Annotated in this window: 201 protein-coding genes, 2 tRNA genes, 3 rRNA genes and 2 pseudogenes (2 of these 208 running past the window's edge); 89 read left to right on the forward strand and 119 right to left on the reverse strand. The window is 60.0% G+C overall.

Going from position 1 to position 230,686, the window contains the following annotated elements; translation table 11 throughout:
• The 14 genes from I6J26_RS05040 to glf form a co-directional block, all read right to left on the reverse strand.
• A protein-coding gene (locus I6J26_RS05040) for an acyl-CoA carboxylase subunit beta (RefSeq protein ID WP_115023870.1) crosses the window boundary here: on the reverse strand, nt 1-98 show its start. Its footprint begins 1,450 nt before the window's first position; the window shows 98 of its 1,548 coding nt (coding positions 1-98); its start codon is at nt 96-98; its stop codon lies beyond the left edge, outside the window.
• Complete coding sequence (pks13, locus tag I6J26_RS05045; protein ID WP_115023872.1) at nt 95-4,933, reverse strand: polyketide synthase Pks13; 4,839 nt, start codon at nt 4,931-4,933, stop codon at nt 95-97. The genes I6J26_RS05040 and pks13 overlap by 4 nt, the downstream gene beginning before the upstream one ends.
• 381 nt (nt 4,934-5,314) lie before the next feature.
• Nucleotides 5,315-7,174: a FadD32-like long-chain-fatty-acid--AMP ligase gene (locus tag I6J26_RS05050; protein WP_115023874.1), complete on the reverse strand. Its 1,860-nt coding sequence runs from the start codon at nt 7,172-7,174 to the stop codon at nt 5,315-5,317.
• 91 nt (nt 7,175-7,265) lie between these two features.
• Complete coding sequence (locus tag I6J26_RS05055) at nt 7,266-8,201, reverse strand: cutinase family protein (RefSeq protein ID WP_115023877.1); 936 nt, start codon at nt 8,199-8,201, stop codon at nt 7,266-7,268.
• 99 nt (nt 8,202-8,300) lie between these two features.
• Nucleotides 8,301-8,834: a DUF732 domain-containing protein gene (locus tag I6J26_RS05060; RefSeq protein WP_115023879.1), complete on the reverse strand. Its 534-nt coding sequence runs from the start codon at nt 8,832-8,834 to the stop codon at nt 8,301-8,303.
• Nucleotides 8,835-8,837: 3 nt separating this feature from the next.
• Nucleotides 8,838-10,838 carry an alpha/beta hydrolase-fold protein gene (locus I6J26_RS05065; protein WP_115023882.1) on the reverse strand — a complete coding sequence of 667 codons (2,001 nt, stop codon included), beginning with the start codon at nt 10,836-10,838 and terminating at the stop codon, nt 8,838-8,840.
• Nucleotides 10,839-11,103: 265 nt separating this feature from the next.
• A complete protein-coding gene (locus I6J26_RS05070; RefSeq protein ID WP_115023884.1) occupies nt 11,104-12,135 on the reverse strand; it encodes an alpha/beta hydrolase in 1,032 nt (343 codons plus the stop codon).
• A 126-nt stretch (nt 12,136-12,261) separates the two neighbouring features.
• Complete coding sequence (locus I6J26_RS05075) at nt 12,262-14,031, reverse strand: hypothetical protein (protein WP_115023887.1); 1,770 nt, start codon at nt 14,029-14,031, stop codon at nt 12,262-12,264.
• Between the two features lie 36 nt (nt 14,032-14,067).
• The gene (locus tag I6J26_RS05080; protein WP_115023889.1) at nt 14,068-15,069 is read right to left on the reverse strand and encodes a decaprenyl-phosphate phosphoribosyltransferase; all 1,002 of its coding nucleotides are present in this window, start codon (nt 15,067-15,069) and stop codon (nt 14,068-14,070) included.
• Nucleotides 15,066-15,593, reverse strand: a complete 528-nt coding sequence (locus I6J26_RS05085) for a phosphatase PAP2 family protein (RefSeq protein WP_115023892.1) — start codon at nt 15,591-15,593, stop codon at nt 15,066-15,068. Before I6J26_RS05085 ends, I6J26_RS05080 begins: the two co-directional genes overlap by 4 nt.
• Complete coding sequence (locus tag I6J26_RS05090; protein ID WP_115023894.1) at nt 15,583-17,535, reverse strand: glycosyltransferase; 1,953 nt, start codon at nt 17,533-17,535, stop codon at nt 15,583-15,585. Before I6J26_RS05090 ends, I6J26_RS05085 begins: the two co-directional genes overlap by 11 nt.
• 204 nt (nt 17,536-17,739) lie before the next feature.
• A complete protein-coding gene (locus I6J26_RS05095; RefSeq protein ID WP_115023897.1) occupies nt 17,740-18,348 on the reverse strand; it encodes a three-helix bundle dimerization domain-containing protein in 609 nt (202 codons plus the stop codon).
• Between the two features lie 45 nt (nt 18,349-18,393).
• The gene (locus I6J26_RS05100) at nt 18,394-18,654 is read right to left on the reverse strand and encodes a hypothetical protein (protein ID WP_115023899.1); all 261 of its coding nucleotides are present in this window, start codon (nt 18,652-18,654) and stop codon (nt 18,394-18,396) included.
• 82 nt (nt 18,655-18,736) lie between these two features.
• Complete coding sequence (gene glf / locus I6J26_RS05105; protein WP_115023901.1) at nt 18,737-19,933, reverse strand: UDP-galactopyranose mutase; 1,197 nt, start codon at nt 19,931-19,933, stop codon at nt 18,737-18,739.
• A 155-nt stretch (nt 19,934-20,088) separates the two neighbouring features.
• On the opposite strand from glf, the gene I6J26_RS05110 reads away from it, so the two are divergent.
• Complete coding sequence (locus tag I6J26_RS05110) at nt 20,089-22,080, forward strand: N-acetylmuramoyl-L-alanine amidase (RefSeq protein ID WP_115023904.1); 1,992 nt, start codon at nt 20,089-20,091, stop codon at nt 22,078-22,080.
• 110 nt (nt 22,081-22,190) lie between these two features.
• Here the strand turns inward: I6J26_RS05110 and I6J26_RS05115 are convergent, their stop codons facing one another.
• The 7 genes from I6J26_RS05115 to serS all read right to left on the reverse strand — a co-directional run bounded on the left by I6J26_RS05115 (nt 22,191) and on the right by serS (nt 31,766).
• On the reverse strand, nt 22,191-23,255 hold the full coding sequence (locus I6J26_RS05115; RefSeq protein WP_239121840.1) for an HNH endonuclease signature motif containing protein: 1,065 nt from the start codon (nt 23,253-23,255) through the stop codon (nt 22,191-22,193).
• 45 nt (nt 23,256-23,300) lie between these two features.
• Nucleotides 23,301-24,137, reverse strand: coding sequence for an HAD family hydrolase (locus I6J26_RS05120; RefSeq protein WP_181815406.1), 837 nt, complete (start codon nt 24,135-24,137; stop codon nt 23,301-23,303).
• A gap of 82 nt (nt 24,138-24,219) precedes the next feature.
• Nucleotides 24,220-25,767: a glycerol kinase GlpK gene (gene glpK, locus I6J26_RS05125; protein ID WP_115023912.1), complete on the reverse strand. Its 1,548-nt coding sequence runs from the start codon at nt 25,765-25,767 to the stop codon at nt 24,220-24,222.
• 23 nt (nt 25,768-25,790) lie between these two features.
• Nucleotides 25,791-26,528: an MIP/aquaporin family protein gene (locus I6J26_RS05130; protein ID WP_115023914.1), complete on the reverse strand. Its 738-nt coding sequence runs from the start codon at nt 26,526-26,528 to the stop codon at nt 25,791-25,793.
• Nucleotides 26,529-26,604: 76 nt separating this feature from the next.
• A complete protein-coding gene (locus I6J26_RS05135) occupies nt 26,605-28,329 on the reverse strand; it encodes a glycerol-3-phosphate dehydrogenase/oxidase (RefSeq protein WP_115023917.1) in 1,725 nt (574 codons plus the stop codon).
• Nucleotides 28,330-28,678: 349 nt separating this feature from the next.
• Nucleotides 28,679-30,406, reverse strand: coding sequence for a lysophospholipid acyltransferase family protein (locus I6J26_RS05140; protein ID WP_115023918.1), 1,728 nt, complete (start codon nt 30,404-30,406; stop codon nt 28,679-28,681).
• Between the two features lie 94 nt (nt 30,407-30,500).
• Nucleotides 30,501-31,766, reverse strand: coding sequence for a serine--tRNA ligase (serS, locus tag I6J26_RS05145; protein ID WP_115023919.1), 1,266 nt, complete (start codon nt 31,764-31,766; stop codon nt 30,501-30,503).
• A gap of 65 nt (nt 31,767-31,831) precedes the next feature.
• Between serS and I6J26_RS05150 the strand changes: the two genes are divergently transcribed.
• From I6J26_RS05150 to I6J26_RS05160, 3 genes are all read left to right on the forward strand, one after another.
• A complete protein-coding gene (locus I6J26_RS05150) occupies nt 31,832-32,563 on the forward strand; it encodes a GntR family transcriptional regulator (RefSeq protein ID WP_115023922.1) in 732 nt (243 codons plus the stop codon).
• A 67-nt stretch (nt 32,564-32,630) separates the two neighbouring features.
• Nucleotides 32,631-33,728 carry a septum formation family protein gene (locus I6J26_RS05155; protein WP_115024509.1) on the forward strand — a complete coding sequence of 366 codons (1,098 nt, stop codon included), beginning with the start codon at nt 32,631-32,633 and terminating at the stop codon, nt 33,726-33,728.
• A gap of 27 nt (nt 33,729-33,755) precedes the next feature.
• Nucleotides 33,756-34,103, forward strand: a complete 348-nt coding sequence (locus I6J26_RS05160) for a metallopeptidase family protein (RefSeq protein ID WP_115023923.1) — start codon at nt 33,756-33,758, stop codon at nt 34,101-34,103.
• 33 nt (nt 34,104-34,136) lie between these two features.
• On the opposite strand, the gene I6J26_RS05165 is transcribed toward I6J26_RS05160, so the two are convergent.
• Together I6J26_RS05165 and pheA are read right to left on the reverse strand one after the other, a co-directional pair.
• Complete coding sequence (locus tag I6J26_RS05165) at nt 34,137-34,784, reverse strand: histidine phosphatase family protein (protein WP_115023925.1); 648 nt, start codon at nt 34,782-34,784, stop codon at nt 34,137-34,139.
• A 10-nt stretch (nt 34,785-34,794) separates the two neighbouring features.
• Complete coding sequence (pheA, locus tag I6J26_RS05170) at nt 34,795-35,703, reverse strand: prephenate dehydratase (protein WP_115023928.1); 909 nt, start codon at nt 35,701-35,703, stop codon at nt 34,795-34,797.
• A 33-nt stretch (nt 35,704-35,736) separates the two neighbouring features.
• Here pheA and I6J26_RS05175 point away from each other — a divergent pair, with 33 nt between their 5' ends.
• The 3 genes from I6J26_RS05175 (at nt 35,737) to I6J26_RS05185 (ending at nt 39,035) form a co-directional block, all read left to right on the forward strand.
• Nucleotides 35,737-36,882, forward strand: coding sequence for an amidase (locus tag I6J26_RS05175; RefSeq protein WP_115023930.1), 1,146 nt, complete (start codon nt 35,737-35,739; stop codon nt 36,880-36,882).
• Between the two features lie 2 nt (nt 36,883-36,884).
• Complete coding sequence (locus tag I6J26_RS05180; RefSeq protein WP_181815408.1) at nt 36,885-37,580, forward strand: CPBP family intramembrane glutamic endopeptidase; 696 nt, start codon at nt 36,885-36,887, stop codon at nt 37,578-37,580.
• Nucleotides 37,581-37,655: 75 nt separating this feature from the next.
• Nucleotides 37,656-39,035 (forward strand): LCP family protein, encoded by a 1,380-nt coding sequence (locus tag I6J26_RS05185; protein WP_204084470.1) that lies wholly within the window; start codon nt 37,656-37,658, stop codon nt 39,033-39,035.
• Nucleotides 39,036-39,103: 68 nt separating this feature from the next.
• On the opposite strand, the gene I6J26_RS05190 is transcribed toward I6J26_RS05185, so the two are convergent.
• From I6J26_RS05190 to I6J26_RS05205, 4 genes are all read right to left on the reverse strand, one after another.
• Nucleotides 39,104-40,588 (reverse strand): IS30 family transposase, encoded by a 1,485-nt coding sequence (locus tag I6J26_RS05190; protein ID WP_115023660.1) that lies wholly within the window; start codon nt 40,586-40,588, stop codon nt 39,104-39,106.
• A 111-nt stretch (nt 40,589-40,699) separates the two neighbouring features.
• Nucleotides 40,700-41,629, reverse strand: coding sequence for a DUF5926 family protein (locus I6J26_RS05195; protein WP_115023939.1), 930 nt, complete (start codon nt 41,627-41,629; stop codon nt 40,700-40,702).
• Between the two features lie 21 nt (nt 41,630-41,650).
• Nucleotides 41,651-42,355 carry a glycerophosphodiester phosphodiesterase family protein gene (locus I6J26_RS05200; RefSeq protein WP_115023941.1) on the reverse strand — a complete coding sequence of 235 codons (705 nt, stop codon included), beginning with the start codon at nt 42,353-42,355 and terminating at the stop codon, nt 41,651-41,653.
• Nucleotides 42,355-43,305, reverse strand: coding sequence for an L-lactate dehydrogenase (locus I6J26_RS05205; RefSeq protein ID WP_115023944.1), 951 nt, complete (start codon nt 43,303-43,305; stop codon nt 42,355-42,357). The genes I6J26_RS05200 and I6J26_RS05205 overlap by 1 nt, the downstream gene beginning before the upstream one ends.
• 149 nt (nt 43,306-43,454) lie before the next feature.
• Here I6J26_RS05205 and I6J26_RS05210 point away from each other — a divergent pair, with 149 nt between their 5' ends.
• The gene (locus I6J26_RS05210; protein WP_239121841.1) at nt 43,455-45,287 is read left to right on the forward strand and encodes an alpha/beta-hydrolase family protein; all 1,833 of its coding nucleotides are present in this window, start codon (nt 43,455-43,457) and stop codon (nt 45,285-45,287) included.
• On the opposite strand, the gene msrA is transcribed toward I6J26_RS05210, so the two are convergent.
• Nucleotides 45,284-45,934, reverse strand: coding sequence for a peptide-methionine (S)-S-oxide reductase MsrA (msrA, locus tag I6J26_RS05215; protein WP_115023949.1), 651 nt, complete (start codon nt 45,932-45,934; stop codon nt 45,284-45,286). The two genes, I6J26_RS05210 and msrA, sit on opposite strands and share 4 nt — an antisense overlap.
• Nucleotides 45,935-46,122: 188 nt before the next feature.
• Between msrA and I6J26_RS05220 the strand changes: the two genes are divergently transcribed.
• The 4 genes from I6J26_RS05220 (at nt 46,123) to I6J26_RS05235 (ending at nt 49,927) form a co-directional block, all read left to right on the forward strand.
• Nucleotides 46,123-46,725 (forward strand): superoxide dismutase, encoded by a 603-nt coding sequence (locus I6J26_RS05220; RefSeq protein WP_070673390.1) that lies wholly within the window; start codon nt 46,123-46,125, stop codon nt 46,723-46,725.
• A gap of 292 nt (nt 46,726-47,017) precedes the next feature.
• A complete protein-coding gene (locus I6J26_RS05225) occupies nt 47,018-48,724 on the forward strand; it encodes a carbon starvation CstA family protein (RefSeq protein ID WP_115023951.1) in 1,707 nt (568 codons plus the stop codon).
• A complete protein-coding gene (locus tag I6J26_RS05230) occupies nt 48,714-48,971 on the forward strand; it encodes a cory-CC-star protein (protein WP_115023953.1) in 258 nt (85 codons plus the stop codon). The genes I6J26_RS05225 and I6J26_RS05230 overlap by 11 nt, the downstream gene beginning before the upstream one ends.
• Nucleotides 48,962-49,927, forward strand: coding sequence for an ArsA family ATPase (locus I6J26_RS05235; protein WP_115023956.1), 966 nt, complete (start codon nt 48,962-48,964; stop codon nt 49,925-49,927). The genes I6J26_RS05230 and I6J26_RS05235 overlap by 10 nt, the downstream gene beginning before the upstream one ends.
• On the opposite strand, the gene I6J26_RS05240 is transcribed toward I6J26_RS05235, so the two are convergent.
• Nucleotides 49,875-50,765, reverse strand: a complete 891-nt coding sequence (locus I6J26_RS05240) for a LysR family transcriptional regulator (protein WP_115023959.1) — start codon at nt 50,763-50,765, stop codon at nt 49,875-49,877. The two genes, I6J26_RS05235 and I6J26_RS05240, sit on opposite strands and share 53 nt — an antisense overlap.
• 71 nt (nt 50,766-50,836) lie before the next feature.
• Between I6J26_RS05240 and I6J26_RS05245 the strand changes: the two genes are divergently transcribed.
• Nucleotides 50,837-51,988, forward strand: coding sequence for an MFS transporter (locus tag I6J26_RS05245; protein WP_115023961.1), 1,152 nt, complete (start codon nt 50,837-50,839; stop codon nt 51,986-51,988).
• 11 nt (nt 51,989-51,999) lie between these two features.
• Nucleotides 52,000-53,292 carry a copper oxidase gene (locus I6J26_RS05250; RefSeq protein ID WP_239121842.1) on the forward strand — a complete coding sequence of 431 codons (1,293 nt, stop codon included), beginning with the start codon at nt 52,000-52,002 and terminating at the stop codon, nt 53,290-53,292.
• 33 nt (nt 53,293-53,325) lie between these two features.
• Here I6J26_RS05250 and I6J26_RS05255 read toward each other — a convergent pair whose 3' ends face one another.
• Nucleotides 53,326-54,762 carry a TM0106 family RecB-like putative nuclease gene (locus I6J26_RS05255; protein WP_115023967.1) on the reverse strand — a complete coding sequence of 479 codons (1,437 nt, stop codon included), beginning with the start codon at nt 54,760-54,762 and terminating at the stop codon, nt 53,326-53,328.
• A 74-nt stretch (nt 54,763-54,836) separates the two neighbouring features.
• Between I6J26_RS05255 and I6J26_RS05260 the strand changes: the two genes are divergently transcribed.
• Together I6J26_RS05260 and I6J26_RS05265 are read left to right on the forward strand one after the other, a co-directional pair.
• A complete protein-coding gene (locus I6J26_RS05260; RefSeq protein WP_115023970.1) occupies nt 54,837-55,469 on the forward strand; it encodes a DUF6474 family protein in 633 nt (210 codons plus the stop codon).
• Between the two features lie 354 nt (nt 55,470-55,823).
• Nucleotides 55,824-56,141, forward strand: coding sequence for a histone-like nucleoid-structuring protein Lsr2 (locus I6J26_RS05265; RefSeq protein WP_115023972.1), 318 nt, complete (start codon nt 55,824-55,826; stop codon nt 56,139-56,141).
• On the opposite strand, the gene I6J26_RS05270 is transcribed toward I6J26_RS05265, so the two are convergent.
• Nucleotides 56,138-56,776, reverse strand: coding sequence for a LuxR C-terminal-related transcriptional regulator (locus I6J26_RS05270; protein ID WP_039672645.1), 639 nt, complete (start codon nt 56,774-56,776; stop codon nt 56,138-56,140). The two genes, I6J26_RS05265 and I6J26_RS05270, sit on opposite strands and share 4 nt — an antisense overlap.
• A 36-nt stretch (nt 56,777-56,812) precedes the next feature.
• Entirely contained in the window at nt 56,813-57,985 is a 1,173-nt protein-coding gene (locus tag I6J26_RS05275) for a sensor histidine kinase (RefSeq protein WP_115023975.1), read from the reverse strand.
• On the opposite strand from I6J26_RS05275, the gene I6J26_RS05280 reads away from it, so the two are divergent.
• On the forward strand, nt 57,984-58,562 hold the full coding sequence (locus I6J26_RS05280; RefSeq protein WP_181815410.1) for a DUF2020 domain-containing protein: 579 nt from the start codon (nt 57,984-57,986) through the stop codon (nt 58,560-58,562). The two genes, I6J26_RS05275 and I6J26_RS05280, sit on opposite strands and share 2 nt — an antisense overlap.
• Before the next feature lie 14 nt (nt 58,563-58,576).
• On the opposite strand, the gene I6J26_RS05285 is transcribed toward I6J26_RS05280, so the two are convergent.
• Together I6J26_RS05285 and I6J26_RS05290 are read right to left on the reverse strand one after the other, a co-directional pair.
• A complete protein-coding gene (locus I6J26_RS05285; protein ID WP_181815411.1) occupies nt 58,577-58,729 on the reverse strand; it encodes a hypothetical protein in 153 nt (50 codons plus the stop codon).
• On the reverse strand, nt 58,729-59,496 hold the full coding sequence (locus tag I6J26_RS05290) for a class E sortase (protein ID WP_115023978.1): 768 nt from the start codon (nt 59,494-59,496) through the stop codon (nt 58,729-58,731). Before I6J26_RS05290 ends, I6J26_RS05285 begins: the two co-directional genes overlap by 1 nt.
• Nucleotides 59,497-59,559: 63 nt before the next feature.
• On the opposite strand from I6J26_RS05290, the gene yidC (I6J26_RS05295) reads away from it, so the two are divergent.
• Nucleotides 59,560-60,546, forward strand: a complete 987-nt coding sequence (gene yidC, locus I6J26_RS05295) for a membrane protein insertase YidC (protein ID WP_115023980.1) — start codon at nt 59,560-59,562, stop codon at nt 60,544-60,546.
• Here the strand turns inward: yidC (I6J26_RS05295) and I6J26_RS05300 are convergent.
• The 4 genes from I6J26_RS05300 to I6J26_RS05315 all read right to left on the reverse strand — a co-directional run bounded on the left by I6J26_RS05300 (nt 60,503) and on the right by I6J26_RS05315 (nt 62,657).
• The gene (locus I6J26_RS05300; RefSeq protein ID WP_115023983.1) at nt 60,503-61,111 is read right to left on the reverse strand and encodes a TetR/AcrR family transcriptional regulator; all 609 of its coding nucleotides are present in this window, start codon (nt 61,109-61,111) and stop codon (nt 60,503-60,505) included. The two genes, yidC (I6J26_RS05295) and I6J26_RS05300, sit on opposite strands and share 44 nt — an antisense overlap.
• A gap of 68 nt (nt 61,112-61,179) precedes the next feature.
• Nucleotides 61,180-61,440, reverse strand: coding sequence for a GlsB/YeaQ/YmgE family stress response membrane protein (locus tag I6J26_RS05305; protein WP_115023985.1), 261 nt, complete (start codon nt 61,438-61,440; stop codon nt 61,180-61,182).
• Nucleotides 61,441-61,572: 132 nt separating this feature from the next.
• Entirely contained in the window at nt 61,573-62,469 is an 897-nt protein-coding gene (locus tag I6J26_RS05310; RefSeq protein ID WP_115023988.1) for a universal stress protein, read from the reverse strand.
• A 41-nt stretch (nt 62,470-62,510) separates the two neighbouring features.
• Nucleotides 62,511-62,657, reverse strand: a complete 147-nt coding sequence (locus I6J26_RS05315) for a hypothetical protein (protein ID WP_168165583.1) — start codon at nt 62,655-62,657, stop codon at nt 62,511-62,513.
• On the opposite strand from I6J26_RS05315, the gene I6J26_RS05320 reads away from it, so the two are divergent.
• The 3 genes and pseudogenes from I6J26_RS05320 to I6J26_RS05325 all read left to right on the forward strand — a co-directional run bounded on the left by I6J26_RS05320 (nt 62,593) and on the right by I6J26_RS05325 (nt 65,782).
• Nucleotides 62,593-63,645 carry a pseudouridine synthase gene (locus I6J26_RS05320; RefSeq protein ID WP_239121864.1) on the forward strand — a complete coding sequence of 351 codons (1,053 nt, stop codon included), beginning with the start codon at nt 62,593-62,595 and terminating at the stop codon, nt 63,643-63,645. The two genes, I6J26_RS05315 and I6J26_RS05320, sit on opposite strands and share 65 nt — an antisense overlap.
• 238 nt (nt 63,646-63,883) lie before the next feature.
• Nucleotides 63,884-64,097 (forward strand): annotated as a pseudogene (locus tag I6J26_RS12995) (IS256 family transposase); the annotation flags it as partial.
• Nucleotides 64,098-64,318: 221 nt separating this feature from the next.
• On the forward strand, nt 64,319-65,782 hold the full coding sequence (locus I6J26_RS05325; RefSeq protein WP_115021246.1) for a DDE-type integrase/transposase/recombinase: 1,464 nt from the start codon (nt 64,319-64,321) through the stop codon (nt 65,780-65,782).
• Between the two features lie 71 nt (nt 65,783-65,853).
• Here the strand turns inward: I6J26_RS05325 and I6J26_RS05330 are convergent, their stop codons facing one another.
• From I6J26_RS05330 to I6J26_RS05360, 7 genes are all read right to left on the reverse strand, one after another.
• On the reverse strand, nt 65,854-67,017 hold the full coding sequence (locus tag I6J26_RS05330; RefSeq protein ID WP_239121843.1) for a restriction endonuclease: 1,164 nt from the start codon (nt 67,015-67,017) through the stop codon (nt 65,854-65,856).
• A gap of 194 nt (nt 67,018-67,211) precedes the next feature.
• Nucleotides 67,212-67,329: ribosomal RNA gene (gene rrf / locus I6J26_RS05335) — 5S ribosomal RNA — on the reverse strand.
• Nucleotides 67,330-67,458: 129 nt separating this feature from the next.
• Nucleotides 67,459-70,529 (reverse strand): 23S ribosomal RNA (locus I6J26_RS05340).
• Between the two features lie 472 nt (nt 70,530-71,001).
• Nucleotides 71,002-72,518: ribosomal RNA gene (locus I6J26_RS05345) — 16S ribosomal RNA — on the reverse strand.
• The 16S, 23S and 5S rRNA genes sit together here, the layout of an rRNA operon.
• Nucleotides 72,519-73,107: 589 nt before the next feature.
• Nucleotides 73,108-74,097 (reverse strand): hypothetical protein, encoded by a 990-nt coding sequence (locus I6J26_RS05350; protein WP_239121844.1) that lies wholly within the window; start codon nt 74,095-74,097, stop codon nt 73,108-73,110.
• Complete coding sequence (locus tag I6J26_RS05355; protein ID WP_115023997.1) at nt 74,094-74,894, reverse strand: ATP-binding cassette domain-containing protein; 801 nt, start codon at nt 74,892-74,894, stop codon at nt 74,094-74,096. The genes I6J26_RS05350 and I6J26_RS05355 overlap by 4 nt, the downstream gene beginning before the upstream one ends.
• A complete protein-coding gene (locus tag I6J26_RS05360; RefSeq protein ID WP_115024000.1) occupies nt 74,891-75,265 on the reverse strand; it encodes a GntR family transcriptional regulator in 375 nt (124 codons plus the stop codon). Before I6J26_RS05360 ends, I6J26_RS05355 begins: the two co-directional genes overlap by 4 nt.
• 226 nt (nt 75,266-75,491) lie before the next feature.
• Between I6J26_RS05360 and I6J26_RS05365 the strand changes: the two genes are divergently transcribed.
• Complete coding sequence (locus tag I6J26_RS05365; protein WP_115024003.1) at nt 75,492-76,718, forward strand: NYN domain-containing protein; 1,227 nt, start codon at nt 75,492-75,494, stop codon at nt 76,716-76,718.
• A 98-nt stretch (nt 76,719-76,816) separates the two neighbouring features.
• On the opposite strand, the gene I6J26_RS05370 is transcribed toward I6J26_RS05365, so the two are convergent.
• Entirely contained in the window at nt 76,817-77,653 is an 837-nt protein-coding gene (locus I6J26_RS05370) for a PspA/IM30 family protein (protein ID WP_115024006.1), read from the reverse strand.
• 151 nt (nt 77,654-77,804) lie between these two features.
• On the reverse strand, nt 77,805-78,179 hold the full coding sequence (gene trxA / locus I6J26_RS05375; RefSeq protein ID WP_115024009.1) for a thioredoxin: 375 nt from the start codon (nt 78,177-78,179) through the stop codon (nt 77,805-77,807).
• Between the two features lie 144 nt (nt 78,180-78,323).
• Between trxA (I6J26_RS05375) and I6J26_RS05380 the strand changes: the two genes are divergently transcribed.
• Genes I6J26_RS05380 through I6J26_RS05395 form a run of 4 tightly spaced genes read left to right on the forward strand, consistent with a single transcriptional unit; the run spans nt 78,324 to nt 82,588 of the window.
• On the forward strand, nt 78,324-78,524 hold the full coding sequence (locus tag I6J26_RS05380; protein ID WP_115024010.1) for a heavy-metal-associated domain-containing protein: 201 nt from the start codon (nt 78,324-78,326) through the stop codon (nt 78,522-78,524).
• Between the two features lie 5 nt (nt 78,525-78,529).
• On the forward strand, nt 78,530-80,749 hold the full coding sequence (locus tag I6J26_RS05385) for a heavy metal translocating P-type ATPase (protein WP_115024013.1): 2,220 nt from the start codon (nt 78,530-78,532) through the stop codon (nt 80,747-80,749).
• Between the two features lie 11 nt (nt 80,750-80,760).
• A complete protein-coding gene (locus I6J26_RS05390; protein WP_115024015.1) occupies nt 80,761-82,095 on the forward strand; it encodes an MFS transporter in 1,335 nt (444 codons plus the stop codon).
• The gene (locus tag I6J26_RS05395; protein WP_115024018.1) at nt 82,085-82,588 is read left to right on the forward strand and encodes a VanZ family protein; all 504 of its coding nucleotides are present in this window, start codon (nt 82,085-82,087) and stop codon (nt 82,586-82,588) included. The genes I6J26_RS05390 and I6J26_RS05395 overlap by 11 nt, the downstream gene beginning before the upstream one ends.
• Before the next feature lie 27 nt (nt 82,589-82,615).
• Here the strand turns inward: I6J26_RS05395 and dnaB are convergent, their stop codons facing one another.
• From dnaB to I6J26_RS05435, 8 genes are all read right to left on the reverse strand, one after another.
• Complete coding sequence (gene dnaB / locus I6J26_RS05400; RefSeq protein ID WP_115024020.1) at nt 82,616-84,055, reverse strand: replicative DNA helicase; 1,440 nt, start codon at nt 84,053-84,055, stop codon at nt 82,616-82,618.
• 629 nt (nt 84,056-84,684) lie between these two features.
• The gene (gene rplI / locus I6J26_RS05405) at nt 84,685-85,137 is read right to left on the reverse strand and encodes a 50S ribosomal protein L9 (RefSeq protein ID WP_039672721.1); all 453 of its coding nucleotides are present in this window, start codon (nt 85,135-85,137) and stop codon (nt 84,685-84,687) included.
• A gap of 46 nt (nt 85,138-85,183) precedes the next feature.
• The gene (locus tag I6J26_RS05410; RefSeq protein WP_115024023.1) at nt 85,184-85,765 is read right to left on the reverse strand and encodes a single-stranded DNA-binding protein; all 582 of its coding nucleotides are present in this window, start codon (nt 85,763-85,765) and stop codon (nt 85,184-85,186) included.
• A 63-nt stretch (nt 85,766-85,828) separates the two neighbouring features.
• Nucleotides 85,829-86,119: a 30S ribosomal protein S6 gene (gene rpsF, locus I6J26_RS05415; protein ID WP_181815413.1), complete on the reverse strand. Its 291-nt coding sequence runs from the start codon at nt 86,117-86,119 to the stop codon at nt 85,829-85,831.
• Nucleotides 86,120-86,257: 138 nt separating this feature from the next.
• Nucleotides 86,258-86,449 carry a hypothetical protein gene (locus tag I6J26_RS05420; RefSeq protein WP_115024026.1) on the reverse strand — a complete coding sequence of 64 codons (192 nt, stop codon included), beginning with the start codon at nt 86,447-86,449 and terminating at the stop codon, nt 86,258-86,260.
• Nucleotides 86,446-87,849, reverse strand: coding sequence for a glycosyltransferase family 87 protein (locus I6J26_RS05425; protein ID WP_115024029.1), 1,404 nt, complete (start codon nt 87,847-87,849; stop codon nt 86,446-86,448). Before I6J26_RS05425 ends, I6J26_RS05420 begins: the two co-directional genes overlap by 4 nt.
• Nucleotides 87,850-87,864: 15 nt before the next feature.
• Nucleotides 87,865-90,102: a transglycosylase domain-containing protein gene (locus I6J26_RS05430; protein WP_115024031.1), complete on the reverse strand. Its 2,238-nt coding sequence runs from the start codon at nt 90,100-90,102 to the stop codon at nt 87,865-87,867.
• A 76-nt stretch (nt 90,103-90,178) separates the two neighbouring features.
• Nucleotides 90,179-90,559: a DUF5318 family protein gene (locus tag I6J26_RS05435; protein WP_239121845.1), complete on the reverse strand. Its 381-nt coding sequence runs from the start codon at nt 90,557-90,559 to the stop codon at nt 90,179-90,181.
• A gap of 214 nt (nt 90,560-90,773) precedes the next feature.
• On the opposite strand from I6J26_RS05435, the gene I6J26_RS05440 reads away from it, so the two are divergent.
• The 3 genes from I6J26_RS05440 (at nt 90,774) to I6J26_RS05450 (ending at nt 92,816) form a co-directional block, all read left to right on the forward strand.
• Complete coding sequence (locus I6J26_RS05440; RefSeq protein WP_115024034.1) at nt 90,774-91,253, forward strand: MarR family winged helix-turn-helix transcriptional regulator; 480 nt, start codon at nt 90,774-90,776, stop codon at nt 91,251-91,253.
• Nucleotides 91,254-91,336: 83 nt separating this feature from the next.
• Nucleotides 91,337-92,317, forward strand: coding sequence for a universal stress protein (locus I6J26_RS05445; protein ID WP_115024037.1), 981 nt, complete (start codon nt 91,337-91,339; stop codon nt 92,315-92,317).
• 22 nt (nt 92,318-92,339) lie between these two features.
• Complete coding sequence (locus I6J26_RS05450; RefSeq protein ID WP_115024039.1) at nt 92,340-92,816, forward strand: hypothetical protein; 477 nt, start codon at nt 92,340-92,342, stop codon at nt 92,814-92,816.
• Nucleotides 92,817-92,831: 15 nt separating this feature from the next.
• Here the strand turns inward: I6J26_RS05450 and I6J26_RS05455 are convergent, their stop codons facing one another.
• The 3 genes from I6J26_RS05455 to I6J26_RS05465 all read right to left on the reverse strand — a co-directional run bounded on the left by I6J26_RS05455 (nt 92,832) and on the right by I6J26_RS05465 (nt 95,929).
• A complete protein-coding gene (locus tag I6J26_RS05455; protein WP_115024042.1) occupies nt 92,832-93,773 on the reverse strand; it encodes a rhodanese-related sulfurtransferase in 942 nt (313 codons plus the stop codon).
• Between the two features lie 295 nt (nt 93,774-94,068).
• Nucleotides 94,069-94,218 (reverse strand): hypothetical protein, encoded by a 150-nt coding sequence (locus I6J26_RS05460; protein ID WP_181815415.1) that lies wholly within the window; start codon nt 94,216-94,218, stop codon nt 94,069-94,071.
• 214 nt (nt 94,219-94,432) lie between these two features.
• On the reverse strand, nt 94,433-95,929 hold the full coding sequence (locus tag I6J26_RS05465; protein ID WP_115024044.1) for a DUF1846 domain-containing protein: 1,497 nt from the start codon (nt 95,927-95,929) through the stop codon (nt 94,433-94,435).
• A gap of 77 nt (nt 95,930-96,006) precedes the next feature.
• On the opposite strand from I6J26_RS05465, the gene I6J26_RS05470 reads away from it, so the two are divergent.
• Both I6J26_RS05470 and I6J26_RS05475 read left to right on the forward strand, forming a co-directional pair.
• Nucleotides 96,007-96,816 carry an Fpg/Nei family DNA glycosylase gene (locus tag I6J26_RS05470; RefSeq protein WP_115024047.1) on the forward strand — a complete coding sequence of 270 codons (810 nt, stop codon included), beginning with the start codon at nt 96,007-96,009 and terminating at the stop codon, nt 96,814-96,816.
• Between the two features lie 11 nt (nt 96,817-96,827).
• Entirely contained in the window at nt 96,828-98,417 is a 1,590-nt protein-coding gene (locus I6J26_RS05475) for an NAD(P)H-hydrate epimerase (RefSeq protein ID WP_115024050.1), read from the forward strand.
• 142 nt (nt 98,418-98,559) lie between these two features.
• Here the strand turns inward: I6J26_RS05475 and I6J26_RS05480 are convergent, their stop codons facing one another.
• The 3 genes from I6J26_RS05480 to I6J26_RS05490 form a co-directional block, all read right to left on the reverse strand.
• Nucleotides 98,560-99,336 (reverse strand): TIGR02206 family membrane protein, encoded by a 777-nt coding sequence (locus tag I6J26_RS05480; RefSeq protein WP_239121846.1) that lies wholly within the window; start codon nt 99,334-99,336, stop codon nt 98,560-98,562.
• 128 nt (nt 99,337-99,464) lie between these two features.
• Nucleotides 99,465-100,112 carry an ABC transporter ATP-binding protein gene (locus tag I6J26_RS05485; protein WP_115024053.1) on the reverse strand — a complete coding sequence of 216 codons (648 nt, stop codon included), beginning with the start codon at nt 100,110-100,112 and terminating at the stop codon, nt 99,465-99,467.
• Entirely contained in the window at nt 100,112-101,107 is a 996-nt protein-coding gene (locus I6J26_RS05490; protein ID WP_115024055.1) for an ABC transporter permease, read from the reverse strand. The genes I6J26_RS05485 and I6J26_RS05490 overlap by 1 nt, the downstream gene beginning before the upstream one ends.
• A gap of 115 nt (nt 101,108-101,222) precedes the next feature.
• On the opposite strand from I6J26_RS05490, the gene I6J26_RS05495 reads away from it, so the two are divergent.
• Genes I6J26_RS05495 through I6J26_RS05505 form a run of 3 tightly spaced genes read left to right on the forward strand, consistent with a single transcriptional unit; the run spans nt 101,223 to nt 104,008 of the window.
• Nucleotides 101,223-102,371: a sensor histidine kinase gene (locus I6J26_RS05495; RefSeq protein ID WP_115024057.1), complete on the forward strand. Its 1,149-nt coding sequence runs from the start codon at nt 101,223-101,225 to the stop codon at nt 102,369-102,371.
• Nucleotides 102,364-102,981 carry a response regulator gene (locus I6J26_RS05500; RefSeq protein ID WP_115024060.1) on the forward strand — a complete coding sequence of 206 codons (618 nt, stop codon included), beginning with the start codon at nt 102,364-102,366 and terminating at the stop codon, nt 102,979-102,981. Before I6J26_RS05495 ends, I6J26_RS05500 begins: the two co-directional genes overlap by 8 nt.
• Before the next feature lie 4 nt (nt 102,982-102,985).
• On the forward strand, nt 102,986-104,008 hold the full coding sequence (locus I6J26_RS05505) for an NAD(P)-binding domain-containing protein (protein ID WP_115024062.1): 1,023 nt from the start codon (nt 102,986-102,988) through the stop codon (nt 104,006-104,008).
• A gap of 12 nt (nt 104,009-104,020) precedes the next feature.
• Here I6J26_RS05505 and I6J26_RS05510 read toward each other — a convergent pair whose 3' ends face one another.
• Entirely contained in the window at nt 104,021-104,596 is a 576-nt protein-coding gene (locus tag I6J26_RS05510; protein ID WP_115024065.1) for a VanZ family protein, read from the reverse strand.
• A gap of 87 nt (nt 104,597-104,683) precedes the next feature.
• Here I6J26_RS05510 and I6J26_RS05515 point away from each other — a divergent pair, with 87 nt between their 5' ends.
• Complete coding sequence (locus I6J26_RS05515) at nt 104,684-105,649, forward strand: acryloyl-CoA reductase (RefSeq protein ID WP_115024067.1); 966 nt, start codon at nt 104,684-104,686, stop codon at nt 105,647-105,649.
• 5 nt (nt 105,650-105,654) lie between these two features.
• Here the strand turns inward: I6J26_RS05515 and metS are convergent, their stop codons facing one another.
• From metS to I6J26_RS05540, 5 genes are all read right to left on the reverse strand, one after another.
• Nucleotides 105,655-105,819 (reverse strand): methionine/alanine import NSS transporter subunit MetS, encoded by a 165-nt coding sequence (gene metS / locus I6J26_RS05520; protein ID WP_115024517.1) that lies wholly within the window; start codon nt 105,817-105,819, stop codon nt 105,655-105,657.
• Between the two features lie 25 nt (nt 105,820-105,844).
• A complete protein-coding gene (locus I6J26_RS05525) occupies nt 105,845-107,506 on the reverse strand; it encodes a sodium-dependent transporter (protein WP_115024070.1) in 1,662 nt (553 codons plus the stop codon).
• Nucleotides 107,507-107,790: 284 nt separating this feature from the next.
• Nucleotides 107,791-109,116: an MFS transporter gene (locus I6J26_RS05530; RefSeq protein WP_115024073.1), complete on the reverse strand. Its 1,326-nt coding sequence runs from the start codon at nt 109,114-109,116 to the stop codon at nt 107,791-107,793.
• A gap of 107 nt (nt 109,117-109,223) precedes the next feature.
• Nucleotides 109,224-110,489 (reverse strand): AMP-binding protein, encoded by a 1,266-nt coding sequence (locus I6J26_RS05535; protein ID WP_395858317.1) that lies wholly within the window; start codon nt 110,487-110,489, stop codon nt 109,224-109,226.
• A 332-nt stretch (nt 110,490-110,821) separates the two neighbouring features.
• Nucleotides 110,822-111,457 carry a TetR/AcrR family transcriptional regulator gene (locus tag I6J26_RS05540; RefSeq protein ID WP_115024078.1) on the reverse strand — a complete coding sequence of 212 codons (636 nt, stop codon included), beginning with the start codon at nt 111,455-111,457 and terminating at the stop codon, nt 110,822-110,824.
• Between the two features lie 103 nt (nt 111,458-111,560).
• Between I6J26_RS05540 and I6J26_RS05545 the strand changes: the two genes are divergently transcribed.
• From I6J26_RS05545 to I6J26_RS05590, 10 genes are all read left to right on the forward strand, one after another.
• Complete coding sequence (locus I6J26_RS05545) at nt 111,561-112,019, forward strand: hotdog fold thioesterase (RefSeq protein WP_115024081.1); 459 nt, start codon at nt 111,561-111,563, stop codon at nt 112,017-112,019.
• A gap of 150 nt (nt 112,020-112,169) precedes the next feature.
• Complete coding sequence (gene paaA / locus I6J26_RS05550; RefSeq protein WP_115024083.1) at nt 112,170-113,156, forward strand: 1,2-phenylacetyl-CoA epoxidase subunit PaaA; 987 nt, start codon at nt 112,170-112,172, stop codon at nt 113,154-113,156.
• A gap of 48 nt (nt 113,157-113,204) precedes the next feature.
• A complete protein-coding gene (paaB, locus tag I6J26_RS05555; RefSeq protein WP_039672784.1) occupies nt 113,205-113,492 on the forward strand; it encodes a 1,2-phenylacetyl-CoA epoxidase subunit PaaB in 288 nt (95 codons plus the stop codon).
• The gene (gene paaC / locus I6J26_RS05560; protein ID WP_115024086.1) at nt 113,489-114,325 is read left to right on the forward strand and encodes a 1,2-phenylacetyl-CoA epoxidase subunit PaaC; all 837 of its coding nucleotides are present in this window, start codon (nt 113,489-113,491) and stop codon (nt 114,323-114,325) included. Before paaB ends, paaC begins: the two co-directional genes overlap by 4 nt.
• 27 nt (nt 114,326-114,352) lie before the next feature.
• Nucleotides 114,353-114,892: a 1,2-phenylacetyl-CoA epoxidase subunit PaaD gene (gene paaD / locus I6J26_RS05565; RefSeq protein WP_115024089.1), complete on the forward strand. Its 540-nt coding sequence runs from the start codon at nt 114,353-114,355 to the stop codon at nt 114,890-114,892.
• Nucleotides 114,892-116,052 (forward strand): 1,2-phenylacetyl-CoA epoxidase subunit PaaE, encoded by a 1,161-nt coding sequence (paaE, locus tag I6J26_RS05570; RefSeq protein WP_115024091.1) that lies wholly within the window; start codon nt 114,892-114,894, stop codon nt 116,050-116,052. The genes paaD and paaE overlap by 1 nt, the downstream gene beginning before the upstream one ends.
• Before the next feature lie 11 nt (nt 116,053-116,063).
• On the forward strand, nt 116,064-116,840 hold the full coding sequence (locus I6J26_RS05575; protein WP_115024094.1) for an enoyl-CoA hydratase/isomerase family protein: 777 nt from the start codon (nt 116,064-116,066) through the stop codon (nt 116,838-116,840).
• Between the two features lie 56 nt (nt 116,841-116,896).
• On the forward strand, nt 116,897-118,093 hold the full coding sequence (locus I6J26_RS05580; RefSeq protein ID WP_115024096.1) for a thiolase family protein: 1,197 nt from the start codon (nt 116,897-116,899) through the stop codon (nt 118,091-118,093).
• On the forward strand, nt 118,094-118,861 hold the full coding sequence (locus I6J26_RS05585) for an enoyl-CoA hydratase/isomerase family protein (protein ID WP_115024098.1): 768 nt from the start codon (nt 118,094-118,096) through the stop codon (nt 118,859-118,861).
• A 28-nt stretch (nt 118,862-118,889) separates the two neighbouring features.
• Nucleotides 118,890-119,741 (forward strand): 3-hydroxyacyl-CoA dehydrogenase family protein, encoded by an 852-nt coding sequence (locus I6J26_RS05590; RefSeq protein ID WP_115024101.1) that lies wholly within the window; start codon nt 118,890-118,892, stop codon nt 119,739-119,741.
• On the opposite strand, the gene I6J26_RS05595 is transcribed toward I6J26_RS05590, so the two are convergent.
• The 7 genes from I6J26_RS05595 to I6J26_RS05625 form a co-directional block, all read right to left on the reverse strand.
• Nucleotides 119,729-120,466 carry a response regulator gene (locus I6J26_RS05595; protein WP_115024104.1) on the reverse strand — a complete coding sequence of 246 codons (738 nt, stop codon included), beginning with the start codon at nt 120,464-120,466 and terminating at the stop codon, nt 119,729-119,731. The genes I6J26_RS05590 and I6J26_RS05595 overlap by 13 nt on opposite strands.
• Entirely contained in the window at nt 120,466-123,060 is a 2,595-nt protein-coding gene (locus I6J26_RS05600) for an ATP-binding protein (protein ID WP_239121848.1), read from the reverse strand. The genes I6J26_RS05595 and I6J26_RS05600 overlap by 1 nt, the downstream gene beginning before the upstream one ends.
• Nucleotides 123,061-123,083: 23 nt before the next feature.
• Nucleotides 123,084-123,635 carry a potassium-transporting ATPase subunit C gene (locus I6J26_RS05605; RefSeq protein ID WP_115024107.1) on the reverse strand — a complete coding sequence of 184 codons (552 nt, stop codon included), beginning with the start codon at nt 123,633-123,635 and terminating at the stop codon, nt 123,084-123,086.
• 30 nt (nt 123,636-123,665) lie between these two features.
• Nucleotides 123,666-125,735: a potassium-transporting ATPase subunit KdpB gene (gene kdpB, locus I6J26_RS05610; protein WP_115024109.1), complete on the reverse strand. Its 2,070-nt coding sequence runs from the start codon at nt 125,733-125,735 to the stop codon at nt 123,666-123,668.
• Entirely contained in the window at nt 125,732-127,447 is a 1,716-nt protein-coding gene (gene kdpA, locus I6J26_RS05615) for a potassium-transporting ATPase subunit KdpA (RefSeq protein WP_115024112.1), read from the reverse strand. Before kdpA ends, kdpB begins: the two co-directional genes overlap by 4 nt.
• Nucleotides 127,444-127,539 (reverse strand): K(+)-transporting ATPase subunit F, encoded by a 96-nt coding sequence (kdpF, locus tag I6J26_RS05620; RefSeq protein ID WP_039672809.1) that lies wholly within the window; start codon nt 127,537-127,539, stop codon nt 127,444-127,446. Before kdpF ends, kdpA begins: the two co-directional genes overlap by 4 nt.
• Before the next feature lie 284 nt (nt 127,540-127,823).
• Nucleotides 127,824-128,222, reverse strand: a complete 399-nt coding sequence (locus I6J26_RS05625; protein WP_115024115.1) for a PaaI family thioesterase — start codon at nt 128,220-128,222, stop codon at nt 127,824-127,826.
• Nucleotides 128,223-128,324: 102 nt separating this feature from the next.
• Here I6J26_RS05625 and paaZ point away from each other — a divergent pair, with 102 nt between their 5' ends.
• The 3 genes from paaZ to I6J26_RS05640 all read left to right on the forward strand — a co-directional run bounded on the left by paaZ (nt 128,325) and on the right by I6J26_RS05640 (nt 133,529).
• Nucleotides 128,325-130,385, forward strand: coding sequence for a phenylacetic acid degradation bifunctional protein PaaZ (gene paaZ, locus I6J26_RS05630; protein ID WP_115024117.1), 2,061 nt, complete (start codon nt 128,325-128,327; stop codon nt 130,383-130,385).
• A gap of 78 nt (nt 130,386-130,463) precedes the next feature.
• Nucleotides 130,464-132,164, forward strand: coding sequence for an FAD-binding dehydrogenase (locus tag I6J26_RS05635; protein ID WP_115024120.1), 1,701 nt, complete (start codon nt 130,464-130,466; stop codon nt 132,162-132,164).
• A gap of 60 nt (nt 132,165-132,224) precedes the next feature.
• Complete coding sequence (locus tag I6J26_RS05640; protein WP_115024122.1) at nt 132,225-133,529, forward strand: hypothetical protein; 1,305 nt, start codon at nt 132,225-132,227, stop codon at nt 133,527-133,529.
• A gap of 27 nt (nt 133,530-133,556) precedes the next feature.
• Here I6J26_RS05640 and I6J26_RS05645 read toward each other — a convergent pair whose 3' ends face one another.
• The 4 genes from I6J26_RS05645 to I6J26_RS05660 form a co-directional block, all read right to left on the reverse strand.
• The gene (locus I6J26_RS05645) at nt 133,557-135,704 is read right to left on the reverse strand and encodes a DUF2339 domain-containing protein (protein WP_147279351.1); all 2,148 of its coding nucleotides are present in this window, start codon (nt 135,702-135,704) and stop codon (nt 133,557-133,559) included.
• A 156-nt stretch (nt 135,705-135,860) separates the two neighbouring features.
• Nucleotides 135,861-138,710, reverse strand: coding sequence for a leucine--tRNA ligase (leuS, locus tag I6J26_RS05650; RefSeq protein ID WP_115024130.1), 2,850 nt, complete (start codon nt 138,708-138,710; stop codon nt 135,861-135,863).
• Nucleotides 138,711-139,194: 484 nt separating this feature from the next.
• Nucleotides 139,195-139,542, reverse strand: a complete 348-nt coding sequence (locus I6J26_RS05655; RefSeq protein WP_082013868.1) for an excisionase family DNA-binding protein — start codon at nt 139,540-139,542, stop codon at nt 139,195-139,197.
• 41 nt (nt 139,543-139,583) lie between these two features.
• Nucleotides 139,584-139,964 (reverse strand): zinc ribbon domain-containing protein YjdM, encoded by a 381-nt coding sequence (locus tag I6J26_RS05660; protein ID WP_115024132.1) that lies wholly within the window; start codon nt 139,962-139,964, stop codon nt 139,584-139,586.
• Nucleotides 139,965-140,080: 116 nt separating this feature from the next.
• Between I6J26_RS05660 and I6J26_RS05665 the strand changes: the two genes are divergently transcribed.
• The 3 genes from I6J26_RS05665 to I6J26_RS05675 all read left to right on the forward strand — a co-directional run bounded on the left by I6J26_RS05665 (nt 140,081) and on the right by I6J26_RS05675 (nt 144,635).
• Nucleotides 140,081-140,689, forward strand: coding sequence for a CueP family metal-binding protein (locus I6J26_RS05665; protein ID WP_115024134.1), 609 nt, complete (start codon nt 140,081-140,083; stop codon nt 140,687-140,689).
• Nucleotides 140,690-141,426: 737 nt separating this feature from the next.
• Nucleotides 141,427-143,955: a hypothetical protein gene (locus I6J26_RS05670; protein WP_239121849.1), complete on the forward strand. Its 2,529-nt coding sequence runs from the start codon at nt 141,427-141,429 to the stop codon at nt 143,953-143,955.
• A gap of 29 nt (nt 143,956-143,984) precedes the next feature.
• A complete protein-coding gene (locus I6J26_RS05675) occupies nt 143,985-144,635 on the forward strand; it encodes an MOSC domain-containing protein (RefSeq protein WP_115024139.1) in 651 nt (216 codons plus the stop codon).
• On the opposite strand, the gene I6J26_RS05680 is transcribed toward I6J26_RS05675, so the two are convergent.
• The 4 genes from I6J26_RS05680 to I6J26_RS05695 form a co-directional block, all read right to left on the reverse strand.
• Entirely contained in the window at nt 144,610-146,169 is a 1,560-nt protein-coding gene (locus I6J26_RS05680) for an ATP-binding protein (protein WP_115024141.1), read from the reverse strand. The two genes, I6J26_RS05675 and I6J26_RS05680, sit on opposite strands and share 26 nt — an antisense overlap.
• Before the next feature lie 347 nt (nt 146,170-146,516).
• Nucleotides 146,517-147,299, reverse strand: a complete 783-nt coding sequence (locus I6J26_RS05685) for a zeta toxin family protein (protein ID WP_239121850.1) — start codon at nt 147,297-147,299, stop codon at nt 146,517-146,519.
• Nucleotides 147,296-147,559 (reverse strand): hypothetical protein, encoded by a 264-nt coding sequence (locus tag I6J26_RS05690; protein ID WP_115024143.1) that lies wholly within the window; start codon nt 147,557-147,559, stop codon nt 147,296-147,298. Before I6J26_RS05690 ends, I6J26_RS05685 begins: the two co-directional genes overlap by 4 nt.
• Before the next feature lie 30 nt (nt 147,560-147,589).
• A complete protein-coding gene (locus I6J26_RS05695) occupies nt 147,590-148,999 on the reverse strand; it encodes an aldehyde dehydrogenase family protein (RefSeq protein ID WP_115024145.1) in 1,410 nt (469 codons plus the stop codon).
• A 161-nt stretch (nt 149,000-149,160) separates the two neighbouring features.
• Here I6J26_RS05695 and I6J26_RS05700 point away from each other — a divergent pair, with 161 nt between their 5' ends.
• Entirely contained in the window at nt 149,161-150,096 is a 936-nt protein-coding gene (locus I6J26_RS05700) for a helix-turn-helix domain-containing protein (protein WP_115024148.1), read from the forward strand.
• A 16-nt stretch (nt 150,097-150,112) separates the two neighbouring features.
• Here the strand turns inward: I6J26_RS05700 and I6J26_RS05705 are convergent, their stop codons facing one another.
• Nucleotides 150,113-151,006, reverse strand: coding sequence for a LysR family transcriptional regulator (locus I6J26_RS05705; RefSeq protein WP_239121851.1), 894 nt, complete (start codon nt 151,004-151,006; stop codon nt 150,113-150,115).
• 79 nt (nt 151,007-151,085) lie between these two features.
• Between I6J26_RS05705 and I6J26_RS05710 the strand changes: the two genes are divergently transcribed.
• Both I6J26_RS05710 and I6J26_RS05715 read left to right on the forward strand, forming a co-directional pair.
• The gene (locus I6J26_RS05710; protein WP_239121852.1) at nt 151,086-151,985 is read left to right on the forward strand and encodes an EamA family transporter; all 900 of its coding nucleotides are present in this window, start codon (nt 151,086-151,088) and stop codon (nt 151,983-151,985) included.
• Nucleotides 151,982-152,635, forward strand: a complete 654-nt coding sequence (locus I6J26_RS05715; RefSeq protein ID WP_005291837.1) for an NAD(P)-dependent oxidoreductase — start codon at nt 151,982-151,984, stop codon at nt 152,633-152,635. The genes I6J26_RS05710 and I6J26_RS05715 overlap by 4 nt, the downstream gene beginning before the upstream one ends.
• Nucleotides 152,636-152,818: 183 nt before the next feature.
• Here the strand turns inward: I6J26_RS05715 and I6J26_RS05720 are convergent, their stop codons facing one another.
• From I6J26_RS05720 to I6J26_RS05760, 9 genes are all read right to left on the reverse strand, one after another.
• Nucleotides 152,819-154,150, reverse strand: a complete 1,332-nt coding sequence (locus I6J26_RS05720; protein WP_115024153.1) for a flavin monoamine oxidase family protein — start codon at nt 154,148-154,150, stop codon at nt 152,819-152,821.
• A gap of 18 nt (nt 154,151-154,168) precedes the next feature.
• A complete protein-coding gene (locus I6J26_RS05725) occupies nt 154,169-155,680 on the reverse strand; it encodes an APC family permease (RefSeq protein ID WP_115024156.1) in 1,512 nt (503 codons plus the stop codon).
• Between the two features lie 239 nt (nt 155,681-155,919).
• The gene (locus I6J26_RS05730; RefSeq protein WP_115024158.1) at nt 155,920-157,407 is read right to left on the reverse strand and encodes an NAD-dependent succinate-semialdehyde dehydrogenase; all 1,488 of its coding nucleotides are present in this window, start codon (nt 157,405-157,407) and stop codon (nt 155,920-155,922) included.
• Between the two features lie 9 nt (nt 157,408-157,416).
• Nucleotides 157,417-158,202 carry an HpcH/HpaI aldolase family protein gene (locus I6J26_RS05735; RefSeq protein ID WP_115024161.1) on the reverse strand — a complete coding sequence of 262 codons (786 nt, stop codon included), beginning with the start codon at nt 158,200-158,202 and terminating at the stop codon, nt 157,417-157,419.
• Entirely contained in the window at nt 158,187-158,972 is a 786-nt protein-coding gene (gene hpaH / locus I6J26_RS05740; protein WP_115024163.1) for a 2-oxo-hept-4-ene-1,7-dioate hydratase, read from the reverse strand. Before hpaH ends, I6J26_RS05735 begins: the two co-directional genes overlap by 16 nt.
• A gap of 156 nt (nt 158,973-159,128) precedes the next feature.
• Nucleotides 159,129-160,205 carry a 3,4-dihydroxyphenylacetate 2,3-dioxygenase gene (hpaD, locus tag I6J26_RS05745; RefSeq protein WP_115024165.1) on the reverse strand — a complete coding sequence of 359 codons (1,077 nt, stop codon included), beginning with the start codon at nt 160,203-160,205 and terminating at the stop codon, nt 159,129-159,131.
• Nucleotides 160,206-160,258: 53 nt separating this feature from the next.
• Nucleotides 160,259-161,776 (reverse strand): 5-carboxymethyl-2-hydroxymuconate semialdehyde dehydrogenase, encoded by a 1,518-nt coding sequence (gene hpaE / locus I6J26_RS05750; RefSeq protein WP_115024167.1) that lies wholly within the window; start codon nt 161,774-161,776, stop codon nt 160,259-160,261.
• A 15-nt stretch (nt 161,777-161,791) separates the two neighbouring features.
• Nucleotides 161,792-162,454: a GntR family transcriptional regulator gene (locus I6J26_RS05755; RefSeq protein ID WP_039672859.1), complete on the reverse strand. Its 663-nt coding sequence runs from the start codon at nt 162,452-162,454 to the stop codon at nt 161,792-161,794.
• A complete protein-coding gene (locus I6J26_RS05760; protein ID WP_115024169.1) occupies nt 162,451-163,941 on the reverse strand; it encodes a fumarylacetoacetate hydrolase family protein in 1,491 nt (496 codons plus the stop codon). Before I6J26_RS05760 ends, I6J26_RS05755 begins: the two co-directional genes overlap by 4 nt.
• A gap of 124 nt (nt 163,942-164,065) precedes the next feature.
• On the opposite strand from I6J26_RS05760, the gene I6J26_RS05765 reads away from it, so the two are divergent.
• Both I6J26_RS05765 and I6J26_RS05770 read left to right on the forward strand, forming a co-directional pair.
• Nucleotides 164,066-165,433 (forward strand): MFS transporter, encoded by a 1,368-nt coding sequence (locus tag I6J26_RS05765; protein WP_115024171.1) that lies wholly within the window; start codon nt 164,066-164,068, stop codon nt 165,431-165,433.
• Nucleotides 165,434-165,576: 143 nt separating this feature from the next.
• Nucleotides 165,577-167,424: an FAD-binding monooxygenase gene (locus I6J26_RS05770; protein ID WP_115024173.1), complete on the forward strand. Its 1,848-nt coding sequence runs from the start codon at nt 165,577-165,579 to the stop codon at nt 167,422-167,424.
• Between the two features lie 60 nt (nt 167,425-167,484).
• Here I6J26_RS05770 and I6J26_RS05775 read toward each other — a convergent pair whose 3' ends face one another.
• The 4 genes and pseudogenes from I6J26_RS05775 to I6J26_RS05790 all read right to left on the reverse strand — a co-directional run bounded on the left by I6J26_RS05775 (nt 167,485) and on the right by I6J26_RS05790 (nt 171,516).
• Nucleotides 167,485-168,768: an ATP-binding protein gene (locus tag I6J26_RS05775; RefSeq protein WP_115024175.1), complete on the reverse strand. Its 1,284-nt coding sequence runs from the start codon at nt 168,766-168,768 to the stop codon at nt 167,485-167,487.
• Between the two features lie 116 nt (nt 168,769-168,884).
• Nucleotides 168,885-169,673, reverse strand: a complete 789-nt coding sequence (locus I6J26_RS05780) for an ABC transporter ATP-binding protein (protein WP_115024177.1) — start codon at nt 169,671-169,673, stop codon at nt 168,885-168,887.
• Nucleotides 169,666-170,536 (reverse strand): annotated as a pseudogene (locus I6J26_RS05785) (ABC transporter permease). The gene I6J26_RS05780 and the pseudogene I6J26_RS05785 overlap by 8 nt, the downstream one beginning before the upstream one ends.
• Nucleotides 170,533-171,516 (reverse strand): ABC transporter substrate-binding protein, encoded by a 984-nt coding sequence (locus I6J26_RS05790; RefSeq protein WP_181815417.1) that lies wholly within the window; start codon nt 171,514-171,516, stop codon nt 170,533-170,535. Before I6J26_RS05790 ends, I6J26_RS05785 begins: the two are co-directional and overlap by 4 nt.
• A 435-nt stretch (nt 171,517-171,951) precedes the next feature.
• Here I6J26_RS05790 and I6J26_RS05795 point away from each other — a divergent pair, with 435 nt between their 5' ends.
• The 6 genes from I6J26_RS05795 to trpA are packed head-to-tail and all read left to right on the forward strand — an operon-like array spanning nt 171,952 to nt 178,567.
• The gene (locus I6J26_RS05795; protein WP_115024179.1) at nt 171,952-173,466 is read left to right on the forward strand and encodes an anthranilate synthase component 1; all 1,515 of its coding nucleotides are present in this window, start codon (nt 171,952-171,954) and stop codon (nt 173,464-173,466) included.
• Nucleotides 173,463-174,107 carry an anthranilate synthase component II gene (locus I6J26_RS05800; RefSeq protein ID WP_115024182.1) on the forward strand — a complete coding sequence of 215 codons (645 nt, stop codon included), beginning with the start codon at nt 173,463-173,465 and terminating at the stop codon, nt 174,105-174,107. The genes I6J26_RS05795 and I6J26_RS05800 overlap by 4 nt, the downstream gene beginning before the upstream one ends.
• A complete protein-coding gene (gene trpD, locus I6J26_RS05805) occupies nt 174,107-175,144 on the forward strand; it encodes an anthranilate phosphoribosyltransferase (RefSeq protein ID WP_204084471.1) in 1,038 nt (345 codons plus the stop codon). Before I6J26_RS05800 ends, trpD begins: the two co-directional genes overlap by 1 nt.
• A complete protein-coding gene (trpCF, locus tag I6J26_RS05810; RefSeq protein WP_115020811.1) occupies nt 175,122-176,504 on the forward strand; it encodes a bifunctional indole-3-glycerol-phosphate synthase TrpC/phosphoribosylanthranilate isomerase TrpF in 1,383 nt (460 codons plus the stop codon). The genes trpD and trpCF overlap by 23 nt, the downstream gene beginning before the upstream one ends.
• Nucleotides 176,505-176,525: 21 nt before the next feature.
• Entirely contained in the window at nt 176,526-177,740 is a 1,215-nt protein-coding gene (trpB, locus tag I6J26_RS05815; protein ID WP_115020814.1) for a tryptophan synthase subunit beta, read from the forward strand.
• The gene (gene trpA, locus I6J26_RS05820) at nt 177,740-178,567 is read left to right on the forward strand and encodes a tryptophan synthase subunit alpha (RefSeq protein ID WP_115020816.1); all 828 of its coding nucleotides are present in this window, start codon (nt 177,740-177,742) and stop codon (nt 178,565-178,567) included. The genes trpB and trpA overlap by 1 nt, the downstream gene beginning before the upstream one ends.
• A gap of 423 nt (nt 178,568-178,990) precedes the next feature.
• On the opposite strand, the gene I6J26_RS05825 is transcribed toward trpA, so the two are convergent.
• Both I6J26_RS05825 and I6J26_RS05830 read right to left on the reverse strand, forming a co-directional pair.
• Complete coding sequence (locus I6J26_RS05825) at nt 178,991-180,274, reverse strand: HNH endonuclease signature motif containing protein (protein ID WP_239121855.1); 1,284 nt, start codon at nt 180,272-180,274, stop codon at nt 178,991-178,993.
• 366 nt (nt 180,275-180,640) lie between these two features.
• Nucleotides 180,641-181,876, reverse strand: a complete 1,236-nt coding sequence (locus I6J26_RS05830; protein ID WP_115020818.1) for a dicarboxylate/amino acid:cation symporter — start codon at nt 181,874-181,876, stop codon at nt 180,641-180,643.
• A gap of 157 nt (nt 181,877-182,033) precedes the next feature.
• Between I6J26_RS05830 and I6J26_RS05835 the strand changes: the two genes are divergently transcribed.
• The 5 genes from I6J26_RS05835 (at nt 182,034) to I6J26_RS05855 (ending at nt 184,652) form a co-directional block, all read left to right on the forward strand.
• On the forward strand, nt 182,034-182,501 hold the full coding sequence (locus I6J26_RS05835) for an SdpI family protein (protein WP_115020820.1): 468 nt from the start codon (nt 182,034-182,036) through the stop codon (nt 182,499-182,501).
• A gap of 210 nt (nt 182,502-182,711) precedes the next feature.
• Nucleotides 182,712-182,942 (forward strand): hypothetical protein, encoded by a 231-nt coding sequence (locus I6J26_RS05840; protein ID WP_147279298.1) that lies wholly within the window; start codon nt 182,712-182,714, stop codon nt 182,940-182,942.
• Nucleotides 182,943-182,952: 10 nt separating this feature from the next.
• Entirely contained in the window at nt 182,953-183,324 is a 372-nt protein-coding gene (locus I6J26_RS05845; protein ID WP_115020824.1) for a Rieske (2Fe-2S) protein, read from the forward strand.
• Nucleotides 183,325-183,377: 53 nt separating this feature from the next.
• Entirely contained in the window at nt 183,378-184,337 is a 960-nt protein-coding gene (locus I6J26_RS05850; protein ID WP_115020826.1) for a bile acid:sodium symporter family protein, read from the forward strand.
• Between the two features lie 6 nt (nt 184,338-184,343).
• Nucleotides 184,344-184,652: a hypothetical protein gene (locus tag I6J26_RS05855; RefSeq protein ID WP_115020828.1), complete on the forward strand. Its 309-nt coding sequence runs from the start codon at nt 184,344-184,346 to the stop codon at nt 184,650-184,652.
• Here the strand turns inward: I6J26_RS05855 and I6J26_RS05860 are convergent.
• From I6J26_RS05860 to I6J26_RS05875, 4 genes are read right to left on the reverse strand one after another with little or no spacing between them, the layout of a single operon-like run.
• Nucleotides 184,649-184,981, reverse strand: coding sequence for a branched-chain amino acid transporter permease (locus I6J26_RS05860; RefSeq protein WP_115020830.1), 333 nt, complete (start codon nt 184,979-184,981; stop codon nt 184,649-184,651). The two genes, I6J26_RS05855 and I6J26_RS05860, sit on opposite strands and share 4 nt — an antisense overlap.
• The gene (locus tag I6J26_RS05865) at nt 184,966-185,679 is read right to left on the reverse strand and encodes an AzlC family ABC transporter permease (RefSeq protein ID WP_115020832.1); all 714 of its coding nucleotides are present in this window, start codon (nt 185,677-185,679) and stop codon (nt 184,966-184,968) included. The genes I6J26_RS05860 and I6J26_RS05865 overlap by 16 nt, the downstream gene beginning before the upstream one ends.
• A 35-nt stretch (nt 185,680-185,714) precedes the next feature.
• Nucleotides 185,715-186,314 carry a YqgE/AlgH family protein gene (locus tag I6J26_RS05870; RefSeq protein ID WP_115020834.1) on the reverse strand — a complete coding sequence of 200 codons (600 nt, stop codon included), beginning with the start codon at nt 186,312-186,314 and terminating at the stop codon, nt 185,715-185,717.
• A gap of 2 nt (nt 186,315-186,316) precedes the next feature.
• Nucleotides 186,317-187,750 (reverse strand): CCA tRNA nucleotidyltransferase, encoded by a 1,434-nt coding sequence (locus I6J26_RS05875; RefSeq protein WP_115020836.1) that lies wholly within the window; start codon nt 187,748-187,750, stop codon nt 186,317-186,319.
• 28 nt (nt 187,751-187,778) lie between these two features.
• Between I6J26_RS05875 and I6J26_RS05880 the strand changes: the two genes are divergently transcribed.
• From I6J26_RS05880 to I6J26_RS05930, 11 genes are all read left to right on the forward strand, one after another.
• Entirely contained in the window at nt 187,779-188,381 is a 603-nt protein-coding gene (locus I6J26_RS05880; protein ID WP_115020838.1) for an NUDIX hydrolase, read from the forward strand.
• On the forward strand, nt 188,378-190,564 hold the full coding sequence (locus I6J26_RS05885; protein ID WP_115020840.1) for a hypothetical protein: 2,187 nt from the start codon (nt 188,378-188,380) through the stop codon (nt 190,562-190,564). Before I6J26_RS05880 ends, I6J26_RS05885 begins: the two co-directional genes overlap by 4 nt.
• Nucleotides 190,565-190,572: 8 nt before the next feature.
• Complete coding sequence (gene murJ / locus I6J26_RS05890) at nt 190,573-193,815, forward strand: murein biosynthesis integral membrane protein MurJ (RefSeq protein ID WP_115020842.1); 3,243 nt, start codon at nt 190,573-190,575, stop codon at nt 193,813-193,815.
• A 149-nt stretch (nt 193,816-193,964) separates the two neighbouring features.
• Nucleotides 193,965-194,336 (forward strand): YceI family protein, encoded by a 372-nt coding sequence (locus tag I6J26_RS05895; protein WP_115020844.1) that lies wholly within the window; start codon nt 193,965-193,967, stop codon nt 194,334-194,336.
• A gap of 268 nt (nt 194,337-194,604) precedes the next feature.
• The gene (locus I6J26_RS05900) at nt 194,605-196,317 is read left to right on the forward strand and encodes an ATP-binding protein (protein WP_181815317.1); all 1,713 of its coding nucleotides are present in this window, start codon (nt 194,605-194,607) and stop codon (nt 196,315-196,317) included.
• Between the two features lie 43 nt (nt 196,318-196,360).
• Nucleotides 196,361-198,871, forward strand: a complete 2,511-nt coding sequence (pepN, locus tag I6J26_RS05905) for an aminopeptidase N (protein WP_115020848.1) — start codon at nt 196,361-196,363, stop codon at nt 198,869-198,871.
• A 150-nt stretch (nt 198,872-199,021) separates the two neighbouring features.
• Complete coding sequence (locus I6J26_RS05910) at nt 199,022-199,564, forward strand: sigma-70 family RNA polymerase sigma factor (protein ID WP_115020850.1); 543 nt, start codon at nt 199,022-199,024, stop codon at nt 199,562-199,564.
• A gap of 53 nt (nt 199,565-199,617) precedes the next feature.
• Nucleotides 199,618-200,544: a thioredoxin-disulfide reductase gene (gene trxB, locus I6J26_RS05915; RefSeq protein WP_115020852.1), complete on the forward strand. Its 927-nt coding sequence runs from the start codon at nt 199,618-199,620 to the stop codon at nt 200,542-200,544.
• A 7-nt stretch (nt 200,545-200,551) separates the two neighbouring features.
• Nucleotides 200,552-200,875, forward strand: coding sequence for a thioredoxin (trxA, locus tag I6J26_RS05920; RefSeq protein ID WP_070669482.1), 324 nt, complete (start codon nt 200,552-200,554; stop codon nt 200,873-200,875).
• A 66-nt stretch (nt 200,876-200,941) separates the two neighbouring features.
• Entirely contained in the window at nt 200,942-202,126 is a 1,185-nt protein-coding gene (locus I6J26_RS05925; RefSeq protein ID WP_115020855.1) for an N-acetylmuramoyl-L-alanine amidase, read from the forward strand.
• Nucleotides 202,127-202,743: 617 nt separating this feature from the next.
• Complete coding sequence (locus I6J26_RS05930) at nt 202,744-203,127, forward strand: hypothetical protein (RefSeq protein ID WP_239121856.1); 384 nt, start codon at nt 202,744-202,746, stop codon at nt 203,125-203,127.
• 457 nt (nt 203,128-203,584) lie between these two features.
• On the opposite strand, the gene I6J26_RS05935 is transcribed toward I6J26_RS05930, so the two are convergent.
• From I6J26_RS05935 to rpmH, 8 genes are read right to left on the reverse strand one after another with little or no spacing between them, the layout of a single operon-like run.
• Complete coding sequence (locus I6J26_RS05935) at nt 203,585-204,160, reverse strand: hypothetical protein (protein ID WP_115020858.1); 576 nt, start codon at nt 204,158-204,160, stop codon at nt 203,585-203,587.
• Between the two features lie 9 nt (nt 204,161-204,169).
• Entirely contained in the window at nt 204,170-205,225 is a 1,056-nt protein-coding gene (locus I6J26_RS05940) for a ParB/RepB/Spo0J family partition protein (RefSeq protein WP_115020860.1), read from the reverse strand.
• Nucleotides 205,226-205,234: 9 nt separating this feature from the next.
• On the reverse strand, nt 205,235-206,083 hold the full coding sequence (locus I6J26_RS05945; protein WP_115020862.1) for a ParA family protein: 849 nt from the start codon (nt 206,081-206,083) through the stop codon (nt 205,235-205,237).
• A 10-nt stretch (nt 206,084-206,093) separates the two neighbouring features.
• Nucleotides 206,094-206,723, reverse strand: a complete 630-nt coding sequence (gene rsmG, locus I6J26_RS05950; protein WP_115020865.1) for a 16S rRNA (guanine(527)-N(7))-methyltransferase RsmG — start codon at nt 206,721-206,723, stop codon at nt 206,094-206,096.
• A gap of 21 nt (nt 206,724-206,744) precedes the next feature.
• Nucleotides 206,745-207,731, reverse strand: coding sequence for a membrane protein insertase YidC (gene yidC, locus I6J26_RS05955; RefSeq protein WP_115020867.1), 987 nt, complete (start codon nt 207,729-207,731; stop codon nt 206,745-206,747).
• A 9-nt stretch (nt 207,732-207,740) separates the two neighbouring features.
• On the reverse strand, nt 207,741-208,019 hold the full coding sequence (gene yidD, locus I6J26_RS05960) for a membrane protein insertion efficiency factor YidD (protein ID WP_083311800.1): 279 nt from the start codon (nt 208,017-208,019) through the stop codon (nt 207,741-207,743).
• Nucleotides 208,007-208,375 carry a ribonuclease P protein component gene (gene rnpA, locus I6J26_RS05965; RefSeq protein WP_070669475.1) on the reverse strand — a complete coding sequence of 123 codons (369 nt, stop codon included), beginning with the start codon at nt 208,373-208,375 and terminating at the stop codon, nt 208,007-208,009. Before rnpA ends, yidD begins: the two co-directional genes overlap by 13 nt.
• A gap of 3 nt (nt 208,376-208,378) precedes the next feature.
• On the reverse strand, nt 208,379-208,522 hold the full coding sequence (gene rpmH / locus I6J26_RS05970; RefSeq protein ID WP_003847033.1) for a 50S ribosomal protein L34: 144 nt from the start codon (nt 208,520-208,522) through the stop codon (nt 208,379-208,381).
• 780 nt (nt 208,523-209,302) lie between these two features.
• Here rpmH and dnaA point away from each other — a divergent pair.
• The 5 genes from dnaA to gyrB all read left to right on the forward strand — a co-directional run bounded on the left by dnaA (nt 209,303) and on the right by gyrB (nt 216,587).
• The gene (dnaA, locus tag I6J26_RS05975) at nt 209,303-210,913 is read left to right on the forward strand and encodes a chromosomal replication initiator protein DnaA (protein WP_115020869.1); all 1,611 of its coding nucleotides are present in this window, start codon (nt 209,303-209,305) and stop codon (nt 210,911-210,913) included.
• Nucleotides 210,914-211,484: 571 nt separating this feature from the next.
• On the forward strand, nt 211,485-212,666 hold the full coding sequence (dnaN, locus tag I6J26_RS05980; RefSeq protein WP_070669473.1) for a DNA polymerase III subunit beta: 1,182 nt from the start codon (nt 211,485-211,487) through the stop codon (nt 212,664-212,666).
• 5 nt (nt 212,667-212,671) lie between these two features.
• A complete protein-coding gene (recF, locus tag I6J26_RS05985) occupies nt 212,672-213,865 on the forward strand; it encodes a DNA replication/repair protein RecF (RefSeq protein WP_115020871.1) in 1,194 nt (397 codons plus the stop codon).
• Complete coding sequence (locus tag I6J26_RS05990) at nt 213,858-214,409, forward strand: DciA family protein (RefSeq protein WP_115020872.1); 552 nt, start codon at nt 213,858-213,860, stop codon at nt 214,407-214,409. Before recF ends, I6J26_RS05990 begins: the two co-directional genes overlap by 8 nt.
• Before the next feature lie 138 nt (nt 214,410-214,547).
• On the forward strand, nt 214,548-216,587 hold the full coding sequence (gyrB, locus tag I6J26_RS05995) for a DNA topoisomerase (ATP-hydrolyzing) subunit B (protein ID WP_115020873.1): 2,040 nt from the start codon (nt 214,548-214,550) through the stop codon (nt 216,585-216,587).
• Between the two features lie 147 nt (nt 216,588-216,734).
• On the opposite strand, the gene I6J26_RS06000 is transcribed toward gyrB, so the two are convergent.
• From I6J26_RS06000 to I6J26_RS06010, 3 genes are all read right to left on the reverse strand, one after another.
• Entirely contained in the window at nt 216,735-217,181 is a 447-nt protein-coding gene (locus I6J26_RS06000) for a DUF6918 family protein (RefSeq protein ID WP_115020875.1), read from the reverse strand.
• A gap of 10 nt (nt 217,182-217,191) precedes the next feature.
• Nucleotides 217,192-217,629 carry a hypothetical protein gene (locus I6J26_RS06005; protein ID WP_115020877.1) on the reverse strand — a complete coding sequence of 146 codons (438 nt, stop codon included), beginning with the start codon at nt 217,627-217,629 and terminating at the stop codon, nt 217,192-217,194.
• Nucleotides 217,630-217,977: 348 nt separating this feature from the next.
• Nucleotides 217,978-218,196 (reverse strand): CopG family transcriptional regulator, encoded by a 219-nt coding sequence (locus I6J26_RS06010; RefSeq protein WP_115020881.1) that lies wholly within the window; start codon nt 218,194-218,196, stop codon nt 217,978-217,980.
• 90 nt (nt 218,197-218,286) lie between these two features.
• On the opposite strand from I6J26_RS06010, the gene gyrA reads away from it, so the two are divergent.
• The 5 genes from gyrA (at nt 218,287) to I6J26_RS06035 (ending at nt 223,962) form a co-directional block, all read left to right on the forward strand.
• Nucleotides 218,287-220,875 carry a DNA gyrase subunit A gene (gene gyrA, locus I6J26_RS06015; RefSeq protein WP_115020883.1) on the forward strand — a complete coding sequence of 863 codons (2,589 nt, stop codon included), beginning with the start codon at nt 218,287-218,289 and terminating at the stop codon, nt 220,873-220,875.
• 3 nt (nt 220,876-220,878) lie between these two features.
• Nucleotides 220,879-221,226 (forward strand): DUF3566 domain-containing protein, encoded by a 348-nt coding sequence (locus tag I6J26_RS06020; RefSeq protein ID WP_039672956.1) that lies wholly within the window; start codon nt 220,879-220,881, stop codon nt 221,224-221,226.
• Nucleotides 221,227-221,336: 110 nt separating this feature from the next.
• Nucleotides 221,337-221,413: transfer RNA gene (locus I6J26_RS06025), tRNA-Ile, on the forward strand.
• Nucleotides 221,414-221,422: 9 nt separating this feature from the next.
• A tRNA-Ala gene (locus I6J26_RS06030) sits at nt 221,423-221,495 on the forward strand.
• A gap of 514 nt (nt 221,496-222,009) precedes the next feature.
• Nucleotides 222,010-223,962, forward strand: a complete 1,953-nt coding sequence (locus I6J26_RS06035) for a hypothetical protein (RefSeq protein WP_115020885.1) — start codon at nt 222,010-222,012, stop codon at nt 223,960-223,962.
• A 209-nt stretch (nt 223,963-224,171) separates the two neighbouring features.
• On the opposite strand, the gene I6J26_RS06040 is transcribed toward I6J26_RS06035, so the two are convergent.
• Nucleotides 224,172-225,119 (reverse strand): polysaccharide deacetylase family protein, encoded by a 948-nt coding sequence (locus tag I6J26_RS06040; RefSeq protein WP_115020887.1) that lies wholly within the window; start codon nt 225,117-225,119, stop codon nt 224,172-224,174.
• A gap of 113 nt (nt 225,120-225,232) precedes the next feature.
• On the reverse strand, nt 225,233-225,706 hold the full coding sequence (locus I6J26_RS06045) for a GNAT family N-acetyltransferase (RefSeq protein ID WP_181815318.1): 474 nt from the start codon (nt 225,704-225,706) through the stop codon (nt 225,233-225,235).
• A 76-nt stretch (nt 225,707-225,782) separates the two neighbouring features.
• On the opposite strand from I6J26_RS06045, the gene I6J26_RS06050 reads away from it, so the two are divergent.
• Nucleotides 225,783-226,028 (forward strand): ribbon-helix-helix protein, CopG family, encoded by a 246-nt coding sequence (locus I6J26_RS06050; protein ID WP_115020889.1) that lies wholly within the window; start codon nt 225,783-225,785, stop codon nt 226,026-226,028.
• A gap of 44 nt (nt 226,029-226,072) precedes the next feature.
• On the opposite strand, the gene I6J26_RS06055 is transcribed toward I6J26_RS06050, so the two are convergent.
• The 4 genes from I6J26_RS06055 to I6J26_RS06070 form a co-directional block, all read right to left on the reverse strand.
• Complete coding sequence (locus tag I6J26_RS06055) at nt 226,073-227,908, reverse strand: ABC transporter ATP-binding protein (protein WP_115020891.1); 1,836 nt, start codon at nt 227,906-227,908, stop codon at nt 226,073-226,075.
• The gene (locus I6J26_RS06060) at nt 227,905-229,479 is read right to left on the reverse strand and encodes an ABC transporter transmembrane domain-containing protein (RefSeq protein ID WP_115020893.1); all 1,575 of its coding nucleotides are present in this window, start codon (nt 229,477-229,479) and stop codon (nt 227,905-227,907) included. Before I6J26_RS06060 ends, I6J26_RS06055 begins: the two co-directional genes overlap by 4 nt.
• A gap of 52 nt (nt 229,480-229,531) precedes the next feature.
• Nucleotides 229,532-229,735 (reverse strand): hypothetical protein, encoded by a 204-nt coding sequence (locus I6J26_RS06065; protein ID WP_115020895.1) that lies wholly within the window; start codon nt 229,733-229,735, stop codon nt 229,532-229,534.
• 242 nt (nt 229,736-229,977) lie between these two features.
• A protein-coding gene (locus tag I6J26_RS06070; RefSeq protein WP_115020897.1) for a hypothetical protein crosses the window boundary here: on the reverse strand, nt 229,978-230,686 show its 3' portion. The gene runs 179 nt beyond the window's last position; the window shows 709 of its 888 coding nt (coding positions 180-888); its start codon lies beyond the right edge, outside the window; it ends in the stop codon at nt 229,978-229,980.

A 230,686-nucleotide genomic window follows, 5' to 3' on the forward strand; every position in this document is an offset into this window, starting at 1 on the left:
GCCTCGTCGCGGCGGGCACGGGAGCGCTCGCTGCCGGGGTCCTGGGCACGCTCGAGGCGCTCGCGCAGGTCCGCTAGCTTGTCAGCGGTGCTAGTCACTTCCGAATCTTCTCCTCGATCCAATCCTCCATGTGCTTGCCCACGATACCGATTGCCGGCTCGTCGGGAACCGCCAGGTGGTCGCCCGGCAGCTGCACAATCTCCAGATCCTTCACGATAACGCCCCAGCCGCCGTCCGGGTTAATCTCCGCATACGCCGGCTCGAGTTCGATGGCGCCGTCGTGCATGCGCTCGGAGCGGAAGAGGATGACGGGCACGCTTACCGACGCCCACCTTCCCATATCCAGCGAGCCCAAAATCTGGTTGTCGACGAAGGACGCACGCTGGTGCTCGAGTACACCGGCGGAGAGGCCGTGCTCGGAGGCGTCGGTGGAGCTGAGGAATTCCGCGAGCATGGCCATGAGCGCATCTTCGCCGACGGTTTCCAGCATCTCGTAGGGCGGCTCGAAGTCGAGACCGTAGGTCTTCTTGGCAAAGGCGGCGTAGCGTCCCCAGCGGGCCTTGGTTTCCTCCAGCGTCTTCGGGGCCGGATGCGCCGGCTGGGTGGTATCCAGCAAAGCGATGAAGGCAACCTCGGCAGTATCCTCACCGCGGGCTGCGCGCTCCTGGAGCTGGTAGGCCACCTCGTAGGCCAACGCACCGCCGAAGGACCAGCCGCCGAGCACGACCTTGCGGCCGCGCGCGTAGTGCAGGATGTCCTCGATGTAGGCAGCGGCGCGATCCTCCAGGCTGCCTTCAAGGCGCTCCACGCCGTAGACGGCGACGTCGGCCGGCAGGCGGCGGGTCAGTGGCTGGTAGACCACGGTGGTGCCGCCGGCCGGGTGGAACATGAAGACGGCGGGACCGTCGGCCTCGCGCAGGACGCGGATGTTGCCCTCGACCTCGGTCTCCAGGCCCTCGCGGACGAGATCCGCCAGGTTCTCCAGTGCTTCGGCCTCCTGAACCTGCTGGGCGGTGACCTCGATGCCGGCGCGCTCGGTGAGGCGCTCGGCAATCTTCTCTGCTATCTCATCGCTGACCTGCGGCAGCGCGGAAGTCACGCCGGCGGCGGCCTTGCCCGTAAAGGTGGCCCAGGTACCGAAGACCATGCGCTCGGAGGCATCGCGCGGGGCCACGCCCACGCCTTCGTGCTCCTCGCCGCTATTTTCGCCGCGCAGCCCATCCGCGCCGCCCTTCGCGCTCACCGTGGAGGCGTCTGGGGTGGTGTCGTCGCTCTCGGTGAGCGCGAAGGGTGCGGTGTGAGCGTCTGCGGCGTCGGTAGCGGGCGCGGCTGGGCCGTCGGCGGTGGTGAGATCGGCGCTGGTTTGCTCGGCGACGGCTTCCTCGACCATGGTGATGACGTCGGCGAGGGAGGCGTCGCGAAGCGCCTGCACCTGCAGTGGCGGGATCTGGAAGTCGTTCTCCACACGGTTCTTGATGCGCATGCCCATGAGCGAATCCAGGCCCAGGTCAATGAGCGGCAGCTCGCGCGGGAGGTCAGAGACGTCGTAGCCCATGGACTCAGAGACGATGAGCGCCAAGCGCTCCTCCACGCTCTCCTTCTCCGGATCCCAGCGCACCGCATCAACGCCCACCTCGGGGTCGGCGAACTGCGGCGCGGTGACCGCCTGCGGCAGGCTCGGCTCCGGGGTGGCGGCGGGGGCCGCGAGGTTCAGGGTAGAGGCGAAACCTTCCGCGATGAGCTTGGTCGACGCGCCATCCACGTAGTGCACCGCCACGGACAGGCCGCCGAGAGTGCGGCGCACAATGGTGGTGACCTCACCCTTCGCCGGCAGGTCCGCATGTTCCTCGCTGGCGGCAATCTGTGCGCCCGGGGACACGGCCTCGGCGGCAGCCTCTAGGATGGCCAGGGCACTCGGCGCCTGGTCCGCGTTTGTGGAGAAGGCCACGGCGCCCTCCGGCAGGGTGACGCGCGCGCCCGGCAGACCGGAGATACCAGCGGAAGGGCGGGCGTTGGTCCAGAAACGCTGGCGACGGAAGTGGGTCGAGGGGGCGGCAACAAGCGCGCCGGAGCCGAAGACCTTTGTGTAGTCCACTGGGACACCCGCAACGTAGAGCTTGGCCAGCACATCCAGCAGCGACTCGGTGGGGTCCACCTTGCGCTTCAGGCTGTACAGCAGCTGCGCGTCCGCCTTGCCCGCGGCGAAAGCAGTGGACATGAGGCCCATCAGCGCAATCGGGTTCGGGGAAATCTCCACGATTTGGGTATGGCCCGCGTCAAAGGCCGACTCGGTCGCGTCCTGCAGGTAGACGGAGTGGCGAGTCATGCGGATCCAGTAGTCTTCGTCGTGCAGCACAGTGCCCGGACGGTAGGCCTTGCCGCGGTCCACGGAGGAAAACAGCGTGGTATGCAGCGGGCGGGCCTCAATGCCGGCGATTTCCGCATAAAGCTCTCCCAGCAGCGGGTCCACGGCAGAGGTGTGGCCGGCAGCCTTGACGTTGAGCGCACGGGCGAACTTGCCCTCGCCGTCGAGCTTCTCCACCAGCGCGAGGACCTCCTCGCGCGGGCCGCCCACTGTGGTCATGCCGGGGCCGGTGTAGACGGCGGGCTCGATATTGCCTGGTAGGGCACCAATCTCCTCGGCGGAGAGTTCGACGACGGCCATGGCGCCTTGTTGATCGTCGGGAAGCGAGGCCTCGCCCTCCCCCATGAGGCGCGCGCGGTGGCAGGCAATGAGCATGGCGTCCTCCGCGGAGATGCCGCCGGACGCGTAGGCCGCGCCGATTTCACCCATGGACATGCCGATCACGCCGGCCGGGCGCACGCCGAAGGCGGCGAACAGGTCCGTCAGCGCAATCTGGATGGCGGTAATCGCCACCTGCGCGGTTTCGGTGTTGTAGGTCTGGGAGTCATCGTGGACGAGCTCCAGAATGGACCAGCCAGATTCGCGCTGGACAAGGGCGTCGAGTTCCACCAGACGTTCTTTAAACAGCGGCGATATCTCAATCATGTCCTTGGCCATCTTGCGGTGCTGGGAGCCGAAGCCGGAATACATGAAGACGGGGCCGTGTACCGACGGGGAATCCGCCGCGGCGATGCCCACGGAGACGGTTCCCTCAGACACCTGGCGGAGGCGCTTGATGGCCTCCTCGCTTGACGACGCCATCACTACCGCCCGCGAGCGCCCATGATTGCGGCGGGCGAGGGTGCGGGCCAGGGAGAGCAGGTTCGGGTTCTCGGCCTCGATGTACTCAGCGAGGTCGGCTGCAGCAGTGGCGCGGCGCGAAGGCAGCAGCCCGGAGACCGGCAGGGCAACCGGCTGGCCCTCTCCGACGGCGACCTGCGGGGCAGCCTGGTAGGTCAGCCCGCGGTAATCGGTAAGGACAACGTGGGCGTTGGTGCCGCCGAAGCCGAAGCCGGAGACGCCGGCGATTTTTTGGCCGGAGTATTCGGGCCATTCGCGTGGGTCCTCGACCACTTCGAGGTGCTCAGCGTCAAAGTCGATGTAGCGGTTGGGGCCGGCGTAATTGATGTTCGGCGGGATGACGCCATGGCGCATACCTTCGATGACCTTAATGAGGCCAACCACGCCCGCAGCGGATTCAGAGTGGCCGATATTGGTCTTGGCGGAGCCCAGAAGGGTCGGGGTGGCGGCATGGCGGCCCGGCCCGAGAACACGGCCGAGAGCGGTGGCCTCGATGGGATCACCGAGGATGGTGCCGGTGCCGTGGGCCTCGACGTAGTCCACGTCCTGTGGGCGGATACCGGCGTCGGCGTAGGCGCGCTCGAGGACGTCGACCTGCGCGTCCGGGTTCGGAGCGGTCAGGCCGTTGGAGTGGCCGTCGGAGTTAACGGCAGAGCCCTTGATGACGGCAGCGATGGTGTCACCGTCGCGTTCGGCATCCTCGAGGCGCTTGAGCACGAGAACGCCGGCGGCATCCGCGCGGACGATGCCGTCGGCGTCATCGGAGAACGCATGGATGGCACTGGTGGGCGAGGTGACGCCGAGCTCGCTAAAGCCGATGGAGGCATGCGGCGAGGCCAGGATGTTCACGCCGCCGGCCAGGGCTACGTCGGCCGCGCCGACGCGCAGATCCTTGACTGCCTGGTTGACGGCCACGAGGGAAGCGGAGCAGGCAGTATCCACGTTGAGGGACGGGCCGCGCAGATCGAATGCGTAGGACAGGCGGTTGGCGATGATCGCCGAGGAGGTGCCCGTCATCGCGTAGGGGTGCATCTCTGCTGGGTCGGCGGTGATGAGCATGCCGTAGTCGTTGTTCGTAGAGCCCATGTACACGCCAGTAGCGGTGCCGCGCAGCTGGTTGGCTGGGACCCCAGCGTCCTCCAAGGCCTCCCAGGCCACTTCGAGGAGGATGCGCTGCTGCGGGTCCATGTTGGCGGCCTCGAGCGGGGAGAGACCAAAGAATTCGGCGTCGAAGCTGGCGATGTCATCGATGTAGCCGCCGTCGGTGTTCTGCTGCTCTATCTTTTCGCTGGTAATCGGGTCGGAGGAATACTCCGACCAGCGGCCCACGGGCAGCGGGCCGGTACCAGGCCGGCCCTCCACGAGCATGTTCCAGAATTCAGCGACGTTCTTCGCGCCCGGGAAGCGGCCGGCATAGCCGATGACGGCGATGTCGCCGCCCGCGAGATCGGCAGGGCGAGGCGCCGACACTGCTTCCCCTGGCACGCTGTGGGTGGCGCCGTTGACCAGACGTTCCGCCAGCTGTGCAATCGTGGGGTACTCATACGCCACGGTGGGCTCGAGTTTAATGCCGAGAAGGTTTTCTAATTCACCGGAAAGAACCACGGCGTCGCGCGAGGACAGTCCGAAGTTCTCCAGCGGTTTGGTGTCCGTGATTTCCTCTGCGGAGAGGCCGGTGGTCTGCGCAACCCAGGTGCGCAGCCAGCCACGAAGCTCTTCAACGGTCATAAATCTCTAGCTTTCTAACGCGGACTATGGTCATAAGGCGGTCGATTTTGCGCAGCACGAAGGCGCGCTCGACGACGCTCCTATACGAGTTATCGGACGATTATCTCACTTCGTTAACTTGGGTTTCATAACCGACATACCCATTGACTCCCCCACCAGCGAAAACTCGCCGGAGATCCGCACACTTACGCGCGCGCACGCGCGCGCGAGAGAGTAGGCGGCTTGGGCTGCGCGGGCGAGTGTTGCGGGGGCGCGTGCGCACGAGAGAGTGGGGGGTTGCTCTCACATGGCTCGGTGAGCCCCGGTAGGCGCCAGCGAACCTTATGGACGGAAAAACCCACCCTCCCACGGCGGGCAAGGGTGGGCAGCGCAGGGCGCGGACTAGGAAGCGAGGTACTCCTTCTTCGCCACGCGGCGGGCAATCTTGCCCGAGGAGGTGCGCTTAATCTCGTTGGCGTTGAACCACTGAATGGCCGCCGGGGTCACGCCGTGGTGCGAGGAGACGGCGGAGCGAATGGCCTCGGAGGCAGCCTCGTCCTCGGCCGGGCTAGCACCATCAGCTCGTTCAATGAGCAGGACGAGCTCTTCGGTGCTACCGCCCTCAACGGAGAAGGCCGCGATGGAATCGGCACGCACGTGAGACGAGGCCTCCTGCACGGTGCCTTCGATATCCTGCGGATAGTGGTTGCGACCAGCCACCACGATGAGGTCCTTGAGACGGCCCGTGATGTAGACCTGGTTATCCACAATCGCCGCCAAGTCACCAGTAGCAAGCCAGTTGTTATCCTCCGGAGCATTCGGTACGCGGGAACCTTCAGCCAGGCGCTCGCCCAGCGTGTTGTGGAAGGTGGATGCGGTTTCCTCTTCACGGCCCAAGTAACCGGCAGCGCGGTTTTCGCCGTGGAGCCAGATTTCGCCCACGAGCCCGTCGGCAAGCTCGGCTCGGGTCTCCGGGTCCACGATGGTGAGTTCCTGAGCAATAACGCTCTGTCCACAGGAAGCGTAGGCCACGGAATCCGCGGACTTCTCCACGATGACCGCCTCGCCCTGCGCCAGGCGCTCGCGGTCGAAGTGCGAAATGATGGGGCGCTCCGGGGTCTGCGGCGTGGTGACGATGAGGGATGCCTCCGCCATGCCATACGACGGGCGCAGGGTCTCGCGGCGCAGACCGTACTCTTCCTTGCCAAAGGTCTCCCAGAAGGAGTTCACTGCGCTCTCCGTCACCGGTTCCGAGCCAATCACGATGCCATCGACGGCACTAAAGTCCAGCTCCTCCCCCGCTGCCGGCGCTCCATACCGCGCTGCCAGCTCGAGAGCGAAGTTCGGGACCACGGCGTAGGTGCCCTGCAGGTGGGCGTCGACAGGCTGGCGCTTGAGCTGTTCTACCCAACGCTTGGGCTGCTGGACGAAGTCGCGCGGGGTCATAATCTCCAGGTTGAGACCCAGAATGGTAACGAAGACGGCAAGGATGATGCCCATATCGTGGTGCATCGGCAGCCAGGAGATCACGCGCGCAGGCAGCTTAATCTGCACGGCGGTGAAGATCTGCAACACGTTGGTCATGATGTTGCGGTTAGTCAGCAGCACGCCCGCCGGGGTGCGCGTGGAACCGGAGGTGTACTGCAGGAAGGCCGGGTGGTCGACCGGCGCGGTCTGCAAGGCGGCGAGGGCCACCTTGCCTTCTTCGGACTCCAACGGGTTTACCCAGCTGGCGGCGAGGGAATCCGGCAGAGAATCAATAGAGATGATGCGCGGGCGCTCGGCGGCGGGGCGATCGGAGAAGTACGCACGGTTGGCGGCCGCCGAAACGTTGTTGGTGAGAACGATCGGCGGGTTGGCATCCCCGAACACCGCACGCAGGTGGTCAGTGTGGCCCGGCTCGTTCGGGTCATAGAGCGGAATCGGAGTCATGCCCGCGTACATGGCGCCAAGGAAGCCGAAGATGTACTCCGGCGAGTTGCCGGCCAGGATTGCCACGCGGTCACCCATTTTTCCTACCTGCTGCAAACGCGCGGCCACCACCTTGATGCGGGTATTGACCTGGGAGCGGGTGAAGTCACGCGGGGTGCCTTCCGGGTTATCGGTGAAGACCCACTGGCGCATGACCGGGCGGTCCGGAATTCCTGCCTGCTGCTCGGCGGCATAAACGTGTTCCGCCAAGCCGGCCAAGGTGAGATGTGGCGGCAGGGAGATGGCGCCCTTCTCATCGAAGAACTGGCCGATCAGTGCTTTCAGGTCCATGTGGGACTCCTTTGTGGGATAGACAGGTCACGTACTTTTGACACTGAAAATATCAGACACGGCGTGGCGAATGTTACATGGCGCGCCAATTTTAGTGTGCGTCGATGGTGTCCTTAGCCCACTGCGTGACCCACTGGTTGGCCGTGGTGCCCTCAATAACGTCCGGGTTTGAGGCATACATGGCATGCACACCGTTGGCTTCAATGAGGTCCATCGCGCGATCGAGACCGTTGCTGGCATCCAGCGGCGCATCACAAATAGAGTCATTAGGCGCGCAAATCTGGAAGGTGCGGTCGGCCAGTTCACCAAAGCCATTGGGGCGCGCACCGCGCATGGTCGCTCCCGGCACAATGCCCTGAATCAGGGTCGAGACCGGCTGCAGAGCAATCTCCGCGCCGACGCCGCCCACCTGGGCGCCGGGGTTGATACCGACGCCTTCTTGACGGCGCCCATCCGCAATCACCGCCACTCCAGCCACGCTGGAGGCAGGAATGGGACCATTGCCGCCACCGATACGGTCAGCGATATCTCCTACAATGACCGCGCCTTGGGAGAAGCCGGACAAGATGAACTTCGTGTCCGGGCAGGTCTCGTGCATGTAGGTCAGCTCGCCCTCCAGACGGGAGGTTCCTTCATCACGCGATTCGTCGTAGCTCATCTCGTGCTGGGCGTTGATGTTCTTGAACTGCGCGGTATACGGCAGCGTCCACACCTTGACGTCCTCGGGAACGTACGCCTCCTTAAGAGGATTGGTGATGGAGAGCATGAAGGAGTTCGGGTTGGCACCGGGGTTGATGGGATCATCATCCGCGGCGGATTCCCACGTGCCCGGCGCGGAGACAAACTCGAAGCGCGGGCACCAGTCCGGCTGTGTGGGAGGCTCCTCCGCGGGCTGTGCCGGAGTGTCGGAGGGTTCGCTGAGAATCCCTGGTTCGCCTTGGTCGTGGGTGTTGAGGAAGTGGACCACTCCGCCGCCGATGACTACGAGGAGGACAACGACGGCGAGGACGGTGATTGTTTTACGCATGAGGAAATTTCTACCTTGGGAAGGTGCGGGATTCCCTGGGGAATCCCTGCCATGGGGCTGGGTGCGCTTGACGACGTCTCCCCCACCGCCCCGCCGCACCTACTCGGCGCAGAGCGCGCTGCCTTTCTCGCTGATGAGCTGGGTCAGCTGCTCGTGGCTGAGCTCGCTGCGGCCTTGCTCGATAAGCTGACCGGCGACGGCGGGCACGGTGACAGTATCGCCTTGGCAGGCGGCCTGGGCGGCACCGACGAGCTGATCTTCTACACCTTCGGTGTTGACGCCGCCGTCGGAAAGCGCGGCCAGGAACTCCTGGTGCGGGCCTTCGGCGGGTGCGGGGGCGGGGATTTCGGAGATCTCGCGTGCGCCGCGGTCCTCCGGTTCTTCGCCGGAACCGCGGGAGGAGCCGCTGCCGGACGAGGCCTTGTCGCTCGAGCTCGCTGCCGATGAATTCGACGTCGAGGAGGATTCCGCCCCTTCAGACGAGCCGGAGGAACGCTCGAGCGGTGCCACGGAGGTTTCGGTGGCCTCGCTTTCGTCGACAGTGGCAGAGCCACAGCCGGCCAACAGGGCGCCGGCAGCCAGCAACGCTGCGGTTGTCACCCGGGCCGAGGAGCTTAGTCGTCGCGTGCGCATGGCTTAGTTCTTGTCTGCCTGGATGTTGCCCATGACCTTGCGGATGACTCCATGCTGGAAGGTCTGGGTCAGACCGCCAGCCGGGATCTCCTTGTAGTCTTCGGTAGGCCAGCCGAACTCGCCCTGCTCGAAGCCGTGCTTGCCCCACTCGTCAAAGATGTCGCCCTTGAGGATGTAGTGCGCGCCGGAGTCCATGGACCAGTAGATGTTGCCGTGCTCGAATTCCTGGAAGAAGCCGCCGTTGACTGCCTTCTCCTCGCCGACGGGGTAGCCCAGGTCGGATTCAGCGGCCTTGAGCTCCTTGTACTTGGCGCCAATGGCGCCATGCACGATGTGGAAGGAACCGTCTGGGTTGTGGGTCAGCACGCCGTTCTCGAATTCCTGCACCACGCCGTCGCCCACCTTGCGCACGTCGGAGGTCGGGTACTTGAGGTCGCCCATCTCGAAGCCGTTCTTGCCCCACTCATCGTAGAGATCCTTCGGAATCGGCCACGCGCCGTTCTCCGGGGTCCAGTAGATGGAGCCGTGCTCGAAGTGGACGAAGCGGCCGCGTCCGTCGAGGGTCTTGCCTTCGCCGGTCGTCGGGAAGCCCAGCCAGGAGGTGGGGCCGCCCAGCTCAGAGTAGCGGGCGCCGATGCGGCCGATGATGGCGTGGGCGCCTGTCCCCGGGGACCAGTAGGCGGTACCAGCCTGGAAATCCTGGGCCTTGCCGCGCTCGGCGACGTCGTACTCGTTGTTCACGCAGGAACCAATGATGCCGGACTTGGTGGCCTCAGCAATAGCGCCCACCGGGGTGCAGTCAGCGCCGCGGTCAGACTTGTCGAGTCCGAGGGAATCAGCAATGAATGGCCATGCCTCGGTCATTTCGAACTGCCAGTATTCCCAGCTGTGCACGCCGGTTGGGCGGAACTTGACCACCGGCTCGACCTTGGCACGCTTGGCGTAATCGACGAAGGTCTGGGTGGACATGCGGGAAATCGCCTCGAGGCCCACGCCTGCCATGTTGGCCTGGCCCTTAGCCACGGAACCGATCTGGCCGTAGTCATCCTTGCCGTTGCCGGCGGAGACGTAGACCTTCATGTCCTTGAGGTTCTCAATGCCCAGCTTCGGGTCGTGGTCAATCCAGTCCTGGGAGTAGAGGTCGCCCCACATGTTGGTGGAGGTGTAGCCGCCGGCATCTGCCTGCGCAGCGGTAATGGCCTCCGGCATGCCGGTGGTCGTGGTGTCGAGGTAGCCCGAGAAGGAACCAACAAACTTGAAGGCCCACGGATTGCGCTCCGCCAGGTTCATCGCGGCAGTACCACCCATGGAGATTCCGGTAACAGCACGCTGGCCGTTGGAGCGGTAAGCCTTTTCCAAGACTGGGATGAGCTCCTGCATGAGGAAGGTTTCCCACTTGTAGTGCTTCCCATTGTCGGGCTTCTGCCAGTCGGCGTAGAAGGAGGACTCGCCACCGACCGGCATGATGAGGGTGACGTTACGGTCAGCAAACTGGGACAAAATGTTGGTCTCGATGGTCCAGCCGGACTCGTCATCGCGGGCACGCAGGCCGTCGAGAGCCCAGACCTCTGGGAACTTCTTGTCCGGGTTGGAGTACCAGTCGCGGGCCAGCTGAATTTGGACGACCTGCTCCTTGTCCGGCATAGCGGCGGACTTGATGTAGACCTTGAGGTGGCGGTTGGTCAGGTACTCAACACGGGAGACGGACACGCCGTCCGGCAGGCCCTCAATGTCCGGGTACTCGGTCTCAATCGGGGTGCGCTGCGGCGGGTTCGAAGGCGCAAAGGAATCGGAGAAGTTGGAGCTTCCCAGAATGTCAGTAATACCCTCCCCGGAGCTGGAGCCGGAGGATTGGGCGTTGGCCATAGGCAGCAGCGCGAAGCCGACGGCCACGGCGGTGGGCAGTGCAGCGATGGTCAGGCCCTTGCGAGCGGCGGACGGGGAACGCAGGCCTGCTGCCTTAGAGGGCTGAGCAGACTTCTGAGAAGGCGCAGTGTTCGGCATTGGTGAATCCTTGCGATGTGTCGAGTGAAGGCACGTTGCATCGAGCGGGCTCCGCAGGTTCCCCTCCTGCGGAACACGCCACTGCAGACGCGGTGAGCGGTCTAACGTGAGCTCAAGTTTAAGTTGAACTTGAGACTTTTGGAAGAGAGACACGCCCACGAAGTCCCTGCCGAACACGACAAAGCCGGCTCGCCCAGCGCCTCTAGCGAAGAATTCCGCGAGAAGGCGACGGACGAGCCGGCGAAAAAGTAAGGTGCCTACCTGTTTACCAAGCGTTCATCACGTTGAGCACCTGCGGCTTGGAGTGCTCCAACTCGTAGCCGAACTGTTCCCAGTTGTGCAGCCCCTGAGCCGGGTAATTCGTCTGGAGACGGACCCCCATGGCGCGGGCCTTGAGCTCCCACATGCGGGTCGTGGCATGCGCAAAACCTTCCAGCGCAATACCGGAGGCAATGTGCTCCGGCTTATAGCGCTGTTGATCCAGCGGACCCGGAATGCCGGAAGCGGCGGACACAAACACGTCGGTACCGTGAGCGGCCAGCTCCGGAATCAGGTTGAACGGGTCGTTGCTAAAGCGCTTCGGGTTGATGACGGAGCCGTACATGGCGTTGATGTTGAAGCCGCCGGCGTCGAGAAGCGCGAGGCGCATAAAGGTCTGCGCACCCGGCAGAGTCGTGGTGAGGTAACCGGAGTAGGACAGAGCCTGGCGGAACTGCTCTGGGTGCTTACCGGCCAGAGTAATGGCCGCGGTAGCACCCATGGACAGGCCGGCAACGGAGTTATTGTTACGCGCCACACCGAAGTTGCCTTCGAGGTAGGCCGGTAGCTCCGTGGTGAGGAAGGTTTCCCACATGTAGTTCACCGGTTTCACCAGGTCATAGGTGGCAGGGCCGCGCCAGTCCGCGTAAAAGGACGCAGCGCCACCCACCGGCATTACGAGGGTGATGTTGTGGTCGACGTAGGTACGCGCGGCGTTAACGTCATTGATCCAGGCGTTGGTGCGGTCGGTAGCGCGAAGACCATCGAGGAGGTACAGGCCTGCGTTGCCCCCGTTCTTGGCCGGTTGAATCTGTACCGGGATGGTGCGGCCCATAGCATTGGACCAGACATCACAACGCTGAACCCAAAACCCAACGCGGTCCCACTCGCAGGCGCCGGTGGCATCGCCACGCAGCCAGTCACGGTTAGCTGCTGAGGCCTCCTGGGTGCCGGCGGTGACGACGAGGCCCAGCGCAAGAGCAATGGCGGCCACTACCGCCACGACACGCTTCCGCAGTGCGGAACTTAGTGCACTCATGTTTCTCCTTAACATTCTTACTGCCACTAGTACATCGCCAACACGCCAGCGATGGTTACGGATCAATAACGAGAATCTTTTGTAGCGTAACCTACCCGCCCGCGTTTTGTCTTCCTACGGGGGTGCCTACCCGGCAGGGAGGTAGTCCGCTGGATCCTCTGACAGCTGCAGCGAGCGGCCCGTCGTCAGGGAAAAGACCAGGTTGGCACGGAAGCGCCCCCAGGACATGGGCTCGCTGTACGAGGCCACCAGCTCCTTGAGTTCCGGGGTCTCCAGCGCAGCGCGGGCCTGGCGGGTGATGTCCTTGTCGTACCACGGCGGTAGGTAGGCGATGCCTGCGCCCGACTGCGCTGCCTGCCATTCCAAGGCAAGGGATTTATCGTGGCCGATGCGCCCGCCTTCCTCGCGCGGCATCCGCGCCGCCAGCGGGGTGGCCAAACCGACGGTGTCCTGGATACGAACATCAAGCGGCGCGTTCATCGACGTCATGCCAAGGTTCACTAGGAACAGCGACGGCGCCTGCTCGCGTCCTTCTTCACGCGGCACGGTGAGCCAGTTGAGGCGGTCGGTATCTTTATCTTCGACATAAATAACGGCGAGGGCATCACCGTCTGCGAGCTTTGTCATCGCCTCTGGGTAGCCATTCATGAACTTCATCGTGAGATAGTCACGCGCTGAGCGCGGCGGATGGCCGGCCTCACGGTTGGTGGCGTAGGTCCAGAAATCGCGCTCATCCACGATGGACAGCGTCTGTTCATAGGAATCCCAGTCCGTATCATGCCCCCTGAGCACGATGACGAGTGCCCACACCGCGCACGCGCCCGCCGCCAACCAGGTGACGAGTCCCTTGAGCGGCAGCACGAAGACCGGTAGCAGCGCTGCAAAAAGCGGCAGCAAAAGCATGCGGCCGTGCATGAAGTCACCGCCAACGCGCAGGACATAGAGCACATGGATGAACACCGCGCCAAGGAGCAGGTAGGACACCGTCGTAGAACTGCGCAGTTCAGTCGGGCGCAGCTGTGCACGGAAGGCCCAGATGCCGGCGGCCGCCAGCACAATGACGGGCAGGTACAGGGCATAGGGTCCCACGAAATCCTGCAGATAGTTCAGGCCGCTGGCCCATGCGCTTTCCGACGCCGACTTCGCCACCGCCGTATGCGGCGTCACCAACCCGTAGTACCCCATGCGGAAAATCTGGTACGCGCCCGGGATGGGAAGGGCCGCACCAAGGATGCCGAGCCACACCTTCCAGTTGCGGTGCGTAGCCAAGAGCAACAGGCCGGTCAGCCCGCCATACAGTGCCAGCTCTGGGCGCACGAGCCACGAGAGGCCCGCCCAAAAGGCAAGCCAATAGGCGCTCATAACGCTGGTGCCCTCGGCCCATCGCTGCAGCAAAGCCCACAAGGCCGCGAGGTAGAAGATGGACAGCCCCCACTCCAAGCCAGAGGTGAAGAAGTCCCGGGCAGGCGGGAGCGCCAGGTAGACCAGCGCGCCGGCAGGTGCGACGAGCGGCACGGCGTTGCGGTCCGCCTCAGCGGCTTCGGAGCGGGAACGGTAGAGCCCGCGGGCCGTGGCCCACGTGCCCACCACCATGGCTGCCACCGAAAACAGCAGACCCAGATTCACCGCAATGGATTCCAACGGGGCGTCGGAAAGCCAGCTCACCAAGAGAATGAGGTACTGCCACAGCGTGGACGTATTGGCCTCCACGCGTTCGCCCACGTTAAAGACCGGCCCATTGCCGGCCTCGAGATTGCGGACGGTGCGCAGGACAATGAGGCCGTCATCAGAAATCCAGCGGCGCGCGAATCCTCCCCAGAACGAGAAAACCCCGATCACCAGGACCGAGGCCAGCGCGCTCAACGCCGCCAAAGTACGTGAATCGGGTTTTCGCATGAGGAGAGAGTCTAGCACCGAGACAGCTGAGAGTACTTATCCGCCCATAACCGGCATGACATAGACCGCCATGGCGATGCAGGCCAGCCACGCCAGCGCAAGGATCTGCAGGACGCGATCCTCCAACGCAATCTCGTCCGGGGCGCCGCCATTGCCGCGGTCGACGTCCGCAGCGTAGCGCAGGATGGCAATAGTAAACGGAACCATGGACACCTGGTACCACACGCCCGCCGGACCATCAGACTCGTTGGAAAGCTGGAAGCCCCACAGCGAGTAGGACATAACCACCGCGGTGGCCGCCAGGGTCCACACAAAGCGCAGGTAGGTTGGCGTATAACCCTCCAGGGACTTGCGAATCTTCGCGCCCGTGCGCTCCGCTAGAAGAATCTCCGAGTAGCGTTTACCGGAGGCCATAAACAGGGAGCCGAAGGCCGCTACCAGCAGGAACCACTGGGACAGCTCAATGCCTGCAGCCACACCGCCGGCCATGGTGCGCAGCATGAAGCCGGAGGATACCAAGCCGATATCAATCACCGGCAGGTGCTTCCAGCCAAAGCAATAGCCCAGCTGCAAGCCGATGTAGATCGCCATAACGATGGCTAGGTGCGGCCCCGCAGTAGCCAAGAAGGACAGGCCAATCGAGCCGACGATGAGCACACCGGCCATCGCGTAGGCCAGGCCGATCGGCAGCACGCCCGCCGCAATGGGGCGGAAGCGCTTCGTTGGATGCTCGCGATCCGCCTCCACGTCGCGGGCATCGTTGATCAGATAGATAGAGGACGCGCCCATGCAGAAGACGATGAAGGCGAGGAGGACGTCGAGAAGCACGCGCGTATGGAACAGCGCTTCTGCACCAGCCGCGGCGGGTGCAGCGAGGACGAGGACGTTCTTGACCCATTGCTTGGGGCGCAGGGCCTTGACCATGCCATCGGCAAGGTTCTTCGGCGGCTTGCGCTTGCGACCGGTATCGATGCCAGACGTGTGCGGCTCCGAGTGGAAGACTTTCTGGTCGCCGTCATCAACGCGTCGGGTGCTCATCGGGTCTTCCTTTCATAGCGGTGACAGGCCTCTGCGGTGGCGGCGCCGAGGAGGGCGCCGAGCGCGGTATCGGACGGATAATGTACTCCGAGCACCATACGCGAGGCCATCATGACCGGCACGCCCACGAGCGGCGCTGGGGTTCCCATAACGTGGGCAGCGCCGACGAGGAACGCGCTTGTCGACGTCGCGTGGGACGACGGAAACGACAGCTTAGACGGCGTTTTCACGCCGACCTTCACGTAGTCATAGTCTGGGCGCTTGCGGCGCACAATGCGCTTGATCACAACGCTGGCCGCGTGGGCGGCAAATGCGCCCACACCGACATAAGCCCACTGGCGGCGTACCGCCGGTTTCTTGTAGTTCATGCCCGCGCCCACCGCGGACAGGGCCATCCAGCCCAGGGCGTGCTCGCCGAAGTGGCTAAGCGCTCGGGCAGTGGGCAGGACGCCGGGGGCGTCGAAGGCCACATCCTGGATCTTTTCCAGGACGTGGGATTCGGCGACGGAAAGCTTACTGGGCATCGAACACCTTTCGCCAGGATTCACGGGAGGTCAGCTCCGGTAGGGCTGCGCGGTACTCAGCCCGCAGGTCATCGAAGTTCTCCTCGATTTCCTTGAGCAGCTCGCGGGTGGACTGCACCAGCTCCTTGGCCAGGTCGCGGTCGCGCTTGCGGAAGGCCACGCCGGTGCCACCTGCGGTGGAGACCGTGGCGGAGTCGACGCGGGAAAGCGTAAACCACCGCGCCTCCTCCGGCGTGAGGTTGAGCTGCGGGGCCTCGTGGTGCGCGCGGTCTTCCTTGCTCACCAGGTGCTTGGCGGACTGAAGGAGCCACGGGATCTTCTTGAGCTTGCCCAAGCGGCCGCCCACATTTTTGGTGGGTACGCCCGGCGCGCCGGTAGCTGGGGGAAGCTGGTCGGCGGATTCGATGATGACCGCATCGGAATAGCCCTTGCGGATGTCCGCGATACGCGGCAGGGAAGACTCCAGGATGTCGAAGAGACGATCCGGTCCGGCCAGGAAGTCCTTCATGGCTTCCAGCTGGATGGCCATTGTGGAGTATTCCATGCACATGGTGTGCTTGAGGGTGGACTTGAAGATGGACTTGGTAATCCCGCGTGCATCGCCCTCGTGGTAGAGCGCTGCCACGATAAGACGGTTGCGCAGGTGGAAGTAGGCCTGCCAGTCGATGGCATCGTCCTTATCTGCCCAGGCCATGTGCCAGATGGCTGCACCCGGCCACGTCACCGTGGGGAAACCCTTGGATGCTGCACGTAGGGAGTATTCGGTGTCATCCCACTTGATGAACAGCGGCAGTGGCTGACCGGTGGTCTCCGCCACGATGCGCGGGAAGAGGCACATCCACCAGCCGTTGTATTCCACATCAATGCGGCGGTGCAGCGCGCGGGAGTCGTACTTCTTCGGGTCCAAGCGGGATTCCTTGGTGCCGATGGCGCGCAGCGGGTACTTGGCAAAGTCGTGGTCGTACACAGCATGCTCGGCCGCGCCCCACATAAAGTCAGCGCGGTTGACGCGCTCACCGGTGGTGCGCAGCTGGGAGCGCTCCTGCAGGTTGAGCATCTCACCGCCCACGATGAAAGGCTTGGCCGCATAACGCGCCGCCTGAACCGCACGGAGGATGGAATCCGGCTCAATCGCGATGTCATCATCCATATAGAGGATGTACGGCGAATCGGTATTCTCCAGTGCTTCAAACATGATGCGGGAGTAGCCACCCGAGCCGCCCAGGTTCCCCTGGCGGAACTCGCGGAAGCGCTCACCAAAGTGCGCGACGGCCTCGTCGTAGCCCGGCTCGTCCGCTGGGTGCTGGTTGCCCTGGTCCGGCATAAGGACATAGTCGATGATGCCGTCCACCACCGGGTCCTCCGCCAGGGCCTGCAGCGCCGCGACGGCGTCCGTCGGGCGGTTAAAGGTCGGAATACCCACGGCCACGCGCTTCTCCTGCGCCGGGTACTCGCTGCCGTCCGGGAGGAGCTGCGGGTTCGGGGCGTGGGGGGCGGCCCAGGAGGCGTCGGCAAGCACGGTGTCTTCCACCGCCGCGACGTCGAACCACAGCAGGCCGCCGTCCTCGAAGTTCTTCAGGGGCAGCTCGAACTCGTGGTGGCCAGTGGTCACCACGTGGTTGGCCACGGAAATGCGCTGGCCGTCCTGCTTGGAGCGGTAGAGGGAAATGTTGGCCTCGCCCTCGACGTCCATCACCAGCACGATGGACTTCAGCTGGGACCAGCGGCGCCAATAAGCGGCCGGGAACGCATTGAAGTAGGTCTCAAAGGAGGCTTCTTCGCCGGCCGGGATGGTCACGGAGGTGCGGCCGCTCCAGCTGAGGCGCTCGCGGTTGCGCTCCGATTCGATGAGGTAGAGCATGCGGACGTCGCTCGGCTCGCCGCGCTTCGGCAGCAGGATGCGCTGTACGGGTTCGTACGCAGCAGAATTGTTGGCAGTCACGATATCTTCGGTTCTCCACACAGTTTTCGACAGTTATCAGAAACCAAGATTAGTGGTTTCGCACTCTTCCGCTGAGTTCCCACGCGGCGCTGAGCAAGGTCTGGGAAATGCAGAGGCTACCGATCGCGAAAGCCTCCAGGATCTACGAGAGATCACTGGAGGCTGTACTACTTCGCCCTCAACTAGCGTCAGGGCTCCAGAGGTTTAGGCCGTCACCGGCGCATCCTCCGAAATGGGCTCGATACCCAGGCGGTTGAGCATGTAGAGCACGCGGGCGCCGAGGTCATCGGCCAACTCGCGGGTCTCTTCCACCGTTTCAGCGGTAGCGATATCCCAAATCTTGATGTCCTTGCCTGCCTCATCGCGTGGGAGGTCGCGGCCAAGGTACACAATGTAATCCGGGATGGTCAGCAGACGCAGGTCCTCAAGGTAACGGTCCGGATGCTCAGCCATACCGCGCTCCTGAAGCACGTGGGCCATGTGGGAATCGGACTCGTTCTCCGGGTGAGCCACGGCAGCGTCCACTAGCAGGGCGTCGCCGGCGTGCTTCTTCGTCAACGCCACGGCTGCCTGGGCCAGAGCATGGTCGGCGCCGGCAGCAAAACGCACGTGGATACGGTGGCCACCAAAGTGCTCACGCACCTCGCGCTCCACCATGACGGGCACAAAGTCCTCGAGAGTAGCGCCTTCCTCGTGGCGCTTAATGGCAGCGTCCAGGACGGAGTTAATCTCGTCGGTGCTGTATTCGTGACCGTAGTCGGCCTGAAGATCCTGGCGCAGAGTATCGAAACGACGGGAATTCGGGGAGGTCATTTTAAACTCACTTTCTGTTCGCCTATTGTTAACCTGGAGTTTACTTTAGCGAGTTGTTGTCCCGACCTCAAGTTTTACTTTCACACCGCTCATGATTGGCGCCGGCGATGGTCTTCGGGGCCCACAAAGGCCAAAGGCCTGCCGGGTGTTCCGGCAGGCCTTCTTTGCTTGCTGCTTTTTCTTATCGGGAATGCGGGTCGCGCGACTACGTAGCTTGAGATGTTCCTCAAGCCGCTCCGGGGACATCTTCCACATGCTGCGGTCCGCAGCCCCGGGCGCGTGCTTCCTCTTCTTGCGCTGGGCCATGCCGTCACCTCCTTCCATCGAGGTGTTTCAGCATAGCGCGCCGTGCCGCACTATAGGGAGCGGCCGGGGGCAGCACTGCGGCCTAGTGGCCGCGCTCCTGCTCTAGGGCCTTGCCCTCGTTCCAGAACGGAGCCAGCTTGTTGTCGAACATGCTCAGCGCGGAGGCGATGGCCATGTGCATGTCCAGGTACTGGTAAGTGCCCAGGCGGCCACCGAAGAGGACGTGGTTCTCACGGGCCTCCGCAGCGGCGAGCTTGCGGTAAGCCTCCAGCTTGGAGCGGTCCTCCGGGGTGTTAATCGGGTAGTACGGCTCATCGCCCTTCTCGGCAAAGCGCGAGTACTCCTTCATGATGACCGTCTTATCGGCAGGATATTTATCCTGCCGTTCCGGGTGGAAGTGGCGGAACTCATGGATGCGGGTGTAGTCCACGTCAGCATCGTTGTAGTTCATCACCGGGGTGCCCTGGAAGTCACCGGTTTCCAGCACCTCCAGGTCGAAGTCCAGCGTGCGCCAGCCCAGCTCACCCTCGGCAAAATCGAAGTAGCGGTCTAGCGGGCCGGTGTAGACCACCGGGGCAACAGGCGACGCCTCTCGCAGCTCCTCGCGGACGTCGAACCAGTCGGTGTTGAGGTGGACGTCGATAAGCTCGTGCTCCGCCATATTCTCCAGCCATGCCGCGTAGCCGTCGACGGGCAGGCCCTCATAGGTGTCGTTGAAGTAGCGGTTGTTGAAGGTGTAGCGCACCGGCAGGCGAGTGATGTTGCCGGCTGGCAGCTCCTTCGGGTCCGTCTGCCACTGCTTGGCGGTGTAATCGCGGATGAAGGCCTCATAGAGCGGGCGGCCAATCAGCGCGATGGCCTTCTCTTCCAGGTTCTGCGCCTCATCCACCGCGAACTCACCGGCCTGCTCCTTAATGAGCTCACGCGCCTCATCCGGCGAGTAGTAGCGACCAAAGAACTGGTTAATCAGGCCCAGGCCCATCGGGAACTGGTAGGCCGTGCCGTCATGCATGGCAAAGACGCGGTGCTGGTAGTCCGTAAAATCCGTGAACTGGTTGCAGTAATCCCACACGCGCTTGTTCGACGTGTGGAAGAGGTGCGCACCGTACTTGTGGACCTCGATGCCGGTCTCCGGCTCGGCCTCCGAGTAGGCGTTGCCGCCCAGGTGCTCGCGGCGCTCGACGATGAGCACCTTCTTGCCCAGCTGGGAGGCTGCGCGCTCGGCCACGGTTAGGCCAAAGAATCCAGATCCAACAACGATGAGGTCATATGCAGTCATGGACTCCAGCTTAAAACAGCGCCACCCCTGGTGCCGCGGATGACGAACACGCGCGTGTCACACCTCCGACCCCACACGCAACTGTCGTAACATGTGTCCCGTTAGTTAACTTTTTGCGCTCTTTTTAACCTGCAGATAGCCCCTAGGGAGTAACAGTGCAACAGAAACGTCGTCTCGTCCCCGCGAAATCTCGGTGGTCCACGCCGATTATCGCCGCGGTCACCTCCATCGCCGTGGTCACCACCGCCGCCTTCGGAGGGCATACCATTCTCCAGACCCAGGAGGCTGGCAACGGGCCGATTGAAGTTTCGTCCCACAGCGAGTCCTTCGGTTCGGGCGAAACGGTCGTCGTCGATGACCCTGCCATCGCCTCCCAAGGTGACGGCTCCGGGCCGCGCGCGGTGAAGCAGTTCCACCGTGACGGAACCTTTTCCTCCTTCGCCGTGACGTGGAAGGGCCCGCGCGATGTCGCCGCCTTCGTGCGCGCGAAGCAGCCGGACGGGTCCTGGTCCGAGTGGTACGACATGGACGCGATGTCCTACTCCGGCGATGACCCCTCTGCCACGAACGGTACTGAGCTCATCTTCGTGGGCGACACTAACGATGTGCAGGTTTCCATCAACAACGTCGATCTCGTGACGGGGTCCAACCTCGATGAATCCTTCGAGGAGACGGAGGTTGAGGAGGACGCCGCGCTTGACGACGTCTCCCCCTCCCTCGCCGCCGCCAATGCTGCCGCGGAGCGCTCCGCGAACCCGCTGCCGGCGCCTATTGCGTCCAATGTCGGTGACATTGCGCCAGTCGCGGACGTCGAGAACACCGCCAGCGTGGAGGGCCTTGAGGCCGTGTTTATGGACGGCAATGCTCAGGAGGGCGAGGTTATCGAACCCACTGCCGATACTGACGGTATGCCGCGCGTGGTATCTCGTGCTCGTTGGGGCGCGGATGAGAGCCTGCGTTGTAAGGACGCTGATTACGATGATGGCGTGAAGGCTATTGCGCTGCACCACACTGCAGGTTCCAATGATTACACCCGCGCGCAGGCAGCTGCACAGGTCCGCGCGGCATACCAATACCACGCGCAAAACCTGGGCTGGTGCGATATCGGCTACAACGCCTTGGTGGACAAGTACGGCACGATTTACGAAGGCCGCTATGGTGGCCTCGACGAGGCCGTGCAGGGCGCCCACATCGGTGGCTTCAACGAAAACACGTGGGGCATCTCGATGATTGGTAATTACGAGAAGACTCAGCCGACCGCTGCCCTGCTGAAGTCAGTCACGGACCTGGCGGGCTGGAAGGCCGCTATCTCTGGTGTCGATCCGGAATCCCGCGTGAACCTTCGCTCTCAGGGCTTCTCCGGTTCGAGGTACCCGGCCGGTGCTTATGCCCCGGTTTATGGATTCTTCGGCCACAGTGACGCTCACTTCACTGCATGCCCGGGCCGCTACACCATTGCGCTCTGGCCGCAGATTCGTGCAGCAGCGCATAAGAAATACAAGGCCATCAGGTCTGGGGCATCTGGCTCAATCGATTGGTCTGATGACTTCGAAGGGTCCACTGCAACCGACACAGCGACAGTCACCGATGAACCAGCACCGCGCCCGAACAATCCGGCAGCGCAAGAGCCGATGTCCTCGATTGGTGATTCCGAGATTCCGCTCAGCACCATCACGGCACTCCTCGGCCTAGCTGCCACGGTCTTCGGCATCATGTACAGCCGCTCCGATAAGCAGATTGACAAGGACAAAAAGGTCGGCGGACTGCCGGTCGAGCAGATTCCGGGCATTGTGACCAAGGTGGTGTCCTTGAGCAAGAATGAGGGCCTCAGGGAGACGTGGACCGCAGTGCTCAACAACTTCGGACCGGTCCTGGGGCTAGCCGTGGGCGGCCCGGATGAGACATCGGGTATCATCTCGCAGCTCTTCCAGAACGGCGTGGTCCTCTACTCCGAGGAGACTGGCGCCCACGCACTGGTGGGCCAGATTGCCAAGGAGTGGGCAACCGGCGCTAACGCCGCCAAGCTTGGTTTGCCGACGTCCGACGAAATCCTCACCGGCAATGGCAAGGAAGTCCGCGTTCACTTCCAGGGCGGTTCCATCGTCTACAACCCAGATACCGAGCAGATTCAGGTCTTTACAAACTAATCCTCGGCACCAGCGGGGCTCTGCACAGCGCAGGGCCCCGCTTTGAGGATCGCCGATTTCGCGGATGCCCTGTGGGGGCGTCCGCGTGGGCGGTGTGGTGCTTGGGGGGGTTAGCCTGGCCTGGGGAGGTTGTTCTGGGCTTGTTGGTAAGCCGCCTGGGCAGTGATCGGTTCTGCCCACGGTGGGACGTAGGCCACCTCTCCGCGAATCCTAAACACGTAGCCGGCACCTGTTGGTTTCTCCGGGTCGTCATCATTAATGCCGTTGTGGTAAGCACACAACATGGTCAGATTCGGCGGGTTGGTAGCCCCACCGGCTTTCCACGGCACTAGGTGATGCACGTGTGCATAATCAGCCGGTTTGTTACAACCTTTCCTGGCGCAGGTGGGGTGCTCGGCACTGGCCATGATGCGCTGCTCGAACCCGGCAAGGCGTTTCATGCGATGCAGCCAGACCGGCCCGATGGTGGGGTGGATGAGGGTGACGTAGCCGATCTCAGCAAACTTATAGTTCAAAAACTGCGTGCCCGTCATCCGGCCACCGTTGGTGAGCTCGAGGACGATGTCATCCCCGTCGCCGGAGATAATCTTGTCGAGCTTATCCAAGGTGACGACCACGCTGGTGAATACGGCGGGTTTGGTTCCGCCGTGGGACTTGTTGAAGAAGACGTGCTTGGCTGCCTCCAACAGATTGTCCTGGTTGAGAGATTCTAGAACGCCGCGCATCTCGGTGACGGTCATGGGGTCATCGGTAATCGTGAGTGAATGCGGGCCTTCCGAGCGGTAGGTCATGCGCACCCCAGGTTTCGGCACACGTTTAGGCTTGAGTTCTTTTAAGCGCTTGGCCGCTACGGCTGGGATGTTTGGTGCTGGGGTGCCGGCAAGCTTGAGGCGTAGGTTCCAGGCATGCAGCTGATTTTTTAGCTTCTTGGTGTAGGACTCAATGAGGCTGAGCGTGGCTAAGTCGTGGTGTTGTTCGGCAGCTCGGGCGCGGGCTTGTCGTTGTTTGCCCGTGAATTTCGTGGTGCCGAAGTAGACGTGGTTTAAGCGTGCCAGCTCGGTGGCATCGGCTAGCGAAGCGCCGAGTGCGCGTAAACGTCTCTCGCCTCCTACCGCTTGCTCCACCAGTGTGATCCCCGAGTTGCGGTAGGAGAAATAGGTCTCTAAATCCCCCATGACCCAGAACACTAAAGCACCCTGACCACCCCCGCAACCCGAAGATTAGAACCAGTGCTCAAGCACCTTGGCCACGCCGGCCTGGTGATGGGGAAGGGTGGTGGCATCGGAGACGTCGACAAGCGCGGGGTGTGCGTTTTCCATCGCAACGCCGAAGCCGACCCACTCCAGCATTTCGAGGTCATTGGGCATATCGCCAAAGGCGATAATGTCCTCGCGAGCAATAGCGTGATGTTCCGCCAACCACTGGACACCGCGGCGCTTCGTCACGTTCGGCGCAGCGACCTCGAGCACACCCTCCGACATCGAGTACGTGACGTGGGCAAGCTCCGGATCGATGTGCGGGGCGACCAACTCATAGAGCTCCGGGGCCGAATAATCAGTATTGCGAATCAGCAGCTTCACGGCTGGCTTCGACACCAACTCCCCCACGCTCACCAGGCCAAAACCTTCAAACATCGCGTTCTCTGAATAGTGCGATTCCACCACAAAGAGTTCGTCCACGGGATCCAGCAGCGAGCCGCCAGCGCGCTCCGCGCCGAAACCCGCGCCGCCCAGGGGCTGGAGGGCTCGGGTGGCAACGTCGACAGTTTCGGCCAAAGCCTCCGGGGATAACTCGTGGGCGGAGAGGACGCGGTCCTCGGCGGAATCATAAATCACCGCGCCATTCGACGTCACGCACACCGGGCGTACCGTAAGTTGCTCCAGTACCGGCATAATCCAGCGGAAAGGTCGACCCGTGGCCAAAGCGAACTCGGCTCCGGCATTGACAGCCCGGGCGATGACCTCCCGATTGCGCTTAGGCACACGGTGGTTGCGGTCCAACAGGGTGCCGTCGATATCGCTCACGATGAGTCGTGGGGCGTGCTCCGGGAAAGTCATAACCATGAGTCTACGTCAGGGGCCTAGAACGCGAATGCGGCCGCGACACACGTTGTCACGGCCGCAGGAAAGGCGCTAAAGCTTAGGCGATAACGTCATCATCGTCGGTGTCTTCCCAGTTGAGGGAACGCTTGATGGCGCGCTTCCAGTCGCGGTAGAGAGCGTCTACCTCGTCCTTGTCGCGCTGCGGCTTCCAGACCTTGAAGTCGCCCTGCTGGGAGCCCAGTACGCTGAGGTCATCCCAGAAGCCGGAGTCCAGGCCGGCGGCGAAGGCCGCACCGGTGGCGGTGGTCTCCACGTTCTTCGGGCGGTGAACCTCCACGCCGAGCATGTCAGCCTGGAACTGCATGAGTAGTTCGTTCATGGTCATGCCGCCGTCGACACGCAGCTCGGTGATCTCCACGCCGGAATCAGCAACCATGGCGTCCGCGACGTCACGGGTCTGGTATGCGGTGGACTCGAGAACCGCGCGGGCCAGGTGCTTGCGGTTGGCATAGCGGGTCAGGCCCACGATGACACCGCGAGCATCCGGGCGCCAGTACGGAGCGAAGAGGCCGGAGAAGGCCGGCACGATGTAGACGCCGCCGTTGTCCTTGACCTCGCGGGCCAGGTTCTCGATGGACGCGGAGTTCGGGATGAGTTGCAGGTTATCGCGCAGCCACTGCACCAGGGAACCACCCATGGACACGGAGCCCTCGAGCGCGTAGACCGGACGCTCGCCCTCGCGCTGGAAGCACACGGTGGTGAGCAAGCCGTTGTCGGAGAACTTCGGGGTGGTACCGGTATTGAGGAGGAGGAACAAGCCGGTGCCGTAGGTGTTCTTCGCAGAACCCGGGCGGAAGCAGCCCTGACCGAACATGGCGGCCTGCTGGTCACCAAGGATGGCGCGAATCGGCACGCCAGACAGGGAGCCGCGCTCACGGACGGTGCGGAAGTCACCGAGGGAGGGACGAATCTCCGGAAGCATGGAGGTAGGAATACCCATCTCCTTGCACAGATCCTCATCCCACTCGAGCTTCTCAATGTCCATGAGCAGCGTACGGGAAGCGTTGGTGACGTCGGTGGCGTGGAGGGCTTCTTGGCCGTTGTCGCCGTCGGCACCGCCGGTGAGGTTCCACAGCAGCCAGGTATCGATGGTGCCGAAGAGAAGCTCGCCGGCCTCAGCGCGCTCGCGAGCGCCCTCGACGTTATCGAGGATCCACTTCACCTTCGGGCCAGCCGGGTAGGAGTTGATGATCAGACCGGTGCGACGACGCCACTTGTCGGCACCCTCATCACCAGCCAGTTCCTTACAGATTTCGGTGGTGCGGGTGTCCTGCCACACGATGGCGTTGTAGACCGGCTTGCCAGTCTTCTTGTCCCACACAACGGTGGTCTCACGCTGGTTGGTGATACCCAAAGCGGCGATGTCTTCGACGTTGATGTCGGCATTAGCCAGGGCTTCACCGACGGCACGACGGGTATTGCTCCAGATCTCCTCCGGGTCGTGCTCAACCCAGCCCTTCTCCGGGAAGATCTGCTCGTGCTCGAACTGTCCGACGGACACCTGCTCGCCGTCGTGGTCAAAGATGATGCAGCGCGTGGACGTGGTGCCCTGGTCAATCGCTGCAACGTAGCTCTTGGTGGACATAACTTTCTCCTTGTCGGGGTGTTTTAAAGGGCTATGGACAGCAGGCCAACGGCGACGGCCGACAGCATCGGCGCGACGACCGGAACCCAGGCATAGCCCCAGTTTCCAGTGCCCTTGTCCTTGATGGGCAGGACGAAGGCGTACATGATGCGGGGACCAAGGTCACGGACCGGGTTGATGGCGTATCCGGTGGGGGTACCGAGGGACAGACCGATAGACACGATGACGAAGGCAACGCCGAAGTAGCTCAGCGGGCCGAGCTCGCCGCCGGTAGGACCGAAGGCAATGAACATGAGCAGCACAGTGGTAGCGATGAACTCCGTCACTGCGTTCCAGCCGTTGTTCGGGTGCGCCGGGTTCGTGAAGAAAATACCGCCGGTGTTCTTGTTGGCTCCGGTGACGTTGCCGGCTTCGTCGACATTGTTGGCGTCGAAAAGCTGCTTAAACGTTGCCCACGCCAGGAAGGCACCGACCATGGCGCCCAGGATCTGACCCAGGAAGTAATAAGGCACGAGGCTCCACTCAAGAGAGCCATTGACAGCGAGCATGATGGTCACCGCCGGGTTGAGGTGACCGCCAGAGGGGTCCGCGATGCTAGCGCCCAAGTAGACGCCGAGGCCCCAGCCCATTGCGATAACGATCCAGTCTGCACCGCGCGCCGCGGAGGTGCGGAGGTTTACAGTGGCGCAGACGCCGTTACCCAACAGGAGCAGCACTGCCGTGCCAAGGAACTCCCACAGGAATGCATCAGTTCCGGTCATAACTTGTCCTTTCTCTTTTACCTAGGCCAAAGGCCCAGCGAGAGACAGCAAACGTCCTCGCTGGGCCTCGTGACGCTTAGGCTTCTTCCTTAGTGGCTCGTGCGCTGCCGGCGCGCTCGAGAATGTCATTTGCCTCACGGTCGGTGAGGGCAGCCTCGGCGGCAAGCTCCGCCTCGGTGTGCTGCTTGAACTGGCTAACCTCGCGCTCAATGTCGTTCTGGTCCCAGCCCAGCAGCGGCGCGACGAACTCAGCAATAGGCTGAGCAGCGGCAACGCCTCGGTCGGCGAACTCGATGGCCACGCGCAGGCGGCGAGACACGATGTCGTCGATGTGCAGTGCACCTTCGTGGGTGACGGCGTAGCGAACCTCAGCCCAGATGTAGCTTTCAGCGCCCGGAACCGCCTCAAGGAGGGAGGCGTCCTCGGCGGCGGGAGCCAGAACCTCGCTGATGAGCGAACCGTAGCGGCCAAGCAGGTGCTCGATGCGATTCTCATCGAGGTTGTAGCGGCGAGCGAGCGCCGGAACCTGGTTGGCCAGCGCGTGGTAGCCGTCCGCGCCCAAGATCGGGGTGCGCTCGGTGACGGATTCCGCCACCTTAAAGCCCAGTTCCTTAGCGGCCAGGTCCACTGCGTCCTTACCGATAACGCGGTAGGTCGTGTACTTACCACCAGCAACGGAGACGAGACCCGGGGCTACGCGGGCAACGGCGTGGTTGCGGGAGAGGTTGGTGGTGGAGTCGGACTTACCGGACAGCAGCGGGCGCAGACCGGAGTAGACACCGACGATGTCCTCGCGGGTAATCTTGTTGCGCACGCGCTGGTTGACCTGGTCCAGGATGTAGTCGATATCTGCTTTGGTCGGGGCCGGATCCGGCAGGGACAGGCCCTTTTCCCAGTCAGTATCGGTGGTACCGATGATCCAGTACTCGCCCCACGGGATGACGAAGAGCACGGACTTTTCGGTGACGAAGCACAGAGCGGCGTCGGCATCGAGGGCGTCCTTCGGGACAACGATGTGCACGCCCTTGGAGGCATGAACGGTGAACTTGCCCTCCGCGCCAGCCATCTCCTGAATCTTGTCGTTCCAGACACCCGTGGCGTTGATGAAGACCTTGCCCTTGACGGTGGTCTCGCGGCCGGTCTCGAGGTCACGGACCTGCGCGGCGGTGATGCGGCCGCGGTTATCCTTCTCGAAACCAATAACCTCGGTACCGGTGCGCACGCTTGCGCCATATTCAGCAGCGGTGCGCAGGACGGTCATGGTGTGGCGGGCGTCGTCGACAAGCGTGTCGTAGTAGCGCACGCCACCGACGACGGCGTCCTCCTTAAGGCCCGGGGTGACCTTGAGCACGCCCTTGCGGGTGAGGTGCTTCTGCATCGGGACGCTCTTGGCACCACCCATGAGGTCATAGAGGGTAAAGCCGCCGAACATCATGACGCGCTCCCAACCGCGGTGGGTAAGGGGGAAGATGAACTTCAGCGGCTTGACCAGGTGCGGGGCCAGGGTCGACATGTTTAGCTCGCGCTCCTTGAGGGACTCCGCAACGAGGCGGAAGTCAAACATGGCGAGGTAGCGCAGGCCACCGTGGAACATCTTGGAGGAACGCGAGGACGTTCCTGCCGCAAAGTCTTGGGATTCCAGCACGGCCGTCTTCAAACCGCGGGTGGCTGCATCCACCGCAGCACCAGCGCCTACGGAGCCACCGCCGATAATGACGACGTCGTAGTCCTCAGTGGAGTAGTCGTTCCATGTCTGTTCAAAATACTCGGGGTTAAAGCTGTGGTTACTCGTCGTGGTCATGGTTGACCGAATCTCCTCTCTCGCTGCTTACCACTGCGCGGAAAAGATTTGTTCACATGACAAAGGCGCAGCTCAAGCAAATGTGCTCACCCACCGCGCGAGCAACGATGCCTCGGCATTGTCCACCACGGTCATTGCTGTGCGGCTGAGATGAAGAAGAAGTTATCTCCCAAGCTCCATGCTATAGATCACGCCTTTTTCATTCCGGAGACGCTACTCACACGTAACCTCCGGAGGGGTAAGCAGGACTTTTTCACACCACTCAGTAGGTGCACAAAAAGAAAACTACCCCTATCAGGGGGGCAGTAAGGGGCAAAGAGAATCTCCCAAAAGTGGGAGATGTGCAGACTTATTTCTTCTTCGATTTCTGTAGGCGGGCCATCGCCTCCAGCACCTCTGCCATTCCGAAGCGCTCGGCGGAATACGTCACGGCCCGAGCCGCCTTGACCACCTCAATGGGAGCGGTCTCAAGGGCCACCATATGCACGGCAACGTCCTCGTCGCCTTCGGCAAACGTCTCGTCACCGGGTTCATTCGCAAAGAAGAGGAGGTCCCTCGGTTCGGCTCCAATCTTCTTCACCACCGCGGCCAGCCCCTCAGCCGGGGAGGAGGCGGTCGCGACGGGACCACCGGGAGCGTCGTTAAACTGCACGCCTTCAGCACCTTCGGCACAGGCAATGCGCCAGACGTCCTGCGGGATGTCCTCCACGGCAGCGGCATCAAGTACTGTGCCCTGCTGCGAAATAATCACCAGATGCTCAACCTGGGGATGCAACTGCGCCAATGCTCCCTGGAGGCGCTTCGACACTTCGCCGCCCTCCATGCTCATCGCGCTCTGATCCGCCACAACAATGCGCGGCACAGCGGAGTACTCCGCCTTGATGCGGTGCGGCAGACGGGAAACGATGAGGCGAGACTGCGTGGCGGCCGAGAGCAGGCCCTGCTCCACGACGGACCCCGCGAAGATCTCCTTGCCGCTCGCCGTCATCGACGCCTGCGCCTCGGCAACGTCGGACTTGAGCTGCGCCATAACCTCCGTCACCTTGTCGCGACCCTCCTCCAGACCACGAGTTGCCTCCTCCACCACGGAGTTGAGGTTCTCCTTGATCCATTCCAGGGTTTCCGGCGCGGTACGCGGCCGCTCCTTGAGCTGGTCGGCGTCGGTGGTGCTGTCGGCGCTGTCGGTACTGGGGACGTCGGCAAGCACTGCGTCATCCTCCGGCGTGGCAGACTTTTTGAGCGTCATGCGGTCGCGCACCAACTCAATGGTGGCGGCAGAGACATAGCCTTTGAGGTGGGCCAAGTCATCGCGCAAACGACGCACGCGGTAGCGCTCATCCTCCACCACGGCGTCCTGAGCCTCAGCCTCCTCCAAGGTCGGCGCACCGCCCCCCTTGCGGGCAGGTACCCAATACTCGCCCGCGGGCATCGGCCCGAACTCGGACTCATACTGCTTCCACAGCTCCTCGAGCGCTTCCTGCATGCGGCGACGCACTTCCGCGATATCGGCATCGGGGTCACCCGTGGTGTAGTAGGGCTCCAGCGCCGTGATGAGGATCGGAGTATTCGTGCGGCCCAAGTGCTTCTTCTGCCCCTTGGTCCAGAGGCGCTGGGAGCCAAAAATAATCTGCGGGATAATCGGCACACCCGCCGCGTGGGCAATGCGCGCAGCACCATTGCGCATGGACCTGATTTCGAAACTGCGGGAAATGGTGCCCTCCGCAAAGACGCCGACCAGCTCGCCACTCTTGGCCAACTCGGTGCCCTTCACAATCGACGCCCCACCATCAATGCGATCCACCGGAACGTGCCCCATCACTTCGAAGAGGCGGCCCACCACCGGAGCCTTGAACACCGAGGCCTTGGCCAGGTAACGCACGAGGCGCTTCTTCTGGTACGCCAAGTAGGCTCCGAAAAGGAAGTCCATATAGCCCGTGTGGTTGCACACGATGACCGCGCCGCCCTCATCCGGAATGTTCTCCACGCCCGACAGGCGCATCTTCAAACCTTGGGCCACGGTGACCGCACGGCCCACGTGTGTGATCTGCCGGTAGACAAAATTGGTCACAGCGCTCATGGTGCTCCAAACAGGTAAGAAACCTCGCCGCCTGAAGGAGGCGGCGAGGAGGGACAAGTCAGGGCGATGCGCGCGAAACCCCGCGCGCAGCGATCTACTGGGAGTTTACGGGGTAAAGCACATCCTTGCCCACGAAAGGACGAAGAGCTTCTGGAACCACGACAGAACCGTCCGCCTGCTGGTGGTTTTCCAGGATGGCCACGAGCCAGCGGGTGGTGGCGAGGGTGCCGTTGAGGGTAGCGGCGTACTGCGTCTTGCCGTTCTCATCACGGTAGCGAGTGGAGAGGCGGCGAGCCTGGAAGGTCGTGCAGTTCGAGGTCGAGGTCAGCTCGCGGTAGGTGCCCTGGGTGGGAACCCATGCCTCGTTGTCGAACTTGCGGGCAGCGGAGGATCCCAGGTCACCACCGGCGATATCGATGGTGCGGTACGGCAGCTCCATAGCGGCCAGCATGTCCTTCTCCATCGCGAGCAGCTTCTGGTGCATCTCTTCGGCGTCTTCCGGCTTGCAGTAGATGAACATCTCCAGCTTGTCGAACTGGTGCACGCGCAGAATGCCGCGGGTGTCCTTGCCGTGCGAACCGGCCTCGCGGCGGAAGCAGGAGGACCAGCCAGCGTACTGAATCGGGCCGTTGGAGAGATCAATAATCTCGTCCTTGTGGTAGCCGGCCAGAGCCACCTCAGAGGTACCAACGAGGTAAAGGTCATCTTCCTGGAGGTAGTAAACCTCATCCGAGTGCTGGCCCAAGAAACCCGTGCCCTGCATGACGTCCGGACGCACAAGCACCGGCGGGATCATGAGGGTAAAGCCAGCCTCACGGGCCTTCTGCGCGGCCAACATGAGCATGCCCAGCTGCAGGAAGGCGCCGTCACCAGTGAGGTAGTAGAAGCGGGCACCGCCAACCTTGGCGCCCCGTTTGACGTCGATAAGCCCCAGCGACTCACCCAACTCCAAGTGATCCTTCGGCTCAAAGTCGAACTCCGGCTTGTCGCCCACTTCCTCAATCAGCACGAAGTCATCTTCGCCACCGGCCGGCGCGCCTTCGACCACGTTGGAGAGCTGGTACTGCAGCTCCTCCACCTTGGCCTCAGCGGCAGCCGCTTCCTCGCTCGCTGCCTTCACCTTCTCCTTGAGCTCATTCGAGCCCTCCAGCAGTGCCGGGCGCTCCTCCGGAGAGGCTTGGCCAATCTTCTTGCCAAAGGCGTTCTGCTCAGAACGCAGCTGGTCCGCCTTCACAATCGCCGCGCGGCGCTGCTCATCGGCGGCAAGCAGCTGGTCCACCAACTCGGGATCCTCCCCACGGTTAACCTGGGAAGCGCGGACTACATCGGGGTTTTCGCGAAGAAACTTGAGATCAATCACGCCTCCCAGTCTAGCGCATGCACTACCCTTTGCGGTGGTAATAACCAGCGGCCTATCATAGTGTTATGGCGCCTCACATCATCACCGACGGCCCCGTGCCCAAGCACGCGCAGCTGCGGGATATTCTCTCGGAGCTCTGCCGCACCACGCTCAAGCCGGGCGATATCCTGCCTGGCGAGCGCATTTTGGAAGAAACCTACGGCGTTTCCCGCATCACGGTTCGTCGCGCCATCGGGGATTTGGTGGCGGAGGGCCGCCTGCGTCGCGTGCGTGGCAAAGGCACGTTCGTGGCGCCGAACCCACTGGTGAGCCGCCTGCATCTCGCGTCATTCTCCGATGAGATGGGGATCCAGAAGGTCACGGCATCCTCCAAGATCCTGCTCGGTGAGCGCAGCACCGCGCCGGACGAGGTGTGCGAATTCTTTAATACCGCTCCCACCGTGGCCCATACCCACTTGCGCCGCCTGCGCTTGGGCGATGGCGAGCCCTATTCCATCGATGATGGCTGGTACAACTCCACCTTCGCGCCGACGCTGCTGGAAAATGACATTTACAAGTCCGTCTATGCCATTTTGGGCTCGACCTTCGACGTCCCCATTACAGAGGCCGAACAAACCGTGACGGCCGTAGCGGCAGAGGAAGAGATCGCCGCGCTTCTCGACGTCTCCCCAGGCACCCCCCTCCTCCACATCACCCGTTTCGCCCGCTCGGGGGACCGGCCGGTGGAATGGTGTTCCTCGGTCTACCGCACCGACCGCTACCGGCTGACCTCCCGCGTCGCCCGCGCTTCTCAGTAAATGTCACGGTGGGCCGTAGGAAGCGCCTAGGAGCCGCTAAGGCTAAGGGGGTACTATGAAGAGTTCTATGAGCACTACTTCTGCCTGGCGCTCCGCCTCCTCCATCCGCGTCGTCCTCGTTGCCGCCTTGGCCGCGGCCGCCTTCATGGCTGCCTACGGTGTGTTCAGCGGCGATTCTTCCAGCAGCGACACGGCCGCGGGCGAGTCCACCGCTCCCAGCGTCGACGGTAGCCAAGCCGCCGACCCCTCTGCCCCGGACGCAGCGGCAGCATCCTTCACCTCCGCCTCCGCGGGGGCATGCGTGACGTGGGATATTGCTCCGGATGGCACCGCCACCGGCTTCGAGCAGACCAGCTGCGACAAGCCGCACCGCTTTGAAATCTCCGCGCGCGAGGACTTGAGTGCCTACCCCACCAGTGAGTTCGGCCGCAATGCCGAGCGCCCGGACATTACCCGCCAGAATGCGCTGCGCGATGAGCTCTGCGAGGCACCAACGGTGAGCTACCTCGACGGCAAGTGGGATCCCCATGGTCGCTATGACATCGCCTCCATCCTGCCGCCGGCGGCCTCGTGGGAGAAGGGTGACCGCACCCTGCTGTGCGGCCTACAGACCACAGACGCTGCGGGTGTCCCGCAAGAGTCCACGGGAAAGGTCGCGGAGGTGGACCAGGCGGTCGTCGCCAAGCCAGGCGAATGCCGCAAGGTCGATGAATCACAGGTGGTCAGCACCGTGCCGTGTACCGAGCCGCACCAGATGGAGACCGTCTCCGTCATTAACCTGGCGGAGCGTTTCCCCGACGGCTACCCCAGCGATGAGGAACTGGACAAGCACTTATCGGAGACCTGTACCCAGGACGCCATGGATTACCTGGGCGGTGAAGAAAATCTTTACCAGTCCACGCTGCAGCCCTTCTGGGATGCCCTATCCCGCGAATCGTGGGAAGGCGGTTCACGTTCGGTGAACTGCTCCTTGATCCACGTCAACCGTGGTTTCTTCTCCACCGTGACGGGCTCGGCCAAGGACGGGCGTGACGGCCTGATGATTGATGGCGCCCCGCCCACCGAGCAGCCCAAGCGCAATCCCCTGCGCGATCCAAATGAGCAAGGCGGTGGCGATACCCCCGCGGCTCCTACCGAAGACCCGGCTGCCGCACCGGCCCAGTAGGCGCCCGAACCACAAAGGGGAACAGCAATGTATGAGGTCAGCGAGGAGCGCTTTGAAGAACTCGTCGGCGAGGCCCTGGACAAAATTCCGGACAGGTTCGTGGAGCAGATGCGCAACGTCGTCATCCTCGTCGAGGACGAGAACCCAGAGAATCCCCATCTGCTGGGCCTCTACGAGGGAGTCATGCTGACGGAACGCACCGCCTCACACACCGGCTACCTGCCGGATGCTATCTCCATTTACCGCAAGCCGCTGCAGTCCATCTGCAACTCAGAGGAAGAGCTAGCCCATGAGGTCATGGTGACCGTCTTCCACGAGGTGGGGCACTACTTTGGCTTCGAGGAGGACCGCCTCCACGAGCTGGGCTGGGGGTAGGCGCCCCGAGACACCTACGCTGGCTATAACGAATTAGACGTCGGTATCGGCCCAGCGTTTTAGGGTCCACTGGCCGAAGGACTGGCCGTGTGGCTCCATGAGGGTAAAGCGGCAGTTGGGCATATAGCCGGTGTAGGCAAAATCCGGGTCCACGCCGCAGGCATGGGTCGTGACCACACGGATTGCCGCGCCGTGGCTGACGACGATGACATCTTCGTCGTCGCCAAGCGTCGCGGCAATATCCTCTAGCACCGGTTGGTAGCGCTCGAGCACGTCGGTGTAACTTTCGCCGCCCGGCATGCGGGCTTCCGGATCACCATCGACCCAGCCGCGCAGGGCCACCATGTATTCGCGGTGGGTATCCTCGCTGCCGCTCATCTCGTGCTCGCCGGCGTAGACCTCGTGCAGCCCCACGCGGACCTCGACGGGGACGTTGCGTTCATCGGCAGCCTCGGCATACGCCTTGGACGCCAGCATCGCCGTCTGCTGGGCTCGCAGCGCAATGGAGCAGACGAAGCGCACGCGGCGGCCTTCACACAGCTCGGCCAACTCCCGGCCCACGTCCTCCGCTTGGCCGCGGCCGCGCTCGGTCAGCTCGGCTCCCGGCGGGCGGGTATCCATGATGCGGTCAATGTTGGAAAAGGTCTGGCCGTGGCGCAGGAGAATGATTCTTCCGGTCATGCTTCACACATTATTGCCCGGTGCGCGCCTTCGCTACCCATTCATCAGCCTGGTTCAACCGAGCCAGATCCAGCTGGGCCCTCGGTGTTGCCGCAGCGGAGGGCCACGAGCCTACGAAGACCACCTCTTCTGCGCGCAGCCACAGCGCCCGCAGGGCCTCGGCCACGGGTTGATCATCGATGTGCCCGATGAGATCCGCGTGGAAACGGTAGTTGCCAAAGACAGTACGCAGCGGACGGGACTCGATGCGGGTGAGGTCCACGCCGCGGTGCGCAAACTCCTGCAGGGCGCCCACGAGTGAGCCGGGTTCGTTGGGCAGGGTAAAGATGACGGACGTGCGGTCGTGGCCAGTGCGCGCGGTGGGTTGGCCGGCGGGGCCTACTAGGACGAAACGAGTGGTGGCGCCCTCAACGTCGGCGATGTTGTCCGCTAGTGCGCCCAGCTCAAAGATCTCCCCGGCGCGGGCAGGGGCGGCTGCTGCATCCACCTCGCCGCGCGCCACAGCCTGGGCGGCTGCGCCATTCGACGCCGCCGGGACGTACTCCACGCCCGGCAAGTTCTCCTCCAGCCAGCCGCGAACTTGCTGGTAGGCCACCGGATGAGTCGAGAAGGTGGTAATCTGCTGCGCGCTCTTGCCCTGGGTCAAGATGGAGAAGGACACCGGGAGATCCACTTCGCGATAAATCTGGACCGGGGAACCATCAGCCAGCGCATCGAACGTGGCCGTGACTGGTCCGTCCACGGAGTTTTCAATGGCCACGCAGGCATAATCGGCGTCGCCTGAACGCACCGCGGCCAGCGCTTCCTTCGGGGAACTAACAGGAAGAGGCGTAATCTCGCCCAGATCTGCGGCGAAACGTTGCATTGCCGCCTCTGTAAACGTTCCGGCGGGCCCCAAGAATGCGATGGTGGTGCTCATGCAGGCAACCTTAGCCCACTAGACTGGGCCGCCATGGACGTTAGCGAGTTCACCCTGGAGAAGCTGCGCGAGGATCTTGCGGGGCTAAGCCCCGAGGAGCACGGTTTCACTCACATCGATCTGGACCGCCGGCCGCAGCGCCATGGGCGCTTGAGCGGGTGGATTCTCTCTGCCAAGGATCTCAATGATGTCGCTGGAATGCCCACTACCCACGGCCACGCTGAGCGCACCTACCTCGCCGAGGAGACAGATCCCTTCCTGCAGGAGCTCATCGACGCCGGCGCAGTCATCATTGGCAAATCCGCCGCCCCCGAGCTGGGCCTGCGCGTCGATACGGAACCCGTGGGCCTTCCTCATCCGGATAATCCGCTCTACCCCGGACATACGCCCGGCGGTTCCTCCGGTGGTGCAGCCGTGCAGGTGGCGCGGGGTTTGCTGCGCGCGGCTCTTGCCTCCGATGGCGGTGGTTCTATCCGCGTTCCGGCTGCCGCCTGCGGCGTCGTGGGCTTCAAACCTGCGGGCGAGGACCTCTCCGTGCCTGGTTTTATTACCCGCTCCGTGGCTGATAGCGCTACCCTCCATGGGCTAACTCCGCGCACACCGCGCGCCCGCGTCGGAGTGCTCACTGATCCTCTTTTCGCTGAGGTAGAGGTGGCTCCGCACATGCTCCGCGCCGTTAGCGAAGCCACTGCCCGGTTGGAGGGCGCCGGTTTCGAGACCGTCGCCATCTCGCCTTACCCGCAGGCGGCTGCAACGTTTGAGGCCTTCCATCACATCTTTACCCACCGTCTGGCGGATCTGGAGTTCGCTGAAGGCTACGCCGAGTGGATTCGCACCCAGGGCCGCCGTGTCACGGAGATGGAACTCTTGCTCGCGCGTGGTCACGCCATCGTTCTGCCTGGCGTTCTCCGGAAGTTCTGGCAGGTAGATGCCGTCCTCTCCCCCACGTTGGCCTTCGATCCGCCGCGTCGTGGGCACTTCCTTGACCGCGACCATCAGGAGAATTTCGACGAGCAAACCCGCTGGTCGCCCTGGGGATCACTGTTTAATGTGGCCAAGCTTCCGGCGATCTCCGTGCCGTGGCCGGTGCCCAACCACCCGCCAGTCGGCGTTCACCTAGGCGGCATCACGCTGGACGACGCCTCCCTTCTCGGCCTGGCCCAGGTGCTCCACTCATGACCATGACGCGCTCTCGCCTCCGGGCGGAAATTCTCATCGTTCTCACCATCACGTTTGGTATCTCCGGGGTACGCGCCGTCCTTCGGCTCACGGATTCCCTCCTCAACCCTGCCCCGCTCAACGAGCAATCCGTCACCATCAACTCCTCGCAGTCCACAACGACTCTGCTTGACCTCGCCTTCCAGCTATGCAGCACCGCCATCTTGGTGGCGTGGGGCGCGCTCGTGCTCTACCTCCTTGCCTGGCCGCCGCGGCCCCGTTGGCGCGATGGCCTCCATGGCGCGGCATTAGCCGCTGTCATTGGCCTGCCGGGGCTGCTGCTTTACTACGCGGCATTGCACTGGGGCTGGACCAAAGAGGTCATTCCGGGGGCTTTTGATACCTGGATTGAAATCCCCGTCTTGCTGCTCAAGTCCTTCGCCAACGCCTGGGCGGAGGAGCTCGTCGTGGTCTATTGGCTTATGAGCAGGCTCAAGCAGTGCGGCTGGGCTCTTCCTGCCTCGTTGGCGGCGACGTCCCTCCTGCGCGGCTCCTATCACCTCTATCAAGGAGTCTCGGCGGGGTTTGGCAATATCATCATGGGGCTACTCTATGGCTGGTATTTTCACCGCACTGGACGGGTATGGCCGCTGGTCATCGCGCACTTTCTTATCGACGCCGTCGCGTTCGTCGGTTACGCCGCCCTCTTTGGCGCTTAAAAAGTAGCTGGAAAAGGCTCCGCGCACGCCCTGTGAACTCTGGGGCAGGAGTGATTAGGCGGTACAGTGTTCCCCATGACCTATCAAGGACGCGATCCAGAGCGCGAGGCGCGCCGCGCGGGCGAATCCCCCGGCGATTACCGCCGCGCGGGTTCCGGCAGCTCGGCTCAGTCTGCTGGCGCTCATGCCAGCGATGCTGAGCTGGGCGATTACGTCCTCGGCGCTGATGGCCAGCCCCTGCGTGACCGCTATGGCCGCCCAGTGCGCCGCCGCCCCCAGTCCTCCCAAGCACGCCGTCCCGGCGCGCGGTCCGCAGAGCCCTACCGCGGCCGCCCTGCAGCATCGCGCCGCGAGGAAACTCGTTTCGACGTCGATGCCTATATGGCCCAGAACCCGCCGCGCCAACAGTCTCGCCCCTACGCGGACCGCGCTGCTCAGCAGCGGTACGAACCCCGCACTGACCAGCCGCCACGCAGCTATAACCCAGATGCTCCGAGGCGCGCCTCTCGTCTTCGCGCTGCGGGCCGCCCGCACAGCCGCCGCAAGAAGGTCAACCCCCTCAAGCAGGTTTTCGGCTGCGCAGGCTGGCTCGTTGCCATCGCACTAGTCTTCACCGTGGTGTTCACCTTGTGGACGGATAGTCGCTTGACCCGCATCGATGCGCTGCCTGAGGAGCAGGTGGCATCGACCTCCGGCACTAACTGGCTACTCGTGGGCTCCGACTCCCGCCAAGGTCTCACCGAGGAACAGCAGGCAGAGCTAGGCACCGGTGGAGACGTGGGCGTGGGCCGCACGGACACCATCATGCTCCTGCACATCCCAAAGTCTGGCAAGGCCAAACTAGTCTCCATCCCGCGCGATAGCTACGTTGACGTCCCCGGCTTCGGCATGGACAAGATCAACTCCGCGTTTACCTACGGCGGCCCTCAGCTGCTTGCCCAAACCGTGGAACAGTCCACGGGTCTACACATCGACCACTATGCAGAGATCGGCATGGGCGGCCTTGCCAACGTGGTGGATGCCGTCGGCGGCGTCGAGATCTGTGTGCAGGAACCCATTAACGATCCGCTCGCCGGTATTGACTTGCAGGCAGGCTGCCAAAAACTCCGCGGACCAGATGCTTTGGGCTATGTGCGCACCCGCGCTACCGCAATGGGTGACCTCGACCGCGTACAGCGCCAACGCGAATTCTTCGCCGCCCTGTTGGAAAAGACAACCTCCCCAGCGACCATCGCGAACCCCTTCAAGGCCATCTCCTTGGTCAACCACACCGCGGACTCCTTCATCGTCGGCCGCTCGGACCACGTCTGGCACTTGGCACGCGTGGCGCTGTCGATGTCCTCTGGTGTGGAGACGGAGACTGTACCGATTGGCGGCTTCCAGGACACCGTGGTGGGCAATGTCGTCCTGTGGGTCGACGCCGGCGCACAGGCTCTCTGGGATTCGATGCGTTAAGCTTCCTGCCGGTCACTTCGATCAAATAAGGCTCCAAAATCATTGGGCGGTTTCAAGTGGTGGATGCATCACTTGAATAGTTCTTGTATCTTCTCTTCGGGTTTATACCAGTCGAGGACTTTTCTAGGGCGCCCGTTGAGAAGGTCTTGAATGTGTTGGACATCCTTGTCGGTCAGAGTACTAAAGTCGCTTCCTTTAGGTAGGAAGTCTCTGACTAGCCCGTTGGTGTTTTCGTTGGTAGGGCGCTGCCAAGGCGAGTGCGGATCGCAGAAGTAAACTGCTAGTCCACGTGCGATGCTCAGCTTGTCGACTTGGGCTAATTCAACGCCTTGGTCCCAGGTCAGCGTTTTGGTGATGTTGCGTATTTTGCCGGTAAACATCTCGATTAACTTATCGACAGTCGTGGCGGAATCATGAACATCCAGTTTGCGGATCATGGTGTAGCGAGTACTGCGTTCTACACAGGTTACGAGTGCAGTGGTTCCTCCTTGGCCGATGATGAGATCGCCTTCCCAGTGTCCTGGAACAGCGCGGTCTTCAACGCTGGCAGGGCGCTTGCTGATGCGGTAGTCTTCACCAATCCAGCTTCGATTACCGCGGGCTGGCAGGCGTGATTGTGGTTTTCGGCCGGTACGCCCAGAACGCAGGGCTTTTTCTACCTTCAATTCCTGGCGCAAAGCGCCTTTGGCTTGGATGTAGAGAGCTTGGTAGATGGTTTCATGGCTAATTGACATATCCCCACCTTTACCGAAGCAGCGGGCAAGATAGTTCGAAATCTGCTCAGGCGACCACTTCGTGTTCAACCCCTCGATGACCAAGGCACGCAACTGCGGGTTGGTATCGAGTTTGCGGGGTTTAGGCCTGGCTAGGCGGTCTACAGCCCGCTTTTGTGCCACGAGGGCATCGTAGCCATGCTCAGTCATCCCACGGGCGATTTCCCTGCTAATCGTCGACTGATTACGTCCCAGCTGGGCTGCAATCTCGCGGTGAGTATGGCCCTGTTTCAGCAGGTAGGCTATCTCTATTCGGTCATGTCGGATAAGACGCTTTCCGCGTCCTACCTTCGATTCAGATTCAGTGGGATGATCATTGAGTATCAAACGCCCAGACATGTGATCATGGTGCCACGCTTTGACCGTGTCAGCGCTGCGATCAACCACCTGGCCGGCCTGCTTATAGCTTTTGCCAGCATCAACCAGCTTTAGAGCTTGGGCAATGCGATCCCGGTCATGTTGTGCCGTTCCACCGCGATTGCCTCGGACGAGCTCCAACCCGTCCTGAGCAAGGTAGCGATAAGCCAGACTTTGAGGAAACCCGACCTCTTCAATTGCGCTGAGCACAGATCGGCCACTCTCAACCAGAGCGACAACTTGTTGATACTGCTTGTCAACCAAACTCCGCTGACGCCGAGCACGGTTAAGCCCCTCGCTTTGGCGCCATGCCCTCGCCTGAACCTTCGAGACGCCCAACTCCTTCAGGATCACTGGCACCGGACGCGCATCATGCAGATACGCCTCCACAAACCGCTCACGTAGCTTCTCATCACCTGACATCTACACAACCTCCTAGCTGTATAGATGCATTCACCACCTGAGCCCGCCTTGGGTTTTGGAGCCTTATTTGATCGATCGGTACCTATGCCTCGGAGCGAAGGCACCGAGGTACTAGCGCAGGGTCACCTGACGGGACTTGATGTTCTGCAGCTGCTTGCGCTCGTCAGCGTTGAGGTTGGCGTCGTTGGACATCTCTTCCTCCAAAGCCTTGTTCACGCGGGAGAGCTCGGCCTCGTAGGAGTCGTGCGCCACGTCCGGGTCAAGGTCGAAGACCGGGGCGATGAGACCATGGGTGCGGAAGACACCGGCGAACTTGGTACCTTCACCCAGGTTGAGCTCACCGCGTGCGGCGACGCGAGACAGGGCGTTAAGGAAGGCATTTTCGTCATCGCACGGGCGGACCCAGCGGATGTGCGCCTTGCCGCCACCAGCATTAGCCCAGAAAGCGGTGCCAATGAAGCCCTCAGCATCCTGGCCTACCTGGTAGGACTCGATGACGGAATCGTTGGCGCGCTGCAGAGCCTGTGCCATGTGTGGCGGGACCTGTGCGCCCTCCGGCATCCACCAGGAGAAGTCCTGGTAGACGGTGATGTCGAGCTCAGCAGATTCGTCGAGAAGCTCAGAGAGCTCCGGCTGGGAGCCGTCGGCAGCGGTGGACTCCAGGGTGGAGCCCGGGGCGTTGTTCTTTACCCAGTTGAGAGCAAAGGCCAGGTCGCGGCCCGGGTTGTGGGTATGAGACTGGACCTGCAGGCCCACGAAGGCATCTCCGCCAGACTCCTCATCGCGGATGAGCGCCGCGGATGCACCCGGCAGCACGGTTACAACGTAGACGTCCTTGTCAAAGCCCTTAACGGAGAGCTTCGCCGTTGCGGAAGGAACGAATTCCTGCAGGGCAACGAGGCTAGACTCAGCGGCGAGTCCACCAAACGGGCGGGGATCCTTTTCCAGGGCGGCGCGCTCGGCGGCGCGGGCAGCAAGCTTAGCTTGGCGGCGGGACATGCCCTCCGGCAGCTGTTCGTTCTTCTTTTTCTTCTTGGCCATACCCAACAACTTACCTGTTGCTTACAGCTCAATGGCGTGCAGGGCCACTTCAGGTTCATTCGTCGCGAGAATATCCACCCCGTTGGCCCACGCCCACTTCATGTCTTCCGGCTTATCGATGGTCCACATGTACGTCGGCAAGCTATGCGCACCGATGGCATCAGGCTGGATTTTGCCGCGGAGAATCGACATGCCCAAGCCCGTGGGCTGGGATAACAGGAAATCAGGCCGGTTGACGTGACGCTCCCAATCGCGGCGCAAATAAATGCGATCAATCTGGGGAGCAAGAGCTGTCATGCGGCGGATGGCGCGGTGGGAAAAGGAAATCATGTGGATACGGGGGTCGTCGATAAGCCCCGCGTAGCGCAGGCGCAGCACCATCTGCTCCTCAAGGATGTCGCCCTGCCCCGACGGGTGTTTGGTTTCGACGTAGAGGTGGTGGTTCGTGCCGTCGAGCATTTCCAGGAGTTCGTCGAAAAGCAGCATGCGTTGGCCGCCCCCAATGTTGAGGCGGCGCAGGTCCTCCCACGTCTGGCGGGACACCCGGCCCGAACCGTTCGTGGTGCGGTCCAGGGTGGGATCGTGGTGGACCACCACCTTGCCATCGCTGCTCAGGCGAATATCGCACTCGATGCCATGGATAGGCAGCTCGAGCGCTTTCTCAAAGGCAAGAGGGGATAGCTCCGGATATTTCCCGGAGTATCCCCTATGGGCGACAATCTTCACTAGCCGAAGATTTCTTCCTTAATCGTGTTCAGCGTGTTGAAGGAGTGGTCGAAGCGCTCCTGCTCGTGCTCATCCAGCTGCAGCTCGATGACACGGTTGACACCGTTGCGGTCAACGATGGCCGGGGTACCGATGAAGACATCTTCCTTACCACCGTATTCGCCTTGTAGGTAAGCAGAGACCGGAAGTGCCACGGCCTGATTCTGAATGACTGCGCGGGTAATGCGTGCCAACGCCATACCGATGCCATAAGAGGTAGAGCCCTTGGCGTCGATGATGTGGTAGGCGGCGTCGCGAGTGTCTTCGAAGATCTTCTCAATGCGCTCGTTGTAGCCCGGGTCCTTCTCAGAACGGTGGGACAGGGAGACACCTGCGATGTTGGCGGAGGAGACGACCGGCAGTTCGGAATCGCCATGCTCACCGATGATGTAGGCGTGGACGGAGGTGGGCGCGACGTCATCCATCTCAGAGAGCATGTAACGGTAGCGGGCCGAGTCCAAGACGGTACCGGAGCCGATGACTCGGTGGTGCGGGAAGCCGGAGGCCTTCCACACGGCGTAGGTGAGAATATCCACCGGGTTGGAGGCAACGAGGAAAATGCCGTCGAAGCCGTTCTTCATAACGTCGCCCACAATGGAGTTCATGATCTTGACGTTCTTGTCCACGAGCTGCAGACGGGTCTCACCCGGCTTCTGCGCAGCGCCGGCGCAGATGACGACCATGGCGGCGTCCTTGCAGTCCTCATAGGTGCCCTTGGTCACGCGGGTGCGGGACGGGGCCCAGACGACACCATGGTTGAGGTCCATGACGTTGCCTTCGAGCTTCTTCTCGTCGATGTCGATGATGGCCAGGTGATCAACAGTGCCCTGGTTCACCAGAGCGTAAGCGTAAGCGACTCCAACATCGCCTGCGCCGATGAGTACTACTTTGTTTCCAACATGATTTCCCATGACTCCTATTCTGCCCCCAATGTCCGAATTTTGCTCGCTATGCGCCCGACTTCACAGGTTCAATAGTCCGATCTCACATTTCCCTGCCCGATCGGGCATCCTTTGACGGCCATCTGCACGGCAGCGTTAAAGCTGGTTCAATGGCGACCATGCGCACAGTCCTTCGCCGCATCGCTCTCAAGACCACCCAAAATGTTCTTCACGCTGCAATTTTTGGCTTGGAGTTGGTCAGCGATCTTACCCCGGGCGTGCGCATGACAGGAAGAAAACGTCTTCCCCAAAACATGTGGCCCGGCCTCTTTGGCGCCGAGGTTGCCACCTGGGCGGCCGTCTCCCCGTCGCTTCTTCCGCGCCCGTGGTGGGTCACGGCGGCCAACGTGGCCATGGGCCAAGGCGCAGGCCACCTCGCCGCAACGACCGCAGCCTTCGCTACGAAACAAGCACTGCGCCTAGTAGGACGCCGACCCCAAGACCATGTCGGCCCTACTACTCGCCGCTATTCCTACTACCTCCTCGGGCTGGGCACCTTCGTGGCAGGACTCCGGTCACTCCGCAACCAGACGGAGCAGGCCCGGTTGGTCAGTAAGCTCAATGACCGCGGGCCCCAAACTGCGGCACTTGGCATGCTTGTAGGTACCGCCGGGTATGGTGCGCTCTTGATTCTTGGCGAAGCTACCCAGCTCACCGTCACGCAGCTTTCCCGTCAAGTTCAACGTTGGCTTCCCCGGTGGATTGCCTGGCCACTGGCGGGCGGCGCGGTGGGCTTTGCCGCTGCCGTCCTCAGTGACCGCATGGTGTGGCGCCGGATGCTGAGCTCAGCCTCTATCAACGCGTTGGAGCTCAACAGGCTGGTCTACCCGGGCTCCTCCATGCCGTGGGAGCCGGAGCGTTCCGGAAGCCCGTGGTCCCATGAACCGTGGACAGCAGTTGGCTCACAGGGCAGGGCTTTTCTTGACCGCGGCCCGCGCGCCAACGACATCCGGGAGGTCATGCACTTCGAGCGAGCCCGCGAGCCAATCCGCATCTACATTGGCCTGATTCGCGGCCGCGGCCCACAAGCAGCTGCGCGCCAAGCCGTGGCGGAGATGGATCGCACGGGCGCTTTCCACCGCAACACCATCGTGGTGCAGCTCCCCTCTGGTTCGGGCTGGATCAACAACTACTCCGTGAGCAGCTATGAGTTCCTCACGCGCGGAAATTGCGCCACGGTGGCGCTGCAGTTCGACTATTTGCCCTCGATGTTTTCCTATCTCGTGGACAAGGACCTTTCAACCACCTTTGCCCGCGAGCTCATTACTGCTGTGCGGGAGCGCCTTGAGCTCCTCCCAGAGGACAATCGCCCCAAGTTCTACCTCAGCGGCGAATCCCTGGGGTGCTATGCCATTGTTGAAAACTACGAGAATCTCGAGGACCTCCTCGCCGATTGTGACGGCGCAGTCTTCACCGGACCTCCCCGCATGACCAGCTTCATGCGCCGCCTGCACCGTGAGCGCGGCTCCCTAGAGCGCCTGCCGCTTATCGACGGCGGCCGCCACCTCCGCTTCGCTGCCGTCCCCGAACACATGGAGCACGACGCGTTCGGCGAGCCCTACGGCCCCTGGGAGCGCCCGCGCGTAGCGGTGGGCCAGCATGCCTCCGATCCCATCGTCTGGTGGGATAAAACACTCATCTATGCCCGCCCCAATTGGATTCACGAACCTACCCCGAAGACGCTGTATGCCGATACTTTCGAAAACCTCCACTGGCACCCCTTTATTACCTTCTGGCAGGTAGCCCTTGACCAGATCAATTCACTCAACGTGCCCGGCGGTCACGGCCACAACTATTTCGAGGAAACCTTCTGGTACTGGGATGCCGTCCTCGGCTCACAAACGCGCGCCCAGCTCACGCCTGAGCTAGCCGAGCGGATGCGCGCTTTTGTCGAGCGCGACCAGCTCAACAAACCGACTGACTTCCGGACGCAGGTACGCGCGCAGCTCTAGTCGCACTTCACGCCAGTGCTGTGGTGCGGACAATAACCGTTGGGTACCTTGTGCAGGTACTGCTGGTGTTCATCTTCCGCCAAGTAGTACTCGCCTGCGTCCGTCTCACGGAGAAGGGTGATTTCAGTCGTGGTGTCACCAAAGTTGGCTGCGGCAAGCTTGGCGGCATAGGAATCCACCAGCTGTTGAATCTCCTCGCGCTCCTCTTCCGTCTCTGGATAGAAAGCGGAGCGGTACTGGGTGCCCACGTCGTTGCCTTGGCGGAATCCCTGGGTCGGGTCGTGGGCCTCAAGCGCCTTGACCACGAGGTCACGCAGGCTAATGCGCTCCGGGTCATAGGTGATCTGGACAACCTCTGCATGGTTGGTCAGGCCGCGGCAGACTTCGTAATAGGTGGGGTTCGGGGTCGCGCCGCCGGCGTAGCCCACGGAGGTGGACTCCACGCCCTCGGTTTCCCAGTACATTTTCTCAGCACCCCAAAAGCATCCGATAGCAATGAGGAGGGACTTCTGACCTTCCTTCCACGGGCCGGTAATCGGCGTGCCAAGCACGGCATGGGGCTGCGGATTGGTCAGGACAGGCTCTGCTCGCCCGGGGAGTGCGTCGCCCTTCGAAACGAGCGCGGGCTCTGGTTTGTAGAGGAACATGCAGGATTCTCCTTTACGTGTCGATGCATCCTCTTATACCCCTCGGCCCTGTGGAGGAGCCACTTTTTGTTCAGGGTGGTCCGCGCCCGGACAACGCTGCAGGGTGTCCACCCTGCAGAAAATATTGTGGCCAAATTCTCAATCTGCCCCTACCATGGGCCGCGAACCCAATAGAAAGGATTGTAACAATGGCTGTTTACGAACTTCCGGAACTCGACTACGCATACGACGCACTGGAGCCGCACATCTCCGCTGAGATCATGGAGCTGCACCACTCCAAGCACCACGCCGGCTACGTTGCTGGCGCTAACGCAGCGCTCGAGGCTCTGGAGGAGCAGCGCAACGGCGAGGCTAACGCTGACGCTATCCGCGCGCTGTCCAAGAACCTGGCCTTCAACCTGGGTGGCCACACCAACCACTCCATCTTCTGGAAGAACCTTTCCCCGAACGGTGGCGGCGAGCCGACTGGCGAGCTGGCTGAGGCTATTAACCGCGACTTCGGTTCCTTCGAGAAGTTCAAGGCTCACTTCTCCGCTGTTGCTACCGGCCTGCAGGGCTCCGGTTGGGCAGTTCTGGGCTACGACCACATTGCTGGCCGCCTGGTTATTGAGCAGCTCTCTGATCAGCAGGGCAACATCTCCGTGAACTTCACCCCGCTACTCATGCTGGATATGTGGGAGCACGCTTTCTACCTCCAGTACAAGAACGTGAAGGCTGACTACGTTAAGGCTGTGTGGAACGTCTTCAACTGGGAGGACGTTGCTGAGCGTTACGCTGCCGCTACCAAGTAAGCAGCTCACCGGCTTTAACTAAGGCCAACTAGCACGTCACCGCGCCGACACCCTCGGACTTTCTGAGGCTCTCGGCGCGGTGTCGTCGTTTTTCTTCGACCACACGGCGCACCCCCTCCTGCCCCACCCATCACATCTTTCCCTATAGAGGTTTAGAAATTAATGCCACCTTCGCAATTAGGCTATGGCATAATTCACACCATCTGCACATGTGGTGACGCATCACTGGCGTGATTTCTAGGAATGTTAGCTCCGATTCGTCGTTGCCCGAAACTCTCTACAGGTGGTTGTTGTGAACTCACTTATCCTCGTCTTCCTTGGACTCGCCATGATGCTGGCGGGTTATCTTTTATACTCCCGTTTCTTGGCGTCGAAGGTCTACCAGCTCTCAGATAGCTTTTCCACGCCCGCTCACACGATGGAGGACGGCGTCGACTACGTCCCCACCAACAAGTACGTCCTCTGGGGCCACCACTTCACCTCGGTCGCCGGCGCGGCACCCATTATTGGCCCGGCTGTCGCCGTTATCTGGGGCTGGCTCCCAGCCTTCCTGTGGGTCACGCTCGGCACGGTCTTCTTCGCTGGCATGCATGACCTCGGTGCCCTGTGGGCCTCCCAGCGCCACCGAGGCCAGTCCATCGGAACGCTTTCCGGCCGCTACATCGGCGCTCGTGGCCGCGCGCTCTTCCTCGTGGTCATCTTCCTGCTGCTCCTCATGGTCAACGCTGCCTTCGCCGTGGTGATTTCCAACCTGCTCATTTCCACCCCGACGGCCGTCATCCCCACCTGGGGCGCCATCCTTGTCGCCTTGCTCATCGGCCAAGCCATCTACCGCTTGAAGTGGAACCTACCGATTGTGTCCGTCGTCGGTGTGGCCGCGCTCTATGCGCTCATGGTTATTGGTGACCGCTTCCCGCTGGCCCTTCCGGAGACTGTCATGGGCATCCCTGACCGCGGCGTGTGGATTATTCTGCTCTTCGCCTACGCCTTCATTGCCTCCCTGCTGCCGGTGTGGGTTCTGCTCCAGCCGCGCGATTACATCAATGGCCTGCAGCTTTTCGTGGGCCTGGGCATCCTCTACGGTTCCTTCCTCATTACCCGCCCAGACATCGTTGCCCCGACCGTCTCGGACCACGTTCCGGACGATGCCCCAAACCTCATCCCGCTCCTCTTCGTCACCATTGCCTGTGGTGCTATCTCTGGCTTCCACGGTGTGGTGAGCTCTGGTACCTCATCGAAGCAGCTGGACAAGGAAACAGATGCCCGCTTCGTCGGCTACTTTGGTTCCGTTGGTGAGGGCCTCCTGGCACTTGGCACCATCGTGGCTACCACGTCCGGTTTCAAGACGGCGGCCGATTGGGAGAACATTTACAACGAGTGGAACGCTGGCGGTGTGGGCGCCTTCGTCCAGGGCGGCGGCTCGCTGATGAATGAGGGCCTGGGTATCCCTACCTCGCTCTCCGCCACCATCCTGGCCACCATGGCGGTTCTCTTCGCCGCCACCACGATGGACTCCGGAGTGCGCCTGCAGCGCATGGTCGTCTCCGAAGCCGCCGAGCTCATGGGCCTGAAGCTCAGCGGCCTCGTTGCCACGATCATCGCCGTGGGCTGCGCGTTGGGCCTGACCTTCTCCACGGGTGTCGATGGTTCCGGCGGCATGCTCATCTGGCCGCTGTTCGGTACCACGAACCAGCTCATGGCTGGCCTGACCTTGTCCATCATCGTGGTTATCCTCACGCAGCTGCGCCGCCCGACGTGGCCGGTCATCATTCCTCTCGTCTTCGTCACCGTCATGTCCTTGTGGGCCGCAGTGCTGCAGCTCACGACGCTCTTCCAGGCGGAGAACTGGCTGCTGCTGGCCATCGATGTCGTCATCATCATTGCCGCTGTGTGGGTTATCGGCGAAGCCATCGCCGCCATCTCCCGCGCGCGCAAGGCACCGCAGGTCACGTGGGACGACGAGGACGTCGAGCCTCCGGTACCGTCTCATGCTCGATAAGCTCAAGGCCTTTGGGCGCGGGCTTACCGAGTTCTACTCCGCGCCCTACCGTCGGTCCTTCGCCAAGGCGCAGCAGGAAGAAGATGACCTCTTCATGCTGCTCGTCATGTCGGAGGCCCTCGGCGTGCCGAACCCAGCTAGCTATTACACCCTGGAGTTGCTGCCGCTCATGTACGAGGATTTCCATGCCTGGCACACGCGCATGGGCATGGAGCGCTCACCGTTGAACGGAATTTCATGCTGTTAGCCCCCATCCTGTTTTTCGGCGGCAAAGGTGGCGTGGGCAAGACCACGCTGGCCACTGCCACCGCCCTGCGCCTAGCCCAGGAGGGCAAGGACGTCCTGCTCGTGTCCACGGATCCGGCCCACAATCTAGGCCACATTTGGGACGCCGCGCTTTCCGACGTCCCCACGACCGTCCGCCCCCATCTCTCCGCCGTGGAGCTCGACCCGGCGCGGGCCACGGAGGAGCACCTGGGGGACGTCGGCAAGCAGATGCGTCGATTCATGCCCGAGCGCCTGCACCGCGAGGTCAATCGGCAGCTAGACCTTGCCCGGCACTCACCTGGCACGCATGAGGCGGCGATGCTGGAGCGCATCGCGGAGCTCATCGAGGACCGTGCGGACTACGATCATATTGTTTTCGACACCGCACCGTCTGGGCATACTTCGCGGCTCATGGCTCTACCGGAGATCATGGCGGCCTATACCGATGGGCTGCTGGCGCGGCGCGAGAAATCCGATAAGTTCGGTGCCGTGGTGAGGGGGATGACCTCAGCAGAGAAGTCGGTATCCACCAGCTCCATGGACCCGGTTGATCGTCGCAACCAAGAGATTCGCTCCACGCTGCTCACACGCCGCCGCCGCTTCGAGCGCCTGCGAACTGCGCTGACAAGCGCCTCAACGACCACCTTCTATCTCGTTCTCACCGCCGACCGCACCCCAGTGTTGGAAACAGCTGAGTTCTTCGAAGAGCTCACCGCCAACGGAGTTCATGTAGGTGGGCTCGTGGTCAACCGCCGCACGCCGGACAGCCAGGATGCGTTCTTAGCGCAGCGCCGCGCCTCCGAGGACGAGGCACTCGCACTCCTGGCACAGGCGCTGCCTGGTCAGCCAATCGTGGAAATCCCTTGGCTGCCACATGAAGTGTCTACACCGGAGGTGCTGACTGCGCTGGCGGATTCCCTACCACAAAGTCTTTGAAGCGCTCCACGGGCGGTGCCTCATCGCCGATGCGCCACACCAGGCCGAGCTCGCGATAAGCCGCGGGCTGCAGCGGGATGAGATTACTGGTCTGGAGGTACGGATCATCGAGCGGCAAGAGCGCGGAGCCCAACCCCGCGGCGACGAGCCCAGCGACGGTTGTAAGCTCCATCGACTCGAAGACGAGGCGCGGAATAAAGCCGGCGCTGGCTGCGAGGTCATCGAGGAGCATGCGCGTTCCGTACCCCGGCAACATGCCAATGAAGGGCTCATCAGCAAACTCGTTAAGGCGCACGGTGTCCCGGCCCGCAGCCCAGTGTCCTTCCGGCACCGCCAGGCCGAGGCGCTGCAGCTTGAGCTGGTGCCACCCCACCGCGGTGTCCGTGTTCGGGCGCGGCCCCACCAGGGCCAAGTCCGATTCGCCTGCCAGCACTCGGTCCACGAGCACGCGCGCAGCTCCCTGGTGCAGGCGAATGTCCACGTGGGGGTACTCAGCGCGATAGGCCTTGAGCAGCTCTGGGACCATCCAGGTGCCCAGCGAGTGCATAAAGTCGAGCCGCACCGTACCGCGCTCAGGATCCATGAGGCGCGCCACGGCATCACGTGCCGCAGTTTCGGCGGTGAGCATGCGGCGTGCTTGCTCGACGAAGGCGCGGCCACGCGAGTTGAGCCGCAGGCGCCGGCCACTTCGCTGGAATAGGCTCGCGCCGATGTCGGCCTCTATGCGCTGTACGCGGCGGGTTAAGGCGGGCTGGGACAGCCCAAGAGAATCCGCCGCCGCTCCCACGAGACCGTGGTCGGCCACGGCGACAACACCGCGCACATCCTCCAGATTCATGCACACCTCGCATGGTTTAAGTCACTTCTAAACATTTTACACATAACCGCGGGCAGGCCATTCTTAAAGATATGACGAGAACCCGGCGCGCCACCATCGCCATGCTCTTCGTGGGCCTGGCGATTTTTTCCTGCCTCTATCCCACCCAAGCCATGCTGCCCACGTTGGTGGAGGACATGGGCATGTCCTCCACTGAGGCCGCCATGACTATTTCCGCCGCCACCGGCGCGCTGGCCGTCTGCGTCATCCCAGTCTCCATCATTTCCGAGCGCATTGGGCGCGGCAAGCTCCTGCTTGTTTCCACGATTGCCGCCACGCTCATCGGCATGCTCGTGCCCCTTGCCCCGAACCCGGAGATCCTCATTGCCACCCGCGCGCTTCAGGGCGCGGTCATCGCGGGCGCGCCCGCCACCGCCATGGCCTGGATTTCGGAGGAACTGGAATCCACCTACGTCGCCCGCGCCATGGGCCTCTACATCGCTGGCACCACCATTGGTGGCCTTACCGGCCGCCTTATCCCCACTGGTTTGCTCGAGCTCACCTCCTGGCGCTGGGCGCTGTTCGGCTCCAGCCTGGTCACCCTTATCCTGGCCATCATTGCGTCGATCCTGCTGCCCTACCAGCAGAATTTCACGCCGAAGGAGATTCACTTCCGCTCAGAGCTCAGCGCCATCTTCCGCCACGGGCGCGACACCCGCCTCATCCCACTGTTTATCGTGGCTTTCGTGGCCATGGGCACCTTCGTGTCCCTTTATAACTTCTTAGGCTTCAGGCTCATCCACCATTTCCACCTCTCGCCCGGTCTGGCTGGCTTGGTTTTCCTCTTCTATCTCACGGGCACATGGTCCTCAGCCCGCGCGGGCCGGCTCGTCACGCAGGTAGGCCATGCCAACACGTTGCTGCTGTCCTGTGCGTTGTTTGCCGTGGGCATCGCGCTGTGCGCGGGATCCCTTATCCCCACCTTGCTTGGAATCGTCCTGCTCACTATTGGTTTCTTCGCCGCGCATTCGACGGCTTCGGGCTGGGTAGGCCACATCGCAACGCATGACCGCGCAGAGGCTTCGAGCCTGTATGTCTTCTTCTATTACCTGGGCAGTTCCGTCCTGGGTGCGCTGTCTGGCATGCTTTTCGACGCTCTCCCCTGGCCCGGCTTCATCGCCACCTACGCCTTGCTGGCCGTGGGTATTGCGGGCATGAGTTGGGTTGTGAGAAAAACCGGATAAACTCGTGTTTTATGGACAAGTGGTCAACACGTACATGGCATAGGAAAGCCTCCCGCCCAGTCAGCATCTGGATGATGGTCTTCCTCCTCGCCGGTGTCTCCCACATTCTTATCCCTAATTACCGCTGGGTGCTCATCCATCTTTTTACGCTGGGTATCCTCACCAACAGCATCGTGGTGTGGTCCCAGCACCTCACCGAGAAGTTTGTGCAACTCAAGCTCCCTGATTCCGCGCGGCCGCAGCAGCTCGCGCGCATCTATCTGCTCAACGTCGGCGTCATCTGCGTGCTGATAGGTCAGCTGCTCATTGAGGCATGGGAGCCTCACTGGATTCTGACGCAGGTGGGCGCTACCTTCGTTGCTGCCGCGGTGCTCTGGCACGGCGCGGTGCTCTTCGGCCTGTGGCGACAGGCGGAATCGAAACGCTTCCGGCCGGTCGTCGCCGCCTACGTGGCCTCGGCGGCCTTCCTCGCCGTGGGCGCGGCCCTCGGCGCGCTTCTTGCGGTATTCCCTGCGCATCCGCGTCTGCTCATCGCGCACGTAGCCGCCAACGTGGGTGGCTTCGTGGGCCTTGCCGCGGCAGGTTCGCTCACCATTTTGTTCCCTTCCATCTGGCGGACCAAGGGCGTCAACCCACGCATGCGCCTCAGCTTCACGCTGCTGGGCCTCGGCGTGCTGGCCACCCTCATCGGTTCCGCGTGGAACGTCCCTGAAGTGGGTCTTATCGTCTACTGCGTGGGCTGGTTGGCGAGCCTACAAGGCTGGCTGGTCAATGTCCTCACCGTGGCCGAAGATCCTCGCGGGCGCATCACTTTCCCGGCGCTCTCCGCCCTGCTCTCAGCATTCTGGCTGGTTGGCGGCTTAACCTACTACACCGCGCAGCACTTCTTGAGCGAAGAGCCAAAGATTCCCATGCTCGCGCTTGTCGTCGGCTTTGCCGCCCAACTTCTCATTGGCGTCATGAGCTACCTCATGCCCACGACCATGGGCGGCGGCCCCTCCGCAGTGCGGGCAGGCCTGCGCGAATACAACCGCTGGGGAATCGGACGTTCCGTCTTCATCAACGGCGGCCTCGCGCTGTGGCTGGCCACGTCCAGCTCCCTCACCATGGTTGTCGCTTCTCTGCTCAGCCTCGGTTCCATGGCGCTTTTCCCGGTCCTTACCGCCCGCGCAGTCAAGGCTCAGAAGGCAGTGCTCCAAAAGAAGGCCGAGGGCCCAGCTCCGGAGACCACCACGGACTGGAACCAAGCGCTGATTGCCCTTGCTGTCCTCGTCCTTGTGGGCGCCCTCAGCTTCTTTATCTAAATCCTTCGACCTCAAACCTGAGAGACGGCGCGTTTAGGGGTCCAGCGGCGGGATGCCCGGCGCGCCAGCGGACATCCATTCGCGGACCACGTGGGTGGCGGTGACATCGCCGGCGTTATAGCGCAGGATCTGCTCGCGGGCAGAAACGTCGCCGGCCAGTGCGGCGCGGCGAGCGTTGACTGATTCCTCGCCGTCGAAGTCCTCCGGCCACTCAAACCCCGCGACGGGCGCGACGGTCTTGAGACTCAAGCCTGACGTCCCAGCGAAGCTGCGTTTGACGTGGACAAACATGTCGACCCACTCCTCAGAGGAAATGAACTCCTCCACTTCCTGGAGCGCAGGCTGGTGGAAGCGCTCGGCAGAGCGGCGCATCCAGTGGTTTTCGCCGTGGGCAGAGTAACAGTACGCGGCAAACGTCTTACCCGCTTCGTGCGCCTGGGCCCGCAGGTTCATCAGCCACTCCCAGAACTCGGCGAAATTCTCCGCCTCGGCGCGGCCACCCAACGGCTCCCACGTGGCGAAAGGAATGTAGTCGCCATTCAGCCGCGCGCCCCAGAGGTAGGCGCCTTGGTCGAGGTACGCCTCCATATCGACATCCACTTCGACGTCTGCACGGGGAACGCTGACCTGGCTACGACGCAGCAACGGAATACCTTCGCGCCAGGCGGCGGCGAGGGTGGAGGGGGCGCCGAGGGAGGCGTCGATAAGCGCCTGCACCGTCTCAATCCCCCGCTCGCGGTAGGGGTTCGCACGGTCGCCCGGGAGGAAGAGGGAGATGTCATCGCGAGCCTCAAGCTGCGGCTCGCACAGATGCCAGAAGCGACACGACGCGCACTCTTTGACGCGGCGCGGGCTGTCCGGGAGAGGCTGGGCAAGTGCAGCATCGATGGGATAACGCGAGGTATCGGTCACAAAAGCCTGGGTTCGATCCTGACCAATCGTCGCCCCGCGCCCCGAGTTGAGGCCCACCTCCTCTAGGCCGCGGGCAGCTAGGGCAAGGCGGTAGCCGTCGACGGCATGGTGTTTAATTTTGTACTTCGCCGGCAAAGGCTCGCTCAGTCCCAGGCGATGCGTGGGCACGACCACGGCGCGCGATTTTTCATTCGGACGGGCGACGCGATGATCGGAGACGATGACTGGGGTGTAGTTCTCGCCCTCACGGATAAGGAGTTCCACGCGGACCATCCACTCGTTGGTAGAAAACACCGCGTTGGTGATGTGGGTATAGCCGTACGCCAGGGCCTCCAGCGTGGCCATAGCGCGTTCAAAGTCGGTGCCTTCAAGGTCGATGCGCCGAAAGCTGCCGGGGCCTTTGCGCGGAACGAGGGCTAGGGCGGCCTCAATGGCTGCGGCATGGCGCTCCGCGCGAGCCTGGCCCGTCGGGGTGCGCGGGATATCTGGATGCGCACGGCGCTGCACGAGGCGATAGCGGCAGCCCACAAGGTCCGTGGCGACGAGCACATCTTTCACACCAGGTGAGCTTAGTAGACCACCTTGCTAAAGTTGTAGCGAGACCCTACCGATAAAAAATAAAGGACTTTTCAATGAGCTTGATCAAGAAGATCCGCAAGGCCCGCCGCGAAGCCCGCGCCGAGCTCAAGGCCGCCAAGACCCGCGCAAAGGCCGAGGTCAAGGCAGCAGATAAGGCAAGGCACCGCCAGCAGAAGCTACTGGCCAAGCAGGAGAAGGCCCTCATCAAGTCCGAGGAGAAGGGTCTGAAGAAGCGCCGCAAGCACGAGTACAAGATGGCGCAGAAGGAACTCGAGCGCATCAAGGAAGGCCGTTTTAATAAGAACAACGTCAAGCGTTACGCCGGCGCCCTGCGCACCGCAGCCCCGCTGCTGCTGCCGCTGATTTACCGCGGTATTACCGCCGCGCAGCGTGAGGTAGAAAAGAATCGCGCTAAGAAGGCGGGCGTCTCCGCTGACCAGCTCGCGTCCTTTGCTGGCCACGGCGCACCACTCAAGGCCCGCACCGCCGGCATTCGCAACTCCCTGAAGGACGCCAACGTGCCGGTCGGCTTCAAGCGTGACGTCAAGGAGCGCCTCAATGAGCTAGACGCCGCTATCGAGAACGCCGAGTACATGACCGAGCAGCAGCGTCAGCGTGCACACCGCTCCATCTCCGGTGAGATTGACTCCATTAACGCAGACATCCAGGCCAAGCTGCGCACTTAAACCACCCAGCGTTCCTGTGCCGCGACCTGTGAGAGGTCGCGGTTCTCATGTTTTCGGCGCCGTGCACCGCCTCGCTCTAGACCTTTTAAAAGCGGATTTAAAAAGAGAATCATTTCCGAAATCGATTTCTCAAATGTCACGCGAAGTATCCAGTAAGGAATATCGCCCGTTTTTCGTCACTCTCCGCTAATTTTTTCGTGTTCTGCAGTGTAGATAAATCTATTTCTCCTATATAGTCGAAGACGAGGATAAACAGCGCCTAAAGCCGCCCCTCAAAAGATAGCTTCTTTTACGAATCGCCTTCCTGCCCAGCGCACAGGGCTGGAAGGGCATAACCCTACCGTATGGAGAATCATGGCTCGCCGCGAAGTAACGCAGTTCTTTGATGACCTTGACAATAGCCCGCTTACTGAAGAAGAACTTACCGTCATCCGTTTTAGCGTTGACGGGAAGGATTATCTCCTGGATGTTTCCAAGGAGAATGCAGAGAAGTTTCACGCCGCAATGGAACCTTTTGTGAAGGCTGCTCGCCACCCCATCAAAAAGGAAACCCGCAGCTACAAACCCGCTGATGTCCGCGAATGGGCAGCCAAGCACGGCTACGAGGTAGCTGAGCGCGGCAAGATTCGCAACGACGTTATTTTGGCCTACCGCGACGCCAACAACCTTTAAAGGACTCCCTGCTCGCGGGCAGCTGCCACGGCAGAGGTGCGCGAGCGCACGCCTAGCTTGTCGTAGATGTGGACAAGGTGGGACTTCACCGTGGCTTCTGAGAGCATAAGCTCCACGCCAATTTCACGGTTGGAAGAACCTGCAGCCACCAGCTTGAGAACCTCCAGCTCGCGCGGGGTAAGCGACGTGCGTGGGGTGCGCACGCGGGTCATCAGCTTGTCGGCCACGATGGGGGACAGTGCCGAGTCACCCTCGGCAGCGGACCGCACCGCGGCGAGCAGCTCGGCCGGCGGAGCGTCTTTCAGCAAGTAGCCGACCGCACCTGATTCGATGGCACCGAGAATATCCGCATCGGTGTCATAGTTGGTGACCACAAGGACCTTGGGGGGATTGTCCATGGAGAAGCGGATAGCGGCGGTAGCCTCCGCACCGGTCATGACGCGAGTGCCTTCAATACCGGCGCCAAAGCGCAGGTCCATGAGGAGGACATCGATTCCGCCTGCTTGTGCGGCAGATACCGCGGCTTCAGCCGTGGCGACCTCACCTACTACCTCGATGTCCTCGGCGCCCTCGAGCACCGAGCGTAGACCCAGGCGCACGATCTCGTGGTCATCGGCAAGCAAGACCCTAATCACGGGCTTCCTCCTCATTGGTACGGTGTGGACAAATTCTTAATCTACATCGTTATTTAAGGGCACACTAACTGAGACTGCCGTGCCCGTGCCTGGTGTGGATTCGATCACGACCTCGCCGCCGAGCTCTTCCGCACGCCGACGCATGGCCGCGAGCCCAATATGGCCTAGTCCGGCTGGTTTATTCTCCACGGCCTCCACATCAAAGCCCTGGCCGTTATCCACCACGTCCACGCGCACCTCGTCCGGCGCATACGTGACGGTCACTCGGGCCTTGGAGGCGTGGGCATGCTTGACGACGTTGCCCACCGCGCCCTGCGCAATCCTCAACAACGCCGCCTCCACCTTCATAGGCAGCTGCTGCGCTTCGCCTTCCACATCCACTGAAACGTCCACGTCCCCGGTGGCCGCAAAATTATCCGCCATGCGGGTCAGCGCTGCCCCGAGGGACGTTTCGGACAGTGCGGCCGGCTGCAGTGCCGCAATCATGGCGCGGGCTTCATGGAGGTTATCCGCTGCGGTGCGGCGCGCCAGCTCAATGCGTTCTTGCGCCTTGGGGATATTCTCCGTGGCGAGGTCACGGTCAGCAGCATGGAGCAGCATTTGAATCGAGGACAGCCCTTGGGCCAAGGTGTCGTGAATCTCGTGCGCAATGCGCTGGCGTTCGGCGGTCATGCCAGCCTCGCGCTCGGACTCCACTAACTGCGAGCGAGTTTCCATAAGTTCGCGGTTCATTCTGCTCAAGGCAGAGAAAGCATAGGTGATAGCGATAGTCACCAAAGCTGAGACTGCCGGCCCCATGATGCCACCAAAAGTCAGCCCGCCGGGTATCTGCACAACGACGGTCACCACCGTGGCCACGAGCACGCAGATAATGCCGGGAATCATCTCCAGCACGTAGAGGTACACAAAGTACAAGGAAAAGACGAGGTAGATGGCCGCTGGGGCCACCGCCATATCCGCAAGCCATAGCACCGTGAGGATAGCCAGCCAACCATATTGCGCAATGCGGGGCAGCGATTCGACGTAGGCGGACCCACCGAAGTAGACCACGGCGAAGGACACGAGCAGCAGCAGGTTGAGTACGCCCTGCCACAAGGGCAGGCGCACCGTGGTGAAGATAGCCACCACCAGAAGCGTCGCGGTCAGGATGTGGATCCCGTTGCGCATTGCATCCGAGTCAACTGAACGCTGGTCTAGTGTGGAGGTCATGCGCCTCAGCCTACTTCCCCCTCTTGCTGCCTGTCTGATCGGTATCGGCCTTCTCACCACCGGCTGCGCAGACTCCGGTCAGCCCGCAAACCCCACACCGAACGACACTCACGACAGCGCCCCCGTTGAATATCCGGAGCACTCCGAGGCCAACGGCGATGGACTTGCCATCGACGCCTCCGCGGAGGTCACCGACTGGGAAGACTGCCCTTACCTGGATACCCAGTGGGTCGCAGATACGAATGGGCAGAGGATGACCCGGTGGGGCGTCGACAAGCGCTTTAGCACCCCTGCCTGCGTATTCTGGTCCTACCCGGAGGAGCCGCAGGCCACCGTCATCGTACGGGAGATGCCCAGCGTGGAGGAGGCGCGCGCGGTTGTCGATGCCGCCGCCCCCATCAACGACACCGAGCTGGCGGAATTCGACGGCTGGTCAGGCGGGCGTGGAGTATTTGAGGATCACTCCGTCTTCGCCGTGCAGAAGGACACCCACGCGGTGCTCGTGTGGTCAAACCAGTTACAAACCCTGAAGCCGCAGCTCATTGCGCAGGAGACTATTGCACACCTTAGGCTCTAAAGCGCCCAGCGCTGCTACACGGCGACGTCGTTGTAGGGCATCAAGGTCGAGACCCACGGGAACACAACTTCCATGAGCAGGAAGAACACGGCGACGATGAGGGCCACCGCCAGCACAGCTTTCACCACAGTCGGGCCGGGCAAAAGGTTCCAGAGCGCGCGATACATTAGTTCTCCTCCAAGACGGCGGGGCGGTCATTCTCGTGAGACCCGGGGGATTTCTCTTCCCGCTCGGTCTCCATGGCGTGGATAATCATGCGCTCCGCATTGGAAAATTGCGGGTGGCACGTGGTGAGCGTGAGCAGCCCCTCACTAGCCTCAATGCCCGCGTCCGGCGGGGTGCCCGGTATCGGATCCAACACGCTGACATCACCCGGAAGCGTAATGTGGCGTCCCTGAATCTGCCGGTACTCTGGCTTTTCTCGCTGCTCAGGCGTGAGACACTCGGCTGGGGCTCCATCAATGGGCAGCACGCGGTAGGTAGTCCACTCCGTAGAGGTCTCAATCACAATGGCATCGCAGGTCTGCAGGTTATCCAGGTCATTAAACGGCGCGCCTTTGCCCACGCGATGCCCCGCGACAGCGAAATTACCCAGCTCACCGGGCATCTGCGTATCCGTATACCGTCCGGGGCCGCGCAGCAGGTCATCTTCATTCGTGCCTTCCAGCACCGCAAAAGCGAAGTCAGAACCAAAAGCCGGGATGTAAAGGCGCGCAAAGGCCTCACCCAGCCTCGGTGCCTGGCCCTGTCCACGCGGGTTGTGCCACTCCTCCTGCAGGGTTTCGTTGGCTTCCTCCTGCAGGTGGCCGGATGCGATATTGGTCCAGTAGGACTCATAGAACGCGAAGAGCAAAAGCAGCACACCGGCTGTCAACATGAGCTCCCCAACGACGGTGCTCACCGTTGTTCTTCGTCGCGTTGTGGGCTGTGGCATGCCCTCTACCCTAGCCCCTGTACCGTATAAGTACCCCACTCAGAGGACGGAGAGGAGTCCACGATGCTCGAGATTTTCATGTACCCCGTCTCCGGGATCATGAAGCTGTGGCATCTGCTGTTTAGCTCATTCCTTGACGGTTCGATGGCGTGGATCCTCACCATCATCTTCCTCGTGCTGACGGTACGCGGCATCATTGCCCCACTGAACTGGCAGTCAGTCAAGCAGGGCCGCATCGCTGCGCTCATGCGCCCGGAGATGACGGAACTCAATCAACAACTGCGCCACGTCACTGAGGTCGATGAGGCCGTCGCACTCCTCACTCAGCAGCGAGAGTTGAAGAAGCGCTATAAGCACAACCCACTGCTCGGCTGTTTCCCGTCCTTCATCATTGTTCCCGCATTTATTGGCCTTTACCAGGTGGTTCTGAGGGTCTCCGGTTCCGCCCATGAAGCGGTGGGGATGCTGACGCTTGCCGACGTCTCCTCCTTCCGTACCTCCACCGTCTTCGGCGTCCCCCTCACGGATTTCGCCCGCGAACACCGTGATCTGGTTCTGCCCATGCTCGTGGCTGCGCTCGTGTTTACGTCCTTGAGCACCCTCATCATGCTCTACCGCGGCTTCCTCACCACGCAATTTGATCAGAAGATTCCACGCCGGCTGCTCTGGTTCATGGCGCTCATGGTGGTGCTGATCCCCTGGATGCTGTGGAATGTAGCCTGGCACGGGCCTATCCCCGTGACCATCATTTTCTACTGGGGCTGTTCCTACCTCTTCTCGCTCGTGCAGACCATCGTCTACGAGTCAATCTTGCACCGACGTTATCCACTTCCGGAGGCCGTTCATGAGCAGCGCCGCGCAAGCATTCAGCGCTGGCGTACGAAGGAAGCCAAGAAAAACAAGAAAGCCCAAAAGGCTCAATTCAAAGCTAATCCGGAGCAGAAGAAAGAATACGACGTTTCCCGCAAGCGCCACTCAGCGATCCTTGCTGAGGCAAGGAAGATCGTTAAATCGAATAATCAGCAGGAGGGGCCGACAACAGCTGAATAGCCAGCTGCTTCGCGGTGACCAGCGGCGCCGATTCGCGGGTCAACCGCGCGCCAGCAAGACCGCCATCCAAGAAGATGAGGAGCTGGCTGGCCTGTTCCCCTGAAGGGTAGCCATTCTTGGCGTTGAGCAGGGCTGTAATGGTGGAGTGCATCCAGGAGCGGTGCTCCACACAGGCAGCCACGATGCCCCTTTCGGCATCTGTTTCTGGACGCGGATACTCGCCCGCCGCGTTGAGGAAGTGTGAGCCGCGGTACTCCATGGTGGGCTGTTCCTCAATGGCTTTATCAAAGAAAGCGAGGATCTTGCTTTCTGCATCGGTAGCGTCCGCGGTACGTTCCTGCCAATCGGCACGGTACTGCTCATCGAGCGCCTCAACATAGGCAATGACGAGGGCATCCTTCGAGCCGAAAAGCGAGTACAGCGAGGCCTTAGCTACGTCAGCCTCGCGCAGGATACGGTCGATGCCGATGACGCGAATACCTTCAGTAGTAAAGAGGCGCGTCGCTGATTCGAGCAGCCGGCTGCGCGGACTCGGGCGATTGCGTCGCGACTTCTTCTCGGCCATTTCTTCTCCTCACATGACAAAACCGGTTCATCTACACAATATAGACAAACCGGTATGTATGTGAAATTTTATTTCTTGCGTCCAGTTAGTGCGCCCACGATCCACAGCAAGATACATGCGCCGACCGTGGCGGTAATAATCATAAGGAACCAGCTATCGCCCACGTTCTTGTTGAAAAGGGCCAGCAGGCCACCGCCGATAACACCGCCGATAACACCGACGATGAGGTTGGTAAACAGACCCTGATCGCGCTTCATAATCTTCTCTGCGAGCCAGCCGGCAATGATACCGACGATGATCGAGCTAAAGAAACCGAGACCAAGTCCCATAATGTACTACTCCTCGTTACTAAAAATTGTTGCGTACGTCCACGAGTGTACGCACAAAACGACGAAACGATCCGGCTGCAGCGCATCCATAGGCCACTGCAGCCGAATCGTTATTGCGAAGTAATCGAACGGTTACTCAGAATCTGGGCGAACCACCATCATCGGGCACGGAGCCGACTGCAGGAGCGCACGGGAGGTGGAACCAAGGAGCATACCCTTGAAACCACCGCGGCCGTGAGAACCAACGACCAGTAGCTGCGCACCTTCGGAGGCATCCGTCAGCGCACGGACCGGGCGGTCACGGGCGATAACCTTCTTGACCGGCACATCCGGGTACTCCTTCTGAAGATCAGCGAGGCGTTCAGTAAGCAGCTCTGCCTGCTCCTTCTCCACCTCTGCCCACTCAGCCTGGGCCGCGGACAAACCAGCGAGGGAGGCCTGGACCTGCATGTCCATCCAGGTGTGTACGGCGATGAGTTCAGCGCCGCGGGCATCCGCCTCCTTGAAGGCGTAGTCCGTAGCCTTCTGGGACACCTCAGAGCCATCCACACCAACGACTACCGGTCCGTACTTGGTGGAATCAGTGACGTGGTTGTCCTCGCGCACAACCACGACGGGGCAGGACGCGTGGGAGACCACGGATGCGGAGACAGAACCCATGACCATGCCGGACAGGCCACCCATACCGCGGGAGCCCATAACAATCATGGTGACGTCCTTGGACATCTCCAACAGCATGTCAATCGGGGAACCCTCGGCCACGGTGTGGCCGATCTTCAGCTCCGGGGCCACCTTGTGGGCCTCAGCGCGAGCTTCCTCAATCTTGTCGAGTGTTTCTGCCTGAAGATCGTCGAAAAGTTCCTTCGGCGGAACCATGCCCTCGGCGTAAAGGAATTGCGGCATCGTATAGCTCGATGCGATACGAAGCGGAATCCCCCGCTTCATCGCAGTGTTAGCAGCCCAACGAACGGCGTTCTTCGACGCTTCCGAGCCATCAACGGCTACGACGACAATGTCTTCCTTGGTCATGACCTCATCCTTTCGACGTGCTTACACCTCCAGTCTAATACCTATAGGCCTGCCTGTGGGGTGGTAGCAGCATCCGCATTGGCGGGGAAGAGGACGTTGTACAGGGTCACCGCGATATCGCGAATAACCGCACCGATACCATTGGAAAAGAAGTCAATGACGGGCGCGAGAATAGAGTTAAAATCCATGGGAAAAAGAATAGTCCAAAAAAGGCGTGGCGCAACACCACTTCCTATCCGTGATGGGCTAAACCCCACCCAGGCTCGGGTACCTGAAGGACCAATTAGCGCGTGGAACTTCGTACACAATCTCATCAGCACGCAGCGTCATCGCCACCCCGACGACAACGAGCAAGCCTTGCAGGCCCGCTTCGACGCGAACGAGGTTGTGACTCAAAGCGGTACGGCCCTTAGCCCTGACAGTATCCTGGACACTAATGCCGTGGTGTATTTCTATCGCATCCCTGCGCCAGAGGTCCCTGTTCCTTACGACATACCAATTCTCTTTGAAGACGAACACCTTCTGGTCGTGGATAAGCCACCCTTCATGGCCACGATGCCGCGGGCCCGGCACATCACAGAGACTGCGACCGTGCGCCTACGCCGCAGCACAGGCAACAACGAACTGTCCCCCGCACACCGCCTCGACCGTCTCACCTCAGGAATCCTCGTCTTCACCAAGGACCGCTCCGTTCGGGGCGCGTACCAAACGTTGTTTGCTGAGCGCCGCGTGAACAAGACCTACGAAGCCATCGCCCCGCTTTCCGACGTCTCCCCCGGCACCCTCTGGCGCTCCCGCATGGAGAAGACCCCGGGCGAACTACAAGGGCGCATCGTCGACGGTGAAGTCAACGCCATCACCGAAGTTGCTGCCGTCGAACCAGTGGTCAAGGCCCCGTACGAAGCCCTTCACGGCCCACTTCCGGACCTTGCGACGTACACTCTTAAACCTCACACCGGAAAGACCCACCAGTTGCGTCTCCACATGCTTCAGGCAGGAATTCCCATTATTGGGGACCCCATCTACCCCGTAGTATTCCCCGCAGAAGCCGAAGACATGCGAGTTCCCATGCACTTAACGGCGACACAGATTACCTTCGTTGACCCATTATCCGGCGCAACCCGCGAATTCACCTCGCATTTACCGATTGAAACCCATCATTTATTAAGCCCGTAATTTTCCTGACGGAATTGTTTTCAGCATCCTCTCACCTCTTAAATGGCATCTGAGACAACCATCACACCATTCGAAACACTAAGACAGACACGCTATGAATAAAGCGTGAAAAGCCAACGGCCCACCTACTGATGGAGCGGACATTGAAATCACAAGAGACAAGGCAGGCCACCCCAGCTTCCAGCCAAGCTCATAGCTAGGCCCACGCTAAGGCCGGGTAACTAGCGCAACGGCGCTCCAAGCTACCACCAACAGGGTGCAGTTCACTAACGGTGAATCAGCGCCCAAGATGCTGTGGTTGATGATCTGTAATATTGAAGACAACCGAGCGGCCAAGGTGCAAAGCAAGGCAAGCGAGTCTCAGCGACAACCAGCAGACTTATGGAAGGAGCCTGAGTTACCAGCTCCAAATGGCCGTGGCCTACCCCGACCGCTTCGATAAGTACCTGTAAACCTAGCCCCACACATAAACAACTTGACACGCTCGTTTGGGATGTACCCCAAACATCATCGCCATCTCCATCCTCCCGCTCCATTTCCCACTATCGGAGTCCATGATCGGCAACTAGTGCGGGATTGTGATGTCTAGCGACTTTTTGGACACGGAGTCCAGGATGTTTTTGGACGGGATGTCTAGTGGCTTTTTGGACGTTTGCGGCGGTGGAATAGCCGGATGGCTATTCCATTGCATAAGCGTAGAAAGGTCGCAGATTTCGATCCCGTTCGTGACGGCAAGACGGTCACACAGTTTTGCAAAGAATTAGGAATCTCGCGGCAGACGTACCACAACATCAAAAGCCGGATAGCGCAGAAGGGTCGCGCAGGTATTGTGCCTGATTCGACTGCCCCGAAGAATCCGATTAAGAAATTTAACGAGGCCGATAAAATCGCAGTCGTCCACGCCAGGCAGGAGTTGATGGAGCAAGGCTTGGATTATGGGCCTTGGTCGATCTACTACTTCTTGTTTGACACTGTAGGCCCAGATTCCACACCGTCGCGTTCTACAATCGCCTCGTGGCTTCATGAGCTGGGATTTGTTGATGCCAATGCCCGCAAACGGCCACGCAGCTCCTATAAGCGCTTCGCCCGTGATCTCGTCGGTGAACTCTGGCAAATCGATGGACTGGTCTACCGCCTCTTTGACCATGCCCACACACATGTCACGATTTACCAGATTATCGATGATGCCAGCAGATTCGATGTCGGAACCACAGCGTTCGCTCTGCCAGAAAACGGTACTGATGCCCGCGCCGCACTGGCCGCAGCGTTCGCCGCCTACGGCAAACCTCAAGAAATCCTTTCCGACAATGGCGATGCGTTCGCCACCTATCACCGTGGTTTTCTCTCTGCTACTGAAACTTGGCTCGCTAGCCAAGGTGTACTTGCTATTGCTGGTTTCGCCCCGACAACCCAGGGAAAAGACGAACGCTCTCACCGCACGTTGACCCAGTTCCTCGATGCACGCCACCCAGTTTGCCTTGCTGAGGTCAACACATATCTGGCTGAATATCGCCAGGTCTACAACGAACGACGACGGCACCAATCACTGCTGGTCGGCAAAATGCACATCACACCACGCCAGGCCTTCGATACCTTCCCCAAGGCACCATCACCTACACATCCACTCGATCCCGAGCAGGTCTGGGCCCGCGTAGTCGCCTATAACCAAGCGCACAATCCACACGCTGTATCCGAAATGCTAAACGGCCCCGCGGAAGCGGCAACTTCACACGAGGCCTGCACCGATGACATGGCAGCTTTGCAAGGCATACCTCCCACCGATACCCCCACACTAACGGCGCCGACGACAAATTCAACAAACCATTGGGGTATCCCAGACCAGCTCTGCGTAAGCAAAGACGGCGTTGTACGCGTGTGCGGCTTCGGTCTCTACATTGGTCTGAGGTTTAAAAACCGCAGACTCTACTCCACAGTCACAGCCGAAAACGTTGCGGAGTTCTACACGGCCCATGACGGTGAATTCCTCTTCAGCGTGCCCCTGCCGATCACGTTGAGCCACAGACCACCAGGTGGCCAGATCAACATCAACCTCGTTGAAGGAATGAAACACCGCCAACCACCACGGATGAACCCGAAACTATCCAAACCCCGGCCGAAACGCAGGCCACAACCATAAACCGCTAGAAGTGTCCAAGACCTCCATGGACTCCGTGTCCAAAAAGACACCGGACTCCATGTCCAAAAACCCTATGGACATAACACAACTAGTGCGGGATGGGCTGCTAGTAAAGACTCCAATCGACTATGCGGCCAGAGCTCAATACTTGGGGCGACACCTTTTTCGTTGTGCCTTTCGCACCAATCGACCGCATCTAATGTAAAGGTTCCTGAAGTGGCAAAAACTAAAACTCGAACGATGGGCGGGGAAATTAGATCCATATTTGCCACGTTGGTTGATATTTCTGACACACCTATTGATTTAGTCTTCCAGTGCTTAGCTTGGACGACCACCCTCTCAGTTCTTACACCCCCCGCTCCATCGTGGATAACGCGCTCACATGAGAGATCTCGACCTCTATCGGCTGCACGGGTGCGCTGTAACCATTGCACGTTCTGATGGTTTTCTAGGTTCCGGAGAAGGTCAAAAAGCAGCCGTTCAAAACCTTCCTCATTGAGATGATCCCACGGCAACGCACTTGTCGCTGTTCCCGTCAACCTACCAGTCGCAGCGAAACCTAGGTCAACATCAGGCACAGGCAGAGGATCGACACCTGTTAGTCCAGCAGCTAAAACATCTGATTTAACGCTAGGCCAGTCCATCTCCTGAATATCATGCCAATCATGGCCCTGCCCAAAGCTTAGGTGGCGGTTTAAGTCTCCCCATCTGTCGCTTTGTCGAGAAGTGTCCCCCATTAGCCGCTCGACCTCACTAAACGACTCCGCTAAACGGTCCCGAACTTCGCCTGATAAGACCTCACTGGAATCTCTCTCCACGTCTTCTAACAAGATCGACAGGTCTGATTCAATCGAGACAACAAGCTGCTCAAGACGGTCACGCACTGCCATCCTTCGCGACCTATTGAGTTTGTAACGATACTCTGCCAGATCGTTACCCGGCTTTTCAATAGCAGCCCATACTGACAAAGGGGGCTCACCGAGTTCCGCATATCCCCAAAGCGCCTGTCCCAACGCAACGATATCCGGCAGCTCATCGACAATAGTCCACCCCTCTATTGGAGGAAGCCCAGCTAACAAATCTGCCCACGCACGCCGCAAGTCTTCATACTCAGGATCAGTACTGACTGCAGGCCCTTGTGGCATAAAAGCTTTCGCCCGTTCCCACACATCATCGAGCTTCTTGAGATTAGCTAAAGTTCGATCAAATACTATTAGCAGTTCAGTTAAGTCCATATTTTCAAGGTTGCCACGATAATATCCCTCGCGTCAGAAAACAAATTTTTCGCAGATGACGTTTCGTTTACCTCAGGTGCAACGAGGACTCATTCTTCATTTCTTCTCGCACGGGTAAAACATGGAAGAGACCGTTGAAGCAATCGTGCTTCAACGGTCCTTGTCGTTGTATTGAGTTGTTTGTTGTTGTTTGGTGTCGGCGGTTTCTTACTCTCCCACAACCTCCCGGTTGCAGTACCATCAGCGTTAGCAGGCTTAGCTTCCGGGTTCGGAATGGGTCCGGGCGTTTCCCTGCTGCTATAGGCCACCGACAAACACTCGAGGCATTGTTTGTGCCTGGTTGCTGGTGTTGTGTCAGATACTGTGTAGTGGACGCGAGCAACAGTGACGTGATTTTTTGTCTTGGTGTTTGTTTGTTCTCCAATACCCTGGTTGGGTTTGGTGTGTTTGTTTTGGTCTATTAGTACCAGTAGCCTTCACACCTTGCGGTGCTTCCAGGTCTGGCCTATCAACCCCATCGTCTGTAGGGGACCTCAAATGAAACCTCATCTTAAAACAGGCTTCCCGCTTAGATGCTTTCAGCGGTTATCCCTTCCGTACGTAGCCAACCAGCGATGCTCCTGGCGGAACAACTGGCACACTAGAGGTACGTCCGTCCCGGTCCTCTCGTACTAGGGACAGCCTTCTTCAAGTTTCAACGCGCGCGGCGGATAGAGACCGAACTGTCTCACGACGTTCTGAACCCAGCTCGCGTGCCGCTTTAATGGGCGAACAGCCCAACCCTTGGGACCTACTCCAGCCCCAGGATGCGACGAGCCGACATCGAGGTGCCAAACCATCCCGTCGATATGGACTCTTGGGGAAGATCAGCCTGTTATCCCCGGGGTACCTTTTATCCGTTGAGCGACACCACATCCACAAGTAGGTGCCGGATCACTAGTCCCGACTTTCGTCCCTGTTCGACATGTCTGTCTCACAGTCAAGCTCCCTTGTGCACTTACACTCGATACCTGATTGCCAACCAGGCTGAGGGAACCTTTGGGCGCCTCCGTTACATTTTGGGAGGCAACCGCCCCAGTTAAACTACCCACCAGGCACTGTCCCCAACCCAGATCATGGGCCAAGGTTAGATATCCAATCCGATCAGAGTGGTATTTCAACAACGACTCCACACACACTGGCGTGCACGCTTCAAAGTCTCCCACCTATCCTACACAAACCGAACCGAACACCAATACCAAGCTATAGTGAAGGTCCCGGGGTCTTTTCGTCCTGCCGCGCGTAACGAGCATCTTTACTCGTAGTGCAATTTCACCGGGCCTGTGGTTGAGACAGCAGAGAAGTCGTTACGCCATTCGTGCAGGTCGGAACTTACCCGACAAGGAATTTCGCTACCTTAGGATGGTTATAGTTACCACCGCCGTTTACTGGGGCTTAAATTCTCAGCTTCGCAGCCAAAAGACTACTAACCGGTCCTCTTAACCTTCCAGCACCGGGCAGGCGTCAGTCCATATACATCAACTTCACGTCTTCGCATGGACCTGTGTTTTTGATAAACAGTCGCTTCCCTCTATTCTCTGCGACCCCACAACCCACCACCAACGCAAAGGTTGGCTTAAGTCGTGTGGTCCCCCTTCTTCCGAAGTTACGGGGGCATTTTGCCGAGTTCCTTAACCACAGTTCACCCGAACGCCTTAGTATTTTCAACCTGACCACCTGTGTCGGTTTAGGGTACGGGCCATACATCCACATCGCTAGAGGCTTTTCTCGACAGTACTAGATCACCAACTTCACCCAATCGGGCTACGCATCACGCCTCAGGTTAACGGTATGCGGATTTGCCTACACACCACCTCACACGCTTACACCAACAATCCACTAAGCGGCATGGCTACTACACTGTGTCACCCCATTGCTTGAACCACACTTCAGGCCCCACGACATCAACAACCAACGTGTTCAAAGAACACGCCAATTATCTCCGCGGTGGTTAGTATCAGTGCTTTATCATGGGCGCGGACATACGGGTACCAGAATATCAACTGGTTGTCCATCGACTACGCCTGTCGGCCTCGCCTTAGGTCCCGACTCACCCTGGGAAGACGAACTTGACCCAGGAACCCTTAGTCATCCGGCGGGAAGGATTCTCACCTTCCAATTCGTTACTCATGCCTGCATTCTCACTCGCACACACTCCACGCCTCCTTACGGTAACGCTTCAACACATGCACGACGCTCCCCTACCCAATACACAAAGTATTGCCGCGGCTTCGGCGGTGTGCTTGAGCCCCACTACATTGTCGGCGCAGGACCACTCGACCAGTGAGCTATTACGCACTCTTTCAAGGATGGCTGCTTCTAAGCCAACCTCCTGGCTGTCTTCGCGATCCCACATCCTTTTCCACTTAGCACACCCTTAGGGGCCTTAACCGGCGATCTGGGCTGTTTCCCTCTCGACTATGAAGCTTATCCCCCACAGTCTCACTGCCGCACAACACAATTGATGGCATTCGGAGTTTGGCTGACATTGCTAAGATTGTAGTCCCGCTCAACCAACCAGTAGCTCTACCTCCACCAAGCTAATGCGACGCTGCACCTAAATGCATTTCGGGGAGAACCAGCTATCACGGAGTTTGATTGGCCTTTCACCCCTACCCACAGCTCATCCCCGCAGTTTTCAACCTACGTGGGTTCGCGCCTCCACAACCTCTTACAATTGCTTCACACTGGCCATGGGTAGATCACCCCGCTTCGGGTCCAGGACATGCCACTAACAACACCCCATTAGGATTCGGTTTCCCTACGGCTACCCCACACGGGTTAACCTCGCGACATGCCGCTGACTCGCAGGCTCATTCTTCAAAAGGCACGCCATCACACACAAACGGTGCTCTGACGGATTGTAAGCACATGGTTTCAGGAACTATTTCACTCCCCTCCCGGGGTACTTTTCACCATTCCCTCACGGTACTCATACACTATCGGTCACACTAAGTATTTAGGCTTACCGGGTGGTCCCGGCAGATTCACAGCAGATTCCACGAGCCCGCTGCTACTCGGGCAACCCAACAACCTATGCATTGAAGCCTTCAACTACGGGACTATCACCCTCTTTGGCGGGCGTTTCCACACCACTTCACCTAACAACAACACACAAGCAAACCAGTGGTAGCTGGCTAACATCAGGGCCCACAACACCGCACACACAACCCCTACCAAGTATCACATGCACACGGTTTAGCCTCATCCACGTTCGTTCGCCACTACTAGCAGAATCATTATTATTTTCTCCTCCTACGGGTACTGAGATGTTTCACTTCCCCGCGTAAACCCCCACAACAGCTATGAATTCACTGAAGGGTAACACCCCATAACAGGTGCCAGGTTTCCCCATTCGGACATCCTCGGATCAACGCTTTATTGACAACTCCCCGAGGCTTAACGCAGCCTTACACGTCCTTCATCGGCTCAGCATGCCAAGGCATCCACCATGCGCCCTCAATAACGAACACACAACCAACACACAAAGGCCACCACAAAAAGCAGCAACCAAAGCATGCCGGCGTGAACTACACAAAACACAAAAGAACAGAAATCACACAAACCACACACCCACCACCATCAACCAACCAAAAAGGCCAGCCAACAAAAGGTGGCAACAGCATGCGGTTTAATGCTCGCGTCCACTATACAGTTCTCACACAACACCCCACACCAACCAACAACCATGCATATCGCATCACGACTGCCAAGCCACGTGTGGGTTGATAACCAGGGGATAATGCCCCAGACACCCAACAATGCACCAACGTACCTTAAAAAATTTCCGTGTTAGTCAATCAACCATCTGGTCAACAATCATTCTGGTTAAGGTGTATCTCCACCCGATTCAAAAAAGGTGGCAGCAAAACAATCGTCTACTCAACCACCACACACAACAAACAGTGTGCAAACACCAACTGGTGTCTCATTAATGCTCCTTAGAAAGGAGGTGATCCACCCGCACCTTCCGGTACGGGTACCTTGTTACGACTTCGTCCCAATCGCCGATCCCACCTTAGACAGCTCCCTAACAAGTTTGAGCCACTGGCTTCGGGTGTTACCAACTTTCATGACGTGACGGGCGGTGTGTACAAGGCCCGGGAACGTATTCACCGCAGCATTGCTGATCTACGATTACTAGCGACTCCGACTTCATGGGGTCGAGTTGCAGACCCCAATCCGAACTAAGACCGGCTTTCAGCGATTCGCTCCACCTCACAGTGTCGCTGCGCGTTGTACCGACCATTGTAGCATGTGTGAAGCCCTGGACATAAGGGGCATGATGATTTGACGTCATCCCCACCTTCCTCCGAGTTAACCCCGGCAGTCTCTCATGAGTCCCCAACCAAATGCTGGCAACATAAGACAAGGGTTGCGCTCGTTGCGGGACTTAACCCAACATCTCACGACACGAGCTGACGACAACCATGCACCACCTGTACACCAACCACAAGGGAAACTACATCTCTGCAGCGATCTGGTGTATGTCAAGCCCAGGTAAGGTTCTTCGCGTTGCATCGAATTAATCCACATGCTCCGCCGCTTGTGCGGGCCCCCGTCAATTCCTTTGAGTTTTAGCCTTGCGGCCGTACTCCCCAGGCGGGGCGCTTAATGCGTTAGCTACGGCACAGAAGACGTGGAAGCCCCCTACACCTAGCGCCCACCGTTTACGGCATGGACTACCAGGGTATCTAATCCTGTTCGCTACCCATGCTTTCGCTCCTCAGCGTCAGTAACTGCCCAGAGACCTGCCTTCGCCATCGGTGTTCCTCCTGATATCTGCGCATTTCACCGCTACACCAGGAATTCCAGTCTCCCCTACAGCACTCAAGTTATGCCCGTATCGCCTGCACGCCCGGAGTTAAGCCCCGGAATTTCACAGACGACGCGACAAACCACCTACGAGCTCTTTACGCCCAGTAATTCCGGACAACGCTCGCACCCTACGTATTACCGCGGCTGCTGGCACGTAGTTAGCCGGTGCTTCTTATACAGGTACCGTCACTTGCGCTTCGTCCCTGTCGAAAGGAGTTTACAACCCGAAGGCCGTCATCCCCCACGCGGCGTCGCTGCATCAGGCTTCCGCCCATTGTGCAATATTCCCCACTGCTGCCTCCCGTAGGAGTCTGGGCCGTATCTCAGTCCCAATGTGGCCGTACACCCTCTCAGGCCGGCTACCCGTCGACGCCTTGGTAGGCCATTACCCCACCAACAAGCTGATAGGCCGCGAGCTCATCTTGCACCGAAAAAACTTTCCAACCACCACACTAAAGACGGTTCCTATCCGGTATTAGACCCAGTTTCCCAAGCTTATCCCAGAGTGCAAGGCAGATCACCCACGTGTTACTCACCCGTTCGCCACTCGAGTACCAGTGCAAGCACTGGCCTTTCCGTTCGACTTGCATGTGTTAAGCACGCCGCCAGCGTTCGTCCTGAGCCAGGATCAAACTCTCCACAAAAAGGCCGTGAAAAGCCCAATACCTAGACAAAAAGACAAACCAACACAAACAACACCACAACGATGCTGCCTGAACTGGCAAATCCAAAAATTACATAAAGAAAATAAACTTCAACCAACCCCCAACCCGACGGGGCACAAAAAGAGGATTGGCCTAGTTAGAAGATTTCATCAATACGCCCAAACAACTTACTGTTATTTACAATGACGCCGCTTGAAAAAGCGCCATCCGGCATACACCAACCGCGATACACATACGGCGTACCGCAGCCAAAATGAATAAAATCAACCAACACAAAAAAGTACATTGGCACACTATTGAGTTCTCACACATCATCACCACACAGTCATACGGACCATCGTCAGATGAAACGCAGTACTGCGAGTAAAGAAAATCTTTGTTCGTCAGGGCCTGTTTTCCTACCGCCACTCTCCTAGAACTTCCGTTCCTGTGGGGCGCTGTCGGTCGCGCTGACTCATATAAAGTTACACACGGCCTCAATAAAACACAAATGTGCACTTCACTCAAGGTTTTTAGCCCTTCTGGAAGTGCACAAAGACAACCTTTCAACGCAGGCATTGGATGGCGCTCAGTGTGCCCCAAACCAGCCCATGAGGCCCGGGCTAAACACGTTGGTCTTTTTAGCCATCCGGGGATACACGGCAACCCACACGACGTAGATGATTGCCATTCCTGTGAGCGCCCACCCCATCGCAACGCTGGGATTGATAAGCCACGCTATGAACAGTACGGCGATTGCTCCCGCTAGCGCAGTTGTGTAAAGCCACGTCAGTTTATCGGTAATGGCGAAAGTTAAAAGTAGTGACGTTGTAGCAAGACACACGATGGTGAAGCCGGCTGGATTGCCGGTCCACATCATCGCTACCAGATCGGCCACGAGCGATAGGAGCACGGGGATTGCCGTGCACAGCACAGTGGCCTTGGCCCAGGCACCGCGCGGCAGCCCAAAGACCACTGCATCTTTGAGTGAGCTGCGGATTGAATCAGCAACTAGCGGCAGGACAATCAACGTAACAATGACACCCACGATGCCCACGCCGGTATCCCACAGCTTGATCACCACGATGGTTATCGCCGTTGCGATGGCTACACCAATCGCAGCCCACATCCACGCGCGAGCTTGAGGGCGCAACACAATCTGGGAGACCGGGGACGCTGAGAACCAGCCCGTTGAAGAATCACCATCGCTGCCTACGATGAGGGAGCTCGCGGTTATGCGCGACGGTTCGAAACGCTTGGCCACACACACTGCCCACGTGAGCACCGGAGCTACAAGAACCCACCACGGAAAAACCCACGGTGCACTGGCAACAATGAGCAAAAGCGTCAGGGAAGCATTGATTCGTCGGTGCCCATTCCACACCCGGGTGCTCAACCCAAAGGTCAGATAACGCGTGAAATCAGGCTGCGAAAGGTAAACCATAAGGACCATAAAGAGTGAGTAACCAATGACCCAACCTTGCCCACGGCCCATTCCCAGCACCGGAAGGATGACAATCCACAAAGCGTAGAAGAAGCTGTTCCAGCTCAGCGCCATATGCCTATAGAGCTTCATCATGCCTCCCCTAATGCCAGAACTGCCTGTTCGAGGGATACCTCGGTGGCACGTAGCCCCATTTCCTGGGCCATGTCGAAGACGTTGGCGGTGTGGTTGGGGCGGGCGTCGACAAGCGCGCGGTCTGCCATGGTGGAGGTTTCGCGCTCGAGTACCGGGAGCTGCAGGCGCCCCAGCGCACGATCGAGAGTTTCGGCAGAGCCAGTGAGCTGGACGACGCCCTCAATGAACTCATCGATGGGACCAGACAGAGGGTTCTCCCCCATCAGCGCCACGGTATCGAGCAAACCAGACAGTTCGTTGAGGTGATGGGTGGAGACAATAATGGTGCGGCCGTGCTCTTCACGCAGGACGTCATAGAATACCTCCCGCTTAGCGGCGTCGAGGCCGAGATAGGGTTCGTCGAGAAGCATGTATGGCACCCCCGAGGCCACCGCAACGATGAAGCTTGCCGCCGACTTCTGCCCGCGGGAGAGGCCCGAGTAGTTTTTCGTCGGAAGCTCGAAGCGCTCGACCAGTTCCTCAGCGCGCGCTGTGCTCCACGTGGGCCAGCGCAGGCTTGCCACGGTGAAGATCTTCTTCACGTTCCAGCCTTCCGGCAGAGGGTTGTCGATTCCCATGAGGACAACCTTGTTGAGGACTTTTTCATTGTCGTAGGGCTTGTCGCCGTCGACTTTGATGCCAGAGCCACCCAATTGCCCGGCAATTTTGCGCAGCAGGGTGGTCTTGCCAATGCCGTTGGGGCCGACGAGGCCGTGAGTGAGGCCGTCGTCGAAGGTGAAGTGCGGGGTAGAAATCATGAGTAGAGTCCTCGACTTTCTGCGACAAGGTCGATGAGGTCATGGAGTTGCTGGCGGGTATAGCCCAGGTGCACGGCTTCGTCGATAAGCGGGGCTGCGTATTCAGCCGCAAAGTCTTGGCGACGCCGCGCCCGGATAAGGTCTGCGGCACCAGAGGTGACGAACATGCCGATACCTCGGCGTTTTTCGAGGATTCCGAGATCCACGAGGAGGGTCAGGCCCTTGCGGGCGGTGGCGGGGTTGATGCTGTGGAAGGCGGCGAGCTCATTCGTGGACGGTGCCTGGGCGCCCTCGGCGAGAGCGCCCTCAATAATGGCGTCCTCGATGAGTACCGCTATCTGACGAAAGAGTGGCTGCGCGGAGTTATCCATGCAGTCCCCCTAGTTGGTTGGTTACTCATGTAGCTAACCATATAACCAACCCCGCAACCTCCGCAAGACTTGCGGCAAACACGTCTATTACCTGGGAATTTCCCCAAGGTTATCGACGTTTTGTGACTAATGGGGCACACTGGATAACACCAGCCTTAAGCTGGAGACCTCACGAAAGTGACCCTAGAAAAATTAGTTAGAAACGATTGAACGGAATTTAGGAGCCATGCTTGAACGAACACTTGTCTTCGTTGACACGTCATACCTACTTGCCAGCTTTTATAACTCTTGGGAGACCGGCGCTCGGGCCCAGCTAGAAATCGATTTACCGGAGGTTGTCAGCTCCCTGGGTTCCATGATTGAGAACCAAGTGGGCAACCACATTCACCGCCAGTACTGGTACGACGGCATCCCCGATACCGGCCCCCACCGCTACCAGCGCGCGCTCCGCGTCTGCGATGGCGTGCAACTGCGCACTGGCCAGCTCATCGAGTGGGGCGAGCGCCGCACACAAAAGGCCGTGGATACCCGCCTCGTCGCAGACATGATCGTCGCCGCAATGAAGGGCCACGTCACCGACTTTGTGCTCGTCTCCGGCGATGCGGACATGATTCCGGGCGTCCAAGAGGCCGTCAATAATGGCGTCCGCGTGCACCTCTACGGGTTCGGATGGGATTCCATGTCCTCCGCTCTGCGTCATGCGTGCGACTCCACGACCATCCTGGATCCACGCGAAGACTTCGCCGACGCAATGGAGCTCGAGGTCCTCGAAGGACCCTTGCCACCAACGATCCGCGAGCCGCGTGACGGTGACGAGGATTCCGAATCAGACGCAGTTCTGGACGCCGAAACGTCTGGCCAGCCCTCCTCCCCCGAAGGCTCTTCCGATGAGTCTTCTGCGCAGCCCTCTCCGCAGCTTGCCGACGACGATGACGACTGCGACGAGCCCACGGAAGCCCAGGCCGCGTTCCCCTCAGCTCCGAAGCCGGGGCCGATTACCCCGTCGGCTGTGGCCCCCGCAGCACCGGATGCTGCAACCGCAAAGGCTCCACAGACTTCATCGTCCGACGATGACTCTGCCGACAACACCACAGCCCCGAAGCCGGCCGCGCCGAAGCCGTCAATGATGGCTCCACGCCGCAAGCTGCGCTCGAAGTACGTTCCGCTCCCCGAAGAGGTCTGGAGCTCCGCTGGATTCCAGTCGCCCTTCGACGTGGGCCAGCAGTACGCGTCCTGGTGGTTCGACAATGCCGCCAGCTCCGAACAACGCGACCAAGCCCACCTGCTATCCGGCGGTGGCCTGCCCCCAGAAATTGATCGCCCACTCCTACAGTTCGCCTGCGAGACGCTACACGAGTACACGCTGACAGAAACCCAGCGCGTGAACCTGCGAGACGGATTCCATTCCGGCATCCGCGGCGTGCTCATCAACATTCGCCGCCAGGACGGCTAACTCACGAACCGACCCCCAAACCTCATGGGCGGGCGGCCTGCCCGCCCGCCCATGCAGGTCCCGGATTTACTGCAGGTCCCGATTTTAAGGGACCTGCACTACTTGGAGTCGCCGCCTTCGGCGGCCTCCGTGGTCTCGGCAGCTTCAGCAGCATCGACATCGTTGCCGCCGGCCTCGAGGGCGTCGGCAGCCTTGTCAGCAGAGCCTGACTCCAGCTCCTTACTCTTAGCCATCTCGGCGCGAATCTCCTCAAGGCGCGAGGATGCCGCCATGTCGTGACCTGCGGCCGCAATCTCCTGAATGCGGTCACCACCGGAGGCACGGTGCAGCTCTTGGGCACCGAGAGCATCAGCGTAGCGCTTCTCAATCTTGGCGCGAACACCATCCAGAGTCGGAGTGGAGCCATCCGGTGTCAGCTCGTTCATGGAGTCGAGCGCCTCGGCATTCTTTTCCTGCATCGCGGCCTGATCAGCCTGAGAGAGAAGCTGGTCTACCTGCGCCAGCTGCTCCTTAAGGCGTGCCTCCGACTGCTGCTGCTGAGCCTTTGCCTGCTCAGCAGCCTTGGTGGCCGCCTCATGCTGGGCCTTGAGGCCTTCAAGCTCCTTCTCCACGGCGACGAGCTGGCTGGCTACAACTTCAGCTGCTTGGTTGTATTCGGAGGCCGTCTGCGGATCCTCAGCCTTCTCCGCCATCTCTAGTGCCCGGCGCGTCTGATCCTGGTAGTCCTTTTGGGACTCCACCAGGCGGTTAAGCTGCATCTCCAGCTGGGACTTGCGCCCAATAATTTCCGCGGCATGCTCAGAAATCTGGCGGTGCTGCTCCTTTGCTCCCTCCACTGCCTGCTGGATCTGGACCTTTGGGTCAGCATTCTCATCGATCTTCTGATCGAAGGATGCCATCACATACTTCCAGCCCTTGCTGAATGGATTAGCCATCGCGCGTACTCCTTCATGCTTCCTGCAGCAGTACTTCCTGCCGCGGTTATGTTGTCAGTCGTTTTTGTTTATGTAGCGCTCAATAAAAAGGCGCTTTCCTGCGAGTGTAGCGATACTCACAGAAAAGCGCGCGTGGTGAACGGCTGAGAATTTACTCAGCCTGCTCGCCCTGCTCCTTCTCCACCTGGGCGCGAACCTCATTCATGTCGAGGGCCTTCACCTGGGTGATGAGATCCTCCAGGGCTGCTGGCGGCAAGGCGCCCGCTTCACGGAAAACCATGATGCCGTCGCGGAAGACCATGAGGGTCGGGATGGACTGAATCTGCAGCTTAGCTGCAAATTCCTGATTGGCCTCGGTATCAAGCTTGGCGAAGGTAGCGTCTGGGTGCTCCTCGGAGGCCTTTTCAAAGATCGGGCCGAAGCGCTTGCAGGGGCCACACCATTCCGCCCAAGCATCGACAAGCGTAATGCCCTCACCTTCGATGAGCTGCTTGAAGCTCTCCTCAGTAATGTCAATCGTTGCCATTGGTCATTCTCCCTATCAGTTCGGGTTCATTCTTAGGTTCTTTCCCACTCAACGGTACACAACCCAGTTCTATTCCTTGCACATATACCCTAGGGGGGTATATCCTCGGGAATGAACCAACACGAGTAGAAGGGACAACATCTTATGGCCACCAAGAACTACACCGTTACCGGCATGACCTGCGGACACTGCGAAATGTCCGTCAAGGAAGAGGTCGGCGACATCGCCGGCGTTACTGAGGTCACCGCTGACCACGCGACTGGCGCAGTTAGCGTCAGCGGCGAAGGCTTCACCGATGAGCAGGTTGCTGCCGCTATTGCAGAAGCCGGCTACGAGCTGGTCTAAGCGCTATGACTGACGTCCTCCAGCCCCACGGCCCCCTTGCCCACCTCGATCTTGGCGTTACCGGGATGACGTGCACCTCGTGCTCCTCCCGAGTCGAGCGCAAGCTCAACAAGATGGAGGGAGTTGAGGCCACGGTCAATTTCGCCACGGAGTCTGCGTCCGTGAGTTATGACCCTGCTACCACTACACCTGCCGATCTCATTGAGGTTGTTGAAGGTGCAGGATACGGGGCCTTCACCATGGGCGGTGAGGACGACACTGAATCCGGGACTACACCGACGGAATCCGCGCGCGATGCTGAAGCCGCCGACCTGCTGCACCGCACGTTCGTATCCGGCGCGCTTTCGCTTCCGCTCATGGTGCTGTCCATGGTCCCAGCCTTGCAGTTCCAGCATTGGCAGTGGGCGTGTCTAGTCCTGGCGACCATCGTTTATATCTTCGGTGGCGCTCCCTTCCATCGGGCCACGTGGGCGAACCTGAAGCACGGTGCCGCCACGATGGACACGCTCATCACCTTGGGCACCACTGCGGCCTACGCGTGGTCACTCTACGCGCTGTTTTTGGGCAATGCCGGAATGCCCGGCATGACCATGCACATGACGCTGCGCTCCAACGACGCCCAGATGGACCACATCTATCTCGAGTCCGTCGGCATGGTCACCACCTTCCTCCTGCTGGGACGGTGGTTTGAGGTGAAGGCCAAGGGGCGTTCCTCCGAGGCGCTGACCAAGCTCCTCACCATGGGTGCAAAGGACGCGACCGTTCTGCGCGGTGAAACCGAAAGCCGAATCCCTGCGTCCGACCTGCGCGTAGGCGACATCATTGTGGTCCGTCCGGGGGAAAAGATTGCCACCGATGGCGTCGTCACCGCCGGCCACTCCGCTGTGGATGAGTCACTACTCACCGGCGAATCCCTTCCGGTCGAGGTCTCCCCCGGCAGCCGCGTTACCGGTGCAACGATCAACGCCTCCGGCCGCCTCGAGGTGCGCGCTACCCGTGTCGGATCCGACACCGTTCTAGCTCAGATGGGCAAACTCGTCACCGACGCCCAGGCTTCAAAGGCTCCTATCCAGCGCCTTGCAGATCGCATCGCGGGAGTCTTCGTGCCCATCGTCATCGCTATCGCACTGCTTACTCTCATCGCGCACCTCGTCGTCGGTGGCGTGGCTCCAGCGTTCGTCGCCGCCGTTGCGGTCCTCATCATTGCGTGCCCGTGCGCCATGGGCTTGGCGACGCCCACCGCGATCCTCGTCGGCACCGGGCGCGGCGCCGAACTGGGAATCCTGATCAAGGGCCCGGAAATCCTGGAATCCACCCGACAGATCGACACCATCGTCCTCGACAAGACTGGCACCATCACCGAAGGCCAGATGTCCGTGACGACGGTGACGCCCGCTGACTCGCCAACTGCCGGCGCCCACACCAAGGATGAGCTCCTGCGCCTGGCCGCAGCCGTCGAAAAGGGCTCCAAGCACCCGATCGCCCGCGCCATTGTCGCCGCGTACGACGGGGAGCTACCCGCCACGGACGCTTTTGAAGAACTGCCCGGCCAAGGCATTGAAGCGACGATCGACGGCTCCCGGATTCGCGTAGGCCGCCCACCGGCCGGCTACCAGGGCACGGGCACGCAGGTCGGTGTCTACGTCGACGGCACGCTCGCTGGCACCCTCGAGCTCCACGATCGCATCAAGGATTCCTCCACGTCCGCCATTACTCGCCTCAAGGAGCTGGGCCTCGAGCCCTACCTCCTCACTGGTGATAACACCAGTGCTGCCCAGGCCGTCGCACGCGAGGTAGGCATCGCAGTATCAGACGTCCAAGCAGAGGTCATGCCTGAGGACAAGGTGGATGCCGTCAAGCGCCTTCAGGCTGAGGGGAAGGTCGTGGCCATGGTGGGCGATGGCGTCAACGACGCCGCAGCCCTGGCCCAAGCGGATCTAGGTATCGCCATGGGCGCTGGTGCCGACGTAGCCATCGAGGCCTCCGACATCACCGTGATGAACAACGACTTAGGCTCGGTGGCAGATTCTGTGCGCTTGGCTCGGCAGACGCTGCGCATCATCAAGGGCAATCTCTTCTGGGCCTTCGCCTATAATATTATTCTCATTCCGGTCGCCGCCTTTGGCCTGCTCAACCCCTTACTCGCGGGCCTGGCCATGGCCTTTAGCTCGGTATTCGTCGTCACGAACTCTCTTCGCCTGAGAAGGTTCGCACCTGCGGAGTAATCTAACTATGCATGAATCGTCTTGATCATCATGCAGTCTCTCGCACGGAGCGGCTTGACCGTCTCCCCGTCACTTCCAAACACAAACGCCTTCTTATCGGCTCTGGTATCGGCTGGGCGCTCGACGCCATGGATGTTGGCCTCATTTCCTTCATCATGGCTGCCCTTGCCGTGCACTGGGGTATTACGCCTACTGAGTCCTCATGGCTGGCCTCCGTTGGTTTCATTGGTATGGCGCTGGGCGCGACCTTCGGTGGCCTACTGGCCGACAAGTTTGGCCGCCGCCACATCTTCGCCCTGACGTTGCTTGTCTACGGCCTCGCCACAGGCGCGTCTGCTCTAGCGACGGGGCTAGTAGCGCTCCTTATCCTGCGCTTCTTCATCGGACTCGGCCTCGGAGCCGAACTTCCCGTCGCCTCAACACTCATTTCCGAGTTTGCCCCGCTCAAGGTCCGCGGACGCCTCGTCGTCTTACTCGAGGCCTTCTGGGCGGTGGGCTGGATTCTGGCAGCGATTATCGGAACGTTTGTCGTCGGGGCGTCGGAAAGCGGCTGGCGCTGGGCACTCGCCCTCGGCATGGTGCCGGCGGCCTATGCACTCTACGTACGCTACAAACTCCCGGAATCCGTACGCTTCCTCGAGTCACAGGGACGCCACGAAGAAGCCGAAGAGGTCGTCGCTTCCTTCGAAGCCGACGTAGATGACGCCAACATCGACCGCACGACGCCCGCCCCGACCTACTCCGAAGAAGACATCACTGCCACCAGCATCTGGTCACAGAGCCTGCGCGGACGCACACTGGCGCTGTGGACTATCTGGTTCTGCGTCAACTTGTCTTACTACGGCGCCTTCATCTGGATTCCATCTCTGCTTGTTGCTGACGGCTTCTCCCTGGTGAAATCCTTCAGCTTCACGCTCATCATCACTCTGGCACAGCTGCCCGGCTACGCCGCGGCTGCCTGGCTCATTGAGGTATGGGGGCGCCGCAGCACGCTGGCTACCTTCCTCGTGGGCTCCGCGTTGTCCGCGGGTCTCTACGGCTTTGCCGGCAGCGAGGCCATGATCATTCTGGCCGGCTGCCTGCTGTCCTTCTTCAACTTGGGCGCATGGGGCGCGCTCTACGCCATCAGCCCCGAGCTCTACCCCACCGCACTGCGCGGCCGCGGAACTGGTGCGGCCGCCGGCTTCGGACGCCTCGCCTCCATCCTGGCCCCACTTATCGTCCCGCCGCTTATCGCAACCGCCGGAGCAGGCTGGCTCTTCGTGCTCTTCGCCACGGCCTTCGCCATAGCGGCACTCGCAGCGCTCAGCCTCCCCGAGCTGAAAGGCACGGCCCTTGCTCAATAAAGTATCCCTTGTCGCATGGATTGCGGTGATGGTCGCGCTCACCACACTCAAGCCCTTTTATCAGATCGGTTACTTGTGGAAGCCGGAAAACCAGCGTGTAAGAGACCTGCGGCTGATACCGCTCGACGAGTTTCTAGGCGGCACCTGGTTCGGCCCGCTTTTTGAGTACGCGGGCAATGCAGCCTTCTTCATTCCCTTCGGCATGCTGGTCTTTGCCCTGTGCCGGTCGATATCTAAGACTGCTGCGTGGGGCTTCGCGCTGAGCCTAGCGCTTGAAACTACGCAGTACGCCTTCGCGCTCGGGCGCACGGATATTGATGATCTCATCTTTAATACCCTGGGCGCACTCATCGGAGCGACCTGTGCCCGCCTCTGTGGCGAGCGTTTCTTCCCGCTGTGGCGATGGCTAGCACTAGCCGCAGCTGCGGTTTTCTTGGTATTAGTTATTCTCGGCCCACGGTTGGGTGACCCCAACGCGGTGGTGGACCTATAGCCCCGGGGCCGTGCTTTCGTCTCCTCCTTAGCCGTGCGCCATATTGACGAACTTGGAGTAGTGCAGCTGGTGGGCCACCTTGACCGTGTCAATCGGACCACCACGGTGCTTGGCCAAAATAATGTCCGCTTCGCCCGCGCGGGGATCATCGCGGTCCTGCGAGTCCGGACGGTAGAGCAACATAACCATATCGGCATCCTGCTCTAGCGAACCGGACTCACGCAGGTCTGCCAGCTGCGGCTTTTTATCCGTACGGGATTCCGGCCCACGGTTGAGCTGCGAAATGGCAATCAGCGGAACTTCAAGTTCCTTGGCCAATAGCTTGAGCTGACGCGAGAATTCCGACACCTCTTGCTGACGAGACTCCACCTTCTTGCCCGAGGACATCAGCTGCATATAGTCCAGAACAATCAGGTCGAGGCCATGTTGCTGCTTAAGGCGGCGAGCCTTGGAACGAATCTCCATCATGGTGAGGTTGGGAGAATCATCAATGAACAACGGCGCGTCCTGGATGCGGTTAAGCGTGTCATCGATCTTGGCCCAGTCCTCTGTGGAGACGCGCCCACCGCGCATATCGGAAAGCTTGACCTCCGCCTCCGCCGAGAGAAGGCGCATCACAATCTCAGAGGCAGACATCTCCAGCGAGAACACCACCGAGGTCTTGTTGTGCTGCAAGGATGCAGAGCGCATGAAGTCCATGGCCAGCGTGGACTTACCCACACCCGGACGTGCAGCCACAATGATCATCTGTCCAGCGCGCAAGCCGTTGGTGAGGTTATCGAGGTCAATGAACCCTGTGGGGACGCCAGATTCCACGCCATTTTGCTGGAGGGCTGCCAGCTCATCAATCGTGGGATCAATGAGGTCCGTCAGCGCGCGGTAGTCCTCTGTTGTCTTCTTCTGCGCTACCGCGAAGACTTCCTGCTGGGCGCGATCCAGCACCGATTCGATCTCGAGGTCTTCAGAACCCTCGAAGCCCAACTGGACCACACGCGTTCCAGCGTCGACAAGCTTGCGCAGCACTGCCTTCTCCGCAACGATCTCCGCGTAGTAGCGAGCGTTAGCAGCCGTTGGCACCGTGGCCAGCAAGGTATGGAGGTACGGGGCACCGCCGACACGATCCAGGTTGTTGTAGCGGTCCAGGCGGGAGGCCACAATCACGGCATCGATATCCGTACCTGCGGCATACAGGTCAATCATGGCCTGGTAAATGAGCGTGTGGGCCGGGTAGTAGAAGTCCTCTGGTTCGAGCTCCTCGATGACTTCCATGACCGTGTTGGGGCTCAGGAGCATCGCTCCGAGCACGCCCTGCTCTGCTTCGCGGTCCGCAGGAGGCTGGCGGAATTCTCCGTAGCGCTGTGGCTCCTCCGGGCGTGAGCGATCACGCCGAAAAGAGCGGCGCGGCTCCTCCTCCGACGGCTCCGGCGGAAGCGGTACAGAGTCGTCATCAAAACTAGCGCTAGTCATTGTCATCAGCCCCCGGGGTGCTCGTTAAACCTACAAATTCAGCGCGCTGATTCTCCACTCTTGCTTGCTCAGCACGAGGGATACGCGCGGAGTACACAACAGTCTAGTCGAGGTCCCCGACACTCCCCCTTGGGCATAACTTCCAGAGTTATCCACAAACGGCTGTGGAATTACCAGCTCAGCACACCGAACTGTTGCGAAGCCCAAGGTCACGGCTGTGGATAACTTCCCAAGCCCGCGACCTGCACATATAATAACTGCAGGTCAAAGTAGGTTTTCAGCAGTGTGAAAATCTGCACAAAACCAGTGGAAAAGTACGACTATAAGCCCGAAATCCCCGCTACCAGCAGGTTAACAGACCTGCCTGCACGTAAACTCACCGTGAACAGCCAACCAAGTTATCCACAGGTTTCCGGAGTTATCCACATTTGTCCACAACCCCCTAGCTAAGGTGCGCAGACAGGAAAGCGGACAAGAAAACAGCCCACAGGCCGCGCCTCCTCCACCACCTCACATAGTGGGAGAAGCACGGCCTGTGGGCTTTGCTGTTGTCAGTGGGTCTGACCTGCGTCCACTCGCCACGCCTCACACGTGGGATGGACGGAGGAGACCGTCGTGCGCCTTAAGTCTTAGGCAGCGACGACCGAGAAGTTCACCTTGCCGATGACGTCAGCGTGCAGCTTCAGCTCGACTTGGTAGTTGCCGGTCTTCTTGACCAGGCCCTTAGGAAGCACAACGATGCGCTTGTCCAGCTTCGGGCCGCCAGCGGCGGCAACGGCGTTCACGATGTCCTCAGCGGACACGGAGCCGAAGAGCTTGCCGGACTCGGAGGTCTTCACAGAGACGGTAACGTCCTTGAGCTCCTCCAGCTGGGTACGGATCTCGCGTGCATGATCCAGGTCGCGGATCGCACGAGCATCCTGGGCACGCTTGATGCCCTCGATCTGCTTTTCAGCGCCGCGGGTGGCAACAATAGCCAGGCCACGCGGAAGCAGGTAGTTACGTCCGTAGCCGTCCTTAACCTCTACAATTTCGCCGGGGGCGCCGAGGTTCTCAACGGCAGCGGTGAGGATCAGCTTCATGATCCCTGCCTTTCAATTGAGTTAAATGAATACTTGCGTGACAGTCTTAGAACGGGGGTTCTGCATCCGCACCACCAAAGCTTCCTGCCTGGGGTGCCGAATTCCACGGGTCGTTACTCGGAGAAGATTGCTGCTGGGACTGCTGCGGGGCAGAAGACTGGGACTGGTTTCCGGAGAAACCACCCTGGTTGTTTCCACCGCCGTAGTTGCCGCCACCTTGCTGCTGGCCGCCGCCGTAGTTGCCACCATTTCCGCCGTTAGCGGACTTGCGGGTGACTTGTGCGGAAGCGTAGCGCAGGGACGGTCCCACCTCATCGACCTCAATCTCGAAGACAGTGCGGTTGTCGCCCTCACGGGTCTGGTAGGACCGCTGGCGCAGACGGCCAGTGACAATAACGCGCATGCCCTTGGTCAGGGTCTCCGCAACGTTCTCTGCGGCTTGGCGCCACACGTTGCAGGTGAGGAACATGGCCTCGCCGTCCTCCCACTGAGAAGTCTGCTGGTTATAGCGACGTGGGGTGGAGGCAACGCGGAAGTTTGCTACTGCGGCACCCGACGGGGTGAAGCGCAGTTCCGGGTCAGCAACAATATTGCCGACAACCGTAATGTTGGTATCTCCCTGAGCCATGTCTTTACTCCTTAAATATCGGTTACGCGGATTCGTGTAGAAATGCTCGAAACCCAGTATCCGTTATTTGCTGTCGGTGCGCAGAACCTTGGTACGCAGAATGGAGTCGTTCAGGTTCAGACGACGATCGAGCTCGAGAACCGAGTGGGACTCGCACTCCAGGTTAACGACGGCGTAGATGCCCTCTTCCTTCTTGTTGATCGGGTAGGCAAGACGGCGCTTGCCCCACACGTCAACCTTGTCGACTTTGCCGCCATCCTTGCGGATTGCTTCGAGGAACTTATCCAGGGACGGGGTTACGGTGCGCTCATCCTGATTGGGATCCAGAATGATCATGACTTCGTAGTGACGCACGGACCTCATCACCTCCTATGGTCTAGTAATTGGTATCGGCCATATCACCTTTGCGGATATGGCAGGAGGGTCTGTTGCGTCAAGCAACCCCCACACAGTACCGCACTGACCGGCGGAAAAGAAATCACTCGCTCGGTCTTACATACCGTTGGTCGTTGCCGCAAAGAAAACAGCGGTACTCGCCGGGATGACAGTGAGGAAAAGGAGAGCCAACAACCCAAGGACGAGAGGCCACGTCCGGTTCTCAGATCGCTGGAATAGGTAGTAGGCCGTGGTTACGCACAAGAAGCCCAAAACGATAGACACTATGCCCACGATCGTGATGATCATTTCCTAAATCCTCCAGCGAGGGGATCGCGTCCGCCATGGGCCGCACGGACTTTGTCCTCGGACTTGCCCCACATTTGGCGGATGACCAGCACGCCAATGGCAATGATGAAGGCATCGCGCGTGATAACTGCCAGATCCAGCATCTCGTGCGGCAGGGCCTTGTTTTCTGAGCCGAGCATGTGCCACATGAGGATGGGCCACACGAGGGCGTCGGCAAGCGCCCAGCTCAGAATGAGACGCCACCGCGGCAAAGCCAACACTGCCGGTACCACGAGCCACAGAGAATACTGCGGCGACCACACCTTGTTGAAGATGAGGAAAGCCATGATGATGAGGTAGACCAGCTCCGCAACGCGCGGCGTACGCGGCGCCTTCAAGCCCAAGAGGGCGATGCCTGCACAGCACAGCAAGAACGCCACCAAAGAAAAGGTGTTGAGGAACTCCGGCGAAAAGTTGAGGTCCGTCGTGCGGTTGATCAGCGCATAGATCGTGGTCCACTCAGCACCGCGCTCCTGGTTAAGGCGGAAAAATTCGCGCCATGCATCCGGATACATCACCGCCACCGGAAGGTTGACCACGACCAACGTGACAATCGTGGAGAGGAACATCGTGATGAACGGAGCCCACCGCTTGTTGCGGATGGCCAGGACCAAGAAGGCGCCGAGGATGAACAGCGGCCACAACTTGAAGGCCGTGCCCAGTCCAATAAGAACACCGGCCAGCAGGTTCTTGCGTTTCGTCACCGCAAGGAGAGCGCCCACCATAAACGCGACGGAGGGGATGTCCCAGTTCGTAAAAGCGTGAATAACAACGAGGGGGCTAGCCGCGACGAGAATAGTGTCCCACGCGCGGTTTCCGGTGAGCTGGAAAACCATAACGATGACGCCCACCCAGATGAGAGCCATCACCAAGGCAGTCAGGCCGAAGTACCAGCTGACCTCCGCCATACCGGTCCACTCCACCGCTGCATAGGTGTTGCGCGCCAGCCACCCGACGGCCCCTTGGAAAAGGCCAGCAAGCACGGGGTACTCCATGTAGCGGGTGAGGTCACCTTCGACCCAGGAGTAGGCGTAGGGAAAGCCCGGCTCGTCAAGACCGCGTCCGCCGTACAGCGGGACGATGTCGTTGTAGCAGAAAGAGGTGTACTGGCGGTTGCCATCCCAGTTAAGGCTGATGGTTCCATCGTCACCCCGGCGGCTGCCAGCACACGTGGCCTTGCTCAGAAAACCGAAAGCCAGGAAGGTCCACGCCAAGGTGATGATGACGCGTAGCGGCGTCCACCACCCAGCATTACCGGAGCGGGCAAAGCGGCCTGTGCGCCCACCCAGGGCGTCGACCGCACTCAGCGCTAGCGGTTCGGAGGAGAGGGGTACAAGCTGTTGAGTTTTCTGCTGACTCACCGGGGGATCTGTCTCCTACTGACCAAGAAGTTGATTAAGTCCGTCGTCGATCAATTCATCAATCGACGGGGAATCCGGTTGGGCGGGTTGTTCCGGCTGAGCAGGCTGTTCAGGCGGTGCTGGGGCATCGCCCCCACCTCCGTCGTGGTTCTCACCGTCGTGGTTCTCACCATCATGGCTTTCGCTGTCTTGGCCTTCATCGCCGTTCTCGGTGGCCTCCTCGGGGGCCGCTGGGGCCTCCTGCCAGGTCTGGGTCTGGCTCGGGTCGTAGGTATAGCCAGAACCCCAGCTGCCGACGCCGTAGTTGATGGGATAAGCCTGCGGGAAGGCCTGCTGCTCGACGTCAGCAAGCGAGGTGTCCAAGATGGACTTCCAGATCTTCGTCGGCGAGTTGGAGCCGTACATGATGCCGCCCCACTGATTAAAGATTGCGGAGGTGTTGTCGGCCGTGCCTACCCACACTGCTGTAGCCAGCTGCGGCGTGGAACCGACCATCCACGCATCCTTGTTCTGGCCCGTATCGCCCAGCTGCGTCGTACCAGTCTTGGAGGCAGACGGGCGTCCGCCAGCTAGCGCACCATTGGACCATGCGGCAATTGGCTGCATCGCGGAGATCACGTTGTTGGCCACGTTGGCGGAGACACGGCGTTCACCGCCGTCGGTCGGGTTCTCGTAGAGGACTTCGCCGGCAGCGTTTTCTACCTTTTCCACGAAGTGCGGCTGATGCCATATGCCTTGGTTGGTCAAGGTGGCCATTGCCGTCGCTATATCGAGCGGACGCGACTGGTACTGGCCCAGCACGATGCCCTCGTACGGCGTTCCACCATTTTCAGTGAGGGTCTTTTCAATCCCCGGAAGACTGCGCGGCACGCCCAACGCATGCGCCATATCCGCGGTGTCCTGCGTCTTGTTTTCCAAGTCATCCTGGAGGCGCAGGAAGGACGTGTTATAAGAATTCTTCATTGCCTCAGCGATGGAGCAGCTACCGCAGCCGGCACCCACGTCGTTGGTCACGAGCTGCGATCCAGGCAGCTGGTAGGGCGCCGAGGAGTAATAAGTATTGAGATCGATGCCCTGCTGGAGCGCTGCGGCCAGGGTCATAATCTTGAAGGTTGAACCTGTCTGCAGCGGGGAATTGGCATAATCCCAGCCGCCAGAATCATCGCCGCCATAGTAGCCGCGCACGGCACCCGTAGCCGGGTCAATGGTGACCGCCGCTGCACGTGCATCTTCCTGCAGCACTCCCAGCTCTGCATGAGCAGCATCCGTCGACGCATTCTGGACGGTCATATCAATGGTTGTCGTCACCTTCAGGCCACCAGTGGCCAGCTGATCCTCGGTGATGCCCACACGGGACAGCTCATCGATGACCTGGTTCTTGATGTGGCCATAAGCGCCTGGCGCTTCGGTGTAAGCGGAATACTCAGACGGATCGCGAGTTTCCGGGAAGACCAACTGATCGCGTTCAGCCTGATCCAGGTCACCCATCTCAACGAGGCCATCCATGACGTAGTCCCAACGAGCATGAGAACGTTCCTCATCTACCCACGGATCAAGGACAGACGGTGACTGGATAACGCCCGCGAGCAGCGCGCCTTCTTCCTTCGTGAGGTCCTTGGCGTCCTTGTTGAAGTACGCGTTGGACGCCGCTTCAATGCCATAGGCGTTGCGGCCAAAGTAGACGGTATTGAGATAAGCGTTGAGGATTTCCTCCTTGGACCACTCATTCGTCATCTTCACGGAGTAGATGAGCTCACGAATCTTGCGGACATAGGAGTATTCGTCACCCACCAGCGTGTTTTTCACATACTGCTGAGTAATGGTGGAGCCACCACCGGCGCTGCTATCGCCGGTAAGCTTGCCCAACACAGCGCGGCCGAGGCCGGTAAAGGAGAAGCCAGAGTTGGTCCAGAACTCGCGGTCTTCCGCAGCCAGAACCGAGTCCTCAACATAGTCTGGAATCTCTTCTAAGGTAACTTGGCGGCGGTTGCCTTCTGGCGGCACGAGCTTAGCCAACTGCGATTCACCATCGCGGGCAACGATGGTAGAAATCTGGCTGGGCTGCAACTCTTTGGAGTCGGGGACGTCGTACTGCGTATAGGCGTAGCCAAAAAGGGCCGCAGGTACGGCCACGATTACGAGCAGGACAACGAGCACAATCCATGGCCACCTGCGTTTTTGGCGGCGTCCGTTGTCGGAGCTCTTCTTCCTGTGGCTACTTGGCTTTCGCCGAGACGTTTCCTTTTCGGTCACTGATCCGTGTCCTCATCAATCCTGTACAGAAACTGTAAATACATGCAGCTTACCGGCGTGAACTGGGAAGCCAAAACTACCCTAAAGCATAGACCGTGGCGGCCCGAAGGAGATGATTCCAACGGCACGCCGGACATACCTCCACCGCATGGACCGTAAACTCCAGCCCCTCAGCCACCAGATCCGCAATCTCCTGCTCGCTGCGTGCGCTCCCCGCACGACGCCCCAGGCAATCGCCATAGACCCAGCGTGTGAGGCGCACTTCGTGCCCACAGATGGGGCAGGACTTATGCATATCGACGCCATGGTGCTCCGCCGCGGCGCGAAGGAGGAAATCGGCGTCGCAGAGCTCGTCACGGCTCATCCGGCCCGCGCGAAAATCACGCAGATGCTGGGCGCGTTCCCACTCATAGGAGACCTCGTTGCGATAGGCCACTGTTGTTACTTTCGCCGACACCTGAATACCTCCTTACTAAAACTCATCCTTACCAATACTCATCGCTGGCTACGACGCCGCATCTACCCGATACATTTTAGTAGGGGCTGCGACAACAATCTACGGGCCTACTCCCATAGAAGACTGGGAAGGTGTAAGCGATTCACGCTGCAAAACTAAACTTTTCAGCAAGCTAACTACCATTAGGGCACATAACTCACTAAACTTACTTTCCATGAGTGAAGAAAATATCGAATCCCCCGTACCGTACGAGGACGCCCTTGATGTTGCCCGCCAGATTCAGCCCGCACTCAACAAACTTATGTTGATTTTCCAGCGCACCACGGAGGGCACCTCCCTGACCACCTCCCAGGTGTCCATCATGAACCAACTCCGCCTGCGCGGCCCTTCCCGCGTGAGCACCATCGCCCAGGCAGAGCTGATCCGTATGCCCACCGCATCTAATGCCCTGTACCAATTGGAACGCCATGGTTTTGTGGAGCGTCACCGTGACGAGAAGGATCGCCGCGGTGTTCTCGTTGCCCTTACCCAGCTGGGCGAGTCCGAGCTGACCATCGTCTCTCGCCAGCGTGCGGCCGCTTTGGCGGAGATTCTGCGATGGCTGGAGCCGGAGGATATCAAGGATGCCGACTCCCTCGTGAACCTGATCTCCAAGCTGGCGGATGTCTACCGCCCCATCATGGAAGGAAAATAGACCTTAGAGGAGGCCTTATGCAGATTTTATTTTAAGGCCGGAGGGGTCGATAATGGAATAAACAACCCCGACACGTGTACTGAATGGTTAAGAAATCTTCACGCCCCTCTCCGGGGCTCGTAACATCAGAGGACTCACTCCCTCCGGTCCGCATCCTCGTATCCTGGAGCCCCAATTCCGCCGGCACGGAGGCTATTGACTTTGCCGCGTGGATCGCGCGCACCACGCCTACGCAGATCCGCGTCGTTTCCACCATCTCGCAACCGCTGACGGTCACCTCCTTAAGCAAGCTCAGCGGTTCCTATAAGAAGTGGTTCAAGAAGGAACGCGCTGCCTGCGAAGAGGCTGTCCGTGACGCCTTGAGTGCAGCGGGCGTGCACAAATCCCAGTGGGATAAGGACGTGTCTGTACTCGTCGCCGGCCCCTCCCGCCCACAGCTCTTGGAGGAGATGGCCCAAGAGTTCGATGCCCATGTCATCTTGTTGGGTGCCAATCAGTCCGCGCCGAAGGGCCGATTCTTCTCCGGCTCCACGGCGGATGCCCTCCTTCACTATTCTCCGCTTCCTGTCGGCTTGAGCCCGCGCAGCATTAAGCTTTCCAAGCACGGGGTCACGCGCATCAACTTCGCGTTTACCGACCGCGGCGCCGATGACGACCCAGCACTCCTCCGCGCTGCATACATGGCCCACCGCACCGGGTTACCTCTGCGGGTTCTGGCGTTTTCACCGGAGGGGCTTATCGACGTCCCTCTGGACTACTCCCCTACTTTCCCCAGTGACGCCCCCAATTGGCGCGAGTACTCGCTCTCCCTCTTGGACCGCGCCCACGATTTTATTGCGGACGCCTTCCCGGATCTTGAGGTCACCACGGCCATCGGCAACGGCAATGGCTGGTCCGGCGCAGTGGACTCACTCAAGTGGAAGAAGGGCGACCTTCTCTGCTTGGGCTCAGCGCCCATGGGTCCCTTCGCTCGCGTCTTCATAGGAAGTACCGCCACTGAACTTCTTCCACACGTGGGTGTGCCTGTACTGGTGTGCCCGACGGGCCCGGGTCCTGAGTCTTAGTTCACGCGTTAGACTGCACATCATGGCAGCTGAGCATCCTGAAAACGACCTGACGTCGGACGCGGACTACGCTAACCTGCGCCGTCCTGAGCCGCAAAGCTTCGACGAGCTGGCCGACGCCCCCGATCCCCTCACCATAGCCAAAGCCAACCGCCGCTCTTCGCGCCAGGCGCTCTGGTTCATGGTGGCTATCCTTCTGGGCTCGGCACTGTATGCAGTGCTCCTCGCTGGCATTTTCAAGCTCGCTGGCCCCGACACCAACTGCCACCCGGCGGCCTATGCCTCATGGTTGTGCACGAAGACTCAGCGAACCATTTTTGCAACCACGACGATGATCATCCCCTTCGCGGGCATGATCGGCTGCGCCGTCATCATGGTGCGCAAGCTCAAGGCGTATCTGCGCTGGCGCGGGTGGATGGCCATTTTCTGGGTCATGGCCGGCAACTTCATGCTCTGGGGCATTAACGATATTCAGATTCTCCTAGCCCCGGAACTCTAGCCCCTCCCCGCGCTTTTAGCTCTGCTTCTGGGCAGTCGCTACCTCCTTGGCGACCTCCGCGCAATCCTCGCGCCCACAATGTTGCGTCTCTGTGTGCTGGATGCAGTCATCACAGATGAGCACCTGTTGACGGCACGTGTCCTCGTTGATGCAGTTGTGGAAGGTATTGGTGCCCTTGCCACAGTGCACGCAGTGGCCCAGCTGGATAAAGCCTGGATCCTCAATCCCCTGGCCAAACTCGTGGTGCATACGCTTATCGAAGACATACATCGAGCCTTCCCACAGGCCATCATTGCCGTACTTTTCGCCGTAGCGCACGATGCCACCGTCAATTTGGTAGACCTCGTTGAAGCCACGATTCTTCATCAGCGACGACAAGATTTCGCAGCGAATGCCACCGGTGCAGTAGGAAACGACCGGCTTATCCTTCATCCAGTCGTACTTGCCGGATTCCAGCTCAGCGATGAAATCGTGCGTGGTCTTCACGTCGGGGACAACGGCATTTTTGAACTTGCCGATTTCCGCCTCCATGGCGTTGCGGCCATCAAAAAAGACGACCTCCTCGCCGCGCTCCTCGACGAGCTTGTTGACTTCCTCCGGCTTCAGGTGCACGCCACCGCCGACCACACCATTCTCATCCACCTTGAGCTCACCCGGCGCGCCAAAGGCCACGATCTCATCGCGGACCTTGACTGAGAGGCGCGGGAAGTCATCCGCGCCACCCTCCGACCATTTGAACTCCATCTTCTTGAAACCCGGATACTCGCGAGTCTCGCGCACGTAGCGCTTACAGGCATCCATGTCACCGCCGACGGTGCCGTTGATGCCGTGCTCCGAGATGAGGATTCGGCCCTTAAGCCCGAGCTTCTCGCACAGCGAGCGCTGCCACAACATAATCGCGGTGGGGTCCTCGATGGGGGTGAAGCAGTAATAGAGGAGAATCTTGCCAATAGTCACGCCCGCAAGTCTAGGCCTGCTGCGAAGTAAAACCCCAATCTTTCCTGACTAAAGCACGCTCTGGCGATAAATCCCCGATTCCAAGCTTCTCTAGCCATCGCTGGGCTTCAGGATTCAACAGACCGTGTCGATGCAGCACCACGGTAAAGGCACCTATTTCGATTTTGAATTGTGGTTACGGCAGGCCATGCTGCTTCATTGCCGCTTGCATTCGGCGAATACAACTCCTTGGTTTTCTGCGATTGTTCCTTTGTCTCTTGCCGGAACATAGGACAATGTCTTAGCAATGAATTGATTACGAGGCAGTATTCCAGACGTCCTTGTTGAGTTTTCCTACCGCTGCTTTAGCCTCACAGTCATTGTCATCACTACCTTGCGCACGCAGGCGTTGGACAATCGCGTTGATATCTTCATCACTGAAGTTTTCGGCATTCCATACCGTCACTGCACGCGCCTCCCACAGCTATTTTCTTCACTTTAAAACTGACGCCCCTGACTTTTTACAGTGAGAGCACATTTTTAATAAGTGAGGAGTTCACTTTTATCACTGAGGACATCACTTTGATCAGTGAACCGCCTCATTTTCAGAGTGAGCTACAGAAATAGCAAAGTGTATGCAGCGAGGTCGACGCAGGACGACGGGTTGGCCCCTACAGGCCTTAACGCTTCTGGTACAGCGCGCTCTTGCGGGCAAAGACCGGATCGGAGGTCACGAGCACGCCGAGGTTGCGGAAGATACCTTCATCCACAGACCCCAGGATGGTGGTGGTGTGGACGTCGCAGCCCTGCAGTTCCTTCAATGCATCGAGGGCGCGGCGCGCATTCTCATCCTTCGCAGCGGAGACTGACAGGGCGATGAGCACCTCATCGGTGTGCAGGCGCGGGTTTTTCGAGCCCAAGTGCTTGGTCTTCAAAGTCTGAATCGGCTCGATGGACTCCGGTGAGAGCAAGTGCAGCTCGTCGTCGATGCCGGCCAGGTGCTTCAGCGCATTGAGCAGGGTAGCCGCCGAGCAACCCAGCAGAGGGGAGGTGCGGCCGGTGATGATGGTGCCGTCGTGAAGCTGCAGCGCCGATGCGGGACCTTCGGTCTCCTCTGCCTTCTGACGTGCCGGCTCCACCACGGGGCGGTCGGTGGCCTTAATGCCGGCCTTCGCCATAATCACAGCCGCGCGCTCAGACTGCGTATTGTCGAGTCCGTTGCGGGCCTCTTCCACCAAGGTCTTGAAGTAACGGCGGATGATCTCCTGCCGGGAGGCCTCGCGGCAGACTTCGTCGTCAGTAATGCAGAAGCCCACCATGTTCACGCCCATGTCCGTCGGGGACTGGTAGGGAACAGTTCCGGTGAGGCGCTCCAACAGGGACTTGAGCAGCGGGAAGGCCTCGACGTCACGGTTGTAGTTCACCGTGGACTCACCGTGGGCAGAGAGGTGGAAGTGGTCGATGACATTCGCGTCATTAAGGTCCACCGTGGCAGCCTCGTATGCCAGGTTCACCGGGTGATCCAGTGGCAGGTTCCAAATAGGGAAGGTCTCAAACTTGGCGTAGCCGGCCTGCACCCCGCGGAGGTTCTCGTGGTACACCTGCGACAATGCCGTGGCCAACTTACCGGATCCCGGGCCCGGCGCGGTCACCACGACGAGGTCACGGGACGTCTCCACATAGTCGTTCTTGCCCAGGCCCTCGTCGGAGACAATGAGATCAATGTTGGAGGGGTAGCCGGGGATGATGCGGTGGCGCGCCACCGTCAGGCCTAGGCGCTCCAAGCGCTCGATGAAGGCCTCCGCCTGACTATTTCCTTCCTCCAACTGGGTCATGACGATGTTGTTGACCAGGAAGCCACGGTCCCGGAAAACATCGACAAGCCGCAGCACATCATCTTCATAAAGGATGCCCAGGTCACCGCGCATCTTCTGGCGCTCAATGTCCTTGGCGTTGATGCACACGAGGATCTCTACGTCATCCTTGATGCGCTCCAGCATCGCAATCTTGTTATCCGGCGTGAAGCCGGGCAGCACGCGGGAGGCATGCATGTCATCAAAAAGCTTGCCACCCATCTCGAGGTAGAGCTTCCCGCCGATGTCCTTGCGCCGAGCGTTAATGTGCTCCGACTGCAGCTCAATGTATTTTTCACGGTCAAAACCGAGTGCGCGCCCCATAATATTTAGGCCCTTCCGTTCAACGGGTAGTACCCGGAAAGTCTACAGCAGCACAGCCCCCGCGTAGACTTCCTGACATGCCTGAGGGACACGTCATTCACCGCCTTGCCCGCACACTCAATGCGGACTTCCGCACTGCCCCGCTCGCCGTGAGCAGCCCCCAAGGCAGGTTTGCCACGGAAGCAGCGCTTGTCGACGCCTCCCCACTCACCCTCGCCGAAGCCTTTGGCAAGCACCTCTTCCTCCACTTCGATGCCGAAGATCCACGCCACGTCATCTACATCCACCTGGGCCTCATCGGTTCACTACGCTTCGAGCCCTCTGCTGATGTGTGGGGCCAGATCCGGCTGCGCCTCGACAACGGCACTACCGCCACCAACCTGCGCGGACCGCAGTTCTGCACTCTTATTACCGAGGAGGAATACCAGGCCAAGGTGGCGAAGGTGGGCCAGGATCCACTCCGCGCCGACGCCGACCCAGACTCCCTGTGGGCCCGGGTGCACGCCTCGAAACGCAGCATCGGTGCACAGCTCATGGACCAAGCCCTCTTTGCGGGCGTGGGCAATATCTACCGCGCCGAGGCCCTCTTCCGCCAGGAGCTTTCCCCCTTCATCCCCGGCAGCCAGCTCGACCGCGCGGAATTCGACGCCATCTGGGCGGACCTGGTGGAACTCATGGACTACGGCGTGGAGCACGGTCGCATCGATACGGTCCGCGAAGCCCATACCCCGGCGGCCATGGGCCGCGAGCCCCGCAAGGATGACCACGGCGGCGAGGTCTACGTCTACCGCCGCGCCGGGCAGCCCTGCCATGTCTGCGGCACGGAGATACAGGAGAAGGTCATGCAGGGCCGCAACCTCTTCTGGTGCCCTACCTGCCAGGGCTAGACTCGTAGGGTATGCGCCCTGCTTATACCGTTGCCACTGTTCGTGCTGCTGAAGAGCAGCTTCTAGCCCAGCAATCGGAGCCGGATCAGCTCATGAAACTTGCCGCCGCAGCGGTGGCGGAAGCTGCCACCTCGATGCTGGCTGCTCACCCCGGCGCGGTAGTCATCCTCGCTGGCCCGGGCGGCAATGGCGGCGATGGACTCTTTGCCGGCGCGCTCTTGGCCGAGCGTGGTATCACCGTCCATGCCCTAGTCCCCGAGAAGCACCACGAGGCAGCACTGGAGGCCTTCCTCGCCGCGGGTGGCACGGTCCTTCCTCCTATGTCCGCGCTGCCGACAGGCACCGCACTGCTTATCGACGCTATCGCGGGCCTCGGTTCCGCCCGCGGCCTGACCGGCGCCGCGCTGTCGCTCTACCGCGAGGCCACTGCTACCAGCGTGCCCGTTGTCGCCGTCGATATGCCCACAGGTGTTGATGCCGATACCGGCGTTGCCGCCGCGGATGCTGTCGAGGCCAATGTCACCATCACCTTCGGCTCGCCGCGCCTGGGCCACGCACTGGCTGCCGAATGCGGACAGGTGGTGGTCTCCGACCTCTTCTTACCCGGCGCACCTTCCTTCGCTGAGACTCTGGCTGAACTCGGCAAACCCGTCGGCTTCCTCGCCCACGAACCCACTATTGCCTCCGCCTGGGAGTGGACCGCTGGCGAGCTCGAGCTCCCGGGCGGTCGTGCTTCCCGCCCCGGGCCGGTGGGCTGCACCGGACCCATCGTCGATCCCACGCCGGGCGCGCACTCAGATAAGTATTCCGGCGGTGTCGTCACCCTGGCCGCCGGCAGTGAGACCTATCCGGGCGCAGGCATCCTCTGCGCCACCGCGGCGGTGCGTGCCACGCCGTCGATGGTGCGCTTCATCGGCGATAACACCATTACCGCGCTTCTCCCCGAGCTGGTCTGCCACCCCGATGTCGTCTCCGCTGGGCGCGCCCAGGCGTGGGTCGTGGGTCCCGGCCGCGGCACCGATTCGGCGGCGGCCACCGAACTGCGAAAGGTACTGGCACAAGGCCTGCCCACCGTTATCGATGCCGACGCCCTTACCCTCCTAGCCCAGAACACCTCGCTGCGCCAGCTCGTCACCGATCATCCGCTGACCATCCTCACCCCGCACGAAGGCGAGTTCACCCGCCTGTACGAGGCCACCTTCGGCTCTTCGCCCGATGCGGCTACCGGCTGGAGCCGCGCCCTCCGCGAGCTAGCCGAGGAACTGAACAGCATCATCCTGCTCAAAGGCCGCCTCACCCGCGTCACCGCACCCGGCCAGCCGCTGTACTCCTTCAATTCCGGCCATTCCTATGCCGCGACTCCCGGCTCCGGCGACGTGCTCTCCGGGATCCTCGGCGCGGTCATCGCCCAGCTTTCCGCCACCGCTTCCTCCCCGTCCCCCACCGAAATCATCACCGAAGTTCTCCACGCCGGGGCCATCCACGCGCACGCGGCGGCCATCGCGGCCGAAACCCCCGACGGCTTCGCGCCCTGCTCGTCCTCCCAGATCGCCGCAGCCATCCCACAGGCCATTGCCCGGCTCCTCAACGCGGAGCGCTAGCTCCGCTACTAAGTACGTTTCGATCAAATAGCACCCCAAAAATCCGAAGATCTGGGGCCTTATTTGATCGATCCGTACCTGGCCGCCGCCGTCTTGGTACGTTTTCGCAACGAAGCCCTAGAATTTCGCGATTTGCGGGCCACTATTTACGAAAACGTACAGTGGCCCGGCGCAGGATCCCGGACGCAGTACCGACGGACTTGCGCAGCAGTCCCCGAGTGCCCACCGGCACGGTTCCGCGACGCAGCGAGGTGTTTTCCCACGGCCACGTCATTCCGGCCCATGCTGCCGCGACGGCAAGAGTCTCTGCCGCGATGTAGCCAGGCCAGGGACCCAGCAGGTTGATGATGGAGGGACTGCCCGGCGCGTGGTTGAGGAAGCCGTAGTTGCCGTCTGTCTTGGCGTTGACCGCCATGGCGATGGCCATCCAGATGGGCGTGACCTTCACGGCAAAGCGGTAGCCTTTCCACGTCGGCCGATAGCCTAAGCCAAAGGTCAGACCCAACGGCACGGCGAGGGCCACGATGTGGAAGAACCAGTAGGTGCTAAAACGCAGCCAGCGCGGGGCAAAGTAGTAGATGACATCCGGGGTGATGATGGCCTGCGGGTTAAGGATGATGCCCCAGAAATACGTCAGGGTGAGGGCATGCTCGTTGCCGGTAATAAGGCCGAGCGCCAAGATGGGACGCAGCACGTCACAAAGGTGCAGCGGGAGGGACTCCCGGATATCGAATTGGGAGGGGTCCAGAGAAATAACTGTCCATGCGGTGCCGAGGACCAAAAGGACCCAGCCGACCATCTGGCGAATGAACTTTTCACGGCTTGTGCCTTTAACGCGGCGAGCGCCGACGATGAAGACACCGCAGGCAGCGATGGTAATCGTCAACATGAGCGCATGCAGCGGGGTCCATTGCTGCATGCGCTCATAGTCGGTAGGGGTTACCCGTGGGCGGCGAGGTCGAAGCATATCGAAGTACTAATGTACTCCGTACACGCCTAGTTCGGGCAGTGAGAAGGAAAATTAGTTCCTTGAATTAATAGCGAGGGCTAGGCCGCGACCTCCGAGTAGGCGGAAACCTTGCCATCCTTGACTTCGAGGACACGGTCAGCGTAATCAAGCAGGCTACGGTCGTGGGTAATGAACAGGGTTGCGGTGTCGAAGTCTTCGGTAACACCGCGCAGAAGCTTGGCAATCTCACGCGAAAGCTTGGAGTCCAAGGCAGAGGTCGGCTCGTCCGCCAGCAACACGGACGGCTGGCCCATAAGAGCGCGGGCAATGTTGACGCGCTGGCGCTGACCACCAGACAGCTGGTTCATACGGCGGTTACCAAAGTCCTCAAGGCCCACGAAGCTTAAGAGCTCATCGGCACGATCCTGGCGTGGCTTTCGGCCTTCCATGTGGTCGATGATGAGTAGTTGCTCACGCGCGGTCAGAGATGCAATGAGGTTGGCCTGCTGGAAGATGAGGCCGCGGGTGCCGTGCATCTCGACGGTTCCGGAATCAGGCTCGATGAGGCCGGCGGCTACGGATAGCAAGGTCGATTTGCCAGAGCCGGACTCGCCGATGACGGCGGTGAGCTCACCGGGTTTCACGTCCAGGCTCACGCCATCGAGGGCGGTGACGCGGGACTCGCCGTCGGGGTAGGTCACCACGATGTCGCGAAGGGACAGAGCAGGAGTAGCAGTGGTAGTCATTAGGCGTTGCCTCCTAGGGCGTCGAGCGGATTGATCTTGGATACGCGGCGGGTAGCGAGGAAGGCGCCAGCAATGCCGAGCAGCCAGATGCCGAGTGCCGGAACGATAACGGTCATGACGGAGACCTCGAAAGGAACGGCGCCTTGAGCAGCAATGCCGAGCAGCCAACCGATGAAGGCACCTACTCCAACGCCCATCGCCAGGATGATGGCGGCCTGCGCGATAGCGTCCTTGAGCAGGTACTTCACACTGGCACCAAGCGCGCGCAGGATGGACAGGTCACGGGTGCGCTGGATGGTCCAGATGCTGAGGAAAGCAATGGTCACCAGGGCGGAAATACCGTAAAGGAATGCCTGCATGGTGAGCAGGGAACCGCGCTCCGAGCTGTAAGCCGGCAGGCCAGACAGGGCCTTAGCCATCGAGACGGAGCTATCAGTCGGTTCCGCGCTCAACAGGGCAACACCGACCATGCCTTCGCGGGCGTGGGACACCTTCTGCCAGGTGGCGGTGTCTACCCATACGACCGGGGAGTGGGAGTAGTACTCATCCGGCACCGCGCCGCGCACGTCCAGATCCACGCCACCGAGCGTGGCCTGGGAAGGCGCGTTCATCTCCTCGTCGATAGATTCGCTCAGAACCATGCCGCGGTCCGGGATGAGGGTGTCCGTACCGGGGATCTCAGTGCCAGCCGGCAGGCCGAAGACAGCTACGCCGCCCTGGCCATCGAGCTTGGTCTGGGTAGCGCCCAGCGGGATAGCGCCGTCGGTGACGTCTTCAGCGAAGATTTCCGATTCCGTAAAGGACGGGTCCTCGGTAGAAAACGTCACGTTCGGGGTGTTTTCACCGAGCGCCTCCAGGGCGGACGTATTTTGCTTGGACAGGCCTTGGGTCAGGCCGGACAGCATAACGAGCAACAACGTAATTAGAGCCACGACGCCGCCGATCAGGAAGAAACGACCGCGCGCGGTGACTATCTCTCTCAATGCAAGGAACATAGTATTCATACTGCTCACGCGCGAAGAGAAAGTAATCGGGTACCTAGTTGAACCTTCACTCAACCAGTTGGTTGATTCGGCCTCAACCGCTGAGGCGATAAGCTGGTTCGGCGTGATGATGCGAAACAGCCTGTGGACCGTTGGCCTCCACGTCATGTTTGGATTCCTGCTGGTCTTCGGCGTACTCCGCGCCTGGGCCGATAACCGGCTCGATGCCCGAGTCCTCGGGCTCTCGATTGCCCTCGCCGTGGTCTACGCCGGCTTCGTGGCCTACGCTGCCCGCAAGCCCGCCAAGCCCGTACCCACCACGCTGTGGCTCGCTGCGCTCTGCCTGCTGTGGATCGGCCTCATGGTGCATGCCCAAGACTTCATGTGGATGGAATTTCCGCTGGTCTTCGTCTTTGTCCATGCCCTCCCCTTCTGGCCTGGCATCCTCGCCAGCGTTGTGCTGTGGGCCATCGCCGCCTTCATCCCCGCCTGGCTGCACCCCCAAGCATGGACGGCGGCCGCGGCCATCGGCCCCTTCATCGGCACCTGTTTCGCCGTGGCCGTCTACCACGCTGCCCGCAAGATTCAGGCGGAGGCGGTGCACCACGCGGCCGTCGCCAAGCAACTGCGTGAAACACAGGAGGAACTGGCCGCCACCGAGCACCAAGCAGGCCGCCTCGAAGAACGCGAGCGGCTCTCCCGGGAGATTCATGACACCGTGGCCCAAGGTTTATCCTCCATCGTGCTGCTCAGCCGCGCTGCCAAGAACAGCACGGACCCGGAGGAGACCACCGCACAGCTCGAACTCATTGAGAAGGTGGCCAAGGACAACCTCGCGGAAGCTCGTCGCTTCGTCAAAGAACTCGCCGCCCCAACCTCCTCCATCGATGAAGGTCTGCGCGCACTGGTAGATGAGCTCCAGGCCCAGGCACACGGTCTGGGCCTGCGCACGCAGTTGAGCCTCAAACTCACCGGCCGCGGCGAGGTGCCTACCGAGCTCCACCACGTCATTCTGCGTTCCGCGCGCGAGGGCCTAACCAACGTGATGAAACATGCCGACGCCGACCGCGCAGTGGTCACGCTGGGCGCTTTCACAGATGAGATCACCTTGGACGTGGTCGACGATGGCCGCGGCATCGACGGCCCACAAGGCTTCGGCCTGACCGGCTTGGAGCAGCGTGTTCGCAGCGTTGGTGGCAGCGTCCAGGTAGAATCCTCACCGGCCGGCACCGCGCTCGCGGTGCGAATCCCAACAGGAAGCAGCCGCAATGGTTAACGTGATGCTCATCGATGATCACCCCGTGGTCCGCGCCGGGCTGCGCGCCATTCTCAACACGTTCCACGACATTGATGTGGTGCTGGAAGGCTCTGACGGTTCGGCAGTGGAGAAGCTGCTGCTTGACGACGTCCCCCCGATCGACGTAGTCGTCTGCGATATCCAAATGCCAGATGTCGATGGCATTGCCGCCACCCGGCGCGTGCGTGAACTCAACGGACCGCCGGTCTTGATCCTCACCACGTACGACACGCAAGCCGATATCCTCGCCGCAGTGGAGGCCGGGGCGATGGGCTACCTGTTGAAAGACGCTCCTGAGGAAGCCCTGCACACAGCCGTGCTCGATACCGCCGCCGGAAAGCGCACCCTAGCCCCCGAGGTCACCAACCTCCTGGCGGAGCGCCTAGCCCAGCCGGAGACGGCACTCTCTGCCCGTGAATTGGAGATTCTTCAGGCACTGTCCACCGGCCAGTCCAATAAGCAGATTGCGCAGGAGCTGTTCATCTCGGAGGCCACGGTGAAGACCCACCTTATTCACGTCTATCAAAAGCTCGGAGTGGAGACCCGTACCGCTGCGGTGTCCGCTGCCCGCGAGCGCAAACTCATTTAAGCCGATGCATACCTACGATTGCATCGTCGTCGGTGGTGGCCAATCAGGCCTCGCCACCGGCTACTACTTGCGCAAAAAGAAGCTCGACTTTCTCATCCTCGACGCCAACCCTTCCCCCGGCGGTGCCTGGCAGCACGTGTGGGACTCGCTGACGCTGTTTAGCGATGCTGAGTCCTCCACTCTTCCCGGCTGGCCCATGCCGCACTACCCCGGGTTTCCGCCGGCAACCCATGTGGTCGACTACCTCACTCGTTACGAAGAGCGCTATGACCTGCCGGTTCGGCATGGCGTCGAGGTCACCGCCGTGCTATACGACGCCCCCTTCTTCCACCTTTCCACCGCCCACGAGGAGTTCCGCGCCCGCACCGTCGTGGCCGCCACCGGCACGTGGTCCGCGCCCTTTATCCCCTTCTACCCCGGCGCGTTTGCGGGCCGCCAATGGCACACGGCGAACTACCCCGGACCCGCACCGTTTCTCCCCGGCGCGCAGCCAGAAACCCAGCGCGTCGCCGTCGTGGGCGCAGGCAACTCGGGTGCCCAAATCGCCGCCGAGCTTGCCTTGGAAGGCGTGGACACCACGTGGTTTACCACGCATCCGCCGCGGTGGATGCCGGATGACGTGGATGGCCGCGTGCTCTTTAGCCGCAACCGGCAGCGCATGCTCGCCTTAGCAAAAGGGGAACCTGATCCCGGATCGGAGTCGGAGCTCGGCGATATCGTCATGGTGCCACCCGTCCTCAAGGCCCGGGATAGCGGGCTGTTGGGCGCTACCCCGATGTTCGATTCCCTCGATGAACTCACCGAGCAGGGCTTTAGTGATCTCATCTGGGCCACCGGTTTTAGGCCTGCCCTGCGCCCCTTTTCCGGACTTTTAGCAGAAGGAAAACCCACGGTGGAAGGTTTCTTCCCCGTGGGCTACGGCTCGTGGACTGGTCCTGGTTCGGCCACGATTACCGGTGTCTCTCCATATGCTCGACAGGTCGCGGCTGACGTTACTGAACGCGTTCGGCTCACGCCGAACGCATAAGTTAGGAAACGCCTAGTTCAGCAGCATGGCTCCACTGAGTACCACCGCCGCCAGTGCTAGGAGAAAGCCAAGGCGTTGCAGGATTTTCATTCGTGCCTCACGGCTCAACCGCGCCATAAGAAGTGCCCCCAGAACACTGCCCACGGTGTTGTAAAGGACATCATCAATATCGCTAAAGCCTAGGCAGAAGACGTACTGGGCAGTTTCAATCCCCAGGCTCACCATGAGACCTGCCAGTAGTGCTCCGCCGAGACCCCAGCGAATCCGGCGCAGAGAGCGCCCCACCACGTACACGGCCGCACCAAAGGGCATAAATAGAAGGATGTTGCCAAAGAGATCGCTCCACGCTCCATACCACACCGAGGCCGTCTCAAAACCGCCAAAGAGGTGCAGGTTCACCTTGCGTACCGCATGGGCAGAGCCATCCACGACTCCCGGGATCTCCATGAAGGGCTTGCCCAGCGTGGCTAGCCCCACGGTGACAAGGGCGAGGAGGGTGACTAGGAGGGCGTCGCGAAGCACATGCCGGTACGGATCCGGCACGGACGCAAGCCGGTTTCGAGAGTGGCGAAGCTCTGTGGTGCTCATGGAGGACACTGTAAGAGGAAAAGCTGACAAGTTCCTAGTACATTTGCTGCTAAGAGGCTGCTTCACAGTGTCGGTAGGATAGTGCGCATGAGCACACTAATTGTCACCCGCACCGAGTCCGGCGTTTCCCAGACTTTCCAGGACGAGCAGGTTCTGGCAGAAGGGGACACGCTGGTCAATGTTCAGTATTCCTCCCTCAACTACAAAGACGCCATGGCCTTGGAGGGCGATAAGGGCGTCATGCGCATTGACCCGCTCGTGCCCGGCATCGACGTCGTCGGCACCGTGGAAGAAACCACGGATGAGCGTTTGAAACCGGGCCAGCTCGTCGCAGCCTTCGGCGACGGCCTGGGCGAGTTCCGCCACGGTGGCTACACCACCCAGCAGCGTGTCAACGGTGAGGCCACCATCCCCGTTCCGGAGCGCTTCAGCGCCCACGATGCTGCGGCAATCGGCACCGCCGGCTACACCGCAGCTATCTGCGTGAACCAGCTGCGCACGCACGGCACGACGGAAGGTCACATCCTCGTCACCGGCGCGACAGGCGGCGTGGGCTCCATCGCCGTGCAATTGCTCAAGTCTGCCGGCTACGAGGTCACCGCCGTGACTGGCCGCGTGGACTCCCAATCGGAGTACCTCACCCGGCTAGGCGCCGATCACATTCTGGACCGCGCTGCGCTCTCGGAAACTGGGCGCCCGCTGCAAAAGGCGCTGTACGACGGCGCCATCGACACCGCCGGCTCTACTGTTCTAGCTAACGTTCTGGCGCAGGTGCGCTGGGGCGGTGTTGTCGCAGCCACCGGCATGGCGGCCGGCCCAGACTTGCCGGCTTCGGTGCTGCCGTTCATCCTGCGTGGCATCGTGCTGGCGGGCGGCAATTCTGTCGACGCTCCGCGCGCGGTGCGTGAGGCTGCTTGGCAGCTTCTCGACGACCACCTGGACCTCGACCTGCTGCACTCCATTACGGAAACCGTGCCGCTCGACGCCGTCGCCACGGCCGCCAAGGAACTGCGTGCCGGCACCCGCCACGGCCGCACGGTGGTGGAGATTTAACTGCGCTAGTGAACGCGGTGCGACAGGGCTTCGTCATCCGTGCCGGGGGCGGAGCCCAGCTCACCCGAAGTGTCATCATCAGTGCGGGCCAGCCACATGGAGGACACCACTAGTCCACCCCAGATGACGACGACGAAGAGGATAAAGAGCAGGATTGCGCTGGTAGTCATGATCATTCTCCTTTCCTACTAGTTGTTATTTCTGACCTGAAACGGGCACGGCATTGTGTCCTGTTACGTCGGCAGTCTCGGCGGTAGCTTCTGCCGTGGTGCCAGCAGCCAGCGGGTTCGGGGTGCCTGCTGGGCGGCCGCCTACTGGGACGCCGTAATCCGAGGTCTCCATGCCGTCGAGGTACTTGTTGCCGCGGAAAGCTACGAGCGGCATGAGCAGGCTTCCCAGCAGGATGAGGCCGAGGGCTGCCCACCCAAAGAGCCCAATCTGGATAGAGGCATAGCCCTCATAACCTTCGCGCGCGATGGTGAGAATCTCGTTGACAAGGAAGTACACCAGAAGCAGCGGCGTAGCCACGAAGGTGAGAATCTGCCAGAAGCCACCAACCTTGAACTGGGACACGGCGTTGAGGTGCTGCTGGATTTCACGGCGACGGCCGGTAATCCACCCCACCACAATCAGCGCGCAGATAGAGCCAAAGACGATACCCAGGTTATTGGTGAACTTATCCATGATGTCCAGCGTCACCAGCCCGGAGGACGTGGAGAACAGGAAGCAGGACAGAACCGCCATGACGCTGCCGACGGAAATCGCGGATACCCGGCGTGACACATCGAACTTATCGGCCACTGCGGAAACCACGACCTCCATGATGGAAATCAACGAGGTCACGCCAGCTAGGAAAAGCGAGCCGAAGAAGAGGACACCGAAGAGTCCGCCCAGCGGCATGAGATTGATGATGGTCGGGAAGGCGATGAATGCCAAGCCGATACCGGAAGAGGCCACCTCATCCACGGCCACGCCCTGCTGCGCTGCCATGTAACCCAAGGTGGCAAAGACACCAATGCCGGCGAGGACCTCGAAGGAGGAGTTCGCAAAGGCGGTAACCAGGCCGGTGTTCGTGAGGTTGGTACGCGGCTTGAGGTAAGACGCGTAGGTGATCATGATGCCGAAGCCGATGGACAGTGAGAAGAAGATCTGACCGTAGGCCGCAATCCACACTGAGGGGTTGCTCAGTACGGACCAGTCCGGAGTAAAGAAGGCGTTCAAGCCCACCGTAGCGCCTTCCAAGAAGAATGCGCGCACCACAAGGATGATGAACATGACGGCCAACACCGGCAAGAAGATCGACGTCAGTTTGCCAATTCCCTCGTTAATGCTCGTGGCCAAGGTCGCAATGCAGATGATCCACACGAGGATCATGACGATGAGGATGGAGGGAACAACGTCGCCGGAATAAGTGGCCTCTGGGTCTGCTTGGAGGAAATCACTCATGAAGTAGGTGGCAGGATCGTCACCCCACGCCTGCTTTACCGACTTCACGGTGTACAACGCCGCCCAGGCAATGATGGCGGCGTAGTAGATCGCAATGAAGAAGTTCACGCCGACCTTGAACCAGCCAACGCCTTCCCAGCTCTTGCCGATGCGACGGAAGGCCAGCGGTGCTGAACCACGGAAGCGGTGGCCAATGGCTAGGTCAAACCAGAGAATCGGAATACCCGCGGTCAGCAGCGCCACCATGTACGGGATGAGGAAGGCGCCACCGCCGTTGTCATAAGCAACGTAGGGGAAGCGCCAAATATTACCCAGGCCCACAGCGGAGCCAATAGCAGCCATAAGGAAGACGAAGCGGGTGTTAAACGTATCGCGCGTTGACGTAGTTTTTGTCGTGGTTGTTGAGGACATGAGAGCACCTTCTTGTAGAGCACATCCCGTCCGCATGAGCCTGAAAGAAGAACCTTCAGCATCCACATGCGGACGAGTATTAGCGAGGAGTTTATACTACCTGCTGACCAATAGGTACCCTTTTTTGAGAATTGTGTCTCATTTTTTACCCCCCTAGGCTTCACATCACTCGATCGCTAAAACCGCCGAAACCCCTCGGCACCCAGCCTTGCCTTTCGGAACAACGAGTCCTGAAAGAAAACCGAGCGATGAGGGGTATCGAGCCTGAGAAGTTCAGAGTGCGACTAGACGTGCAGGTCGCGGTCCTGAATCCCCTTGGGGACAGCGAGCACGCCGATGAGGGAGACGATCGAAATAGCGACACCGTAGGCAGCGATGGCCATGGAGGTCTCAAACTTGGTATAAAGCATCTCCGCAATCATCGGGGCGAAGGCGCCACCGATAATCGAACCGAAGGCATAGCCAATGGACACGCCCGAAAGGCGCACCTTAACCGGGAACATTTCTGCATACATCGCTGATTGCGGGCCGTAGCTCGCGCCCAAGATGACGCCCAGCAAGAACACAGCTGCGCCGAACAGATGTACGTTGCCTGAATCGACCGCTAGGAATACTGGGGTGATGTACAACGCTAGGACGACATAACCACCAATGAAGGTCGTGCGGCGTCCAACCTTGTCGGACAGGTGGCCGAAGTACAACGTTCCAAAGAACCAGCCAATCGATGCAACGAGGGCTACCGCAAGAGCTTGCGGGCGTGTATAGCCCACCACCTTCGTTCCATAGGCGGTGAAGTAGGCGATAACGAAATAACCAATAGCGTTGTTAGCTGCAAAGATGACCGCGCACTTGATGACGGTTCCTAGGTGCCCCTTGAACAGGACCGCGAGCGGTGCGGTGGACTTTTCCTTAAGCTCCTCCATTTCCGCGAAGGCCGGCGACTCCTCTACCGCTCGACGAATGAGGTAGCCGAGGAGAATAAGCACGAGAGAGGACAAGAACGGAATGCGCCAACCCCATGCAAGGAACTGCTCCGGGGTCAAAAAGGTGGAGAGCACCAGCATGAAGATGGTGGCAAGGAACATTCCGAGAGGCACGCCTACCTGGGGGAACGCTCCAAATAGTCCGCGCTTTCCTGCAGGTGCATGCTCTACCGACAGCATCGCTGCACCTCCCCATTCGCCACCAGCAGAGAGCCCCTGGAGAACACGCAGCACCACCAACAAGATAGGTGCAGCCATTCCGATGGATGCGTAAGTGGGCAGCACACCCATCAGCATGGTGGCTAGGCCCATGCCAACCAGCGTGACCACGAGGACCGGCTTGCGGCCTAGCCTGTCACCCAAGTGCCCGGCCAAGATTGCACCAAGTGGTCGAAACAGGAAGGAAATGCCCAGCGAAGCCCAGGAAATGATCTGCGCCAACGAGGCGCTTTCATTGGAAACCGGATCGAAATACTGGGTAGCAAAGATCAGGCCGGCGGCCTGGGCATAGATGAAGAAGTCGAACCACTCAATGGTGGTACCGACCATCGAGCCGGCGAGCACACGCTTGTGCTCTGTGGTAATTCCCGGCCCTTGAGCAGGCTGTTGGGTGACTGGTGCAGACATAGTGGGATTCTTTTCTCTATGGGTGCAGAAGCACAGTGGATACGGTTAAGCCAGTAAATGAAGGGGTCATGTGGTGAACTAGGCGTGCCCGAAGAGCCGAGAACGGACTACTTATCGCGGTTGTCGACGATCCTCTTCGCCTTACCTTCACCGCAATCAACGTGATCAGTGATTTCCACGCCAACGGTGATGCCGATGCGCTCCTTGATCTGTTTCTTCAGCCACGCGGCAGAAGCGTCGATCTGATCGGGGGTCGCCTCCGAGGAGTGCTCAACCACCAGGGTGAGATGGTCCATGCGGCCGCGCTTGCTCAGCACGCATTGATAGCGCGGGCGAAGCAAGCGGTCCTCGGTGATGATCTCCTCGAACTGCGACGGGAAACAGTTCACGCCGCGCAGGATAATCATGTCGTCGTTACGAGCGGAGATACGGTCGATGCGGCGCATCGAACGCGCGGTACCCGGGAGCAAGCGGGTGATGTCGTGAGTGCGGTAGCGGATGATCGGGAAGGCCTCCTTGGTCAGGGAGGAAATGACCAATTCGCCGTACTCTCCATCCGGAACAGGCTGCATGGTCTCCGAATCAATAATCTCCGGGTAGAAGTGGTCCTCCCAGACAGTCAGGCCATCCTTGGTCTCCACGCACTCCTGAGCCACGCCTGGGCCCATCACTTCAGAGAGGCCATAAATGTCAGTCGCCGTGATGCCAAAGCCTTCCTCGAGTTCACGGCGCATTCCCTCACTCCAAGGCTCGGCACCAAAGACACCAGCGCGCAGGGAGGACTCACGCGGGTCCAAACCTTCCTTGCGCATTCGGTCAAGGAGGTTAAGCACGTAAGACGGGGTGCCCAAAATCGCGTCCGGCTGGAAATCTTGCATGATCTGAATCTGGCGCTCCGTTTGACCGCCGGAGGTCGGAATTGCGGTGGCACCTAAGGCCTCGACACCATAGTGGGCACCGAGGCCGCCAGTGAACAAGCCGTAACCAAACGTAATCTGAACCTTGTCGCTCTTACGCAAGCCTCCTGCCCGCAGCGAGCGCGCCACGAGCTCTGCCCAAATGCGCACGTCATTTTCGGTATAGCCCACAACTGTCGGACGGCCAGTGGTACCGGAGGATGCATGGATGCGGGAAACCTGGTTCTGCCCTACAGCAAACATCCCGAAGGGGTACTCCGCACGGAGAGTTTCTTTGTCCGTAAACGGGAACAGAGCAAAGTCCGAAAGCTCCTTGAAGTCATCCGGGTGGACGCCCTTTTCATCAAATGCACGGCGGTAGTGAGGGACGTTGTAGTACGCGTGGCGCAACTCGTTCTTCGCGCGCGCAGTTTGCAGCGCGATGATTTCGTCGCGGGAAGCGTACTCGATCCCCATCTGAGGGCCATGGTGGTCAGAGAAAATGTCAAACGTTGCGGTCACGTTATTTACCTTTCATTTCGGGGAGAGGGGTACCACACCCATTGAGCTCCCTCGAAAGTGCTGCAAGAAGTTGGTTAGCAGGTACAACACGCACGTCGCGCGTTACTTACTTACCGTTCGGTTGGTAAGCCTTGTGACGTACACTACAGACTGCATCGGTGATAGACAACACATTTTGGCCAAGTTTTTGAAGAGCGCCACATTAGCGCAGGTCGTGGCAGTTTCCTAGGCGAAATAAGGCTCCACCCCAGAAAACCACAACGCCAAACCGGTTTATATGTTGAGGGCTACTTCATTTTCACTGCATGCGGGGCCAAACCGCCAAAAACGACGCTTTCAAAGGTGGCAGCCAATTCATCGGCATCAAGCCGTCCCTCCGGCTCATACCAATCGGACGTCGAGTTAATCATTCCGAAAATCATGCGGGTCAGCAGCGAGGCATCAACGTCGGAACGGATGGCTCCCTCCTCCTGAGCTGCTGCAACCAGCGGAATTACAGAACGCGTCAGAATGCGACGACGCTCGAGAGCGGAACGCTCCACCTCGGAGTTACCCCGCAACCGGAGCAGAAGTGCTACAGACTTCGGATCGGAACACAACACTTCGATCGAGCCACGCAACAGCCCTCGCACTTTTGCTCCCGCCGACACATCGGCTTCAGCCATCTCTTCCGCGACCGCCTCTAGCCGGCTCAGCGCCTGCACCACCGTAAGCTCCAAAATCTCCTCCTTTGAGGAGATGTGGTGGTAGAGCGCGGACTTAGAAATCCCTAATTCGCTCGCCACGTTGTCCATCGACGTGGCGTCGTATCCGCGAGCGGTAAAAACGCGAACAGCTGCACGAATGACATCTTCACGGGAGTAGCCGGGGCGGCCACGGGCCGCGCCCCGAGCGATGGATTTCTCTTTATTCACGCAGTCCATTCAAGCAGAGTGCACTTCGTACCGTTAGACTAGTGAGTCACCACACCCCTTGTTTGCTCCCTCGGTGGCATTGCGGAAGGCCCCTCCCAAGGAGAATTTCCCCATGAGCACCGAACATCCCATCCTTGCCCCCGGCGTCGCCGAAGGCCCCGAATTTACCCACGTGCGAACCATGTTCGATGGTGACCGCGCTACCGCCGAGATTGGTGCGACGATTACCGCGCTAGACGTCGGCACGTGCGAAGGACACTTCACCATCCGCCCAGAAATGTGCAATGGGCACGGCACAGCGCAGGGCGGCTACCTGTATATGTTCGCCGATTCCATTTTCGCCGGCGCCTGCAATTCAGGCGGCGATCTGGCCGTGGCCGCGCACAACTCGATTCACTACATTGCACCAGCCTTCGAAGGGGACGTCGTTGACGGCGTTGGAATTACCCGTCAAACCTGGGGCCGCAACGGCGTCGTCGATGTCACCCTCAGTATCAAGGGAAATCCCATCGCCGAATTCCGCGGCACATTTCGCGTCCTTCCTGCCAAGCCACAAAACCGCAAAAAATAACGCGCAGCCACAGGGCTAGGAGCGAACGCGCAGAAATAGGGCGCAGATCACAAACACGGTTGACATAGCTCACACCTGCGCCATATACTGACCAACCAGTCAGTAAGTATTATCGAGCCGACACTGAGCAGAGAGGCAACGTTTCCTCCCATGACCACATCAGAGAACACACTCGCAGCCGTCCCAGCCGCGGATGAAGCACAAGCACAGCAGCGCTTCGACGAGCTCATCGCCGAAGACTCCCGCATCGAGCCCACCGACTGGATGCCGGCTGCCTACCGCAAGACCTTGACGCGCCAGATTTCCCAGCACGCGCACTCCGAGATCATCGGCATGCAGCCAGAGGCCAACTGGATTAGCCGCGCGCCTTCGCTCAAGCGCAAGGCCATCCTCATGGCCAAGGTGCAGGATGAGGCCGGTCACGGTCTCTACCTCTACTCCGCTGCGGAGACCTTGGGAACGCCGCGCGATGAGCTGGTACAACAGCTTCTCGACGGCACCGCCAAGTACTCCTCAATTTTCAACTACCCGGCGCGCACGTGGGCCGACATCGGCGCCATCGGTTGGCTGGTGGATGGCGCCGCCATCTGTAACCAGGTTCCGCTCTGCCGCGCCTCCTATGCTCCGTACGGCCGCGCCATGGTGCGCATCTGTAAGGAAGAATCCTTCCACCAGCGCCAAGGCTGGGAGATCCTCTACGAGCTGTCCCACGGAACACCAGAGCAGAAGCAGATGGCGCAGGAAGCTATCAACCGTTTCTACGGCCCAGCACTGCAGATGTTCGGCCCGCCGGATGATGACTCCCCCAACTCCAAGCAGTCCATGGCATGGAACATCAAGCGCTTCTCCAACGACGAGCTGCGCCAGCGCTTCGTGGACATGATTGTTCCGCAGGCCGAGGCCCTTGGCCTGCACTTCGAGGACCCAGACCTGAAGTGGAACGAAGAGCGCGGCCACTATGACTTTGGCGAGCTCGACTGGTCCGAGTTCAAGGCCGTCATCAAGGGCGAAGGCCCCTGCAACGTGCAGAGGATGCAGCGTCGTCGCCAAGCGCATGCCGACGGCGCGTGGGTGCGTGAGGCTGCCGCAGCCTACGCCGAGAAGCATGACGCAGCTGACACCTCGCTCATCGCTTAACGCCTAAGCACACTGCCCCACCAGCTTCAAGAATTTAAGGAAGATTCCATGTCCAGCTCTAACTGGCCCATGTGGGAGGTCTTTGTACGTTCCTCCCGTGGCCTCTCCCACGTCCACGCCGGCTCGCTGCACGCACCGGATGCCACGATGGCCCTGCGCAACGCCCGCGACCTCTACACCCGCCGCAACGAAGGAACCTCCGTGTGGGTTGTGCCTAGCGAGGCCATTGCCTCCTCCGACCCCGACTCCAAGGGCGGATTCTTCGAATCCCCGCAGGGCAAGAGCTACCGACACGCCACGTACTACGACAAGTCGGAAGGAGTGCCGCACCTGTGACCGGATTTGCAGCCGCCGATTCTGCGACCAAGCAGTCGCAGGGCAACGGCATCACCGCAGAAGATATCGCCGCCTCCGGCGCAGTCGCGCCCGAGGACACTGCTCGTTATGCACTCACGTTGGGCGATGATGCTCTCATCTTGGCCCAGCGCCTGGGCTGGTGGATTTCGCGGGCACCAGAGATGGAGGAGGATATCGCCCTAGGCAATATCGCCCTCGACCTCATCGGTCACGCCCGCTTCCTGCTGACCTATGCCGGCACCGCGTGGGGAAAGTCCGAGGATGATTTGGCCTATTTCCGCAACGAGGAGGAGTTCCGCTCCTCCCGCCTAGTCGAGCAGGAGAATGGCGACTTCGGCTACACCATCGCCCGCCAGTTGCTCTTTTCCTATTACCAATACGGGCTCTACACCGCCCTGCTGGAGTCCACGGATGAGACGCTAGCTGCTATCGCTGCCAAAGCCCTCAAGGAAGTTGAGTACCACGTCGACCACGCCAATCAGTGGATTCTGCGTCTTGGCCTCGGCACCGAGGAGTCGCACCACCGGATCACGGAGGGTCTGATGTACATGTGGCCCTACCTCGACGAGCTCTTCGAGGACCTTCCGCTCCACGAGAAGCTGGCGGCAGAAGGCATCGCCGTCTTGCCGTCGAGCCTGCGCGCGCAGTTCGATGAGCGCATCACCTACGTCCTCGACAAGGCAGGTCTGGCCATCCCGGACGTCAAGCAGGCCCGCTCCGGGCAACGCACCGGGCGCTTTTCCGAGCACCGTGGCTTCATCCTCGCGGAGATGCAGTCCCTAGCTCGCCAGCACCCAGGCGCAACCTGGTAAAGAACAGGAAAGGACCAAGGTTTCATCGTGTCCATCACTGATAAATCTCACCCGCTGCGTCCCTCGCAGCCTGACGACGCCCTCGTGTGGGACGTCGCCGCCGAAGTGCCCGATCCGGAAATCCCCGTCATTTCCATCGCCGACCTTGGGATTCTTCGGGATGCACGCCTAGAGGGCGATACTGCGGTGGTCACGATTACCCCGACCTATTCCGGCTGCCCCGCCATGGAGCACATCACGACAGACATCACCACAGCGTTGACCAAGGCCGGCTACGCGAAGGTGCGTGTCGACCTCGTGCTCCACCCTGCGTGGACCACCGACTGGATGACGGAAACCGGCCGACGAAACCTCAAAGACTATGGCATTGCGCCTCCCAGCGGTACAACCCGGGCCACGCCGGAGGGTCCCATCCCTCTCACACTCGAGCCGCCACCGGCCATCGAATGCCCCCACTGCGGCTCGCGCCGCACACGTAAGCTTGCCCAATTCGGTTCCACCTCCTGCAAAGCCCTCTACAACTGCCAGGACTGCTTGGAGCCCTTCGATTACTTCAAGGTGCACTAATGACCACGACCCCGTCTGCCCCCGCAAAGAAGAAGGCCACGTTCAACACCCTGACCGTGTCCGAGGTGCGCGCCCTGACTGAGGACTCAGTGGAGGTTTCCTTCGCTATCCCTCCGGAGCTCCAAGACGACTATGACTACATCCCCGGCCAGTACGTTGCCCTACGGGCGACTATCGACGGCCAGGAAGTCCGCCGCTCCTATTCCATTTGCGATGTACCTCGCGACGGCATTCTGCGCGTCGCTATCAAGCGCGACCGCGGTGGCGTGTTCTCCACGTGGGCCAACGACACTCTGAAGCCTGGTGACACCATGGACGTGATGAACCCGCAGGGTGCGTTCACCTCGAAGACCCACCTGACCGGTCTCAACAACCCTGAGGCTGTGCGCGAGGAACTCGAGAAGCTAGAGAATCCCCACCTCGTAGCGATCGCCGCGGGATCCGGAATCACGCCGATCATGGCCATCGCGCAGACCGTGCTCCACACCTCCCCAGACACCACATTCGAGCTCATCTTTGCCAATAAGGGCGGCGGCGACGTCATGTTCGCCGAGGAGATCGGTGACCTCAAGGACAAGTTCCCCACGCGCTTTGCCGTGCACCACGTCCTCTCCCGCGAGCAGCGCGTCAATCCGCTATTTTCCGGGCGCATCGACGCTGAGAAGCTTCAGACCCTGCTGGATAACGTGGTACGCACCGACAACGTCGACGAATGGTTCCTCTGCGGCCCCTTTGAGCTGGTGCAGCTGGTGCGCGACGAGCTGGCCAGCCGCGAGGTAGGTGAGAAGGACGTGCGCTACGAGCTGTTCACCACCGGCAAGCCCTCCGGAGACCAGAACCAGGCTGGACGCCACGTCGAGGTGGATCCGGAAGGCGATAACATCACCATCAATTTCCAGCTCGATGGCCTCTCCGGCTCCGTTGAGTCTCCGGTCTCTGCCAACGAATCCCTGCTCAACGCGGCCCTGCGCGTGCGCTCTGACGTCCCCTTTGCCTGCGCTGGCGGTGTATGCGGCACCTGCCGCGCCAAGCTGGTCGAGGGCGAAGTCGACATGGCAGAGAACTACGCACTGGAGGCCGACGAGGTCAAGGCCGGCTACATCCTCACCTGCCAGTCGCGCCCCACAACCCCCACCATCGTCCTCGACTTCGACGCCTAGGAGAAACACACATGATCGACCTGCACCACGACGCCGAAGCCGGAGTCGTCGAGCTCGTACTCAACAACCCGAAGGCCCTGAACTCCCTCGCGGAGGAAGACCTCGCCGAGCTCTCCCGCTCCCTCGATGAGGCCGCGGCCCTCAGCCCCCGCGCGCTCATCCTGCGCGGCGAAGGCAAGGGTTTCTGCGCCGGCCGCAACATCAAGGGACTCAATCCGCGTGAGGACGATGCCACCGCATACCTCGCGGACGTTGTCACCCCCGTGCTCAAGAAGATCGATACTTTCCCTGCGCCTACCTTCGCCGCCGTGCACGGCCCGTGCCTCGGCGTGGGTCTCGGCCTCGCCTTGGCGTGCGATGTCGTGTACGTCGCCGAGGATGCCAAGTTCGGCTCCCCGTTTGCCAACCTGGGCGCCACCCTCGATTCGGGCGGCCACTCCCTCTTCGTCGAGCGCTTAGGCACGCACCGCGCGATGGACCTCATCATCACTGGTGATCTCATCTCCGGCGCGGAAGCAGTACGCGCCGGGCTCTTCTCTCGTGCGGTGCCGGCGAAGGAGCTGCTGGAGTTTACCCGGGGCGTCGCCCAGCGCGCAGCCCAAGGCGCTACTCAGGCATTCCTCACCAGCCGCACGCTGGTCCAGGATATCCGCGATAACGGCACCGGACTGTGGGCCAGCGTCGATGCCGAGAACATCGCCCAAGGAAAACTCTGCGATACCGAGGACTATTACGAAGGCTTCGCAGCCTTCAACGAGAAGCGCCCACCGGTCTTCCGCGGACGCTAAAACCTCAAGACCTTCCACAACACACATCAGCTAACCCACCACAGCTAAGGAATCACATGACTGCATACCTGGTATCCGGCTTCCGCACCCCCGTGGGCCGCTACGGCGGCGCACTGTCCTCGGTTCGCCCAGATGATCTCATGGCCACCGCCATCAAGAAGACGGTGGATGAGGCTGGGCTCGACCCCTCCGCGGTGGATGAAGTCATCATCGGCAACGCCAACGGCGCGGGTGAAGAAAACCGCAACGTCGCCCGCATGTCCTGGCTGCTCGCCGGGTTCCCGGACACCGTTCCAGGCATTACGGTCAACCGCCTGTGTGCTTCGGGCATGTCCTCGATTGCCCTGGCCACCGCCCTCGTAGAATCCGGCCAAGCGGATGTTGTCATCGCCGGTGGCGTCGAATCCATGTCCCGTGCCCCCTGGGTCATGGAGAAGCCAAACAAGCCTTTTGCCAAGCCAGGACAGGTTTTTGATACCTCCATTGGCTGGCGCTTTGCCAACCCGAAGTTCGCGGAGCAGGAGAAGATGACCTACTCCATGCCGGAGACCGCCGAGGAAGTGGCCAACGTCTTCGGTATTAGCCGTGAGGACGCCGATGCCTTCGCCGTGCGTTCCCAGGAGCGCGCGCTTGCCGCCATCGAGGCCGGCAAGTTTGCCAGGGAAATCGTGCCCATCGAGGTCACCGACCGCAAGGGCAATGTCACAGTGGTCGACACCGATGAGGGCCCCCGCCCGGGCACCACAATGGAAGTCCTGGCCAAGCTGCGCCCAGTGACCTCCCTGGGTGACGTCACCACGGCGGGTAACGCTTCCTCACTCAACGACGGAGCCTCCTGCGTCATTGTCGCCTCCGACGAGGCCCTCAAGAAGCACAACCTGACCGCACGCGCCCGCGTGGTAGCCAACTCTGCGCGCGGTGTGCGCCCAGAGATCATGGGCACCGGCCCTATCCCGGCGACCCGCGATGTGCTGGAGCGCGCCGGCTGGGAGCTGGATAGCGTGGATGCCATCGAACTCAACGAAGCTTTTGCCTCCCAGTCCATCGCTTGCATCCGCGAGCTGGGCTTGGACGAGGACAAGGTCAACGCCTGGGGCGGCGCCATTGCGCTGGGTCACCCGCTGGGTTCCTCTGGCTCCCGCATCACCTTGACCCTGCTCAACCGCTTAGAAACGGACGGATTGAGCCGCGGCATCGCTACGATGTGCGTGGGCGTGGGCCAGGGCACCGCGATTGCGATTGAGAGGATGTAGATGACTACTGCCATTGAGATTTCGACGCAGGGCGAGAACGACGAGATTGCCGTCGCCAAGCTCAACCGCCCCGCCGTCCGCAATGCCATCGATGAGCAGATGGTGAGAGAGTTCCACGAGCTCTGCGCGCAGCTCGAGTCCGAGCCCCGCATCCTCATTATCACCGGCTGCACGGTGGATACCCCGAAGGGTCCCCGCGGGATCTTCGCCTCTGGGGCGGATATCGCGCAGCTTCGTGAGCGCCGCCGCGAGGATGCCCTCCGCGGCATAAACTCTGGCATTTTCCACCGCATCGCTTCTCTTCCTTCCCCCGTCATCGCGGCAGTGGATGGCTACGCTCTCGGTGGCGGATTGGAGTTGGCGCTGGCCGCGGACTTCCGGGTTGCCACTCCTTTTGCCAAATTTGGCCAGCCGGAGGCCGGCCTGGGTATCGCCGCCGCCGCGGGGGCCACGTGGCGCCTCAAGGAGTGCGTGGGTACCCCGTTAGCGAAGGAGATTCTGCTGGCCGGACGTATCCTCAACGGCGAAGAAGCCCTGACCAACCACCTGGTCAGCGAGCTGCACGAACCGGACGCGCTTGTCGACGGTGCCCTCGCCCTCGCCTCCCGGATTGCTCAGCAGGACCCGCTGGCCGTGCGCTTGACCAAGCAGCTCATCTCTATGCCTGATGCGGCGCACCCGGCAGTAGACAACATCGCCCAAGCGGTGCTCTTTGAGTCCCCCGCCAAGTTTGAGCGGATGCAGGCCTTCCTGGACCGCAAGAAATAAACCTTCCACTCACAAGGAGATTCAACTCATGTCCCCAGTACTGCAGGTTCCTGCCAAAGTTGGCGTGCTCGGCGGCGGCCGGATGGGCGCAGGCATCGCGCACGCCTTCCTAGCCTCCGGCGCGTCCGTGACCGTGGTGGATATCAACGAGGATGCCGTTGCCGCCGCTCGCGAGCGCGTGCACAAGGCCATCCGCGGCTCCCTCGACCGCGGGGCGGAAGGCACCTTCGAATCCTGGGATGAGCGGCTCAGCTTTTCCACCGCCGCCTCCGCCTTTGCTGGTTTCGACCTCGTGGTTGAGGCAGTTCCGGAATCAATGGATCTCAAGGTAGCCGCCTTCCGGGATATCGCCGATGCGGCCCCTCAGGCCGTCGTCGCCACGAATACCTCCTCGCTGTCGGTATCGCAGCTGGCGGAAAGCATCCCCAACGACGTCATTGGCCTGCACTTCTTCAACCCGGTCCCAGCTTCCAAGCTGGTGGAAGTGGTGGTTGCCGAGTCCACGCCGGAGGCGCTCGTAAACACCGCCAAGGGCTGGGTCGAGGGCCTGGGTAAGACCGCAGTGGTGGTCAAGGACGCCCCTGGCTTCGCTTCCTCCCGCCTGGGCGTAGCCATTGCGCTTGAGGCCATCCGCATGGTGGAGGAAGGCGTGGCCTCGCCGCGCGATATCGACAATGCCATGGTGCTGGGCTACAAATTCCCCATCGGCCCGCTGGAGCTGACCGATATCGTGGGTCTGGATGTGCGCCTCGGCATCGCTGAATACCTCGAATCCCAGCTAGGTGAGCGCTTTAGCCCACCGCAGCTCATGCGCGACATGGTCGCCCGCGGGGAGCTGGGCCGCAAGTCCGGCAAAGGCTTCTACGACTATTCCGAGTAACCGTACTCTTCTCTGCCTGGCTCTGGCGCCACAAAACGATAACCCAAGCCGGGCTCTGTGAGTAGAAAACGTGGGTGGGCGGGGTCATCCTCCAACTTGCGCCTCAACTGGGAGGTGTAAATGCGGAGGTAGTGCCCCTGCCCCTCAAAGCCGGGACCCCAGATCTCAGAGAGCAGGTCCTCCTTGCGCACCAAGCCACCGTGGGCGCGAAGTAGCGTGGTGAGCACGCCCCACTCGGTGGGTGTCAGATGCAGCGGCTCGCCACCTTTGGTGATGGAATGGTGCGGAACGTCAATCACGATATCCCCGGCGCGAACCACAGCGATCTCAGTGCGCCTCACCGGACTCTGTGGGCTACCATGCCGCAACGCCACTCGCACACGGGCTAGAAGCTCCTCCATAGAGAAGGGCTTGGTCACGTAGTCGTCCGCGCCACGGTCGAGAGCTGCGGCGCTAAACAGCGGATCGGAGCGCGCCGTCAAGATGATGACCGGTACCGCAGACCACCCGCGGATTCCTTCCAACACGACGGTGCCATCCATATCCGGCAGCCCCATGTCCAAAATCACAACGTCTGGCTGCTGCTGCGACACCACCTGTAGTCCCTCTGCGCCTGTTCGCGCCTGGTGAACCTCGTAGCCACGAGCCTTGAAGTTAATACTCAACGTATTAAGTAGGCGGGGGTCATCGTCCACAATGGCGATGCTGGTCTTCTTCGTCGTCATTATTGTTCTCCTCCCGCGACGGGAAACCGCAATATAAAGGTTGCGCCCGGGGTGGCAGCCACCTCGATGCTACCGCCCATGGCCTCTACAAAGCCTTGGACAACAGAAAGACCAAGGCCTACACCGTTGTCGTTGCTGGTATCACCCAAACGCTGAAATGCTTGGAAGAGTTCCTTCTGCTTCTCCGGTGGGATGCCCGGGCCTTCATCGACAACGATCAGTTCTACCTGTTCGGTGGTGGTCTGGGCGCTCAAGGTAACGTCGCCGGTTGGTGCATAGCGCAAGGAGTTATCGAAGAGATTGGCCAAGACGCGCTCCATGAGCGCCGTATCCGCGCAGCACGTAACTCCACGCACGCTAGGGTCAAGGTGAATGCGCCCAATTTGCTCTCGGGAATGCCCGAAGGCACAGGAAGCAATGGCGCGATTAGCCACTTCGGCTACGTCGACGATGTCTCGGCGGGCGGTTATGGCGCCGGCTGTGAGCCGGGAGTAATCCAGCAAATTGGTTACCAATCCGGTAAGTTCCTCGATGCTCGCCGCAGTTTCTGCCAAAAGCATGTCCTGGTCTTCGGGAGTGAATTCAATGTCAGCGTTGCGCAACGAGGATACCGCCAACTTGGCCGTGGCCAGCGGGGTACGCAGGTCGTGGCTCACACTAGACAGCAGCGCTCGGCGCAACTCGTCAGCAGCGGCTATCGCGTCTGCGCGCGCGGCCTCAGCAGAGAGCTTTTCACGGCGAACAATGCCTGCGAGATAGCCCGCTACCACGGTGACCAGACCTCGGTCACGAGCAGACAATGTCGGGCCCTCGAGGCGCAGCTGAACCGTGCCATCTGCGCTCGCAACAACGGTGTCCACTTCCTGTTCATGGCGCACTTTTTCGGGAATATGAAGGTATTTCGAAGTGCGTGCGGGGGTAGCTGCGCGCCAGGTGGCAAGAACGTCACCGTTTTCATCCAGCAGCTCTGCTCTACGACAATTAAAAGCCTCCCCCACCTTGCGCATCACGGCATCCTTCGGAGAAGAATCCGCGCGGCGATTCAAGGCGGCGCGGGAAAACACCGTGAGTAGCTCAGCATCACGCGCAGCAATAGCCGCGTTCGCACGCTCAATCTTGGCGCGGCGCACGAGCATGCCGACGGCCAGCGCAATAGCCACCATGACTACGGCGATCACGGCGTTAGCGGGATCAGCAATATCGAAGGTATGGATCGGCTCGGTGAAGAACCAGTTGACCGCTAGGCCGGAAGCCACCGCCACCGCTACGGCCGGCCACAGGCCTCCCAGCAAACTGACAAGCAGGATGAGCGCAAAGTAGAACGCGGAACAAGTACCTGTTCCCAAATCCTGGCCGTCAGCTTGCACCAACAGCGCAGTGAGCCCCACGAAAGCCAACGCTGAGCTAAGCCACGCGATGGCGCGCTGCGGGAAGGGGCGGAAAGGATGCAGCATCCGTGTGAGCGGAAGTGGTTTTTCCGGGGGAAGGTTGACTATGTGACAGTCAATTGAGCCGGATTCACGCAGCACCGTTTCCGCTACCGTACCGTGCCAGTGCACGCCGAAACGACGCCGCGGCGAGACCCCCACTACGAGCTGGGTGGCGTTGACACTCCGGGCAAAATTAAGCAGGGCTTCTGGGACGCTGTCCCCGGTAACCTGGTGCAATCGTGCGCCCACATCCTGGGCTAAGGACTGCAGCCGGGCGAGCTGTTGCGCTGATCCCCCCACCGAGGAGGAACGAGAGGTGAAGGAATCACCGAAAACAACATGGACCACGTGCAATTCCGCCGAGGATTTTGTCGCGATGCGCCGCCCGCGTCGGATAAGAGTCTCAGCATGGGCAACGTTTTGGATGGCCACAACCACCCGCTCACGCGCTTCCCACGTTTCGGTGATTTTCTGATCCGAGCGATAAGTGATGAGTGCCTCATCAACCTGATCCGCTAGCCACAGCAGTGCCAACTCGCGCAGCGCGGTGAGATTTCCCACGCGGAAGTAGTTGTTGAGTGCAGGCTCAATGCGCGCCTCGCGGTACACGTGGCCGTCGCTCAGACGGGTGCGCAACAGCTGTGGGGAAACGTCAACAAGCTCGATCTCATCGGCAGCACGTACTACCTCGTCCGGCACCGTTTCCTGCGGCGCGATGCCCGTGATCTGCTTGATAACGTCATTGAGACTCTCCAGATGCTGGATATTGAGAGTCGACATGACGTCAATTCCGGCGTCCAGGATCTGCTCAATGTCTTCCCACCGCTTCTCGTGAACCTCGCCGCGCGGATTAGAGTGCGCGAACTCATCGACGAGAACGATCTCCGGGTGCCGCTGGATAACCGCCGCGGTGTCCATTTCACCCGCGGAAATGCCCTCGACAGCGCGCCTCGGAACAATCTCCAGCCCCTCGCACAGGGCCTTGGTGTACGCGCGCCCGTGGTCTTCCACGACCCCAACGACAACGTCGCGGCCTTGGTCGACCAGCGTGTGCGCTTCACTGAGCATGGCGCAGGTTTTGCCCGCGCCGGGAGCGGCGCCCAACAGAATCTTCAGGGTGCCGCGTTTGACCCGCGTCGGGGGTGTCGTCGGTTCGGTCAACATTGCTTCATCTTATGAGCTGATCTTTATGAGCAGGGGGTAGGCGTGGGCAATGCAATGTTGAGTGTGGTCACATTTACCGTGTCCTCGCCCAAGAAACCCAGGCTGGCATGCTCAGTATTGTCTGCAATCAGCTTCTTCACGTCTTCGACGCTCATACCCTGTTCTCGGGCCACACGCGGAGCCTGCAGCTCCGCGTACTCAGGACTGATGCCGGAATCCACGCCGGAACCGGAGCCGGTAACGGCATCGGCAGGCACGTGCTCCACTGATACGCCTTCGCGCTGAGCAATCTCCTCTCGGCGTTCCCGGATGGCCTTCTCTAGCTCCGTACTTGATGTGCCGTAGTTACTCATACCTTCCGCGCGGGCGAAGAAGTAGGGGCCATCTTCCAAGCCATCCTGAATCTGAGTGGAACCGACCAGGCATTCACCCTGGTAGATAAGGTTTCCATCGGCAGATTTCGGGGTGATGCGAGATATTCCCCACACCGCGGCCGGATAGATCATGCCCAGCGCGACGACGCATAAGAGCACGGCGACGAATCCGGCGATGAGATTACGCAGATAAACACGCATTATTGCTTCCTTTTTCTTTGCAGGTTTTCTTTATAGGCCTGGAAGGAGGGAGACGACATGGTCGATAACCCAGATGCCGATGAAGGGGGTAATAACACCGCCGAGACCCCAGATGCCGAGGTTTCGACGCAACAGTGAGGACGCGGAGGCCGGCTTGTAGGACACACCCTTGAGCGCCAAGGGGATGAGCGCGACGATGATGAGCGCGTTGAAGACAACTGCGGAAACAATGGCGGACTCAGGGGAATGCAGGTGCATGACGTTGAGGCGCTCCAAGTGCGGCAACTGCGTGGAGAAGAGCGCCGGCAGGATGGCAAAGTACTTCGCCAGGTCATTGGCCAAGGAGAAGGTAGTCAACGCGCCGCGGGTGATAAGCAGCTGCTTGCCAATTCGAACGACATCGATGAGCTTTGTCGGGTCAGAATCCAAGTCCACCATGTTGGCAGCTTCCTTAGCCGCGGAGGTACCAGTGTTCATGGCCACGCCCACGTCCGCCTGGGCCAGCGCTGGGGCGTCGTTAGTACCGTCACCGGTCATGGCCACCATGCGGCCTTGTGCTTGCTCCTCACGGATACGGGCGAGCTTGTCCTCCGGAGTAGCTTCGGCGATGTAATCATCGACGCCGGCTTCCTTGGCAATGGCAGCTGCGGTCAGCGGGTTGTCACCGGTCACCATGATGGTCTTGATACCCATCTGACGCAGTTCAGCGAAGCGCTCGGCCATGCCAGGTTTGACGACGTCACTCAGTTGCACCACCGCAATAACCGTGCGGTTGCCATCGGATTCTTCCACAGCGACAGGCAGCGGGGTGCCACCGTCTTGTGCAATTCGGGTTACGGAATCCTCGATCTCTTGCGGCCAGGTGCCACCTGCTTCAGTAACCCACTTGCGTACGGCATCGCCAGCGCCCTTGCGCAGCTTGCGGTGAGCCAGGTCAAGGCCGGACATCCTCGTCGACGCGCTGAATGGAACGACCTCCGCACTCCGCGCTTCTGCGTCTCCTTCGCTGGACAGAGAGTAGTTTTCAGTCAGCCAGGCCACAATCGAACGGCCTTCTGGGGTTTCATCCGCTAGGGAGGAAATGCGAGCAATCGCTGCAGCCTCGCGCTCATCAACGCCCGAAGCCACAATCAGACCGGTGGCCTGGCGGTTTCCGTAAGTGATGGTGCCCGTCTTGTCCATGAGGAGCGTGGCGACGTCACCAGCCGCCTCCACCGCACGGCCGGAGGTGGCCAGAACGTTGTGACGAACGAGGCGGTTCATCCCGGCGATACCAACTGCCGAAAGTAGGGCGGCAATGGTGGTAGGGATTAGGCAGACCAACAGAGCGATAAGGGATAGTGGCGAAAGCTCCGCGCCGGTGAATAGACCCATCGGGGCAAGCGCAGTGACGGCGACGAGGAAGAGGATGGTCAGCGTGGAGAGCAGGATGCTCAGCGCAATCTCGTTCGGAGTCTTGCGGCGTTCCGCGCCCTCCACCAAGGCGATCATGGTGTCAACGAAGGTGGAGCCCGGTTCGGAGGTGATTTTGACCTTGATGGAATCAGAGAGCACCACGGTGCCGCCGGTCACGGCACAGCGGTCACCGCCGGCTTCGCGGACCACAGGAGCCGACTCACCAGTAATAGCCGATTCATCCACGGTGGCAGCACCTTCGATGACATCACCGTCACCCGGGATGGTCTCCCCTGCTTCTACACGCACGATGGCGCCCTTGGTCAGCTCGGACGCGGGGACCACTTCAATGCCAGAGTCAGTAATGAGATTGGCAGTTGCATCATCGCGCACAGAGCGCAGACTGTCTGCTTGGGCCTTGCCACGGCCTTCGGCATATGCCTCGGCAAAGGCGGCAAAGGCAATGGTGAACCACAGCCATACCGTCACGACCCATCCGTAAAAGCTGGGGTTGAGGATGGACCACACAGTGGTCAGTGCCGCGCCTACCCACACCACGAACATCACGGGGTTGCGTGCTTGGGCGAGCGGGGACATTTTGCTCGGCAGCGTTTTCAGCGCCGCAGCCGCGAGGCCACTGCTCTTCTCCGGAGCGTTGCGGTGAGGAGTCTTATCCGGCTCAGCGGTGATGGTTTGGGTTGTCATGATAGTGCCTCCGAAATGGGACCCAGGGTGAGGACAGGGAAGAAAGTGAGCGCTGCAACCAGCAGGATTACTCCGATAGTCAACAGCGAGAAGGTAATGCCGGAGGTGGGTAAGCTGCCTGCGGTGGTGGCCTGGCGCTTCTGTCCTGCCAGGCTTCCGGCTAGGTAAAGGGCGAAGACGATGGGCAGGAAACGGCCCAACAGCATGGCCAAGCCCAAAGTGATCTGCCACCAGGGCTCAGTCACCGTCAGTCCAGCAAAAGCAGAACCGTTGTTATTCGCCGCCGAGGTAAAGGCGTAGAGAACTTCCGACAGACTGTGGGCATTATCAGCCGTGCCCGGCGCACCGAAGTTGGTCGCTGAAGCTTCCACGAGTTTGCGCTGCGCCACGGAAGCGCCGACGCCCACGAGGACCAGAACCGGCATGGTGAGGATGTACAAGCTAACCGCTGAAATTTCCTTGCGGCCAATCTTGTTGCCCATAAATTCCGGTGTGCGGCCCACTAGGAGGCCACCGATGAACACCGCGAGGATGGCCACAACCAACAGGCCATAGAGGCCAGTACCCACACCGCCCGGCGCGATTTCACCCAGCAGCATGTTGAGGATGAGCAGACCACCGCCCAGTGGCGAATAGCTATCGTGCATCGAATCCACCGCACCCGTCGAGGTACCCGTGGTAGACACGGCGAACAGTGCTGAGGCATCAATGCCTAGTCGTTGTTCGATACCTTCCATGTTGGCGCCTGCCAACTGAGACGCACCGCCGACAAGGGTGTGCTGTGCCCAAGTCACCAGAACAACCATCACGGTCCACAAACCACCAGCCACGCTGAGCAGCGTCCACGCGTGCTTCTGCGACTTGAGCATCACACCATACGTGCGGATCATGCAGAAAGAGATGACAAGCAGGGAGAAGATCTCCACCAGGTTGGTAAAGCCGGTCGGGTTCTCAAACGGGTGCGCCGAGTTGGCACCGAAGATGCCACCGCCGTTGGTACCCAGGAGCTTAATGGCTTCCTGGCTGGCCACGGGAGCACGGGAAATATCTACGCCGGACTCCGTAACCAGGTTCGAGCCAAAGGTTTGCATGGTTCCGCCGAGGACGAGCACGGTGGAGATGAATAGCGACAGGGGAAGCAGGATGCGGACGAGGCCGCGGGTGAGGTCCACCCAGAAGTTGCCGATGAGGTGCTGACCATTCTCGGTTGCCAACGTATCGCGGCTATAACCCAAATGACCGATGCCGCGGATCAAGGCGACAGCAACACACATGCCCACTGCGGCTGAGGCGAAGTTTTGCACGGTCAGGCCCAGCATCTGCGAAGCGTTGGTCAGAGTGTCTTCACCGGAATAGGACTGCCAGTTAGTGTTGGAGGTAAAGGAAGCCGCGGTGTTGAAGGCCATCCACGGCTCCACGGCTTCCTCGCGGGCGTTTCCAAAACTTGGCAACACCGCTTGGAGCCGCTGCACTGCGTAAAGGACGAGGACTGAAGCCAGGCTGAAGCCCAGCAGAGCGCGAGCGTAGTTCTTAGCGTTATGGCCCCGGTTAGGGTCAATGCGCAAAATACTGTACACAAGGCGCTCCACGGCCCAGTCTTTTTCAGAGGTATATGTACGGGCCATCCAATTGCCCAGCGGCACGTAGGCCGCCGCTAGAAGTGCAAGGAGGGCAAGATACTGCGGCGCCACCGCCGCAATGCTAGCGATCATGCGAAACGCTCCGGGTCAATAAGGGAAATGATGAGATAAGCCACGAGCGCGACAACAATGATGAGCCCGATGACTGCTGTGATGGTGTTCATGTTCTACGCGTCTCCGTCCATAAACTCGTTGATGGAGGAAGGACCGCTGAACGCAAGGACCACGATCACTATGACCAGAATGTCCAACATGTGGGAGAGACCCCCTTGGGTGAAAGCGATACTAGGTGTGCCCGGTGCCCCAAAGCACCAAGCGCCGGTGCATAGTGCACCTGCCGAGCAATGACGTTAGGCCCGTTCTCCCTGGGACCTACCGGTTATTTGCGGCTTCTTTACGCCTCTCTACCCCGATTTTTACGCTTTATTTACAGCCGCCTTTACCCCGCCTACTTAGGGTCAACGAGCGCGTTCGTGATGCGTGCCGTGCACAGCCTCCTCCCCTCCTCATCTGTAATGACGATCTCGTGAGAGCACAGCGTCTTACCCAACTTGATGGCGGTGGCCGTCGCCGTCACCAGACCCGAGCGCCCGGAAGCGTGGTGCGTCGCGTTGATATCCACGCCGACGGCGACCTTGCCCAGCGTCGAGGCGTGAATCACCGCCGCCCAGCTGCCGACGGCCTCCGCTAGGCACGCCATGGCCCCACCGTGGAGCAGCCCGAAGGATTGGGTATTGCCCTCGACCGGCATGGTGGCAACCACGCGCTGGGCCGACTCTTCGAGGATTTCGACCCCCATCTTCTTGTCCAGCTCACCCAACTGAATCTTCCATACCTCTGCGGCCATGCAGTTCTCCTTACGTGCTCCTAGAAATGTGACGCAGACTATACTAGCCTGTATTTACTGACCAACCGTTCGGAAACTATTGGAAAGGCCATTCTCTTCGCTATGACTGCAGCCCTCGTTCCCAGCTACCTCTCCGGCCAGTGGCTCACCCCGGACAACCCCTCGCGTGTTACCGACGTGCACGATGCCTCAACCGGGGACGTTGTCGCCCTAGTAAGCGCCGAAGGCCTCGACATCGCCGGCGCCATCGACTACGCCCGTAGCATCGGGCGCGAGGGACTACAGAAGCTCACTTTCCATGAGCGCGCCCTCAAGCTCAAAGAACTCGCGATCTACCTCCAAGATCACCGCGAGGAACTCTACGAACTGGCCAACCAGGCCGGCGCCAACAAGCGCGATAATTTCGTCGATATCGACGGCGGTATCTCCACCATGTTCACCTTCTCCTCGAAGGGCCGCCGCGAGATGCCTAACTCCACCGTCATGCCGGATGGTGAGGCAGAGGTCTTTTCCAAGGACGGCTCCTTCATTGGCCGCCACATCTACACCTCTATTCCTGGCGTAGCAGTACAGATCAACGCTTTCAACTTCCCCGTCTGGGGCATGCTGGAGAAGTTTGCCCCAGCCTTCATCGCGGGCGTGCCTTCCATTGTTAAGCCAGCGACACCGACCGGCTACATCACCGCGGCCTGCGTGCGTCTCATGATTGATTCCGGGATCCTGCCGGAGGGCAGCCTGCAGCTGATTTCCGGTTCCGCCCGAGACCTGCTGGATCACCTGGATTACCGCGACCACGTGGCGTTTACTGGCTCTGCCGATACTGCGAATACTCTGCGCGCACACCGCAACGTTATCGACGGCGGTATCCAGTTCAGCGCGGAGGCCGACTCCCTCAATGCCGCCATCTTGGGTACCGATGTCACCGCGGATTCCCCGGAGTTCGATGCTTTCGTCAAGGCAGTCTTCGGCGAGATGACCTCGAAGGCCGGCCAGAAGTGTACGGCCATCCGCCGCGCCATCGTCCCGCATGCGCTTGTCGACGCCACCATTGAAGCCCTCAGCGCACGCCTTGGCGACAAGGTCGTGGTGGGCGATCCGCGCGATGCCTCCGCCACCATGGGCCCATTGGTCTCTGCGGATCAGAAGGCAGACGTCGCGGAAGCCGTCGAGAAGCTCAAGGCAGGCGGCGGCGAGGTTGTCTACGGCGGCGAGGAGGCCGAAGGAGCTTTCTTTAACCCCACCATCCTGCGCTTTGCCGATAACCGCGCTCCAGCCGTGCACGACACCGAGGCTTTCGGTCCCGTCGTCTCCTTCCTGAGCTATGACTCCCCCGCTGAGGCCGTCGAGCTCGCCGCCCTAGGCTCTGGTTCGCTGGTCGCCTCCGTGATTACCCACGATCCGCAGCTAGCCCGCGAGTACGCTCTGGGCATCGCCGCCCACCACGGCCGCCTGCATTTCCTTGACCGTGATGACGCGAAGACCTCCACCGGCCACGGCTCTCCCCTCCCGCACCTCGTCCACGGCGGCCCAGGTCGTGCCGGTGGCGGCGAAGAGCTGGGTGGCGTGCGCGGCATCCTGCACTACATGCAACGCACCGCCATCCAGGGAACCCCGGACCACCTCACCGCAATCACGGGCCAGTGGCACCGCGGCGCCGCTGTGCAGCGCGTGACCCGCGCCGACGTGGAGAATGGCCAGGGCATCCACCCCTTCCGCAAGGATCTGGCCACGCTGCAGATTGGTGACCAGTTCGCCTCCGACCTGCGCCACGTCTCCCTCGAGGAAATCCTCGAGTTCGCGGAGAAGACCGGCGATACCTTTTACGCCCACACTGACGAGGAGGCCGCAACGGCCAATCCCTTCTTCCCGCGCCGCGTCGCACACGGTTACCTGCTGGTCTCCTGGGCAGCGGGACTCTTCGTGGAGCCGGCACCGGGCCCAGTCCTGGCCAACTACGGCCTGGAAAACCTGCGCTTCATCACGCCGGTGACCTACGACGATTCCATTCGCGTGGAGCTGACCGCCAAGCGCATCACCCCGCGCGTTACTGATGACTACGGTGAGGTGTGCTGGGACGCCGTTCTCTACAACCAGGAGGATGAAATTGTGGCGACCTACGACGTTCTGACACTCGTGGAGAAGGTCAATACCACCTACGCCTAGGACTCGGCCTTGACCTTTTGGTAGTTATTTGCGAGATAAGTCACAAAATCGGGATAAGTTTCTTTTATCATTACTGTCATGAAAGAAACTACCCCAGTCACTAACTCCATCATCATCGTGGGCACCGGCCTCGCCGGCATGGTCGCCGGCTACGAGGCCCTCAAAGGTGGCAAGCACGTCATCTTCCTTGAACAAGAAAACCGCAATAACCTCGGCGGCCAGGCCTTTTGGTCGCTGGGCGGCCTGTTTTATGTCAATTCCCCTGAACAATCCATGATGCGGGTCAAGGACTCCGAAGAGTTGGCGTGGCGGGACTGGGCCAACTCCGCTGATTATGACCCAGTGACCGAGGAGGACCGTCACGACTACTGGGGCAAGAAATGGGGACGCGAGTATGTGCGCTTCGCCGCCAATGAAAAGCGCAGCTACCTCAAAGGCCTAGGCCTCAACGTCTTGCCCACCATCGGCTGGGCCGAGCGTGGCTCTGGTGACGCCTCCGGCCACGGCAATTCCGTTCCGCGCTTTCACCTCACGTGGGGCACGGGCCCCGAGGTTGTTCGAGTCTTTCGCGAGCCACTCCTACGTGCGGAAGAGAAAGGCCAGGTAGAGTTCCATTTCCGCCACCGCGTGGATGAGCTCGTCGTGGAGAACGACGAGACCGGTCGTCCGCGTGTTGTGGGCGTGCGCGGCAGCGTCCTCTCCCCCACCAATCAGGTACGTGGCGAGGCCAGCCCGAGGGACGTCGTCAAGCACTTTGAACTGCGCGGCTCCGCCGTGGTCATCGCCACCGGCGGCATCGGCGGCAACCTGGAGAAGGTCCGCAAGATGTGGCCCACCGAGCGCTGGGGTACGTGCCCGAAGGAGCTGGTCACGGGTGTGCCGGCGCATGTCGACGGCCGCGGTATCGACATCGCCCAGAACGCTGGGGCCTCCGTGGTCAATACCGACCGCATGTGGGCATATACCGAAGGCATGACCAACTGGGATCCCATCTGGCCTGGTCACGGCATTCGCATCATTCCGGGGCCCTCGGCACTGTGGCTCGACGCCGAAGGTAATCGCCTGCCCACCAACCTCTTCCCCGGCACCGATAATCTGGCCGCGCTCGCCCACATTGGTCAGACCGGCCACGGCTATTCCTGGTTCGTGCTCAACAAAGCCATCGTGGACAAAGAGTTCATCTTCTCCGGCTCCGAGCAAAACCCGGACCTCACTGACAAAGAGTTCAAGAAGCTCGCCGGCAAGTTGGGCCCGGGTACGCACGTGGCGGTCAAGGCTTTCATGGATAACGGCATCGATTGGGTCGTTGAGGATGACCTCGCCGACCTCGTCGCCGGCATGAACCGACTTGTACCGGAGGGTTCCCCCACCATTGAGGAGGCCCACCTGAAGAAAATCCTGGAAGACCGCGATTCCCAACTGGATAATCCTTTCAGCAAAGACGCCCAAGTCAACTACATCCGCGTTGCACGCGGCTTCTTGGGCGACAAGCTCATTCGCGTCGCTCCCCCTCACCGCATCCTCGATGAATCCAAGGGCCCGCTCATTGCGGTGCGCCTGACGTTCCTCACCCGCAAGACTCTGGGCGGACTGGAAACCAACCTCGATGGCCAATGCCTCAACGCGGACGGCACGGTACTTCCTGGTTTATACGGCTGCGGCGAGGCCTCCGGCTTTGGTGGCGGTGGAATGCACGGAAAGAACGCACTGGAAGGAACCTTCCTCGGTGGCTGTATCCATTCCGGCAAGCGTGTAGGCGAAGCCCTGGCACAGAGCTAGCTAAGAGCCAACCAAGAGTTCACCCAGCGTCATTGCCCATACTGCCCTACCGTAGAGACCATGAACCTCGCTAGAAACGTCCGCATCGTCGTGGAGAATCCTTATTTCACGGTCACTCGCTTCGTCGCCACGCCCGCTGAACTCACCGTGGGCGAGATGATCATCATCGTGCACGCAGCTCTCGGCCTCGAACCGTCGAGTCCCGGCCAGCTCATGGTGCGCGAGGATGAAGAGCCCATCGATATCTTCCCCATCATCGACTCGGACTTCTACGATTCCTTCGGCGATGACGTCCACTACCACCCCTCTGAGGGTGATTGGTGCATCACCATCAGCATCGCGGACACCTCCCGAGTCGTCATGGGCCTGCCCGCGCTCATCTCCGGCGAAGGCCCGGACTTGGTCACTGAGTTAGGTTCCCCGCAGGCGATGTTCAGCGTCATGCTCGATGTTCAAGCTTCCATGGCTTACATGGGCGTCCCGCCACAGGACATGGAGCGCATCTTCAGGCTCTTTCCCAATTACACCCTTGACCAGATCAATCAGCGACTGACAACGTGCTATCACCCGGCAATCGCGCAGCGCTTGGCGACGATGGGCACGGAAGCCGCCAACCTTGAAGGAGGAACCCAATCCTCACTCAGCTCCGAGCTCCCCTTTGATCCGTTCAGCCCGCATCCGTGGGATGACTTCTCAGATGACGTTGATGACTTAGGCTTCCCCACTGAGCTCCTCGAGCAATGGCGCGAGGAAATTTATGAGGCCTACCCAGAGCTGAGCCCGGATTTTGCGCTTCCGGAGCTGTCCGAGGACACCGTCCAGATGGTTGGTCAGCGTGTGCGCGAATACTTGGATGTCATCCGCGACTTTCCACGTCTCACCGGCGCTGGATTCCTCAAGCAAGCTGCAGTTCAGCGCTTGAAGGACTGGCTGCCGAAGCCTAACACCCATGAAACCGTCAAGCGTGAGGACTACCACCAGACGCTGTTGAATCTGCGGGAGTTCTTCCTCGGCCTAGATTGGATTACGTGCACCACCTCGACCATCCGCGTCACTGAGCGCGGTGAAAGGGCTGCCCGCGATCCGGACTTGGCAACGCAGCTCATTCTTGGATCCATTCCCTATTCCTACTCCCCTCCGAGTGGTGCTCCGCAGCTGGGCTTAGACCTCGTGCATCTGCTGCGCGGCGACATACCGACACAACTGGACTGGGACCCTATCCTCATCATCTCGCGTGACCTGTTCTTTGCGCTGGGCATTCTTACCCATGACACCCACCTGGCCACTATCAAGCCAGGTCACGAAGGTTTTGTGGCCGCTGTACTCGCGTCTTTGCGCGACGACCTCAACCAAGAACTCGACTAGCGCCACCACGCGCTGTGGAGCGCGTGGCTAGGCCTGCGGCCCCGCACCAGGGCCCTGATTCTGGCTGTGACCTTGGGGTGTAGCGCGTTCTTCCTGTGGCTTCGCAGGAGTTGAGCGCACGCGCCGCACCGCAATCACCAGCAAGACAAGACCGCTGAGCAAGAACGCCAGGGCCCGGAAAATACCGGACAAGGCAGCCAAGTCGAAGAAAGTCAGCTTCAGCGTTGCCACGATGGCAAGGAGAATCCCCAGGCCAGTAAACCCTTCGTGGTGCTTGATGAGCAAACGCGCGGCGATGAGCATCCAGGCAACGGACACCACCACGTGGCTGGCAAACCACGGGGAGGAACCCCAGGCATCACCTGTAATGAGTCCGCCCAGGCCGGTGATTGTTCCAACCACTGCAACCATGCTGAGGCCCAGCGCAAATACTGTCGCACACGCAGCGTACACGCGATTGTTAGCGAGCCCATGGATCTGGGACCTGCGCAACCACGTTGCAATCAATGCCAGACCCAGCAGCACTGCGGAAGCAAACATTGTCGGTTCTTCACGGAACGCCTGCGGGACAGCAATGCTCGCGATGAATAGGGGATGGACAAAGATCACCACGCCTACTACCCACGCTGCTTGCAGAGCACCATGCTTTAAGTAGGGCAGCAGAAGCACCAGCGCGATGTAGAACACCGCTGTGAGGACAACCGCAACCCACAAGCGCACATCGGACATGCCACCGTTTGCCCCATGTTCACTATCGGAAAAGTTGGCGAGCTGGGTGGCTTTATAAGCTAGCGCAAAGGCAACAGGGAACACTCCCAGCGCAATGCGTCCTTGTAGTTGGCCCCACGCTACCGCGGCGATGGCGGCAAGAGTTGCAACCAGAATCCACGCGGGAATCTCATAGTTCACTTGCACAAGGCAGAGCCCCAACAACAGTGCTGGCACAAGCAAGCCAGCTGTGTAGTCACCGAAAGCCCTACGGCTCGTGGGGAAGTGGACTGCAAGGCCTACGAGTAGTACAGCGGATGCACCCAATACCGCGTTGGCCACGATATGCATATCGGAAGCCTTACCCATGATCAGGTTGGCCACGACCAGCAGCAGTGCAATAGCGCCGGTACCACGCAAAGTATCGTTCCTGCGCCACGCTGAGTAACCCAACACCATCAGCGGCATGAGCAGCACGGGTAAAGCACCAACACCGGTATTGGCAATCAGAATGCTGGCCACTATGGCCATACCGATGGCAAACCACATTATGGTCAGCTTATGGAAGCCCTTGGGCTTGTAGTGGACGGAGGCCATGTACGCGGCAAAAAGCATGGTCATGATAATTGCGCCGAGCCACGCTGGCCACCATCCCAGCCAGGTCACCACCAGCAAGGAAGTAACGAGTGCTGAATACAGCGATGTCGCCAGCAGAGCAGTGGTTCCTGCTTCTGGCGCCTTGCCACGGAACTTCCATGCTGCGCCGGCCAGCGCTAGGGAGACCACATAGGCAAGGATCACTCGCCCAAGCGGACCAAGCAGCCCTGCCTGAATGGCCATGCCCACGAGGAAGGCGACACCAATCAGGGTGATGACCGTTCCGGCGATTGCCACAACCCCGATGAGTGTCTTTTCTTGGTCTTCTGGATTACGTGGCTTTTTAGGAACCCAGGCCTGCGCTGGTGGTTGCTGCGGACCACCGTGCGGGGGCGGGGCACCGTTGGGTCCATGCTGCGGCGGGAACTGCGGAATAGGTTGTCCTTGCGGTCCTCGCGGTGGCTGTGCTCCTTGGTGTGGCCGTGGCATTGCTTGTTGAGGAACGCCTTGGGCCTGTTGCGGCCGCTGCTGCGGAGGCTGTTGCGGTTGCTGCTGCGGACGCTGCATCTGCTGCGCACTCGGGCTTGCCTGCTGACGGGGCATAGGCCGCTGAGGGCCAGACTCCGGAGGACGCGGCTGACCGCGATCGGGCGACTGCGGCTGGTGCTGCTGTTGCGGATGCAGCTGCAGCGGGTGCTGCTGCGGTGCGCTGGGGATTCGTGCAGGCGGAGGCTGCAGTGGCGCCTGCGCTGCCGCAGCCTGAGCCCGGGCCTGTTCTTGCTGGGCCAGCCACCGGCGGGATTCACGAAGCCCGCGCTCTAGTGCGTCCAGTCGGCGGCGAAACTCTTCAAATGCTGGATCCTGCTCCATGCCTATTGCTTACCTTTGTTTTCAGTAAGCAGCCACGCAACTGACAGCTTTGTTACCTAGTTGAAACCAAATATTGCCCCTGCCGACACACATACCCCAGACCTGAAGCCTGTGACCTGCCGGTCGGTGCCGCCTGGCGGAACGTGGATGCTGGCTTTACTTCACCACGAGGTTGACCATGCGGCCTGGGACGTAAATCTCCTTGACCACGTTCTTGCCTGCGGTGAGCTCGGCGATGCGCTCATCTGCCTTGGCGACGCCCACGACGGTGTCTTGGTCGGCGTCGGCAGGCACCATGACGCGAGCCTTGACCTTGCCGTTGATCTGCACCGGAACCTCGACCTCATCGTCGACGAGGTACTTCTCATCGAACTCTGGGAAGGCTTGGTAGGTGATGGTCTCCTCGTGGCCGAAGCGCTTCCACAGCTCCTCCGCAATGTGCGGAGCAACAGGGGAGACCAGCTGGGCCAAGGGCTCCACCGCGGCGCGCGGAGCGCCCTTCGGGTAGGCCTTGGTCAGGTAGTTCACGTACTCGATGAGTTTGGCCACCACGGTGTTCAGGCGCAGGTTCTCGTAATCGTCACGCACACCAGCGATGGTGCGGTTGAGCTGCTTCAGGTCATCGTCGGAAAGCTCCGCATCCGTCGTGCACAGCTCGCCGGAGTTCTCGTCGATAGCCAGGCGCCACAGACGCTGCAGGAAACGCTGCGCACCGACGACGTCCTTGGTTGCCCACGGGCGCGAGGTATCCAGCGGGCCCATCGACATCTCATAAACACGCAGTGTATCGGCACCATAGTCGCGGCAAATATCATCCGGGGCCACGGAGTTCTTCAGGGACTTGCCCATCTTGCCGTACTCCTGGTTGACCTTTTCATCCCCGTAGTAGAACTCGCCATCGCGTTCTTCTACCTCGGCGGCCGGGACGTAGACGCCGCGGGAATCCGTGTAGGCATAAGCCTGGATGTAGCCCTGGTTGTACAGGCGGCGGTAGGGCTCCTTGGAGCTCACGTAGCCCAAGTCGAAGAGGACCTTGTGCCAGAAACGGGCGTAAAGCAGGTGCAACACGGCGTGCTCAACACCACCGACGTAGAGGTCAACGCCGCCCGGGTCGTTGGCACCGTGCTCATCTGGGCGGGGGCCCGTCCAGTAACGCTCGTTCTCTATATCGCAGAAGATTTCATCATTCGTCGGATCGATGTAGCGCAGCTGGTACCAGGATGAACCTGCCCACTGCGGCATGACGTTGGTGTCGCGGTAATACGTCTTGGGGCCATCCCCAAGACCCAGGTCCAGCTCCACCTCCACCCACTCGCGGGCCTTGGCCAGCGGCGGCTGCGGGGAGGATTCGGCATCATCCGGATCAAAGGACACCGGCTTGTAATCTTCTACCTCCGGCAGCTCGATGGGCAGCATCGACTCCGGTAGCGGGTAGGCCTGGCCGGCCTCATCGTAGACGATAGGGAAGGGCTCGCCCCAGTAGCGCTGACGGGCAAACAGCCAGTCACGCAGCTTGTACTGGATCTTCTCGCGGCCTACTCCCTGCTCCTCCAGCCACGGGATGATCGCGGCGATGGCCTCATCCTTGGACATGCCGTTGATGTCCAGGGAATCGTTGGCGGAGTTCACCGCCTTGCCGGACTCCGTGTACGCCGCTTCGACGATGTCGCCACCAGAAACGACCTCCGTAATGGGCAGGCCGAAGACGGTAGCGAACTCGTAGTCACGCGTATCGTGCGCCGGAACCGCCATGATGGCACCGGTGCCGTAGCCGGTCAGGACGTAATCCGCGATAAAGATCGGAACCTGCTTGCCGTTGACCGGGTTGGTGGCATAGGTGCCCAGGAAAACACCGGTCTTTTCCTTGTTCTCCTGGCGCTCCAGGTCGGACTTCGCGGCAATAGAAGCGCGGTAGGCCTCTACGGCCTCCTTCGGATCATCGTGTCCGAAGGTCCAGCGCTCATCCACATCATCCTCGTAAGGGATGGGGGAGAGGAGGGCGTCGACAAGCTCGTGCTCCGGGGCCAACACCACGTACTCCGCGCCGAAGAGGGTATCCGGGCGAGTGGTGAAAACGTCGATGTTATAGCCCTCGGCGTGGAAGCTGACCTCCGCACCGCGGGAGCGTCCAATCCAGTTGCGCTGCATGGACTTGACCTTCTCCGGCCAATCCAGAAGCTCCAGGTCATCAAGCAGACGGTCGGAGTAGGCGGTAATACGCATCATCCACTGCGACAGGTTCTTGCGGAAGACCGGGAAGTTGCCGCGCTCGGACTTACCTTCCGCGGTCACCTCCTCGTTGGCCAGCACGGTGCCTAGGCCCGGGCACCAGTTCACGGTGGAGTTGGACAGGTAAACCAGACGGAACTCATCGAGTGCCTTGCGCTGTTCTTCCTTCGTCAGATCCGCGTAGTAGCGGCCGTCCTTCGTCGTGCGCTTGCCCACCTCGAGCTCCTTGATGAGCTCAGACATTGGGCGCGCCTTCTGCTGCTCCTCATCGAACCAGGAGTTGTAAATCTGCAGGAAGATCCACTGTGTCCACTTGTAGAACTCCGGGTCAGTCGAGGCCACCGAGCGGCGTGGATCGTGGCCCAGACCCAGCAAACCCAGCTGGCGGCGCATATTCTCGATATTCGCCTCCGTCGTAGTGCGCGGGTGCGTACCCGTCTGGATAGCGTACTGCTCTGCCGGCAGGCCGAAGGCGTCGTAGCCCAGCGTGTGCAGGACGTTCTTGCCCAGCATGCGGTTATAACGGGCAAAGGTATCAGTAGCGATGTAGCCCAGCGGGTGGCCCACGTGCAGACCCGCACCAGACGGGTAGGGGAACATATCCTGGACGTTCAGTTTCTCCGCGGGAAGTTCCTTACCGTCCTCCGCGAGCGGCCCAACTGGGTTCGGCGCGTTGAACGTACCGTTATCCTTCCAGTACTGCTGCCAGGCACTTTCAATATGCGCGGCGAGCTCTGGCGTGTAGCGGTGGGTGGTGTTATCGCTCGGGTTAGTCATGGTTAGACAGTGTAGTCACCCCACGGACATCTCCCCAGTTAGACCCAGCCATGCCGCATTCTGCTCCGCTGCGCGGCGGCGCCACTGTCGACGCCCCCTTGTTCTCCCTAGGCATCGCCACTAAAATCACCATTGTTCTACTGTTCTACATTTGGCTATCCAAGGAATCACTAGCCAATAAGCAAGGACGCAGAGCACCGGTCTACCGGACGTTCAGGCAAGGCGGTTGAAGCGATGACCAGCATTTCGTTGCACAAACTCAATCAACGTTCTTGCCGCATAGTGCAAGCGGTGGCTGCCGGAATCTTGAGCCACAACCCGGAGCCGTTCTCACCGCCAACCGCCACAGCCCCACAACTAGGTAACACAGACTATCTACCTTCTGGGACCGACGTTGTTTCGTTACTGGACCGAGAAGACCGCTTGTGACGATTTATGCGGCTACTTCGGCACAAGCATGCACGCATCCAAAAGCGCCGAGGATTTAGCCACGCCGCGCCTTCTCTGTCACTTCCTTACGGGCGTCCTTGAGGATCTGAGCAATGTCAGCCGCACCAACAGTATCCGCGCCATATGCACCAGCACTTTGCGCCTCCGAGACTAGCTCTCGCAGCGCTTTACGGCGTTCAGTCCGCTGCTCCTCTCGGTAGTGCAATAAGTCAACAAGCTTGACTCTCCTATGCCTGCCACCTGTGGTGCGCTCGAACGGTATCGCTCCATCCTCGAGCTTCTTCACCAAAGTTGGCCTACTAATACTCAGGAAGTCTGCTGCTTCCTGCGTTGTGAGCAACTGGTCCACCGGTGCCACAGTAATAGCCTTTCCTTGACGCATCGCACTAACAACCTTCGAAAGGGTGCCCCCGGAAGGGCGCTTTAGACCTTCTTCACCACAGCAGGCTTCAGCTTCATCGCGCCAAAGCCGTCAATCCGGCAATCGATGTTGTGGTCTTCCTGGCCTGTGCCGGCATCAAAATTAAGGCGAATACCGCGCACCTTGGTGCCGGACTTCAGTGGCTGCTGCGCGCCTTTGACCTTGAGGGTTTTGGTGATGGTGACGGTGTCGCCGTCGGCAAGCGCATTGCCCACTGAATCCACGATGGTGAGGGCGGCTGCCTCCGCGGGCGAGGCTTCGACAGCGTCGGCGGAGAACTCGTGCGCGCACTCCGGGCAGACGATGAGCGGCGGCATTTCGTAGGTGTATTCGGAGGAACATTCGGGGCAAGGTGGCAAAGTTGTGCCTGCAGCGTCAGTCATAAGGAACAGTCTATCCCGCGTGGCGCAAAAAGATGATCCTTCTCTCATTCCTTTGATTGATACCCGGGTGGGGTATAGGATTATGGCACACCCAATCGGATTCATTCGAAAGAACTATGAAACGTCTTATTTCTCTCACTGCCGCATGTGCCGCAGCTATCACCCTGTCCGCCTGCTCCACCGAGAGCCCCGTTCAGAGCGAAGCCTCCAAGAGCGACGCTGCCACCACCGAGGTCCAGCAGGTCTCCGCCGAGGAGATCCAGGCCGAGTTCGACCTTGAAGGATTGGACGGCCCGGAGATCATCGACAAGCTGGATCGCATGCCCAAGGAGGAGCGCAATCGCGATCTTCACGCTTCCGTGCGCCCGAACGAGTTGATCCTCACCGCCGAGCAGGGCCAGGCCTCCCTACCCCTGCCGGAGGACAAGTTCTACGTCTCCATCGCACCGTATGTCTCTGCTACCCACGATTGTTTCAACCACTCCCTGACCACCTGCACCGGTGAGCTCGGCAAGGAAGACATCCACGTCACCATCACCGATGACGAAGGAAACGAGCTGGTCAACGAAGACACCACGACCTTTGACAACGGCTTCATTGGTTACTGGCTGCCCGCCGACAAGAAGGGCACCATCACCATCAAGCAGGACGGCAAGACCGGTGAGGTTCCCCTGGATACCTCTGACGAAGGCGGTACCTGCGTGACCACGCTGCAGATGGCATAATCTGCCCATTCACTCACCACGGTGAATCCCACCTCCTGGGGTTCACCGTTTGTCGTTGTTAAGGTAGCTTCGCCGTGCTTGCCGACGCCGCCCGGAAAGAGCGCTTTCACACCCACGCTTAAATTTCCCTGGCGTTTACCCGTCCGTAGCCTTGCCGACATCCGCACTCACTACGGTTCTTCAGTGGATTCAGGCCATGCACACAAAAGATGGCCCTACAAAGAAAACTCTGCCAAGCAGTCGTACAAGAAGTCCATCAATGTCGTGGCATCATCCGAACGGAACAACTCATCAAGGGCAAGGTTGAACTCCAATCTTCTCGCCTTAGGGATATTCAATGCCGTATAACCGCAACTCATCAACTGACCAAATGCGAGGAAAAGCGATGTCTTGAGACATCGATCCTCTGCGACTTTTCCGCACCGAAGTGACGGCTGCTGAAAATAAGCCCGCATACGGGGCACAATCTCGGCCCGCACAGCTCCCTGTCCCGCGAAGTATCCGTGACGTTGCGGCTACCCGATTTTCGGGCACCAGCCCACAGCCCTGGATCTCACACACCTGTCACTGTCGTTCACGGTGAATAAGGGCGAAAAATTTCAAATTTCTGGCCCTTATCTACCGTGAATGTAGCCTCAAGCCTGAATGCCGGTTCCGAAAACGAAAAGTCTCGAGACTTCACACGCTCCCACCAGCCACATGGCAACCGCACCCCGCTGTGTCCTATGATGAGGAAAATGAGCGCGGAGATTTATTCACTTCCAACTACGCCACTGGTAACCAGCGAGTACATCGAGCAGGGCCCCCGGCTGTCCCTGCGTCGCGGCAGCAATATTCTCACGCTTCAGCTGCCCGCCACCTTCCCGGAAGCAGAACTCACCGATCCCCGCTGGGTCGTCCAATCGCATTTCATTGATCGCCCACACACGCTGCGTGAATTCGCCACCGAAGAGCCGCTGGAAGTCGGCATCCCGGGGCCTTTTACCCGCATCGAGGTCACCCTGCGCGATGGCGATGAGAACCTCATCGAGACCGTCACCTTTACCGGCATCACCGATGAGGCGCCGTTTATCGTCTATGACCGCACCACGCTCATCGCGCCGCAGGGCACGCTCGAGGCCGCTGAGCCGCTCGGCATCTGGGCCGGCTGGGAAGTGGGCCCGCTGCCGGATCAGGTCAGGGTGCCGCAGAGGGAACCGGTGGACGTCGCCAAGCACGGCGATTTTGAGTGGGACTTTGGCGTAGCCATCCTGCCCAACGCCCGCGGCCTCGATAACGAGCCTATTTTTACTCAATCCCCACGCGTGCACCTCATCGCGGAAGGGGAGTGGCGCCTCGACCTCACCTACGCACCCCTCGGCGGTGAGCAGGAGGAGATTTCGGAGCAGACCTTTGAGCCAGGAATCGCCGAACCTTTCCCCAGTGATCTCTACGAAGACCCCTGGGTAGGGCGCTACAAGGTCTCCCTGTACCGCGACGACGAACTCGTTGATGTCCGCTTCATCTCCCTCGCCGAGGGCCTCCACATGCGCGCGAGCAACGAGGGCCCGCGCGGCATGGATTTCCGCATCATCGATGCCCTGGGCGCACACTCAGCCTTCAGCTACACGTTGGCCTCCCCACCAAAGAAGCCCATCGCACTGGAGAAGGGCCTGCGCACCTTTGAGGAGACCGAGGTCTCGCGCCGCGAGGTCGTGGCCAGTGATGCCGGGTACGAGCTCGAGTTCGACGTCTGGCCCGAAGCCCTGTTTAGCCGCGTCAAGCGCATTGGCTTAGAGCCCACGGAGCACTCCGACAAACCGGTTATTTTTGCAGGCCAGCTCGATCAGGACGATATGTTTACCGTCCATTCGCCGCGCCCGTTGCCGCTGGCGAAGTTCGTCACCATTGACGGTCGCCAGAAGATCAAGGAGCTGGCGCGCACCTCGAAGACCACGCAGGCGGTCACGAACCTCGCCGTTCCGAATGCTGCCTTGGCCAATGCCGTGCGCAAGCAGCCTTCTGCGGAGCTTTTCCTCATGTGGTCCACGCTGTCCTACGAGGACTACCTGGATTCCCTGCCGGAAGAGGAGCGCGCCGCCCACGAGGCCCGCAGCTTGGAGCGCCGCATTGTGGAATACGAAGCTTCGGCTTCGACCAGCCTCATCTATGCTGCCTTGGCCACGGTGCGCAAGACCCCATTGGTCAGCCGTGGTCTGCTCGGTGATGGGGAAGTGATCATCGAGCAGAACGTGGATCCCCAGGTAGATTTGGTGGGCTGGGCATGGCCTTTGGCCAACCCCACTGTTTCCCCAACCCAGCTCACTCCGACAGAGAATGGTTTCGAGCTGCCTGCCAACCTCCTCGAGCAAGGCTCGCTGCTTGTCGACGTCCGCGAGCTCAACCCCACCTCGAACCTCACCGCCCCCGCCCGACCATCGAGTGCATCCATCGTCGTGACCCCGGAGGGCGCCGAACCGGCCCGCGCTTCCAAAGACTGGACACCGGAGGAGCTGTGGGGCGCCTTCCGCGCGCTGCACGTGCTGTCTCAGCGCAGCCCGAACCCGAAGCTGCAGGCGATGTTCGACGACATCATCGACCGCCTGCGCGCCAACCCGGAGGCAGCGCTCCACGCCCTCGCGCGCACCGGCGTCAGCGTGAACCAGCAGGCTCGCGCCATAGCGCGTACCCGACTCTTCCACTCGCCACTCGAGTCCGACATGGAGCAAAGCGCTGACCACTACCTGGATCTTCTCCTCGATCCTTCCGCCAGCGAGAATCCCAAGCTCACGGCTGTGCGCGACAGCGGCGCGGACGGCCTGACCCGCCCAATGCTCCTCAATGCAGCAACGGTTCACAGCCCAACCCCGAATGTTGATGACCTCATGGGGGAGGCCGCCCGCGTCGCCGCCCTCCGCGAGTGTTTCGCCAACAACGGCGCCCTCGATGCGCTGGGCACCATCGAGCATCTGCGCAAGGACGCCACAGCACTCGCGTCGGTGGTGCAGAATGCCGGCGTGGACATGTCGATTAGCCATACCCTCGTGGCCTTGGGCGCCTTTGCCAGCGGAAATACCGCAGACGAGCTCAATGCCGCTGCTTGGATGCCCTATATCTCCTATGCCTTCGCCCTGGCTTCCCGCGCCGCGGCGAACGACATCATCATGGAAAGCCCCCTGCTCAAGGAAGATATGCCCATGCTTGCCGACGTCCTCCCCCTCGCCCCTCGCCTCTTCTTCTACGACCTCGTGACCGCGGAGGCCCTCTTTCATAATCGCGACGTATAACCGCGTGGGGTGTGCCACAATGGGTGGGCATGAAGGTTATCTCCACGAACGTCGCTGTCCGCCGCCCGGAGCCGCACGGGCGGCACGAGTACACGGGCATCGATAAGCAGCCACGCCCTTTCCTTGACCTGGAGATACCCGGTCCCAACTACGGTGACGGCTCCGGCGTGGTGGGGGATTCGATTGGTGACCACGCCCACCACGGCGGTGCCGAGAAGGCCGTCTACGCTTATGCCCGTGAGGAGCTCGATCACTGGGAGGGTGCGCTCAACCGTGTACTGCGTGATGGCTACTTCGGGGAGAACCTCACCACTGAGGGCATCTCCTGGCCGAATATGTTCATCAACCAGCGGATTCAGGTGGGGGAGTGCGTGCTCGAGGTTTCCATCCCGCGCACGCCCTGCGCCACCTTCTCCGGCTGGATGGACGAGCCGGGCTGGCTGAAGTCCTTCACGGAGCGCGGCGATTGCGGCTCCTACCTGCGCATCATCGAGCCCGGCCGAATCAACCCTGGCGATGAGATTACGCTTATCGGCCGCCCCGACCATGACATCACCATGGGCATGGCCTTCGCGGCCAAGATGGGGGACAAGGAGCTGGCCCGGCGCGTCGTGGACGCTGGCTGCCTCGCTGCCGTCCATCATGACCAGCTGGTTAAGAGCCTGCAATCCCGCGGTTAGCTAGCCATTCATAGGTTGTCGCTTGTGAGCCGCGCGTACCATCCATACGCACGAATCGTGCCTTCACCAGTGACTTCAGCGCATATCGGACCTGCGCTCGAGTGAGGTTTGTGGCTGTTTCTATTTCACCAATGGACAGGGGTTGTGCCGCCGCACTCAGCGCCTCCGCTACGCGCGGGGCGTTGACTCCTAGGCCATCCACGTTCGCTGGTGCGTCCACTCGTCGTTGCGATTCGATGCGGGATTCCTCCTTGCGTAGTGGCTCCCAGGTACGGGCTTCTCCACGCGTGTCCGGCCGCCACATCTTCACCGTAAATTGCACACCGGAATCTATCAGGTCAGGCTCCGGCAGTCCTTGCTCTCGCGCGGCATCCAACATGAGCTGCACGCCGCCGCCTTCGCCCTCAATGACAAAAGAGCCATCGTCTGCTTTGAGATATCGGCACAGTCTATAGAGCCGCTGGTTAATCTCCTGGCGCGCCAGATCTCTCGACTTCAGCTGCTCTACCGTCAGATCACGCAGGCCACCTGGGCTGAAGATGACCATCTTGTCCGGTAGTAAGCGGACATCAATCGATTTACCCGCACCCAACGTGTTTGGCCCAAGATCACGGTGCACCAGTGCATTCGCCACGGCCTCTCGAATGGCCGAAAGGGGAAGTTCAGGAACTTCCACCATTGATCCATCCTCTCGATATCGCCGTACGGCGGCTAAACGTTGCCTTACCCAATCCATTACCGAGTTCAACAGCACCGGGACGGGCCCCTCAAAGGTCTCCAACCCCAACACTCGCCCGTGCTTCGAACCATTCGGTAGCCTTACCGCCACTGTTACTGCTAAGGAGGGAAAATGTCCTTGAGGATAGAAACCCAGCGCATACAGGCCAGCAAGCGTCAGCTCTCCAGTCGCGGTCGTCACCGCTAGTGCCCGTAAGACGTCCTCATCTTGAGTAAGTCCCGATAGTCGCCGATTCTTTCTCCGCGCCTGAACCAAGAAATCTTCCACCACGGCGCGGTCCAAGTCCGCGATACTCGTGCCTTCCACAATCGTCGTGTCATAGGACACTGCCTCTTCGGCATGCAGCTTCGCTACGTCCATCATGCGTAGCTCGGAGGCACTCATACGATAATCCCCATCAGCCATTCGAAGATACGCTTCTCCCCTGTAGATAGCAGGCTTATAAATGATCGGAAGACCCGTAACCTCCGCAATCACAACATGCGTGCCATCTATTGCCACACTGTCGGTATGCACTGTGACTGGAGGGGTGATGGCATGACGCGCCTGAGAGGCCAGAGCAGCCTCCATCTCCGAAGGATTCTCAATGCCAGTGACAATGAAGCCTTCTTTCTCATTGACACCGAGAATGATAAGACCGCCACTCGGCATGTTTGCGAACGCGCACAATGTCTGCGGTAGAGAGTCCGGAATGCCCCCTTGAGCGGTTTTGACCTCGACTGTTGTTGAATCACCGCCGCGCAATTCAAGCTCAGCCAATAGCTCTCTCAGCTGATTCTCGGACCAATTGTTCACGATGAATACCCGTCCTCAATATTAACAATGACGGTTCAATGCTAACGTCATCCCCCTTCAATGACAAGATTTCTCATTGATCTTCTCATTGAGGTGTCATTGACGTTCTCGTTGAGGCTGAATTATGACCCTGAAACCCCGCATGTTTAAGAGTTATCTAGCACCTAAACCCCAATGAGTGGTTGGATAAGAGTTATCCAACCACTCATTTACTGTTTGACGAATGGACAACCTCTAGCAGACGACATCCTCAACCTACTCGACCTCGCAGACCGTCAGCTCGCCAGCAGCCGCTTCGACACGAGGCTCTCACCGCCTACTGGGCGCGCAGTTCCACGGGCACAGCCTTAAAGTTTGCGGATACGCTCTGCATCAGCCACGAGATTCTGCGTGAGCTTCTCCGCTTCAAGGCCGCTCAAGTCGCAGCTGTCGAAGCGGGCCAGCCAATCAGCGCGAATGGCGGGGGAGTCGAACCAGGTTGCGCGCTCAGCTTCAATATCTTCGATGCCGCTTAAAGTACGCCCGTCGCGGGTGCGGATCTCGAGGTCGTCGACAAGCGGCGCAATAGCCTGAAGCCCTGGAACGATGGCCTTATAACCCGACGTGTGGGAAACCTCATTTGTCCAGCGCGGATAGCGGCTCACGCGCTGTGCCTCCAGATAGCGCTGGACCACGCCTAGCCTGGAGACCTCCTGCGCCACCGCTAGCCCCACAACCTTCACGCGGAAACCCGCGGAGCGAAACTTGGCTAACTCACCCGCGATGAATTCCGGGTTGGACAACGTGTTCTCAATGATGAGGGAGTGCCCATGCTGACGGCCATATTCGATGAGCGAGGACATCCAGTAGGGCACCGGGCCATTAGTGAGCACATCCATGCGTAAGGGATCGCGCTCCATGATCTCGTCGAGGGCCGGATGATATTTTCGTAGTTCATCCGAATCTAGAACGACGTGATCATCCGCGATCATCTCAATCACCGAAGACTTTCCCGATGCTGGTTGTCCTGCTACGTAGATGACCTCTGGTTCAGCGGACGGCTGGCGAAAAAGATAAGCGATACGCCGCTCAAGGACACGGCGTTTAAAAGCGTCGTTTACCGGAAAATCCGCAGCCTTCAGCACGGTCACGCCACCTTTGCGCGGGTCTCAAGCTCATCGAGTAGCCGTGCAAAGAATTCCGCCGCGGCACGAATCTCTTCAAGGTTGGTGTTGTCGACACTGCTTACAGTGCGCTGCACAAAATCCTCTTGTGCAGTCCAATACTCAATTTCCAGCGCACTGTCGGTCGCAAGCTGCTGGCGGAAATAGGCAGCTTTCAGCGAGGACGCAACCTCCTTCATGGCGTCGAAGGCTGCGTACTCGATCTCCGGGACTTTGGCGGTGCTCATGGCGCTAAGAATAGCAGCGCCAGGCCGGTTTTAGCCGTTGATGATCTGCGGGTAAGCCAGGCCCTTGAGGCCCTCGGTACCGAACTCCACGCCGTAGCCAGAAGACTTGATACCGCCGAAAGGCACGCGCGGATCCACAGCACCGTGGCTGTTGATCCAGGTGGTGCCAGCCTCCAGCTGCGCGGCGACGTCCAGAGCACGCTCGCGGTTGGAGGACCACACGGAGGAGCCCAGACCCACATCGAGCTTATTGGCCTGCTCAATGGCCCAGTCGAGGTCCGTGTACTTCACAATCGGCAGTGCGGGACCGAACTGCTCCTCCACCACCAGCGGGTTGTCCGGGTCAATGTCCGCCACCAGGGTGGTGGGGTAGAAGTAGCCCGGCGCGTCGTAGTCCGGGTCGCCGCCCAGCAGCACGCGGGCGCCGGAGTCCTTGGCGGCATTGACGAGCTTGTCGACAATGTCGAACTGCTGCTTGTTCTGCAGCGGGCCGAGCACGTTTTCTTCCTCCAGGCCCACGCCCATCGGGGAGGCCTTGGCTACCTCGATGAGGGCTTCACAGACGGCGTCGTACAGCGACTCCGGCACGTACACGCGCTTCATCGCCGCACAGGTCTGGCCGGTGTTGATGAACGCGCCCCAGAAAAGATCGCCGGCGATCTCCTTCGGGTCGGCGTCATCGAGCACGATGCCCGCGTCATTACCGCCGAGCTCCAGCGTGAGACGGGTGAGGTTATCGGCGCTGGCCTCCACGATCTTCTTGCCGGTGGCGGTAGAACCGGTGAACATAATCTTGTCGACGCCCTCGTGGGTGGTCAGCGCCGCGCCAACCTCACCGGCACCAGTGACGACCTGCAAGATACCCTCCGGCAGAACGGAGTTGATGACCTCGATCAGCCCCAGTACGGACAACGGGGTGTACTCCGAGGGCTTGACGACGACCGCGTTGCCCATACGCAGCGCCGGTGCAATCTGCCAGACGGTAATCATCATCGGCCAGTTCCACGGACCAATAGCACCGACAACGCCGAGCGGGCGGTAGTTGACGGTGGCGGTGATGTCATCATCGACGGCGGTGTAGTTCGGGTGCTCAAAGGAAGCAGTAGCATTCAGCCAACCGGAACAGGCACCGACCTCGAAGCGGGCGTTCGGGCCGTTGAGCGGCTTGCCCTGTTCACGGGAGAGCAGCTCAACCAGCGCTTCAGCGTTGGCTTCCACAGCCGCGGCTGCCTTGGTGAGAAGCTCGCAACGCTCAGCGTCACTAAGCTTGGCAAAGTCCTTCTGCGCTGCACGTGCAGTCTCCACCGCAGCGTTGAGGTCCTCCACCGAACCTTCCGGCACGCGGCCGACAACCTCACCGGTTGCCGGGTTGAGGATTTCGCGTCCGTTCTCGTCCGTAATGGCGTTGAGCAGGTCAGCATAGGTAGCGAACTGAGTCATGAGATCTCCTTCTAAGGGGGGTCAACAGCTTAGAACCCAAAGAAACTAAGCCAAGAGAAACTTCTTTTTGGCTATGTTACCTGCGACACACTAAACCAGTTGACTATGCGCGCACACAAATTGTCCAAAAATGTGCCAGCTCTCACGATATGATTCCACTTATGTCTGCTTCAGCTGTTGAGCATTTCGATATCGCGTCATGGCGCACCGCGTCATCCGGGTCTTTTGGCCAACTCGACGTGGACACCGAAGACCCTGCCACTTTTCACGCCACGCTGCGTTCAACGAAGGTAGGGGATATTTCCCTCTTCGACATGTGCACTTCCCCGCACACCGTGAATCGCTACAAAATAGCCGCCAACGAGGCCCCCTTTTGTAAGCTCAGCTTGCAAATCACCGGTTCCTCAACCATGAGTCAGGACGGGCGGACGTGTGAACTGCACCCAGGGAACCTAGCTCTATACGTGACCCAGCGGCCCTACACGCTGCGCTATCCGGAAGACCAGAACACACTCATTGTGCACTTCCCGCAGAGCTTTCTCGACATTTCACCAGCGCAGATCCAACGCCTTACCGCGAACCCAATCTCCCGCTCACACGGCCTGGGCGCGGTGGCCGTCCCTCTCTTTGAGCAGCTGGCCAAGAACCTCGATCTACTCAAGGGACCCCACGCCACGGCCTTGGTCCGCTCTGCGCTCACCATGTTGGTGTCGGTTTTAGCCTCCGATGTGGCCGATGAGCCCTCAGCCGGCACGCTACTGTTCAACCAGGCCACCGCCTACATCGAACAGCACTTGAGCGACCCGGACTTAGGCCCCAACACCATCGCCCAAGCACTGTTCGTATCGGTACGCCATCTCCACGCCAAGTTCTCCGAACAGGGCCTTTCCGTAGGCAGCTACATCAGAACGAGGCGCCTAGAACACATCCGCAGAGAGCTCGTGGACCCGCGGCACTCCGAGGAATCAATCAGCCACATCAGCGCCCGCTATGGCCTGCACGATCCCTCGCATCTCTCACGCATCTTCAAAGCGGAGTACCACAAGTCACCGAGTGCGTACCGAGCAGCGGCTAGCTGTACTGACCGGAGACGTTGATCGAGGCGATCTGGCATCAGTCGACCATGTGCAGGGCGATTGATTCCTTGACCTGTTCGATGAACGCTCGAGCGGCGGGGCTCGGATTGAAAGATCCCCACGCGATGTACTCGGTCCGGCAAGGGCCATCGACCACGGGAATGGCTCGCAGCGCTGGGTTGGCTGGCACACAGTCGACGGGCAGCAGGCAGACGCCCAACCCGCGTTCGACGAGGGCGAGCATGAACTCGGTCGACATCGCCTCGAAGCCCACGCGGCGTTGAAGGCCTGCGGCAGCGAATGCCCGATCGCCTTGGAGCCTGCCCGGTGACCCGGCCGGGAAGTCAACGAACGTCTCGTCGGCCAGGTCGGCCAGGGCTAAGGTGCCCCTGTGTGCTAGCCGATGCTGTGACGCCATAACAGCGACGAGACGCCCTCGGGCGATCTCGTGCGCGGTGAGTCCGGACGCTGGGGTGACGTCGGCGTCCACGCCGAGGAATGCTACGTCCAGTCTCCCGCTGCTGAGATCGCGCATGAACTCATTGCTTCCCCCGCTCCGCACGGTGAGATCCACGTGGGGATGGCTGGCGTGGAAGGCTGCGACGATGTCGGGCACGCTGACGGCTGTGACCGTCGGGATCACACCTACCGACAAGCTTCCGCGGACCTGGTCCACGGCCTCGGCGGCGACCGCCACGGCGCGGTCAGCGGCTGCGAGGCTGATCCGTGCTTCCGTGAGGAAGGCTTCGCCGGCGGGGGTCAGCTCGACCCGGCGGGATGAGCGCACGAACAGTGCCGTGCCGAGTTCCTTTTCGAGGGCCTTGATCTGGTGGCTCAGGGCTGACTGCACGACGAAGCAGCTTTCTGCTGCTCGCGTGAAGTTGCGTTTCTCGGCGATCGCCACGACGTACCTGAGCTGTTGGAGTTCCATCCAATCATGATAGCAGCTCATTGTTTGGGTGAGAACAATGTGTTGGACTCACTACTGGTGAGCGACTGATGATGGATGCATGAACACTTCTTCTCATGGGCGCCGCGGTTCGTTGCTTTGGACCTGTTTGACGGCGCTGGCCCCCGCTACGTGGGGGACGACATACATCGTGACCACCCACCTCCTCCCAGCCGGGCATCCATTGTTTGCTGCGTTCATGAGGACGCTGCCGGCAGGGATCATCGCCTTGTGCCTGTCGAGGCAGCTGCCGCGCGGTTCGTGGAGGTGGAAGAGCTTCGTGTTGGGCGGTCTGAACATGGCCGCGTTCTTCCCCCTGCTGTTCTTGTCGGCGCAGCGTCTTCCGGGCGGGGTAGCGGCCACGCTGAATGCGGTACAGCCCATCATCGTTGCCCTGCTGGCCGTGACTGTCCTCCACGAGCAACTCTCCGGATGGCGTCTGGGATGGGGTGTCGTGGGTGTCGTGGGCGTGGCCCTCGTGGTTCTCGGTCCAAGCGCTGCCCTGGACCCGGTGGGCGTGGTTGAAGGACTCGGCGGCGCAGTGGCCATGGCCACCGGCGTGGTCCTCACCAAGAAGTGGAAGCTCCCGGAAGGTGTCTCGCCCGTCGCACTGGCCGGTTGGCAGCTGACGTCCGCCGGCCTGCTGCTGGCGATCCCGGCGCTGCTGGTGGAGGGACCACCGCCGGTAATTCCTGTCCATGGCTGGCTTGGGTACGCCTGGCTCGGCCTGGTCGGAGCGCTGGTCTCCTACAGCCTCTGGTTTACCGGCATCCGGCGGCTTCCGGTCACGTCCACAGCCCTCCTGGGACTCCTCTCGCCGTTGGTCGCCGCCCTGCTCGGCGCCCTGATCGCGCATGAACACCTCGGAGCCGAGCAGTACCTCGGCTTCGCGATCGCCCTGGCTGCCATGGTCTGTGGCCAGCTCCCCGCCCCCACCAATTATCGAAAGGACAATTCATGAACATCACGATTCTCGGAGCCACCGGCATGGCCGGTACCGCGATCGCGCAGGAGGCCACACGCCGCGGCCACCACGTCACTTCCGTATCGCGCAACCCACCGGAGACCAACGACCCGCATACTACCGTCGCTCGTCTCGATCTGACAGATCTCGAGGCACCCCTGCAGCCCGTCCTGAACGACGCAGACGCCGTCGTGCTCGCCGTGCGCATGGCCCCCGGCGATGAGAGCAGTGTGGCTCCGCTGACCAGCCATGTCCTCGACCACGCCGCTGTCGCGGGGGTTCGGGTTCTGGTCGTAGGAGGAGCAGCGCCCTTACGCTCACCTCACGATCGGGAGTTACGCGTCCTGGACGACCCCACCTTCGTGCCGCCCCAGTGGCGTGACGTCGCATCGGCCAGCCTCGACCAGTTCAACGCGTGTACAGAACATCCGAACCAGAACTGGACCTACCTGAGTCCGTCGGCAGTCTTCGAGCCCGGACAGGGAACCGGCGCTTATCGCCGAGGCGGTGACACGCTTCTGATCAACCACGACGGTACGTCGCGGATCACCCCTGCGGACCTGGCCCTGGCCGTACTCGATGAGCTGGAACAGCCCAGCACCCAACGTCACTTCACCGCCATCGAGCAAGCAAAGGGTCTGGCCTAAAGTTAGCGGTTCACAGAGGAATCCTCGCTAACAACCGTGAGGGGGTCGAGTTATCGGCCCCCTCCGTCTATTCCAAGGGGACGCTCTTGCTCCACGCCAACGCAACACTGGCCTCACACGGCTTGCGGGAACCAGCCGCCCTTCTCACGATTGACCAACGTCTCCGGTCAGTACAGCTAGCGATTAGCCGCGCAGCTTGTTGATGACCTCGCGAGCAGTGGAGATTCCGGTTTCAATGGCTCCATCAACGACCACTCCACGCCAACCGGAAGCCCAATCAGCTCCCGCGAAATGCAGCGAAGAGGTAGAGGTGCGGAAGTGGTGCCACCCCTCAGTGAACTGTCCACGCCGCAACGTAGCCCAGGCCTGACCAGAGTACTCATCAGCAACCCAGTCATGGCCGGTGACGCCAACAACTTCGAGATCTGGACGCCACTGGTCAACGACCTTCTGAGCATCCTCAATGCTTTCCAGATCAATCTTCTGGTGATCGGAGCCAAAGGCCACACAGATGGTCGTGCCATCATCTTCGAAGTACTCAGAGCGCAGCACGGACACAACAGCCGGTTGGGGCGCGTAGCCGAAGATATTGTGGTGGCCCTTGATCTTGATCCAAGCTTTGAAACCAGTCGAGTTCCATTTCTGCTCAATAGTCTTCTGCGAACCCTCGGGCAGACCTGGCGTAAACGTAATGTTCCCCAATGCGCCGACCGGAACCGTGACAATCACCGCGTCCGCGGTTTCGGAAGTGCCGTCCGCATAGGTAACCGTTGCGGAATCATCATCGTGTTCGATTGCGGTCACAGCAATGTTCAAACGAATCTCACCGGTCAAGTCCTTCGCAATGTTGCCGTAGATGCCTCGCATGCCGTTGACCAGTTTGTATCGAAGCGTTTGCTCATCCACCAACGAAAGGCGATGGTCACACAGAGCGGCCCACTGCTTAGCCATCAAGGACGAACCTTGCTCGGGATACCCAATGTATCCAGCTGACCAGTACGCGTTGCACAGGTCCTTTTCTTCCTGTGTGAAATCCCCGTCTTCCAAGGCGTCGAGAACTCCTGCCTGATCTGCAGCCAGGAAAGCATCCTTCAATTCTTGGGACGCTCCGAATTTTTCATCAAGCACAAGCAGTGGCTTGTGCGGCTCTGGGAAAAACTCTCGGGACTTCTCAAAGATTTTCTCCATTGGCCGCGCCAGTTTGGCATCCATTTCTGCTTCGGTACCGGACTTCAGCTCGCCACCGGCATACCAATATGCGGTATCTACAACGGGCGAAGCGATAATATCCTGGCCATAACGAGTGATTTCGGACCAGACATGCGGTTGATGCCAGTGCACCCAGGTAGCACCAATCTCTAGAGGACGTCCGAGCCTGTCATCCGTCCAAGCACGACCACCAATACGATCGCGTGCCTCCACAATGTGATAGTCGATTCCCGCAGTCTGCAGTTCACGAGCCGCCGTAAGGCCAGCGAACCCAGCGCCAACGACAATAACGTGCTTCTTTTCCATGTTTAGCTTCCTTAGGATTTAGATTCGATCAAGATTGTCTTGAAGACTTGCGTAAATATGTGGCTTCCTGTGCTTCAAATACTCGCCCCAAGCAAGTCCCACGAGCCCAGAGGCGATGATGATGCCAGGCATCACCCACACGAGGGCATCTGGGCCGGTGTCACCGATCATGAGCGGGAAATTCATCAGCACCAGTACGAAGACAGCCACGAGTCCGCAGGCTGACACAAGCGGTGCGATGACCCGAGTAAAGAGGTTGTAGCCTTTCTCTTGCTTGTTAAGCCAGACCATAATGGAGACACTCACCACGGCCAGAAGAAAGACCAATCCAAACGCCGCCGCGTTGGTCAACCAGGTAAAAAGCGTGAGGACTGGAAACAGTTCACCCATTTCACTGCCATTTCCAGCCACTGCAAAGCCGGCAATTACAACGACGGCAATGAGAGTCTGTGTAAGGGACCCAGCAATAGGAGCACCTTTAGCGGATGATGCCGCGAACCTCTTAGGCAGAACGCGCGAGCGCCCTAAGGAGAAGAAGTACCGCGCGGCAGCATTGTGAAACGCAACGAGTGCAGCAATAAGTGAGGTCACAAACAACAAATTCGCTACGTTGGCGGCAAACGGCGAATAGTCACCCAACCACACGAAAACTAGGTCTGGGCCAAGCTCAATCGCTTTATCAATGATCTCGGACGGCCCCACCCCTTGGGCGAAGGCCCACGCTGAAAAGGCGTAGAAGAGTGCGATGGTTCCGACGGCAATATAAGTGGCTTTTGGTACGGTCCGCTCTGGGTCACGCGCTTCTTCCGAATAGATTGCCCCAGACTCAAAACCCATAAAGGCAGCAATCCCGAAGGCAAAGAGAACGCCAATGCCGTCGGTGAAGAACTGGCTCGGACGCATCGTCTCTACAGTGATTCCTTCGGGAGCCACGCCAAGCGACAAAAGCGATACTCCAGCTACGACGATGAATTCAAGGGCTACCAGAACTCCTAGGACCTTGGCTGAGAAGTCAACGTTACCGACACCCATGACAGCTACCAAGAGCCAGCCAGCCAAAGCTGCCACCCACCACGAAATGGTTGTTCCAAACCAGCCGTTGATCAGATTGGCAAGAGAGAACCCGAAGATCCCGTAGAGCCCAACCTGCATCATGTTGTAAGAAACCAGCGCTAGTATCGCCGCCGCGATTCCTTGTCGGTTACCCAGCCCCTCAGACACGTAGGCATAGAACGCTCCCGAGTTCTGGATCTGCGAACTCATGGTTCCGTAACCTACGGCGAAGAACACGAGAATGATTCCAAGGGCTAGGTAACCCCAGGGGACACCCAGCAAGCCGGATACCCCGAAATTGGTAGGTACTCCTCCTGCGAGCACAGTAAGAGGGGCTGACGCCGCAATAATCATGAAGACTAGCGACGTCGTCCCAAGACGCCCGGCGCCCAGGCCGCCCTTCGGTTCGGTGGGAGCCCGGTGCCCGGGCTGTACATTTCGAGTGGGTAGCACAGCTGACTGCGTCGATGTATCCACGCCAACTCCTCCTTACTAGCTATGTCGGCCCGACAACCCACCGGTTCAGGCCCCGGTGCGTATCGGTGTGTAGCTAACAATTGTGTCCCATTGCACACATGATTTGTTGTTTGTCCGTGATCACGATTTGTCTATGAGTGCTATCACACACAAGGGGAGGAATATTATGCATAAAACGGCAATGCTGGCACCTCCAAAAGGAGATGCCAGCATTCTGAGCGGCGAAAGTAGCGCGCTATTTAAGCATTGGCGTACGGGTCACGCACACCGATGTACTGCAACGACGTGTACTCGTCGATGCCCTCGGCGCCACCCTCACGGCCCATGCCGGACTGCTTCACGCCACCGAATGGAGCAGCGGCGTTGGAAATGACGCCGGCGTTGAAGCCCATGAGGCCGAACTCGAGGCCGTCACCGACGCGCCACATGCGGTCGGAATCCTCGGTGAAGACGTAGGACGCTAGGCCATACTCCGTGTCGTTAGCAATCTCAATTGCTTCCTTCTCATCGGAGAAGGTCAGGATCGGAGCGATCGGGCCGAAAATCTCCTCCTGTGCCACGCGGGCATCGCGGGAGACGTTTGTCAGCACGGTCGGGGAGTAGAAATAACCCTTGCCCTCACCCGGCTTGCCGCCGATGAGGACCTTGGCGCCTTTGTCCACGGCGTCGTCGACAAGCGCGGTGATGTTATCCAATGCCTTCTGCTCCACGAGCGGGCCACAGGTAACGCCCTCATCGAGGCCGTTGCCCACCTTGAGCTCACCGATGCGCTTGGCAAACTTCTCCGCGAACTCTTCCGCGATGGATTCGTGCACGATGAAGCGGTTAGCGGCGGTGCAAGCCTCACCGATGTTGCGCATCTTGGCACCCATCGCGCCTTCGACGGCCTGGTCAATGTCGGCGTCCTCAAAAACGATGAACGGAGCGTTGCCGCCCAGCTCCATCGAGGTACGCAGGACGTTGTCGGCAGCTGCCTTGAGCAGGGTCTTGCCCACCGGGGTAGAGCCGGTGAAGGAAACCTTGCGCAGGCGGGAATCCGCCATGATTGGCTCAGAAATAGCAGAGGCGGACTTGCCGGACACCACGTTGACCACGCCCGCCGGAACGCCGGCATCAATCATGGTCTGCGCGAAGTACTGGGTGGTGAGCGGTGTGAGCTTGGCGGGCTTGACTACCATGGTGCAACCAGCAGCGATGGCCGGGGCAATCTTGCGGGTCGCCATAGCCAACGGGAAGTTCCACGGGGTAATCAACAGGCAGGGGCCGACCGGCTTGCGGCGGGTCACCATACGCAGGGTGCCCTCCGGCGCCGGAAGGGTACGGCCGTAATCGCGGACGGCTTCCTCGCTAAACCAGCGCAGGTACTCAGAACCATAGGTGACCTCACCATAAGACTCCGCCAGCGGCTTACCCATCTCCAAGGTCATCAGCGCAGCGAACTCGTCCTTACGCTCCTGCACTAGGTCAAAGGCACGGCGCAGCAGGTTGGAACGCTCACGGGTGGACGTGCGTGCCCACTCATCCTGCACGGAACAGGCGGCGTCCATAGCCTTCTTCGCATCCTCAGAGGTAGCGGACGCCAGGGTAGCGATAACCTCACCAGTTGCCGGGTTTTCTACATCGAAGGTGTCGCCGCCAGAAGCGTCTACCCATTCGCCGTTAATGAGCAGGCCGGTCGGAACCTTGGCCAGCAGCTCGTCAATATTGACCTTGTTGTTTTCACTCATGATTCTTTTCTACCCTCCTAAAGTGAATTTGTCTGCGAGTTGGCGTGCCGCACCAGAAAGAAGTTGAACATCAGCACCAACCAGCGCAAATGATGCCCCAGAATCAAGATACTTCTGCGCCTGTTCGAGGTTAAAAGCGTTAACGCCTACCTTCTTTCCAGAAGCGCGCACGACCTCAAATGTGTGGTTCACGGCTTCGAGTACCTCCGGATGGGTCTGCTGACCCAACAACCCCATGGAGGCTGCCAAATCAGACGGGCCCACAAAAATCTGATCAACACCATCGATGGCCACAATGTCTTCGACATTGTCCACGGCCTTTGCGGATTCAATCTGGACCGTCAAGCTGACCGTCTCGGAAGCATTGGGGAGATAGTCCTCCACACCATTCCACCGTGAGGACCGCGCCAAGGCAGAACCTACCCCGCGCGCTCCACGTGGTGGATAGTGCATAGCCTGCACAGCCGCTTCAGCTTCCTCGGGCGTATCAATCATTGGCACCATCAGATTTTGCGCGCCGAGATCCAGGTACTGTTTAATAAGCGCGGTGTTATTGACGGGGATGCGCACAACGCGCGTGATGCCATAAGCATCGGTCGCGCGCAGCAGGGACAGAACTGTCTCTAGGCCATAGGGGGCATGCTCGCCGTCGATAAGCGCCCAGCTAAACCCTGCCGATGCAATGATCTCCGCCGCAGCCTCTGACCCAGAACAGATCCAGGCACCCACGAGCGGCTGCTCTGCCTTCGCAAGAGCGTCCGCAAACGTTGGCGGCAGCTTTAGTGGAATCGGCATGTGATGGACCCCAACTTTCCATAGTCAGCGTGGACGGTATCGCCCGGTTCAACCCACATGGGCTTGGTGAAGGAACCGGCCAGAATGATGTCGCCGGCGGCGAGGCTATCGCCATGCGCGTGGAGCTTGTTAGCAAGCCAGGCCACTCCCATTGCCGGATGGTTGAGCACGGCCGCGGCCACACCGGTATCTTCGATGGACTCGTTGCGGTAGAGCAGTGCGGACACCCAGCGCAGGTCGATGTCTGCGGGATCTACCGGGTTTCCGCCGTAGATCATGGCGCCGAGGGCTGCGTTATCCGAAATGGTGTCAACAATGGTGCGGCCTTCCATCTCGATGCGGGAGGAAAGGATCTCCAGAGCAGGTACGACGTACTCCGTCGCGCGCAGCACGTCGAAGATGCTGCAATTCGGACCCTTCAGTTCCTCCTTGAGCACGAAGGCCAGCTCAACCTCGATGCGGACGTTAGAGAACTGCGCGTGCTCGATAGTGGACCCGTTCTCATAGACTTGGTCTTCAAAGATTGCGCCGTAGTCCGGCTCGGTAATTCCCGTGGCCTCCTGCATAACCTTGGAGGTTAGGCCAATCTTACGGCCGACGAGACGGCGCCCGTCTTCGATGCCGCGGCGCACCCACTCGCGCTGCACCGCGTAAGAATCCTCAATGCTCATCTCCGGGAAACGGGCGGTCAGCAGCGGAACCATTGACCGGTCCTTTTCGGCCTGCGCCAGTTCATCCGCAATAGCGATGTGCTGCTTTTCATCCAGCATGTACTTCGCTCCTTACTATGTTGTGGGACATGACTGTGGTGTTGTAGACGGTTGTTGAACGATGTGGTTTCACGTGAAACGACAACGCGGCCCCGCGTTATGAGCGCATTATCGACGCCGCGGGACCACGTTCATCAACCTGAGTGCTGTGGACTTCTAGAGCTGGTTACCCAGCTTGTACTCGCCCTGCTTCCACTCCGGCATCTCTTCCGAGTCTTCCTTACGGGTGTAGGAGAAGCCGTCCGCACCAATGGTGGCCTCCAGCTCGGACTCGTCTTCGCGAGCGACCAGCGGCACCGGCTTGCCATCTAGGTCGAGGACGGTGGAGCCATCGCGGTACCAGGAAGGAACAACTGGGGTTCCCCACCAGTCGCGGCGCTGGTTATCGTGAACGTCCCAGGTCACGACCGGGTTATCCGGGTCGCCGGTGTAGTAGTCCTGGGTGTAGATCTCCACGCGGTGACCATCCGGATCGCGTAGGTACAGGTAGTACGCGTTGGAGACTCCGTGGCGGCCCGGGCCGCGCTCGATGCGGTCGGATTCGCGCAGGGCACCCAACTTGTCACAAATCGCGATGATGTTGTGCTTCTCGTGGGTAGCGAAGGCGATGTGGTGCATACGCGGGCCATCACCACCGGTCATAGCGGTGTCATGGACGGTCGGCTTACGACGCATCCATGCAGCATAGACGGTTCCTTCTTCATCACGGATGTCCTCGGTGGTGCGGAAGCCGAGGTCTTCCATGTACGCCACTGCCTTCGGCACATCTGGGGTGATCTGGTTGAAGTGGTCGAGGCGAACGAGTGCACCAGGGATGTGGGCGTCGTATGACCAGGCCAGACGCTCACGGTGCTCAACCTCGCAGAAGAACTCGTACGGGAATCCCAGTGGGTCCTGAACGCGCACGGAGTCACCAATGCCCTTGACGAAGCCATCCTTGTTACGGCGGACCTCGCAGCCACGCGCCTTGTAGAACTCCTCGGCGAGGTCCAGGTCCTCCGGCGAACGAACGCGGAAGGAGAATGCAGCGACGGCAGCGACGGGGCCCTGTCGCAGCACGAGGTTGTGGTGGATGAACTCCTCGTAGGTGCGCAGGTAGATTTCGTTCTCGTTTTCCTCAGTCACGACGAGGCCGAGGGTGTCAACGTAGAACTTACGGGATGCAGCGAGATCGGTAACGATGATCTCCATGTAGGCGCAACGCAGGATGTCGGGGGCCTGAATGTCAGCCATGGTGGCTCCTTAGTGTGAATTAGTAATGGGGGAGTGGAGAGGGCGCGCAGACGTTACTGGTCCTGCTTGCCAAAGACCGGGTTGTGCACCTTGTCCAGGTTGATGTGGACGGCCTGCTGATCGGTGTAGAAATCGATGGAGCGGTAGCCGCCCTCGTGGCCGAGGCCGGATGCCTTGACGCCGCCGAACGGAGTGCGCAGGTCGCGGACGTTGTTGGAGTTGAGCCACACCATGCCGGCCTCAACGTTCTGGGCAAAGTTGTGGGCACGCTTGAGGTCCGAGGTCCATACATAAGCAGCAAGACCGTACTTGGTGTTGTTCGCCAGCTCGAGTGCTTCTTCGTCGGTATCGAACGGGGTGATAGCAACGACGGGGCCGAAGATCTCTTCCTGAAAGATTCGCGCGTCCGGCTTGACGTCAACGAAGACGGTCGGCTGAACAAAGTTGCCGTCCTCGAAGCCCTCTGGGCGCTCGCCGCCGGCAGCCAGGGTGGCCTCCTGCTTGCCAATCTCGATGTAGGAGGTGACCTTCTCGTAGTGTTCCGGGTGGACGAGTGCGCCAACCTCGGTGGTCGGATCGGAAGGCAGGCCGACCTTCACGCGCTTAGCCTGCGCGGCGTAGCGCTCAACGAACTCATCGTAGATATCGCGCTGAACCAGAATGCGGGAACCTGCGGTGCAACGCTCACCATTGAGGGAGAAGACACCGAAGATGCAGGCGTCGATAGCCGTCTCTAGGTCAGCGTCATTAAACACGATGGCCGGGGACTTACCGCCCAGCTCCATGGACAGGCCCTTGAGGTGCGGGGCTGCGTTGCCGAAAATGATCTGGCCGGTGCGGGATTCGCCAGTGAAGGAGATCAGCGGGACGTCCGGGTGCTTGACCAGCGGATCGCCGGCGTAGCCTTCCTCGCCGAAGCCGTTGACCAGGTTGAAGACACCCTTAGGTAGGCCGGCTTCTTCAAAGATTCCCGCCCATAGCTGAGCAGACAGCGGAGTGAACTCAGCCGGCTTGAGGACGACGGAGTTACCGGTAGCAATAGCCGGGGCCAGCTTCCAGGACTCCAGCATGAACGGGGTGTTCCATGGAGTAATCAGGCCAGCAACACCAATCGGCTTGCGGTTGACGTAGTTGATCTGGCGGCCCGGAACCTTGTAGGCGTCATCGGCCTGGGCAACAATCAAATCGGCGAAGAAGCGGAAGTTTTCTGCGGCACGCTTAGCCTGGCCGTTTGCCTGGGTAATTGGCAGACCGGAGTCGAAGGACTCCCATGCGGCGAGCTTTTCTGCGCGGGTTTCCACAATATCCGCGATTTTGTTCAGGACACGTGCACGTTCACGCGGCAGAGCCTTGGCCCACGGGCCGTTCTCGAAGGCATCCTTGGCAGCCGCAACAGCCTTATCGATATCAGATGGCTTGCCTGAAGCTGCCTTGATGTAAGGCTGGTTCGTCACTGGATCGAGGACATCAAATTCCTCGCCGTCGATAGACGGAACAAATTCACCATTGATGTAGTGCAGGATCTTCTCTGGAAGATCGGTGGGCTTAGCAGCATCGTTGTTGATAGCCATGTTTAATCCTTCTCCTTAGGTATTCTTTTCGCGGTAACTGCGTAGTGTGGTTAGTCGGTGTTCGCGGGCCACCTTTTCTATGTAGGCAGGCTCTGCGCCTGCCTCAATCAAGTTGACCAGTCGTTCGTGTTCACGGACGGATTCTTGGGCTCTTTCTGGCACGTACCGAAATGTCGACACGCGGTGGTATTCCAACTGTTTCCATTGGTCCACCACCAAGTTCTTCAATCTCTCATTAGGGCACTTGGCAAAAAGAACGCTGTGAAATTCTTTGTTGAGCTGGGTGAATTCATCGGGGTCATGGTGGATGTCGAGTTCACTCATACGACGATTAATCTCCCGCGCTCGGGCTAGGTCTTCGGGCTCAAGCAGGGGCGCGGATTGAGCTGTGGCATTCGCCTCGACGGTGGCCACGATGTCCATGGACTCGTAGTAAGCCTCGCGGTTGTAGGTGGTAACACTTGCTCCTACATTGCGCTCATACGTGACCATCCCCTCCGCCTCCAGCTGGCGTATCGCTTCCCTGACGGGGACCACGCTGATATCCAGCGCTTCGGCGATGGTGGCCAGTACTAGGCGGTAGCCGGGCTCGTACTCACGGGTACGAATCTTTTCACTAATCCAGTTATAGGCTTTTTGGGATTTGCTTTCCCCAGAAGGTGTGGAAGGTGATGTCATTGATCACCTTCCTTGCTCTCATTGGCAGCCCCGTCACGGAAGGCAAGGTAGGCCTCTTTGTTCTTCCCCGTTGGTGGGAAAAGGCCATCGAGACTAGCTCCGGTTTCTACCTGGGTAGCAACCCACTCGTCTTCGTGCTCCTTGGCCAGAGCACCTTCGGCCACCTCCTGTGCCAGTGCCCGGGGGATGACGATGACGCCGTCATCATCGCCAACAATGATGTCTCCTGGGAGTACGGTGGCGTTTCCGCAGGAAACAGCAATATCGCTATCCCACGGCACGTGCTTTCGGCCAAGCACGCAGGGGTGTGCCCCCTGGGTAAAGACAGGAAGACCGATCTCTCGCACGGCATCGAAGTCACGGACACCACCATCGGTCACGACTCCGGCAGCACCGCGCACCTTCGCACGCAGAGCGAGGATGTCACCGAGGGTTCCGGAACCCGACTCTCCGCGAGCCTCGATGACGATTACCTCTCCCTCCTTGACGGTGTCAAAGACCTTTTTCTGCTCGTTCAGTCCGCCACCGTGGGACTTGAAGAGGTCTTCGCGGCCGGCAACAAAGCGCAAGGTGCGTGCCACGCCCACCATCTTGGTTCCCTTGGTTTGCGGATAAACACCTTCGATGACGGACTGGTTAATGCCTCTATTGCGCAACTGTGCCGAAAGTCCCGCCGTTGGCGCCTGTTCAAGTGCCGCCTTCAACTCTGGGTCAAGCCCACCGTTATCCAGTGGTTCAAGTCCAGCACTTTCGCGGTCACCGTAAGCGTCTTCACGTTGCTTGTCATCCACATAGGGCAGGCTTCCAAGCTTCGCGTCGAAGTCCGCTGCTACTTCTTCAACGGTGGTCTTCAACCGGCCAGAGGTCACGCCACCTGGGATGTCTACCTCCACCTCAACGACGTCACCAGGCTCGATGACAGAAGATCCTGCCGGGGTGCCGGTGAGGATGATATCTCCCTCTTCAAGCGTCATGTGCTGCGAGAGGTCCGCAACAAACTGGGCGAGTGGGAAGATCAGATCCTCATCGGATGACGTCCCTTCCTGAACGATCTCACCGTTAACCCACGTACGCAGGCGCAAAGACTTGGGGTCGATGTCCTGAGCCGGGATGAGCTCTGGACCGATAGGGGTGTAGCCATCGCGCGATTTGGAGCGGGTGTTGGATCCCTTGTCCTGGACCTTGTAGTCATACAGGCCAATGTCATTCGAGGCGGTGACATACGCGACGTGCTTCCATGCCTCCTCCAGGGAGACATGCCGTGCAGGCGTGCCGATGATAAGAGCAATTTCGCCCTCAAATGCCAACAGCTCGGTACCGGCGGGGCGTTGAACTACTTGTCCGGTTCCAGCCAGTGTGCTCGTGGCTTTGAGGAAGTAGCTCGGTGCCTTGGGCCAACGGCCTCGCTGCGCTGCGCGCGACTCGAAAGCCACGTGGACGGCGATCATCTTGCCCGGCTTGACCGGCAGAAATTCAGGTACAGCCATGAAGAATCCTTAATTGTGAACAAATCCTTGCCCGAATCGTATATTATCCCTAGCATCGCCGCAAGTGGTTAAACTCACACGACGACTTAGATATATGTCGCACCACATGTCGAAAGGAATCAACATGTCTCGAACCACCGTCACGCCGACGATCTCCACGGCCGAGCGCCGTCGAGTAGTCGCCGCGACAACTATCGGTACCGCCATCGAGTGGTATGACTATTTCCTCTACGCTGCCGTCGCCGGTTTGGTGTTCAACCACCTCATGTTTGGCCCGCTCGAGGGCGGTTTAGCCACCATCATTTCCTTTCTGACGGTCGGCCTATCCTTCCTCTTCCGCCCTGTGGGCGCCTTCCTCGCGGGTCACTTCGCTGACCGTCTCGGCCGCCGCGTGGTTCTCATGGTGACTCTTTTTGCCATGGGTGGTGCTACCACTCTCATCGGTCTCCTTCCCACCTACGAGACCGCCGGCGTGTGGGCACCAGTCCTGCTCATTCTCCTGCGCATTGTCCAGGGCATTTCGGCTGGTGGCGAATGGGGCTCGGCGGTGCTCATGGCCGTTGAGCACGCCCCTGATAACAAGCGCGGCCTGTACGGTGCGGGCCCACAGGTTGGTGTTCCGGCGGGCCTGCTGCTTTCCTCCGGCGTCCTTTCCATCATGAACACGATTGCGCCTGGCGACGCCTTCATGACCTGGGGTTGGCGCGTTCCTTTCCTCATTTCCATCATCCTTGTCCTCGTGGGCTACCTCATCCGTATGGGTGTAGACGAGTCCCCCGTTTTCGAAGAGATTGCCCAGCGTGAGGAGGAAGAAGCCACCAATCCCATCGGCACGCTGTTCAAGAAGTTCACTCCGCTGGTCTTCGTGGCCGCTCTCGTCTTCGCTGGTAACGGCACGGTGGGATACATGACACCCGGCGGCTACATCCAGCGCTATGCCACCGACCCTGAAGGCCCCGTAGCACTGGCACGTGGCGACGTACTCAATGCCGTCACCATCTCCGCGGCAGCTTGGGCGCTGACGACGCTTTTCGCTGGCTTCATCTCTGATCTCATTGGCCGCCGGAACACCTACCTCATTGGTTTCGTGCTCCAGGCCATTGGTGCAGCAGCCCTCTTCCCGCTGGTCAACACCGGCAGCTTGGGCATGCTGTACGCCGCCCTTATCTTCCTCACCATTGGCCTTGGCCTGACTTATGGTGCCCAATCCGCGATGTATGCCGAGCTATTCCCCGCCTCCATCCGCGCCACGGGCGTATCCGTTACCTACGCCATTGGTTCGGTGCTAGGCGGTGCTTTCGCGCCCATGATTGCGGCTTCCTTGGTGGAAGCAACCGGTACCACCTTCGCTGTATCGGGCTACCTGGTTACCGCCTCCCTCATTGGCCTTGTGTGCACGTTCCTACTACGCGAGCGAAAGGGAATCGCTCTAGGCCCAGAGCACGAGGCAGAACAGTCCCGTGGCCACTTCATCTTCTCGCCGAAGGTGTAGAACAACCTCACCCGAGCCATTGTGCTGCAGCCGGTCATCATATATGATTCCGGAACTAAGACGCAGCTCACACATCGATGGTCTATTGAACTGAATCACCATCCATGTGCAATCTCTACCATCGCTTTACTAAGGAGTTCATAGTGCAGTTCCATCACAACGGCTACGTGTCCGAAGATCCGCGCGTTCATGAGGCCACCGGTTACGGCGTCGACCGCGCAGTAGAACTTCCCGATGAAATGGATGTACTCATCGTCGGCTCCGGTCCTGCGGGAATGATTGCAGCGGCCCAATTGGCCATGTTCCCGAGTGTCAATACCCGCATCATTGAGCGCCGCCCACAGCGACTTGAACTCGGGCAGGCTGATGGTATTCAGTCCCGTTCGGTTGAAACCTTCCAGGCCTTTGGATTCGCCAAGGAAATCACGGAAGAAGCCTACGAAATTACGGAGATGTCCTTCTGGAACCCAGATCCTGAGGACCGCTCGAAGATTGTCCGCGGCGCTCGCCCCATCGATGATGAGCATGGCATCTCGGAGTTTCCACACCTCATTGTGAACCAAGCACGCGTTCTGGATTATTTTGCCCGCTATGCCCACCGCGCACCGGGGCGCATCACGCCAGATTATGGCTGGACTTTCACTTCTCTCGAGGTAGGGGAGGGCGAGTACCCAGTCACCGTCCACCTTGAGGACGCAGACGGCAATCCACGCGACGTCCGCGCGAAGTACGTCGTGGGTTGCGATGGCGCACGCTCCCGGGTGCGTAAGTCCATTGGTCGTTCGTTGAAGGGCGACCAGGCTAACCACGCTTGGGGCGTGATGGACGTTGTGGTTGATACCGACTTCCCGGATTGGCGTACCAAGTGCGCAATTCACTCGAAGGCCGGCTCCATCCTGCACATCCCTCGCGAAGGCGGCTACCTCTGCCGTGTCTACGTTGACCTCGGAGTGGTTCCTGAGGATGACAACCACAAGGTTCGCGATACGCCCATTGAAAAGATCATTGAGAAGGCCAATGAGATTTACTCGCCTTATTTCATTGACGTCAAGATGGTGGCGTGGCACTCCGTCTACGAAGTGGGGCACCGCCTGGTTGATGCCTTCGATGACAACAACGATGACCCGCGCGTCTTCCTCACGGGAGATGCGTGCCATACCCACTCTGCCAAGGCGGGACAGGGCATGAACGTCTCGATGCAGGATGGCTTCAATATTGGCTGGAAGCTCGGGCATGTCCTCGACGGTCGCGCGCCCAAGGAGCTCCTGTCCACTTATCACGGTGAGCGCCAGCCGGCTGCACAGAATCTCATCAATTTTGACCGCGAGTGGTCCACCCTGATGGCTACCCCGACCGAGGAGCTCGATGACCCTCAGGCAGTGGAAAAGTACTACGTCGCTGCGGAAGAGTTCGCCGCTGGCATGATGACGCAGTATGACGAGAACCTGATTGTAGGCGATACCAAGCACCAAGCCCTGGCGGTAGGTTTCCCAGTTGGCAGGCGTTTTAAGTCCCTCGAAGTTCTGCGCCGCTGCGATGCCTTTGTGCAGCACCTAGGCCATCAACACACTGCCGACGGCCGCTACCGCATCTACGTCTTTGCTGATTCACCTAAGGCAGGGGAGAGCTCCGCGCTCAGCGCATGGGCAGAAAAGATTCCGGCAATTCTCGCTAAGTTCAATCCAGAGGGAGCCGATGAAAACACCTATTTCGATGTCAAGGTGATTTATCAGCAGACGAATCATCATGACTACGAGATCCTCGATGCGCCAGCCCTCTTCCGCCCGCGTAATGGCAAGTTCAACGTGCCCAATTGGGAGAACGTCTTCAACGCACTTCCAGACAAGGACATCTTCACCATGCGCGGCGTCTCCCGCGACGGCGCCGTAGTTATTGTCCGCCCGGACCAGTACGTGGGCGCGGTACTGCCGCTTGATGACGCCACTGCGGTGGAAGAGTATTTCGCCTCCGCACTCATCAAGCGAAGCTAAACCACGTTTCACGTGAAACGACTGTGGGCTCGGCTAATTGCCGGGCCCACCTTCACGTTATTAATCCTCATGCTGCCACAATGACGAGATCGGCAGCACGCGCACTGGAAAGCCATCCTGTTCCACCGTAACCGCACGTGACCCGTGATAGAGCACCACGCCCGCGCTACAACGCTCTTGGTGCTCCATACCGAATCTCAGAACGTTCTTCCACGCACGGGCATCAACGCTCAAAGCACTTTTAACCTCAACAGGCACTACACGCCCATCTGCTAGCTCGATGACGATATCAATCTCGATATCGCGTTTACGGTAGTGAGCAATCTTAAAACGCTCACGGGACCACGTTGCTTGTTTGAGCAACTCACCGCAAACAAATGCCTCAACGAGTGCGCCGTAATGTTCAAAGCCTCCAGCAACGCGTGATTTCTCGACGCTAAAGCCGGTAAGGAATGCAGCTAACCCTGTATCAGCGATACTGACCTTTGGCCGCTTGAGCGCCCTGCTGCTATAGCCCACACCCCACCCAGGCGTAATGTCGATGAGATACATCATCTCAGCCAACGTGAGATATTCGCCCAGCGAACTCTCGGCGATTCCAAGGCTTCGCGCTACTTTTGACTTCACCAACTCTGTTTGAGGCTGATTGGCTATGACCCGCAATAAGGTCTCAAGATATTGCGAAAAGCGGCTGCCGTTTCCAAGCTCTCGTGAATCATGCGTGGCAAGGCGCTCAACATAGGAGCCATACCATCGTTCCTGCCTTCGACGGTCGGACCTCTTTAATGGTTCTGGGTAGCCACCTGCAATGATTGCAGAACGCAGTTCATCCGGAGCTCCTCCAGCCTCAGTCCAGCGCTCTAGCCCTTGGTAGCCGTCAACAGCCCAGGCAACCCAATCCTCCGGTTGCTTTCGCTCGGCGATTTCCCCTTGGCTGAGGCCATAAACACGGAGGGACTCTGCCCGTCCAGCCAAGGAGTCCGACATTCCGGGCAGGCGAAGCAAATCGGAGGAACCTGTGATCGCAAACCGGCCAGGGCGACGATCACGGTCAATCGACGCTTTTAAGGCCAATGCTAATTCAGGAGCGCGTTGCGCTTCATCAATCACCAATGTGCGGGAGCCGGCTTGCTCGACAAATCCCGCCGGATCGTGCCGAGCGTAGTCTAAAGCTAACGCGTCATCGAGCGTAACGAAATGCGCTTCTTCCTCATTCAGTGCCTGGCGGAGAAGTGTGGATTTACCAACTTGCCGCGCACCTTGCACCACAAGAAGCGGGGAGTCCTCAAGGATTTCCCGCGCAATCGAAACCCCATGTCGTGGCACCTCATGTGTAAGCGTCATGTTTCGCATTTTAGCAGGTTAAAAGGCTACTCGAAGATTTACCGAAGTTTGCTCGAAGATTTACCAGCTCCTGCTCGAAGATTTTGCCAGCCAGTGTTTCACGTGAAACGCTAGCCTTATTGCAGCAGCGTCCTGTCGGACGTTGCTGCCTTAATCTTTGCGAACTCCGCCATGAGGTCTTCCACCGTCAGCTTGGCCTTCTGCTCCGCATCTGCTGAGTAGATAATCTGACCTTCATGCATCATGATGAGCCGATTGCCCACCTGGAGCGCCTGGGCCATATTGTGCGTCACCATGAGCGTGGTCAACTTGCCTTGCTCCACAATGCGCTTGGTCAAGTCAGTAACCAGCTCCGCACGTTGCGGGTCAAGGGCGGCCGTGTGTTCGTCGAGGAGCATCACGTCGGGGTGAGTAAACCCTGCCATAAGCAGTGACAGTGCTTGGCGCTGGCCACCAGACAGGAGGCCCACCTTGGTCCCTAGGCGCTTCTCCAAGCCCAACTCGAGGGTTTCCAATTGCTCGACAAAGATCTTTCGGCGCGAGGCGTTAAGGCCCAAACCAAGGCCGCGCTTCTTGCCGCGCAGGTAGGCGAGCGACAGGTTTTCCTCAATGGTGAGGTTGGGCGCGGTGCCGGCCATGGGATCTTGGAACACGCGGCCGACCTTCTGTGCACGTTTGTGCTCCGGCTGCGTCGTGACATTCTTTCCATGGATGGTAATCGTGCCGGAGTCCGGGATAAGGCGGCCCGAAATGGAATTCAGCAACGTGGATTTGCCCGCACCGTTGGAGCCGATCACGGTGACGAAATCACCGGGGGCGAGTTCCAGGGAGACGTCGCGAAGCGCACGGCGTTCATTAGCGGTGCCCGGGAAGAAGGTCTTCGACATGTTTTCGACGTTAAGCATGGGCCTTGGCCTTCCTTCCACCACGCACGCGCGTCAGGCGCGGAACCAACAGAGCAACGATGACCAATAGCGCGGTGATGAGCTTCATGTCATTCGGGTTGAGGCCCACCTGCAGGGCCGCAAAGATGATGAGGCGGTAAATCACGGAGCCGAGCGCCACAGCAACAACTGCCAACCAGAGGCGGGATTGGGGGAGTACCGCCTGGCCCAGAATGACAGAGGCAAGACCCACCAGGATGAGGCCGATGCCCATCGAGATATCCGCGAAGCCCTGGTACTGAGCAATGAGTGCACCGCACAGGCCCACCAGCCCATTGGACAGGGCCAGGGTCAGGATCTTGGTGAAGTCCGTGGACACACCAAAGGAGGTGATCATCTGCTGATTATCACCCGTGGCGCGCAGGGACATGCCCAAATCTGTGGAGAGGAACCACACAATGAGCAGGCACAGCGCCACCGCGCCCACAGCCAGCAAACCGACGCCCGCCCACGTGCCCATCACGGCATCGAGCGGGGTAAAAACTGAATCCTGGGTGAGCAGTGGCACGTTGGCGCTGCCCATGATGCGCAGGTTGATTGACCACAGGCCAATCATGGTGAGAATTCCCGCCAAGAGGCCATCGATGCGGCCCTTGGTGTGCAGCACACCTGTAATGCATCCGGCAATGAAACCAGCACAAAAACCTGCCAGCGACGCCAGGAAAGGGTTAACCCCCATTCGTAATAAGCACGCCGGCCGTCGCAGCCCCAGTGGTAAAGGAGCCGTCGACGGTCAGGTCGGGGAAGTCAAGGACGCGGAACGTCAGGTAGACGCCCACCGCCATGACTGCGTAAATCAGGCCTAGCTCAAGCGCACCGATCACAGCGTCTCAGCCTTTTCAAGGATCTCCTTCGGCACCTCAATGCCCTGTGCCATTACTGCTTCCTCGTTGATGACGTAGGTGTACTCGGAGGCAGTCTCCACCGGGGTCTCAGCTGGGTCGGCACCGTCCTGGAGGATGCGCAAAGCCATCTCGCCGGTCTGGCGACCCAGCTCCTTGTAGTCGATGCCGATGGTGGCAGCGGCACCGCCTTCAACGGCGCCAGAATCTGCAGCGATGACCGGGATGGTCTTATCATTGGCAACCTTGATGAGGGAGGAAATGCCGGAAACCACCATGTTGTCGGTAGGAATGTAGATGGCATCCACGTCACCCAGCGCCTCCACTGCCTGCGGAATCTCGGTCACGGAGGTGACAGTCTGAGACTTCACCTCGATTCCCTTGGGCTTGGCAGCCTCAGTGAGCTGTTCCACCTGGACCTTGGAGTTGACCTCGGCCGAAGAGTAGACCACGCCAACGCTCTTGGCTTCCGGGACGAGCTGGGTGATGAGCTCAACTTGCTCTTCAATAGGGGCAGCGTCGGAGGTACCAGTGACATTCTTTCCAGGCTTATCTACCGACTCCACAAGTTCTGCTTCGACGGGGTCCGTGACCGCGGTGAAAAGCAGCGGCTTGTCCTTAATGGACTTGCTCATGGCCTGGCCCGCTGGGGTAGCAATGGCTAGGTAGAGGTCGTGCTGCGCACTGGCCATTTGCTGCGAGATAGACACAGCGGTGGCTTGCTCACCATTGGCATTCTGGATGTCGAAATTCACGTCCACGCCAGCGTCCTCGAAGGCCGCCTGGAAACCTTCTGCCGCAGCATCCAGGGAGGGGTGCTGAACCAGTTGGTTGATACCGATGGAGTAGGAATCCCCACCTCCCGAATCGCCGCCGGCGCTATCCGACGATGACGAGCAGCCCACCAGGGCGGCAGCGCTCAGGGCGATGGCTGAGAGAGCAGCGGCAGTTTTAGAGAACATATCGGTCCTTTTCTACTCAAGAGTGACAGTAGTGACCGTTATTAAATCCTTTCTCTACCTTTCTAACCAGCGGTTTTATGAACATTTTTCTCAGGCGGGGGTGTTCTTAGACCTCCAAAAGCTATAGCGCTACAGTTTTAGAGTCACACATCACACCCGCTAGCTGCATGTTTCCTACCTCACTGTCCACTCCTTAGGTGCGCACTGCCGTGAGACCACGGGGGTACCCCGATTTCCGTTTACCTGTACGGCGGAAGGTATTGGTGTTAAAGTCAGTGCTGTGAAGAACACATCTAACCTTTGGTGGTGGCGCGCGTAACCCGCGGGCCTCGTTGTTCTCCCATCTTTTAGAAGCCCGCAGCTGCGGGCTTTTCGGCGTTTTTCTCTCCTCAGAGCTCGCGGCAGCACACAAAGCGTTAACGAAAGACACACATTATGCCGTTGAAACATAAGCCGCACAGTGCACAGCGCACACTGGCCTACACCCCTGATGCCGCTGCGCTCTTTGATGCCCTCGCCACGCCACAGGATTCCCTGCTCTTAGAATCCGCGGACATTGAGACCAAGAAGAACCTCACCTGCATCGCCATCACCCAGGCAGCTCTGAAGGTAGTGTGCCGCGGCCAAGAGGTCACCGCCACCGCACTGACGCCCTCCGGACGCATTCTTATCGACGACCTCCGCGAGGACTTCCACTCACGCATCACGAAGGATGCCGACGACAGCATCACCTTCCGCTTTGAGCTCTCCACCGAGCACGATGAGCGCGCCCGCTTGCGTGCCACCTCCACCGCTGATGTACTGCGGACGCTGCAGTTTAGCCGCCTCTACTCGGGGGAGATGCTGCCTTTCCTGGGCGGTGGTTTCGCCTTCGATTATGTCGACACCTTCGAGGAGCTCCCACCGGTTCCGGATGGCCCGAACGAGTACCCGGATTATGAGTTTCTCGTCGCCGAGCACGTCCTCACCGTGGATCATTTAACCCAGACGGCGAAGATTGAGGGGTGGGGCGTCGATAAGCACGTGCTCGAAGAAGAACTCGACCGCGCTGCACGTACCGCACCCCTCACCCCAGCCTCACCCGCACCGCTGGGCACCGTCGCCGCGCGCGCCAACATCGATGACGCTGCTTTCCGACGCCACGTGGAACACCTCCAAGGCAACGTCCATGCTGGCGATATTTACCAGGTCGTGCCTTCCCGCGCGTTCAGTATTGCGTGCCCCGATGCTTTCGCTGCCTACCGCACGCTGCGCGAGACCAACCCCTCGCCGTACATGTTCTACATTCGCGGTACCGACCACGAACTTTTTGGCGCCTCCCCGGAATCCAACCTCAAGTACACGGCCTCCGACCGGCAGGTGCAGCTCTATCCCGTCGCCGGCACCCGGCCGCGCGGAGCCACGCATGAGCTAGACATCCGCAACGAACTGGAGATGCGCACAGACTCGAAGGAGGTGGCCGAACACATCATGCTCGTGGACCTCGCGCGCAACGACCTCGCCCGCGTCGCGGTTCCCGGCACCCGCCACGTCGCCGAGCTGCTCCACGTGGACCGCTATTCCCGCGTCATGCACCTGGTCTCCCGCGTCGTGGCCACGCTGCACGAGGACTTCGACGCCCTCGATGCCTACCGCGCCTGCATGAACATGGGAACTCTTACGGGCGCACCGAAGCTGCGCGCAATGGAACTTATCCGCGAGACTGAAGGGACTCGCCGCGGCTCCTTCGGCGGCGCCATCGGCTACCTGCGCGGTGATGGCTCCATGGATAACTGCATTGTCATCCGTTCCGCCTACGTCAAAGATGGCACGGCCGTCGTCCAGGCGGGCGCCGGTGTCGTCCGCGATTCCGTCCCCCAGTCCGAGGCCGATGAGACGGTCCATAAGGCCTACGCGGTCCTCAGCGCCATCGCCCAGGCACACCACGCATCCTTGGAGGTCATCCGATGAAACCCCACGTAGTCCTCATTGATAACCACGATTCCTTCGTCTACAACCTCGTCGATGCACTCGCCGGCTATGACACCACCGTCTTCCGTAACTCGGTCCCGGTGGAGGAGGTCCTCGCCGCTTCGCCCGACATCATTGTTCTTTCCCCCGGTCCCGGTCATCCCCGTGATGCCGGAACGATGATGCAGCTTATCGAGTCCTCCCTCGGCCGCATCCCCATCCTCGGCATTTGCCTGGGTTTCCAAGCCTTGCTGGATCACTTCGGCGGTACCGTCGAGCCGTGCGGCCCCGTCCACGGATCCTCCGTGCCTATGACCTTGACCAATGCTGGTGCGCGCCACCCAGTCTTTCAGGGCCTAGCCATCGACTCCGAACCGGATAACCCCAACTACGTGGGCCGCCTCGTCCCCGTGGCGCGCTATCACTCCTTGGGCTGTGCCAACATCCCCGGCCAGATGCGAAGCCTGGCCGAAACCGACACCGACATCGGTCCGGTCACCATGGCGGCGGAGACTCTCGACGGTAGCGCCATTGGCCTCCAGTTCCATCCCGAGTCGCTCCTCACGCCCACCGGACCAATCATGATTGAACGCTGTATCGAACAACTTTCATCCCGCCCCACAATGGAGGAGGTCAACTAATGCCACATCATACGTCCCTAGAGACGCTTAAAGCCTATCTTGATATCTCCGAGCCCACCCTCGATGAAGCCATCGAGGTCTTCACTCCGCTGACGATGGGGGAGTATGACGATATCCATATCGCTGCTCTGCTGACTCACATCCGTACCCGCGGCGAAACTTTCGCCGACGTTGCCGGCGCCGCCCGTGCCTTCCTCCATGCCGGGCGCCCCTTCCCGGTCACCGGAAAGGGCCTCATGGATACCGCGGGAACTGGCGGTGATGGTGCCAACACCATCAACGTCACCACCGGTGCCTCCCTCGTAGCCTCCGCCGGGGGAGTGAGGATGGTTAAGCACGGGAACCGCTCCGTCTCCTCCAAGTCCGGCTCCGCCGATGTCCTCGAAGCACTGGGCATCCCGCTCGACCTCGACCCCGACCGTGCCGTCCGCCAACTGGAGGCGTCGAACTTCACGTTCCTCTTTGCCCCGGCCTACAACCCGGCCGTTGCCCACGTGCAACCAGTGCGCAAAGGCTTGGGCATTTCCACCATCTTCAATACCCTTGGGCCGTTGCTGAGCCCCGGCCGACCTGAAACTCAGATCATGGGCATTGCCAACCCCGCCCAAGGCCAGCTCATCGCGGAAGTGTTGAAGGAGCTCGGCCGCAGCCGCGCACTCGTATTCCACGGTGCTGGTACCGATGAAATCGCCGTACACGGAACCACCCAGGTGTGGGAGCTTCGCGACGGTACCATCAGCCACTACGAGCTCACGCCGGAAGCCCTCGGCATTTCCCGCCACGGACTCTCCGATCTCGCGGGCGGCAATGGAGAGGAGAATGCCCAAGCGCTCCGCGATATCTTCGCCGGCACCGGAAAACCTGCCCATCACGACGCCATCGCTGCTGCCGCGGGAGCCATGTTCTACCTCAATGGCACTAGCGACTCGATTTCCGAAGGTGTTTCCCACGCCAGCCAGCTCATCAAGGACGGCACCGTTGCCGCTTGGCTCACGAAGCACGAGGAGGCGAACTATGGCTCTGCCGACCGTGCTTGAGGGGATCGTCGCCAAGCGCCGCACCCATCTCCCCGCCATCCGTGAGCGCCTTGCCCACGTGGATCTCGACGCCCTCCCGCGTTCCGAGCGCTCCTTCTATGATGCTCTCAACGGCACCAACCGCTTTATCATGGAGTGCAAGTCCGCCTCTCCTTCGCTGGGCCTTATCCGCTCCCACTACGAGCCGGGCACCATTGCGCGGATCTACTCACGCTATGCTTCCGCGATCTCCGTACTCTGTGAACCCGAGCGTTTCGGCGGCGACTACGACCACCTCCAAACCGTAGCCCTCTCAACCCACCTGCCGGTGCTGTGCAAGGACTTCATCATCGACCCCATCCAGGTCTATGCTGCGCGGTACTACGGCGCGGATGCCATCCTTCTCATGATGTCCATCGTCGATGACGAGACGTACGGTGAACTCAAGCAGCTTGCCGACGCCCTCGGGCTCGACGTCCTCACCGAAGCCCTCACCGAGGAGGAAGTAGCCCGTGCAGTGGCCTTCGGCGTGGACGTCATCGGCATCAACAACCGAAACCTGCATGACCTCACGATTGACGTGGGCCGCACCGCACAACTGGCGCCCCTGGTTCCGGAAGGCAAGGTTGTTGTGTCCGAGTCCGGAATTCGCAACAACCACACCGTCCGCCAGCACGGCGCCCACGCCAACGCTTTCCTTGTCGGTTCGCACCTCACCGGGACACCCGACATCGACCGCGCCGCCCGCGAACTCGTCTTTGGCAGCAACAAAGTCTGCGGCCTCACCACCTGGTCCGCTGCGCAAACCGCTCGCGCGGCCGGCACGGTGTACGGCGGGCTTATCTTCGAGGATGCCTCCCCGCGCAATGTTTCACGTGAAACCGCGCTTGACATTATCGCTCATGAACCCGACCTCACCTATGTCGCGGTCTCCCGCCGAACCACCGGTTGGGAAGAGCTCGCCCTTGACGGCATTGACTGCTTCCAAATCCACGCGCCGTACCAAGGAAGCACAGACGCCGAGCGTGAACTCATCAACTCCGTCCGCGCGGTAGCGGGGGAGAGGCAGGTGTGGCGCGCCATCGACATGACCGCCCCACACGGCCCCAGTCTCGCCGCCGCGCTTGCCGACGCCGCCGATATCCTCATCCTCGATTCCGGCTCCGGAGGCACCGGAACCTCCTTCGACTGGTCGACCATCCCTGACACCGTAAAGGAGAAATCACTGCTCGCCGGCGGACTCAACCCATCCAACCTCACCGAGGCACTCCGTGTCGGGACCGTCGGCCTCGACCTCAATTCGGGACTCGAGATCAACGGCCGCAAGGACGCTGGCCTCATCGCCCAAGCCTTCAACCTTATTCGTCACTTTATGTATTAACCCCCGACCCAAAGGACCATCATGACCACTCCACACGAATCCCGGGAGACACTTCTTCCCGCCTACTTTGGTGAGTTCGGCGGACAGTTTGTCCCCGAGTCGCTCATCCCTGCCCTCGACCAACTCGAGCAAGCCTTCGTCGATGCACAGAATGACCCCTCCTTCCGTGAGGAACTTTCTGGCTACCTCCGTGACTACCTCGGCCGCCCCACCCCTCTTACTGAGGCCACCAAACTTGGCGGCAAGGCACGCATCTTCCTTAAGCGCGAAGACCTGGTTCACGGCGGCGCCCACAAGACCAACCAAGTCATCGGCCAAGCCCTCCTGGCAAAGCGCATGGGCAAGACCCGCATCATTGCCGAAACCGGCGCTGGCCAACACGGAACCGCCACAGCCCTCGCCTGTGCGCTCCTCGATCTCGAGTGCGTCGTGTACATGGGCGCCAAGGACGTCGCCAGGCAGCAGCCCAATGTCTACCGCATGGAACTGATGGGCGCGAAGGTTATCCCCGTCGACTCCGGCTCGGGCACACTCAAGGACGCGGTGAACGAGGCCCTCCGTGATTGGACTGCCACCTTCCACGAGTCCCACTACCTCCTCGGTACCGCTGCGGGACCGCATCCATTCCCGACGATCGTGCGCGAGTTCCACAAAGTGATCTCCGAAGAAGCCAAGGCCCAAATGATTGAACGCACGGGCGGGCTTCCCGACGTCGTCGTGGCCTGCGTCGGCGGCGGTTCCAATGCCATCGGCATGTTCGCGGATTTCATCGATGAGGAATCCGTTGAGCTCGTAGGCGCAGAGCCTGGGGGAGAGGGACTCGATTCCGGCTGCCACGGCGCCACGATTAACAATGGCACCATCGGCATCCTCCACGGCGCACGTTCCTACCTCATGCGGAACTCTGAGGGCCAAGTGGAAGAATCCTATTCCATCTCTGCCGGCCTCGACTATCCGGGCGTCGGCCCGCAGCACGCCCACCTTTCTCAGACGGGCCGCGCGACGTACGTCGGTATCACCGACGCCGAAGCCCTTGAAGCCTTCCAGCTCCTCAGTCGTCGCGAAGGAATCATCCCTGCTCTCGAGTCCTCCCATGCCCTGGCCTACGCCCTCAAGCGCAAGGATGAAGACATCACCATCCTCGTCTCCCTGTCCGGCCGTGGCGACAAAGACATCGACCACGTCCGACGCACCCTCGACGAACAACCCGAACTCAAGCTCCCGGAGGATCACTAATGAGCCGCTACGAGAAACTCTTTTCCACACTAGCCTCGCGCAATGAAGGCGCATTTGTCCCCTTCATTATGCTTAGCGACCCCGACCCAGACACCGCCCTGACCATCGTCCGGGCAGCCGTCGCCGGTGGGGCCGACGCTCTGGAGCTCGGAGTACCATTCTCCGACCCGGTAGCCGACGGCCCCACCATTCAGGCCTCACACATTCGCGCCCTCGCGGGAGGTGCCACTGTCGATTCCGCGCTTAGCCAAATCCGCGAGATTCGCGCTGAGTTTCCGGATCTTCCCATCGGCATGCTCATTTACGGCAACGTGCCCTTCACCCGCGGCCTCGATACCTTTTACTCCGAGTTCCAAGAGGCAGGCGCCGACAGCATTTTGATTCCCGACATCCCCGTCCGCGAAGGCGCCCCCTTCGTCGCTGCTGCTGACAAGGCCGGTATTGACCCGATCTTCATCGCACCCGCACAAGCCTCCGAGCAGACCCTCGCCGGCGTAGCCAAATTTTCAAAGGGCTATATCTACGCCATCTCGCGCGATGGTGTCACCGGTACCGAGAAGGAGTCTGAGACCCAGGGGCTCGATGAGGTCGTCGCAAACGTCACTCGCTTTGGCGGTGCTCCCATTCTCTTGGGCTTCGGCATTTCCACGCCACAGCACGTCGCCGACGCGATTGCCGCTGGTGCCGTCGGCGCAATTACCGGTTCCGCCCTGACCAAAATCGTCGACGCACACCTCGACGACAACTGCAAACCAACGCCAGGGCTTTCCGACGCCGTCACCGCTTTCGTTTCCGACATGAAGGCCGCCACCAAACGCGCCGACTAGTACAACATTGCGCCTAAGGCCTCCTCTCCATCCGCTTGGAGCAGGGGGCCGTTTCACGTGAAACACTGCGCAACTGGTACATGGACATCTGCATCTGCCACTCGCTTGAGCAATCCTTTCTCCTACCGTCGTCCCAGACGACGGTTCTCCGTTAAGCCACATCGGTGAATCAGCGTGCCGCCTGCGTCGTCAGCGACGACGATCCGCATTTTCCTCTCCCCATATGGCGCCGCCACCTTTTCGTCGTCTATGGCGACGAAGAAGCTTTGTCCTAGGGCAGACAATCGTCCCGCCGGCGTCGTCGTTTCTAACGACGATAGGAAAAGCACCAACCCCAAGCCTCTGCATTCCGCCGGGATCCTAGCCACTCATCATCGTCGTCTAGTTCGACGAACAAGCCAGCCTCATCTTCGCACTAACCCTCTAGAAGGGAATATCGTCACCGGTGGTGTTGTCGCGGTCTGCCGGGTCGGTCATATCAAAGACTTCCACGATCTCACCGTTATCCAACTCCACCTTTAATGCTTTGGCATCCTCATGCATCTTCGCTCGATGCGCCATAACATCCTCAGCAATAGTGCGAGCCCACCTACGCATCGATGGTGCAAGCGGGCCTGTGGCTTGTGTGGTCACCCAACTGCCATCAGCCAACAGCCACACCACATCACCGGTAACGGGATCCAAAATATAAAAGGCCCTGCCCTCGGTCTTCATATTGTGATGACGCTGGCACAAACACACCAAATTATCTGGATGTGTTGGCCCACCCTCGGCATAATCAATCCGATGATCTAGCTGACACATCCACGCTGGGACATCACAGTTGCCAGCCCGACACGTCCCATCACGCCCCTCAACGTACTTACGCACAAAATCAGACGGACGATAAGAATCAGACGCTTCTGGCACCCGGCTTAAATCCCGCTCCACAACCTTGGCCGCTGGTATATCCTCACCACGCCACCCATGGCCCTGAACAAAGACCGGTGCCCCCTCCACATCAGACGCCTTATAAGTATGCACCACCACTTTGCCAACCTCCGGCTCCACCGCACCTGTCAACAACAACACCATGGCATCCGCCATCGACACCTCATGGTTTCTGGCGGTTTCTTTAATAATCTCGTCAATGACCACACCCACAGTGGAATCAACCTCTAACTCAAGAAAAGCCCGCTGGCCTCGAGTAAGGATGGAATACCGGTTCTTTTTACGCGTATCACGAAATGCTACTGAATCATCTAAGACTTTGGCGATATCACGCACCCGGCGCCGAATCTGACTCGCTGTCGGAAACACCTGATTAGGCCGCTTCGGTACAAACCAGCGCGAAAGCTTCTCATCAATTTCTGCCACCACCGCCCTAGTCGGATGCCCCAGCTTTGACATCACCTCATCAATCGCTACCAGCGACGCCATATCCAACAACGCTTTAGAATCCTGCAGCGCCTTGACCTTCGGTAATTCTTCAAGCCGCAGAACCCCCATCACATTCTTAGCGACTTGCCTGGCCGTCTTGGCAGTCTTGACCGAAAGCTTCATCACTTCACTATCAGAATCAGCCTCCAAAGCCGGAAGATTATGTAACCAAAACTCGTACTCCGCGCGCCGCAGAAACATCCCCGCAACACATACCGGATCATCAGGATTCGAATGAGAAAAATACGCCAAAGGAACAGAAGTAGTTGTTGTTGTGGTTGCCACCATAAGTGACCCACCCCTTAAAGACTAGAACATACGAACATGATTTCTAGTCACAACACTACCCATCCGCCCCGACACCACACCAGACCCCACAACACGCCACCAAACCTAGACCAAAACAACACACCCATTCGAACACACTCTTGCCAACACCACATATAGACGGCGAATTATCAAACACCCCACACCACACTGTGACAAACGCCACACAATAGAAACCAGAAATGGAGTTGGGGGAGGCGTCGCTAAGCACTGTGTTGACTACACCATCGAACAAACCCAAAGCGATCGACAGAGCTTCACGGTTAAGCCGGAAAACGACTGAACCCCCAACCCGTCGGGGAAGGGGGCGGGAGTTTCACGTGAAACTTAAGCCGTAGCGACCTCTCCGTCGACGGCCTCGGCCTCCGGTTCAGAATCGATGCCGTCGATCTTGTCGCGAGCGAAACGATCAACAATCATGGCGATAGCGCCGTCGCCGGTGACGTTAGCCGCGGTACCCACGGAGTCGATGGCAATGTATGCAGCAATCATCAGCGCCACCATGGAATCGTCAAAGCCCATATTGGACTGCAAGAGACCCACAGCCACCATGACAGCGCCGCCGGGGACGCCCGGTGCCGCAATCATCATAATGCCCAGTAGAAGGATGAAGCTCAATGCCTTTCCTAGATCCCCTTCCATGTCAGGTGCCATAAAGACGATAGCGAAGGCATACAGCGTCAGTTTCATCATCGAACCGGACAAGTGAATGGTGGCGCAGAGTGGAATGACGAAGCCGGCAACCGGCTTGGAAATGCCGTTCTTCAGAGCGGAATCAAGGGAGACCGGAATGGTCGCGGCGGAAGACGAGGTACCCAACGCTGTGAAGTAAGCGGGCGCCATATTCTTCATTGCCGTGAACGGATTCTTCCCTGCAATGGCACCGGCTACTAGGTACTGGAATACCAAGTACACCAGCGTCATCACCACTGAGAGCAAGAGCACCTTGGCAAAGGCAACGATGACCGTGCCGATGTTGCCGTTCATACCCAGGGTCAGGAAGATACCGAAAATGTAGATCGGTAGCAATGGAATGACGAAACCCCAGATAACCTTGATAACGACTCCTTCGAACTCTTTCGAGAGGGTGTAGAGGTTATCGGACTTCACCGTTGTCATCGCCACACCAACACAGAAGGAGAGAAGCAGCGCCGTCATCACCTCGAACGGTGCCGGCATCAAAACCTCGAAGTATGGCTCGAGGGCCCCTTCATCAATATCAGCAACATCGGTATTGAGCGTTTGGCCCTTGAGCATCACGGGATAAAGTACCTGGGTCAGCCCATAGGCCACCAGGCCCGAAACGATGGTGGAACCGTAGGAAATACCTGCAGTAATGCCAAGCCACTTACCTGCGCCGCGACCAAGACCAGCAATAGCGGGTGCCACGAGGGCAAAAATCAAAACTGGGATAAAGAAGCCCAAGAAATTAGAGAACAGCCCGTTGAAGGTGGCGAAGGTTCTACCGAACCATTCGGGTGCAAACTGGCTAGCAATGATGCCCAAGATAATCGCCACGATGATCTTGAACAACAGAGAGTTGAGAACACTCTTGAATGACATGATTGATTCTTTTCTATGGTTGGAACCACGTGGATTTCCATCGCTAGGTAATGAGCGCTTTATTATCTACCGAGCGACACGAAATGTATATTACAGGAGCGCCCTCATAATTTGAACCGGCTTCTCGCTTGGCAGCGGGAGAGATAGACTAGTGCACATGCTCGTAGTCGGAATCCTCTTCTTCATCCTCGCCGCAGTTCTTGTGATCGTGGGCGGTCTCGCATCGCTGCGCAAGCTTCCAGGCAATAGTGTCGTCGGCCTGCGCCTAGCGGAAATTCGCAAAAGTAAGGAAGCGTGGGATAATGCACACGCCGTTGCAGGACCTTTTTGGGCACTCGGCGGGGTAGCGCTCATCTTCGGAGGCTTCGTAGCACTGAGGGCCGAAGGCTGGATGTGGCTTATCCCCGCCGCGACGTTCATCGTTGCGGTATTACTGCTTTCCGTCGGCTCCAACATGGGTGCCCGCGCAGCCTACTTGTGGGATCAAGCGCACAAAGATGATGAGGGCTGCGGGGATTCCTGCACTTGCGGCGACGATGGTTGTGGGGATGATGCACCGCCGGCAGTCGATGTCTCCGCGGTCCGCGCGGCTGCCAAACACTCCGATGAGCAAAAGAATGTTTAAGGCACAGTGACGTAACGCCATTAGGTTCTGGATGGACGCGTTTACGTCACAACGAAATTATAGTTGGACTTTTCTGATGGTAGGCCCGCGCGATCATCGGGAAGGTCCTTTTTGTGTATCTGGTCACGAGCTGTCAAGATGACCAGAGGTAAGTGGGAGACTTGAGCTTGCGCGTGACAATGATGGGGGTTGCAGAGGACGATGGTCTTTATGACTAACAGACAGCGAACCAAGACTCTTCAGATTGTCGCCGCAGCGGCGTTGAGCCTCACGGTCCTGGGCACCGGCGCCTCCTACGCTATGGCCGTCGATCCACGTGGTGCGAAATCGGTAGCACAGGCTGGAACGATCTACAGCGACGTAGGAACCTCATATGGCTCCTACGATTTTAGCGGCAGCACCGAACGTGAGGTTCCCGTGTGGAAGGGAGAGATCGGATAAGGTAGGGCCCATGACTACGTGTTCTCGCCGCCTGTTCCTCCTCGGCTCCGCCACCACCTTCGCAGGCGCATACCTCGCCGCCTGCGGAAAGCAGCCCTCAGCTGAAATCGCCGCCACCGAGATTCCGGTTGGGTCTGCCATCATCGTGGACAAGGTGATTTTTGCCCAACCGACCGAAGGCGAGTTCAAGGCCTATTCCCAAACCTGTCCGCACCAGCAATCCCTCATTACCAAGATTGAAGGGATGACGGCGACGTGCACGAGCCACTATTCGAGCTTCGACCTGTCTACAGGTGAAGTCACGGGCGGCCCAAGCCCGAAGCCACTCACGGAGTACGGCGTTGAAAACGACGGCGGAACGGTAAGGAACGTCAGCAGCTAACGCCGCGGCAGCGTTTCACGTGAAACATATGAGGGGCGTCTACACTCTGATATATGCTTGAGCGTCTTAAAAACCTCGACCCCCTCATTCTCCTCATCCTGTGCGCCGTCGCGATTGCGATTGCGTTCCCCGCCCGTGGCGAATTCGCGGATACCTTCGATGTCCTCACCAATATCGGCATCGCGCTCCTTTTCTTTCTATACGGAGCACGACTCTCTACGCGTGAGGCGATTAATGGCATCAAGCACTGGAAACTGCATCTCACCATCCTCGCGTTTACCTTTGCTGTATATCCCCTTATCGGTCTTGCCCTGAGACCCCTCACAGCCTTCATGCCCAACGACCTCTATTTGGGCATCTTGTACCTCACGCTTGTGCCATCGACCGTGCAGTCCTCTGTCGCATTCACGTCCGTCGCGAAGGGTAATGTCGCCGGCGCGATCGTGTCTGCATCGGCGTCAAACTTGGCAGGCGTCATCCTCACCCCACTTCTCGTTATGGCACTCATGGGTGCAGGAGACGGTATCCACATCGACAGCTCAGTCTTCCTCGAAATCTCAATGCTCTTGCTCCTGCCCTTCGCGCTGGGCCAGCTCACACGGAGATGGGTCGGCAAGATTGCAGCGAGTAAGGCCACAAAAGTGGTGGACCGAGGTTCCATCGCCATGGTCGTCTACGCAGCCTTTTCAAAAGGAATGGTGGACGGCATGTGGTCGCAGATTAGTGTCTGGCAAATCCTTTTCCAAATACTCTTCTCCACGGTCTTCGTGTTGTTCATGCTGTGGCTCACCAAGGTTGTCAGCCAGAAACTCGGTTTCAACCGTGAAGATACGATTGCTATCCAATTCTGCGGCTCGAAGAAGTCACTAGCCACGGGCCTGCCGATGGCCTCGGTCATTTTTGCTTCCGGTAGCACGTCTCTAGGACTGCTCATCCTCCCGCTCATGATTTACCACCAAGTGCAGCTCATGATCTGCGCGTCTGTGGCATCGCGCTATGCGCGGGTAGAGTGAGGCACCATGAAAACCCTCTATGTTCGAACAACCCTGACCGTCCCAGGGGCCGGTACTGCTATCCACATTGCAGAGATGCAGGAAATTAGTGACACCGCCTGTTCCATGCAGCGCATCATAGCGCTCGCGCCCGATGACTCCATCGCGGGTGCAGCGACCCCCCATGCGTCGGTAGGCAATGCAGATATCCCACAGCAGGTGGTCCCGCACCCCAATACCTACGATGAATTCCCGGATATTGAGGCAGAGTTTGTCAGCGCCCTCCAGTTTCACTCCCTGTGGACCGAAGCTACCGCCCTCTACGGCGAGGTTTAGAAGACCACGTTCGCAAGGAGCATGTAGAACGCGGTTCCACCGAAAATGGAAAGGCCGGAGTTTCGACGCCACAGGTGAAGACCCGCGGTAAAAGCAGCTCCGGCCAGGGGCGCGATGGGGCTTCCCATGTCACGGGATGCACCAAATAAGGTATAGACCACCAAAACGGTCATAACTCCTACCGGCATCGTGAAGCCCAACATTGAAATGAACTGGCTGCCCTTAAGGGCTTTGACAAAGGCAAAAGGCAACCAACGCAGCAGCACCGTCACGATGCCAACGGGAATAAGAACCGCCAGAATCGCGGAAAGGGTCACTCCGGCTGGCACGATGCCTCCTTACGCAGGACCATCGCGGAATCCAGGCGCGGGGAGAGGTAGCGTGCGACGAGCATGAGGAAGTACGCAGTCAGCGCCACCATGAGGAGCTGACCGGGGAAGAGGAATCCGGCAAGGATGCCCAGAGCCGCCGACAACGGAAGCGAGTAGTCCTTGTTGTTCTGGAAGGAATCAATAGCCAGGACAACGAACAAAGCGACAAGGGCGAAATCGAGGCCCTTCACCGAGGGCGGAAGGGCTTGACCCGCCAACGCACCGATGATTCCGGAACCCACCCACAGGACTTGGCAGAACAACTGCACCGAGAACACAAAGGTGCCACGTGGCCGCGAGTTTCGGGGGAGGGCGGAGATGACGGCGTAGGATTCGTCGGTAAGCGCATAGGTGGAGTAGGCACGGCCGAGTGGACTGCGGATCGCATCCCGCGGAAAGGTAAGGCCATAAAAGAGGTGCCGGAAGTTCACCATGAAACCGGTAAGTGCCGCGACCCCCGGGGTAAATCCGCTGGTGACCATAGATATTGCCAGAAATTCCATGGAACCGGCGTAAATAACGATGGAGAAGACTGGGGTCCACCACCAGTCGAACCCGGTTTGAACCATGAGCACACCGAAGGCCAGGCCGAGCGGAACCACGCCCACCGCGATGGCCATGCAGGTCTTCACTGCCGCAGCTATCTCCGAACGCATGGAGAAAATGTTAGTTCACGGTGCGTTGCGAGGGCCTAATTATCTTCGTCGATGTAGCGCGGGAAGGTAGAAAAGAGCGGCAACGGCATGGCCTGGCGCTTCATGACGTCCGACCATGTGTCGGTCGAGCCAGAAGACACCACGTCTTGGGGAAGGGCGGGGGCAACGTACCACTCGCCGCGATCGATTTCCTCATCGAGCTCGCCGGGGCCCCACTCGAAACGACCGACGAAGAGCCGCATGCCGTCAACCAGTTCGATCACGGCATCGGGGCCCACGCGCAAATCAACAAGCGCCACACGCGGAGCGAGACGGCTCAGCGAAGGCTGCTTCTCAATGTCCACGCCTTGGCGCGTCATGGCCACACCAATGGCTGCCTGCTGATTATGCGGGCCACCGATGTAGAGGGCCTGAGGTTTGGCCACCACAGGTAACCACTCCGGCATGACGTTAAAGACGGCCATCTCGGAGCGCTTGGTCAGGTCCACACCATACGTGCGACCAGCATGTTGCTCCGTGATGAGGACAACGGAGCGGTTGTAGTGCGGCACGAGGATATCGGGAGCAGCAACAAGCAGCTGGCCAGGGGCTGGGTCGTTGCGCTCGAGGGCGTTGAAGAGTCTATCTGCGTACATCCCTATCTAGAATTCCACCACTCGCGCAGCTTCGCAATAGCAACGTCGCGCTCCAGAGGACCTTCTTCGAGGCGAAGCTCCTTGAGGTAGGACCACGCCTGGCCCACTTCCGGGCCGGGCTGGAGACCGAGGATCTCCATGATCTCGTTGCCATCAAGGTCAGGGCGCACGCGGGCGAGATCTTCCTTCGCCGCGATATCCGCGATGCGTTCCTCCAGCTCATCATAGGTACGCTGAAGGCGGCGGGCCTTACGTGCGTTGCGGGTGGTGCAGTCGGCGCGCACCAGCTTGTGCAGGCGCGGAAGCAAATCCCCGGCATCGGTGACATAGCGGCGCACAGCGGAGTCAGTCCACTGGCCATCACCGAAACCATGGAAACGCATGTGCAGGTACACCAGCTGGCCGATGTCCTCCGTTACGGCCTTGGGGAACTTCAGCTTGCGCAGGCGCTTGCGGGTAAGCTTCGCGCCCACGACCTCGTGGTGGTGGAAGCTCACCTTGCCGTCGGTAGTGTCTCGGGTATCGGGCTTGCCAATGTCGTGCAGCAGGGCGGCCCACCGAAGAATGAGATCGGGACCGTCTTCCTCCTGCTCCATGGCCTGGCGCAGCACGGTGAGCGAGTGGGCATACACGTCCTTGTGCTGTGCATGCTCGTCGGGAGCCATGCGCAGGGCCGGAATCTCCGGGAAGATGTAATCCGCAATGCCAGTCTCCACGAGCAGGTCAATGCCCTTCCACGGCGCGGTGCCACAGATAAGTTTGTTGAGCTCGACCTGCACGCGCTCCACGGTAATGCGCTGGATTTCGCCAGCCATGTCGGTCATGGCGTCGCGCACGCGCTTGGCGACGTCAAACTCGACCTGCGCCGCGAATCGTGCCGCGCGGAGCATGCGGAGGGGATCGTCGTGGAAAGAAATCTCAGGCGCGTCCGGGGTATCGAGGATGCGGTCCGCCAGGTGCTTGAGGCCTCCCATCGGGTCGTGGAACTCACGGGTACCGTCGGGTCGCAGCTCAATAGCCATGGCATTGACCGTGAAATCGCGTCGCACGAGATCGCCTTCGAGGGTATCGCCGTACACGACCTCGGGGTTGCGGGAATCACCGTCGTAGCTGTCGGAGCGGAAAGTGGTGATCTCGATCTGCTGGCCCTTATACGCAGCGGAGACGGTCCCGTAGTCGATGCCGGTGTCCCAGACGGTCTCTGCCCATTCCTCGAGGATGGAGTAGACCACGTCCGGGCGAGCCGGGGTAGTGAAGTCGAGGTCGTTGCCCAGGCGGCCTAGGAGTGCGTCGCGGACGGAGCCGCCGACGAGGTAGAGGGGGGCGTCGTGAAGCGCAAAGCGATCCACCAGCCCCTGGAGGAGGCCACTGAGCTGGTTGAGGGAGGCGTCTGCGCGGGCGAGAACGCCGATTAGCTGAGTGTCCTGAAAATTCACGGATCGAAGTCTACTACGATTAGCAGGGATGACTAAGAACACGCCAGGACCCAAGCGCCGTCGCCGACGGGGCTCGGGTAACCGGAACCGCCGCTCGGGACGCCCGCAGCGCACGTCCACCAACCGCATGACCACGCGGGATGAGACGTCTGCGGGCGGTCTTGTCGTGTCTGGATTGGCCGAGGCCGTGGGTGAGGACGGCAACGTGGACCTCTCCCAGATTTATGTCGCGCTCATTGGCCGGCTGGATCGTCGCGGCCGCCTGCTGTGGTCCATGCCGAAGGGCCACGTGGAAAATGACGAGCCCAAGGAGCTCACCGCCGAACGCGAGGTGTGGGAAGAGACCGGAATCCACGGCAAGGTCTTCGCCGACCTGGGCATGATTGATTATTGGTTCGTCTCCGATGGCGTCCGTATTCACAAAACCGTGCACCATCATCTGCTGCGCTTTGAGGACGGCATCATGAATGATGAGGACCCGGAGGTCACCGAGGTCTCCTGGATTCCCGTCTCTGAGCTCATCGAGCACCTTGCCTATGCGGACGAGCGCAAACTCGCGCGCATTGCCCATGACCTCCTGCCGGATCTCGCGCGAAAGGAAGCCGCCGCAGGAAAGGCGACCCCACGGTGAGCCGGCAAGGGTGGCGCATAGCGCTGGCTGCGGCGCTAGCGCTCGGGGGCCTCGCACCGGTGGCACAGGCAGAAACCCCCGACGACAGCCTGGCGGATTCGCAGTATTGGCTGGGCTCCCGAGGCCCTGATGAGCTGGAGCTCAGCCTGCTCAGCGCCACCGAGACGCGCGTAGGGGAGACCGGTGAGGTCACGCTGCGTATCCATAACCCAACCGACAGCGCAGTGGACAACCTGCAGGTGACAACCCGACGCAGCGATGCGGTGGGCTCGACCACGCAGGCCCGCCAAGAGCTGGCTGCGGGTTCCTTTCCTTATTATGGCCCCTCCATCACGGCCGGCGAGCTCAAGCCAGGGGAGAGTCGCGACGTCACCGTTGCCGTACCTACGGCATTGGGGGAGGATTCCACGCTCGCCATTACGGAACCCGGCGCGTACCCGCTGCTCTTTACCCTGACCGGCACTCGTGATGGCCAGGCGGCGAGCTTTGCGGAGGAGCGGACGATCCTGGATTTTCAGGGAGACCGGGAAGCCCCAGAGAAACCTCGCGCCTTTTCCCTTATTTATCCACTCACCGCACAGGTTGACGTGGTGCCGGGTGATACGGGCGGCCAGGATCTCATTCTGGAAAGCGAGCATCTGCCGCAGCAGATGGCACCGGGTGGGCGTTTGGACCAGTTGCTCGACGCCTACCTGGAGCACGATCTGCACGGTTCCGGGTGTGTGGCGGTGGACCCGGCGCTTGTCGACGCCGCCGACCGCATCGCCTCCGGCTACACCGTCCACGAGACCCGGCCTTCCATCGCGCAGCGCCCGAAGCGCTTACGTGATTCTTGGTTCTCCGGTTCTGATTCGGATCGCGGTGAACCGGGAACCGGCTCCGAAGACGCTGCCGCTTGGCTGGAAAAGCTCAAGAGTGTGGATTGCCGCATGCTTCTTCCGTGGGCCAATGCCAATACGGATGCCGTGGCTCGCGTGGGCAATGAGTGGCTCACGCATGAGGCCGTGGAGAAGGGCCAGGAGACCGTCGAGCGGGTGCTGGGAGCTCCTCTCAACACGACGCTCACCGCACCAGCCGCGGGCACGAGTGAGCATAAATTCACCGTGCCGTTTCTTCTTGCGGATAACTCCGCGTGGGCTGGGGAAGCAGTGACGTTCGACGCCTCCCTGGGCGCCCTGCTTGCCCAAACCGGGGCGTACCCGCAGACGACGGGCTATTCCAACCCGGAACTGCGCTATGACTTTGCAGAGGACTCGGAGCAGGCAAGGGCGCTGACGGCGGGGGCGTCGATAAGCGTGGCGGCACACGAAGCGGAGCAGGCCAGTGAAGGTGAGCGCGACGGTGTGGTGGCCAAGCTGCCGAACTACCAGGATCCCGCCGCCGCACGCGCCGTGGTGGAAGCCGCGCAGCGTTTGCTGGACTCAGGGCACATGACGCCGCGGCCCGTCACCTCACTGCCGATGGAGACCAGCGAGGGCGAGCCTGGTAGCCCGTATACCAACCCTGCGGCCTTCCACGACGCGGAAATCACGCAGGTCAGGCAACAATCACGCTACACGGATGAGCTCATGTCCATCATGGTCAACGACCCCGGCATCGCCATGACGCGCTACCAATTCACGGTGCCGCTGCGCCGAGACCTCCTCGCCGTGCTGAGTGATACCGGCCGCACCAGCCTGCGCGGCTTCCGCCCGGCGGTGGAGGGCAGCCGCACACGCTTGGAGAAGAACGCAGATACGCTGCGTGAGCTGCGCGCCTCGGTCTCACTGATCCCGCCAGGCAATGTCTACACGCGTGTCTCGGAGTCCTCACCGCTACTCATCGTGGCGGAGAATGGGCTGCCGCTGCCTGTCGACGCCCACCTGGCCTACGACGCCCCTGACGGTTCTACACTCAACACACCAGACTCGGTTCACATCCCGGCCAAGGGATCCATTACCGTGTCCATGACCGCTGACCTGCCCAGCGACGCCGACCGTACGTCCCTGCGACTGTGGCTGGCAACGCCCAGTGTGCCCACCGATCCCGATGGGCACCTGATTTCGGATCCTATCGATATCACCGTGCAGACGCGGGCCGGTATCGTTAGCGTCTATGGAGCCGGCATCGCCGCCGCGCTCGTTCTCGTCCTAGCCGCACTGTTCCGGCTGGGTAAGCGGAAGAAAAAGAACACTCACGGATAGTTTTCTCTATGACACATGAACCTTTGTCTGGTGCCCGTCGACGCATTGTCACGCCCTCGCCGCCGGCACCGGTCCCGGAAAAACGTGCGCCACGTGGCGTTGTCGCTGTCGACGACGAGCAAGAGGACCGCTCGGGACTGAAAGGAGAGGCGCAGGCCAACGCCAGCGAGGCCTCTGGGGAGGCTAACTCCGACGGCGCCGTCGTGCGTGCCACGGGCTCTATGGCCATTGCGACGATGATTTCCCGTATTACGGGTTTCATCCGCATGGTGCTCATCGGCTCTACTCTGGGCCCCGCCATTTCTTCTGCCTTCGGCACGGCGAACCAGCTGCCGAACCTCATCACGGAAATCGTGTTGGGCGCGGTGTTGACCTCGCTCGTGGTGCCCGTGCTGGTACGCGCTGAGAAGGAAGACGCCGACCGCGGCGAGGACTTTGTCCGGCGCCTCTTCACGCTGGCCTTCTCACTGTTGGCCACGATTACGGTGCTGTCGTGTATCTTTGCACCGCAGATCACGCGCATGATGCTGCCGGAGGACGGCGAGGTCAACGCCATCCAGGCCACTTCTTTTGCCTATCTTTTGCTGCCGCAGATCTTCTTCTACGGGCTCTTCGCGCTCTTCCAAGCAGTGCTCAATACCAAGAACATCTTTGGACCGGGCGCGTGGGCGCCGGTGGTCAACAACCTCATTTCCATCTCGGTGCTCGTGGCTTATCAGCTGGTACCGGGCAGTTTGCATCCCGACGCGCCTTCTCCGATTACCGATGGCCACGTGCTCCTTCTATCCCTCGGCACAACCGCCGGCGTGGTGGTGCAATGCCTCATTTTGTTCCCGTATCTCAAGAAGGCGGGCATCAACCTCAAGCCGCTCTGGGGCCTGGATGACAGGCTCAAACAGTTCGGTGGCATGGCGTTAGCCATTGTGGCCTACGTGGCCATTTCCCAATTGGGGTATGTGATTACGTCCCGCGTGGCCGCACATGCAGACGACGGTGCCCCGTTTATCTACCAGCAGGCATGGCTTCTCCTGCAGGTGCCCTATGGCGTCATCGGCGTTACCCTGCTCACCGCGATCATGCCGCGGCTCTCCCGCAACGCTGCCGACGGCGACGTCAAAGCCGTGGTCCGTGACCTCACGCTGGGCACGAAGCTGACGTTCATCGCTCTGATCCCCATCGTCATCTTCATGACGGGATTCGGCATCCCGATCGCCCGCGGCCTCTTCCAATACGGTGCCTTCAACGCCAAGGCGGCCGAGGTACTCGGCCTCACGCTGAGCTTCTCTGCCTTTACCCTCATCCCATACGCCCTCGTGCTGCTACACCTGCGCGTGTTCTATGCCCGCGAGGAAGCCTGGACGCCGACGTTTATCATCGCTGGCATCACGTTGACCAAGGTCGTGCTCTCCCTACTGGCCCCGCAGGTGGCGGACTCCCCGGAGCGCGTCGTCATCCTGCTGGGTACGGCGAACGGCTTCGGCTTTGTGGCCGGTGCTGTCATTGGTGGCTTCCTGCTCAAGCGCAAGCTCGGCAGCTTGGGTGGCCGCGCTGTCATTGCCACCACCATCTGGTCGGTGCTCTCCTCAGTCGTAGGCCTCATCGTGGTCTACGCCCTCAACTGGGCGCTGAACCTTGTGCTGCCGGCCTCGCTGCCTGCCGTGGTGAACCTGATTCGCTTGATTGTGGTCGGCATCGTCTTCGTCATCGTGACCGGCATCGTGCTCTCGCGTTCCGGCCTGCCGGAGGTCATCAACTTGGGCCGCCAACTGCAGCGCATCCCCGGCATGTCTCGCTTCATCAAGATCGAGAACGCCGAGGCCATCGAGGTCGAGGAACCGGAGCAGCTGGAGTTCCAGCCCATCTTCAGTGTGGACGCCTTCAACTCCTCTCCTGTTCCGCCGCCCATGTCCGCCGGTATCGTACGCGGCCCGCGCTTGGTGCCAGGCGCACCGGTGTCGGATGGCCGCTTCCGCCTCCTCAAGGACTACGGCTCTGCCCCAGGCACCCGCTTCTGGAAGGCCCGCGAGCAGGCTACCGGCCGCGTTGTATCCCTCACTTTCGTCGACACGACAGGCGAAGCACCCATGGCGCCGGCCACCCCGGCCGTGGCAGCTCGCCGCTCGGCAGAGGTCTCCCGCGCTACCCGCCGCCTAGCGGAAATGGAACTCGACGCCGTAGCCACCAACATCGACATCCTGTCCTACCGCCAGGGCTGCCTTGTCGTCGCGGACTGGGTCAAGGGCACCTCGCTCAAGACGGTCTCCGAAGACGAGGACCTTGATCCCCGCGCCGTGGCCCATGCCTTGGCACCGCTGGTTCGTACAACCGCCGCGGCGCATGCCGCGGGCCAGGTACTGGGCATTGAGAACCGCAACCGTATCCGCATCTCCACCGAGGGCGTGGCCACCTTGGCCTTCCCGGCGGTTCTGCAGAGCAACGATGAAGAGACCGACCGTTCCGCACTGGCCTCTGCCATCTCCCTGCTGGTGGAGTCCACCACGCCCACCCCAGAAGTACTCCAGGACATCGCCAGCGATGCTGAGGCGGGGGAGGATGCCGACTTGGAGGACATCGCCCACCGCCTATCGGCCTTCGCCGGCGATGGCGACGACGGCGAGGAAACCCTGCAGGTCCCCGTGGAAGAATCCCCACGCAAGGAGGATCCGACCCCGGCCCCGGGCTTCGGTGGCCGCGGCTACTCAGGCTCAGGCACCATCGTCCTGGGCGTGCTGGCAACCGTCTTCGTTGTGGCCATGGCCGCGCTGAGCGTATGGATTCTCTCTCAGGTCGCCGATGAACAAACCTCTCCGGTAGTCACCAAGAGCGAAGCCTCTGATGAAACCACATTCCCCAACGTGCCAGCTGTGCTCTTCAAGGACGTAAAGAGCACCTCGGTTCCGGAGGGCAAGAATGTGGACGGTTCCTGGACCACCAAGGACACCGATGCTGGCCTATTGCTTAGCATTGATAAGCCCACGCAGCTGCACGTCCTGCCGCTGGAACAGAAGGATTCCATCGGCGCGAAGTACGTGGTCTATGGCGTCAAGACTGAGGATTTCGATCCGAAGAATCCCAAGTCCTCGACGCTGACCGAACTCGCACACGGCACCCTGACGAGCGCACGCCAAGACATCGAGCTCAAGGAGAAGCCGGTGGCTTTCGACGGCGCCCTCATCATGTTCACTGACCTGCCCAAGTCCGGTTCCGTCACGCTGAAGGAGGCCACCCTGGTAGGTATCCCGACGAACTAACACTCCGCCTCACGCACTTCCCCAGACCTGGAGCCCGAAACCTGCAGGTCTGGGGTTGTGTAGTTCTTGCGCTCTTTTTCCTTGACAGGTGAGAGAAGGAGCGTAAAATTTTTGCTGTCGCGTCAACAACATAGAGAACTGAGGAACCTATGACTATCACTGCAGGAACGTACGCACTGGACCCGACGCACACCACCATCGGCTTCGTTGCCCGCCACGCCATGATCACCAAGGTGCGCGGCAACTTCACCGCGACCACCTTCGACGTTAACGAGCAGGGCGAGGGCACCGTTACTGGTGACCTCACCATCAAGGACACCACCAAGTCCGTTGACTTCAAGGTAGAAGAGGCCGGCGTGGCCGAGGATCCCTTCGGCAACACCCGCCTGGGCTTCGAGGCCAAGACCTCTATTAACCGCACCGACTTCGGCATTGACTTCAACGCCCCGCTGAAGACCGGCGGCGTACTGGTCTCCGAGGAGATCAAGATTGAGCTCGAGGTTTCTGCCATCAAGCAGTAAGCCATAGAGCGCGGAACTTGCCCGTAGGAAGTAGTTCTAAGTTGTTGCCCATAGTGCCCATTTCGGCACTGCGGGCAACAACTTTTTAACAATTAGAGGCACATCAATGGAGTAATAAACAACTCTGAAACAACTCCCAAACAACTTGTATAACGCTATGGCCTGCATGTTTCGGAGTGATTCTGTGTCAGAAGCCGCCATATTAGCCAATAGTTGTTTATTAGTTGTTGCGGAGTTGTTTGAAACAACTCTGATACACTACGGGGCCATGAGAGAGGACGAACTCGACTTCATCATCCAGGCACTGCGCTCGATTGAAGCCGGCGCAACCGCCGATAGCCTGGAATCCGAAATTCTCGATTTTAAAGAGGATCCCGCCGTCCACCCGCGAAATCGAAACCCAGACGCATCCCTTATTGAATTCCTCATCGATGAAGCCGTGTGCTTTTCCAATGCCGATAACGGGAACGCTTTCATTGTGCTTGGAGTCGCAGACAAGAAGTCTGGACCAGAGGCATTTACAGGCACCCAGCGCGGATTGGACTGGCTCATAAGAAAAATCTTCGAAGGAACACAACCCAACATCCACGTCGAAGCAGATGAGCTGGAGTGGTGTGGAGCCCGGCTGATTGTTTTGCGCGTTCCCCGTGGCATCACGCTGTATCAGCGCCCAAAGGGACAGGCAAGCAAGCGAGTTGGCACTCGCTGCGTACCACTCACCGAGCATCAACGCCGCGCACTCTTTTTTGAACGCGCCAACCCGGATTACACCTCTCACCCCTCCCGGCGAGGACTTGAGGAACTCGATATGACGGCCGTCGATCAGGCCCGACACCTCCTAGCCCAAGCGAGGGCAATGTCCGGTTCCCAAGAACCTGTTCCCGCAACAGCCCGCGAACTCTTAGGGGAACTAGGGTTGCTGGATGGCTCACAAAACCCCACATACGCGGCCGAAATCCTCTTCATGCCTCCGGTATCCCAGCAGGTTACAGTTCGACACCTCCTCCGTCTTGTACCTGGCGGTGAGCCGAGAACAACGGAAATCTCTGCACCCCTCATCACCACATACTTGCGGTTGAAAGAGCTAATTCGAGTCAATGCCCAGCAAGAAGTGGAGCGCATCGCCCTTGCCACGGGTCAAGAAGTATCGATCAAGGCTTTCCCAGACACCGCTGTCGACGAGCTTGTCTCTAATGCCTTAGCCCATCGCGACTGGGACGCGTCGGCTGCAGTAGTCATCGACCAATCTCCCATAGCCTTCTCTGTATGGTCTCCTGGTGGTCTTCCCACAGGTGTACAACGCGATCGAGTTCTCACAACACAATCCATTCCCCGAAATCCCCGCCTTATGACGGCGTTAAGGATGCTGGGGTTAGCAGAGGAATCCTCCCGTGGATTCGACCGCATGTGGGCATCCATGCTGTCGAGTGGTCGCCATATTCCGGAGCTTCGCGCCGAGGAATCCTTCGTCGAAGTTATTTTGTCCTCTGGGCGCGTTGACACCGCGTTTGTTAAGGCCTTGACCGAACTCAAAGGTGCTTTCGGCGCTGAGCCTTTCGACAGCGCCAATGGCCTCATCATTGCCCGTCACCTTAAGGACAACCAGATCCTGCTGTGCCACACTGCTGCCCAACTCATGCAAGTCAGCGAAGATCAGGCTGCGGATACCCTTCGGTGGTATGAGAGCCTCGGTTTCGTAGAACAACTACGGGAAGCGCGAGAGTGGATACTTACCACAAAGGCCCGATCGCTGATGGGGCTTCACATAGAAGGACACATTGCAGCGACCTCCGTTCAGGATTGGATCCTGGCTCAACTCAAAGAAGGAGCTGCACTGACCACGCGCGAAGTCGCCGAAGAACTGGGAGTAGACCGGGCAATTGTCACGGGAATACTGCGCCACCTGCGGACTATAGGCCAAGCGCGCATCGATCCTGATGGCCCACAGCGCGGGCCCAACACGCGGTGGGTTCTTTCCTGACCGCCCTGTGATACGCACCGCAGCGGAGTTTAAGATGTAGCGCATGACTACCGCAAACCTCACCCATGCAGAAGCCACCGCCCGCAGCGCCGCGCTGCGTTTGAGCACCTACGAGCTGCACCTTGACGTCACGAACGCGCCCACCGACGCCGACTCTTACGAGGTCACCTCGCGCATTAGCTTCACCACCACCGAGCCCGAAACCTTCGTGGATTTCCTGGGTAAGGCCGTCCACTCAGTGCGCGTTAACGGCAAAGAGGTGGAGAACACCTTCGACGGCGGCCGGGTTTATCTGAGCAATCTTCCAGTGGGGGAGGAGCTCACCGTGGAGATCACCGGCTCCTCTTATTACTCCCGCACCGGCCAGGGCCTGCACCGCATGCACGACCAGGCCGATGGCACAACCTACCTCTACTCGCACCTGGAGCCATCTGACGCGCGCCGCATCTTTCCCTGCTTTGACCAGCCAGACCTCAAGGCCAGCTACGAGGTACACCTCACCGGTCCGGAAGGCTGGCAGCTCCTCAGCAACCAGCCGGAGGTTGGCCGCGAGAAGACGGATAGCGGGGACGTAGCGCACTTCGCGCCGACCCCGTTGCTGTCGACGTACTTGACGGCGTTTGCGGCGGGGCCGTACGTCGAGAAGCACAGCACGTGGACCGCACCCGATGGATCCCTCAGCGTGGAACTGCGCGCCTTCGCCCGCGCCTCCATGGCCGACTACCTGGATGATGAGATCCTGCAGGTCACCGCACAAGGCATGGACTTCTTCCACAACAACTATGGCTATCCCTACCCGTGGGGCAAGTACGATTCCATCTTCGTGCCGGAGTACAACCTGGGCGCGATGGAGAACCCCGGCCTGGTGACCTTTACGGAGCATTACCTCTTCCGTTCCGCCGCCACCCGCGCGCAGCATGCCGGGCGCACGAATACGATCCTGCACGAGATGTCCCACATGTGGTTCGGTGACCTGGTCACCCCGCAGTGGTGGGATGACCTGTGGCTCAAGGAATCCTTCGCGGAATTCATGGGTGCGGATTCCTCGGTGCATGCCACCGAGTACACCGAGGCGTGGGTCAACTTCGCTGGCCAGCGCAAGAACTGGGCCTACCTTCAGGATCAGTTGCCCACCACACACCCGATCAAAGCCGAGATTCCAGACGTGGACGCCGCGCGCCAGAATTTCGATGGCATCACTTATGCCAAGGGTGCTGCGGTGCTCAAGCAGCTGGTGCACTACGTGGGACGCGAGAACTTCTACGCCGGCGCGCGCGATTACTTCCAGGAGCACGCCTTCGGTGCCGCCACCTTCGACGACCTTCTCAAGGCGTTGAGAAAGCACACCGACCGCGACCTCAACGCCTGGTCTACCGCGTGGCTGCGCACGTGGGGCCCGGATACGCTCACCCCGGAGCTGCACACGGACGGCGATAAGATTCACGAGCTCGCCATCACGGTGGAGGCGGAGGACACCACACGCCCGCACCGCCTCAACGTGACGCTCTTCGATGACTCCCTGAACAAGTACGCCACCCTCGACGTCGATCTGGAAGGCGAGCGCACCATCCTCGACGAGGCTTCTGGGCTTCAGGCACCGGCGTTGCTGCTGCTTAACGACGGCGACCACACCTACGCCAAGGTCCGCTTCGACGAGACCTCCTTGAAGACCATCCGCACGCGCCTGTCTGAAGTTCCGGATGAGCTCTCCCGCGCGGTCATCTGGACTTCTTTGTGGAACCTCACCCGCGATGGCGAGTGGCCGGTGCGCTCCTACCTGGACACCGTGCTCAACCACGCCCCGGCGGAGTCCAACCCGACGCTTCTGACCACGGCCTTTGCCAATGCAGGCTATGCCATCGACCACTTCGTTGGCCAGGAAGTACGCGAGGAGATTCGCGCCGATTATGCCGAGCGGCTGTGGGAGGTGCTGCAGCACGCCCCGGCTGGTTCCGACGCGCAGCTCACTTTCGCCCGCGCCGCCATCCAGGCCCTGGCCGCCACCCTGGAGGAATCCGGCACGCAGCGCCTGCGCGCGCTTCTCGACGGCTCCTTGGACGGCCTCGCCCTCGACCCGGATATCCGCTGGGCCATCCTCCGCGCACTCGCCGCCCGCGACGCCGTCAGCACCGAGGAGCTGGAAGCTGAAAAGGAGCGCGATAACACGCTCACCGGTGCCGCCGCATATTTAGGCGCCTCCCACGCCTTCCCGTCGGCGGAGGTCAAACGGGAGGTTTTCGACCTCGTGCGCACGCCGGGTAAGTACTCCAACGCCGAGGTGGATTCCCTCCTCGCAGCCTTCAACGCCCCGCGCTCAGCCCACCTCACCGAGGCCTTTGCTCAGGAGTATTTCGATTCTCTGGCGAAGCTCTGGGAGGAACACCCCATCGAGATTGCCAACCGCCTGGTGCGCGGGCTCTACCCGGATCTCGCCATGGCCAACGCCGCCACCAGCGAATTCCTGAGCAAAGAACGTCCGCGCGCACTGCGCCGCGTGCTGCTGGAATGCCAGGACGCCCTGCGCCGCGCGGCGCGCGTGCGTACCGCGCAGTAAGCACGGCACATTAGACGCTTCGCGTAGCGGACAGAAGAATCTTCCCGTAGACTCGCAGACACATTAACGGGGGGACAATCACTAACCATCGGCTTTAGCTGGGGACTGTGGTGACCCGTTTGTCATCTGTAGTTTCCGGGGGGATTCTTCTTGTCAGCACAGCCGACCGATCGTGAACTCGTCGACGCCTTTATTGGCGGAGATACCAAGGCCTTTTCGGCAATCGTCGAGAAGCACCGCGCGCGCCTGACCGCCATGGCGCGGCGCTATACCCGCAACGATGATGATGCGCAGGACATCGTGCAGGAGGCGCTGCTCAAGGCCAGCTGCAATATGAAGTCCTACCGGCACGATGCCGCACTGAGCACATGGCTGCACCGCCTGGTGATGAACTCCGGCTATGACTTCCTCAACCACCGCTCCAACCGGGAAAATGCCTCGCTAGATGCAGAAATTATTGACGATGACCGCAATTACGCGCTCGCGCACAATCCCAGCGAGCACCTGGCGGAACGCATCACGGTGGCCCAAGCCATGCAGACCTTACGCGAGGACCAGCGCGAAGCGCTATACCTGACTGATGTCGCCGGCTATCCCATCGATACGGTGGCCAAAGTGCAGGGCGTTGCACCAGGCACGGTGAAGTCGCGCCGAGCCCGGGCTCGGCAAGTGCTGCGTGCGGCGATAGACTGAGGGCGAGTAGAATCTGAGTCTTAAATTAAATTGTCGTCTCAAGGGAGTTTTTAGTGACTATCCACGATGTTGCCATCGTCGGCTCCGGCCCCGCCGGCTACACCGCAGCCCTCTACGCTGCGCGTGCTGAGCTCAACCCCATCGTTTTCGAAGGTTTTGAATACGGCGGCGAGCTCATGAACACCACCGAGGTGGAGAACTATCCGGGCTTCCAGAAGGGCATCATGGGCCCAGAGCTCATGGAGGAAATGCGCGCCCAGGCTATCCGATTCGGTGCAGACCTGCGCATGGAAGTTGTGGACTCCGTCGAGCTCGACGGTGACGTGAAGAAGTTGCACGTGGGCGACGAAGTCTTTGAAGCCCGCTCGGTCATCCTGGCCACCGGTGCCGCCCCGCGCTACCTGGGCATTCCGGGCGAATCCGAGCTGGCTGGCCGCGGTGTCTCCGCATGTGCCACCTGCGATGGTTTCTTCTTCAAGGGCCACAACATTGCCGTCGTCGGTGGTGGTGATTCCGCCATGGAGGAGGCCACCTTCCTCACCAAGTTCGCCGAAACCGTCACTATTATTCACCGCTCGGAGAACTTCCGCGCCTCCAAGATCATGCTGGAGCGCGCCAAGGACAACGAGCAGATTAAGTGGCTGACCAACACCACCGTAGAGCGCGTCCTGGAGAAGGACGGCAAGGTCGGTGGCCTTGAGGTTAAGAATGTACTGACTGGTGAGACCAGCGAGCTCGATGTCACCGCGATGTTCGTGGCCATTGGCCACGAGCCGCGCTCGGGCTTCCTGGAAGGCCAAGTAGAGACCAACGAGGCTGGCTACGTTGTGGTGGAGCAGCCTTCCACCAAGACCTCGCTGCCGGGTGTCTTCGCCTGTGGTGACCTCGTGGATGACCACTACCAGCAGGCCATCACCGCCGCGGGCTCCGGCTGCCGCGCGGCCATCGATGCGGAACATTTCCTCGCCGATAACCGTTAGTAATCACATGAGCAACATTAAGAACGTCACTACTGATTCCTTCCGCGCGGACGTCGTGGAGGCAGGCAAACCCGTCGTCGTTGATTTCTGGGCCGAATGGTGTGGGCCGTGCAAGAAGCTGTCCCCGATCCTCGAAGAAGTCGCCGAAGAGTTGGGCGATGACGTCTCCGTGGTCAAGGTCAACGTGGACGAAGAACGCACCCTGGGTGCCATGTTCCAGATCATGTCCATCCCGTCCGTGCTGATTTTCAACAACGGCGAGAAGGTGGATGAGTTCGTTGGCCTGCGTTCCAAGGCTGACATCGTGGCACAAGTGAAGAAACAGCTCTAACTGGTATTCTTTAACTCGTTGACGGCGCACCAAGGTGCGCCCACCTTGATCACGAAAGGGGTAGGTGTGAACCGCGTTCTACGGGTTGGTGACCAGAGTGTTCGGGTCGCCGAAGCACGCGCAACCCTTGCCCGCCTCGGTCTTATGTCGGACTACCAGGGGACGTTGTCCGACTGGAAGAAGCAGAAGTACTCCGAAGCCGATAAGCACTTCGACGCAGACCTCTCCCAAGTCCTCAAGGCTTTCCAACAGTCACGCGGTATTGTGCCCAGCGGTGATATCGATGAGCTAACGCTGCGCGAACTGCGCCAAGCCTCATATTCCTTGGGTGCCCGCGTTCTGGCCTACGAGCCGGGCAACCTGCAGGTAGGCGATGATGTCTCCCAACTTCAGGAACAACTGCAGGAACTCGGTTTTTACCAGGAACGCATAGATGGCCATTTTGGGCCGGCTACCTACGCCGCTTTGGCGGAGTACCAGCTCAACTGTGGCCTGCGTAGTGACGGTATTTGCGGCCCAGCCACCATTAATGCACTAAGCCTCTTGGGCCGTCGCATCACTGGTGGTTCGGCGCACAACATTCAAGAGCGTGAGCGCGTGCGCAACGCCGGCCCGAAGCTGGCCGGCAAGCGCGTGGTCATCGACCCGAGCCTCGGCGGCTTCAACACCGGCCGCACGGTCAAAGGCCGTTATGGCGACATCACGGAGGAGGAGATCCTCTGGGATCTCGCTGAGCGCGTTGCCGGCCGCATGATTGCCGCCGGCATGGAGACCATCATCTCCCGCCCGCGTACCGACGATCCCTCCGTGCGCGACCGCGCTGGACTGGCTAACGCCTTCGACGCCGACTTTGTCATCTCCCTCGCCTGCGATGAGTACCCTACGGAGAAAGCCAACGGCGTGGCCACCTTCTACTTCGGCTCGGAGTCTGGCAACTCTTCGCTCATTGGCGAGACACTCTCCGGTTTCATCCAGCGTGAGATCGTTGCACGCACTGAGCTGGGAAATTGCCGCAACCACGGTCGCACGTGGGCACTGCTGCGCTTGACGCAAATGCCTGTCGTACAGGTGGTGCTGGGATACCTCACCAGCCCCAAGGACGTGGCTATCCTCACCAACCCGGATTGCCGCGATGACATCGCCGAGGCCATCGTCGTTGCCGTCAAGCGCCTGTATCTCCTCGATGACGACACCGCCGTGACCGGCACGTACCGTTTCGACGAACTCCTGCGCGCAGAGCAATCCTCGTAAGAAGTGGGGCAACGGTACGTGGCTCCACAAAAACAAGAATTCCTGCACAATATAGGTCTCTACTGTTCTGGCTCTCCGCCATTCCAAATATCTAACTCGCCCCACTCAGCGGGGAACCCCATATCTTTCTCAGGACTTATGCCTTCGATGGTTGGAAAGTCCGCCATCAGCAGTGTCAACTTGCGGCGCCAGCTTTCTCCATCTCCGATGGACAACAAAACATATGCGATCAGAGCAAGTGTGGGATAGATTTTATTGAAATTTGCGCTGGATTCACTGGCACGGTCTTTGGCACCTTCTTCTCCTTATACACAGACAACGGCTGTCTAGTTCCCTGGTGGCTGTTTTCTGACCACAGCGATCGTGGCTTGCATCCCGCCATATGGAAGTTGTCTTTGAAGGCTAGGCTACAATTCCAGGGTGGAATCACAGCTAGTCGCCTACATCGATGAGTCCTCCGCCCCTAGACCCCCAGACCGGCAGGAGTACATGGTGTGTGCAGCCATCATCGACACTCAAGACTTGGAAAAATACGCGAGGAGCTGCGTCCACTACGACTTCCTGGCCAGGTCAAACTTCACTGGACCGACGAACGTAATAGCCGACGCCGAAAAATCGTGGACACCCTTTCTGAGATCGACTCCATGCAAGCGATCATCACCCACCGGAGTGAAGTGAGCAAGAAGACGGAGAGGCACCGCAGGAAATGCTTGGAGCAGATGTACTTCGAGCTCTCCGAGATGCACGTCCACAACGTCACTTTGGAAAGCCGGCAAGAAGCACAAAACAGGCGAGACGTCGCCCATATAGTTGCCCTGCAGGGCCAGGGACAAAGTGCTGGCATCCGACTGCGACACGTACGCGGTGGCGATGATCCCCTGCTCTGGATTCCAGATGCCGTTCTGGGAGCACTGAACTCCGTCCATCTAGGGGAAGAGCAGTACTGGGAGAAGCTGCACGAGAAAGTGGTCCTCAAACGTCCCACCCCGGATTCCCTCTAGAGGCAGGCGAAGACCCTGGGTCCAGTCGTCCGGCTGGGGTCCCAGGGTCTTCTTCCGATCCTGTCGTAACAGGTGGCAATAACACTAGGGTAGCACCATTTGGCACCGATAGGCCCCTTCCGTTTCCTTAGCTGGATCGGCGGCCTCATCCTGGTTTCCTGACCAAATCCACATCGACCAAGCCGAACGCAGCGGGCTAAATATCACTCTGCTCAATACCCCTAGACGTTGACACCGACATGCCCCGCCGAGATACAGCAGTGAAGTGCCCCGAGTTTCGTTCCTAGGCATCATAATCCCCCAAATACAACCCCGAAAGAAAACCACACCATCACGATTAAATCCGAGAGCGGGTGTGGTGTGCGTAGTTATACGCATAAGGGGTTTAATAACATCGTGCAACAGTGAGAATGAACTTCCGGGCCTGTTCATTGAATAGGTCTTTGAAGCCTAGGCCCTACGCCAGGGCGCGGGCGAGGAGGTCCTCCACCGCGGCGGCAGTGAGCAGGTCGAAGGCAGGGGGAAGTTCCAGGCGCAGGCGAGGTGTGATGGGGTGATCGCGCACCACCATGAAGCCAGCTGACTCCAGGGTTTCCACTGGAAGAAGGCCAATGCGACCGGGTTTGTCGCGCAACAAGTCCTCGGCCTGGCGGGCATCGCGATAGCCGAATGCTTCCAGCGCGGAGGCATCGCGGGAGGTGAGGTGCATTATTGTGGCGTCAAGAAGCACGGCTTCCAAGCCCTTCGCCGCGCGCTCCGATTTCACAAACAAAGAAGACACCAACACGGCGTCCTCAGCAACCGGGGAGGTGGGTAGCTTTGCCGCACCGGGCGCAAGCTCCGGTGGGCAAAAGAAGACGGTAGCCTCATCGCCCACGGTAAAACCGCACTCACCGTAGCTCAGCAAGGTAGCGCTCAGCCACGCTTCCTTCTCAAAGGCGGGATCAGCGACCGTGGTCTTCATTTCCCAGAAAATGGATCGGGCCGCCAAGGGGTTGATGGCAACACCTTCCTTGACGGCCTCAATAAGCATGATTGGGAGCTAGCTGCTTTCGTTTCCCTCAATGAGAGCCAAGATACGCTCGAAATCTTCTTGGTCACCAAATTCTACGACCATCTTGCCCTTGCGCTTGCCCATGGTGACGGTGACCTTGGTGTCGAAGCGATCGGCAAGGCGCTCGGCGGAGTCGGTGAAAAACTGCGGCTGCGGAGCGGGCTGCTTCTTCGTCGGCTCAGCCGGTTTGCCTTCACGCTTGTACAGAGTGACGGCTTCTTCCGTGGCGCGCACAGACAGGCCTTCGGCCACGATGCGGTTGGCAATGAGCTCCATGGCCTCTGCATCCGGCAGGCCCAGCAACGCACGGGCGTGACCGCCGGATAAGGTGCCGGCAGCAACGCGCTTCTGCACGGTGACCGGCAGCTTGAGCAAGCGGATCATGTTGGTGACCTGGGGGCGGGAGCGGCCGATGCGATCAGCAAGCTCGTTCTGGGTCACATCGAATTCTTCCAACAGCTGCTGGTAAGCGTGGGCCTCTTCCAGCGGGTTGAGCTGCACGCGATGGATGTTCTCCAGCAGGGCGTCACGCAGGAGGTCATCGTCCTTGGTGTCGCGGACGATAGCCGGGATAGTGGCCAGACCTGCCTTGGAGGAAGCACGCCAGCGGCGCTCACCCATAATGAGCTCGAAGCCGCCTTCCTCGGAGGGGCGGACTACGACTGGCTGCAAGAGGCCGAACTCCTTGATGGAGTGCACCAGTTCTGCCAGTTCGTCCTCGTCAAAGACGGTACGCGGCTGCTTCGGGTTGGGAAGGATGTCACCGACGGAAATCTCGCGGTAGGTCGCGCCAATGACAGAAGGTTTAGCCTGGCGCTTCTTTGAGCCGGAAGACTGCTGGATGGTCGGAGCGCCCTGGACCTTCTTCGTGCCGGCGTCCTTTGGTGTGCCGGCGGAGGCACCGAGAATGATGTCCGCGGCGGAATCGCCCAAGTGAGGCTTGCGGGATGGAGCACCCGGGCCGGACGGAATGAGCGCAGCCAAGCCCTTGCCCAGACCACCCTGACGCTGTTCCGGCTTCTGGTCTGCCTTCTTGTTTGCCATCCGTTGCTCCTATCCTTCCAGTTCCGCGAAAATCTCCGGGCTCACGCCAATAGCACCTGTGGTGGGGTGCGGCGTGTAATCACCGCGCTTGTCCAGCTCGCGTGCAGCGGCGGCGTACGCGCGGGCGCCTGTCGACGACGGGTCATAAGCGATAACTGTCTTACCATAGCCCGGCGCCTCTGAAACGCGCACGGAACGCGGGATAACGTTGCCCAGGACCACGGCACCGAACTGTTCGCGGACCTCATCTGCTACCTGCTGGGCCAACTTGGTGCGGGCATCAAACATGGTGAGCAGGACGCCAGAAATGTGGAGATCCTCGTTGAGATGCTCCCGAATCATGGAAATATTGCCCAACAGCTGGCCCACGCCCTCCAGGGCGTAGTACTCGCACTGGATGGGGATAATGACCTCTTCAGCACACGACATTGCGTTGATGGTGAGCAGGCCTAGAGAGGGCGGGCAGTCAATGAAGACGTACTCGAAGCCATGCTCCTCTAGGAAGCCCTTGTGGAGGGCATCGTAGAGGCGGAATTCGCGGCGCACAAGGGACACCATTTCGATCTCCGCGCCAGCCAAATCAATGGTGGCAGGGATGCAGTACAGATTCTCATTGTCGGGGGAGTGCTGCATGGCGTCATTGGCCGTGCAGTCTCCCAAGAGGACCTCGTAGCTGGACTGCGTCCCAGAGGTATGTTCCGCGCCTACGGCGGTGGAGGCGTTGCCCTGCGGGTCCAGGTCGATCACCAGTACCTTCTTGCCGGCGTCAGCGAGCGCGGCGGCAAGGTTCACGGCGGAGGTGGTTTTACCCACGCCACCTTTCTGGTTCGCAATGGTGATAAGACGAGGATGAGTCATGCCGTCTACTTTAGTTCACGCGCGGGACACGGATAATCGTGGTGCCGTGAATGGTCATGACCTCGGCTTTTCCGCCACCGGCACGCTTAATATCCGCGGCATCGCGCTCCAGTTCCTCGTGCACCGAGGAGCCCTTGAGAGCGATCATCTCGCCGCCCTTGCGCACCAGCGGCAGGGACCACTTGGCCAGCTTGCCCAGCGGGGCCACCGCGCGGGAGGTCACGATATCCGCGCCCTTAACGGCTTTCTTCACTGGGCCTTCTTCAGCACGGCCACGGATGACGGTGACGTTATCGAGGCTCAGAAGGTCGACGACCTCGCTGAGGTAGGTCGAGCGCTTCAACAGCGGCTCGATGAGAGTGATCGTCAGGTCGGGGCGTGCAATGGCGAGCGGGATTCCGGGCAAGCCGGCGCCACTGCCGACGTCGATAAGCGTAGCGTTCTGCGGCATCACCTCCGCGACCACAGCGCAGTTGATGAGGTGGCGCTCCCACAGGCGCGGGACCTCGCGGGGGCCAATAAAACCACGAGTGGACCCGTCCGTGGCGAGTGAATCGTGATACTTCTGCGCGAGCGGAAGACGCGATCCAAAGACGTCAGACGGGTCCAGTGGCACAGTGTCGGATACGGTGTCGGTCACTGTGAAAACTCCTGGGTAGTTCTAGTTATTCTTGCGGCGCTGCTTCTTAGAGCGGTTGTCCTTCTTGCGAGCGCCCGGCTTCGGAGCAGAGGTGCGCTTGAGCTCAGCCTTGGCAGCTGCCTCCTCTTCCTCCTCGCGGTCCATCTTGGCGTACACGATACGCGTCTGGAAGAAGGTCCACACGGTGTTAGCCAGCATGTAGAAGAGCAGACCGATGGGCCAAATGAAGCCGGAGAAAATCAGCATGGCCGGCATAAACCACAGCATCATCTTGTTCATCATGGCCATCTGCTGCTGCATCATTTCCGCATTCTGACCCTGCGGCGTAGCCGTCTTACCAGCAGCGCGACGAGCCTCCTGGCGGTTCAGAGTCATACGCGCGTTGAAGTGCGTGAGCACCGCAATGATGGCAATCAGCGGCACGATAATAAGCGCTGCCTGCGTTGTCGTGGTGCTCTTGACAATCTCCAGCCCTGAGTTAAGACGTAGGTTAGCCACGAGCGGAACGCCGAAGATCTTGGCATCCACGAACTCCTTGACCAATTCCGGCTTGAAGATGTAGTTCGCGATGGAGGCGTTCATCTCTTCCGACATGGCACCACCTGCCGGGTGGCCAATGCCACCGGCGACGGCCACGGTTCGGTCGAAGGAGCGCAGCACGTGGAACAGACCAATGAACATCGGAATCTGGGCGAACATAGGCAAGCAGCCCGCTACCGGGCGCACACCAGATTCCTTGTAGATGCGCTGCATCTCCTGCGCTGCCTTGGTCTGATCATTGGCGTATTTGGTGCGCAGTTCTTGGATTTGCGGCTGGATCTCCTGCATCTTGCGTGAGGAGCGCAGCTGCGTGATGGTCGGCTTGACCATGAGCGCTTTCAGCGTCCACGTCAGCAGGACGATGGCGATGATCCACGTTCCGCCCCAACCGGAGTCGAGGACGAAGCTCAGAAGCCAATGCCAGAACCACAGAACGGCTGAGATTGGCCAATAGATGAAATTAAGCACGAGTGTTGTTTACCTTCGATGTTGTTTGGTCGGTACCGGATCGAATCCGCCCGGATGCCAGGGCCCACACTTGCAGAGCCTGGCGACGGCCATGCCCACTCCCTTGAGCGCTCCGTGCACGGAGATGGCCTCGAGGGCATAGGCACTGCATGTCGGTTCAAAACGACAGGTCGAAACCATCTTAAGGGGTGAGACATGCTTTTGGTAGAAGCGCACCCAGTGAACTAGGACTCGCCCGAAGCCGCGGGCAGGGGGAATCTCTTCTCCCTGGGAGTTTAGATATCCCATTTTGCTAGGGCTTTGCGGATATCGCGGGCAAGGCGCTCACTTGTTGCCTCGGCGCTGGCGGGCAGGGCTCGAATGACAATGTCAACATTCGGCGGAAGGGGAGTGCCATGAGCACCGTCCCTCATCACCGCCATGCACACATGACGAAGCCGCCGGGAGGTGCGGTGGCGAACCACGGCATTCCCGACGGCCTTCGAAACGATGAGGCCAAATCGCGGGCCAGTAGCCGCGATGGCGTCCTCACCAGTGTTGATGTGCATATGCACGACAACGGTGCGCGTGCCCGCCCGGCGTCCGCCCTTGATAGTCCGCCGAAATTGCCTCGGGGACGTGAGCTTGTGCTGGGCTGGAAGCATGAATTAAGCGGTGAGCTTAGCGCGACCCTTCTTGCGACGAGCTGCGACGATAGCGCGGCCAGCGCGGGTGCTCATGCGGGTGCGGAAGCCGTGCTTACGAGCACGACGACGGTTGTTCGGCTGGAAGGTACGCTTACCCTTTGCCACGATTAACTCCTTGAAGTTGTACGCAGATAGCTCAAACCCGCCGCGCGGCGCGGCTGGGCCTGAGCATCCACTGATGAATGGTGTTCGCGGGGATGAGGCTTCGCCCGGATAGCGCCATGCGGCGGGGCGAGGCAGTCCCACATGCAACATGTGCGTTATGCACTGCTGCGATAGACCATCACAGGTTACGTGACAGATGGGGCGTAGAACAAATCGACACACTGGGTGTACCCGAAATGACATCGATGTTTTTATCCCCAGCTAGAGCGCCACTTTTGGCCCTCATGCTGCGAGTCAACCCCAGACACATCGCACCTTCACAGGGTTCGAATCAACCAGACCTACTGCATGCATAAAAAGTGCGTTAGACAGCCTCGGGACAACGCGGTAGAACTAAGGAATCAAATTCCACAGCTACCCACAAGGTGTGGATAACTCTCAACTGAACCTTGAGACTTTTGCCGTATATGCAGGTCAGAGCCATTAAGGTACCGTTGGGAAGTTATCCACAGCCATGCGCTAGGCTGTGGATAAACCACCAATTCACACCTGTGGATAACTTTGTGGAAACCGAGGTGACGCACTAAAACATCGTGTGGAATCTTCGGTGGAAACCCGTGGAATTTCTTTTACTCTCTCAACAGTCCATCCGTCCGTCCCCCGATAATTACAAGAATCACTGCGCTACCCGCACAGTGGTCAAGTACGTGGGTCGAGTACCTGCCCCGTGGCCTCTCACCACTGGCAGTGTGAACTCGAACTACATAGAAGGTAGGCGTCTTGTCTGATCCGCAAGTGGCCCTCAGGGCCAGCTGGAAAGCAGTGGTCACTGATCTGCTGGCACAGTCTGAGCAACCCAACTCACATGTGCCGAACTTTACCCACAGCCAGCGGCTCAACTTGCAGCTCGTGGAACCCATCATGATCGGCGACGGATACGCCCTCATCGCCGCCCCACACGAAAACGCCAAGAATGTCATTGAGACCGAGCTAGGGGAGCACATCTCACGTACCTTGTCCCAGCACATGGGCCGCCCCTGTTCCCTGGCCGTGACGATTACCGCCCAGCAGGCAGCGCCCGAGCAACCAGCAGCGTCTGCCCCTGCTGAAGTTGAACCAGACCCCACGCCCGAGCGCCCCATCCAAACTGAGGCACCCCAGTACGGCATGGACCACCAGTCTCAGCCGGCCCAGCCACAGCAACAGCAGCAGGCCACGAGGTGGGATTCCACCTACTCACCGGCCAGCCTGGACGAGCTAGCTCAGCACTACAGTGAACAGCAGGCCACTGCACCAGCCAGCTACCCGGAGGCAGCCGGTGCACGAATCCCCCGTGAGGAACCCGCGCACAACCCGAATCACGAGAAGTCCCTCAACCCGAAGCACACGTTTGAGAACTTCGTCATCGGTTCCTCCAACCGTTTTGCCAACGGCGCGGCCGTAGCCGTAGCGGAGAACCCCGCCCGCGCATATAACCCACTATTTATTTGGGGCGGTTCTGGTTTGGGCAAGACACACCTGCTCCACGCCGCCGGCAACTATGCCCAGGTGCTGCACCCAGGGCTGCGCGTGAAGTATGTGTCCTCGGAAGAGTTCACCAATGACTACATCAATTCGCTGCGTGATGACCGCCAAGAATCCTTCAAGCGCCGCTACCGCAACTTGGACATCCTCATGGTGGATGACATTCAGTTCCTTGAGGGCAAGGAGTCCACGCAGGAGGAGTTCTTCCACACCTTTAATGCGCTTCACCAGGCGAACAAGCAGATTATCTTGTCCTCTGACCGTCCGCCGAAACAGCTGACGACCCTGGAAGACCGCCTACGTACCCGCTTTGAAGGCGGTCTCATCACGGATATCCAGCCGCCAGACTTGGAAACGCGCATTGCCATTCTCATGAAGAAGGCCGCTGCGGACGGCACCGACGTCGACCGCTCAGTCCTGGAGCTCATTGCCTCGCGTTTTGAATCTTCCATCCGTGAGTTGGAAGGCGCACTTATCCGCGTGTCTGCCTACTCCTCCCTGGTCAACGAACCGATCAGCATGGAGATGGCAGAGATTGCGCTACAGGATCTGGCACCGGACTCGGCCGACCGCCAGATCACCGCAGCCGCCATCATGGAGGTCACCGCGGAGTACTTCAACATTGACGTCGAAACCTTGCGCGGTTCTGGTAAGAAGCGCGCTGTGGCCCACGCCCGTCAGCTGGCAATGTATCTGTGCCGCGAGCTCACAGAGCTTTCCTTGCCCAAAATTGGTGATCAATTCGGTGGCAAGGACCACACCACCGTCATCTATGCCGACCGGAAGATCCGCAAAGAGATGACGGAGAACAGAAACACGTACGACGAAATCCAGGCGCTGACCCAACGCGTGAAGAATCACCGCTAACGACGCGCGCTTTCCGACGCCCCTCCCACCTCACCACTCCACGGTGACGGCCTTGGGAGGGGCACTTTTCGTTATCCACAGCGTTATCCACACCTGTGTAATTTCATTGTTGTAATTTGTAGATCCTCGTCACGTTTTCGGATTCCACAGCAGATCAGGACCAGATTTTCTCTTGTGGGCAACCCTGTGATCAGCAGCGATAGATCTGGGGATGGATTGTGGATAACTCTGACCCCGACGGAGTTACTCACATTTTGTGTCATTTGATCACAGGGATCCCACATCCTGGCCCACAGATCGATTCGCCGGAGCAAGCTTGGCTTTTGTAGGGTTCTCCACAGATCCCACAGCGCTTATTACTACTCCTATTTTGTTTTCTCCCTAACTAAGAAGAAAAAGGATGTGTGTGATTCGTCGATGCCCGCCTGGCCACCGGTCTCCAACGAGGAGCAGAGATGGTGAATGACAAAACTCCTGTGGTGTCTCGCCGATCCTGTAAGTTGGAGTGAGCTTCCAAGAATTTATCCGTCAGGAATTTATCCATCAGCAACTAGAGGAGCGTCTCACCACCATGGACCAGTCCGTGTCATTTCGCGTTGCCAAAGATGACCTCGCCAACGCCGTCGCATGGGTCGCGCGCAGTCTGCCGTCAAAGGTCACGCAGCCGGTGCTGCGCGCCATGCTGATCACCGCGGATGACAATGGTTTGGAATTCACCGGCTTTGACTACGAGGTCTCCACGCGCGTGCGCATCGCCGGCATGGTGGATGAGCCGGGTCGCATTGCCGTCGCTGGCAAGCTGCTTTCTGACATCGTTGCGTCCTTGCCCAACAAGGAAGTGGAGATGACGCAGGAAGATTCCAAGGTTTTGCTCACCTGTGGTTCCTCGCGCTTCGAGCTGCCGCTCATCCCCCTTGATGATTACCCGCAGCTGCCGGTCCTGCCGGAGGTCACCGGCACCATTAACCCGCAGCTTTTCGTTGAAGCCATCAGCCAGGTCGTGGCCGCGGCGGGTAAGGATGACACGCTTCCCATGCTCACCGGCGTGCATATTGCGATTAATGGCTCCCACGTGGAGATGACCGCTACTGACCGCTTCCGCTTGGCCATGCGCACTTTCGAGTGGGAACCGGTCGCAGACAATGTTGAGGCCAAGCTTCTCGTTCCAGCCAAGACGCTCCAGGACACTGGCCGTTCCTTGGATACTCACCTCAACATCCCGGTGGAGATCGCCGTGGGTACCGGTGAGAACATTGCGGCTGAGGGCCTGTTTGGTCTGCATGCAGATAACCGTGAGACCACCACCCGCATGCTTGATGCCGACTTCCCCAACGTGGCACCGCTGCTGCCGAAGACCCACACGGCCATGGCCAGCATCGAGGTAGCTCCGCTGCAGGAAGCAATTCGCCGTGTCTCCCTACTGACGGACCGCAATGCCCAAATCCGCATGGAATTCAGCGAAGGCGAAGTCACACTTGCCGCCGGTGCTGATTCTGGCCGCGCGACGGAAACCCTTCCTTGTGCTTTCAACGGCCGCGATAGCTTCGTTATCGCCTTCAACCCGTCTTACCTCAAGGACGGCCTTGGCGTCGTCCACACGGATCGCGTTGTCTTCGGCTTTACTGAACCTTCCCGTCCGGCCATCATGATTCCGGAGCCAGAGGAGCTGCCGGAGGCCAACGAAGACGGCACGTTCCCCACCCCGGAGACGGACTTCACCTACCTGCTGATGCCGGTACGCCTGCCAGGCTAGGCCGTATGTACATCCGCGATCTCGATGTCAGGGACTTCCGCTCCTGGCCCGAGCTCACCCTCGGGCTAAAACCGGGGATTACCCTTTTCGTTGGCCGCAATGGCTTCGGCAAAACCAATATCGTCGAAGCCATCGGCTATACCGCGCACCTGTCCTCGCACCGCGTATCCCACGATGCCCCGCTCGTGCGCCAAGGAGCGAACAACGCCCGCATTTCCGCTACCGCTGTTAACCAGGGCCGCGAGCTTACCGCGCACTTGCTCATCAAACCGCATGCGGCGAACCAGGCGCAGATTAACCGCACACGTCTGAAGTCCCCACGCGAATTGCTCGGCGTGGTGAAAACCGTCTTGTTTTCCCCGGAGGACCTCTCGCTCGTGCGTGGCGAACCTGCAGCACGCCGCCAGTACCTCGATGACATTATTGCCTCGCGCACCCCACGCTTGGCCGGGGTCAAGGCAGATTATGACAAGGTATTAAAGCAACGCAATGCGTTGCTGAAGTCGGCATCAGCGAGTCTGCGCCGCGGTTACAACGACAGTGATGGCGCTTCGGCTCTGGCCACCCTCGACGCATGGGATACCCAGCTGGCCTCGCTCGGCGCGCAGGTGATCCAGGCACGCTTGGCGCTTGTCGACGATCTCCAGGACCTCATCCCTGCTGCCTACTCCGGCCTGGCCCCGGAATCGCGCCCAGCCAGCATCGAGTACAAGTCCACGGTGGATATCTCCGACCGTGAGGTTATCGAGGCCATGATGCTCACCGAGCTAGCAACTAAGCGCCAGCGCGAAATCGAGCGCGGCATCTCGCTCGTGGGCCCTCACCGCGACGACCTCGTGCTGAACTTGGGCACCAGCCCTGCGAAGGGCTTTGCCAGCCATGGTGAAACCTGGTCTTATGCCATTTCCCTGCGACTCGCAGAATTCAATCTGCTGCGACAGGACGGTACCGATCCGATCCTTATCCTCGATGACGTCTTTGCAGAGCTCGATGCCAAGCGCCGCGAGAAGCTCGTGCATCTTGCTGCCGAAGCCGAACAGGTACTCATCACCGCAGCTGTGGACGAGGATTTGCCTGGCAACTTGCAACCCATCGAGCGTTTTACCGTCACCGTGCGCGACACGGACGAGGGCAGAATTTCTGAAATTACACCTCATGCCGCTGCTGCTGATGATGAGGATGGTGATCAGCATGACTGAGCAGGACAGTGATCCAGTTGATCCAGTAAAGGCCCTGTTTGAACGCACTCGAAGTAATTCCAAGAATGCGCCGAAGCTGAACAAGCCCGCGCCCAAGATGAATCTGGCATCCACACCTATAGAGAACCAGCCCAAGCCATATCGCCGTGGACGTCCCAGTGGGCCGGATGGGCGCCGCCGGCGACGCAGCCTAGAGATTCCGAGCCTGGGCGCACAGATCCAGCGTGAAATTGGCAAACGCGGCTGGGAGCACGAACTGGCTCACGGCTGGGTGATGGGTAATTGGGAAAACCTCGTGGGCGAGCGCATTGCTGCTCACACACAACCGATCAACATCAAAGAACAAATCGTCTACGTAGCCTGCGATTCTTCGAGTTGGGCCACGGAGTTGCGCTACCTTCAGCGGCCCATCTTGCAGAAAATCACCGACCGCCTCGGCCCTGATGTTGTGGTGAAGCTACACATTCAAGGCCCCAAGCAGCATCGCAACTATGAAGGGCGCCAATGGGTCAAGCCGCAAGGCTCACAAGACACATATGGTTGATCCGGCTATCTGGACTGATCGCGAAATTCACGCAAATTTGGGCTTCTCACTGGCGTGCAGTGTCCCTGTGTAGGGGGACACAGTGTAGAATGGCTAAAGTCTTAGATTTAGCTCTAGCCAAAAGGAGAACACGAATCCGTGGCTGAACAACACGCATATGATGCGGGGTCAATTACGATTCTGGAAGGCCTCGAGGCCGTCCGCAAGCGCCCCGGCATGTACATCGGTTCCACCGGTACCCGTGGTCTGCACCACCTGATCTGGGAGATCGTTGACAACTCCGTCGATGAGGCCATGGCGGGCTACGCCGACAAGGTCGTTGTTACTCTCCGTGAGGATGGTGGTGTCGAGGTCATCGATAACGGCCGTGGTATCCCAGTGGAGATGCATGCCTCTGGCATTCCTACTGTCCAGGTCGTCATGACTCAGCTGCATGCGGGCGGTAAGTTCGACTCTGAGTCGTACGCCGTTTCCGGTGGTCTCCACGGTGTGGGTATTTCCGTCGTCAACGCTTTGTCCACCCGTGTTGAGGCAGACATTAAGCGCGATGGCAAGCACTGGTACCAGAACTTCACCAACGCCATCCCAGATGAGCTCGTTGAAGGTGAGAAAGCCCGTGGTACCGGTACCACAGTCCGCTTCTGGCCGGACCCAGAGATTTTTGAAACCGTCGAATTTAACTACGACACTATTGCGCGCCGCCTGCAGGAAATGGCCTTCCTGAACAAGGGCCTGACCATTGTTCTTCGTGATGAACGTGCTATCTCGAAGGAGCAAGCAGAGCTTGAAGAAATCGCCGAGGCTGGTGACGCAGCGGTTAGTCTTAGCTCCCTCGATGAGAAGGACGCTTCTGGGGAAGACGGCGAGAAGAAGACTTCCAAGAAAAAGAAGGAAGTCATCTACCACTACCCAAACGGCCTGCAGGACTACGTTGAGTTCCTCAACCGCAACAAGTCTGCCATTCATCCCACCATCGTTGGTTTTGACGTCAAGGGTGAGGACCACGAGGTTGAAATCGCACTGCAGTGGAACCAGGGCTACAAGGAATCCGTCCACACTTTCGCCAACACCATCAATACCCATGAAGGTGGTACGCACGAGGAAGGTTTCCGTGCGGCGCTGACGTCCCTGATGAACCGCTACGCCAAAGAGCACAAGCTCATCAAGGAAAAGGATGGCAACCTCTCTGGCGATGACTGCCGTGAAGGCCTTGCTGCGGTTATTTCCGTCAAGGTGGGCGATCCCCAGTTCGAGGGCCAGACCAAGACCAAACTCGGCAACTCTGAGATCAAGGGATTTGTCCAGCGTGCAGTTAATGAGCACCTCAATGACTGGTTCGATGCCAACCCGGCTGAGGCCAAGGTCATCATCAACAAGGCTGTCGCTTCCGCACACGCTCGTGTAGCGGCACGTAAGGCCCGTGAACTCGTTCGCCGCAAGTCTGCCGGTGACCTTGGTGGTCTGCCAGGCAAGCTAGCGGATTGCCGCTCCAAGGATTCAAAGCTCTCCGAGCTGTACATCGTGGAGGGTGACTCCGCAGGTGGTTCCGCTAAGGGTGGTCGTGACTCGATGTTCCAGGCCATCCTTCCGCTTCGCGGCAAGATCCTCAACGTGGAGAAGGCCCGCATGGATAAGGTGCTCAAGAATGCCGAAGTCCAGGCCATCATTACCGCTTTGGGTACTGGTATCCACGAAGAGTTCGATATTTCCAAGCTGCGCTACGACAAGATTGTGCTTATGGCCGATGCCGACGTTGACGGCCAGCACATCGCCACGCTGCTGTTGACGCTGCTCTTCCGCTTTATGCCGCAGCTGGTGGAGGACGGCCACGTCTACTTGGCTAACCCGCCTCTGTACAAGCTCAAGTGGGCTAAGGGCCAGCCGGGATACGCGTTCTCCGATGCCGAGCGCGACAAGCAGTTGGCTGAGGGCTTGGCTGAGAACCGCAAGATCAACAAGGATGACGGAATTCAGCGCTACAAGGGTCTCGGTGAGATGAATGCCTCCGAGCTGTGGGAGACCACGTTGGATCCGAACACCCGCATTCTGCGCCGTGTGGACCTTGAGGATGCCCAGCGTGCCGACGAACTCTTCTCCATCCTTATGGGCGATGACGTCGCAGCCCGCCGCTCCTTTATTACTCGCCGCGCAAAGGACGTGCGCTTCCTCGACGTTTAAACGGTCTTACACGTCTAAGACCGTTCAGACGTGAAGTAAAGAGCTGCACGTACTTTCCAGCAGTATAAGAAAAGACCAGCCCTCACAACGAGGAGCTGGTCTTTTTGTGTGTCTATGAATCCGAGGTGACGCTTCTTAAACGGTGGCCTAAACGGTACCCATGTGGCGCTGCAGCACACGGCCGATGGTCGGAACGTTTGGCTCCAAGATGGAGGAAGCCTTACCGCGTAGTGACTTGTAGGTACGGGCAATGCCTGGTGCTTTGATGTCCTCAGCGGACTTATCAGCAGTAGCCATAATGGCATCAGTAATTTCAGAGCTGCGACCATCAAGGTATGTGCCAAAGTCTGATTGCTCAGAACCTTCGAATTCCTTCCAGTAGGAATCAAGGCTGTTCAGAAGTTCTGGGAGCATCTGGTTGACTCCCTTGGATACAACTTTGGAATCTGCCTTCTTGGCGGCTGCTAATGCACCTTTGAAGGCCATGCCGGAAATTCCGGACAAAGAAGAAACGGCTTCATCGGCGGCCGTGGACAAGTCCGCCACCACGGCATTGCGGGTAGGGGACTGAAGAAGCTGGGTGAGGTTTGCCATATAGGTGAGCTTACTGTGCTGGGGCGCTAGAGCCTGCCTTGAGTGCGGCGAGCTGGTCAGCAATCTCCGGGAAACCATTAGTGCGGGCAAGACGCTCGAGGTCAAAGTCGAGGCCACCCTGGTTCAGACGGCTGTCCTCAGAAGAACCGGAAGAGCCAGCAAGGCCGACCTGTGCGGCAAACTCATCAACCTGAGCGCGCAGGGCTGGGACGTTGTCGACGACTAGCTTGAGCAGGGCCAAAGCACCGGCAATGGAGCCGCCGATGATAAAAGTCATGTCCAGGGGAGTGGAGCCCGTGAGTGAGGAGCCAGCCTCGCCCTGCTGGAAGTCAGGATTGACTTTGTTCTTCCAGTCGTCATTAGTGGTCTCAGCGCTCGCTGCTGGGGCAACAGCAGTAGCAAGGGTAGTGGCCACGACTCCGGCAGCGAGAAGCTTCTTCATGGACATAGGGAATTCCTTTCTAGAGAGGGAGTGGGACGATGAAGGACGCACCACTACCTAAACGCGCAATGGTTTAAGCATCTTTAACATGTTTAACTTACATAACTTCTGCCACAGAAAGGTAGACCTGCGCGCAAAAGCGCGCGAATTCTTCATTCTCTGCATTCAACGCAGGGAAAGCACGCAACACAGTTTCGAGAGCGGCCGCAGACTCTTGTCGAGTCCCGTGGACGGGAATGCCTTCTACTGATGCAGTACTTGCACCCGCCGCAGCGGCTAGTGCCGCGAAGGACACTATTCGTACGCGATATATGCGGCAGAATTCGCGGGCTATGAGAATTAAATGCTCAACACTCATAAGAGCCCACGAGTCCGGCGAATCTCTGCTTCAAGCTCAGAACGCCCGGGCAAAAGCCGACGGGCGGTGTCTTGGACAGCAGCATCAGAAAGTGTTCGGGAAGCCGCAGCCACCACAGCGCGGACCACTGCCTCGTGTTTCGATGTCCCTTGTGCGGAAGCCAACAGCGTGAGTGCATGATTTTGCTCGGGGGTGAGCCTGAGTGTCATTGCCATGCCTCACATGCTAGCAGTGTGATACCACAGTGATACCAACATCATGGCGTAGAAGGCCTCACAGCGCCCCAGACGGTACGATAAGGCGTTATGAGTGATAACAATGGCGATCTTTTTGATCGTATTCATCCGATTGACATCAATGAGGAGATGGAGTCGAGCTACATCGACTACGCCATGTCCGTTATTGTCGGCCGTGCTCTTCCTGAGGTTCGCGATGGCCTCAAGCCGGTGCACCGCCGCATTCTGTACGCAATGTTTGACTCCGGCTACCGTCCGGATCGCGGTTATGTGAAGTCTGCTCGTCCAGTCTCTGACACGATGGGTCAGTTCCACCCCCACGGTGACTCCGCTATTTACGACACCCTCGTGCGCTTGGCTCAGCCGTGGAACATGCGCTACCCGCTGGTAGACGGCCAAGGTAACTTCGGCTCCCGCGGTAATGACGGCCCGGCAGCTATGCGTTACACCGAGTGCCGCATGACCCCGCTGGCTATGGAGATGGTGCGCGATATTCGCGAAAACACCGTCGACTTCGCTCCGAACTACGATGGCAAGACTGAAGAGCCGGTCATCTTGCCTTCCCGTGTTCCTAATCTGCTGATGAACGGTTCCGGCGGTATCGCCGTTGGTATGGCCACCAACATCCCGCCGCACAACCTCAATGAGCTGGCGGATGCCATTTATTGGCTTCTGGATCACCCGGATGCCAGTGAGGAAGAGGCGCTTGAAGCGTGCATGACGTACGTCAAGGGCCCGGATTTCCCCACCGCTGGTCTGATTGTTGGTGACCAAGGTATTAAGGACGCCTACACCACGGGCCGCGGCTCCATCCGCATGCGTGGTGTGACCTCCATTGAGGAGGTGGGCAACCGCCAGACCATCGTTATCACCGAGCTGCCGTACCAGGTCAACCCGGACAACATGATCTCCAACATTGCGGAGTCCGTGGTCAACGGCAAGATTGCCGGCATTGCCAAGATTGAGGATGAATCCTCTGACCGTGTTGGTATGCGCATCGTTGTCACGCTGAAGCGTGATGCCGTGGCCCGCGTTGTCCTCAACAATCTGTATAAGCACTCCCAGCTGCAGACCTCCTTCGGCGCGAACATGCTCTCCATCGTCGATGGCGTGCCGCGCACGCTGCGTCTGGACCAGATGCTGAGCTACTACGTGGCTCACCAGATCGAGGTCATCGTTCGCCGTACTCAGTACCGCCTCGATGAGGCCGAAAAGCGCGCCCACATCCTGCGCGGTCTCGTCAAGGCACTCGACATGCTCGATGAGGTCATCGCGCTCATTCGCCGTTCCCCCACGGTGGAGGAGGCACGCGAGGGCTTGATGCAGCTACTCGACGTCGACGAGATCCAAGCCGATGCCATCCTGGCCATGCGTCTGCGCCGCCTGGCAGCCTTGGAGCGTCAGAAGATTATTGATGAGTTGGCGGAGATCGAGGAGACTATCGCGGACCTGAAGGACATTCTTGCACGTGAGGAACGTCAGCGTCAGATTGTCCACGATGAGCTTGAGGAGATCGTGGAGAATTACGGTGATGAGCGTCGCACCCAAATCGTCGCTGCCTCTGGCGACGTCACCGATGAGGACCTCATTGCTCGTGAGAACGTCGTCGTAACTATTACCGCTACCGGTTACGCCAAGCGCACCAAGGTAGACGCCTACAAGGCGCAGAAGCGCGGTGGAAAGGGCGTTCGCGGTGCTGAGCTCAAGCAGGACGATATTGTTAAGAACTTTTTCGTTTGCTCCACGCACGACTGGATCCTGTTCTTCACCAACTTTGGCCGTGTCTACCGCCTCAAGGCCTACGAGCTGCCGGAGGCAGGCCGTACCGCCCGCGGTCAGCACGTGGCCAACCTGCTGGAGTTCCAGCCGGAGGAGAAGATCGCACAGGTCATTCAGATTCAGTCCTACGAGGACGCTCCTTACCTGGTCCTGGCCACCGAGCAGGGCCGCGTGAAGAAGTCCCGTCTGACCGACTACGAGTCCGCACGTTCTGCTGGCCTCATCGCCATCAACCTCAACGAAGGCGACGCGCTGATCGGCGCACAGCTGGTTAACGAAGGCGATGACATCTTGCTCACTTCTGAGCAGGGGCAGGCAATCCGCTTCACCGCGGATGATGACCAGCTGCGTCCGATGGGCCGTGCTACCGCCGGTGTGAAGGGCATGCGCTTCCGCGGCGATGATCAATTGCTGTCTATGTCCGTGGTCAATGACGGCCAATTCTTGCTCGTCGCAACCTCTGGTGGCTACGGAAAGCGCACGGCGATTGAGGAATACACGCCGCAGGGTCGTGGCGGCCTGGGTGTCATGACCTTCAAGTACACCCCGAAGCGTGGCAAGCTCATTTCTGCCATTGCTGTGGACGAGGATGACGAAATCTTCGCCATCACGTCTGCCGGCGGCGTTGTCCGTACTGAGGTCAACCAGATTCGCCCGAGCTCCCGTGCCACGATGGGCGTTCGTCTGGTTAATCTGGCTGATGACGTTGAGTTGCTTGCTATCGACCGCAATGTTGAGGATGACGGCGAGGAAGATGCTCAGGCAGTAGCCAAGGGTGAGAAGTCCGTTGAGGATGTCAAGCCCGAGCACCTCAAGTTGGGCGAAGACACCAAGGACAACAAGGACAAGGCCGCTGACGATAAGACTGATGAGGAGTAAGTCATGATCGGACGAGAGCTGCACCTAGCGCGGATTTCACCGATGTCGGCTTTCCGCGTGGGGCTCGCCATGTCCCTCGTTGGCTTGGTCGCCTGGATTATCGCAGTGTGTCTGCTGTACCTCGGCCTCGACCAAGCAGGAATCTGGGATTCTCTCAACAGCCTTGTGGGCGGTGTTGGTGGAGGCTTTGAAGTCAGCTTCGGCCTTGTAGTCTCTGCGGCTGCTCTTTTCGGTGCCATTATTGCTGTACTCATGACGCTGCTGGCGCCGATCATGGCTGTTATATATAACGCCATTGTTGATGTCTTTGGCGGCTTCAAGGTGCGACTACAAGACGAGCCGCACCGTTAGCCAAAGGAATGGCGGTAATAGTGCTCTAAGACTACCTAGGAAATGTCGATTGACCTGGCGATTTGTAATAGATCGCCAGTCCTATGTAGAGTAACTACTCGTTCCGGTAAGGGCCTATAGCTCAGTCGGTTAGAGCGCATCGCTGATAACGATGAGGTCGCTGGTTCGATTCCAGCTAGGCCCACCACGGAACAATGGGGCATTAGCTCAATTGGTAGAGCATCTGCTTTGCAAGCAGAAGGTCAGGAGTTCGATTCTCCTATGCTCCACAGCATAAAAGTGAAGACGCCCAGCGATGGACGCTGGGCGTCTTTCGTGTTTCAACTCCGGGGCTGGACCCTGAATGTGGACCCGAGAGTTAACCGACGTGCCCGGTTGATCCGGCGCCGAGTGGAATCGATTTAGGTTGCCAGACTTGGCGCCTCGTTTCGGTGCCTATCGAATGACATAAATGTAATTATTACCCGTATAGGGGTAAAATCATTCACAGCATTCACAGAGGTTAGAAATAGTTACACCAGCCCCTCTCGTATAAAACACTGTCATCTACCTGCTGATTAGCCGGTGACGGCCAACAGAGGGTTGGAAAAACTTTGGAAACTTGTTGCGTTTGACTGGAAAGAGCGACAGAACTCCGATAATCTTTCAAACAGCGACAAAAGCTGCACTACTCGTTGAGAATGTGAAGATCATTCATCAAGAACGATTGCTAGCGTCGCCCTACACGACGGTTATCGTAAGATAATTTTCACAGTCCGACCTCAACTCTCATAGGGGAATTACATGTTCAAGAACCGTGTTCGCACCGCCGCTCTCGCAGGTGCCATCGCAGTAGCCACCGGTGTCTCCGGTGTTGCAGTCCCGGCTTTCGCTGAGGACACCACCGTCAACAGCATCCAGGGCCCAGAGTTCAACAAGCCTGACGCATCCAAGGCTCAGGATGTCGCTGCTGAGAACTTCACCGAGAAGCAGCTGCTCGATATGACCAACTCCACCGACAAGTTCATTCAGAGCTACAACCAGTACAAGGACCTGTACCCGAAGGTAGCCGCACTTGCTGGTGACGGTGTCGATATCTCTGAGGAGCAGGAGTACAAGGACTTCCAGCAGTTCGCTAACCTCACCACCGAGCAGCTCGCACAGGCTGAAAAGAACGTTCAGGCTGCACGTGCTTCCGTTGCTTACGCATTGGAGAAGGACAAGGCTGCTGACGCTGCTTGGAACAACTACGAAGAGAAGGCCTTCGACTACAATGTTACCGTGACCAACGTCACCGGCGTTAAGAACGGCGGCAACAACCCGCAGGGTAACAAGGGCTCCCAGTACGAGACCGACGAGTACAAGAAGGCTGGTCTCCTGAAGTCCGACATCGACGCTGCCAACAAGTTCCTCAATGACAAGGGCATTACGATCGAGAACGCCCCCGGCGACGACCTCGGTACCACGAACCTTTCGGCTCCGGCTCTCGAGGAAATCAACCCACTCGATTTCTGGAGCGCTCAGGAGACCCCGAAGAAGAACTTGAAGAAGTTCGAAGCAGCTATTGAGCAGTACAAGCTGCGCCTCGATTACGCTGGTCACCGCTCTGCTGACAAGACCCAGGACAACTACATCCCGCGCGAGTACGTTGGCCTCGTTGAGACCGTCATCGCCGATGCCGAAATGCTCTACGAGCAGCTGAAGGCTGACACCGCTGCTCTTAATGAGGCACGCGACGCTGCACGTGCGGCTTCCCGCGAGTCCCAGAAGTCTGACGTCCTGGTTCGCCAGGGCCTGCTTGACCGTGCTTGGGCACAGGTCTACGTCCTTCGCCCGATGGAGGCTCAGTTCGCTATCGGTGCTCGCGTCCTCGAGCTCTACGAGTCCGGCGAGAACGGCACCGTTGTCATCAACGATGAGCAGCTCACCCTGCGTCAGGCTTACGACCGCCTGATTCAGGAGGATGGCGGCGCCAAGACTGGTAACGACAAGGACGGCGAGATCGACGGCCCGAACTACGTCAACGAAGCTATCGCTGAGAACTACTACGCCTACGGTGAAGCAACCAAGAAGGCTTACGACCTGTACGCCGACTTCCCGGGTGACCTCCAGGGCATCGACGGCCGCGGCATCTGCGGCCCGCGTGAGTCCAAGGATGAGGATGCAATCGACCCTGCTAACCCTGGCAACCAGCTCGACAAGGAGGACCCGTTCAACACCCGTAAGAAGGATTGCTCCGAGCCGCTGGATAAGGTCTTCTTCGACGGTGCTTCCAACCGGAACGATGAGGCTAAGGAGTACGTAGCGATGAAGATCGCCGCTGCTAAGCGCCTCTTTGGTCCGAACAACTTCAACCTGGCTTGGGAAGAGGAGTACAAGAAGGTTCTGAACGCTGACAACGGTGTTCAGAAGGCTATCTCCGACGACGCTGCAGCTGCAAAGGACCGCGAGGACCAGGCCAAGCTGGCTCAGAAGAACGCCGACAACGCTGCCCGCATCGCCGATGCTCTGGAGAAGCAGATGAACGGTGGCGACGCTGACAAGGGCGGCGACAACAACAAGGGCGACAACAACAAGGACGGCAACAACAAGGACGGCAACAAGAAGGGCGACAAGAGCTCTGCTAAGGACAAGCTGTCCAACAACGGCAAGCCGACCCCGCTCGCTATCTTCGGCATCGTTGCTGGTGTTCTGGCTGCAGTTGCTGCTGCCTTCCCGGCAATCGCCAAGGCTCTGAACATCAAGCTCCCGTTCTAATTCCCGGTAGATGATGTCACCACTCCGCCCCTAACGGAGTAAGCCAGTAGATGAACCCCGCCATAAGGCGGGGTTCATTTCGTTTTCTTTAAGCAACCCAGTGGGTACATGAATAGGCTCCAACCAAACTGGTTGGAGCCTATTGCCTGTTTAGGTTCGTTATGGTGCTAGTGGCAATCGTGTATGTGTGCTTAAAGCCGCGTTACTGCCTAGCGAGTAAGATACTGCTTTCCCGCTTCCGGGTTTGGGATGAGGCGGTCGAGGCTGACTGGCTCGAGGCCCTTGGCGCGGAGGCCGTCGATGACGCAGTCGGTAGCTGCGACGGTGGTGGGGTGGATGTCATGCATGAGGATGATGGCGCCTGGTTGTGCGCCGTCGACGGCAGCACGGCAGACGTGGTCGGTGTTGAGGTCTTTCCAGTCGAGCGTGTCGACTGACCACAGTGCTTGGGCTTGACCATTGGCCTGTGCGGCTTTGTAGACGGTGTTGTTGGTTGCGCCATAGGGAGGGCGAAGCCAGCGTGGGCTTTCGCCGGTGGCTGCCTTAATGGCGGCAGCGCCTGCTTTGATCTCCCCGTCTACCTGGCCTGCCGGTAGTTTGTCCAGTTCGGGATGTGTGGCGGTGTGGTTGCCCACGGTATGGCCTTCGGCCTTCATGCGGCGCAGAAGCTCAGGATGCGCGTAGGCCTTGGGAGCGAGCACCATGAAGCTCGCATGCGCGTCCTTGGCCTTGAGGGTATCGAGCACTTGGGCCGTAAGTTCACCGGGACCGTCATCGTAGGTGACGGCAACGCAGTTAGAACACGTAGCATCCGCTACGGACTGGGAGTGCTGGTTGCTCTTGTGGTGCTTTTCCGCGCCGTGCTTGTTATCTTTGGCCGCTGGCTTCTTCTTGTCTTTCGATCCGGGTGCTTGGGGGCGTGAGGAGCCGGCAAAGATGGGGTTGTTCTGGAGCTCCTTGGGAAGGGCGTTGTAGGCGTCTTCCTCGATGCGGTCGAGTTCCTTCCGGACGTCGGCAGGCACTTGCAGTTGTGGTGCCGGGATTCCCGGTGCGGGGAGCTTGGGGAGCTCAGCTGCGGTAGCAACGCCGGGCAGTGCGGTGGAGACTGCGAGCGTGAGGGCAGCGAGCGAGTGTGTAAGGATTCTGGTTCGACGCATGACAACCTTCTACGGAGACAATTCGGCCCCTTATTTTCACTCGCATGTAGTGGTAAAAGGCCTAGTGACACGCAACTAGAGTGAAACAAGTTATGTTGTGTTGCGTGTGAGGTTTAGGCGAAGCGCTTGACCAGGACGATGTGACCGTCACGTTCGCTTACCGACTCAAAGCCCAGGTGTAGGTATAGGCGGTGGGCACGGTCATTGTCTTTGGCCACAGAGAGGGAGATGCCGGGAGTGTCCATGTCACGGGCGAGGTCCGTGGCGGCGTCGATAAGCACGGTGCCCACACCTTGGCCGCGGAAGCGGGATTCGACTGCGAGGGCAAGCTCGGGAATGCCCTCAGCCACGTGGCCAAAGCCGTGGCGTTCAGCAGTGCCCCAGTTGAGCCATACACCGCCAGCGGGCACGTGGCCTTCCCAGGCGATGTATCCACCGCGGGAAGGCTCCCAGCCCCCGAGGTAGTACTCAAAGCCCTCCTCAAAACCATCGGGGAGCGCTTTGTGCTCATCGCCGAACGTATCGGCAAGGAAGTTAAGGCGGGCGAGGTAGGTGCGGTCGGCTTCAGTCAAGGGGAGAAGATGCATAGTTCCTATGGTAGAGACCGAAAGTATGCTCGTTCGAGACGGTGGCAGAGCGAACTTTTCGTTATACGATAATCCCATGCCTGTAAAAGTTACTGATAAGCAATTGGATGTATGGGTCGCAGAAGCGGAGCATGGTTATGACCCGCAGGAGTTGAAAAAGCGAGGACGCGGACGTCCCGGAAGAGGTTCTGAGCCAGCCGAGGTCGTGGCCGTAAGGTTGACGCAGGAAGAGTTAACCACTCTTGACCGAGTTGCGGCGAAGGAGAAGATTAGCCGGTCTGAATTGATCCGACGGGCGATCAAGAAAACCGTCTTCGCTTAGGTGCGCGCCTATTCCCAATCTGGTTCTAGTTGCCGTGCTTTCACTTAGCTGCCGTGCTCCCACTGTGCATAAGCCTTGGCGTAGCGGCCGCTTAGTGCGATGAGCTCGGCGTGGGTGCCGTCTTCCACGATTTGGCCTTGTTCCATGACGATGATGCGATCGGCCTCACGGGCTTGGTCCAGGCGGTGGGCAACGACGAGTGCGGTGCGGCCTGTGGTGACAGCCTTGGCGGCGTGCTCGAGAACCTCAGCATGCTCGGAGCCGGCTTCGGAGGTGGCCTCGTCCATGATCAGGACTGGTGGCTGGCGCAGGATCATGCGGGCAAGGGAGAGCTGTTGTTCGGCTTCCGCGCCGATCTCCTCGTGACCGGCACCGATGAGGGTGTCGAGGCCTTGGGGGAGCCAGCGGGAGTGCTCGTCCAAACCTACGGTGTGGAGTGCCGCCCAGAGGTCTTCATCGCTGGCACCGGGCTTGGCCAACAGAAGGTCATTGCGCAGCGTGCCGGAGAAGAGGTGGACTTCCTGGGTAATGAGCGCGACGTGTTCGGTGATCCACGTGTTGGGGACAGTGGCAGTGTCGATGTCGTCGAGACTGATGCTTCCCTGGGTGGGGTATTGCAGTCCGGCGACGAGGGACGCCAGGGTGGATTTACCCGCACCGGAAGTACCCACCAGGGCGGTGGTGGTGCCGGCGGTGAGGGTAAGGGAGACGTCGCGAAGCACAGGCGCGCCACCCGGGTAGTTGTAGGAGAGGTTTTTAATGGTGATGGTGGGGGCGTGGGTCAGCCGAGGAGTGTCCTTGTGTTTCGCGTTCTTGCCCTTCTGTTTCGCGCCGGTGCTGGCGGCGTCCTCGAGGGTGGCCAGGGCGACGGCGCGGCCGAGGGAGGTCACGGAATGCTGGATCTCGCCGGCGAAGAAGAGGATGTTGAAGACGTGGACTTCTAGGCGCATGACGAGCAGGACCGCGGCAGTAGCTTGGCCTTGGGTAAGCCAGCCGGCCATGACCATGGGCACGGACATGGCTACTGAGCCCAGCAGCAGCACGCCGAAGGCGAGGGCGCCTTGGCCCACGATGCGGTTGATGAGCGGGACCTTATTACCCCAGGCCTGCACGGTGTCCCAGGAGTAGCGCTCCATGCGGGTATGCGCCCAGTCCTTAAGCGTGAACTGGCGGAGGGTTTCCAGTGCGCGGATGGTATCCAGCAGCACGTTGTTGCGGTACGCCTCCACGGAGGAGACTTCGTTGGCCACGGCGGGGATGTCCCGCATGGTGCCGCGGATGAAGGGGTAGAGCAGGCAGCCCACCGCGATGAAGAGCAGGGCATAGGCAGGGTGGATGAACACCATCATGACCGCAGTTAGCGGCAGCATAAAGAGGGTGAGCACGAGGCGGTCACCCATCATGGAGATGGTCATCACCACGGTATCGATGTCCTTGGACAGGCGCGTGATGACGTTGCCGGTGCCCAGTTCCATGACGGCGGGCACGGGAGCGCCGAGGGTGGAATCCAGCGCTGAGGTGCGTAGATCCACCGAGAGTCGGCGGGTGGTGGAGGTGACCAGGTAGCGGCCCACGGTGCGGCCGGTGACCTCCACGAGGTAGCCCACGGCAATGATGATGAGCGCGCCCACCATGGCGTGGCGCCCCGTGCCGAGGACGGGGAGTTCCACACCCTGGGTAATGTCGACGACACGGCCGAGGACCTGGGAGACCAGGTTCATCATGATGACCGTCACGGTAAACAGCGCAAAGAACAGTGCAATGCCGAGCTTGCTGGGCGCGTTGGGCAGGGTCTTGAGGAAGCGCAGGCATTCCTGCGGGGAGGCGGGGGCGAGGGCGTCGGCGCGATCTACGGTGGCGTTCTGGTGTGCGGTGCTCATAGTTCCACCACCTCATCGGCGTTGGCGGCCCACGTGGAGGCAGAGGTGATGACCACGGTTACCTTGCCAGTGCGCAGGTCACGTACGCGCTTGGCCACATCCGCCAGGGTCAACGAATCCAGTCCCGTCGTGGGGTTATCGAGCACGAGGACATCGGGATCGAGCGCGAGTGCGCGGGCAAGCGCGACGCGTTGGCGCTGGCCACCAGAAAGGTTGAGTCCGGCCTCACCGATGGGAGCGGAGGGTAGCTCACCGTTGGGGCCGAAGCCACCGAGACGGGTAACGATGTCCTCGCAGGCGGAGGCGTGGAGAGCGTCGTGAAGCTGCGCGATGCTAGCGCTGCGGAGAGGATCGACGTTGTCCTGCAGGGTGCCCTCTAGCACGGAGATGCGGTGCGGCGGGCACAAGGCGCCGTGGTCGTTGAGGTAGCGCACCCAGGAGTCCACGGTGTCGCGACCTTCAGTGGTGGTGGGCATCCACACGTGGAGACCGGAGGAGAGCTCGATGGGCGTGCTGGTGGTGTCGACGGTGTTGGCGGAGAGGTCACCGAGTAGTTCGCCGACGCGCTCCACGGAGGCCTGTGCCCTGGCCCAGTTCTCAGTAAGTAGGCCTAGGGAGACTCCTAATACGGTCAGTGCCGGCGGCACGAGCATGGTAATCGCCATCATGCCGCCGGGGGCGATGCGACCCTCAAAGGTTTCCCACGAGGTCCATGCGAGAATACCCACGGCGAAGGCGGCGGGAACCATCTGACGAATCCATGCCATGAGGGATGCACGCTTCGCCTCTTTCAGCATGGCGGTCAGCGCGTCCTGGGCGGCATCGGAAAAGCGCTGGCGGGCAATGTCCTTGGCGCCCAAGCCTTTAATGACGCGGGAGCCTTGCGCAAAATCCGTGGCGAGAGAAAGCGCGGTGTTTTCCAGCTGGCGGCGGCGCGCAGCTACCTTAGTCAGTGGCTTTGCCGTGGCCCATGACGTCACCGCTGTGGCGAGTGCGCCGAGGAGGAGCGCGCCGGAGACCTGCCAGGAAATCGGGGCGAGGCTAACCATTGCGCCTAAGAGGTAGCCCACCATGACCAGTGGGAAGTTGAGGATTTGCTTGAGCTGGCCGATGTAGTGCGAATCCTCATCCATCGTGTTGAGCAGCCGGCCCGGATTGATTCCAGCGGTGGAAGCGTCCAACAACTTATCCAGCAGATTAAGGCGCAGCGTGTGGGTAGTGCGTGCCTGGCTCAGATCCGTAAACGCATCCGCCGTGGCCTCACAGATGTAGGCGATGTAGAGGATGACCGCCGTGGCCGCAAGCGGCAGGGCTACGGTGCGCCAGGAGGGATCAGAGAAGGCATACTGCGTGGTCTGGCCGATGATAACGGAGACCAAGGCACCGAGCGGAGCGTTGATAAAGGTGGCAATGAAGATGCCGATAACGCCGGTGCGCTGGGCACCGAGCAGCCGCCACGTGGCTTGAGCAGAGCGGGAGAAGTCGGTGGTGGCGGTGAGAGAAACCTCCCCCGTGGGAGGTTCATCGGGGAGGTACCACGACCACGTCTTCATGCGTGGATAGTGAGTCATAAAGACTCATACTATAACCCCGCGGCGATATATGGTGACTTAGATAACAGTGCTAGGCGAGGTGGTAGTTATCCACGTCGTAGCCGTTGAACTCGCGCTCCACGCCGTAGTCGTCAACAGAGTTGAATTGGGTGCCATTCTCAATGGCAAAGCGCAGGTTATCTACGCGGGAGGAGGGGTCACCCGCGACGGCACCTGCGGGGAAGTAAAAGGTGTCGCCACCTTTGAGCTTGACGATGAGTGATTCGAAGCTCATGTCCTAATCTCCTTGGGGGTGCTGCTACCACTACAAACTCCAGCGCGACAACAACGCGCGGGCACCGATCGTCGGCCGATCGATGGAAGTCATCGATCGATTCAAGCAGGTCGCGCGCGCGGGAGCAAAGCAGTGAGATCAAGACAACGAAACCCTCTCCCCCAAAGTCGGGGGGAGAGGGTTACGTCAGGTGTGAGCCAGGCAGGTGTGAACTAGATAGGGTGGCCTAGCTTGAGAAGGGATTAATTCTCATCCTCGGTGCGCAGGCGGTGCTTGCCCTCGGACTCGTGGTCATCGGTAATGCGGGAGGTGTCGACGCCCTCGCTGTCGGCGTTGCTGACCTCGATTTCGGTCTCCACGGCGTCCTGGATCGCGGTTTCTTCCTCGCGGTGCTTGGCCAGCTGCTCGTCGAGGGAACCCAGCAGCTCCTCATCGCGCTCGACGACGCCATCCTCAGCCAAGTCGGAACCCTGTGCTGGGACCTTGGTGTCATCCTCGGTGGTGGAGGTGTAGACCAAGGTGGAGCCCTGCGGGGCAGACGTAGACGGGGTGGCGAAGTCCTCCACGCGCGGCGGAACCTTGGATTCTTCCTTCTCCTTCTGGGTGAAGAAGTAGTACACACCACCGGCGATGGCGGCAATGGCGGCCACGAGTGCGGAGATGAGCCACGCCTTCGAGCCCTTCTTCTCCTTGCCGGTGGCCTTTCGGGCCTTCTTCTGGACCTGAGCTGCCTTCTTACGGGCCTTCTTGTCTGCCTTGGTGGCCTTCTTCGAGGCCTGCTTGCGCAGCTTCGACGCCTTCTTGTCTGCCTGCTTCTGGGCCTTGCTCAGGCGCGTGGAGGCCTTGTCCTGGGCGTCTTCAGCCGCAGCGGCCAGCTTCTCGGCGGTGTTTTCGCTGCGCTCCTTGAGCTCCTCTAGGGCGCGCTCGAGGCGGGAGTGGGCAGCCTTGGTT

The sequence above is a fragment of the Corynebacterium minutissimum genome (assembly GCF_016889765.1).
Classification (GTDB): Bacteria; Actinomycetota; Actinomycetes; order Mycobacteriales; family Mycobacteriaceae; genus Corynebacterium; species Corynebacterium minutissimum_B.

Bases quoted from the DNA above. Each gene is read 5' to 3' on its own strand.
- I6J26_RS05690 (WP_115024143.1), bottom strand. From the start codon at position 147,559: ATGAGCACCGCCAAAGTCCCGGAGATCGAGTACGCAGCCTTCGACGCC.
- I6J26_RS05695 (WP_115024145.1), bottom strand. From the start codon at position 148,999: ATGACTCAGTTCGCTACCTATGCTGACCTGCTCAACGCCATTACGGAC.
- I6J26_RS05490 (WP_115024055.1), bottom strand. From the start codon at position 101,107: ATGTTCCTTGCATTGAGAGAGATAGTCACCGCGCGCGGTCGTTTCTTC.
- I6J26_RS05330 (WP_239121843.1), bottom strand. From the start codon at position 67,017: ATGGACTTAACTGAACTGCTAATAGTATTTGATCGAACTTTAGCTAAT.
- paaB (WP_039672784.1), top strand. From the start codon at position 113,205: ATGTCCAGCTCTAACTGGCCCATGTGGGAGGTCTTTGTACGTTCCTCC.
- I6J26_RS05290 (WP_115023978.1), bottom strand. From the start codon at position 59,496: ATGCCACAGCCCACAACGCGACGAAGAACAACGGTGAGCACCGTCGTT.
- I6J26_RS05050 (WP_115023874.1), bottom strand. From the start codon at position 7,174: ATGGACCTGAAAGCACTGATCGGCCAGTTCTTCGATGAGAAGGGCGCC.
- rplI (WP_039672721.1), bottom strand. From the start codon at position 85,137: ATGAAGCTGATCCTCACCGCTGCCGTTGAGAACCTCGGCGCCCCCGGC.
- paaE (WP_115024091.1), top strand. From the start codon at position 114,892: ATGACCACGACCCCGTCTGCCCCCGCAAAGAAGAAGGCCACGTTCAAC.
- I6J26_RS05390 (WP_115024015.1), top strand. From the start codon at position 80,761: ATGAATCGTCTTGATCATCATGCAGTCTCTCGCACGGAGCGGCTTGAC.
- I6J26_RS05665 (WP_115024134.1), top strand. From the start codon at position 140,081: ATGAAACGTCTTATTTCTCTCACTGCCGCATGTGCCGCAGCTATCACC.
- I6J26_RS05935 (WP_115020858.1), bottom strand. From the start codon at position 204,160: ATGCTTATTGAGGCCGTCAAGGAAGGTGTTGCCATCAACCCCTTGGCG.
- I6J26_RS05540 (WP_115024078.1), bottom strand. From the start codon at position 111,457: ATGGACTGCGTGAATAAAGAGAAATCCATCGCTCGGGGCGCGGCCCGT.
- I6J26_RS05420 (WP_115024026.1), bottom strand. From the start codon at position 86,449: ATGATCATCACGATCGTGGGCATAGTGTCTATCGTTTTGGGCTTCTTG.
- I6J26_RS05355 (WP_115023997.1), bottom strand. From the start codon at position 74,894: ATGATTTCTACCCCGCACTTCACCTTCGACGACGGCCTCACTCACGGC.
- I6J26_RS05470 (WP_115024047.1), top strand. From the start codon at position 96,007: ATGCCTGAGGGACACGTCATTCACCGCCTTGCCCGCACACTCAATGCG.
- I6J26_RS05545 (WP_115024081.1), top strand. From the start codon at position 111,561: ATGAGCACCGAACATCCCATCCTTGCCCCCGGCGTCGCCGAAGGCCCC.
- I6J26_RS05185 (WP_204084470.1), top strand. From the start codon at position 37,656: ATGACCTATCAAGGACGCGATCCAGAGCGCGAGGCGCGCCGCGCGGGC.
- I6J26_RS05945 (WP_115020862.1), bottom strand. From the start codon at position 206,083: ATGACTCATCCTCGTCTTATCACCATTGCGAACCAGAAAGGTGGCGTG.
- I6J26_RS05700 (WP_115024148.1), top strand. From the start codon at position 149,161: ATGTCTGCTTCAGCTGTTGAGCATTTCGATATCGCGTCATGGCGCACC.
- yidC (WP_115023980.1), top strand. From the start codon at position 59,560: ATGCTCGAGATTTTCATGTACCCCGTCTCCGGGATCATGAAGCTGTGG.
- I6J26_RS05940 (WP_115020860.1), bottom strand. From the start codon at position 205,225: ATGGCAAACAAGAAGGCAGACCAGAAGCCGGAACAGCGTCAGGGTGGT.
- I6J26_RS05055 (WP_115023877.1), bottom strand. From the start codon at position 8,201: ATGCGTAAAACAATCACCGTCCTCGCCGTCGTTGTCCTCCTCGTAGTC.
- I6J26_RS05865 (WP_115020832.1), bottom strand. From the start codon at position 185,679: ATGCGTTCGGAGATAGCTGCGGCAGTGAAGACCTGCATGGCCATCGCG.
- I6J26_RS05510 (WP_115024065.1), bottom strand. From the start codon at position 104,596: ATGAGCACCACAGAGCTTCGCCACTCTCGAAACCGGCTTGCGTCCGTG.
- I6J26_RS05715 (WP_005291837.1), top strand. From the start codon at position 151,982: ATGAACATCACGATTCTCGGAGCCACCGGCATGGCCGGTACCGCGATC.
- I6J26_RS05775 (WP_115024175.1), bottom strand. From the start codon at position 168,768: ATGACGCTTACACATGAGGTGCCACGACATGGGGTTTCGATTGCGCGG.
- I6J26_RS05315 (WP_168165583.1), bottom strand. From the start codon at position 62,657: ATGGATTTTAACTCTATTCTCGCGCCCGTCATTGACTTCTTTTCCAAT.
- trpB (WP_115020814.1), top strand. From the start codon at position 176,526: ATGACCACTCCACACGAATCCCGGGAGACACTTCTTCCCGCCTACTTT.
- I6J26_RS05235 (WP_115023956.1), top strand. From the start codon at position 48,962: ATGCTGTTAGCCCCCATCCTGTTTTTCGGCGGCAAAGGTGGCGTGGGC.
- glf (WP_115023901.1), bottom strand. From the start codon at position 19,933: ATGACTGCATATGACCTCATCGTTGTTGGATCTGGATTCTTTGGCCTA.
- I6J26_RS05310 (WP_115023988.1), bottom strand. From the start codon at position 62,469: ATGACCAAGGAAGACATTGTCGTCGTAGCCGTTGATGGCTCGGAAGCG.
- I6J26_RS05180 (WP_181815408.1), top strand. From the start codon at position 36,885: ATGACGCGCTCTCGCCTCCGGGCGGAAATTCTCATCGTTCTCACCATC.
- I6J26_RS05595 (WP_115024104.1), bottom strand. From the start codon at position 120,466: ATGACGACGAAGAAGACCAGCATCGCCATTGTGGACGATGACCCCCGC.
- I6J26_RS05720 (WP_115024153.1), bottom strand. From the start codon at position 154,150: ATGGAAAAGAAGCACGTTATTGTCGTTGGCGCTGGGTTCGCTGGCCTT.
- I6J26_RS05835 (WP_115020820.1), top strand. From the start codon at position 182,034: ATGCTCGTAGTCGGAATCCTCTTCTTCATCCTCGCCGCAGTTCTTGTG.
- I6J26_RS05135 (WP_115023917.1), bottom strand. From the start codon at position 28,329: ATGACCACGACGAGTAACCACAGCTTTAACCCCGAGTATTTTGAACAG.
- I6J26_RS05060 (WP_115023879.1), bottom strand. From the start codon at position 8,834: ATGCGCACGCGACGACTAAGCTCCTCGGCCCGGGTGACAACCGCAGCG.
- hpaH (WP_115024163.1), bottom strand. From the start codon at position 158,972: ATGCTGGATGAAAAGCAGCACATCGCTATTGCGGATGAACTGGCGCAG.
- I6J26_RS05175 (WP_115023930.1), top strand. From the start codon at position 35,737: ATGGACGTTAGCGAGTTCACCCTGGAGAAGCTGCGCGAGGATCTTGCG.
- I6J26_RS05075 (WP_115023887.1), bottom strand. From the start codon at position 14,031: ATGCGAAAACCCGATTCACGTACTTTGGCGGCGTTGAGCGCGCTGGCC.
- I6J26_RS05640 (WP_115024122.1), top strand. From the start codon at position 132,225: ATGAACCTCGCTAGAAACGTCCGCATCGTCGTGGAGAATCCTTATTTC.
- I6J26_RS05790 (WP_181815417.1), bottom strand. From the start codon at position 171,516: ATGTTCTCTAAAACTGCCGCTGCTCTCTCAGCCATCGCCCTGAGCGCT.
- msrA (WP_115023949.1), bottom strand. From the start codon at position 45,934: ATGTTCCTCTACAAACCAGAGCCCGCGCTCGTTTCGAAGGGCGACGCA.
- I6J26_RS05575 (WP_115024094.1), top strand. From the start codon at position 116,064: ATGATCGACCTGCACCACGACGCCGAAGCCGGAGTCGTCGAGCTCGTA.
- I6J26_RS05840 (WP_147279298.1), top strand. From the start codon at position 182,712: ATGACTAACAGACAGCGAACCAAGACTCTTCAGATTGTCGCCGCAGCG.
- I6J26_RS05410 (WP_115024023.1), bottom strand. From the start codon at position 85,765: ATGGCTCAGGGAGATACCAACATTACGGTTGTCGGCAATATTGTTGCT.
- hpaD (WP_115024165.1), bottom strand. From the start codon at position 160,205: ATGGCTGACATTCAGGCCCCCGACATCCTGCGTTGCGCCTACATGGAG.
- I6J26_RS05895 (WP_115020844.1), top strand. From the start codon at position 193,965: ATGACTATCACTGCAGGAACGTACGCACTGGACCCGACGCACACCACC.
- I6J26_RS05475 (WP_115024050.1), top strand. From the start codon at position 96,828: ATGCGCCCTGCTTATACCGTTGCCACTGTTCGTGCTGCTGAAGAGCAG.
- I6J26_RS05495 (WP_115024057.1), top strand. From the start codon at position 101,223: ATGATGCGAAACAGCCTGTGGACCGTTGGCCTCCACGTCATGTTTGGA.
- I6J26_RS05990 (WP_115020872.1), top strand. From the start codon at position 213,858: ATGACTGAGCAGGACAGTGATCCAGTTGATCCAGTAAAGGCCCTGTTT.
- I6J26_RS05240 (WP_115023959.1), bottom strand. From the start codon at position 50,765: ATGAATCTGGAGGATGTGCGCGGTGTTGTCGCCGTGGCCGACCACGGT.
- I6J26_RS05735 (WP_115024161.1), bottom strand. From the start codon at position 158,202: ATGCCGATTCCACTAAAGCTGCCGCCAACGTTTGCGGACGCTCTTGCG.
- I6J26_RS05450 (WP_115024039.1), top strand. From the start codon at position 92,340: ATGGCAGCTGAGCATCCTGAAAACGACCTGACGTCGGACGCGGACTAC.
- I6J26_RS05210 (WP_239121841.1), top strand. From the start codon at position 43,455: ATGCGCACAGTCCTTCGCCGCATCGCTCTCAAGACCACCCAAAATGTT.
- I6J26_RS05480 (WP_239121846.1), bottom strand. From the start codon at position 99,336: ATGCAGCAATGGACCCCGCTGCATGCGCTCATGTTGACGATTACCATC.
- I6J26_RS05365 (WP_115024003.1), top strand. From the start codon at position 75,492: ATGCTTGAACGAACACTTGTCTTCGTTGACACGTCATACCTACTTGCC.
- I6J26_RS05755 (WP_039672859.1), bottom strand. From the start codon at position 162,454: ATGACATCACCTTCCACACCTTCTGGGGAAAGCAAATCCCAAAAAGCC.
- I6J26_RS05710 (WP_239121852.1), top strand. From the start codon at position 151,086: ATGAACACTTCTTCTCATGGGCGCCGCGGTTCGTTGCTTTGGACCTGT.
- I6J26_RS05795 (WP_115024179.1), top strand. From the start codon at position 171,952: ATGCCGTTGAAACATAAGCCGCACAGTGCACAGCGCACACTGGCCTAC.
- I6J26_RS05830 (WP_115020818.1), bottom strand. From the start codon at position 181,876: ATGTCATTCAAGAGTGTTCTCAACTCTCTGTTGTTCAAGATCATCGTG.
- murJ (WP_115020842.1), top strand. From the start codon at position 190,573: ATGACACATGAACCTTTGTCTGGTGCCCGTCGACGCATTGTCACGCCC.
- I6J26_RS05780 (WP_115024177.1), bottom strand. From the start codon at position 169,673: ATGCTTAACGTCGAAAACATGTCGAAGACCTTCTTCCCGGGCACCGCT.
- I6J26_RS05675 (WP_115024139.1), top strand. From the start codon at position 143,985: ATGAAGGTTATCTCCACGAACGTCGCTGTCCGCCGCCCGGAGCCGCAC.
- I6J26_RS05160 (WP_115023923.1), top strand. From the start codon at position 33,756: ATGTATGAGGTCAGCGAGGAGCGCTTTGAAGAACTCGTCGGCGAGGCC.
- I6J26_RS05165 (WP_115023925.1), bottom strand. From the start codon at position 34,784: ATGACCGGAAGAATCATTCTCCTGCGCCACGGCCAGACCTTTTCCAAC.
- I6J26_RS05465 (WP_115024044.1), bottom strand. From the start codon at position 95,929: ATGGGGCGCGCACTCGGTTTTGACCGTGAAAAATACATTGAGCTGCAG.
- I6J26_RS05655 (WP_082013868.1), bottom strand. From the start codon at position 139,542: ATGCGTCAAGGAAAGGCTATTACTGTGGCACCGGTGGACCAGTTGCTC.
- trpCF (WP_115020811.1), top strand. From the start codon at position 175,122: ATGGCTCTGCCGACCGTGCTTGAGGGGATCGTCGCCAAGCGCCGCACC.
- I6J26_RS05845 (WP_115020824.1), top strand. From the start codon at position 182,953: ATGACTACGTGTTCTCGCCGCCTGTTCCTCCTCGGCTCCGCCACCACC.
- I6J26_RS05140 (WP_115023918.1), bottom strand. From the start codon at position 30,406: ATGAGCGCTGTGACCAATTTTGTCTACCGGCAGATCACACACGTGGGC.
- dnaN (WP_070669473.1), top strand. From the start codon at position 211,485: ATGGACCAGTCCGTGTCATTTCGCGTTGCCAAAGATGACCTCGCCAAC.
- dnaB (WP_115024020.1), bottom strand. From the start codon at position 84,055: ATGACTAGCGCTAGTTTTGATGACGACTCTGTACCGCTTCCGCCGGAG.
- I6J26_RS05245 (WP_115023961.1), top strand. From the start codon at position 50,837: ATGACGAGAACCCGGCGCGCCACCATCGCCATGCTCTTCGTGGGCCTG.
- I6J26_RS06065 (WP_115020895.1), bottom strand. From the start codon at position 229,735: ATGAGCTTCGAATCACTCATCGTCAAGCTCAAAGGTGGCGACACCTTT.
- I6J26_RS05250 (WP_239121842.1), top strand. From the start codon at position 52,000: ATGGACAAGTGGTCAACACGTACATGGCATAGGAAAGCCTCCCGCCCA.
- I6J26_RS05350 (WP_239121844.1), bottom strand. From the start codon at position 74,097: ATGATGAAGCTCTATAGGCATATGGCGCTGAGCTGGAACAGCTTCTTC.
- paaZ (WP_115024117.1), top strand. From the start codon at position 128,325: ATGACTGCAGCCCTCGTTCCCAGCTACCTCTCCGGCCAGTGGCTCACC.
- I6J26_RS05080 (WP_115023889.1), bottom strand. From the start codon at position 15,069: ATGAGCACCCGACGCGTTGATGACGGCGACCAGAAAGTCTTCCACTCG.
- I6J26_RS05525 (WP_115024070.1), bottom strand. From the start codon at position 107,506: ATGTCCTCAACAACCACGACAAAAACTACGTCAACGCGCGATACGTTT.
- I6J26_RS05260 (WP_115023970.1), top strand. From the start codon at position 54,837: ATGAGCTTGATCAAGAAGATCCGCAAGGCCCGCCGCGAAGCCCGCGCC.
- I6J26_RS05605 (WP_115024107.1), bottom strand. From the start codon at position 123,635: ATGCGTGTTTATCTGCGTAATCTCATCGCCGGATTCGTCGCCGTGCTC.
- trxA (WP_070669482.1), top strand. From the start codon at position 200,552: ATGAGCAACATTAAGAACGTCACTACTGATTCCTTCCGCGCGGACGTC.
- I6J26_RS05880 (WP_115020838.1), top strand. From the start codon at position 187,779: ATGACTAAGAACACGCCAGGACCCAAGCGCCGTCGCCGACGGGGCTCG.
- I6J26_RS05155 (WP_115024509.1), top strand. From the start codon at position 32,631: ATGAGCACTACTTCTGCCTGGCGCTCCGCCTCCTCCATCCGCGTCGTC.
- I6J26_RS05220 (WP_070673390.1), top strand. From the start codon at position 46,123: ATGGCTGTTTACGAACTTCCGGAACTCGACTACGCATACGACGCACTG.
- I6J26_RS05385 (WP_115024013.1), top strand. From the start codon at position 78,530: ATGACTGACGTCCTCCAGCCCCACGGCCCCCTTGCCCACCTCGATCTT.
- I6J26_RS05285 (WP_181815411.1), bottom strand. From the start codon at position 58,729: ATGTATCGCGCGCTCTGGAACCTTTTGCCCGGCCCGACTGTGGTGAAA.
- I6J26_RS05585 (WP_115024098.1), top strand. From the start codon at position 118,094: ATGACTACTGCCATTGAGATTTCGACGCAGGGCGAGAACGACGAGATT.
- I6J26_RS05230 (WP_115023953.1), top strand. From the start codon at position 48,714: ATGCTCGATAAGCTCAAGGCCTTTGGGCGCGGGCTTACCGAGTTCTAC.
- I6J26_RS05100 (WP_115023899.1), bottom strand. From the start codon at position 18,654: ATGGCCCAGCGCAAGAAGAGGAAGCACGCGCCCGGGGCTGCGGACCGC.
- I6J26_RS05150 (WP_115023922.1), top strand. From the start codon at position 31,832: ATGGCGCCTCACATCATCACCGACGGCCCCGTGCCCAAGCACGCGCAG.
- metS (WP_115024517.1), bottom strand. From the start codon at position 105,819: ATGACTACCAGCGCAATCCTGCTCTTTATCCTCTTCGTCGTCGTCATC.
- I6J26_RS05870 (WP_115020834.1), bottom strand. From the start codon at position 186,314: ATGTACGCAGATAGACTCTTCAACGCCCTCGAGCGCAACGACCCAGCC.
- pepN (WP_115020848.1), top strand. From the start codon at position 196,361: ATGACTACCGCAAACCTCACCCATGCAGAAGCCACCGCCCGCAGCGCC.
- I6J26_RS05600 (WP_239121848.1), bottom strand. From the start codon at position 123,060: ATGTTGACCGAACCGACGACACCCCCGACGCGGGTCAAACGCGGCACC.
- rnpA (WP_070669475.1), bottom strand. From the start codon at position 208,375: ATGCTTCCAGCCCAGCACAAGCTCACGTCCCCGAGGCAATTTCGGCGG.
- I6J26_RS05195 (WP_115023939.1), bottom strand. From the start codon at position 41,629: ATGGCCAAGAAGAAAAAGAAGAACGAACAGCTGCCGGAGGGCATGTCC.
- I6J26_RS05265 (WP_115023972.1), top strand. From the start codon at position 55,824: ATGGCTCGCCGCGAAGTAACGCAGTTCTTTGATGACCTTGACAATAGC.
- kdpB (WP_115024109.1), bottom strand. From the start codon at position 125,735: ATGACAACCCAAACCATCACCGCTGAGCCGGATAAGACTCCTCACCGC.
- I6J26_RS05445 (WP_115024037.1), top strand. From the start codon at position 91,337: ATGGTTAAGAAATCTTCACGCCCCTCTCCGGGGCTCGTAACATCAGAG.
- I6J26_RS05635 (WP_115024120.1), top strand. From the start codon at position 130,464: ATGAAAGAAACTACCCCAGTCACTAACTCCATCATCATCGTGGGCACC.
- I6J26_RS05900 (WP_181815317.1), top strand. From the start codon at position 194,605: ATGAGAGAGGACGAACTCGACTTCATCATCCAGGCACTGCGCTCGATT.
- I6J26_RS05670 (WP_239121849.1), top strand. From the start codon at position 141,427: ATGAGCGCGGAGATTTATTCACTTCCAACTACGCCACTGGTAACCAGC.
- I6J26_RS05825 (WP_239121855.1), bottom strand. From the start codon at position 180,274: ATGGTGGCAACCACAACAACAACTACTTCTGTTCCTTTGGCGTATTTT.
- kdpF (WP_039672809.1), bottom strand. From the start codon at position 127,539: ATGAACACCATCACAGCAGTCATCGGGCTCATCATTGTTGTCGCGCTC.
- paaA (WP_115024083.1), top strand. From the start codon at position 112,170: ATGACCACATCAGAGAACACACTCGCAGCCGTCCCAGCCGCGGATGAA.
- I6J26_RS05590 (WP_115024101.1), top strand. From the start codon at position 118,890: ATGTCCCCAGTACTGCAGGTTCCTGCCAAAGTTGGCGTGCTCGGCGGC.
- I6J26_RS05065 (WP_115023882.1), bottom strand. From the start codon at position 10,838: ATGCCGAACACTGCGCCTTCTCAGAAGTCTGCTCAGCCCTCTAAGGCA.
- I6J26_RS05325 (WP_115021246.1), top strand. From the start codon at position 64,319: ATGGCTATTCCATTGCATAAGCGTAGAAAGGTCGCAGATTTCGATCCC.
- I6J26_RS05095 (WP_115023897.1), bottom strand. From the start codon at position 18,348: ATGACCTCCCCGAATTCCCGTCGTTTCGATACTCTGCGCCAGGATCTT.
- I6J26_RS05360 (WP_115024000.1), bottom strand. From the start codon at position 75,265: ATGGATAACTCCGCGCAGCCACTCTTTCGTCAGATAGCGGTACTCATC.
- I6J26_RS05645 (WP_147279351.1), bottom strand. From the start codon at position 135,704: ATGGAGCAGGATCCAGCATTTGAAGAGTTTCGCCGCCGACTGGACGCA.
- I6J26_RS05130 (WP_115023914.1), bottom strand. From the start codon at position 26,528: ATGACCGGAACTGATGCATTCCTGTGGGAGTTCCTTGGCACGGCAGTG.
- I6J26_RS05280 (WP_181815410.1), top strand. From the start codon at position 57,984: ATGCGCCTCAGCCTACTTCCCCCTCTTGCTGCCTGTCTGATCGGTATC.
- I6J26_RS05855 (WP_115020828.1), top strand. From the start codon at position 184,344: ATGAAAACCCTCTATGTTCGAACAACCCTGACCGTCCCAGGGGCCGGT.
- I6J26_RS05440 (WP_115024034.1), top strand. From the start codon at position 90,774: ATGAGTGAAGAAAATATCGAATCCCCCGTACCGTACGAGGACGCCCTT.
- I6J26_RS05190 (WP_115023660.1), bottom strand. From the start codon at position 40,588: ATGTCAGGTGATGAGAAGCTACGTGAGCGGTTTGTGGAGGCGTATCTG.
- I6J26_RS05485 (WP_115024053.1), bottom strand. From the start codon at position 100,112: ATGACTACCACTGCTACTCCTGCTCTGTCCCTTCGCGACATCGTGGTG.
- pks13 (WP_115023872.1), bottom strand. From the start codon at position 4,933: ATGACCGTTGAAGAGCTTCGTGGCTGGCTGCGCACCTGGGTTGCGCAG.
- trpA (WP_115020816.1), top strand. From the start codon at position 177,740: ATGAGCCGCTACGAGAAACTCTTTTCCACACTAGCCTCGCGCAATGAA.
- I6J26_RS05625 (WP_115024115.1), bottom strand. From the start codon at position 128,222: ATGGCCGCAGAGGTATGGAAGATTCAGTTGGGTGAGCTGGACAAGAAG.
- gyrA (WP_115020883.1), top strand. From the start codon at position 218,287: ATGAGTGATAACAATGGCGATCTTTTTGATCGTATTCATCCGATTGAC.
- I6J26_RS05205 (WP_115023944.1), bottom strand. From the start codon at position 43,305: ATGGGAAATCATGTTGGAAACAAAGTAGTACTCATCGGCGCAGGCGAT.
- leuS (WP_115024130.1), bottom strand. From the start codon at position 138,710: ATGACTAACCCGAGCGATAACACCACCCACCGCTACACGCCAGAGCTC.
- I6J26_RS05070 (WP_115023884.1), bottom strand. From the start codon at position 12,135: ATGAGTGCACTAAGTTCCGCACTGCGGAAGCGTGTCGTGGCGGTAGTG.
- I6J26_RS05530 (WP_115024073.1), bottom strand. From the start codon at position 109,116: ATGTCTGCACCAGTCACCCAACAGCCTGCTCAAGGGCCGGGAATTACC.
- I6J26_RS06010 (WP_115020881.1), bottom strand. From the start codon at position 218,196: ATGGCAATGACACTCAGGCTCACCCCCGAGCAAAATCATGCACTCACG.
- I6J26_RS05370 (WP_115024006.1), bottom strand. From the start codon at position 77,653: ATGGCTAATCCATTCAGCAAGGGCTGGAAGTATGTGATGGCATCCTTC.
- I6J26_RS05760 (WP_115024169.1), bottom strand. From the start codon at position 163,941: ATGGCTGTACCTGAATTTCTGCCGGTCAAGCCGGGCAAGATGATCGCC.
- I6J26_RS06000 (WP_115020875.1), bottom strand. From the start codon at position 217,181: ATGGCAAACCTCACCCAGCTTCTTCAGTCCCCTACCCGCAATGCCGTG.
- I6J26_RS06050 (WP_115020889.1), top strand. From the start codon at position 225,783: ATGCCTGTAAAAGTTACTGATAAGCAATTGGATGTATGGGTCGCAGAA.
- I6J26_RS05305 (WP_115023985.1), bottom strand. From the start codon at position 61,440: ATGGGACTTGGTCTCGGTTTCTTTAGCTCGATCATCGTCGGTATCATT.
- I6J26_RS05800 (WP_115024182.1), top strand. From the start codon at position 173,463: ATGAAACCCCACGTAGTCCTCATTGATAACCACGATTCCTTCGTCTAC.
- I6J26_RS06055 (WP_115020891.1), bottom strand. From the start codon at position 227,908: ATGAGCACCGCACACCAGAACGCCACCGTAGATCGCGCCGACGCCCTC.
- I6J26_RS05380 (WP_115024010.1), top strand. From the start codon at position 78,324: ATGGCCACCAAGAACTACACCGTTACCGGCATGACCTGCGGACACTGC.
- I6J26_RS05275 (WP_115023975.1), bottom strand. From the start codon at position 57,985: ATGACCTCCACACTAGACCAGCGTTCAGTTGACTCGGATGCAATGCGC.
- I6J26_RS05500 (WP_115024060.1), top strand. From the start codon at position 102,364: ATGGTTAACGTGATGCTCATCGATGATCACCCCGTGGTCCGCGCCGGG.
- I6J26_RS05730 (WP_115024158.1), bottom strand. From the start codon at position 157,407: ATGAGTGAAAACAACAAGGTCAATATTGACGAGCTGCTGGCCAAGGTT.
- I6J26_RS05850 (WP_115020826.1), top strand. From the start codon at position 183,378: ATGCTTGAGCGTCTTAAAAACCTCGACCCCCTCATTCTCCTCATCCTG.
- I6J26_RS05580 (WP_115024096.1), top strand. From the start codon at position 116,897: ATGACTGCATACCTGGTATCCGGCTTCCGCACCCCCGTGGGCCGCTAC.
- I6J26_RS05705 (WP_239121851.1), bottom strand. From the start codon at position 151,006: ATGGAACTCCAACAGCTCAGGTACGTCGTGGCGATCGCCGAGAAACGC.
- I6J26_RS05765 (WP_115024171.1), top strand. From the start codon at position 164,066: ATGTCTCGAACCACCGTCACGCCGACGATCTCCACGGCCGAGCGCCGT.
- pheA (WP_115023928.1), bottom strand. From the start codon at position 35,703: ATGAGCACCACCATCGCATTCTTGGGGCCCGCCGGAACGTTTACAGAG.
- glpK (WP_115023912.1), bottom strand. From the start codon at position 25,767: ATGTCCACCAAGAGCTACGTTGCAGCGATTGACCAGGGCACCACGTCC.
- I6J26_RS06045 (WP_181815318.1), bottom strand. From the start codon at position 225,706: ATGCATCTTCTCCCCTTGACTGAAGCCGACCGCACCTACCTCGCCCGC.
- I6J26_RS05115 (WP_239121840.1), bottom strand. From the start codon at position 23,255: ATGGGGGATTTAGAGACCTATTTCTCCTACCGCAACTCGGGGATCACA.
- I6J26_RS05085 (WP_115023892.1), bottom strand. From the start codon at position 15,593: ATGCCCAGTAAGCTTTCCGTCGCCGAATCCCACGTCCTGGAAAAGATC.
- I6J26_RS05515 (WP_115024067.1), top strand. From the start codon at position 104,684: ATGAGCACACTAATTGTCACCCGCACCGAGTCCGGCGTTTCCCAGACT.
- trpD (WP_204084471.1), top strand. From the start codon at position 174,107: ATGCCACATCATACGTCCCTAGAGACGCTTAAAGCCTATCTTGATATC.
- trxA (WP_115024009.1), bottom strand. From the start codon at position 78,179: ATGGCAACGATTGACATTACTGAGGAGAGCTTCAAGCAGCTCATCGAA.
- hpaE (WP_115024167.1), bottom strand. From the start codon at position 161,776: ATGGCTATCAACAACGATGCTGCTAAGCCCACCGATCTTCCAGAGAAG.
- I6J26_RS05535 (WP_395858317.1), bottom strand. From the start codon at position 110,489: ATGGGGATCGAGTACGCTTCCCGCGACGAAATCATCGCGCTGCAAACT.
- I6J26_RS05505 (WP_115024062.1), top strand. From the start codon at position 102,986: ATGCATACCTACGATTGCATCGTCGTCGGTGGTGGCCAATCAGGCCTC.
- I6J26_RS05660 (WP_115024132.1), bottom strand. From the start codon at position 139,964: ATGACTGACGCTGCAGGCACAACTTTGCCACCTTGCCCCGAATGTTCC.
- yidD (WP_083311800.1), bottom strand. From the start codon at position 208,019: ATGGGATATCTAAACTCCCAGGGAGAAGAGATTCCCCCTGCCCGCGGC.
- kdpA (WP_115024112.1), bottom strand. From the start codon at position 127,447: ATGATCGCTAGCATTGCGGCGGTGGCGCCGCAGTATCTTGCCCTCCTT.
- I6J26_RS06005 (WP_115020877.1), bottom strand. From the start codon at position 217,629: ATGTCCATGAAGAAGCTTCTCGCTGCCGGAGTCGTGGCCACTACCCTT.
- I6J26_RS05300 (WP_115023983.1), bottom strand. From the start codon at position 61,111: ATGGCCGAGAAGAAGTCGCGACGCAATCGCCCGAGTCCGCGCAGCCGG.
- recF (WP_115020871.1), top strand. From the start codon at position 212,672: ATGTACATCCGCGATCTCGATGTCAGGGACTTCCGCTCCTGGCCCGAG.
- I6J26_RS06060 (WP_115020893.1), bottom strand. From the start codon at position 229,479: ATGACTCACTATCCACGCATGAAGACGTGGTCGTGGTACCTCCCCGAT.
- I6J26_RS06020 (WP_039672956.1), top strand. From the start codon at position 220,879: ATGATCGGACGAGAGCTGCACCTAGCGCGGATTTCACCGATGTCGGCT.
- I6J26_RS06035 (WP_115020885.1), top strand. From the start codon at position 222,010: ATGTTCAAGAACCGTGTTCGCACCGCCGCTCTCGCAGGTGCCATCGCA.
- I6J26_RS05120 (WP_181815406.1), bottom strand. From the start codon at position 24,137: ATGACTTTCCCGGAGCACGCCCCACGACTCATCGTGAGCGATATCGAC.
- I6J26_RS06040 (WP_115020887.1), bottom strand. From the start codon at position 225,119: ATGCGTCGAACCAGAATCCTTACACACTCGCTCGCTGCCCTCACGCTC.